The following is a 230686-nucleotide window of genomic DNA, read 5'->3' as shown; positions in this document are numbered from 1 at the left end:
CCTATGACAGCCAAGATCGTCGTGCACTTGAGAATGTTGATTTTGAAGTCAAACCTGGGCAAACCTTAGCCTTAGTTGGACGTTCTGGCTCAGGTAAGTCGACTATTGCGAGTTTAGTGACCCGTTTTTATACTGGCCTTGAATCCGGCGATATTCTGCTTGATGACGTCAGCATCTACGATTACTCGCTAAAATCGCTGCGCAATCAAGTGGCACTGGTATCGCAACAGGTGACCTTGTTCAATGACACGATAGCCAATAACATCGCTTACGCCTACCCAGGTGAAGCCACTCGTGAGCAGATCATTGAAGCTGCGACCTTGGCCTATGCGATGGAGTTTATTGATCAACTGCCCCAGGGCCTTGATACCCAAGTGGGTGAGAATGGCGTGTTATTGTCCGGTGGTCAAAGACAGCGGATTGCGATTGCGCGCGCTATGTTGCGTGATGCGCCCGTGTTGATCCTCGATGAAGCGACCTCCGCACTGGATACTGAGTCAGAAAAAGCCATTCAAAAAGGGTTAGATAACCTCAGACAAAACCGCACATCTGTAGTGATCGCCCACAGGTTGTCGACCATCGAGAGTGCCGATCAGATTTTAGTAGTCGATCAGGGGCGTATCGTCGAGCGCGGGACGCACCAATCACTATTGGAATTAGATGGCATGTACGCCAAATTATACCAAATGCAATTTGGTAGTTAGATGCAGGCCTTAGTGAATAAAATTTGGTATCAGGGCCATCCACTGCGATGGCTCTTGTTACCTTTATCTGGCTTATTCGCGGTTATCACTTATGTGCGCCGCGCTTTGTTTCACCTCGGGATGAAATCACAAACTGCAATGCCTGTACCTATCATCGTCGTCGGTAATATTACCGTCGGTGGCAGCGGTAAGACGCCAACTGTGATTTATCTGATTGAATTACTGCGCCAACATGGATTTCACCCCGGTGTGATCAGTCGTGGTTACGGTGTTGATATTCAAGGCGTTAAATCGGTTTGCTTAGGTGCAAGTGCGGCAGAGGTAGGTGATGAACCTGCCATGATAGTGGCGCGTACTCAAGTGCCTATGGTGGTTGGCGCTAAACGGGTCGATGCGGCTAATGCGCTTATTGCTGAGTTTGGTGTTGATGTCATCATCTGTGACGATGGCCTACAGCATTATGCTCTGGTACGCGATATTGAGCTAGTGGTGATTGATGGTCAGCGCGGTTTAGGCAATGGCTTGCTATTGCCAGCAGGTCCATTGCGTGAAGGCGCGTGGCGTCTCGATACCGTGGATTTTATCGTCAGTAATGGCGGCCCAGCGGCAAAAGGGCAGTTCGAAATGCAACTGACACCTACGGCAGTGAAGCCTGTTAAATGTGATGCGACGTCTGGTGAATATACTTTCGATAAGTCTTTGCCGCTCGTTGCGATGGCGGGCATAGGTAATCCAGCGCGTTTCTTTGAATCGTTGCGCGCACAAGGCTATCAACTGGCTTTCTGCCATGGTTTTGATGACCATCAGGCCTACGATAAAACCCAGTTAGGTGATTTAGCCCAAGGCTTGCCACTGTTGATGACAGAAAAAGATGCGGTTAAATGTCGCGATTTTGCACAAGAAAACTGGTGGTATTTGGCGGTCGATGCCAAGCTATCCCCACAATTTGATGAACAGCTGCTCGCACGTCTTCGTGAAGTGGCTGCAGCTAAATAAGGAAACTTCCATGGCATTCGATAAAAAATTGTTAGATATAGTGGCTTGCCCTGTGTGTAAGGGAAAACTTGAGTACGATAAAACGACGCAGCAGTTGATTTGTAAGGCAGATAAACTTGCTTATCCGATCACTGAAGGTATCCCTGTGTTATTGGAAAATCGTGCTGTGCCACTGACCGAATCAGTTTAGTGTGACGTGAATGCGCGTATTGTCTCATACGCGCATGCTTGTTTTTTATTCTGCTTATTATTGTTTTAGCTATTTTTAGCCGATTTAAGTTTTTTGTATTGGTAACTGTGCACGTTTCTTCATTACTTTGAGTTTAGTTAATAGCTCATAAATTTTTGTTTATCAGCATTGGTTGCACCCTCTTGGCACTCACCGCGGATTTCTCCTCGACCAGGCTCGATAATTCGGCTTAATTCAATATAACCTTCGCGGCAATAACCCGTCATTTCAAGGGTTTTGATTAAACCCAAATCAACCTGTCTCCCCCAAATTTCTAATGAGTCCTGTAGATCTTGCATCGCGCGACGTTGCTCACGGGGATCTTGCATATTACGTATGCGTGCCTCGTGTGGAAAAGGGCGCTCTGTATCATTCATTGTCGACTTTTCATCGACCAGACGCGCTTTGTAGCTGAAGAGTTTAAGGCCATCGCTTTTAATATCCGTCGTTAACTTATCCCGTAATTTTCCGGCGAGTTCACTCGGGTCAATTGGCGCACTGCTGCAGGCGATGAGCGAGAAACAACTTAAGATGGCAAGGCTGAGATATCGAAACGGCATAATCAAATTTAACTCTTAGTTATTAACTGACAGAAGAATACCTTAATATGGCCCTAAAGTTCATGGATTTATGGCATTCTCATTGGCTGAGTACGCGCCGATAGGTGTAATGGATTAAGGATGGGCGAGTAATGTTGGCGTTTTGGTCAAATAAATGGGCGCAAATCGAATGGGATATGAGCCTGACTCAAGGTATATGCCTTATGTTCTTGGCGTTATGGATCTACGCCATATGGCCAAAAGAAGAGTTAGTGCAGCTCCGGCGGGATAAACATCTCCAATTACGTTTGTTGCTGACGTTGGTGGGGATCAATGCACTGTGGTCGTTAAATGCCAGTATTCAAACTGGGTTGCATCTGCATTTTCTGGGAATTGTCACTTGTATGCTGATGTTCGGCTGGCGTCTTGCGACTCTAGTGTTGCTATTGCCGAGCGCTTTTTTTAGTCTTTTTGTATTAAAGCAGCCCGCTGATTTTGGTGCTTTTAGTTTGTTCGCTATGGCTGTGCCGCTGTTTCTGTGTTTTATCCTATACAGTCGCAGTTACCATTTATTTCCTAAACATATTTTTGTATTCATCTTCGTCGGTGGTTTTATCAATGCGGGCCTCTCAACTGTGTTTCATCAATTGAGTTGGGCTATATGGTTGTGGTCTGCAGCGGATTACGATTGGAATGTGTTAGTGGACGACTACCTGATGCTCATCCCTTTGCTGGCATTCCCTGAGGCATTGCTTAATGGCATGGCAGTGACGCTATTGGTGGTGTATCAGCCCCAGTGGTTATTTGATTATTCTGACCGTGAATATTTGTGGCGTAAGTAAATGCGATAAAACAACGCAATAAAAGAACTGCGCCCTAAACCTCGTCATTCCAACGTAAAGCCCTTTGTAAGGAGCCCATTGAACAGACGATTGAAAAGTTTACTGGGCGCACTTATTTGTATATTTGCGCTGACCGTTGCGCCGTGATTTAGGCGAAGCGTTGGTCTAAGTAGTTAATGATTTCTTTTGATTCATATAACCACTGTACTTGACCGTTTTCTTCAATCCGCAGACAAGGCACTTGCTGTTTGCCGCCTTGAGCGATGAGTTCATCTTTATGCGGCGCTTTTTTAGCGTCGTGGGTCACTATGTTGAGTCCTTGGCGACGCATTGCACGGCGGACTTTTACACAAAATGGGCATGCAGGATATTGATACAGGGCTAATGCTTGAGTTTGAGCATCAATTTTTTGTTGCTCAGCCAGTGGACGTTGGCGCTTCTTAGGGCTAAATACGAAATTTAAAAACAGAATAATCCTGCCTAAAATCCAGCGAATGATAAACATGTTATTGACCTTAATGATAATTTTTGTGGAAGAACATTTGTGCGTTATGGCGCCACAGAAAGTGTGCGGCGAGTCTGGGAGCCAGTCGTTTAAAAACTGTGATCTCAGTTGTATAAAGGTCGCAGAGTGTAACCTATGGCACCAAGCACGGCCAACATTTTAGAGTGAATTAACAGATAGATGATTTGATTGTAGAAGAATGGTTTTTTGATTGGTTATGACGCTTAGCCATAAGGTAAAAGCCCGCTAAAGTCGAACTTTAGCGGGCTTAGTTTTATATAAAAAGCAGTTAATTGGCTAAGTTATTGAGCATCAATGGTAAGGCTCACTTGGGCTGCATTCTGGGTTAAACTCACTCGGCTTTCGAGCAAGAAGATCCGCTCTGGGGCTATTTCTTTCACGTCCACAAGGTAAGCTTTAACGGCTTTGGCTCTTTCTTGGGCCAAATTACCCAACATGCCATCGTTAACATTCTGCGCTTTTACCGACAGATTATATAAAGCGATATGCCAGCGGGTGGTGATTTCGTCATCTGAAAGCTGCGCGTCTTTGGCCTCTGCGATAACAGTGTCTTTGATTTGGGCAGGATCGGCTTTAACTTCTTGTTCATAAAGCTTTACTAGCGCATCGGCAAGCGGCCCTTGGGTCGGGAATTGGCTCGGACTTAAATCATCAGGTAACGCACTAAATTCAATATTGGCTAATTTAGCCAATTTACGCTTCATGATGCGCTCAGCAATGGCTTGGCTGTCATTGATGGCATCGACTTCCCCTTCAACGCTAAGCTTGAGCATAGGTCTGTCGAGTAAGGCGCTAGCGAGTTTGTCTAAACTTTTTTGCTCATCTTCACTTAGGCTGAATTTGCCTGCGGCAAAGCTTATCTTATCTAAGGTTTCGTCAGAACCTATGAGTCCAGCTAAGAAAGTGAAGGGCGCAGTGACGGCTTTAGTGATCACATTGGTAATCGCCGTCATTATGATGCTGCCGACACTAAAGCTGGGTGAGTCTAAATCGCCTGAGACCTCCATACCTAAATCAATCACGCCGTTACGGTCCTGCAGCAGGGCAATCGCGAGCGTGATGGGTAAGCTAGTGGCAAGGTCACTGTCACTGGGTTTACCAAGTTTCAGTTGGTCTATGACCAGATGGTTACTGCCCTTGAGCTTGTTCTTATCGAGTTGATAGTTCAGCGATAGTGATAGCTGCCCTTTATCTATGTAGTAACCCGCATAGGTGCCTGAGTAAGGATTGACTGAGGTTAACTCAACGCTCTTAAAGACTAAATCGAGATCTAAATATGGCATATCTAGCAAAGGGTTAATATCGCCTTTTAGAGTTACAGGCGCATACTTGTCTATCTTACCTTTGATATCGACCGAGGCCTTAGTCCCTGGCGTTGACGACAAGTGAGTGATATTACCTTCAAGTAACTCAATCCCTGAGGCAAAGTTTGGTGTCAGTGAGTTATCGGCAAAGTAAGCTGAGCCTTGGCTAAAGCTAATTTTTTGAATATCGAGGTTTAACTCTGGCGTTGTCTTGCTTGCCGTTTGCAGCTCGGTTTGCTTAGCACTGGCTGTGGTTGTGTTTTTAGTTGTCTTGCTATTTGCAGCCGGAGCCTCAACGATAAGATCGCTGATATTAGTGGTTCTATCTTTGGCTATCACCACTTTGGCGTAGGGTTGATTAAAGGCTAAGTGATCAATTTTGATTTGATTTTTCTGTTGGTCAAAATCCAGTTGATTGATATTCATCTTTTGCCATTTGACCAGTGGAGCATTACGCAATTTGTCATGAATAGCTAAATCATCGAGCTCAACACTGCCACCGTAAATGGCTTTGCCTTTAGCATCGGCGGTCAGCTTGCCTGCTGAGCTTAATAGACCGCTCTTGAGCTGGATATTCACGTAGGGCGCTAAATAGGGCTGAAATTGGGTTAACGCCAGCTTATCGAGTTGGATATTGGCATCTATGGTTTCGCCCGTCACATCGACTTGGCCTTGAGAGCACAAAGTACCTTGACCATTGAGGCTGAGTTGTAGCTCATATTCAATCGGAGCGGTTAAGGTACTCGTTATGACCTTAGTTGAAAAATTAAGCGGATACACTCGCCATTGCTGCGGCGTTGCCGTTAGCTTTTGTTCCGATAGATTAAGGTCATAGTTTTCAATATTGAGCGCATCGAGTTGCACTAACCAAGTGTCTTTTGAAGGCGTCTTAGGCGCTTGCTTGACTGGCTGTTGAGGATTTGCCTCTGAAGCGATGTTTGCAGCGGTTTCTTTAGCAGCATCAGTGGTGACATTTACGGTCGCTTCTGTCTTTTGTTCTGTTTTATCACTCTCGTTAGTTGCGGCTAATTCACTTTCCGTTGCTTTGTCTGCGCTATCGCTTGTATCTGTGACAGTCTCTGCTATTTGGCGTTTTTCTTCCACTTGCGCAACTTGTACGCGCTCTAGCGATTTAGCATCTGCAGGCTTAGCATCGATTGGTTTAGCAACTGGCTGCGTAGTCGTTGTGGAGGCGCTTAACGATTTAGGCATGAATAAGCCAACAAGATCGAGCCCGTCTTGGTTCAAAATGGCACTCATTGTTAGGCCATCGCTGTGGAGTTTGTTGATATGCACTTTCTGCTGCTTCAAGTTGGCTGAAATGCCGTCGAGGGCAAACATGGGGAGCTTGACCACTGAGCGATCTTTGTCGTTAAGGTTAAGTTTTTCAACAATAAACTGGCCATTGTTGCTGATGACTTGTAACTCACCATTCTCGGCAAAATCCACTTGATACTGAGTTTTAATACTGAGCTCGCCATCCGTGAGGACGGGATTAAATTGATCGTCGATAAATCGCCATAGTGGTGTCAGTTTCAGTTTGGCGACTTGGATGTCACCCGCAACTTTTAGCGGGAACAATTGGAATTGCCCCTGCAAACTGATTTCACCAGCATGATCATCACTGAGTTGTATCGCATAGTGATTGTGCTTGATAGGCACAATGGGTGAGTCAGACGTTGATTGGGCGTTTGGTGTTGTATTATCAACTTTGTTTACTTTTATGGCAGGAGTTATCGATGCCGATGATGCCGCCATCAAATATTCAGTATCAAGGTAACTGAGTTTTAGATTGATATTGGGGTAGTTCACTTGAGCATGGGTAATTTTGTCATCGAAGTTAAATTGTCCCGCATCCAACACAAATTGGCTGAGCAGGACACGAACGGGTGAGCTGGCTTCTGTGGGTGTCGTTTCTGTGCTCGCGGATGAATGCTCGTTCAAGGTCTGCAGAATATCGTCGAAGTTGAATCCAGCTTTCCCTTTTTTCTCCACGCGAATGATATGTGCGTAGGGCGCTTGTATGTGTATGTTTTCGATAACGGCGGCGCGATTAAAAACAGATCGCCAAAAGTGTATTTCGAATTGGACTTGTGCAATGCCAGCAAAAGGTTTGTCGTCTTTTTCTTTAATGGCCAGTTGGTCGATTTCGACTTTGAAATTAAAAGGGTTAATGCGTATATCACCGAGGGTGACGGGACGACCGAGCAGAGTTGAGAGTTTTTCTGGTGCCAGCGTGGTTATCGCATAGGGGAGGATTAAACCTAATGTGCAGACATAGCTAAGGTAGACTGCTATGAGGTAAATAATCACTCGCAGGTATCTTGGGAGGGCAAAAAAAGAGTGTCTGAATTGCGATAACTGGGTCAGCATTAATATCAAGGCTCCAATGCATAAGACAGGGAAAAACTTCCATAAGTACGGACATTCTAGCGAATAATGCTAATGTTTCCAGAAATTATTTATATTTTTACCAATGAAATCTTGGTATTACACAGACAATAACGTCTTCTGATCTAAGACATTCCTGAGTGGTAACCTATCATCTACATTGATAACTACATGTGTTTCAGCCTATGGCTAATGATTTGAGTCGTCAATACTCACCATGTTGGAAGCTATTTTTGATCAGCGATTTAAATAACTAATCGCTGCAATAATGGCGCCTTGTGGATCTTTTATCCAACAAAAACGGCCTACTTCGGGTATATCTTCAGGACCAAACAGAATATCCCCGCCAAGTTTTTTTGCGCTGATAGCGACTTGATCGACATCGTTAACGGTAATGTAGCCAGTCCAATGTGAGGGAAGCATTGGGAGCAAACTATCGGTGATCCCCCCAATGCTGACGCCCTGATTTTCAATAATATGATAATTGCCGTGGGGCATTTTGACGGTTTTAAAGTGCCAGCCAAAAATCTCAGCATAGAAGTGCATAGCTTCTTCGGTATTATGGGTTGTCAATTCATGCCAACTTAACGCCCCTGCAGTGTTAAAAGCCGATTCCATAAGCGCATCCTTTATTCTATTTTGGGTAAATTTTGTGTATTGAGCCGAGGTTAACGGTCAGTGTTCAGTACCGTCTGTATTTTGAGCCATATTTTTTGTGCGTTATCTTGATTGAGTGTAGTTGAGGCAAGTTGATAATTCACAAGCGGCAAATTAAAATTTTTGCGTTTTTTAGGTCGGCAAACATTAAATTAACTTAATGTTCTACAAGGAGATTCACTTTATTCAGTGCTGGCTAATCAGCTTCTTGTGGCTCAGTGACGCTGCGGCTTAGTTGATGGGCTTCATCTTGCCCATCGCGCCAAGACTTAGTACTGAAAACAGATTTTAAAACGGGTTTGTTTACTGTGGTTTGAGTGTTAGACCTGACTCCCGTTAACTTGTTAATATAGGCGAGTTTTGCATCTTATCGATGCCACCTTAGGGGATACGAGATTGAATAAGAGTTTAGTGACGAATTTATTGGCGGCTGCTTTGGTCGTTGTGGGTTACCTGATGAATTCGGCAATTGTCCTGAATGTCGGATTATTTGCTTTATCGGGTGCAATTACCAACTGGGTTGCAGTTTATATGTTGTTTGAGAAAGTCCCCGGACTCTACGGTTCGGGAGTTGTGCCTTCTCGTTTTGAAGAGTTTAAGGCGGGTATTGCTCATTTGATGATGAAACAGTTTTTTACCACTGAAAATATCGACCGATTCCTATCTGAAAAAGAAGGGCTGAGTAAAATAGACTTGGCGCCAGTGATTGAAAAGGTTGATTTAGCGCCTTCTTTTGATGCGTTAATTAGCACTGTCGCCCAATCTTCCTTTGGCGGCATGTTGTCTATGTTTGGTGGCACAGATGCCTTATTGCCGTTAAAAGAGCCGTTTATTGTAAAGATGAAAGCTTCTTTAGTTGAAATGGCACAAAGCGATGCATTTCACGAGTTGCTGAAACAAGAAATTGAACAGCCAAATGTGATGGCCGATCTGCAAACTAAAATTGCTAACATAGTGGAACAAAGATTAAACGAGTTAACACCACAAATGGTGAAACAAATCGTTCAGGACATGATCCAAACGCACTTAGGTTGGTTAGTGATTTGGGGCGGCGTGTTTGGCGGTCTGATTGGACTTGCCGCAGCCTTAATCCAAGGTTAACCTGAGTTAAAGCCGCGAATAGAATGGGAGCTTTGGCTCCCATTTTTACTTACGCATTTTATGTTCATCATTTTGTGTCCTGATTAAATAGCAAGGAAGTCTATGAACCGTCACCACAGTATCAATTATTTGGAAATCCCAAGTCGCGACATTGCGAGCTCTAAGGCCTTTTTTAGCCAAGTTTTTGGATGGACCTATGTCGATTATGGCCCTGAATACAGTTGCTTTATGGATGTCGGCATTACTGGGGGATTCTATCAAGCCGACGTGAATTTCACCCTCGCAAAAGGTTGCCCGCTGATTGTGATCTACAGCCAGAACTTAGAATTGACTCTGACGGCTGTCGTAACTGCTGGTGGCATTATCACAGCTGACATCTTTAGTTTTCCGGGAGGCCGTCGATTCCATTTTGTTGAACCTTGTGGCAATGAATATGCCGTCTGGTCAGAATGATCCTAATGTCACTCCTTGTATTCGAAATTGTTGTTTAGATCAGCAAGATATTTGTTTAGGTTGTTTCAGGCATCTTGATGAAATTTTAGTATGGCGCGTTATGTCGGAAGTGGAGCGGCAAGCTTGTTTTATCAGGATGGAGGAGCGTAAGGAGGAGTATCTGGCTAAGTTCAATGACGCGGTTAGTAGAAGACAGGATGGAGCATGATTAGCCGTCAGAATTACCTACGATAATTGATTTTTAAGCTTTAAGTGGATAATCGAACGGCGAAATACGCATTAACGTATTTCGCCGTTGGCATTTTGAAACACCCTTGGCATTTGAAGCAGGAGTTACACTGGATCTACCACTATGTGCTCAAGTTCGATGGCGGCAACGGTATGGAGCGCATCCATAGTCGCGCCAACTAAGCTGATTTTTCCTTGAGATGACTCAATTAAAACCGCACGGCTGATATCGCTAAATTCACGATTGTGGCGCGCCAGATTTGATAAGGCCATCTGCATAGGCAGCATAGAAGGATTGAATGCCGCATTTTCTGCGTAGCGACCACAATAGGTTGCGCCATCATGGGTTTCTAATACCACAGCGGCAAAACTTTGGGTGTAAGGTGCATAGCTTAAACCTGCATGATCTAAGCCTTCTATGATCATAGGATCGGCACTGTCTAGTGCAAATTCAGTTTGTTGCTTGGCCATTAAGGGCGAAGTGACATTTAAGTCTTTTGGCCCAAAAGCATAGGGTAAATAATAGGCCAGAGGATGGCTTTCCTGTGCGGGTAGATGAATGCAGATCTTGCTCCCTTCAACCAGTTCATTCATAAACTGACGACAATGACCGCAAGGACTGGCATTAACTATGATATCAACAATTTGGCTTTCACCACTGAGCCATGCGTGGCTGATAGCGCTTTGTTCTGCATGGACAGAATGAAATAACGCTTCACCGGGTAATTCTAAGTTGGCCCCCATGTAGATATCGCCACTTTTACCTTTGGCTATCGCGCCGACATAAAACTCACTGATAGGCGGTTTGGCCAATGCCGCTGCTATCGGCAGTAATGCTAATAACACTTCTGCTTCGGTCATTTTGCTTGCACTTGTTAGCGTAGCAAGTTGCTGCGCATCAATGTGTCCAGCAAAATTCTGGTGCAACATTGGGATAAGTGCATCGGCTAACGGCGTTGGCAGTTGGGTTATGCTACGAATGAATCTATCTTGCATTTCCCTATTCCTTATTTGTTAAGTTCATGGAAGAACATTCTAGTAATTTTGTTACAGCATAAATGCGAGTTAGCTCGCGTTTATACGCTGTCAATGTCAGTGCTATCGAGAGTGATAAACTTATGTTACTCACGTATAGAGTGAGTCTATTGGTGCACAAAAATAAGCTTAAGACTATAAAACAAAAGACTTAAGCTTGAATTTACACAACTTAAAGTTCACGCAAATAATGACAAAGGGCAGCAAGTAGCTTTTGCTTAGTCTCATCCGCTTGTGTTTCTTGTAGCAAATTTTCTAATTTAAGTACGTAGTCTTGATCGGCTAAGCGACTTTGACAGAATTCACGCCAGCGCTGCGACTCTGTATCATCGAGTAGTTCAGGGTAATTACGGGCGCGGTAACGAAACAGCATCTCAGGAATACGTGGATCATCAAACTGCAAATCTAACGCCGCTAGATTTTGCGGTAGGGTATGACGGATGATTTCCATTTTTGCTTTATCAGCTTGGCTAAAGAACCCACCAGAATACAGCATCAAATCGGGATCTGTGGTCGCTCTGCTGTCATCGTGCTCAAATAATAGCGCCAGTTTTTCGCGTAATTCTGGGTGACGTTTTAGGCGTTTATACTGCTCTCTGGCAAATTCTTTATCTATGCCTAAACGAGCGGCATGCTCATCACTGAGGATTTTTGCCGAGGTGATAAAAGGGCACTTATTAAGATGAATTTGTTTTACTGCGATAGGTAATTCATCTTCGGCAAGATCAGCCCTTGACGTATACATGCGCGTTTTAATTTGCTCGACATCTAGCTCGAATAGCGGCGTTAAATCCATGGCTAAATTAACGCAAATAACGGCATTTTTGTTAGTAGGATGGTGCGCTACGGGTGAGATCAACGTTGCACAACCATTGCGCGCACTAATTTTAGAGCTCACGTGAACCAAAGGCTGCATATTGAGCACATCGATTTGATCGCTAACCGCTTGCTTACGGCGCAGGTCAAAATAGTACTGATATAACTTAGGCTGTTTCTCGCGAATGAGTTTTGCCATAGCGATGGTCGCATACACATCAGACATAGCATCATGGGCTTTCTCATGGCTTAAACCATTCGCTTGGGTCAGATGTTCTAGCTTAAAACTCGGAGAGCCATCTTCCTTTGTCGGCCAGTTAATACCTTCGGGCCTAAATGCATAACAAGCGCGCACTAAATCAATGATATCCCAACGAGAGTTGCCATTTTGCCATTCACGGGCATAGGGATCGATAAAGTTCCGATAAAAGCCATAACGGGTCACTTCATCGTCAAAACGCAGTGAGTTATAACCTGCAACACAAGTGTTTGGTTGGCTAAATAGCGCATGAATTCGTCCCATAAACTCAGTTTCAGGGATGCCTTTTAAATTAGCTAACTGTGGAGTGATCCCTGTGATTAATATTGCTTCCGGAGACGGCAAATAATCAGTGGCTTGCTTACAATAGAATGTCTCAGGCTCGCCGATGATATTGAGATCTAAATCCGTGCGAATACCAGCAAATTGCGAGGGTCTGTCTTTCGCTGGGTTCGCTCCAAATGTTTCGTAGTCGTGCCAAAAAATCGACCCTGCTTTATCGTCTTTCATCTTCATTTATTTTCGTTCTCTAAAGCATGTAACTTCATGTTATCAGTAGTTAAATTGCTTTAATTGGATTCGTTGTCATTCACATCAATTTAGTATGCAGCTCTTCGATGTGAGTACATAATCTGTATATATTGGGTTCTGCGTCAGATTAGCTAAAATCACATGTACACAGGGTAATTAAAATGTCTTTATCTGACAATTGGTTACGTGCAATAAACGGCAAACCATATTTAGAGAAACCAGAGCTTGCAGACCGCGACGGCTTAAGCGTTCGTATTACCCCTGCAGGGACTATAACATGGCAGTATCGATTTAGGATTGATAATCCTACCCGGATTTAGAACTTGCTGACGCACGTAAGCTGGTCCCTGCGTGACTAAATTCATGGGTAAATATTATAGATCCCTATGCGTTTTGGAAACAACGCAACACATTTGCGGGCCAGACAACACTGAGGGATTGCTGTGAACAGTTTTTATCGGCGCGAAGTGCAGCACTTAAGCTGGGCACTGTTGCTACTTACCAATCCTGCTTTAGAGCACATCTCTATGATGCTTTGCTGATCGCAAAGTCGAAAGTATCACACTCGGTAAGTGGATAGATTTTCTCGATAAAAGGCAATTTATAGTCGAGTCACCGAAGGTGCGATACTCAAACAGTTAAAGACGGTACTTAGCTAGTCCGTTCGCCGGCAAATGATATCGCTTGTTGATGTTCTTCAATTACGAGTCAGTGATGTGGGCTCTGCGCTCAAAGTCGGTTCGCGAGTACTCACCATTCTAGAGTGTGGCAAAATCATCCGTGAGCTTGATAAATGCCGCGCGACCAAAGCAGTAACCAATGCCATCAAGGCATGTTTACTAATGGGGGCGCGGATATCAGAAATATTAAAATCCAAACGGGCTGATTTTGATCTTGAGTCGATGCTCTGGACCTTCCCGATAAATAATAGCAAAACTAATTTGCCAATCCGAAGGCCAATCAGTCCCGCCTTACTCGAACATATTGCAAGAGCAGTGGAACCTCTATAACTCACTATGGAGTTTTCCCGCAGCAAACGATCTTAAGCGCCCAGGCAACATCGTTTCAGAAAATAAGCTGATCCGCGAGATCAAACTAAGACTAGAAATCCCTGACTGACGTATTCAGGATTTTAGACGCACATTATCGACCAGAATGTTAGAAGCTGGGGTGTTGCCCCATGTGACAGAGAAGATGTTAGGCTATCTATTAGGCGGGGTGATGGCGGTGTACAACAAACATGATTGGTTAGATGATCAAGCTGAGGCCTATGAAAAATGGACAAATAAGCTGAGATTGGAAGCTCTGGGTGATAGCAAAATAGTCGTTTTAGAAAGAAGGGGTTAGGCATGTTTGTCGCTGACAGCAGAAAATGGTGAGCTTATTCAGTATGTAAATCAGTTGCGTTGCAGTGCAGCAGAAACACCTCTTTGTAATTAGGTGCATTGGAGCTCAATTCGGCACAAGGTAAACTGTTATCTATTCAATATCAGCTTTATTTATGGTTTAGTCATTTCAACTCAATTAATCATACACTTGGCACAGTGTTCGGATTAACGTTAAGCAAGGACGTCATGGAACTAAAATTTTTAATCACGCGGGAACAGTTAATCACAATCGCGGAAAGAATAAATTCAGCAAGCATTGTAAAGAATACTCGTTTAGCTAAGTGGTTGTATGCCCTTATCGTTCGTGCATTACTCCTATGGATCCCGTTATTATCCCCGTTACTACTGTTTTATTTTTTCGTAGAAATTCACTCCCCAGAGACATATATCGCAATCGCAATATGTGCAATTGCTTACCTTATTGTGTGGCAATTAGTATTAAAAAACATCGCCGAAAATCAAGCTAACAAATTTGCAGGCAAGATAACCACTCTGGATCGAACGATTGAAAACACAACCTTACAGAGGCTTGCGAGCCTAGAAGGGTGCCATACAGTGACAGCCACAGCCTCGACGCTAACGTTTGCGCTCCCTAGCGGTAAATCCATCACCATACCGTGGAAAAAGGTTTGTGCTTTCAAGCAAGACGATGATTTTTATTATCTAACCGTCTGTAAGCTGATGATGTTTAAAGCCACTTATTTAGTCGCCAAAAACGGTGACACAACAGAAACCGCAGGCTATCAAGCAGGTTTAGAGTACATAACGTCTCGGCTGCAGCCCGATAGAATGGGACGGTAAAACATCAAAATATCGCATGAATGATTCAATCAGTTCACTATTGCCACTAACGCGATTGTTGTTGAACATCCAGCGAAGTGAGCCTTTGTTAAAAGTCACATTTGAACTAACCTTAAAAATGATGAACTGATCGCTACAGCCTTCTTTTAGGGGCTGCTAGATGCAGTTTTTCAGCTCATTAAAACGCTATGTTATCAATGACGATGTATAGCTTTGTTAGTTAACTAAAAAGGACTTTTGTTATGAGCACGTTTAACACTTCTGCCTCAAATAGTGATCCAATATTCCCCTCAACATTTCCTGTCATGATCAGATCCAATCAATTTCCACAATGCTTATTGAGAATGTCTGGACAGGATTCACCACAGTTCAATGGTGATGGCTTTGGTACCGTTAATTGTCAGGCAGACCAAAATGATCCAGATAAAAACCCATGGGAAATTTTTAACGCTATTCGTAACGGCGATGGCACAGTCTCCTTTGAGTCTATGGCGTTTCCGAGCAACTATTTACGGATGGCGGGTGAAGCTTCGCCCGTTTTTAATGGCAATGGATTTGGAACCGTAAACTGCCAAGCATCGATTGGTCCTTGGGAAAAGTTCAATGTCGCAGTTCTAAGCGACAGCGCCAGTGGGGTCTTAACCTCCATAGCGTCAAATGCGTTTCCAAGTAACTATCTTCGTATGGCCGGAGAGCAATCTCCCTCGTTTAATGCTGCAGGGTTTGGTACCGTAAATTGCCAAGCCTCTGTCGGACCTTATGAGCAATTTCATCTAGGTGCAGTCCTTAAAGAGTCAGTTGAGACTCTTGGACAGTGGTTCCCAGACTCACAGCCTACACCTGCACAGATAGAGAAGCTTGTGGCAGCCATTATCACAGGCCAACAGCCCAGTAATGTCGAAATGCAAGCGGCCACTGAAATGCAAAGTTTTTTAACGTTAACGGAGAACGAAAGTGTAGCAATAGAAGCAATTGATCTAGAGGCAATTTCACCTTGCACTAAATCAATCGCAACATTCTGTATTGATGTGTTATTGCTTGCTCTGCAACTTGCAAGCATACGCATTATGCGAACTGACAGCATGGTAAAAGCGGCAGTACAGGCGCTGGGGGCTGAAGCTGTAGGCTTGGAGAAACTGATCACCGGTATAAGCAGTGCTTCTACCACGTTAAAAAAGGCGACATTGATATTTCAGTTCATCTCACAACTATTCAATATAGGATTTATTAAAGGCGTCATTAAAACAATCGTCAGTGGCCTAAGCTGGTTTGGAGCCATAGTCGCGGTGGTATCATTCATCGCGACAGCCGTCGCATGGATATCAACCGATGGTGTCTTGTTAATTGCCCAAATAGTGCTGGTCGGCACAGGTCTCGCAGCTATCATCGCTGATGCTGTAGCAGTAGGCACTAACTGCGGTAGTAGTAAAGGCTGCAACGTCGAAGGCGAGGGGGTAATGGCCTAGCAGTTCATCAATAAAGGTCTAATAATAAAGCCCCAAAAATGGGGCTTTATCTTAAGGTTTAAAAAATTAATTCAAGCAGCGACTTGCTGTTTTTCATCCCACTTATCGAGCGACGCTTTTAAGTAATGGCGGCCATTATGGATAGGAGCAGGGAAACCGTCGTTTCTCCGCCACTTCCAAAGCGTTGCTGATGAGCTAATCCGGTAGCGTGTCATGACTTCCTTAGTGGTAAGAAAGAGCGGCACTTGCATTTGCTGATCCACGGTCGATTGGGTCGAAATCATCATTTACCTTCCTTTGTCAATTCCTCGGCGAGTCGTTTAGCTGCCGGCTTGTTTGCGGGGCAGGGTATACCACTGGCGCAAAGCGTCTTTGATGACTGCAGATTGCTTCATGCCGATTCTCCTTGGTGCTGGGCAGAGTTTGGTATGTTTGCCATGCGGGCAAATCAGTGTTTGATATTCGCTAATCAAGCTCGCCAGCCTTGTCATAGGACACTGAGCCGCCAATTTGATTGCCCTCAAAAGTGAATATCGCAGTGCAATATACCTGTGGATGATATGCACCGTTAAACGCCGTGAAGGTGAGAGCAGGGCGCAGTGATAACAGTCGTTGTTTAAAGGCTTCGGCCTTAGCATTGTGCTGCGCAATGTCAGCTTGCTTTTGTGAATGGCCCGCCGCGTTGCAATAAAACGCCTCGCCGATGCAGATCACCGCTTCAATGTCCGTCGTATGAGCATTTTTGTTCCCTTACGATGTAGGGCCGGTGAGCATTCGCACTGCGCAATATTGGAGTGAAACGATTCGGTTTAAGGCATTTACCTCCCACACACACTTAATCACACTGGGGTTTGATGATGTGGCGCCCGAGATTATGCGCCAATTGACCACTGAGACGGACGAGCCAATGTTAGTGGGGGGGTTATGACAATGACAATAACAAATAGCACAACTGGGTTATGGACTTCACGCAGGAGGATTTATGGCTAGTCGCGCCGCGGATTTACTGAAAGTAGGGCGCCGTTTACGGGGCATGACCCAAGACGAAGTGGCTGAGATTTACGGCATCAGTCGCAGCACTTATCAACGTTGGGAAAATGGCCGCACTAATGCGCCCTATGACGATGTGACATCGATATGCATTGATGTGTTTAAGCTTTCCGTTGAGAAGATAAATGAGGTGGCTAATGGGCTTTAGCGATGAACCCGAGCAGAGGATGAACATTAAGGCGTTACGGTTAGGGTTATATCGCTGGGGCTGTTATTGGGTGTACCAAGAATTGGGCAAGGTTTTTCAAACCGCTACGCCTGCGACCGTTTAGGCGAAGCCTTGGGCGGTGGCAACTTAAAGCATGAACTCAACGTGCCTGCCCACGTCGCCCATTTTGACCAGCTCGTTGAACAGTTATCGATTAACTGCAAACGCGCTATTCGCGCCCATTACTTGTGTAAAGAGCAGTGGGCTTTAATGGGATTTGACCGCAAAAAGTCTTATATCTTCTGGCTAAGATAAAGCCGAAATGGCACTGCTGGATAGGATGAATTAGAAGGAACGCCCTCTTGCGAGGGCTGGCGGGTTAGACGGTTGTCCACCAAGACTGCTAACCCGTTGACTGGATTTTATCAAAAGTTCGGACAGATACCTATGCAAACTCATTCGCGATTAAATGATGCACTGAGCTTAGGTGTGATCTCTATATTGACCACAATGAAACTATGATTTTACAAATTATTGTTTTGGTATCAGTTTTCATTGGCTGAGTTCGGTACGATACCCACTGTCGCAATCCTCGAACCCACCATCTCACGAACATGCAATATTACTTCACCAAAATCTTTACTTGCACCTAAGGTCGGCTCGTCAGTCAAGCTCTGACGTAGCACTTCATCTAATGACAAATTATCATTAGCAGAGAGTTCAATACCGTAGGAGTGCTTTAAATCTGCTACTTTGGTGTAGCCTTTCAACTTCAATTCACCCGTAGGTAATTCATAATGATTGGCTTCTGCAACACCAGAGCAAACCAGATCAACAAACTCACGCACATCGGGTTTCATCACAATAAATAAATGATCGCCAGCATACAGGAAGGTTGATCCCCTAGGTGGAATTACATTGTTTCCTCTGGTTATCATCGCCACTACTGTACCGTCAGGTAAAGCCATTTGGGATAAACGGCGACCAGAAGCGCGTGAGGTATCGCCCAATTGATACTCGACAATGTCAGCATCCACATCGCCTAAAGCAGTAATTTCCAGTGTCGCTGCAGGTGTCGCAGGAGGCGGTTCCGTGAGTCCTAAAGCGCGTGCAACCCAGGGTAATGTTGACCCCTGTATTGTCGCTGAAATTAACACGACGAAAAACACCACGCTAAAAATAAGACTGGCACCAGGCAGGCCATAAATCAGCGGATATATAGCCAGAATAATAGGCACCGAACCACGTAACCCAACCCAGGATACTAGGGTAATTTCACGCGCATTAAAGCCAAAAATCTTCAGTACAGGGATTACCGACAAGGGTCGCGCGATTAAGGTTAGGACGATTGCAATCATAAGTCCTTCCTGCCAGACATCCAGCAAAGATAAAGGATTAATCAGCAAGCCTAAAAAAACAAACATAACAATCTGGCCTAACCATGCCAAACCATCGTGAAATAAAAAGGTACTGCGCTGAAAAACAAAACGACTATTTCCTATCACCACACCAGCGATAAAAATAGCTAAAAAGCCGCTGCCGCCAAGATTAGCTGCTACGCCAAAGGACAGTAAACCAAATGCCGCGACCATCACAGGATATAATCCAGAGGTCGTCAGATGGATACGATTAATAATACGTACTGATAACCAGCCTGCCGCTAAACCCACTGCGGAGCCGATACCCATTTGCTGGATAAACAGCATCAATAATCCAGTCCCTAGTTCAAGCCCTTTGACCATGACCTCCAATAAGCCAACTGTTAAAAAAATTGCCATAGGATCGTTAGTCGCACTTTCAATTTCTAATGTGGCTTTAAGGCGTGGGTTGATATGAATACCTGCATTACGCAGTAATGAGAAAACAGCGGCGGCATCGGTTGAACCAACAATGGCACCAATCAGTAAACCGTAAAGCAAGGAAACATCTAGAATATAAGCTGCTGCAGCACCAGTGATCATGGCTGTCACCAATACGCCTAAAGTCGCCAACACAGAAGCAGGCTTCCACACTTGCTTAATCGACGCGATGGGTGTTTGCAAACCACCATCAAACAAAATAATGGCTAAAGCTAAAGACCCAAGCGCGTGAGCAATTTGTGCATTATCAAAAACAATACCTCCAGGGCCATCCTCACCAGCTAACATGCCCACCATGAGAAAGAGCACCAGTACGGGTAAACCCAATCTCGCAGACAATTTACTGGATAAAATACCAAGAATAATCAAAATCGCGGCGAGGAGAATAATTTGATCGATCACAAACATAAATAGTTTCTCTTTAATTAATGTAGGGAAATTAAACCATTACAGAGCTTTCAATGACTGCGCCAGCTCTAAAAAGATACTTCACGAAGCCTAATAGTCAGTTAGAAATCGTCAAATGCATGATGCATTTTGGTCTTGTAGTCAATGATTCTATTTATCCAAATGTTACGTGACTCACTTCACATTTCAACTTTGATAATTTCAAAAAATCAAAATTTACGATTGGCACTCAATAATGCTGTTTACCGTAGCAAGCTGGCCCTGCTGACTTGATTACGTCCATGCTTTTTAGCTAAGTATGATTGCTTATCTGCGGATTCGATAAGCGTTTGCCATTTCAAATGCCGATGAGGTTGAATACGCGCAACGCCAGTTAATGGTGACCGCTTGGAAACTAGAGTAAATGTAAAGCGAGCACTGCGTTGACGATGAGTTATGTTCATCGCGCCTAAATGCTGAGTGTCCGGTAATAGACAAATAAATTTCTCACCACCATAGTGCGCAACCAAATCGTTCGGGCGGTGTATCGCTGTGCGTAGTGCTTTTGTGACGAGATATATACATTGATCATCACTACTGATGGTCACAAGGATCGCTGAAAAGTTTAATTCATTTAAATCAATTTTTTGCAACATTTCCAAAATTTAACATTACACTCTTGGCTAAATTTGGGCAAATTTAGCCAAATAGGAACGCCGTACCACACGGCGTTCTCTGACACTTTGCTCCTTAGAGAGGGAAGTAGAACGCAATCAGCAAGGCAAATACGCCGTACAATGAGCTTACTGCGACCAATGCACGCGCATCGACAACGCCTCGTCGAAATAGCTGCCACAGAAAAATAATAGCCAAAGCAGTAATGACTCCTGCCGCCATCAGTGGGCCATCAAAAAGCCATGGCGTAAAGAAGATACCCAACGCACAGGGAATCGTTGCCTGAATCATCATAGCACCAGAAATATTGGCCAATGCCAAGCGTTCCTTTCCTTGCCGTATCCATATGAGTGTGTTCATCATCTCGGGCAGCTCCGTCGCCACCGGACTCAGCAGCAATGCTACCAAGTGTGGTGACCATTGTAGCGCTGTACCAATGGCCTCAAGTTGACCTACGAATATATGAGATGCAATGCCTATGACTATCAGGGACAACACGGCTTGCAGCGCCGCCCATTTTAACGATGGCTCCGTCACGGAAGGCTGAATTTTGAGAGGTTCAATCTCTTCTTCTTCAGGCGCTGTGTCGCTCTCCTGAATTTCGCGCCAGACATAGATTGCGTAGGCGGCGAGAAACAAGACACCCAGCCACGGCTTGATGGCAAAGGCGATTAGGCCAAGTGCTACTTTCACTACAAACACTGCGAGAAAGGCGAGCTGGTCGTGACTCATACGGGCGTGATCGGCACGTACATGATACGTTTCCCGTTGAAGGCGGCGATGGTGGTAAATCAGTGCCAAGCCGACCACTGCATAGGCTAAGGTTGCGAGCACGAGCGGACCGCCCATGGCTGCGCCGACGCCAATGTCCTTTTGCTCTGGTGTTTTGCCGAAGACAACGGCAATGAAGGTCACCGCCGTTTCAGGTAGTGCTGTACCGAAGGCAGCAAGTACTGAACCCACTGCAGTCGCGCCAAGATTCAAACGGCGGCCGAACCATTCGATGCCGTTGACGAAGTATTCGCAGGCCAAATAAATGGTACCTGCCGAGAGGAAAAACAGAGTAAGAGTAAGGATCATGTGAGCAATCCGGCCGGGCGAGCAATAATCCAATGGCACGACAACACTGCTCGCCCGGCTGGGAAAGCGTATTGCGGCCAAAGGTCTCGCCTGGCTCTCCGCATTCGCAGAGGCTGACCACGCCATGAGGTGTTAGACCTCAATTTTGTTGACGTGGACTCCTTAGTGGGAGGCTAAGGATGACTACTCCCCAATGACAATGGGGGCATTTTACCTTTCTTGCAGGTAAATGTCGCCATTAGGTTTTAGTGTACTTTTATTTTCTGTTTTCTGAAGTGACCCATTTCTAGAATTCACAAACTTGATTTTAGGCTAAAAAACCGTTTTTACTCCGTGATGTTTTCGCAACTTTGCGTATCAGTTACATCGCATATCAAGTTATTGGGGTCGTTTCTAGAACAATTATCGGTGCTAGACAGCTCGTATAATTTGTATCATCTGTTTGGATGATGTTGAGCACAATCAAATTTTGTATTGAATATCAGCATAATGCTATGTAGTGGTTTTTATCTGACAAGTCCAAATCAGTCGTCCATAAAATTACCAAAACTGTAAAGCACTATCACGACATGCGCAGTGCTTCGGCGACTAGTGTAAAAGCGGGGGAGGGTAGGCGGCGACTGGGGTAATACAGATAATAGCCGGCAAAAGACAGGCTCCAGTCTTCTAGTACTTTGACTAAACGCCCTTCTTTGATATGGGGTTCAAACTCTGCTTCAGGCAGGTAAGCTATACCATTGCTTTGCAAGGCTGCATCGACGATATGGTGCGATGCGTTAAAGATAAGTTGGCCGTCCACATGCACATTCAATTGCTTGCCGTTTTTTTCAAATTCCCATACATACAAACCACCGTGGGTCGGGAAGCGAATGTTAATGCAATTATGCTCGATAAGATCCTGCGGGTGTTTGGGGATGGGGTGCTGTGTAAAATAAGCGGGAGTCGCCACGGCCGCCATTGTTTGATGGGGGCCGATAGGGATCGCGATCATGTCTTTATCTATGGTATCGCCTAAGCGGATGCCGGCATCGAAGCGATCTGCCACTATGTCCCTAAAGCCATAATTCACATCGAATTCTATCTTAATATCGGGATAATTGTGGAGTAACGGCGACAGTTTGGGGATGAGTAAAGTTCGCAGCACGAAATCACCGCAGGTAATCCTGACTGTTCCGGCAGGTTTATCACGCATGGCCGTTAGTGCATCCAGCTCGGATTCAATTTCATCAAATCGATTACCTATCGCATGTAAAAGGCGTTCGCCAGCCACTGTCGCCGATACGCTGCGGGTGGTACGCGTTAACAGCCTGATTTCAAGTCGGGTCTCTAAACCACTGATCGCTTGGCTCAGTGCCGATTGGGTGACGCCGAGCAAGGCGGCGGCTCGGGTAAAACTGCCTTCGCGAGCGACGGTGACGAAGCATAAAAGGTCGTTCAGATTCCGTTTCATCATCTGTTTTCTATACCGCTTTAATTAGCTGAGCTAATAAGCTTTATAAGCATTCATTAGCTAGTAAGGTTCCAGTTCATTTGAAACAATAGCTACTACAAAGTCAATCAGATTTAAATTTAACCATTGATAGGTATGTAATGACCACTCATGTATGCGAAACGTTAGAACCATGCTGTGCGATTCAGCAAGCGAGTCAACAACAAACGGCAAATTGGAGTGGCGTGCTGGCGATATCGTTATGCGTGTTTGCCTTGGTCGCCTCGGAATTTATGCCTGTTAGTTTGCTGACACTGATTGCCGCGGATTTGAATGTGAGTGAAGGATTGGTCGGGCAGGGCATTGCGATATCTGGTTTTTTTGCCGTGTTAACCAGTTTGAGTATCGCATCAATCGCTAAAGATACGGATCGCAGGTCACTCCTACTTGGGCTCATATCGTTAATGCTGGTATCGGGCATTGTGATTGCTTATGCCCCTAACTACTTAATTTATATGCTGGGCCGCTCTTTGATTGGTGTCGTGATTGGTGGATTTTGGTCTTTGTCTGGCGCGTCGGCGATCCGTCTGGTGCCAACGGAGAAGATCCCTAAAGCCTTGGCGATATTCAATGGTGGCAACGCGTTGGCTATGGTGATTGCTGCACCGCTGGGTAGTTACCTTGGTGCGCATATTGGCTGGCGAGGTGCCTTTTTCGGCTTGGTGCCCGTCGCGCTTATTGCGTTTGTGTGGATGTGGTTTAGTTTGCCAGCGATGAAACCCGAAAAACGAGTTGCTGGCTCTGCGAATGTGTTTTCTCTATTAAATAAGCCTTTGGTTCGATTGGGGATGTTGGCAATTGTGTTGTTCTTTATGGGGCAGTTTGCGCTGTTTACTTATGTGCGTCCGTTTCTGGAAACCGCTATCCACGTAGAGGGCAATAACTTGTCGTTCATTTTGCTGGTGATGGGGGTGGCGGGTTTTATGGGGACGCTGCTAGTCAGTGTGTTTTTGAAAAATAATCTCTACCGCACGTTAATCTTTATTCCGTTGGCGATGGCGGTAATTGCTTTAGCGTTAATCCTGTTTAGCGATAGCAGTGTTGCCGTAACGACGCTGCTTGCATTGTGTGGCGGCGTTGCCACTGCGGCGCCCGTTGCATGGTGGACTTGGCTTGCGCGAACTATGCCGGATGATTCTGAAGTCGCTGGCGGCTTAATGGTGGCGGTTATCCAATTGGCTATCGGGCTGGGCTCAACCTTAGGCGGTGTTCTATTTGATTTTAATGGTTACCACAGCACATTTTTGCTGAGTGCAACCTTGTTAGCTGCGGCTGCTTTATTGGCATATTGGACTAAGCGTTCGACACCAAAACTGCTGCTTCACACTCAATAATAAAGGAATTTTACTATGAAGATTAATGCTTTTGGTGCAAATGCCAGTCATTTACCGCTGGAACCTATGACTATTACACGACGCCCACCCGGCGAGGATGATGTGCAGATCAGCATCGACTACTGCGGGGTGTGCCACTCGGATGTGCATCAGGTACGTTCGGAATGGGCGGGGACCTTATATCCCTGCGTCCCCGGTCACGAGATTGTTGGCCGAGTGACCGCCGTGGGCGGGCATGTCTCCAAATTTAACGTGGGTGACTTGGTTGGCGTGGGTTGCATCGTTGATAGCTGTAAGCACTGCCATGAGTGTATTGATGATCAAGAGAATTACTGCGATCACATGGTGGGCACTTATAACGGCCCAACACATGACGCGCCTGGACATACGCTCGGTGGCTACGCGGAACAAATCGTGGTTGATGAACGTTATGTGCTGCGTATCAGTCATCCACAAGCGCAATTAGCGGCAGTGGCACCGCTTCTGTGTGCGGGTATCACAACTTATTCACCGCTTCGTCATTGGCATGCAGGACCGGGTAAAAAAGTCGGTATTGTCGGCATTGGTGGCCTTGGCCACATGGGGATTAAGCTAGCCAATGCAATGGGGGCTCATGTTGTGGCATTCACCACTTCAGAATCTAAACGTGATGCAGCCAAAGCCTTGGGCGCTGACGAAGTAGTTGTTTCCAAAAATGTCGATGAAATGGCTAAGCATTTGCAGAGTTTAGATTTGATTGTGAACACCGTTGCGGCTCCCCATGATCTGGACGCTTTTTTAAGCCTATTAAAGCGCGACGGTACTATGACCTTAGTTGGCGCGCCTGCAACAAATCATCCTTCGCCCAATGTGTTTAATCTGATTATGAAACGCCGCAGCCTTGCGGGCTCAATGATAGGTGGGATCCGTGAAACCCAAGAGATGCTCGATTTTTGTGCTGAGCATAACATAGTGGCGGATATAGAACTGATCCGCGCCGATGAGATTAACACCGCCTATGAGCGCATGCTGAAGGGTGATGTGAAGTATCGGTTTGTTATCGACAACGCGACGTTAACGCGCTAGCTGAACCTGAGTGTGAATTATGGGTATTCGATGGTTAAGCGTTCTGGTCGTGCGGATGTTTATGGTTGTATTCCTGTTTATGTCCAGCATTGTGATCGCATCCGCTGCGAGTTCAGTTTCATTCAGTTAACACAGTGAGTCTATGGCTATGCGCAGTGCAAAAAAGAGTGCAATAAAGATACGCATCATCATCGAAGACACAGCATTAACCGCAACGCTTGAAAACACGCAGGCGGCTCGGGATTTTGTGAAGCTACTGCCTTTGGCTCTCGAGCTTGCTGATTACAACGGCACCGAGAAAATTTCTGATTTACCCGCAAAGCTTTCGCATAAAGAAGCGCCAGAAGGTTATACCCCAAAAGTGGGCGACATTGCGTATTTTGCGCCTTGGGGAAACCTTGCCTTTTTCTATCATGACTTTGGTTATTCGCGAGGACTGATCCGCATTGGTCAGATTGACGGGGGAGTTGAAGTCCTTATGGGCGATAGTGATATCAAAGTGCGAATTGAGCGAGCTACAAATGGCGATTATTGAGAATAGGAAATCTGTAATGTATATGAAAAAATTAAATAAAATCACTAAGGCAATAATAATGCTAGGCCTGTTATCAACGTTAAGTCTTCCTACATTAGCGCAGGATATGTCTAATGGATCTGATAATTTCTACCAAAGCAATAGCGTGGCTATGCAACGGGTTACATTTAAAAATCAATATAACATGGCTGTTGTGGGCAATCTGTTTATCCCCAAAAACCTCGATAAAAAACTGACTCATCCAGCTATTGTTGTCGGTCATCCAATGGGCGCGGTAAAAGAGCAAAGTGCTAATTTATATGCCACAAAAATGGCAGAACAAGGGTTTATTACCCTATCTCTAGACTTGTCATTTTGGGGCGAAAGCGAAGGTCAACCCCGTAATGCGGTTTCGCCCGATATCTACTCCGAGGATTTTAGTGCCGCGGTCGATTATCTGGGCACTCAAACCTTGGTAGATGGTGCTCGCATCGGCGTGCTGGGTATCTGTGGTAGTGGCAGTTTTGTGATTAGTGCGGCCAAGATTGACCCGCGCATGAAAGCTATTGCGACAGTGAGTATGTACAACATGGGGGCTGTAAATCGTCATGCCCTAAACCACTCTCAAACCGTTGAACAACGTAAAAAGCTTATTGCAGCTGCTGCGAAACAGCGTGACGTTGAGTTTAGTGGCGGTGAAATTCAATATCCCAGCGGAACAGTGCATCAGTTAGATAAAGATACCCATCCAATCCAGCGCGAGTTTTACGATTTTTATCGTACGCCTCGGGGCGAATATACGCCAGCAAGCTCCTCACCACAGCTAACAACTCACCCAACACTGACCAGTAACATAAAATTTATGAACTTCTACCCGTTTAACGATATTGAAACCATCTCACCACGGCCCATGTTGTTTATTACTGGCGATAAGGCTCATTCAAAGGAGTTTAGTGAAGAAGCCTATCAATTAGCGGGCGAGCCAAAGGAGCTTTACTATGTTAAAGATGCAGGCCATGTTGATTTGTATGATAGAACTGCATTTATTCCATGGGATAAGTTGATTGAGTTTTTTAGAAAAAACTTATGAATGGATTCTAAATCATGAAATATATAGTGTAGTGGCATAATGAGTTTGGCAATCTAGTTATAACTGCATGAATTTACTCGTAGTAATTCAAGAACCCTACATATTCAAAGTTGTTAAGCAATATAGTTAATGCTTTTTCCAGATTTTGTTCAACGTCATTTCCGTTTTAGAAATGTTCGGCAAGTTCAAGTCTGGTTTGAGTGTCGCTGTGATTGGCCTTAATCTGTAACGCTTTGATATATATAGAGTCTGCATTTGTTGTTGGGGAAACAAGTGTTGCCATCAGTATTAAGTTGATAAGTGAGATTTTATCTATTGTCATGATTATTTGTATTCCTGAACAATACGGTGCTGACTCACTGCTCTCTTATTTTAACAGCTCGCAATGAAGAGATTCAAACTTTGTAGGTTTTTGCGCCCATCTCCTCGAAATTAACCTTAAGACAATTTCTATACGTGATCTGAATTTTAAGATCCTTTGAGATAAGAATATAATGTCTGCTGGCTAATCTAATCCTCACTTGCTAAAGCCTTCTTATTTTCACCTGCAACAGCCTTTGCTTAAGTTCAGTTATTTGTTCTATTCTGAGAGCCTGTTTTCTGCCTTTATATACCTCTTTCTTCGCAAGCATGGTACTTTCGCGTTGTTGCTCTTTGATCAATGCTCGCTTAAATTTTGCAAAGATAGAGTGATTTACTGAATCAAGAACGGGGGTCTAAGAAGTCAAGTGTGACCTGGAGAAAGGATCAAGGCGAGAGCATCGCTGCGCTCAACGTCCAGAGATCGAAATGGAGCAAGGGGGACTGCTACGTAAACCTCGTAGTTTACTTTCTAGCTCTTGGCGAAGATAAGTCTCCTACAGAAAATAAGTGTCATGTTCGAGTTCGCCTACCTGTCGAAGAGCTATCCACGGTAGTGTCGATAGCAGATGATTGGTTTCTAGAGAGGGCGATGTTTCAAGACGCTGCGAATTTATCAGCATCTGACTCCCAGCATAAAATGGTCGTTAAGGAGCTTAAGTGTGTCACCGGCACATAACTAGTCGGTCAACCGGCCGCCAAAAGCGTGGCGCTTTTGGTGCCCTCCGCTGCCCTCCTACGCTGTTTGCCATCAGCGTTAGGCCGCAATGTCGCTCTGAAGTTTTGGTATAAAATTATATGAAAAATTATTTTGAGAGTCCGTTTAAGGGTAAACCTCTCACTGAACAGATTAAGAACCCGAATATCAAGGTTGGTCGTTATAGTTACTATTCAGGCTATTACCATGGACATTCATTTGATGAATGCGCCCGCTACCTCCTGCCAGATCGCGATGACGTTGATAAATTAATTATTGGAAGCTTTTGCTCCATAGGAACAGGCTCATCCTTTATCATGGCTGGCAATCAAGGGCACCGGCATGATTGGGTTACATCATTCCCTTTCTTCTACATGAATGAAGAGCCTGCATTTTCGGAATCAGCTGATGCTTTCCTTAGTGCAGGTGATACCGTTATAGGAAACGACGTGTGGATCGGTTCGGAAGCAATGATTATGCCCGGAGTAAAGGTCGGTCATGGAGCAGTAATTGGTAGCCGGGCTTTGGTGACCAAAGATGTAGAGCCTTACGCGATTGTTGGCGGAAACCCGGCAAAAGCGATAAGAAAGCGGTTCTCAGAACAGCAAATTTCAATGTTACTGGAGATGCAGTGGTGGGATTGGCCGTTGGAGCAAATTAAAGAAGCAATGCCTTTTTTGTGTTCGTCTGACATCGAAGGACTTTACCGTATTTGGCAACGTTCAAGTGCCTAAAAAACGGCCTTTGTCACCCCTTCGGTGCTGGGAAGGCTTTCCGCCGCTTCGCGACTACAAGTCCGCCCCAAGGCCGGGTGTTAGTTTTCGTAGAGATGGAGCTTTGTAGATGTTTAAGAAATTTATTTTTTTGTTAGTTATGATTGTGTCTCTTACTGGCTGTAGTGCAACAGGTCCCAAATTTACTCAAACGGAAGCTCCTGAGGTAAATAAAGCTAAAGTGTATTTTTATCGTCCTTGGGCCATGCTGGATGGCGCCGCTGCTCCTATGGTACAGATAAATGGGGTAGATGGTTTTGAAATCAGTAATGGCGGCTTTCATATATTGGACCTTAATCCAGGCAATACGATAATCGCAGTTAAAGAGGGCGGCATTATGTCTAACTGGCGTGCGGGACCATTGCAAATCTCTTTCGATGCTCAAGCCAATCACACTTATTTTGTTCGCTTAACTGCAGAGCTTGCTAACTCAGCTTATCTTGGGGGAGTAGCCAGTATTTCTGGGAATTACTCGCTTGGATTGGTCAATCCAGAAACTGCAAAGCAAGAGTTGCGTGAAACTAAGAAAAACTAACAAGGCAAGCCAGCATCGCACCTTAGGTGCTGGACTCGCTTACGCTCGCCGCTTGCGGCGTTAGGTAGACAAGGATAACTCAGAGTGTACCTCAAGTATTTTATCATAATTACCTTATCCCTCTTCACTATGGGTTGCCAATCTACCCCAAAAGGCGGAGCCATTCCCATTGAGTCCGCTAAAGAAATAAAACTAGATGTTTTGAATATCAAATGGAGTGATCTTAGCTTAGCTCCAGGCGATAGAAGAATTGAAGATACAGGTTTTGTAGTCGCTAATTGGTCTGAGTCTTCTGATGATATTGGTCTATATTTAGGCATTTTAGGCGTATTAGCATCTGATTTATCAAATGAAAAAAACTTAGAAGGGCGCTTGGAAACTGAGTTAAAAGAAAATTTTGATTTGGCTAAAATTCTATTGGATTCGTTAAATTCACACCCTGAATTAATATCAGAAATAAAGTCAATTCACTTAAACTCTAATATAAAAAATCAAGTAATAACACTTGAGCCATGGTGCATTATATTTTCCAATGAAAAAGGTCTTATTTTTCTTCCTCAGCTCAAAGCCACATTAAAATCTGAGTCTGGAAATGCAATTTTGGAAGGCAATTATGGACCAATGAGCAAAAACAAGCCATTTGCTCTTAAAAACTCAATGACGAGCGAAAATATAGCTTTATTAAAAGCCAGACTAATTAAAGTTTATGGAGAAATTACAAACCAATTGACTGCTAATATCCAAGGTCAAACTAATTATGTAAGTAAAGATGAACATCAAAGCTTACCGATGAGCTTATGAATAACTTGGGAATCCAGCTTGATGAAAATCTACTTAACAAGCAAATTAATAAGGAATAAAACATATGGGCTTTCGCTCCGATCAAGTTTAGCCCATTATTTGGACGTTAGGTGTCAGAACTATGAAAGTACTTTTTCTATTATTGAGCATGCTTTACCCAGCCTTATGTTTGGGGAGTGACACAATGTGGGATGTCTACATTCAAAAAGATGAATGGGCAGTACTTACAAAAAAACCTTCAGGTGAGTATTCTTTACCACTTGCTATAAACTCAATACCCAAAGGTGTCTGGATCGAGCATTTTAGGTTTTTTCCAACAGAAAAAGACGAGAAGATGCAGGCTGAGCTGCACAAATATTTAGAGGCGAAATATCCACGCTTACAAGCCGAGGCATTAGCCTTTGCTGGGAATATGCATAATCCAAAAATCATAGCTCTGCGAGATGCATTTAAGGAAGCGATACTAGCAACCTCAATGGTTAAAAGTCTAAATTCTGCGTTAACAGATGGCTCAAGATGCGAGCGTATTACCTCAACGAGTTTTGAAAAGTTTCATATTCAAACAAAGACAACAGGGCACCAATTTACGGCGCAATGGTATGGCTCACTACAGAAAAATGCACCGAGCAACCCTAATACTTCAGTTTGGTTCGAAGCTTCGTTCATGCGGCCTAGATAATCCCTAGATCTCCTTAAAAAGTTGGGAGCACTCAAATCCATGCAGCAGCAAGCCTAAAGGAGTATGCAACGGCATTTTTTTGATGCTTTTGTGTTAATTTTTCCGCTCGAAAAGCTAAGAGGAATTGCGAGATTTTGAGCTGTCTTGCGTGAGTTCCAAGTGCTCAATCGTACAATCTCCACTGACGCAACAAAAATCACTTCTGTCGGATAGGCGGCACTTGTTACCAAGTACCGCCCTCCTAAGAACCGTACATGCAACTTTCACTGCATACGGCTCAAGCCTCCGCTAAGGCGTGTTCTGTTACCCAGCACCCTACATAGCAGCTAAGACAGGATCGAACCAAGAGTTTCGACCTTCCTTTGCCTGTTTCCGCTTACTTAAGTAAGCTTCGTATTCGGGGTCGTAAGGTATGGCTGCGCTCCTGATTTTCACATGTCTCTTTATCAGCGTTTGAGCTATCTGAACCAGATTAAAATGGCAGTCCATGTTGGCGATTTTCTGCCAACCGTGAAATTGCCATCCTCCTATGCGATTCATATAGTATTTACGCCTCACCCAGTCCTTACTTTTAGTTGGATGACGCCTAACGGCCCAACGCCGTAACAACCAGAAAAGTTGATGCCCTACATAACCGAAAACTTGCTTTGCAACACTGTGGCGATAATAGTTCGCCCATCCTCTCAGTTTCGGATTCAATATTTTGATTAAATCGTTAACGGGGATTGTTGGATGTTTTCTGATGAATTCACGTAGATTACTCAAAAATGATAGAACGTTGCTCTTGCTCGGCTTAATGAGCAGTTTGCCGTTGTACTTCCTGATATTGAATCCCAGAAAGTCAAACCCATCATCGATATGAGTTATGTGCGTTTTCTCATCAGAGAGTGTTAAGCCTCTTTCCTTTAGAAAACCAATTAGTTGCGGCTTGATTTCATTAACGAGCACTTCCTTCGAAGAACCTGTGATAACAAAATCGTCTGCATATCCGATAAAGTTGACTCTATTACCTGTTTTACAGGCAATAGACTTAACCAATTGTTCTAACCCAGCCAGCGTGAGCAACATCAGCGTTGGGGAGCTTATCCCGCCTTGCGGTGTTCCTTCTGCTGTTTTGTAGAACAATCCTTTATCAACATAACCACATCCAAGCCATTGTTTCAGCATTCGCTTATCTAATTGAATGTTGTCGATGAGCCATTGATGACCTATCTTATCGAAACAAGCTTTGATGTCACCCTCAAGAACCCATTGGCTAGAGCGCTTCATACATAAACATTTGAAGCACTGTGCAATTGCATCTGCTGCGCTTCGGTTAGGTCGAAAGCCATAGCTATTGAGGTCGGCCACCGTTTCCGAAATAGGCTCCAAGGCGAGAAGATGAAGCGCTTGCTGCGCTCTATCTATCATGCAGGGTATGCCTAAAGGTCTGAGTTTGCCGTTTTTCTTGGGGATGTAGATACGCCTGAGCGGTTTGGCATGATAGCCTTTTCGGCTCAGTTGATTCACCGCAGTCATACAACGAGCATCACTATTCCAAATAATGCCGTCGATCCCTGGTGTTTTGCTGCCTTTATTTTGAGAAACTCTTTTAACAGCAAGCAATTTTGCTGATGTAGAGTGGGTTAATATCCACTGCAATGCTTTCGCCTTGCCGTGTTTACCTTCTCGGGTTGCTTTTGCAATGCGCATTTGAAGCTTTAATACATGTTGCTTAACCGCCTTCCAGTTAATGGATTGCCATTGAGCATTGTCAGGAGGTGCACTAACTTCGTTTGAAGCCATCATTTGCGTTTCTCCTTGAATAAAGTTCTTCAAATCATCTTGCAACGGGAGACCAGCTAGAAGTCAGCTCGCTTTCGTGCCTGATAAAATCAGTATCCGCATCATTAAAATGCGGCATTCGCTTTTTCTAGCCTCCTTTACCTGCATGACTATCGGCAGTCTTCGCAGACCGCTTTCCCAAGGGGAGCAATACAGGCTTACCCTGTTCCGTATGTCGCGCAACGTCAGGTTAGATGCCCACGATAGTGCGGAGAGTTATTTGATCACGAAAGAGCACTGTCCAATCTCTTTCCAACTCTCGTGCCTTTTGGCCACAGCGTATTAACCACTTCCGCTGTTTCACGTATAACGCACCTTATATGGATTCACTTACGTTCATCATACTGACACCCTAGCACTTACCCGATTGTAGTTATCAGGAAGAACGTCCTCTCAGGATTCTGTTCCCATTCGGCATAAAGCCAAATATCGTTATATTGTCAGACTCGCTGCTTTATTCAGAGTCTTAGGGTCATCTGGTGATACGGATGGTTCACTCTTATCGCGGTGAACAGCGCTTCATACGACCTCAGGTCGCACGGACAAAACCTTGTTAGATAATTCACTCTGCTTAGTCAGATTCGGATTAGCTATTCTATTAGTAACGTCTCTGTTGACTCTAAACTAATCAACTCTCGATATTACTAGGGTCTGTTGATCTTTGCTGTACAAATGTTGTTCAGCAATACATCGGCAGCCACATTAACATAAACGCCAGTGACACCATACTGGCGTAATTTCTTGCTAGCTTGTCATATCTTGTTGATATTGCTCGATAGTGCTTAATTCTTCCAAAAGCATTCTCCACTAAATGTCGATACCGATATAAGCACCAATCGACTCTTTCTTGAGGTGTATTCTTATAGCGGCGCCTTGGAATAACAGATTTCCCGCCTTTATTTGCGATAAGTTCACGAAAAGCATCGCTGTCATAACCTTTATCTGCAATGACGGTATCAACCTGCTTCAGGTGCTCAATTAAGCTGGGGGCGTGTGTAATATCGTGTTTTTGGCCTTCTGATAATTCGAAATAAATCGGTAATCCTCCGCTGTCGACGGCTAAGTGAATTTTGGTTGAATTACCGCCTCGACTTTTACCAATACTCTCATTACTTAGCGTCGCTGCACCTGCACTGTGCTGGTGAGCCCGCACTATCGAGCCATCAATAAAGACCCATTCTATATCAGCAAGGTTGGCTAAGGCCTTGAATAAATGTGCTAGAACGCCTTTCTTAGACCATAAATGAAACCGTCTAAAGACCGTGCTCCAATGACCGAACTCTTTAGGTAAATCTCGCCAAGGGATACCTGTTCTAAGGCGGTAAAGAATACCTTCGAATGTTTGTCTATGTTCAGGTTTGTCATAAACACGGCCTGTGCTTTTCATTAAATGAAATAGCTTTTCCCAGCGTGCATCGGTTAGCATAAGTCTTGGCATGGCTTGAGGTTATGGTTACTTTTGGCGAAGCAAATTATAACGTCTTGCCATGCTGTCTAAAAATCACTCTCGAAAGATCAACAGACCCTAGTCGGAATAGGTATAACAGGGACATGAATCAATTCTATAGAGGTTTGATTAATCTCAAGGGAAAAAAGCGCCCCAGAATAGCTGCAAACGGGGCATTGGGGATAGCGTGAATCAGTCTGATGTAGAGTGATTCACGGGCACGATTTTTAGTTAAATAACCATGAGGAAATCTATGGCTAATGCTCGACTCACCGAGCAGATTTAGTTGGTCGCTCTTTAGACGTGTTTTTTGCACTAAAGCTGACAACTACTATGCTTTTGAATTTATCAATCAACAAATATAGATTCTTCTGAAGAATCAACATCAGGTAACATTTGAGCAAGGACTTTATCTACCCTTTTACCGTCCATATCCATAATTTCGAGTCGCCAACCTGCAACTTCAACAATATCTGTGGTTTGAGGTATTTTCCCTAATTCATACATTAAAAATCCATTTAGCGTTTGATAACGCCCATCCTCTTCATTTGGCAATTGCTTTATACCTAAAGCGTCTTTTAGGTCAAAAATAGGGATTAGACCATCCAGTAATAATGAGCCATCTTCCCTTTTTATCACCATCTGATCATTCACATCTTCCTGAAAAAACTCACCAGTCAGTGCATCCATCATATCTTGAAGCGTTACCAGCCCTTTCAAATCACCATATTCATCAACAACAAACACCATCTGCGAGCCTGTAGTACGAAAATGCTCAAGTAGCTCCATTCCAGATAAGCTGTTGGGTACAAAGTTACAATTCTTAACGAGATCTACCAGTTCTAAACGTTCACCCGCGATAGACTGTGAAAGGAGTTGTTTAGCTGAAATAATACCCACCATATCATCAACATTGTTACGACAAACAGGAAATCGTGAGTGAGGAGACTGCATAACAGTTCGCAGATTTGCATCAAGAGGCAGGTTTAAGTCGAGAAATACAATATCAGACCGTGGCACCATCAAAGAAGAAATAGTACGTTCATCTAATCTAAAAACATTTTTGACCATCGCATGTTCATTGTGCTCAATCACCCCTGCAGATGAACCTTCTTGCAACATAGCCTGAATATCTTCCTGAGTCACATTGTCGTCAAGTCTATGCGAAAATCCCATTAGACGCATAAGAGCATGAGTTGAACCGGATAACATCCATACAAATGGTTTGGTTGCTATTGCTAGAAATACCATTGGTTTAGCCATTAGACAGGCAATACTTTCCGCACTGACTTGACCAATTCGCTTGGGAACTAACTCACCAATGACAATTGACACATAAGTGACAATGATAACCACTAGAACGGTTGAAAAGATGTTGGTTAAATCTGGACTTAGACCAAAAGTCTGAAGCCAAAGTGACAAAGGTTCGGCGAGGATGGATTCACCAAATATTCCGTTTAAGATCCCTATTGATGTTATGCCTATTTGCACAGTTGACAAGAATTGCGTTGGATCTTCTGCCAGTTTGAGCGCTGCTTTAGCAGTGCTGCTACCGCCATGAGCAAGGGCTGTTAGCCGTGACTTGCGAGCAGTCACAATGGCGATTTCCGACATAGCAAATAAGCCATTTAACACAATCAAACCAATAAGAATAAAAATTTCCATAGTCGTGGCTCTGGGTTCCGCTTTAAGTTGAACAAGAAAAAATGAATAGACAATTGATACTGAAACTCAATGAGCTCAGCTAAATATCGAAAGATAGCTTAGATACAACTCATGAAATAATCTTCTTAAATAACAAAAGAATATAACGAAAGGACCTTTCCCAGAACGGGCTTGGGGTATGATTTGAAATTCTCAGAACAAACCATCTACTACTTGCTATCAACTTTTTGATTAGCCGTGTATTTGATTGTGTAGAAAGTTGTCTTAACTCATTGAAATAAATGGAAAGACAATGTTTATTGATAATGGCTGCAACAACTGAAGTTACAGCGTATCGTCGGTGAGGGTCCATAATCCTACATAAAAAAGTGATTGTAATTAGCATATTAAACGAAAAGAGAGAGTTGTAAAGTATTAGTAATTAACATAATTAGTACGGATACTTAAGCTCTAATATTAAAAAATTATAGCTTAAGTGTATGAGTAGCGAAGACTACTTAGGTCATCAGTTGTACGGAGCACTTACGTTTTTACCTTACTTAAGCACACTAAGGTTAACAAAAATTTAAGAAAAACACCTAAATTTTAATGAAGCTCTAGTTGATTAGAATAAAACCAAAAGGCATAGTGCGCACATAGATTTTAACCGTTATCGCATTAAAGTGAATTTTTGCAAAGTGTCCTTATCCTATCTCCAATAACAGTGGCACTGAGTGAATGATCCATTTTGTGAGAGTGTAAAAATGCTATACATAAAAATTTTGGGCAATGGATGCACAAAATGCACAAGTACAGCAGCGTTAATCACTACTATAGCGACTAATCGTGGCATCAGTATTAACTTGATTATGGAGTCAAATCCAGAAGTGATGATGGACTATAGAGTGGTGAGCTCACCAGCGGTTGTTATTAACGAAAGATTAATGCATTGGGGCTCTACTCCCCAACCATACATGGTTGAATCATGGCTAAACATTTTGCGCTGAATTGTTGCATTATCACTGCTCAATAAATCAATAATGTACTTTCTTATTTCACTCTCACTTCAACTCCCAATTAACGTTCTATACATATAGAAAACAAAGAAAATCACACGTTATTTGTTGATTTGTTGCCTTATTTTTCCAAAATAGCTATAAGTACACGATACTCATTAATAAAAGCAGGTCAATTATCCAAGGTTGATACGATAAGTCTAGTGATTTCAATTAAGTATGGGGCAGACGCGCGTTAACCCAAAGCTAACGCCAAATACTAGATTTTGGTCACGTGAATCAGTCTAATGTAGAGTGATTCACTTACATGGACCAGAAAAATTAGTGAATCAATCCGCCAGCTCTTGCGATCCCTACAATACCAATCAAAATCCAAAAACCATTGAGTAACGTGTAAGCGGCATCTTTGCGTAAAGCGGCACACCATGTTAGCAAAACAGCATCTATCGTGTTGAAAATCCAAACAAACATAAAAGGACTTTCAGGGCCAAGCCAACTGACAAGTGAGAAACTAAATATTCGCATTAGAACACCAACCATTTCAAAGGTCCGCATGTTTGCGTTCAAAAATGCATTAAATTTTTTATAAGACAATTTATTACAACTCTTCTATTTATAAGCAAATTCTTATCATGTAGAACTACATAAAAGAACGACTGTTACTAACGTAATCCCTTTGACACAGGGTAAATTGCGCGAAATTTTAGTATGTAAACCTGACTAGGTAAATCTGATTCGTTAAATCACTCTGGTGTAGAGTGATTCAACGGCTCATTTTTGACAAAAACGCGTTAGTTTTGTTACCCGTCATTTTGCTAACCTTTTTTCACCCATTCTATTGGGGATGCTGACTAGCTCGGTATCCGCGCTGTAGCGCAAGTGTACTGAGATCACTAAATTAGTACGCTTCGCTCCGTTGGTAAATGTTCTAGACGATCTCCAAGTACTTCTTTAAGTAATCCAAATGCTTTCATTCCTGTGCAATGTCCTGTGTACAGCTTATCAATTGGATAGTGTGACAAAGCTTGACCGATTGCTTGAATATCTTGTTTAGTCCCACCAATGCTATTCAATAGTGGCAAACCAACCAAGTGAAAACCTCCAACAACTGCTTTTATTCTGTGGTTAGGGACAGTTCAATAGCAGTCTCAACCATATTTAAAACACCGCTGTGAGCACAACCAGTAAAGACGATTAGGCCATCGCTTTCTTTAACGACCAAAAGTAATTCATGGTCAAATGTATCATTTTCGTAACCATTTTCTGATTGGGTATAGAGGATACCGATTCCCTTTTGGTTTTTCATATTCATCACTAATTTCGGTTATAATAAAAATGTTCGGCAATATCTCTGTTGTATGTTCAACAAAAACTAAGCGCTCACTTGCATTTTTTAGCAATTCTTTATTAATACCAACATCATTCTTAAAACCAAACGGCTTAAATCGATAGTTTTTATCCTCACAGTTTTTCAGATATATCTTTGCTTTAGAATTTCGTTCAATAAAGTGAGTAGTACCGTTGCAATGGTCGTGGTGACGATGAGATATCACTTCGAGATCAATGTCTTGAATGCTAATATTCATCAACGCCGCATTCTCACAGAACGTACTACTGCTTCCTGTATCAAACAGAATTTGGCTTCCCATTGTCTCTACATGAAAAGAGAGTCCCCGCTCAACCTAGTTCTGGCCTACTGTCTAAACGAGTATTATCAACTAATGCTGTAAGTTTCATCATTATCCAAAATAGTTATAGTCCTTTGCGCTTAACGCCTTATACCTGCACGAAAGTAATTAAAAGTAGGCACTTGCCATCATTACAAAAATTTTTGGCGCAGGCTACTTCACGATCAGTGATTCTACCGGATTAAAATTGCTTTGGGGCACAAGTGGGTTAAAGCCATCTGTCGGATCTAATTGCATAGTGGTTTGAATATTGAGGAGCTAAGTCAAGACTAATCCAGTTCAATCGTGCGTTCAGTTTGACCTGTTCTTAGACCACAATCTTTACCTGCAGACGTGTCACCCAATCTCGTTACGCTTTATGCCTAATCGTCGGTTTTACCCAATCCCAATGCGCATAATGAGCGCTGAACAGTTATCTGCTAATGCCGGTGTGGATGATGTCAGTACCTAAGAGTGTGGTCCTATGATCCTGCCGTGTGTTTACCTGCAGGTGTGTCCGCTAATCTCACGCTGGCTAAATAGTATTTGTGAGGCTGGGAGATTCGTTGGGCTGATAGGTATTGATGCCTGGCATCAAGGTGCTTGTTTACGACTTTGTCAGCGGCTTTACCTGCAGGTGCGTTAGTCGTTCAGGTTGTGGGTGAAGTTGGCACAAATAGGACTGATATAGTCGTGTTGAGCGACGATGACGAGTGAGAATAGCGCACGTTTTCTTAGCTTTAGTTGTTACTGGTATGTTGTATTGTGATCGGGGGATTACACCATTAGACTTCAACAGTGTTTCGATGCGGCCTAGATAATCCCTAGATCCCCTTAAAAAGTTGGGAGTACTCAAACCCGTGCAGCAGTAGGGCTACAGGCGAGTCGTTGCATCAACCCTAGAGGAGGATGCAACGGCTCACTTTTGTTTTTTTGTGTTAACGCTTCAAGGGCGTAAAGGGTAGGGCAAAAGGTGAGTTTTTTGGTAGTTCTGGGTGAATTGATGGCGCCTAAATGGATCCTTCTATTTGGCTCGCTGTTTCGGTCGCGGCCTCATCCTGCGAAGGCGTTATCCGCTCCCCGTTTTTAGTCATCGAAAGCAGGTGAACTGGGATGATCTACACACTGTTTCTGGGTGATTGAACGCGTTTTTAGGCGCATGCTGCCTTAATCTGAATTGTTATTGATATGTTTCTATTCAATGGGTATTGTTCAGTGTGTTGCACCAATATGGTTCAACCGTTTTTCGATGCGGCCTAGATAATCCCTAGATAGCCTCAAAAAGTTGGGAGCACTCTAGCCCATGCAGCAGTAAGGCTACAGGCGAGTCATTGCATCAACCCTAAGGAAGGATGCAACAGCGTGTGCTTGTTGCTTTAGTGTTAATTGTTGGCGATAGGATGAAGAGGGTAAAAGCCAAGGTTTTAAACAGTTTTAGACGGTTTTACGTGAACAGTAGCAGTCTAGGCCTTGGCTTACTTTAGCCGAGTGCCAGGCTCGTTCTCTTTACCTATATTAGTCATCCTGCATAGATAGGAATGGAGCGATGATCATGTGCAATTATGATGAATTTTGATTTTCAGATGGGCGGATTTTGTGCCTCGCCGATGCTCACGGTTTGATTGAAACCGAATGTGCCACTTTATGACGATGAGAATAACTCTCAATTCGATGTGGATGCGAACCATTATCATCGCGGGTCCTTCCGGCTCGGTTGATTGCGGGTTCGGTGACGCGCAGTGCTTCACTACATATGAGGATTTTAGAGGGCTTGGTTGTTGTTTTATTTGCAGGCTTTTAGGGGGAGTTCATAATTTCAGACACTGTTTATGATATTGATTTTAATTGATTATTTTCCTTGTCCCTCAGGTGCTCGAAAAATAGATGTGCTCGGATATACCAACTTCAACAGATCGATTTTGTGATCCTTTGATCTTAGTTGAATGGACCGATATTTTGCCTCTATGTGTAAGTGAGTCACTATAAAAGCGGAGAACGGTGAGGGGAGAAACCTACCTTTAGCTTGAATACATCAGAGCGTCGCCGCCTAGGCTCATCGATTCGTCCCAGCTTTATCTCAAAATCACTTAACTGATAACTAAACCATTCAAAATTGGCTAACCGGTTAGTAATGTATGTCATGACTGTGATTTTACGCAGTACTTAACCAATGCTTGCCATCGCAAAAAGCTCGCGCTAATCAAGTTGCAATCAAACAATCCATTGGTGGTATTGGCGAGTCATTAGGTTAAGGAAGACTGTTCGTGGTTATGCCTGCAATGCCAGTTGGACCATCTGCAGTATTTTGGTCTGAAAAGACCGCAGTAATTAGTGATGATTAACTGCCAAAGTCAGCCAGTACTAATGTTAGGATAACCACTCTCTCAAGTCGAAGCGTATGACCGACAGCGAGAAGCAGCCAACCTTATGGGGTTAAGCTGATGAGGGGGTGAATGACAGCCTGAATGTGGGGCCCCAATGCTGTCAACCAAGGTCAATAATCAGTCGAAAGTGAGAGTGAAAAATGAGAAAGCTAAAACGATATCAAGTGATTACCTACCAAATTGTATAAAAGACTGCTACCGCAAAAAAGCAAATTCCGATAGCATCATTCATACCCATTTACACGGATGTGGCAGCGACCAAGTCCAACAAGCGATTTATGCCCTGCAAACAGCGCTGTGCATAAATACTAAGACATTAGTGCCACAAACTATGAGCACCCAAGAAGAATTTTTGGCAATTAAATATGCAGCAGGAATACTGCACACCAAAGACATCATTGAGCATGTTAATTCTCAATTAGATAAAGGTATTTGGTCGGATGTCTTTCTTGAAATATTAGATTGCGATCCAAAGGGATGGGGATGTATTTCAACGCTATTCGAAAAATACCTAAAAGAAATAGGTGTATTAATTCCGACAATAGAAGAGGCTGCAAGAGAACTAGTTGAGCATCATGTACTATTAATTGCTTCGGGCACAGTAACGCCCTGTATGCAGTTTAAAAAGTTACTCGAAGAAATTGATAATTATGATTATTACAGCAAAACAAAAGACTATCTCGGGGATAATCTAGGCATACATCAAATGTACGGTTGGTACTACGAAGATTACTGTACGGTTGATCAAATCAACCAAGGAATTCTTGAAGCAAGCAACGTTTTGGTTACCACGTATGCAAAAAAACACTAATAAGCGCATGGTGTTGTACTGGTTTTCGTTGTGCTTCAAACCAGCAGCAAATGCGAGTGTTAGCTGTATTTAAAGTATGGCAATATCATTAGACTTTAGAATAAAAGGAATTATTATGAAAAAACTAATATTTATCTTAACACTGTGTATTTCTTCTCTTGTTTCGGCCAATGAATCTTCTGGTTCAACTGCAGCAAAAGAGTGGCTTAAAATCGTTGATGCGGGTAATTACACTGAAAGTTGGCAAAAATCTGATTCATTCTTTAAATCACAATTGTCACAAACCAAGTGGGATACAGCACTTAAAGGCGTCCGAACTCCATTAGGTAAAGTTAAATCACGCTCTGAATTAGGCGCTAAAGAATATTCATCGCTTCCTGGGTGCCCCAGAAGGTGAATACTTAGTTATTCAATTTCAAACCGAATTTGAATATAAAAAGTTAGCAACTGAAACATTAACACTTAGTAAAACTAGTGGGCAGTGGCTTCCAGTTGGTTACTTCATTAAATAATTTTGTTGTATTTACTTAGGCTTGCAGGACTAACAAGGCCGCGCAGCAAAGCTGGCGATGTTAGACGGCGCAGACAATCTATTTGTCATTGCACTGATCAACCCAAATTCTTCACCGAAGTCCGATGTTTTTACCATTGACGCATATGCCGCACATTTGTTTTAGACGATAGTTAAAATGGTCTAAATCGACGCCTAATTGGCACTGCTTTTGCGGTGCTATTCAAAATTTCAGACATCATTATCAGTGATTTTTTTTACACAAAATGGAAAAGTCATCTTTAGGATTGAGTAGAAAATCTTTACCTACAATTGAAGTCATCTCAGCTTCGGAGATAAGAGGATTGTCAATTTTAAAAATTAACCTTTGATTCATTTGCTTTTTATCAAAAAATCACAATGACGTTTGTAAAATAATCTATCAAACTCACCATTGTTGATTATTCTTCGAAGACCGACTTCTATTCTCTGGGCTAAGTGAGGCTTGTTAGGTGAAACATAAAAATACGTAGCAAGAGGGATATGCAGCAAAATGTTTTCATCAATAACTAGATTTGGATACTGTAGATTGAACTGCTCAAGTTCTTGATAAGCTTCGTTCACTCCACGGCCAAATGTAGCAGACCTTCCCTTTGATAGCATGTTAAATAAACTATCATATTGAATGCTTTCTACGACCCCAAATCCAGCCTGTTGCATGGCAACTTTAGTTGACCATTGACTACCTGACCCTGTTTTAAGAGACGTTAATTGCATAATAGAGGTTATTTGAGCTAACGATTCCGCATTTTTCTTCTGAATAATGAAAATCCTAAACCCTTGAATTCCCTTACGGATGGGAATTTTTATTGGTATAAGCTTAGTATTCCACTCTGAACTAGAGGCATCAGCTATAACATTAATAGTTTGACCATCTTGTAATTCTCTTAATATGCGATTTCTGCTCATAATGACATCGGAAACCTCCAGTGAGGCTTGGCCGAAATCGGCATTGGTTGCATCAATCACTAGCTGTAAAAGGTCATATGTATATTGGTACCTATGGTCAAGGTTCGATTCTGAGTGATTGATAATGAATTGATCGTTAGCATAAGTGATAGGTACGCTTGTTATGGCCATCAAGAGAATAACAATCAAAAAAATTCTAACTATTTGTAAGTTATACATAAGAAACTCATGTTCATGTTCAGAAACCTATTTACTACATCCTCAAATAGACTATAGCTTAATTGGTCTGAACGGCGAAAAAACTAGGGTCTGTTGATCTTTGCTGTACAAATGTTGTTCAGCAATACATCGGCAGCCACATTAACATAAACGCCAGTGACACCATACTGGCGTAATTTCTTGCTAGCTTGTCATATCTTGTTGATATTGCTCGATAGTGCTTAATTCTTCCAAAAGCATTCTCCACTAAATGTCGATACCGATATAAGCACCAATCGACTCTTTCTTGAGGTGTATTCTTATAGCGGCGCCTTGGAATAACAGATTTCCCGCCTTTATTTGCGATAAGTTCACGAAAAGCATCGCTGTCATAACCTTTATCTGCAATGACGGTATCAACCTGCTTCAGGTGCTCAATTAAGCTGGGGGCGTGTGTAATATCGTGTTTTTGGCCTTCTGATAATTCGAAATAAATCGGTAATCCTCCGCTGTCGACGGCTAAGTGAATTTTGGTTGAATTACCGCCTCGACTTTTACCAATACTCTCATTACTTAGCGTCGCTGCACCTGCACTGTGCTGGTGAGCCCGCACTATCGAGCCATCAATAAAGACCCATTCTATATCAGCAAGGTTGGCTAAGGCCTTGAATAAATGTGCTAGAACGCCTTTCTTAGACCATAAATGAAACCGTCTAAAGACCGTGCTCCAATGACCGAACTCTTTAGGTAAATCTCGCCAAGGGATACCTGTTCTAAGGCGGTAAAGAATACCTTCGAATGTTTGTCTATGTTCAGGTTTGTCATAAACACGGCCTGTGCTTTTCATTAAATGAAATAGCTTTTCCCAGCGTGCATCGGTTAGCATAAGTCTTGGCATGGCTTGAGGTTATGGTTACTTTTGGCGAAGCAAATTATAACGTCTTGCCATGCTGTCTAAAAATCACTCTCGAAAGATCAACAGACCCTAATGACTTGTATAAATTATACTCATTAAATATTTACGATATGTGAGCATTCCACCAACTAGGATAAGCAAATATTCTAGCTGCTATTTTGAGGCAACTTGGGGTATGGCTTTAAAGAGGCCTATTTAGCTGGTTTGTGGGCCGCATCTAAAACGATGTGTATCGACTGCAAATGAGAATCAAAAATGTTGGGAGTAAACAGATTTAACATGAAAGAATATTGAGGTTATACGTAATCTTGTTGTCTCAGAACAGTTAATTTGGAAGGTTATTAAACTGAGTGTGTACATGTGGGTGTACAGATTTGGAGTGTGTACATTGATTTTTATACTATTAATCAATGGTTAAGTGGTTATTGTTTCGTAGTCGTGCCTAAATATGCTTAGCTGAGAATGATTAGACATAAATTAAATTCAATGACAGTTTGTCGAATAATAACATCTTAACACCGAAATTCCTCGAATGAACATTTACACTACAAAGGTGATTAAGCCATTATCTTGAAAATATAACGGCTTAATAGGTGATCTTCATTAAGATTCGACGGTACAATTGCGGTTAAATAGGAGAATAATGTCTTATGTACCATCAATTTCTAAATGAACCTATGGTGCTTGATGTTGCAAAGGCATCAATACTCACATTACGGCTACCCGACGATGTGAGTGATTTTATTGTGTCGCAGGCGATCAATGCCCCTTTACTAGAGATTATCGTCATAGCTGAAGCCGGAATTCAGCAAAATATAGTCATCCGCTTCCAGCCGTTTATGGGTCTTAAGGTCGAATCGTTACCGCAAAGCCCTCAGGCTTTCAATACACCAATAACCCGCAGCCTTGGGCAAGGTTTTAGGCTTTATACACGGATGGGAACTGCTGCGAAATTTTGTGCGGCTGAATTGAGGCGAGGTGTATCTTTTACCTTAGATACGACTCGTCATTTAGGTGCAGATAATGACTTAATAGATGCAGATAGTTACTTAACTTTTGCCTTACAAGCCAATTCAAAGTTTGAGTTAGTACCCTTAGAAGCGGATTTGCGGGTTTTGCATGAGCCCAAAGCGTTAATGGTTGCTAAAGCACTGTTAGCAAGGCACTACGACTATGCCGCATCATCTGAATCTCTTGCAATTTACATGACTGAAATCGAGCAGGTTAGATTAGAATTGCAGGCGTTTATGCGTGGGGAGCTTGGTCAATGTCATGCCAGCCTTGCTGATGAAGTATTAAGGATCGATCCCTTGCTACTGCAAAAACAACAATGGTTATTTAGAACCTATACCCATATGTTTGAGCGACCAAACTACAGCCGCGCTGCTAATGATGTCGATAACACTGATAAGCTATTAAGAAAATTAGAGTGTTATGAATTACTCGCTTCACCGGAATTGATCCTGATGGTAGACCGATTGATGGAAGACGAAACGTAAACTTTTTTACCCAAATTTAGCTAAATGATAAGAGTCCATTATGCATTATTTATGTCCCCTGTGTGCCGCCCCACTGACGTTAACGGAGCGAACTTGGGGTTGTTCACAGCAACATAAGTTTGATATGGCCAAAGAAGGCTATGTCAACTTATTACCTGTACAGAAGAAAAACTCAAAAGATCCTGGTGATAATAAACAGATGATGTTTGCTCGGCGTGAATTTTTAAACGCGGGTTACTATCAAGGTTTGAGTGATAGAGTGAATGAGCTCGCGCTTGAGTTTGGTGTCGAAGCAAAACAAATCCTCGATATAGGCTGTGGGGAAGGGTACTACAGTCAACGTTTATTTCATGTGTTGAGCCAGCACCATGATTGCAATTTACAAGGTATAGATATTTCTAAGTCTGCAATTAAATATGCAGCTAAACGTTACCCTAATTTGCAATTTTGTGTCGCAAGTGCCTATGAAATGCCAATCGCATCCCAAAGTGTCGATCTTGCCATTCGTATTTATGCCCCTTCAAAAGTAGAAGAGTTACAACGGATTATGGCTGATGGAGGCTTACTGATAACGGTTTCTCCGGGACCTTTACACCATTTTGCGTTGAAACAACAAATTTATGCTGAGCCAAGATTACATCCCGTTTCCACAGCGCATATTGCTGGATTTGAGTGTCTGCATCAGGAGCGCTTAATCTCCCAGTTAGAACTGGCAAACAGTGAACATATTGCTCATTTTTTAGAAATGACGCCCTATGCTTGGAAGTTTACTCATGCCCAAAAGCAAGCATTTGCGTTGCAAGGACTGAACTGTGAATTGGATTTCCAAATTGAAGTGCATCGGATTTCAAAGTAAGCGATAAGATTAAGCTATTGAAATAAAGTATTTAAAATGCTTAACTGTACTTGCTAAACAGCATGAACCTAGTGTTCTGCTAGCCGGTTGCAAAACCGTAAAGTAGATTTAGGCAAAATAAATAATCCAAAGTGTCGCAGTGTGTTGACTTATCTTTAGAATGGTTTATAGTCTTATCAGCTTGAAGGTTGGGCTTATATTTATGTGTTCAATACGACCAGTTCGTCCTGTAAACATAAGTAATACCGGCATTTTCCAGCTCCACCCGCCGTTAAGGCTTTAATTTTTTATTTACAGGATTTATATTATGTCTCAAGTTACTGGTGTTGTTAAGTGGTTCAACTCTGACAAAGGTTTCGGATTCATTGAGCAAGAATCTGGTCCAGATGTATTCGTACACTTCCGTGCGATCAACTCTGACGGTTTCAAAACTCTTGATGAAGGCCAAAAAGTGTCTTTCACTGTGACTCAAGGTCAAAAAGGTCCACAAGCTGAAAACGTAACTATCATTGGTTAATTTTCAGTGCTGTTAGCCTAGAGCTGATAGCAATGGATTAAAGGGCTATGGTTAATTCCGTGGCTCTTTTTATTTGTGCGAAAATAAGATTTCATTTAGTTTAGATTGTTGAATCCAGTATAAGCGACGAGATCCACTTAACATGTCACATTAATTTAATGCTTAAATCTGAAGTTAATCCTCTAATCTTTCTCTGTTAGAATCCAATTCTGATATCTCCAAGATTTTCAATAAAACCATTTGATACGCTCTCCTTATTTTTACCCCTGTAACATTCAATTCCATTATATGTTAACTCTTAACGCTTGCTCTTATCGAGTTTATTTTTTGCGTAATCTTATATTCAATGTCGAACGCGAATGTGTCTAATCATCCATTTTTTGTAAATCAGTGATGCCGAATATTATTGGTGCATATACATTTCTTGCACTTAGTCATCCTACATATACTAAGCTGCACCTAAGTCTGAAAGCCTTGTAGTAAAGAGTTGAGGCTGGCAAAGCATTTAGTGCTTGATATTAAAGAACACTAGCTTATTTATGATGTAGTTTGGAGCCGACCAAAAAATGAATATTGCTATTGAGATGCCTTGCATTTCGTACATTTAAGTATTTCCGACAGAAGCTTTAGGCTGCTAATCCAACTTAATTATCGGCTGCTTTATAGCGGAATAATGCTCTCCCTCGACTAGTTTTCCTAACTTATAAAGGAGGGGTCTACAGTTAGCACTAAATGGATTAAGAGCCCTTTCTACTGGCGGGTATTGGCCTGATATTTTGTTAGCATGTTTATTGCTTCTAATGTGACGTTAGTGACAACGCAAGAATACTTAAAGTTGAGAACTATATACCGAGGATCTTTTGATGGGTTATGTTATTTAAGGGACTACGATTAAGCCGAAAAATGGATAAAGCTAAATTTAAATATTGTGGAGTATTACAGTGTAAATAAAAAAGCCATGCAATTGCATGGCTTTTCTGGTTTAGCTTAAGTGATTATGGACGCGCCATATCCGACTCTGCACCATTAGCGAGTTTGATTTTGGCAGTAGACTCTTCGTTCGCAGTATTCTCATACTCTCGTCCTTTAGGGACTGCCACTTGTTCTCTCACCTCAACGACAGGCTTCGTCATATCCGAAGACACCATAGAGCCAAAGCGGCTGGCGGCTTTCGGCTTGCTGACAACAACTGCATCCGTGATTTGCGGTGTTGTTGGAACTGTTTGTACTGTGGCTTGAGGCTTAGCGATAGCAGCCGGTCTGGCCATTGGCGCAGAGGCTGTTGCTTTCACGGCTTCTTTTACTTCAGCGCTCGGTGCAACACTTGGCTCGACAAGTGTTTCGGTTTTAGCTGCTTCAGCTTTGGGTACTGCTACTGATTTAGTCACTGAGCTTTCAACTGATGGGACTGCAACGACTACGGCTTCAGCAGTAACGCTGGTCACCTGAGTTTCAACGATTGACGCAAGGTCAACTTTTACGTCAGCAGCCTTTGGCTCTTCCGCTTTCGTTTCAGTGGTTTTAGTCACAACAGGTTTAGTTTCAACTTGCTGAGTTTCAACTGCTGCAACGTCATTTGCTTGAGGCTGAGGCTCAACTTTTGCTTCTACTTTAACAACAGCAGGAGCTTCAACAGTTGGAGTTGAACTTGTTTCAGCTATTTCGACGCCATCAGTTTTAACGGCCGGTTCAGTTACCGCTGTTGTTTGAGTTGCAACAACAGGAGTTTCCACTCGAACACTGACGATTTCGCTTGGGTACTCTTGGTCAGCACCTAATTCGTCATTAGGAACGAATTGCGCTGGCGTTGATGTACCTTGGTCATCTTCGTCGCGACGACGACGTTGACCCGCTGCACGAAGGTGGCGAGGGCTACGACGGCTACGACGTTGACCATCTCTTTGCTCGCGTTTTGATTGATCATCAGCATTAGCATTTTCGTTGTCTGCATCAACTTCGCTATCTTGCGATACAGCATCCGCTGCTACAGTATGAGCTGCTGTGTCAACCAAGGTGTTTTCAGCTGTGTTAACAGCATCAACCGCAGGTGTTTCTACTACAGTAGAAATTACAGTTGTCTCTTCTAGCACAATATTTTCTTGCGCTTCTTGAGCAGGTGCAGCTTCCTTACGAGGCTGGCGACGTGTTCTTGGCGCTTTAGTTTCTGCTGGCGTTTGGGCAATGACTTCCGCTTTGGCATTAACACTGATAGTACTTGCCGCTGCGGCGTTAAGGGCTGCAATTTCCGCTAACACTTCTGCTGCATCTTCAGGTGCAATTGGGATCGCATTATCTGGCGTATTATGGCCATTATCGATACGCACCTTACGACGCATGTTACGGCGCTGACGACGCTCACGGGCGACTTCTTGCTTAGGGGCATCATCTGCTTCAATGTCGGCAACAACATCTTTTGGCGCTTGTACGCGTGGCTTCGGTTCAGCTTTAGCTGGACGTTTAGCCGCTTCTTCTTTTTCGCGTACTGGACGTTCTTGTGTGCTGACTACTGCATCAGTCGGTTTTTTTGGATTGCGGCTACGCGGCTCACGAGTGCCTTCTTTTGCTTTGTCGGCATCTTGGGCATTGCGTGGGCGGCGAGTGTCATTACGACGGTTACGGCGATTTGCGTTAGCCGCACTGGTATCAGTTGCTTTAGTTTCAACAACTTTTACGGGTTCAGCTTTTTCACTTGGCGCAAACATGGCACTGATTGCACTCACAAGCTTGCTGAAGAAGCCTGGTTGTGGCGCTTCAACTTTCACCGTTGGTGATGGGGCTTGTTCTACTTTTTGTGGCGCTGCAAAACCTTTTAATGCCGGAATCGGCGCCGCAGTACGTTCCAGTTTGCGTGGCTCATACAATTTGGCTTCAGGATGCTCTATACGCTTATAGCTTGATTCACTGATTTCATCATCACTACGGTGACGGATCACGCGGTAATCAGGCGTCATCATGTGTGCGTCAGGTATCACATACACTTCGACATCGTGACGCTGTTCTGTGATGCGAATGGCTTTGCGTTTCTCGTTTAACAAGAAAGCTGCAACATCCACAGGCACAATCGCTTCGATTTGTGAGGTGTTTTCTTTGATGGCTTCTTCTTCCATCAAACGTAAAATTGACAGTGCTAAAGACTCGGTACTGCGAATCGTGCCTTGGCCATGACAGCGAGGGCAGATATGCGCTGCAGATTCTTCTAAAGAGGGGCGTAGACGTTGACGCGACATTTCCATCAAACCGAAACGAGAAATGCGACCTAATTGCACACGGGCGCGGTCGTGGTGAACAGCATCACGTAAGCGGTTTTCAACTTCACGCTGATGGCGCACAGGCGTCATATCAATAAAGTCGATAACCACTAAGCCACCTAAGTCGCGGAGGCGCAATTGGCGGGCAATTTCATCGGCGGCTTCAAGGTTAGTGTTCAGTGCTGTTTCTTCAATATCGCCGCCTTTAGTGGCACGGGCAGAGTTGATATCGATTGAGGTTAAGGCTTCAGTTGGGTCGATAACAATTGAACCGCCAGATGGCAGACGCACTTCGCGTTGGAAGGCGGATTCAATTTGTGATTCGATTTGGAAGTGAGTGAATAATGGCACTTCAGCTTCGTACAGTTTTACGCGCTCAACGAAATCAGGGCGAACTAAGGCGATATGTTGCTTCGCTTCTTCAAAAATACGTGGATGATCGATGAGGATTTCGCCCACGTCACGGCGTAAATAGTCACGAATAGCGCGAACTATCACATTGCTTTCTTGGTGAATTAAGAAAGGTGCGCCTTTAACTTGTGAAGCTTCGGTGATCGCCGCCCAGTGGTGTTGTAGAACTTTTAAGTCCCACTTTAACTCGGCAGATTCTTTGCCTACACCCGCAGTACGCACGATAAGACCCATGCCAGCAGGCACTTCTAAGTCAGCCATCGCTTCTTTTAGCTCAGTGCGCTCATCACCTTCGATACGACGAGAAATCCCGCCAGCACGTGGGTTGTTTGGCATTAATACTAAGTAAGAGCCTGCAAGGCTGATGAAGGTCGTTAAGGCTGCGCCTTTATTGCCGCGTTCTTCTTTGTCAATTTGGACAATAACTTCCTGTCCTTCACTGACCACTTCTTTGATATTTGGGCGACCTTGGAACGAATATCCCTTCGGGAAATATTCTCTAGCGATTTCTTTCAGTGGCAAAAAGCCGTGACGATCGGCACCGTAGTCGACGAAAGCGGCTTCTAAAGACGGTTCTACTCGGGTAATTTTACCTTTGTAAATGTTTGATTTTTTTTGCTCATGACCTGGGCTTTCAATGTCTAGATCATACAGTTGTTGCCCATCAACAAGGGCAACACGCAACTCTTCTGATTGAGTTGCATTGATTAACATACGTTTCATGATGACGTCATTCTTCTTTAAATAGAGGTCATCAAACATCGCGCTTCGCTGCATTACGGGCCTAGCAGTAGGTCAACTGAGCCTCACGGCTGGTGGCTAGGCAAGAGGTGCGCATTACTGTTAGACGCAGTCGCTGCGTGTCGCATCCTATTTATGGCTTATTTTTTAATGATTACAAAAACAAGGAATTCGTTGTAAAACATCAACCAACCCCATAAATTCTTTAGTTTCGTTCCGGTAATGCCCAAGTCGAATCGGTTTGTCTGACGACAAGTTATAATATCCTTCGAAATCGGGGAGGAAAACCTAGGGTAAACCTTATTAAAGTAAGGTGACTTTCTCGATTTAATCGTAAAAAACGCATTTGTGGTATTTTTACTCTATATACGATTTGCAAATCAATGATTTGCTATCAAGAAAATCTTTTTTTATCCGTTAAATTTTCCGCTTGGGATCAGGGCGTTGTGAACACTTTATTCACGGCTTATCCCTAATCGCTGGTGAAATATAGCAATAATCAAAAAATTCAGCAATGGAAAGGCACAATTCTTCTCAGTTGTTGTACAATGGCGACCGTTATAATTAGATGGCGCATCATGAATATAGAATCCACCCCACAACAGGTTCAGTTGATCACGATTGATGAAGATCACTTCGAACAGCGTATCGATAACTACTTAATGACCAAGCTGAAGGGCGTGCCGAAAAGCATGATCTATCGCATTGTCCGCAAGGGCGAGGTTCGAGTGAATAAGAAACGCATCAAACCCGAGTACAAGTTGCAGATTGGCGACATAGTACGTATTCCGCCAGTCCGCGTGGCAGAGCCGGATAACCGTACCGCACCATCGGCGAACTTAAGTAAAGTCTCGCAACTCGAAGATCGTATTTTGCATGAAGACAATCATTTGATCGTGCTGAATAAACCTGCTGGCATTGCCGTGCATGGTGGTAGTGGAGTCGATTACGGTGTGATTGAAGCATTGCGTTCACTGCGTCCTCAACAAAAGTTTTTAGAGCTAGTACATCGTCTCGATAAAGATACTTCGGGTGTGTTGTTGGTGGCTAAAAAGCGTAGCGCGCTTAAACATCTGCATGATCAGCTTCGGTATAAAAAGATGCAGAAAGACTATTTGGCCTTAGTTAAAGGTGAATGGTCTGCTCAAGATAAAGCCGTTAAGCAGCCTTTATTGAAAATCACCCTCAAATCCGGTGAGCGCATTGTGCGTGTTAATGCTGAGGGTAAACCTTCAGAAACGCGCTTTAAAATTATGCAGCGTTACCAAGGTTGTACTTTAGTGAAGGCAAGCCCTGTCACTGGACGTACTCATCAAATTCGGGTGCATTGCCAATTTGCTGGCCATCCTATCGCCTGTGATGATAAGTACAGCGAGCAAGGGTTTGACGATAGCATGCGTGCATTAGGCTTAACTCGACTCTTTTTACATGCCGCTGAATTGATGTTCATTCATCCAGAAAATGATGAAGTGATGCGGGTTTCAGCGCCTTTAGATGAAAATTTGTCGCAATTACTCGATAAGTTAAAGCGTGCGTAATCGACGGGGATAGGTTTCAAGGATGAAGATAAAGCAATACGATTTAGTGATTTTCGATTGGGATGGCACTCTGATGGATTCCATCGGTAAAATTATCACTTGTATTGAAAATATGGCTAAGGCATTGCAGTTACCTATCCCAACTGAAAGTGACATTCGCGATATTATTGGTCTTTCTATGACAGAAGCGCTGCGAGTCCTGTTCCCACAGGGACTTAATTGCAGCGCTTCTTCTGCCAATTCTCAGCATCAGCAGCATTCTAATAATGCATTCAGCCAAGGCGAAAATGATCAATATCAGCAAATGCGCGCTGAGTTTAAAGCACAGTATTTGCATTTAGACACCACGCCAACGCCCTTGTTTGTACAAACTCCAGCGTTAATTGATGACTTGCATAGCCAGGGCTATAAGTTAGCCGTCGCAACCGGTAAAGCTCGTGCGGGACTTGATCGCGTCTTTGAGCAAACAGGCTTAGGTCGATACTTTGTTGCGTCACGCTGCGCCGATGAAGTGCACAGCAAACCCCATCCTGAAATGATCTCAAGCTTGCTGAAAGAATTGAATATTGCACCGAACAGAGCCTTAATGGTGGGTGATTCTCTGCTAGATTTAACCATGGCGGCCAATGCAGGGATTGATAGCGTTGGCGTGACCTATGGCGCTCACAGTGCCGAAAAGTTGCTGCGGGCAAAACCTATCGCCTTGATTGATTCACCAAAGCAATTACTGCAATACCTCTAACACTGCTATTCAATACTGAAGCGGCAATACATGCCGCTGCGCATGAGACTTCCTTATCATTTTTATTTACGTCTCGTCTTCTTGTCGATGAAACGACTCTGTAGCCCGGTATTTTTGATGCGCGTCATCGATTCAATAAACAGAGCAAAGCCTTGGCAAACGTTTAAGCGAGAACGTCTACACCTTGGGCTAACAGCATTTCCGTCAGTAATATCAGTGGTAAGCCAACTAAGGTATTGGGATCGCGACCTTCGAGCGCTGTAAATAACGCGATACCTAAACCTTCGCTCTTAAAACTCCCCGCGCAATAATAAGGCTCTTCTTTTTCAATGTAAGCCACAATCTGCGCATGGCTAAGGTGCCTAAAATGAACCGTAAAGGGTTCAACCTCAGCGGCCATAGCGCCAGTTTTGGCATTATAGAGTGCAAGACCAGTATAAAAGGTGATGGCCTTGCCTGAGGCTTGAGTGAGCTGCGCGACGGCATTATTAAAATGATGGGGTTTACCGATAATCTTGTCATCAATGACGGCAACTTGATCGGAACCAATAATCAGACCATCGGGGAATTGTTCTGCTCCCGCGACGGCCTTTGCTTTGGCTAATCGCAGCACTAAAGTATGGGCCGATTCTTCGAGATACGCCGTTTCGTCAATATTAGGATTGCAGCATTCGAAGGGTAACCCGAGTTTTTGCAGTAAAGATTGTCGATATACAGACGTCGAAGCTAAGATTAATGGGGTTGGCATAATGAGATATCCGCAAAAGAGTGACTCATATTGTGACCAATCAATGCGAGAGAGTGCAAGAGTTTCGTCTTTTACGGTTTCTTTTCAATGAATGCGACTATTTTAGGCGGCTTGCGCTTGTATGCGGCCCCATGCTTGGGTACTATTTCGCATCCGTCAATTTCAATGTTGGGGCAGGGGAAAGGCTTAAGTCGCAAACTGGGACTTAAGTTAGCATTTTTTCTTTGACTCTAGCGTTTTCAAACTATAATATGCGCGCCTTATGCAAACAGTAAAGATACCGGTTTCAATTGATCCATTTCGCGCCGCCTCGAGTCGCCTAGTTTATCAGGGCGTTGTTCCTGGTGTGCAACTGAAAAGATTAACTGAGTTATGTGCCGGCGACTGTTCCGATGTGGCAGTGTCGCTTGAATGTGGCGTAGATTTACAGGGGATAGTCTACCTGAAAGGGAAGGCTGTGACGGAGCTCACTCTGATATGTCAACGTTGCATGACACTATTTACCACTGAGGTTACGGTCGAGTTTTGTTTTGGTCCATGTCGGACTAAAGCAGAAATCGATGAGCTCCCGGATGCGTATGACCCAATTGAGTGCAATGAAATTGGCGAAGTGCGTCTACATCAATTGATCGAAGATGAATTGATAGTCGCTATGCCGATAATCCCAATGCATCAAGAAATTGATTGCAGTGCGGGATCTAAAGACATGGTTGTAGGCGAGATAGAACCCGCTCAAGAGGAGCGTCCAAATCCGTTTGCAGTGTTAGAAAAACTGAAGAGCAAGTAATCGAGGAGACAGGCCAATGGCTGTACAACAGAACAAAAAATCACGTTCAAAGCGCGGAATGCGCCGTTCACATGACGCACTGAGCACTGCTCAGCTGTCTGTAGACGCTACCAGCGGTGAAATCCATATGCGTCACAATGTGACTGCAGATGGCTTCTATCGCGGTAAAAAGGTAATCAACAAGTAATTTGTTGGTTTCCTAATGACGAATCTGACGCTTGCGTTAGATGCAATGGGTGGTGATCATGGCCCCCACGTCACGGTGCCTGCAGCCTTGCGGGCACTACAATTACATTCTTTTCTTAAAATCATTTTAGTCGGTGACAAGACTGAAATTGATGTCTATCTACTTCAAGCCGAAGCGAGTTTACTTTCGCGCATAGAAATCATTCATACCGATGAAGTCGTTAGTATGTCCGATAGGCCTGTGCATGCCTTGCGTACACGTAAAAACAGTTCCATGCGATTGGCTATTGAGTTAGTGCGTGACGACCGCGCACAAGCGTGTGTGAGTGCCGGTAACACAGGGGCGCTGATGGCAATGGCGAAAGTATTGCTGAAGACCTTGCCTGGTGTTGATCGACCCGCCTTAGTCAGTTGTTTACCTGCGGTGACTCAAAAACCGGTTTATTTGTTGGATTTGGGCGCGAATATTTCCTGTGATTCTGAAACCTTATTTCAATTTGCCGTGATGGGCTCAGTCCTGTGCGAAGCGGTAGATAAGAAATCTCGGCCAAAAGTCGCCTTGCTCAATGTGGGCGTTGAAGAAATTAAAGGTAATGACCAAGTTCAGCAAGCCGCGCAGTTGCTGCAACACACAGAACAAATCAATTACACAGGTTTTATCGAAGGGGATGAAATCTATTCCGGTAATGTGGATGTGATTGTTTGTGATGGGTTTGTGGGTAACATCACGCTCAAGACCTCAGAAGGTATTGCCAAGTTATTAGTACATCAGTTAAAACGGGGACTAACCCAAGGTTTATTCGTTCGTTTTCTGGCTAAACTTATCGCCCCTCGTATCCAGGCGGTCCTTAGTCAGATGAACCCCGACCACTATAACGGTGCAAGTCTGATAGGATTGCGCGGAATAGTTGTAAAAAGCCATGGAAACGCGGATGAAACTGCCTATTTACAAGCAATTAGTTTGGCAGTAACGGAAGCTCAACGTCGACTCCCTGAAATGATAAAAGATCGTTTGGAGTCGATTCTTTTAGATATAAATAACTGATCCCTCCTTATGCATACAAAAATTCTCGGAACTGGTAGTTATCTACCGGTGCAGGTGCGTAGCAATCAAGATTTGGAAAAAATGGTGGAAACCACTGACCAATGGATTGTTGAACGTACAGGTATATCAGAACGTCGCATTGCGGCTTTCGATGAAACCGTTTCAACTATGGGCTACCAAGCGGCATTAAAAGCGCTAGAAATGGCTGGCATAGAAGCATCAGATTTAGACATGATCGTTTGCGGCACCACCAGTGCTCCCAATGCTTTTCCGGCTGCGGCCTGTGAAATTCAAGCCATGCTTGGCGTGCATACCATTCCAGCTTTTGATATCGCAGCGGCGTGTTCAGGCTTTGTTTATGCTTTATCTGTTGCCGATCAATTTGTAAAAACGGGCGCGGCTAAAAAAGTATTAGTGATTGGTGCCGATGTACTGTCTCGCTTATGTGAGCCAGAAGATCGTTCAACGATTATTTTATTTGGTGATGGTGCGGGCGCGGTTGTGATAGGCGCATCCGAAACGCCAGGGATCATTTCGACCCACATTTATGCCGACGGTCGCCAAGGTGACTTATTGAAATGCGCTTTCCCACCACGTAAAGGCGAAACCTCTGAAGCGGTCGGTTTTATGACCATGAAAGGCAACGATGTCTTTAAAGTGGCTGTGACTCAATTGTCCCATGTCGTGACTGAGACGTTACGCATTAACAATATCGATAAGTCAGAAATTGACTGGTTAGTGCCACATCAAGCTAACTTCCGAATTATCAATGCTACCGCTAAAAAGCTCGATATGAGTCTTGATAAAGTCGTATTGACCTTAGCTAAACACGGTAATACTTCTGCCGCGTCAGTGCCCATTGCATTGGATGAAGCCGTACGTGATGGCCGTATTCAGCGCGGACAACTACTGCTGCTTGAGGCCTTTGGTGCTGGGTTTGCGTGGGGCAGTGCGCTCATTCGTTTCTAAGTTCTACATGTGTGTTCCACATGATTTTTCAATAAATTAAGTTAGCCATAGGTAATTTGAATATGGAAAATATTGCTTTTGTATTTCCGGGTCAAGGTTCACAAGCCCTAGGCATGTTAGCCGAGCTTGCCGAATCTCATGCTGTTGTTGGACAAACCTTTGCTGAGGCGAGTGACGTCTTAGGTTATGATCTGTGGGCATTGGTTCAGCAAGGTCCTGTTGAAAGCTTAAATGAAACCGATAAAACTCAACCAGCCCTATTAGCGGCGAGCGTGGCGATTTGGCGTACCTACGTGGCTTCAGGCAAACCTATGCCAGCTATACTAGCGGGTCACAGCTTAGGCGAGTATTCTGCTTTAGTTTGCGCCGGTGTGATGGATTTTAAAGACGCGATTAAGTTGGTGGAATTACGTGGTCAACTGATGCAGCAAGCGGTTCCAGCTGGCACGGGTGCTATGTATGCGATTATCGGTTTGGACAACGAGAGTATCGCTAATGCCTGCGCCGAAGCGGCTCAAGGTGACGTGGTGAGTCCAGTTAACTTTAACAGTCCTGGTCAAGTGGTCATTGCAGGCCAAAAAGACGCAGTTGAGCGCGCTGCAGCAGCTTGTAAAGCAGCAGGCGCTAAAATGGCGGTGGCTCTACCTGTCAGCGTGCCATCACACTGTGCATTAATGAAACCTGCGGCGGATAAACTGGCCGTGGCATTAAACGATGTACAGTTTAATACCCCAACAATTACAGTGATTAATAACGTTGATGTGGCATCACCCACCTCTGCTGATGACATTAAAGATGCGTTAGTGCGTCAGCTATATTGTCCTGTTCGCTGGAGCGAAACTGTTGAGCTAATGGCCCAAAAAGGCATTACCCAACTGGTGGAATGCGGTCCTGGTAAAGTATTGACAGGATTAGCAAAACGAATTAATAAATCACTATCAGCCCAAGCGGTTAATGATGTTGCTTCATTAGCTGCATTAACTGAGTAAGGAGTTTATATGAGTTTCAACCTGAATTTAACAGGCAAAGTGGCTTTGGTGACAGGTGCGAGCCGTGGTATTGGCCGTGCGATCGCTGAGACACTGGTCGAAGCGGGTGCAGTGGTTATTGGAACCGCAACCAGTGAGAAGGGCGCTGCGGCAATCCAAGAATATCTGGGTGACAAAGGTTTTGGTTTAGTGCTTAATGTCACAGATAGTGAATCTGTTACACATTTATTCGCCTCGATCAAAGAAAAAGCGGGTGATGTTGATATTCTAGTCAACAACGCGGGTATAACCCGTGATAATCTGCTGATGCGGATGAAAGATGATGAATGGCAGGATATTATCGACACCAACCTGACATCGTTATTTAGACTGTCAAAACCTGTGATGCGTACCATGATGAAAAAGCGCTTTGGCCGAATCATCAATATCGGTTCAGTGGTAGGCACCATGGGCAATGCAGGTCAAGTTAACTACTCGGCAGCAAAGGCGGGTTTGATTGGATTTACAAAATCTCTTGCAAGAGAGGTTGCATCTCGTCAAATTACAGTTAATGCTATCGCTCCTGGATTTATCCAGACCGATATGACAGATGAGCTGACCGAAGAGCAGCAAAAAGCTATCATGTCACAGGTTCCGATGGAACGATTAGGGCAAGCGCAAGAAATTGCCAATGCAGTGCTCTTTTTGGCCTCGGACTCAGCCGCTTACATCACAGGCGAAACTTTGCATGTGAATGGCGGCATGTACATGGTTTAAGGGCGAATGGCAGGGATTTCTGTCGCAACTGAGTAGTGATCTGTATCAATTGATAGTGAAATTTCGTGGTTAGACCACGAAAACTAAGCTTGCATTGTCAGCCAAATCTAATAAACTACTCGCAATCTTACGCAAGTGCGTAATTTGAATAGGAAAGAAAACTAATGAGCAACATCGAAGAACGTGTAAAGAAAATCATTGTAGAGCAACTGGGCGTTAAAGAAGAAGACGTTAAGCCAGCGGCATCTTTCGTTGACGATCTGGGTGCAGATTCTCTGGACACTGTTGAGTTGGTTATGGCTCTGGAAGAAGAGTTTGATACCGAGATCCCTGATGAAGAAGCTGAAAAGATCACTACTGTTCAAGCAGCGATCGACTACGTTTCTAAGAATCAGTAATTCTGAATTCTTGAAGACAGGCGGCATTTTTGCCGCCTGTTTTTGTTTTACCCCCGTCAAATTCTGCCTCCGTGCCATTCAATCGTCTCTGGATCGTGTTTTAATTGTTATCCACGAGATGCTCGCCGCAGATTGGCGAATTTTTCTAAATAAAAATTATTTAAGAAATTGTCTAATGATAGAAAACCCTGTGTCCTCTATCTGAATTAACAAATTAGCATTTAAAGGTGACTGCCGTGTCTAAACGTCGTGTAGTGGTAACCGGTTTGGGGTTAGTAACTCCAGTGGGCAATACTGTCGATACTACTTGGAAGGCTTTGCTTTCGGGTAAGAGTGGTATTGCACCGATAACCAAATTTGATGCCAGTGAATTTACCACTCGTTTCAGTGGTTCAGTAAAAGATTTCGATGTTGAGCAATACGTAACGAAAAAAGACGCCCGTAAGATGGACCTCTTTATTCAATACGGTATGGCGGCTGGCATCCAAGCTATCCAAGACTCAGGTCTGGACATGAGTAAAGAAAACCCAGGTCGTGTCGGTACTGCTATTGGTGCGGGTATGGGCGGTATGTGGTTGATTGAACAAGGTCACAGCGCATTGATGAATGGTGGCCCGCGTAAGGTTTCTCCTTTTTTCGTACCTAGTACCATTATCAATATGATTTCAGGCCACTTGTCGATCATGTTTGGCATGAAAGGCCCAAATTTTGCCGTGACGACCGCTTGTACTACGGGTGTGCATAATATCGGTTTCGCGGCGCGTACCATTGCCTATGGCGATGCAGACGTGATGGTTGCGGGCGGTGCTGAGGATGTCACTTCTCCTTTAGGTGTGGCAGGTTTTGGTGCAGCGAAAGCGTTATCGACACGCAATGACGATCCGACTGCGGCGAGCCGTCCATGGGATAAAGACCGTGATGGTTTTGTGATCGGTGATGGCGCTGGTGTGATGGTGATGGAAGAGTACGAACACGCAAAAGCACGCGGTGCGACCATTTACGGCGAGTTAGTCGGTTTTGGTATGAGCGGTGATGCGTTCCATATGACATCGCCTCCAAGTGACGGAGCAGGCGCTGCGGCGGCTATGGTCAATGCCATTAATGACGCTAAGTTATCACTGGAGCAAATTGGTTATATCAATGCCCACGGTACTTCGACGCCAGCAGGTGATAAAGCGGAAGCGGCAGCGGTTAAGTCAGTATTTGGAGACCACGCTTATAAAGTACTGGTTAGTTCGACTAAATCGATGACGGGTCACCTATTAGGTGCTGCGGGCGCGGTTGAAGCGATTTTTACTTTGCTAGCACTGCGCGACCAAGCCGTGCCGCCAACGATTAACTTGGATAATCCAGATGAAGGTTGTGACTTAGACTTTGTCGCCCACACAGCCCGTGATGTGAAGATGGATTACGCTCTGTGTAATTCCTTCGGTTTCGGTGGGACTAACGGTTCATTACTGTTCAAGAAAGTGTAAAACACGCATTTATGGTGTAAAAAACAGTGAAAAAATGCGCCTGAGGGCGCATTTTTTATGGGTCAAATTCATTGCTCATGTGAGTTGAATTCCGTTATCGCATGACTTTATTGTGATAGATGTCACTTTCTAACTGTATGATATCCATAGTGTTAACATTTGTTCATCAAGCTTGTTTAATTCTAGTGACCACAGATAATGACAGACATATTCAATCTTAATGGAGTGTGTCATGTTAAATCCCGCGGTGATCCCGCTTGTTCCCCTCATTGGCGCATTAACTGCCAATCTGACCGAATTGATCCGTGGTGAGTTTAAAGTGTGGCATCCAAACATGGACATTGGGATCAAGACTTTTACCTTAGCAATCGCTGCTTATGTGGTGGTTTGGTTTGCCTTATTGGTGACGGCGATTAACGTCGGTGGCGATAGCAATATGTCTTCGGGCCTCGAAGTGCTGGGTTTCTTTATGTTTGGCTTAGGCGTTTACACTTTTGCTAAGGGTACGCGTTTCGTCAGTAGTGAATTTCAGCTATGGATTTATCGTTTAGCGTTGCCGAGTTTATTGCTTTGCTGCGTGCTTATTAGCCACTTTGGTTAAATCGAATTTTTTGACGAGGTCAATCGTAATTATTTTTACGCTAATGGGGCTTTCTATCGTAAACTCAGCCTATTGCACGAAACATTGAGCCACAGTGGCTGAATAAGTTGAGGTTATATGGCTGGTATAGATAGACAAAGTACCCTGAGATTTTTGTCAGAGCCTGCGGATGTGAATTTTGGTGGTAAAGTTCACGGCGGTGCTGTGATGAAGTGGATCGATCTCGCGGCCTATGCCTGTGCAGCGGGCTGGAGCGGTAAATATTGTATTACTGCTTATGCGGGCGGTATTCGTTTTGTGCAACCCATTTTGGTGGGCAATATCGTTGAAGTCAGCGCAAAAGTGATTTATACGGGTAAAACTTCTATGCATATCGGTATCGATGTGCGAGCAGGCGATCCTAAAGTTTCTGAGCGTCATCTCACCACCCATTGTATTGTGATCATGGTAGCAGTTGATGAAGATGGCCTACCTACGCCAGTGCCTGAGTGGATACCACAGACGGAACATGATATTCATTTGCGGGATTCTGCACTGCGCTTGATGGAAATGCGTAAAAAGATTGGCGCCGAAATGGAAGCCCATGTGGTGAAATAGCTCCATAAATTAAATCAGCAAAGGCGCTTAAGGCGCCTTTGTTGTTTGTAGCGAAAAGTGCGTTTATCACTCGCTCCGATTTCACTCTGACGTTACCGTTGATGAATGTTAAACTGCGGCCACTATTTTGAATCGATTCACTTTGTTTATCTATTTAAGGATCAGCTCATGGCAAAAGTTGCATTTATTGGTTTAGGCGTAATGGGATATCCCATGGCGAGGCATTTACTGAACAAAGGCCATGAGGTCACTGTTTATAATCGTACTTTTGCCAAGGCGCAAACTTGGGTCGACACCTATGGCGGTCGCTGCTGTCCAACACCAAAGGAAGCGGCAGAGGGTCAAGATATTGTGTTTACTTGCGTGGGCAATGACAACGACCTGCGGGAAGTGGTATTCGGCAGTGATGGCGTTATTCATGGGATGGAAAAGGGCACTGTGCTGGTTGACCATACTACGGCTTCGGCCGATGTCGCTCGTGAGCTTCATCAAGTGTTAGCGGAAAAGGGCATTGATTTCCTCGATGCGCCTGTGTCTGGCGGTCAAGCGGGCGCTGAAAATGGCGCCTTGACTGTGATGGTCGGCGGCGATGAAGCGGTATTTGAGCGTGTTAAACCCGTGATTGAAGCCTTTGCCCGCTGCGCCGAGCGTTTAGGTGAAGTGGGTGCTGGCCAGTTAACTAAGATGGTGAATCAAATCTGTATCGCAGGAGTGGTACAAGGTTTGGCTGAAGCGCTGCAATTTGCCCGTAAGGCGGGACTCGATGGCGAGAAAGTCATTGAAGTGATCAGCAAAGGCGCGGCGCAAAGCTGGCAGATGGAAAATCGCTACAAGACGATGTGGGGCCAAAGTTATGATTTTGGCTTTGCTGTCGATTGGATGCGTAAAGACTTAGGCATAGCCTTAGAAGAAGCCCGCCGCAACGGTTCACACTTGCCATTGACCGCGTTAGTCGATCAATTTTATTCAGAAGTGCAGGGCATGGGCGGTAACCGTTGGGATACGTCTAGCTTGCTGGCGCGTTTAGAGAAATCGGCGAAATAAGTCATCTTGTTTTAAAATTTCAACCGTTATAAAAATGCCCAGTTCTCATTTGTATTGAACTGGGCATTTTTGTTTGTATCGTTTTTGACTAGGATATTTAATCGTTAGTCTTTCCAGCGAATATGGGTCACTAAACTGTGAGTTTCACCTGGAGCAAGCACGACGTTATCTTCTAATACATTGGCCGCTTCTAAGCAGACCATGGTCAGATAATCCTCTGGATTAAACCGGCCAAGGCGTTGTGACTTTTCAATCCATGGATTCCATAACACGGCTGATTGGCTGTTTTCACGGCTGACTTCGATTGTCCCCTGCGGCGTATGTAATAACTGCACTGGGCCGAGATCGGTATAGACACGATCTGTCTCGCGATCAAACAGCACTTCATCCGTGGTTTGCGGATAAGGCCCCTCAGCAAATTCGATGTATTTTGACCCACTAAAACCGTAGGCTTTGAGTTGGTGGATATCCTCAATCGGGAAATAGCTGTGCAACGCTTGGGTAAGCGTAACGGGTTCAGTACCTAAGTTGGTATTCACAAGACTAATGCTTAGGGTGTCGCCTAAGGTAAACAGTACGCTGACCTCAGTGTTATGCGGCCAATAGATTTTATCTTGCTCACTGATCTTTAAGCTAAAACGTAAATCTACTAGCTGGTTGCGCATTTCTACCGATCCCAGCGTCCAAATGCGGGTACGGGCGAAACCGTGTTGGGGGAATGCTTCACTACTCATGCCAAACCAAGGCCAGCATACGGGTACACCGCCACGGATCCCATTACCGGGTTGATAATCGTCAGCCGATGAAACCCACAGCAAAGGTGGTTTGCCTACGGGTTGAAAATAGTCTATTTGCGCGCCCTGCAAAAAAATTCTTGCCTGACATAACGCCGTATTCACTTCGACATAATCGAGCCCGTTGGCGTGCTTTTTAGTAGTGACAGAACCCATAGTAACAATATCCTTAACTCTACTGACATATCAGAAAAACAGGCAGTTAGCTTACAAAGTTTTCCGCGATAACATAAGGCTTTGTTGCGATCAATTTACGGTTTCGCTGTTCGTTTGTGTAAACAAAAGTCTGTGGCGGATACTGAGGTGCTTTCTTTTTCGGCAGATTTAGCTAAAGTGGTCAGAGCACCAAAGTGGTCAGATCACTTAGTTGAGTTGCAGTCTAACAAGAAAAGGGAAGCGATTATGCCAGTTTATCAAGCGCCGCTGCGCGACTATCAATTTATCCTCGATGAAATGTTACATATTTATCAGCAAGATGCACTTAAGGGGTTCGATGAAATCGATCCAGATCTTGTCGATGCGATCCTTCAAGGTATGGCCGACTTTAGTACTGAAGTTATGTTACCGCTCAATAGTGTCGGCGATCTGCAAGGCTGTAAGTTGGTCGATGGTAAGGTGATTACACCGGAAGGATTTGATAATGCCTATCGGCAGTTTGTTGATAATGGCTGGCCGACGCTGACCTGCGATCCTGAATATGGCGGCCAAGGCTTACCCGAAGTGGTGGGGATTTTTGCCACTGAGATACAAACGGCAACTAACATGGCCTTTGCCATGTATCCCGGTTTGACCCATGGCGCTTATGCCGCCATCCATACCCACGGCAGTGATGCGCTCAAGCAAAAATATTTAAGTAAACTGGTCAGCGGTGAATGGACTGGGACCATGAACTTGACCGAGTCCCACGCGGGGACTGACTTAGCCTTATTACGCACCAAAGCCGTGCCAGTATCCGAAGGTGTTTTTGCCATCAGCGGTGAGAAAATTTTTATCTCCTCAGGCGATCATCAACTCACCGACAACATAGTGCACCTCGTATTAGCTCGTTTGCCCGATGCACCTGAAGGCGTGAAGGGCATATCTTTGTTCGCAGTGCCTAAAGTATTAGTGAATAACGATGGTAGTTTAGGCGCACCGAACACTTTATATGCCAGTGGCCTTGAACATAAGATGGGCATTCACGGTAACTCAACTTGTGTGATGGTATTTGAAGGTGCATTGGGTGAGCTTGTTGGCGAGCCACACCAAGGACTGCGCGCCATGTTTACTATGATGAACCAAGCGCGTTTAGGCGTTGGCGTGCAAGGTCTGGGTGTCTCTGAGATTGCCTATCAAAATGCGCTAGCCTATGCCAAAGACAGATTACAGAGCCGCGCCTTAAGTGGTGCCAAAGCACCCGAAAAAGCCGCCGATCCGATTTTGGTTCACGGCGATGTGCGCCGCATGTTGCTCTCGCAAAAAGCCTTTAATGAAGGCGCAAGAGCCTTAGTTGGACAACAAGCTTTGTGGCTAGATGAAGCTGAGCGTCATACCGATCCCGCCAAAGCCAAAGTTGCCTCCCAATTAGCGGCACTGTTCACGCCAGTGGTGAAAGGTTTTATCACTAACCGTGGTTTTAATGCCTGTGTCGATGCACAGCAAGTGTTTGGTGGACATGGTTATATTCATGAGTGGGGTATGGAGCAATTTGTGCGTGATAGCCGTATTGCACTGATTTATGAAGGCACTAACGGTATTCAGGCATTGGATTTAGTGGGGCGTAAGCTGCTTAGCGACCGCGGCGCGGCGATGCAGCAATGGTCGGCGTTAGTGACAGAGTTTATTAAGTCACATAGCACGAATGCGGCGATGCAACCTTACGTGAGTGGTTTAATGGATTGTGCGGGTGATTTGCAAAAGGCTAGTGGTTATTTAGCTTCGCAGACAGCGACCAATCCTGACATTATCGGCGCAGCCTCTATGGCTTATCTGGAGTTGTTTGGGGTGACTGCACTGGCATGGATGTGGGCCAGAAGTGCCGCGGTGGCATTAGCGGCGCTGGAGCAGGGCACTGAAGAAACCGCGTTTTACCAAGCTAAATTGAAAACTGCTGATTTCTACATGGCTTACTGGGCGGTGCAAGGTCGCAGTCTGCGTAAGCAAATCGAGCAGGCGAGTGAAATGCTCACGCAATTGGATGAAGCTATCTTTTAAGCATTCACCTTATAGGCTGAGTTAAGCCCTTGCTTAAGCACCGCTCAACAATAGCCAAAAACCAGCGCACTGTCGCTGGTTTTTATTTTTGTATGGTTTAAATATTTAACTTTTTGTTTTTATTAAGCTGCACGCAAGTATTCAGCTTGATGCTGTGCGTCTCTTTCTTATTCCACATTAAAACTTTCATCGAAGGTCTGTGTTATTGGCGCTCCTTTGTTTGAGTCATAACCACACATAACAAGGACTATGTGGGTTGATGTCGATGATTTATTAAACGCGTTTCACAATTGTGTAAATTCAAATGATAATTATTGTCATTAGTAAATCATTCTTTATAATGACGGCCAATTCGTTTGAATACATTTGTAAACCCTTTGGTTTATGCCATTTTTATGCGCTCGCGCTGGGGACATTCTGTGAAGACTCGTTTCGCTTACTCATTAATCGCACTTGCACTTGCTCAACATCAGTCGGCATTCGCCGCTGAAACTGTACTCGATAAAGAGGCTCCACAGCAGACCTTGTCTACGAGCTCACCAGTCCCCAGTCCTGCATCGACTCAATCCGCAGCCGATGGGGAGATAACACTCGCAGCACCTGAGCGTATTGCTGTCCATGGCCGTGCAATGCAAATGTACGTCGATAAAGAAACGACAGTTGGCACTAAGACGGCGATTAATGTGATGGAATTGCCGCAGTCGGTGCAAGTGCTGACCGAGCAGTTAATCGTCGACCAAGCGGCGCGCAATATTACCGATTTATACCGCTCTATCGCGGGCGTGAGTGAGTTTAGTTATTCGGGCGTGACCTTTCGCGGTTTCCGCGACGATGCCAACGTTTTTTATGATGGGGTAAGGGGCGATCCCTATTCGGGATTTTCTGTGCCGCAACTCTTTAACGTGCAGCGGGTTGAAGTGTTAAAAGGTCCTGCATCCGCACTTTATGGCGGCGGTGAACCCGGCGGCATGATCAACTATGTCACTAAAAAACCAACCTTTGTCGAGAGTAAAGAGCTGACCTTAAGCACTGGCAGCGAGGATATGATAGGTGGCTCGCTGGATTTCACTGGCGGCTTAACCAACAATCTCGCCTATCGTTTTGGCGCCTATTATCAGCAGGAAGATAGCTTTCGCAATAATGCCGATAGTCAAAATGCCGAAGTGGCGGGTGGGTTACTCTACGAAATCAGTGATGATACCAAGCTCACCACCACTTTCGATATTATTAAGCAGGATTTAGGTGGCAATCGACTGCGCGGCGTTCCTGTCGATAATGACGGTAACTTCCTGGTTGCGCCATCCTATAATGCCAATGAGAAGAGTGACTTCCAGAAGATGGATGCACTAGTGCTGCAATCGATTCTCGATCATCAATTTACCGATAATTTCTCGGTCAAAACTCAGATCCGTTATCTTAATAATGATTCCACGCAGCAATATCATGAATCGAGAGGTTGGGCGACTTCAGATGCCAATAAAAAGCCCATTATGGGTGATGGCACCATTAAGCGTGAATACCGAGTTCAAGCACGGGCTAATGATGAAATTAGTTTAACCAATGATTTTGTCTATGCATTCGATGCTTTAGGTTTTGAACATGAATTCCTGTTCGGCGGCGACTATCACTATGTCGAAACCGAATATCAGTACAAATTGGCGACTGATAAGGATGGTGTTGGTAACTTGAATATTTTTGACCTTAACTATGGTGAAACCGACCCTAATAGTTACAACTTGAAGGATAAAAATACCGATGGTACCCGCGCTAACCGTTACGGCATTTATGTACAGGAACATCTGCACTTTAATGAACAGTGGTCATTGATTGCTGGTCTGCGTTTCAGCCAGTTTGATGATTATGATAAAAATACCGGTTTCTCCTTCAGCGATAACGCGATAACGCCAAGAGCAGGGCTTAATTATCGTCCAATCGATTCAATGTCCTTTTATTTGAATTACTCAGAGAGCTTCAATCCAGCATCTTTAACCAATCAAGCAGAAGATATTGGTGATGGTTTCCTCGATCCAGAAACGGGCAATCAAATTGAACTTGGGATGAAAAATGAATGGCTTGATGGCCAGTTTATGACCACGCTCGCTGTGTATCGGATTGAAAAACAAAATGTCGCCCAAGCTAACCCTTTAGATACTGGTGATGACGATGGTATTCCCGCTTTACTTAATTTGGGTGAAGTACACAGTCAAGGCCTTGAATGGACGCTGGTGGGGGACTTAACCGATAATCTGACCGTCACGGCAAACTATGCCTATAACGAGACCGAAGTGGTTAAAGGGGTAACGAACGACAGTTTAACCAATACGTTTGATAGTAAGCACTTTGCCAATGCGCCGCGTCATCAAGCGGGGATATGGACCCGTTACGATATCAATGCACTCGATTCGGCGATTGCTTTTGGCATGGACTATGTGGGCGAGCAGTTCAGCCTCGATGGCCAAACGGTGAAGCCCCATACGATTTTTGACATGAGCTGGACGACCCAGTGGGATCAAACTCAAGTTCGCTTAAATCTTAAAAATATCTTCGATAAAGAATATGCCGTCAGTGGTTTTAGCGAGCGTAATGGCCATTTCCCCGGTGAGCCGCGTAATATCACGCTTGAACTGAGTCATAAGTTTTAATGCATTGATGTAAAAATAGCTTGTTCGTTAAGGATGATGAGCAAGCTGGAGCGAATGGGTTAATCTTGCGCGAATAACCGCCGTAGCTCTCTGTCTGTATTCGTGCCTTGAGCATGGATTAACCTTGTGTGACTTATCATCTTAATAGTGTTTACCTATTAAGATGATAGTTTCTATCCGTTATATTTTCTCATTCAGCTTGTTTAGACTCGCCTTATATGAATTATTCGATAAGGTTTTCCTATGCACGCCGTCAGCCACTTAGCCCCCAAAGACCCTCAATCTAACGCTAGCCCACAGGTGGCCCTGATTGCAGAAGGTGGTGGTCAGCGCGGTATATTCACCGCAGGCGTGCTCGATGCTTGGCTTGATGGCGGATTCGATCCCTTTGATTTATTTATCGGTACCTCAGCAGGCTCACAGAATCTCAGCAGTTTTTTGGCCCGCCAAAAGGGGTATGCCAAACGCTTAATCCGCGGTTTATCGCGCCATAAACGCTTCTATCGACTCGGTCGCGGGTTAGTCGGCGGCAATGTAGTCGATTTAGATTGGTATTTTGAGCAGACTCGACAAGGGATGTTTAAATTAGATCTTAACGCGGCGGCAGCCTCACTCGGTCATCGGCAGTTACTGATCACAACTACGAATGCCAGTGATCGCAAAGGTTATTTTTTAAGTCCAAGCAGTAAAAGCCAGTGGCGCGAATTGCTAAAAGCTTCTAGCGCATTACCATTTTTGTATAAACAAGGGGTGAAACTCACGCCTTGGCTGAGTGACCGCGCCTGTAATAGCGACAAGGCTTCTAATAACGGCGCGGCTAATCATAACGCTTCTGATAACAGCGCCTCTGATCATGGCACTGCATTAAGCGAAGGTATTGATAGTGATTTTTATCTCGACGGCGGTTTAGCAGCGCCTTTACCTGTGCGTGAGGCCTATCGTCGTGGTGCCCGCAAAATTGTGGTGATCCGTACTGTGAGCGAGGATTTTCAGGCGCAATCGGCTTGGGTTCACAAATTAAAATCTTGGATTTGTGTTTCTGGCTTTTGTCCGAAAACCATAGATTACTTAGTGCAGCACGAACAAGCCTATCAGGATGAATTGGATTTCATCGCTAATCCGCCAGAGGATGTGGAGATAGTGCAGATTTTTGCTGCTGAAAATTTGCAAAGTAAATTGCTGGGCAGTACCGATGCGGATTTACGCCATGATTATCATGTGGGGCTGAGTGCTGGAAAGCAGTTTTTAAGCTTAGATCCGATGGCGTTGACGCAGAGTAATGCTTATTTTCAAACTCAAGTGCAAACCAACGCTCACACTCAAACCCACATTCAAGCTCACTCTCAAATCAAGCCATTCAGTGCGCTGTCGGCCTAGTTTGGTATTTTAGCTAAGTCACCATTTTGTACGTGAGTAAGCAATAAAAGTAAAAAGCATTAAAATACAAGCGCCACCCGAGGGTAGCGCTTGTGGTTGGCTGTATTAACCTGTTCATCAATCTAGCTCATCAACCTAATTTATGAACCTAGTACTTCAACGTTAGTCTATTAATAACTTGAGGTATGCACAGAGCGTACAGCTCGGCCCGATGGGTCGATAATGCCGCGTAAGCTTTCGTCCCAAGCCAATGCTTCTGGCGTTGAACAGGCGACGGATTTACCACCTGGAACCGTTTCTGCAGCGCCGCTCAGTGGATAATGTTCCTCAAAGAAGCAGCGATAGAAATAGGCTTCTTTGGTTTCTGGCGTGTTGTATGGGAAACGGAATTTCGCGTTCGCCAATTGTAAATCATCCACCCGCGCCGCAGCTTGTTCTTTCAAACCGTCAATCCATGAGTAGCCAACGCCGTCACTGAATTGTTCCTTCTGACGCCACGCCACTTCTTTTGGCAACTTGTGCTCAAAGGCTTTACGCAGAATGTGTTTCTCAATACGGCCATCCTTAGACATTTTCGCTTCAGGGTTGATGCGCATCGCCACATCCATAAACTCTTTATCGAGGAAGGGTACACGGGCTTCTAATCCCCAAGCGGCCATGGCTTTGTTGGCTCGCAGACAATCGAACAGATGCAGTTTATCGAGTTTGCGGACTAATTCCTCGTGGAATGCCTGTGCGTTTGGCGCTTTATGGAAGTATAAATAGCCGCCAAATAGCTCGTCAGCACCTTCACCCGATAACACCATCTTAATGCCCATCGCTTTGATTTTACGCGCCATTAAATACATTGGCGTGGCAGCTCGTATGGTGGTGACATCGTAGGTTTCTAAGTGATAGATCACTTCTTTAATCGCATCTAAGCCTTCTTGGAAGGTGAAATGGATCTCATGGTGAATCGTACCAATCGCTTCGGCGACCTTTTTGGCGGCGATTAAATCTGGCGCACCTTCAAGGCCGACGGCAAATGAATGTAACTGTGGCCACCAAGCGTTGGTTTCGCCATCGTCTTCAATCCGGCGTTTAGCAAAGGTTTGCGTCACGGCGGAAATGATCGATGAATCTAAGCCGCCCGACAGCAACACACCATAGGGCACGTCTGACATTAATTGACGTTTGACCGCTGCTTCTAATGCGTCACGCAATTCTTCTTGGCTGGCTGGGTTATCTTTAACCGCATCATAGCTTTGCCAATCGCGAGTGTAGTATTTCACCGCGGCGGCATCGCTTGAGTACAAATATTGGCCAGGTAAGAATTCCTCTACCGTTTTACACACTGGCATCAAGGCTTTCATTTCGGAGGCAACATAGAAGTTACCCGCAGCGTCACGGCCTGTATATAGCGGGATGATACCCATGTGATCGCGGCCGATAAGGTATCTGTCTTGGGCTTTGTCATATAACACAAAGGCGAAGATACCGTTTAATTTATCAAGAAATTCAGTGCCGTATTCTTGATACAGCGCCAAGATCACTTCGCAGTCAGAGTTGGTTTGATAGCTGTACTTATCGCCTAGCTGGGCTTTCAATTCTTTGTGGTTATAGATTTCGCCGTTGACCGCGAGGATCAAACTGCCATCTTCAGTCAGCAGCGGCTGAGCACCGTGTTCAATGTCAACAATCGCTAAACGTTCGTGGGCAAGAATTGCCTTATCACTGGCATAAATACCTGACCAGTCAGGGCCACGGTGGCGCATTAGCTTAGACATTTCTAGCGCGACTTGGCGCAGTTCTTTGGCATCAGATTGGATATCTAAAATCGAAAAGATTGAACACATAGTACAACTCCCACACTGTCTGTCATTTGAGGATGTCTCAATTGAGGTTTAATGTGCCAGCTATTTAGCGTTTTGCCAAACACTATTTTTGATGTTTTATCTGTTTATTGGCATTTTTGTTGATTTAGATGTTTATGTTTAGTGCTTTTATTTGAGAATAATTCATTAAATTTGAATTATTTTTGATGATTTGTTTTTATTGCTTGATTTGGCGCGTGGAGTTTTGGGGAATTCACAATGTGTTTTGAAAAAGTGTCGATGATAGAAAAACCGCTAAAAAAGACCATAAATAATGAGTTGGCTCGTTTAAGTGTTTTATTTTTAATCAATTAATGCGCCGAGTTTGACATCAACCAATGGCATAGGCCTATTCATAATGGCGTTGTGGGATGGATATTTCGCGATAACGGCATTTTTTGTGAGCTGAAAACAAAAAAGCACGTGAATGGTTCACGTGCTTGTAGGTCTTGTTTGGCGCTTTATTCAGCTGGCGCTTTATTTCGCAGGTTCTACTAGCAGGCGTCAATAAGAGACGACTAACCCAGCTGTCTCTCGCAAGAAGCCACTGACTCAGGCTGTTATTTTGCGTCCGTTACCAGCGTCGTTTTGGCTGGGCGCAGGCTATTGAATTCTGTGCCTTGATAGTATCCCGGCCAATCTTTACTGTTGCCCAATGTGCGTGTGACTTGGTAGTAGATTTGCAAGTCTTGCAGCGCCCCGCTTAAATCCCAATCTTCACGATATTCATCGCAGACATTGTGATAACAGCCTTTCATTGTAGCTTGCATCTGGGTTTTATAAGCAGCCGTGGCTTCATCAACGGGGTCGCTACCGCCGCCGGCAAAGACGGCGGGCACGCCTAGTTTGGCAAAGCTGAAATGATCTGAACGGAAGAAACCGCCCGAAGCGGGATTTTTCTCACCCATGGCGATGCGGTTTTGTTGTTTAGCCGCATCGATAAGATAAGTTTCTAACTCAGATTTACCTTTGCCGACGATGGTAAAGTCTTTGGTTTTGCCATAGATATTAGTGCTGTCGAGGTTTAACACTGCCACGGTTTTGTCGATAGGATAAAGTGGATTAGCGGCGTAATAGCGTGAACCGAGTAAGCCCTGTTCTTCACCTGTGGTGGCAATAAAGGTGACCGAGCGCGCTAAACCATGGCCTTGTTTGGCATTGTCGGCTAATTGTCTGGCGATTTCGAGAATGCCGGCAGTGCCCGAGGCATTATCCATGGCGCCGTTATAAATTTGATCGCCTTCTTTCGTCTCGTCTTTACCTATGTGATCCCAATGGGCGGTGTAGAGGATTTGCTCGTTGGCTTGTGTGCTGCCGGGGAGTGTGGCGACCACATTGTAGCTATTTGCGTATTCGGCTTTATTTTTAAAGGCTATGTTGGCCGTTTGTTCAAGGGGTAAATTGATTGAGCTGTCGGCGGCGCGCGCCATTAAATTAGGCAGTGATAAACCGGCTTTATCGAACAGTTGCGTAGCCGCGTCCAGTGTAAGCCAGCCTTCGACTTGGATACGGCTATCTTGTTCTGCTTTACTGAGGACCAGATCTTGCTGTGGTCCAGTCCAACTATTTTCTATCACGGACCAAGGGTAAGAGGCGGGCTCGGTATCATGGATAATCAGTGCGCCGAGTGCGCCTTGACGACTGGCTTCTTCAAATTTGTAGCTCCAACGGCCGTAATAGGTCATGGCTTTGCCGTTGAATTTACCCGAGTCAGGGCGAGCAAAGCCGGGATCGTTCACTAAGATCACCGCGATTTTGCCTTTCATGTCGAGATCTTGGTAATCATTCCAACCATATTCAGGGGCATTCACCCCATAGCCGACGAAGACTAATGGCGCGTTCTCAATACTAATACCACCGTTATCGTGGCGACTGCTGAGCACTAGATCTTTTCGGTATTTAAAGGGTAATCCTGCCAGCGTGACTTGCTGCGCTTCATCTGCGGTATAGCTCACCATAGGCACAGGTTGTAAAAAGCTGCCTTGGTACGCGCCCTTGAGTCCCATCTCTGTAAAGGCTTTGGTCAAATAGTCCAAGGTGAGTTTTTCACCGTGAGTGGTGGGCGCGCGGCCTTCAAATTCATCGGATGACAGGGCTTTAATATCATTTCTAAAGCGCGCTTCATTAAACTGCACGGGTTTGAGTTCAGCTAAGGTGCTGTTGCCATCGGATTGGGATGAATTCGGACTACAGGCACTGAGCATAGCCAGCGCACAGAGGGGATACAGACGTCGCATAGGTTAATCCTACTGTTGTTTTAATTAAGGAATTTTAGATTTCTGTTAATCAATCAGAAGCGAGGCTTATCATGAAGCAAGCCGCTGTGAGCCACAAGGCTGAGAAGAAGGCGAATATGTTACTTAATGTTGCTTTACCCTATGCAATACGCCTTTGGGTGAGGCGTGTTGCATAGGTAATGTTTAAACGACTGGCAAGGATGAATTGCTAGACGTAGGATTAGACATCTGTTTAAACAACGTCGATATCGCCAGCGCAGGCAAACACATGGTTCGGGCGGAAGGGCTCTTTGTCGATATCTTCAAGCTTACTCACGCCACTGGTGACCAGAATGGTTTCAAGCCCTGCTTGGAAGCCCGCCAAAATATCGGTACGCATATTGTCGCCTATGATGACAGTGTCTTCCGAGTGTCCATCAATATGATTAAGCGCTGAGCGAATAATCCAAGCACTCGGTTTGCCCACGTAGAAAGGTTTCTTACCGGTAATACGCTCAATCGGTGAGCAGAGTGCACCACAAGCAGGGCTGTAGGCTGGACCGTGAGTATCGGGGTTAGTGGCAATAAAGCGCGCGCCGCGTGCGATGAAGCCTGCCGCTTTATGGATCATCTCCCAGTTGTATGAGCGGGTTTCACCGACAATCACAAAATCGGGATTAATATCGGTAATGGTAAAGCCTGCTTTGTAGAGTTCGTGGGTGAGGGCGCCTTCGCCAATGACATAGGCCTTACTGCCTTCTTGGTGTTTTAAAAAGTCGGCAGTTGCCATGGCAGAGGTGTAAAAGCATTCTTCAGGAATATCAATACCGGCGGCACTTAAACGGTTTTGCAGATCCTTACCCGTTTGTACGGGATAGTTAGTCAATATTACTAACGGATTGCCTTGCTCTAAAATGCGCTGGATAAATTTGTCGCTGCCGGGGATCAGTTTATTGTCGTGCAGTAGTACACCATCGATATCGCAGATAATATTTTTCATCTAATAGTCTCTTGTCATGCCGATCAAAAATCACTTTTTCGTTAAGTTATCTAATGCCACATTGCCTAAGAAAACAATGCTTTTGTTGAAAATAGTTAAAAAAATAGAGACCCGAAGGTCTCTATTTTTTTGATTGGTACAACTTTCGGTCAAGTGGAACTAATCGGGCGCGTAACCGCTTGGGCCGATAAGGTTGCCATCGAGATAGGCTTGGCCATTTTGCATGTTAAGACGTTGCTGACTAAACCATTTCACCACGAGCGGATAAATAGCATGTTCTTGCTCATGCACGCGGGCGGCGAGCATATCAGCCGTATCGTCTTCATAAACAGGCACTTTGGCCTGTAATATCACTGGGCCAGCATCCAGCTCTGGCGTGACAAAATGCACGCTGGCACCATGTTCGCTATCGTTTGCGTCTATGGCACGTTGATGGGTGTTTAAGCCAGTGTATTTAGGTAGCAGCGAAGGATGAATATTGATCATGCGACCTAGGTAATGATTCACGAAATCATCAGTTAAGATCCGCATAAATCCTGCCAACACGATTAAATCGGGCTGATACTTTTCAATCACTGTCATTAAACGTGCATCGTATTCAGAGCGAGATTCACCTTGGTGAGCTATCACGCAGCTGGTATCAATTTCGCCATGATGGGCGCGCACTAGGCCATAGGCATCGGGTTTATTACTGATGACTCCGACAACTTCGGCCTGCAGATTATCATCGCAACCGTCGATAACCGCTTGCAGGTTACTGCCATTTCCGGAAATTAATACAACTACACGACAGCTCTGGGGCATTACAGGATCTCCACTTGCTCTTCATTGCCTTCACGATGTGCGATAGCACCGATAAGCCATGCTTGTTCGCCTTCTGCAGCCAGTAATGCAAGTGCTGCATCCACTTTATCGGCTGGCAGCGCGACTAACATGCCGACGCCACAGTTGAAGGTGCGATACATTTCGTATTCTGCAATGTTGCCATTTTCCATTAACCAACTGAAAACAGCGGGCCATTGCCATGAATCGCCTTGGATAACCGCTTTTAAATTATCTGGCAGTACGCGTGGGATGTTTTCCCAGAAGCCGCCGCCAGTAATGTGCGCCATCGCATGGACATCAGATGCTTCAATCAGTTTGAGCAATGATTTTACGTAAATTTTGGTTGGCTCAAGTAGATGTTCAATCAGCGGTTTGCCGTTGAGATCTAGCTGAGGGTCTGCTTGGCTCACTTCTAATACTTTACGTACTAAAGAGTAACCATTTGAATGAGGGCCGCTTGAGGCTAATGCAATAAGTGCATCACCCGCTGCCACTTTGCTACCGTCAATAATGTCGGCTTTTTCAACTACACCCACGCAGAAACCCGCTAGGTCGTAATCTTCACCTTCATACATGCCTGGCATTTCAGCGGTTTCACCGCCAATTAACGCACAACCAGATTGGAAACAACCTTCGCCGATGCCGTTGACGACGGACGTTGCCGTTTCAACATCGAGTTTGCCTGTTGCGTAGTAATCGAGGAAAAACAGTGGCTCAGCGCCTTGGACGATCAGATCGTTCACACACATGGCAACTAAGTCTATGCCGACAGTGTCATGTTTTTTATAGTCGATAGCTAAACGTAATTTAGTCCCAACACCATCGGTGCCAGACACTAAAACCGGTTGTTTGTATTTAGTGGGGATTTCACACAGGGCGCCAAAACCACCTAAGTTGCCCATAACTTCTGGACGACGGGTACGTTTAACGGCTGCTTTAATGTTACTTACCAGTGCATTACCTGCATCAATATCAACGCCGGCATCTTTATAGCTCAGTGGGGTAGGTGTGCTCACGGAGGGATCCTCTCGGGTACATCGTTATTGGATTTTATGCGGCGGTATTCTACCAGCTTGTGCTAGGGGTCGAAAGTCATGATTTGGATTTATGCCCCTCGGCGGAGTTTTTTTGGTCTGAATGCGAGATATTCTATTTTTAGAGGTCTTGAGTTTGGTCACAAAATAGTAAATCACAGTAGGTATCTTAGACGATTGGGGATTATTCTTGCGAGATAGCTCACGATTAGACCGAATGGCAAAACTTTCTGTTTTACCTAGTAAACAAATCAACTAGAATCTGAAAAATTTGCCTAAAATAATACGCCGAAAAATAAGCAGGAGAGAAAAATGAAAGTTGTCGAGGTTAAACATCCTTTAGTGCGTCACAAAATCGGTTTAATGCGCGAAGGTGACATTAGCACTAAACGTTTCCGTGAACTAGCCGCCGAAGTGGGTAGTTTATTAACCTATGAAGCTACCGCAGATTTCGAAACTGAAACGGTGACGATTGAAGGCTGGAACGGTCCGGTTGAAGTCGATCAAATCAAAGGTAAAAAAGTCACTGTCGTGCCAATTTTACGTGCGGGTTTGGGTATGATGGACGGCGTACTCGAGCACATTCCAAGTGCGCGTATCTCAGTTGTCGGTATTTACCGTGACGAAGAGACTCTTGAGCCAGTACCTTATTTTGAGAAGCTGGCCAGCGACATGAACGAACGTATCGCCTTAGTTGTCGATCCTATGTTGGCGACAGGTGGTTCTATGATTGCGACCGTCGATTTATTGAAAAAGCGCGGTTGTACTTCAATTAAGGCCTTAGTGCTAGTGGCTGCACCTGAAGGCATTAAAGCCTTAGAAGCGGCGCATCCGGATATCGAATTATATACTGCCGCTATCGATAGATGCTTAAACGAGAAAGGCTATATCCTGCCAGGTCTGGGTGATGCGGGCGATAAAATCTTTGGTACTAAATAGCTAAAGTTGCTAAATAATCAGAGTTGCTGATGCTCAATTGAGCGGATGTGGTCAGTAAGGGAGCCTAGGCTCCCTTTTTGTTTTTGTTCAATACATAAATAACTTTATCTTAAGCTGCTAAAGTTTAGGATAAGGTAAATAATAATTATCTATTAAAGTTGTTTTTATTGGCTTATTTTGCAATTTTATTGATCGCACTTTACGTTTTGTGCAAGGTACATATCGGTAGAACAGGGATTAAGAGGAATTATGGGAAATTCGACACTCAACTGGTTATTATTGCGTCGATCATTTGAATTTGCGACCCTCTTGTTTGTCGTACTCCTACTTATTCTATTACCGTTTAAAATCGATAGAGAGCATAAATCCTTTGTGTCTTTTGTAAAAAACGAGCAACTTACACCGAGTTATATTGAACTGCTCGGTAAAAGCTTATCTCTGCACGATATTATTGATTTCAATAAATCCTCTTTAGCACTTTTTCAACTCGACCCTTCCAGATTAATGCTGCCGCAAGGGGGAGTGCTTTCCGCAGAAGAAGAGCAAGTATTACGCTATTTTGATTATCTCTATTCCAGTAAAACCAGTAAAAAGACCAATGTCGAAGATATATTCCTGTATGTGGGACTTTATCGCAGTGATGCCATGTATTTTGCCTCCCCAATTCCTGAGGACGTAAAAGCGCGGCTGATTAAAGACCGTACTTCAACGAATGAGTTTTGTCAGAGTCTGCAATATTGCGCGAAAGACGCGACCCCAGAGTCCTTAGGCGATGGAATCGTATTATCCATTCCTTATCAAGATGAAGTTAGTGGGAAAGTCATTTTATCGATGGCATCACCGATTTCATCATCTAATGATCCTAATCATTTCATCGGTGATGTTATTGCCGACACGGCCCTAATGACGTCGGTTTTTATGCGTAATAAACATGTTGAATTGCAGAAAACGGATTATGGTACTGAGTTGGTGATCACGACAGATAGCCTTTGGGCTGAATTGACGCCGGAGTTCTTGTTTTATTCGATGACAAATCATTTAGATAACATGACTTCACTGACATATAAAATCAGTATATTTCGTTTCATTGTGTGGAATTTGCCCCTATGGTTTTTGTTATCTATCGTGATCTTCTTCGTTCAAATTAATATCAATCGTTTTAGGAAACTTCGTACTGAGCGTCAACGGTTTAGTGAAGCGATGTTATTGGATGCTTTTACTCGAACCTATAATAAGAAAGTCTATGAGACCACACTGTTTGATGTCGCAACTAAGGGGCATTACGCGGTGATTTGCGTGGACGGCGACAAAATCAAAACCATTAATGATACCTATGGGCATAAACTCGGGGATATGGCGATCATGCAAATTGTTGATGCGATGCGCAGTGTATTTCGAGAAAATGATTTGTTAATCAGAACCGGCGGTGATGAGTTTGTCGTCATCTTGGCTAATTGTACTTTTGAACGGGCCTTATTGTTGGCTGAACATTTACGTCAGGCGGTCGCAGAGCGGCAGTTTTTAAATGTGCTGACAGTCTCCTGCGGTGTGGCTGATTCGCAAGATTATGCTTCCTTTGAGGCAGTGCTACAAGCGGCGGATAAAGCGTTATATGAAGATAAAAAGAATAAGCAAGGAAGTCGCAAGCTTGACCCGACATCTTAATTATCACGTTCATTATCACGTTCATTATTACGTGAGTTATCGAGTGAATCAGTGAGTTAACCTGCTGCCCGCAATAAAAGTGAATACCCGAGATAAAAAACAGCGCGGAGAATGCCGCGCTGTTTTTACTTTCTAATACGGTAATATAAACATCTGCGATAACACTTACAACACCATGGCCGCAATCCAACCAAACACTAATAGTGGAATATTGTAGTGGATAAATGTTGGGATCACGCTGTCACGAATGTGATCGTGTTGACCATCGGCATTCAAACCTGCAGTGGGACCTAAGGTGGAATCTGATGCTGGCGAGCCCGCATCACCCAGCGCGGCGGCAGTGCCGACTAACGCGATTGTGGCGGCTACTGAAAAACCAAAACTCAATGCCAATGGTACATATATCGTCGCGATAATTGGAATGGTGGAGAAAGACGACCCAATTCCCATAGTGATCAGTAGACCAACCAGTAGCATCAAAAAGGCTGCGAGGGCTTTATTGTTACCAATAATCTCACTAAGCGAGGCCACAAGCGTACCCACTTCACCGGTTTCTTTCACTACTGCGGCAAAGCCTGCGGCTGAAATCATGATAAAGCCGATATTGGCCATCATGCGCACACCTTGGTTGAAAATATCTTGGTCGGCGACATGCTTCAAGGCACCCGAAAAACTGAAAATCATGAAGCCGACTAAGGCGCCAAAAATCATAGAGTCAGTTTCGAGCTGTACGACGAGAGTGGCTAATATCGCCAGTGCAGCAATGATGATATTGCGTTTGTTGAGATTTTCTTCAGGTTCAGCGACCAACACTTTTGCCTCGTCGTAAGTCCGAGGTTTACGGTAACTGATGAATACTGCAGTGAGTAACCCTACGACCATACCCGCGGCAGGGATTAACATGGCTGGCGGAATTTGCTCGCGAGCAGCGGCTAAGCCATTGCTGGTTAAGTTGGAAAGCAGAATATCATTTAAGAAAATGCCACCAAAACCAATCGGTAAAATCATATAGGTGGTGACTAGGCCGAAGGTTAGAACACAAGCCACAAGGCGGCGGTCGATGTTCAGTTTGGTCATCACATGTAAGAGTGGTGGCACTAAAATCGGAATGAAGGCGATATGGATCGGTAAAATATTCTGTGAAGCCATCGACATAACGAGTAGCGATAACAGCAGTAACCAGCGTACCCAGTTAGTGTTTGTGGGATTAGGATCTTGTCCAAGGCTACTAATGATGCTTCTAGAAATCAGCGTCGTTAAGCCTGAATGCGATAGTGCGACAGCGAAAGCACCTAATAATGCATAACTGAGCGCAATTTGTGCGCCGCCACCTAAGCCTGTATTAAAGGCATCTATAGTTTGGTGCAGATCCATTCCGCCTACCAATCCCGCCACGAGGGCGCTCACGGTCAGGGCAATAACCACATTCACCCTAGCTAAACTGAGTGCTAACATTAAGCACACTGCAATTACGACTGCATTCATTATCAATTTTCTTAATTCTTTAAGCCAAAGGAGCTATTTTCGACTGCAAAGGCAGTGGATGTCCAGTTTGCCGAGGGCTTATCTGAAAAATATCTGAAAATGTGATCATGCTGGGTTTTGTCTGTTAGCTGAATGTGGATTGCTCCGCACACTGGATACGCAGATTGCTCTATCCTTAGTCAGGCAAAACGGAAATACCCTTGAAAAATGTGATATTGGTCTTAAATAGGTTGTAAGGCACAGCACACGACTTATAATGCCTAAGGATTTGATTGGTAAGAACACCTTTTAATCAGTAAGGATTTAACTTGACCTAGGTTGAGAACATACTGGCTAGAAGGCATCTTGCCTTACACTTAGTTCAACTCATAGATGGAGATATAAAATGAGCGTATTAGTAGGCCGTCAGGCTCCTGATTTTACTGCTGCAGCTGTATTAGGTTCTGGCGAAATCGTTGATAGCTTTAACTTGACTGCAGCCATCAAAGGCAAACCAGCCGTCGTATTCTTCTATCCACTTGACTTCACTTTCGTTTGCCCATCAGAGTTGATCGCTTTTGATCACCGTATGGAAGAGTTCACTAAGCGTGGCGTAGAAGTGATTGGTGTGTCTATCGATTCTCAGTTTACCCACAATGCATGGCGTAACACCCCAGTTGAAAAAGGCGGTATTGGCCAAGTTAAATACACGCTAGTGGCTGACGTTAAACATGAAATCTGTAAAGCATACGATGTTGAGCATCCAGAAGCGGGTGTGGCTTTCCGTGGTTCATTCTTGATCGACAAAGAAGGCATGGTTCGTCACCAAGTCGTTAACGATCTGCCATTAGGCCGTAACGTTGATGAAATGCTACGTATGATCGATGCACTGCAATTCCATGAAGAGCACGGTGATGTTTGTCCTGCTGGCTGGGAAAAAGGCGATAAAGGTATGAATGCAAGCACTGAAGGTGTTGCTGCTTACCTGTCTGAAAACGCAAGCTCACTGTAATTAGTACTTTTCTAATCACAGTCGCCTGTTAAATGAAAAAAGCTGCCAATGGCAGCTTTTTTGTTTTTTCATTGCTTAAGATCTATTGTTAACTGTTAAATTTATTCCACAGTACCGCTTTCTGCATCCTGTGCATCCACAGCCAGTAATGGCCAGCCACCTAATGATTTCCAACGATTCACGATATGACAAAAAAGCTCCGCGGTACGTTCGGTATCATATAGCGCCGAATGGGCTTCTTTATTATCGAAGGGAATACCCGCCATAATGCATGCCTTGGCAAGTACGGTATGACCAATGGCGAGTCCGGCGAGCGTTGCTGTGTCAAAGGTGGCAAAAGGATGAAACGGCGAGCGTTTTAAGTCGCAACGTTCTATCGCCTTACTCACAAAACCATGATCGAATGCCGCATTGTGCGCCACTATGATACTACGATGGCAGTCGGAGGCTTTTTGGGCTTTCTTCACGGCTTTAAAGATTTCCAAAAAGGCTTCTTTCTCGCTCACCGCTCCCCGTAACGGATTAGTGGGATCAATACCGTTGAATGCTAACGCTTCGGGTTCTAAATTTGCGCCTTCAAAGGGCTCAATGTGGAAGTGTAGGGTTTTATCGATTCCTATCACACCTTCATTGTCCATTTTTAGTAGGGTGACGGCAATTTCTAGCAACGCATCGGTTTGAGAGTTGAAGCCCGCAGTTTCGACATCAATGACTACGGGAAAGTAGCCTCGAAATCGGTATTTCAATTTGTTCGCGTCGCAAATGTCACTCATAAAGTACTCAAGAAAATTCACAGGGCGCTATTATGCTAAATGTGTTGGGGTGTGTCATGCTTGATTGGTGGTTTTATGAGCTAAAGGAACTAAATAGTTTGCCGATAAAGCCATGTAACCGATTAAACATGAGTAAAGGCTATGTGGCGAAAACTGATATTAGTATCAATTTTATGCGTTCCAGCAACTGCAATGGCAGAGTTGCGCCATTATGTCGCCTCTTTAAGTGATTCCCAGTGGCGAGTGAGTGAAAATACTCCCATCGTCTGTCGCCTTGAGCATGATATTCCTTCTTACGGTAAAGCGATTTTTACCAGTGAAGCGGGTAAGCAGCAGAATATGACTTTTACCTTAGATATGTGGGTAAAACCTGATCAAGTGACGCAGGCTAAATTAATTAGCCGCGCGCCGCAGTGGCGTCCTGGTGTGGTATCGAAAGAGATCACGTCATTACATTATCAAAAGTACTTTAACGGTGAAGTGCCTAAGCGTGCAGCTTGGTCTATGTTGGCAGAGTTGAGTCGCGGTATGGAACCAACGTTTTACTATGCTGATTGGTATAACGAGTCGAATAAGATAGCTGTGGGTTTGTCTTCAGCTAATTTTGGCCGTAAATATACTGAGTTTAAAGCTTGTCTAGCGCATTTATTGCCCTATAGCTTTGAAGATATCGCTTTTACTGTATTAAATTACGATGAAGGCGGAACCGATTTAACTCGTTTCTCCCAGCAACAACTGTCTCGGGTGCAAGAATATTTAGCCTATGATCCCTTGGTAGAGTTAGTGCTGGTGGATGCATATACCGACAGCTATGGTGGCCGTTCAGTAAACCAGAAAGTGTCGGATACACGAGCTGCGTCGGTAAAAGAGTTCTTTGTTGCCAGTGGTATTCCCCAAGATCGTATTGTCACATTCGGGCATGGTGAGCGTCGTCATGTGGCTTCCAATGATGATATGGATGAAAGGGCGCGTAACCGTCGTGTTGTTATACGGATCAGTAAACCTTTTTAGTGTTTGTTTTACCTAGGTTTTAAGTGTTTTCCAATGCCAAGTTTATGACTTGGCATTGTCGTTTTTAAAAGAAGGAGAGTTCAGGCAGTATGCCACTTTAATCGAATGATTCGCTCAATTTGCGAGTATGGGTAAAAATAATGAGATTTTTTAATTTGTAGTGATGACATATCCACCTCAACAAGTACTGCAGAAAGCGAGAGTGGGATAAGTACGAGTAATATCGATGATGTATAAAACTTGGCCGTTGCAATAATCAGGATTGTGTTTGAAATGCTAAAAAAAAGCCCGCTTAAACTAAGCGGGCCGCAAAAATAATGCATTTGCAATCAACAAATTGAAGGAAGGAAGTCAAGCATAAGAACCAGAAAAGAAACTGAAGTGTTGGGAACACACCAGTTTAAAAGTTCTTTGTTTTCGATATCTGCAAGCAGTTATCTCCTGAAAACAAGTACATTCTATTGGGAAACCTGTTGTAAAACAAACGAGAAAAATTGCCCATAAACATTAGTAATTCTAATGGCTACAAAGGTGATTTATATCACTTAAGTCACTATTTACCTTGATTAATAACTTATAACTCACTATTAATGCATAATAATACACTTCAATAAGCTTATCCTTGCTGCTATTTTGTTAAATTCACGATACAGCTTAAAAAACTTCATATTAAGTTACGCCATTGCCATGATTTTTTTTGCTTGTATAGTACTTGCTGAAAAGGCCTTAAGCCCGAAACCATAAGAAGGACGACAACACGATGGCATTAAGATTTCGCCTTGCAAAGCAAGGTTTGTTAGTGGCCACATTGGGGATGGCACTCGGTGCCTGCCAAAGTGGCAATTCACCTGAGCAAAATTCGACTGAGCAGGCAAGCGCAACTAAACTCGTTTACCCTGTCACTGAAAAAGATGACCTCGTCGAAACCATTCATGGTGTTGCGGTGGCCGACCCTTATCGTCATCTGGAGGCCAATACACCTGAAACTGAAGAGTGGGTAAAAGAACAACAAGACTTTGGTCAAGCCTACCTCGCTAAGATCCCCAATAAACAAGCTGTGGTCGAACGTATTACAGAACTTTGGAATTACGAAAAAGTCTCTGCCCCGTTTGAAAACGGCGACAACCAATTTTACTACCGCAATAATGGCCTACAGGCGCAATCGGTTTTGTATGTTAAAGGTTTAGATGGTGTTGAAAAGCCTGTTCTTGACCCAAATAAACTGTCTGCGGATGGCACTGTTGCCTTATCCGGCGTTGCTGTGAGTAATGACGGTAAAATTTTAGCCTATGGTGTGTCAAATTCTGGCTCAGATTGGCAGCAATGGCAGTTCGTTGATATCGCAACTGGTAAGAAACTGGCCGATGAACTGAAATGGATTAAATTTTCTAGCGCAGTGTGGGATAAAGAAAATCAAGGTGTGTTCTACGCCCGTTATGATGCCCCAGCAGGTGGGGATGTCTTAGCTGATGTTAATTTTAACCAAAAAGTGTATTACCACAAATTAGGCACAGACCAACATCAAGATCTATTGATTTATGAGCGTCCACAGAATAAAGATTGGGGCTTTGGTATTGATGTCTCTGAGAAAGGTGAATACTTATTACTGTCGATTTCTCAAGGTACGGATAAGCGTAATCGTTTCTTCTATAAATCGTTATTTGAGCCTAAATCCCAAGTGGTGGAATTGATCCTCAAATTAGAAGCTGAATATGAGTTTCTCGGTAATGATGGTTCAGTGTTTTATTTCAAAACCGACTTAGAGGCGCCTAATGGTAAAGTGATTGCGATTGACACCCGCAATAGTGATAAATCGCAATGGCAAACGATTATTCCTGAGTCTAAAGATCCGATTAATAATGTCGCCATTATTAATGACCATTTAGTGGTGAGTTATTTACATGATGTGTTAGGTCAATTATCGATTTACAGTATGGGTGGTCAGAAGCGTCAAGATGTGGCATTGCCTGGTCTTGGCAATGTGGCAGGGCCTTTTGGTAAAGCCAGCAAAGATTATTTCTATTATGTGTTTAATAGTTATATTCAGCCTGAAACCACCTATAAGTTTGATTTTAAAACTGGTGGTTCAACTGTCATTGCTAAACCCAAAGTCTCGTTTAATCCCGATGACTATGTTTCTGAACAGGTTTTCTATAGCAGCAAAGACGGTACGCGTGTGCCTATGATGCTCTCCTATAAAAAGGGCTTAGTGAAAAACGGTCAAAATCCGACATTACTTTATGCCTATGGTGGTTTTGCCATTTCGATGACACCACGTTTTAGCCCTGCCAATATCGCTTGGTTAGACATGGGTGGCATTTATGCCGTGCCGAGTTTACGTGGCGGTGCTGAGTATGGCGAAAGCTGGCATCAAGCGGGGATGTTCGACAAAAAGCAAAATGTGTTTGATGACTATTTTGCTGCTGCTGAATATCTGGTAAGCGAAAAATACACCAACAGCTCTAAACTCGGTGCCTATGGCCGCAGTAATGGTGGTCTGTTGATGGGCGCTGCTGTGACTCAACGTCCTGAACTCTTTGCTGCCGTATTACCTGCGGTGGGCGTGTTGGATATGCTGCGTTTTCACAAGTTCACTATTGGTTGGGCTTGGACGAGTGAATACGGCAGTGCCGATAAAGCAGAGCAATTCCCTGCGCTATTGGCTTATTCGCCCTATCACAATGTAAAAGCGCAAGCTTATCCTGCGACTATGGTAATGACTGCGGATCATGATGATCGTGTTGTGCCATTACACAGTTTCAAGTTTGCGGCCATGCTGCAGGAGAAACAGCAGGGCAATAAACCTGTCATTATGCGTATCGAGTCAAATGCTGGTCATGGAGCGGGTAAGCCCACGGCGATGAAGATCGACGAATTTGCCGACATCTACAGTTTCTTGTGGCAGAGTTTTGGCTTAACCTTGCCACAAGCTATCGCAAAATAACTAACTATGTTAATAAAATGGGGTCGTTTGACCCCATTCTCTTTTACAATTGCCCCTATTCATCTGAAACCCGCGCTATTCCTATCTATATCTTCATCGGGTCATTCACAAGTCTTGTTTCCCTAGGTATAGTAAGCGTCAATTTTTCAACCAAAATTTGCTTATTTTCAAATGATGTTTCATTGGCCAATTTCAGTCTATTACGAAGACACCGACGCTGGTGGCGTTGTCTATCATTCGAACTACCTCAACTTTTTTGAGCGCGCGCGAACCGAGTGGTTAAAAGCCCTTGGCGTGAGTCAGACTGCGTTATTAGCCGACGACACTGCTTTTGTCGTAAAGCGTGCGGAACTAGATTTTCGCAAAGCAGCACGTTTTGAACAGAACCTTATTGTTGAAACTAAGGTCATAGAGTTGAAAAAGGCCTCGTTGATCTTTCATCAACGCTTGGTCGATAAACAGGGAGACTGTTATTGTGAAGGCACAGTGCTGGTTGTTTGTGTTGCGCTATCACGTATGCGTCCCCGAGCTATTCCCTTAAATATTGTGCAGGAGTTTGACAGTGCAAGCTGATATGTCGATTGTTGGGTTATTTTTACAAGCCAGTTTATTAGTGAAATTTGTTATGTTCACTTTACTTTGCTTGTCGGTGATGTCTTGGACGGTGATTTTACAACGCCGTAGCTTACTGACATCCGCAAAAAGTAAATCGGCGAAGTTTGAAGACAAATTTTGGTCAGGTGTTGATTTAAATCGTTTGTATAAAGAATTATCATCTCGTCCAGATAATAGCGGTTTAGAGTCATTATTTGTGACTGGCTTTAAGGAATATTCACGCCTGAATAAATTAAATAGCAAAGTGCCCGATGCCGTCATGGATGGTACATCGCGTGCTATGCGTGTGACCTTGTCTCGCGAAATGGAAAAGTTAGAAGCTAACTTACCGTTATTAGCAACGATTGGTTCGACTAGCCCTTATATCGGTTTATTTGGTACTGTATGGGGGATCATGAATTCTTTTATCGCTATTGGTTCGATGGAAAACGCCACCTTAGCTATGGTTGCCCCCGGTATTGCTGAAGCTTTGATTGCAACGGCTATGGGTTTATTTGCTGCAATTCCAGCGGTAATCGCCTACAACCGTTTCTCGACTCAAGTCGATAAATTAGAAATGGCTTACGCAAACTTTATGGAAGAGTTCTCCAGCATTTTGCATCGCCAAGCATACAGTGAGAAGGAAGGGGCATAATGCAACCAGCTTATCAGCGCAAACGTCGTCGCCCCGTTGCTGAAATCAACGTGGTGCCTTATATCGACGTCATGCTCGTGCTGTTAATTATTTTTATGGTAACAGCACCCATAGTGACCCAAGGGGTCAAAGTGGAGCTGCCTCAAGGGGCGGCAGAAGTGTTACCCAATGACAGTAAGCCGCCCATTGTTGCTTCAATCGATGGTGATGGTGATTACTTCCTCAATAAAGGCGGTTCAACGAATGTGCCTATGGATTTGGAAGAATTGGCAACGGAAGTGGCTGCACTTATCGTGACTGAACCTGAGCGTCCTGTTGTGGTTAAAGCCGATAGAAATATTCCTTACGATAAAGTGATTCAGTTGATGGTGACACTGCAGCAATCTGGCGTGCCATCAGTCGGTTTGATGACGGATTCACCCAAGGAGAAATAGGTGGCAGATAAGTCAGATGTAACATTACCTCTGTCAATTTCAGCGGGTATTCATATTGGCGTGATAATTATTCTGGCATTAGGAATAGATTTTTCTCACAAACCTGAGCCTATGCAACAAGTTAGCGCACCAGCAATCAAAGCGGTTATGGTTGATCAGCAAAAAGTGGCTAATCAAGTTGAGAAACTTAAGCAAGAAAAGCGTGATGCCGAACGCCGTGAGCAAGAACGTCAAGCCGAGCTTGAACGCAAAGCTCAAGAAGCGAAACAGGCACGCGAGCGCGAACAAGCTCAGATTAAACAGCTAGAGCAAGAACGTAAGCAGCAGGAAATTGAGATTCAAAAAGCCAATGAAGCGACCAAATTAGCCCAGGTGAAACAGCAGCAGGAAAAGGAAAAGGCGGTCAAAGCCGAAGCCGACCGTAAGCTGAAAGAGCAGGAGCGTAAGGTTGCTGAAGACGCCGCACAAAAAGCCGCTGAAAAACGCAAGGTTGAAGAAGCTGCTGCAGTGAAAGCTGAAACTGACCGTAAGCAAAAAGCAGATGCGGAAGCTAAAGCGGAGGCAGATGCCAAAGCTAAAGCAGATGCCAAAGCTAAAGCAGATGCCAAAGCTAAAGCGGATGCCAAAGCTAAAGCGGATGCTAAAGCTAAAGCGGATGCTAAAGCTAAAGCGGATGCTAAAGCTAAAGCAGATGCTAAAGCCCTTGCCGATCAAGAGCAGGAAATGGCTGATGCATTAGCGGCTGAGCAAGCGGCGCTGTCGCAAACCATGAATAAGCAGATGCAGAGTGAAGTCGGTAAGTATCAGGCAATGATAAAATCAACTATTCAACGTAATTTGGTAGTGGATGAATCTATGCGTGGAAAGACTTGTACTGTCTCTGTGCGTTTAGCGAATGATGGGTTTGTGATCAGCAGCCAAACAAAAGGTGGTGATCCCAACGTTTGTCGTGCAGCAAAAGCGGCGATTTTGAAAGCGGGCAAACTGCCTGTGTCTCCGGATCCTGCTGTTTATAACTTGATGAAAGAAATTAACTTAATCGTTGAACCAACGTTTAATTAAAGGAGCACCATGAAAATATTGGCAAAATGGTTAGCACTGGCAGTTCTGCTGTGCACCACCCCCGCGAAAGCGGCATTGGATATTGTGATCACAGAAGGTGTTGACGCAGCGCGTCCCATCGCTGTGATGCCTTTTGTATGGCAAGGTCCTGGCGCACCGCCACAAGCGATTGCTGATGTGGTGATGTCTGACTTAGCTCGTAGCGGTACCTTTAAACCTTTAGACGAGCTCGGACTACCTCAGCGCAATATTGGTGCTTTGGCTCAGTTTCAACCTAGTTCATGGTCTAGCGTTGGCGCAGAAGCTGTGGTGTTAGGTACTGTGAAACCTTACGGAACCGATCAGTATTTGGTGAGCTTTGATTTAATCGATTTAGTTAAAGCACAAAACCAAGCATTGAAAGGCTCAGTCAGCGCTACAGAATTTTTGATGGACAGTCGCCAAACTGTGATTTCAGCAGCGCAATTTCGTCAATATGGTCATAGAATTAGCGATATCGTCTATGAAAAGTTAACCGGTATTCGCGGTGCATTCTTAACGCGGATCTCCTATGTCGTGGTCAATCATACTCAAAAAGCACCTTATCAGTTGATGGTTGCGGACTATGATGGTTTTAACGAGCAAATGTTACTGCGCTCACCTGAGCCATTAATGTCACCCACTTGGTCGCCTGATGGACGTCGTTTGGCGTATGTTAGCTTTGAAAATAAAAAAGCAGAGATTTTCGTACAAGACCTTTATACCCAAGTGCGCACTAAAGTGAGCTCTTTCCCAGGTATTAATGGTGCGCCGGCTTTCTCTCCTGATGGTAAATCTTTGGCTGTGACGCTGTCTAAGGACGGTCAGCCTGAGATCTATGTTATCGATATTGCGACAAAAGCGATTAAGCGTATTACCAATCACTATGCTATCGATACTGAACCATCATGGTATCCTGATGGGAAGTCGTTGATTTTCACCTCTGAACGTGGTGGTAGACCGCAAATTTATCGCGTAGAGTTAAGTTCAGGTAAAGTGAGTCGTGAAACATTTGAAGGTGAATGGAACCTTGGTGGTTCAATTACGCCAGATGGACGTAGTATGATTTTTGTTAACCGTACTAACGGTAAGTTTAATATTGCGCGTATGGATTTAAATACGCGTTTTATGCAGGTGCTAACCTCTACACGCTTGGATGAATCCCCAAGTGTGGCGCCTAATGGTACTATGGTCATATATGGCACTACACACCAAGGTAAGCAAGTATTAGCAGCTGTTTCTACGGATGGACGCTTTAAAGCGAGATTACCCGTGGGTCAAGGCGAGGTGAAATCACCTTCTTGGTCTCCGTTTCTCTAATGTTATACCTTGATTTAATCACATTTAATTTTATAAGGAACACGTAATGGATCTGAATAAGTTGTTAAAAGCTATGTTGGTAGCACTTCCAATTATGGCTATTAGTGCATGTAGCTCAACTTCAGAATCAGAAACTGATGCAATGGGCTCAACAAACGGTTCAGGTAGCGAACTGAATGGTGGCATTCAAACTGGTGGTGTGGGTGCTATGTTGTCATCTGAAGAGCAGCAACGTCAGCAGTTAGAAGAGTTGAGAAAAGAGCACATCATTTACTTCGATTTCGACCGCAGTGAAGTTCAAACTGAATTCGCCGCTGTATTAGAAGCTCATGGTACTTACTTAGTTGAGCACCCAAGTGTGCGCGTACTGATTGAAGGTCATGCGGACGAGCGTGGCACTCCTGAGTACAACATTGCTCTGGGCGAACGTCGTGCTAAAGCCGTTGCTAAATACCTACAAGGTATGGGCGTACAGCCAAGCCAAATGAGCGTAGTCAGCTATGGCGAAGAAAAACCACTTGATTTTTCTCGCACTGATGAAGGTTTTGGCAAAAACCGTCGTGCAGTTTTAGTTTACTAAGATTGAATCTCGGAGAGTAACACAATGAAACGTGCCGTCTTAATTACGGCAATGTTCCTTGGTGCGGGCGCTGCGGTTGCAGCGCCTGCTCCTGTGGAAGATATTGCTGGTGGTTCGGGTGATGACAGACTTGCTCGTATCGAACGTATTGTAAAATCGAGACAACAAAGTGAGCTCGAGATGCAACGTCGTCTTGATACACTGCAGCAGGAAGTTCTCGATTTACGCGGTTTAACCGAACAACAGAATTATCAGATTGAGCAGATGCAAGAGCGTCAGCGTCAGTTATATGATGAGCTTGCTAATTTATCCTCAAAGGCATCTGCCGCACCTGCAGCTGCAGCGACATCAATCCCCTCTGTGGTATCGACCAATGCTGCCGCAAGTAGTTTAAGTGAAACTGCAAGTTATGAAAATGCCGTTAACTTAGTCTTAAAAGAGCGTAAGTATGACGATGCCATTCCTGCCTTCCGTGCTTTTATCAAACAATACCCAGACTCTGTGTATGCCGCGAATGCGAACTATTGGTTAGGACAGCTATTATTTAATAAGAGCGAATTTGCAGAAGCCAAACAAGCCTTCAAAACTGTGGTTGATCGTTTTAGCGATTCTAATAAACGTGGCGATAGTTTAGTGAAGCTTGGCATGATCGCCGAGAAAACCGGTGATAAAGCTGGTGCGATGCAATACTACCAACAAGTTGTCAAAGATTACGCAAACAGCGCCGCAGCACGCATTGCACAGCAGCAACTGGCTGCAATTAAAGCGTAATTAACTAAAAAACATACTCTTAGTCTGTTTTTCATGCAAACGACAAAAAATTGGGAATTTGCGCTTGCATGAGAAGATGAAAAAGGTATTATAGGCGCCCTCAGAGCGGCGAGGTCGTTCGGGGCGTGAAATACCAGTAAATGGGTCGTTAGCTCAGTCGGTAGAGCAGTTGGCTTTTAACCAATTGGTCGAAGGTTCGAATCCTTCACGACCCACCACTTACTCTAATGAATAGAATAAGTTAGTGGTATTTAGTGAGATAGTCAGTAGTACAATGGGTCGTTAGCTCAGTCGCTTTTTTATAAAGCTAGGGCAGTTGGCTTTTAACCAATCAGTCGAATGGTTCTAATCCTTAATGACACACCACTTTACTGAAAGTGCATAAATCAGCGCAACACCAGATGGGTCGTTAGCTCAGTCGGTAGAGCAGTTGGCTTTTAACCAATTGGTCGAAGGTTCGAATCCTTCACGACCCACCACTTATTATTCGCATTGTTGATGCCAAAATAAGTGAACATTTTTATCGTAATGCCTAGATGGGTCGTTAGCTCAGTCGGTAGAGCAGTTGGCTTTTAACCAATTGGTCGAAGGTTCGAATCCTTCACGACCCACCACTTTACTGAAAGTGTATAAATCAGCGCAACACCAGATGGGTCGTTAGCTCAGTCGCTTTTTTTATAAAGCCAGGGCAGTTGGCTTTTAACCAATCAGTCGAATGGTTCTAATCCTTAATGACACACCACTTTACTGAAAGTGCATAAATCAGCACAACACCAGATGGGTCGTTAGCTCAGTCGGTAGAGCAGTTGGCTTTTAACCAATTGGTCGAAGGTTCGAATCCTTCACGACCCACCACTTATTATTCGCATTGTTGATGCCAAAATAAGTGAACATTTTTATCGTAATACCTCGATGGGTCGTTAGCTCAGTCGGTAGAGCAGTTGGCTTTTAACCAATTGGTCGAAGGTTCGAATCCTTCACGACCCACCACTTATTATTCGCATTGTTGATGCCAAAATAAGTGAACATTTTTATCGTAATACCTCGATGGGTCGTTAGCTCAGTCGGTAGAGCAGTTGGCTTTTAACCAATTGGTCGAAGGTTCGAATCCTTCACGACCCACCACTTATTATTCGCATTGTTGATGCCAAAATAAGTGAACATTTTTATCGTAATACCTCGATGGGTCGTTAGCTCAGTCGGTAGAGCAGTTGGCTTTTAACCAATTGGTCGAAGGTTCGAATCCTTCACGACCCACCACTTATTTTTTCAGCTGTATCTCTCTCGAATTTCCACCTGAATGTCCCTCGTTAAACTCCAATACTGAGTACCGAATTTAATACCTTCGTTTTACTTATTCCACTGCAAATATTTTTCTAACATAATTATTGGCATTAGCAAGTTCGACTAATGCAGCATCTTTAAAAAGAAACGTATCTTGAGTCTGGCGATTATATTAAAGCTGACATTATGTGCAGTGATGATGACAATGGTGCGATGGATTCAAGGGGGGGGGCTTTCTAGGTAGTTTTATGTACCGAGCACTATCTTATGGAAAGCTCTAATCCCACAGGGTTGTGATAAAGACTAAAAAGGAGACCTTAGGTCTCCTTTTGCATTAAGCGGATTACATATCTATAGCGCTTAATCTAACAGATTGTTTTCACGAACATATTGCTCGAAATCTGTGCAGCCACCTATGTGCTTCTCATCGACAAAAATCTGCGGTACTGTTTCAACTGGCTTACCGACAGTTTTTTCTAAATCTGCTTTAGAGATGCCTTCTGCATGGATATCGACATATCTGAACTTAAAGTCATCACGTTTTTCAACGAGTTGCTCAGATAATTGCACAGCACGAACGCAATAAGGACAGCCTGGACGGCCAAAAATAACAACGAACATAATAGCTCCTTAGGATTACTTTAGTCGTTTTATACCATAGGCCTAAGTGAATTGATAATGTCAGCCGCGTTTATTTTCAGTTTGATAGCGACCTTGATAATCAAAATAGCTTTCGAGCAGATCCCAGCCTTTTTTATGTTTCTTCAGCAGCAAGAGATCGGGCATGCGGAATTTATCCGCGTCGCTGATTAACTCTGTCACCTTAGTGTATTTTTTCGGTTTTAATCCCGGTGTACGGCTATGGGGAAAGATGAATAAGGCATATAGGGCTCGCCACTGGGCCGGCGTTTGTAATTTAAAGCGGCGATTGAATTCATTACCGTCGATATCGAGGTACTGCACTTTCAGATTGCCGTCATCGTCGATGAGGCTCATATGCTGGCAGCGGAATAAATGATGGTGCTGCTGGCTGAGCACTTGGCGTAGGCGTTTATCGGGATCGATGAGGGTTGATTGGCAGTGCTGGCAAATGCGCGCGGCGATATCATTCTCTTCGCCGCAATCAGGGCAAGATTTAGATCTAAATCGAAAGTCGCACTGCAGCTTTTTACCTTGCTGTTTGACTATGCCCTGACAGCGGCGACCAAAGTGTTCGATAATGTCGCCATCGTCGTCTGTGAGTCCCCAGAATATATTGGCAAAATCGCATATTGGGCAATGCACTTGCACGGGTACCGATTTACTGTTGGGTTTCACTTGGCCGACCTCGGGAAAATACAAGTCATAACCATTTGCAGCATAGTCGATGATAAGACAATCTTTTTTGCCTTCAGCGATTCGTAATCCACGGCCGATCATTTGTTGAAATAGACTGACTGACGCGGTAGGGCGCAAAATTGCAATCAAATCCACATGGGGCGCGTCGAAGCCTGTCGTCAACACAGCCACGTTGACTAAAAACTTAAGCTCTTGGGCTTTAAAGCGTTCAATCGTCGCGTCACGTTCATTGTCGTGCGTTTGTGCCGTGATAATGGCGCTCTGCGCAGCGTGAGCTTGGTTGAGTATGTTAAAAATCTCATTGGCGTGACGTACCGTTGCCGCAAAAATGATAATACCTTTTCTATGTTGGCTCAGTTCAATGAGTTGTTTCACAATCGCAGTGGTCGCGCGGCCGTAATGTCCCAGTAAATCGTTAACCTCGGCTTCGGCATATTCGCCATTCTCGTTTGCTTTAAGTTGGCTGAAGTCGTACTGGGCACTTAGGCCATCAAACAGGGTTGGCGCTGTGAGGTAACCTTGTTTAATGAGCGGCCTTATGGGCAGCTCGAACACACAATGTTCGAACACGGCATGTTCGGGAGACCCCACTTTGCCGTGATAGTGTTGCTGATAAATCCAGCCAGTGCCAAGGCGATAGGGGGTGGCGGTGAGACCGAGCAATCTTAATTGGGGATTTTTCGTGCGTAAATGGTTGAGTACTTGCTGATATTGGCTGGTTTTTTCTAGGCTGACTCTGTGGCATTCATCAATAATGACTAACGAGAACGGCTGATCGAACTGCGTTAATCCCCGCGCTGCCGATTGAATACTGGCAACGACGGTTTTTCCGTCGGTGGCTTTTTGATTGAGTCCCGCCGCATAAATACTGGCTTCGGTTGTCAGTAAACCGACTTTCTCTGCATTTTGTGCAACTAATTCTTTCACATGGGTGAGCACTAATACTCTGCCTTTGGCGATGCGTGCCAGCTCGGCGATCACTATGCTTTTGCCCGCGCCTGTGGGTAATACGAGTACGGCGGAAGCTTGGCTTTGCCTAAAATGGGCGATGGCGGCATTAACCGCTTGTTGTTGATAGTCTCTGAGTTTGACTGACACGCTGATAAAAAATCTATGCTGAATAAAAGTGAGGCTGCAAGCTTAACATAACAGGCAAAAAAAATGCCCCTGGTTGGAGGGGCAAGCTAGAGAAAGGAGCAATCACACACACTCTCTCAACAGGGTTCACTTTTAACCTGAGGTTTAAAAAGGGAGGTTCAGGTTACACTTAGCCTATTGGGCATAGACTAAGCGTTGTGGATGTTGTTCGTCACTCGGATATTACTCAGTACGATTCAAGCGTGATTCAATCAAGGTCTCGATCACAGCTGGATCGGCCAAGGTTGATGCATCCCCTAAGTTGGTCACTTCGTTAGCGGCAATCTTACGCAGGAAGCGGCGCATGATCTTGCCCGAACGTGTTTTAGGTAAGCCCGTCGCCCATTGGATGAGATCTGGGGTTGCCAGCGCACCAATTTCTTTACGAACCCATTGACGCAGCTCTTGACGTAGCTCTTCGGTTTCTTCAGTACCACGGGTTAGCGTGACGTACGCATAAATACCTTGGCCTTTAATATCGTGTGGGTAGCCAACTACCGCAGCTTCTGCAACCAGTTCGTGTGATACCAGCGCACTTTCAACCTCTGCTGTACCTAATCTGTGGCCGGATACGTTGATCACGTCATCGACGCGGCCAGTGATCCAGTAGTAACCATCTTCATCGCGGCGTGCACCGTCACCGGTAAAATACATGCCGCGGAAGGTTTTAAAGTAGGTCAGTACAAATCGTTCGTGGTCGCCATACACAGTACGCATTTGGCCCGGCCAAGAATCGAGTAATACTAAGTTACCTTCGTTCTCACCTTCTAAAATATTCCCCATGTTATCCACTAAGGCGGGTTGAACGCCAAAGAACGGACGGGTCGCTGAGCCAGGTTTAGTATCGGTAGCCCCTGGCAGTGGCGTGATCAAAATACCGCCCGTTTCAGTTTGCCACCAAGTATCGACGATAGGGCAATTTTCATGACCTATGACCTCATGGTACCAACGCCACGCTTCTGGGTTGATAGGTTCACCTACCGAGCCCATGATCCTCAAGCTGCTACCATCGAACTTATCGAAGTGTTGCTTACCTTCTGCCATCAATGCGCGAATTAAGGTTGGCGCTGTATATAGAATGTTCACTTTATGGCGGTCAATCATTTCGCCTAAACGGGCAGGGCTTGGATGATTCGGCACACCTTCATGGATAAGCACAGTCGCACCATTGGCGAGCGGGCCGTAAACCATGTAAGAGTGGCCAGTGATCCAACCCACATCCGCGGTACACCAGTACACTTCACCCGCTTTGTAGTCGAACACATATTCATGGGTCATAGACGCATAAACCATGTAGCCGCCAGTGGTGTGCAATACGCCCTTGGGATTACCGGTTGAACCTGAGGTATAAAGCAAGAATAACGGTGCTTCGGCGTCCATTTCTTCTGGCTGGCAGTGCTCTGATGCGGTTTCCATCAGTGAATGCCACCACACATCACGGCTTTCTACCCAATCTACTTTGCCACCCGTGCGTTTAAGTACGATGACTTTTTCAACCGTAGTGACATCAGGGTGCTTTAAGGCATCATCTATGTTGCGCTTCAATGGAATAGCACGGCCACCGCGCATACCTTCATCGGAGGTAATGATGACTTTTGATTTGCCGTCAATTACGCGAGAGGCGATTGAATCCGGTGAGAAACCACCGAAGACCACAGAGTGCACAGCACCGATACGGGCACAGGCAAGCATAGCGACTGCGGCTTCTGGCACCATAGGCATGTAAATTGTGACTATATCCCCGCGGCGCACGCCTTGGCTGCGCAATGCGTTGGCAAACTTACACACATCTGCATGTAATTCACCGTAGGTGATTTTGCGTTGTTCGCTGGCATTGTCGCCTTCCCAAATAATCGCCACGCGATCACTGTGCTCGGCTAAGTGACGGTCTAAACAGTTGGCTGAAGCATTCAGGGTGCCATCGTAAAACCAATTGATCGATAAGTTATGGTCATCAAAAGAGGTTTTTTTAATTTTGGTATAGGGTTTAATCCAATCAATACGCTTGCCGTGTTCTCTCCAGAAACCTTCAGGATTGACAATCGACTCTTGGTACATTGTTTTATATTTATCGTTGTTTACAAGTGCATTGGCAGCGATATTGCCGGAGACTTTGTAGAGAGACTGCGAGCTCATAGGGCTTCCCTTTTGAAAAATTGCGTGGACTGAGTATGGTATGCAAGGGGGCGGCAACTCCATTAGACCTTGGTCTAGTGTTAAATTTTCCTTTATATTTAGTCTGTTGCATTAAAAATCCGGCTAGATTTTAGACAGGTTTTATCGCACAATAATCAGAAAAAAGAGCAAAGTATGAATTTAACCTTAGTCGTTGCTGTTATTGCCGTCTGTTATGTCTCGCTTTTATTCCTATTGGCTTGGGGGGCGGAGCGTTGGTTTACTCAGATCACTAAAAAGCTTCAGGTCGTTATCTATGGTCTGAGCTTAGCGGTTTATTGCTCCTCGTGGAGTTTTTTAGGCACAGTTGGGCAATCGGCTAAGGATTTTTGGTCTTTCTTACCGATTTTTATCGGCCCTATTCTGATTTTTACTTTAGGTTTTGGCATGTTACGCAAGATGGTATTAGTGTCTAAGGCGCAAAATATCACTTCCGTGGCCGACTTTATTGCCGCCCGTTATGGCAAATCTCAAACCTTAGCCGCCTTAGTCACCTTAATTGCCTTGTTTGGCATCATGCCCTATATCGCCCTGCAGCTTAAGGCGATGGTGTTCAGTCTTAATTTGTTTCAACCCGCTGACGATCCCCTCGATGGCGTGACGATTCCGTTACTGATCACTTCGCTGTTAGCCATATTTGCCATTTTATTTGGTACTCGCAAACTCGATGCGACCGAGCATAATCCCGGCATGATGCTCGCGATTGCCTTTGAGTCTCTGGTGAAACTTGCCGCATTTTTGTTGGTCGGCATCGTCATCAGTTTCGGAGTGTTCGATGGTTTTGGGGATATTTGGCAGCAGGCCAATGCGCAGTCACTAATTAATTATCCCAATCCACGTATTGAAGCTTTAATGCCTGAGTTACTCGTCGGAATGGCGGCCTTTTTATGTATGCCAAGGCAGTTCCATGTAATGGTGGTGGAATGCGCCGATGAGTCCGTGTTGTCAAAAGGGCGTTGGCTGTTTCCCATTTATTTAGCACTTTTCGGTTTATTCGTTGGACCGCTCGCCTTGGCTGGGAAGCTCATCCTCGGCGATTCAGTGTCGGCCGATACCTATGTGATTAATTTACCGCTGGCGTTAGATCAACCCTTGTTGGCTGTTATTGCTTTGCTGGGCACCTTATCTGCGGCAACGGGTATGGTCATTGTTGCTGTAGTGACTATCAGTGTGATGGTAAGTAATGAATGGCTGGTGCCAGTGATGCTGCGCACGGGCCATATCCGCGAGAAAAACTTCAGTCAGTTCTCGCACCTGTTACTTAATGCCCGCCGCTTGGCGATCGTGATTATTCTGGGCTTAGGCTATGGCAGCTATTTGGCATTATCGGACAGTGATTCCTTGTCCCATTTAGGCATGTTGTCTTTTGGGGCTTTTGCCCAACTCGCGCCAGCTTTAGTCGGTGGACTCTATTGGAAACACGGCAATCGTGCTGGGGTATTTTTAGGACTCGGCGTGGGCTTTACCCTGTGGTTCTACATCATGTTGCAGGGCATGACAGATGTGCAAAGTTCATCGGCGTTCTTGTCTAGTGTCGCGAGCGAGAAAGGCCTGCTAGATGCGATAACGCCCAATGTGCGTGATGCGCTGACGGCTCTTTTTGCCAATATCGCCTGTTATATTTTGGGTTCTATTTGGTTTAGAGCCGGTGTGGCTGAGCGTATTCAGGCCAGTGCTTTTGTGAGCCCTGGCAAATTGAAAAACAGCGCTAATAAGAAAAATGGTCCGATTTCACAGCAAGATTTACTGATACTGGCGAGTCGCTTCGTTAGCCCAACACGCGCCTACGAGAGCTTTAGCCGTTTCTCGATTGATGCGGTAAAAAGTGATAGTTGGCATAAAGCGGCGCCGCCGGAGTTGATTTCCCACACTGAACGTTTATTGGCGGGCGTACTCGGCGCTTCAAGCGCAGCGCTAGTGATGGATTCCGTGCTGCAAGGGCGCGATTTAGCGCTGGATGAAGTCTTTAGTCTGGTCGATGAAGCTTCATCGAAAATCATGCTCAGCCAAGACATGTTGCGCGGCGCGATTGAACACGCCTATGAAGGCATGAGTGTTATCGATAACGATCTCAATCTTGTGGCATGGAATTACAAATATGTGGAGCTGTATCAATATCCCGATGGATTTTTGCAGCAGGGCATGCCGATCAGTGAAGTGATCCGCTTTAATGCGGCGCGGGGTTATTGTGGTGAAGGTGAAATAGAACAGCAGGTTGAGCAGCGGGTGCAGCACATGCGTAATGGCACGCCGCACACTTCTGAGCGCCATCGCAGGGACGGTAAAGTGATAAAAATTCAGGGAAATCCTATGCCAGATGGCGGCTTTGTGATGACCTTTACCGACATTACTCAGTATCGCGAACAGGAGCGCGCGCTGCTTGAGGCCAATGAAACCTTAGAGAGCCGTGTTAACGAACGTACCTATGAATTGGCTATGTTAAACAGTGAGTTACTGGAGGCTAAAGCGCAAGAAGAAATCGCCAACGCTTCTAAGAGTCGCTTCTTGGCCGCCGTTGGTCATGATTTAATGCAGCCACTTAATGCTGCGCGACTATTCACTGCGTCGTTATCTCAGTATCCCAATCTAGATCGTGAGGCCAGAACCACCTTATCCCATGTGAATAGCTCGCTAAAAATTGCCGGCGAGTTGCTCACCGATCTGCTGGATATTTCTAAACTCGATTCTGGCATGGTGGATGTTAATCGCCGTGACTTTGCGATTTCAGAACTGATCAATGGCTTATCCGTTGAATTTGAAGCGATGGCGGCAGATAACCAAATTCGTTTTAAGATGGTCCCATGCAGCGCAACCGTTAATTCTGATCCTTCGTTACTGCGCAGAGTATTACAAAACTTTTTAACCAATGCCTACCGTTATGCTCGCGGTGGCAGAGTCTTGTTTGGTTGTCGCCATCGTGGTCATTACCTTGAGATCCAAGTGTTAGACACAGGCTGTGGTATCGATGAAAAAGAAACCCAAGAAATTTTCAAAGAATTTAAGCGGTTGAATAATCCTAAGAGCAACAATGTTAGCGGCTTGGGCTTAGGTCTGGCGATTGCTGATCGCATTAGTAAAGTGTTAGAACACGGTATTCAGGTTTCATCCCATTTAGGGCGCGGCTCGGTCTTCTCCATTTGTGTACCGCTTGGAGAAACTGTGCGTCAGCCACAAGTGAAAGCGTTACCGTCGCTGCTGCAGCCGTTATCGGGTATCAAAGTGTTGTGTATCGACAACGAAGAGGCCATTTTAGCTGGATTAGAAAGCTTATTAAGCCGCTGGCAGTGTGAGGTTATCTGTGCAAAAGATTTATCCGATGCACGCATTAAACTAGGACTGAAAGGCGTCGCGCCTGATATTGTGCTCGCGGATTACCATTTAGATGATGGCCAAAATGGCGTCGATGCGATGGACGGTATTCGCGCGCTTTATGGACAAGATTTACCCGGTATTTTGATCACCGCTAATACCCGCAAAGAGTTGGTGGAAGATGTGCAACGCCGCGGCTATCACTATATGGCGAAAATGATAAAACCTGCCGCGCTACGTGCCTTGATTTCTAGCTTGGTAAAATAAGCTTGGTATACGTGTTCGGTAACATGAGTTTAGTGACGTCGGCACGTTTAACAAAATGCCAAGATAATCGCGTAATTTTTTATGCGGCTTATCTTGGCTAAACGGTTTGACACAGGTTTGTGGGTGTAACTAAATACATGACTAGAGTTTGAATACGGCCAGTTTATTGTTTAAATTCAGTGATAATTCGGCCAAACTTTCACTTTCTTGAGCCAAATAAGTTGCCGATTCAGAGACTTCGAGCGCTGAGTTATTAATCCCGCACACGTTTCTGTTCATGTCTTCTGCGACCACACTTTGTTCTTCTGCGGCGGTGGCGATATGGGTTGCCATGTCACTCACATGTTTTATATGAGCAACGATAAGCGATAAATCCTTCCCCGCTTTTGCCGATTGACTCACACTGTTTTCTGCCAGTGCACGGCTTGCATCCATTGCCTTAGCGGCGCTCACGGCCCGTTGTTGCAATAATGAAATCGTGTTTTGAATTTCTTCGGTCGATTGCCTAGTGCGACTGGCAAGTTGCCTCACTTCATCGGCGACTACAGCGAATCCTCGCCCTTGCTCGCCTGCGCGGGCGGCTTCAATGGCGGCATTCAGTGCCAGCAAGTTGGTTTGGTCTGAAATCGCGCTGATAACAGAGGTGACCTCGCTGATCTGCATGACTTCCTCTTTAAGCATATTCACTTGATCCGTCGCTTGCTCCACTTCTTTGGCAAGAGCATGAATACCATCTACGCTGGCGTGAACATCTTGGTCGCCCAGGCCAGCTTCCCAAGTGGCTTCTTTGGTATCTTTGGCTGTGCTCTCCGCATTATTCGCGACATCGGCGATAGTGGCGCTCATTTCATTCATGGCGGTGGCAAGTTGGGCGAGTTGATCCCGCTGATTATTTACCGCTTGATTAGTTTCCTCTGCAGTTGAGGCGATACGAGCCGAGGCCTGTGCAACATTGTCAGCGCTATGACTCGCTTGAAGTAAAGTGCTACGAATGGAGTCTATGCTTTGGTTTATATTGTGGGCTAAGATGCCAAGTTCATCTTTACCATAGATTTTTAGCTGAGTCGTTAAATCACCTTTTGTGATGGCGAGCATAGCCAGATTCACATCATCCAATGGCTGAGTAATAGAGCGGCTAATGGCATAACCTAGCCAAGCCATAAGCACAATAATGACAAATGTAATGCCTCCCATGGTGAGGTATTCATTCCAAATGGTGGCTTCGATATCTTGGAGTAACATACCTGAGCCTAAGATCCAGCCCCAAGGTTTAAATCCCATGACAAGTGAGATTTTTTGCGCTGATTTGCCATTCGCCGTCGTCCAGCGGTATTCGACTAATCCTTGTTTGCCATCACGGCCGAGTTCGACCATTTCGAACCAATAGTTCTCTTCGCCTCGATTCCCCATTTGTTGGCCAACCAGTTCTTTTTTGATGGGATGAACGATAACGTGCCTCGATTCATCAATCACAAACAAGTAGTTATCACCATCAAAACGCATGTCGTTTAACATGTCTTTAGCGGCTTGCTGTGCTTGCTCTAGGGGGAGCGATTGCGACAACGCTTGGATACGGGTGCTGGCGAGGGACAATACGGCATTAAGTCGTGCTTCACGCTCTGCCATCAGGTTGTGCTTTAGGGCTGTGACGGAAATAGTGAGTAAAATTAAGGCACCTGCGAGGGCGATAACGAGCTGTAGTGCGAGTTTTCGATTAACGGGGATGTCAGCGAGTTTGAACATATGATCTCCTTTTCGTTGTGTAGCGATTTAAGCCATTCCCTCTGCTCAAGTTGTTGTCAGCTTTTGGCGAAAGATATGTTGTGTAAAGTGAGTGATATAAGCATCGTTGGCTTTGATAAAATTTCCAGTTGGCGGATTAAATAAATGCACTAAATTACAGAGTTTTAATGGAAATTGTGAGCAATATTGCAATTGCAACCTTAGCGCGTTTATCTATCGAGAGAATGCGAGATTCGAACAAGGGAAGGGCTGCTGAGTCTGATATAAGCCAAGCAGTTCGAACCCCTAGCGCACAGTGCGCAGGGGTTCGTTTATTTGAGAGCCTATGTAAGTTGAAGGCTTATTGAGTTGAAAGAGCGTTAAGCTAAAAGATGGTCAAGCGCTAAAGCATTAACCGTGGCTGATAAGCTGCGGCTCAAGATTTTTTGATACCGCGCTAATACCTGCTGCGACTTGCTTCATCGCACTGGTGAGTTGGCTTAATTGTGCTGAACTAATGATATAGGGCGGCATGATATAGATAAGGTTGGCGAAGGGACGCACCCAGACGCCTAAATCAACAAATTGTTGCTGTAGCTCTGCGGTATTGACGGGTTCGTGCATCTCTAACACGCCGACAGCGCCGAGCACGCGCACGTCTTTAACGCTGGGTAAGTCAATCGCATCCTTAAGTTCAACGCGCATTTGCTGCTCGATAGCAGCCACTTGCGCTTGCCATTCATTACGGTTAATTATGTCTAAGCTTGCACACGCCGCGGCGCAGGCTAGCGGGTTACCCATAAAAGTAGGGCCATGCATAAACACGCCCGCGGGAGATTGGCTTATGCCTTGGGCAACTTTATCGGTACACAGCGTCGCCGCTAGGCTGATATAACCGCCAGTTAGCGCTTTACCTAAACATAAGATATCTGGAGTGATATGGGCGTGTTCATAGGCAAAAAGCTTACCTGTTCGACCAAAGCCAGTGGCAATCTCATCTAAGATCAGCAAGACATCAAATTCATCACATAGGGCACGAAGACCCGCTAAATAATCTGCGCTGTAGAAACGCATACCGCCAGCGCCTTGCATTATCGGCTCTATAATCACTGCGGCAATATCATGGTGATTAATACTTAATATGTCGCGCATTGCGGTTAAATCATCGGCTTGTAAGGCTTCGCCAAAGGCGGTTTGTGGCGCGGGCACAAATGATTGCTTGGTTACTGCGTCGCCAAACATAGTGTGCATGCCACCTTCGGGATCGCACACGCTCATCGCGGCAAAGGTATCGCCGTGGTAACCCTTCTTAACGGTAAGAATGCGTTGTTTTAGCGATCGCTCTTCTCCATGTACACTTCGCCCTTGCCAACTCTGACCTTGCCAATATTGCAGCGCCATTTTAATTGCCACTTCGACTGAGATAGATCCAGAGTCGCACAAAAAGACCTTTGTTAGCGGTTCGCAGGCCATAGCGATAAGTTTTTTACACAGTTCAATGGCGGGTTCATGGGTGATACCGCCAAACATCACATGGCTCAGTTGATGCAACTGTTTTTCCATCGCGGTTAATATCTCGGGATGTGCATAGCCGTGCACACAGGCCCACCACGAGCTAGTGCCATCGACCAACTTGCGGCCATCAACTAATTCCAATTCACAGCCTTTGGCACTGTGTACACCAAAAACAGGAAGAGATCGGGTCATTGAGGTGTAAGGATGCCAAATATGGGCGCTATCAAAGTCAAAATCGAGTAAATTGCGCATAAATGCTCACTTCTTTGATTATAAAGTAGCCATTAGTAAACTTGGTTCACTGGTTGGCGTTGACAGTTTAAGGGCTGAGGTTATCCTAGCCAAGATAAAAAACAGAATAAAAAGGGTGTTCAATGTCGCAGTTGCAAGTTCGTCATGATTGGAAGCGGGAAGAAATCGAAGCCTTATTTGCGCTGCCGATGAATGACTTATTATTTAAAGCACACAGTATTCACCGTGAGGTATACGATCCTAATGAAGTGCAAATTAGCCGTTTATTATCGATTAAAACCGGTGCTTGCCCTGAGGATTGTAAATATTGCCCGCAGAGTGCTCGCTATGACACAGGTCTAGAGAAAGAGCGTTTGCTGGCAATGGAAACTGTGCTGACCGAGGCACGCAGTGCTAAAGCCGCGGGAGCTTCTCGTTTCTGCATGGGCGCAGCTTGGCGTAATCCAAAAGAAAAAGACATGCCGTACCTTAAACAAATGGTGCAAGAAGTTAAAGCCTTAGGTATGGAAACCTGTATGACGCTTGGTATGCTGTCTGAAGATCAAGCGAACGATTTAGCCAGTGCTGGCTTAGATTATTACAACCATAATTTAGATACTTCGCCTGAATATTACGGCGATGTGATCACGACACGTACCTATCAAAATCGTTTAGATACACTGACACATGTGCGTGCTTCTGGCATGAAAGTGTGCTCGGGCGGGATTGTCGGCATGGGTGAAAAGGCGACGGATCGCGCAGGTTTACTACAACAGCTGGCTAATTTACCGCAGCATCCTGATTCAGTGCCTATCAATATGTTAGTTAAAGTGGCGGGCACGCCGTTTGAGAAGCTTGACGACCTCGATCCACTCGAATTTGTGCGCACTATCGCCGTGGCGCGTATCTTAATGCCGCTTTCCCGCGTGCGGTTATCGGCAGGCCGCGAAAATATGAGTGATGAGCTGCAGGCCATGTGTTTCTTTGCTGGCGCTAACTCGATTTTCTATGGTTGTAAATTGCTGACCACACCAAACCCAGAAGAAAGCGATGATATGGGACTATTTCGACGTTTAGGCTTACGTCCCGAGCAGGGCGCAGCGGCAAAACTGGAAGAAGAAAGTGCTGTTTTAGCAAAAGCGGCGGCCTATCAAGATAAGTCATCGGCACAATTCTATGACGCGGGTGCTTTGTAATACTGCTGAGCGCATGTTGTCCGACAAACAGGTCGAATAGCCTGTAAACCTTGTTGGCTGCAGCCTATTTTGATTGCGGCTGATAGCTTTATTGGCCGCACTCCATTTTTCAAGCAGCATTTTTAAGACAATCATTCTTGAGGCTAAATCGATGAGTTCTCTGCTCGAGATGAAAATTGCCGCCCGTCAGCAAGCCTTACGTGAGCAAGGTTTATTACGGCAACGTAAAATGCTGAGTGTTGATCACAGCTTTGATGTTAACGCCCCCACTTTGAGCCCGCGCTTTGTGTTCGAAGGGCGATCCTATGTTAATTTTAGCAGTAATGATTATTTAGGCTTATCCCGCGTTCCTGAGTTGGTTGAAGCGCTGCATCTTGGCGCGCAGACCTACGGTGTGGGTAGCGGCGCATCGCCCTTAGTGACAGGGTACAGTGATGCGCATGTCACACTTGAACGTGAACTCTGCGCCTTAACGGGGCATGAAGCGGGATTACTATTCTGCTCGGGCTTTAGTGCTAATACGGCGTTAATGAAAACCTTGTTTGATCAGCAAGATACTGTGATTGCCGATAAACTTGTGCATGCCTCAATTATCGATGGTTTGCAGGACAGCAGTGCGCAGTTAAAACGTTTTTTACATAATTCGCTTGAGAGCGCTGAGCGGCTTCTGACTCGAAATCACGCATCGGCGTTAATCACAGAAAGCGTGTTTAGCATGGACGGGGATTGTGCGCCGATCACTCAGTTATCGGCGCTTTGTCGTCAACAGAATACTTGGTTGATTGTTGATGATGCCCATGGTTTTGCGGTGCTCGGTGACTATCAAAATAGTGATGCAAGAGATAAAGCCGCCAAGCTTATCGATGTGCAAGTGGTGACCTTTGGTAAGGCATTAGGTTGCCAAGGCGCAGCGGTTTTGGGGAGTCAGGCGCTGATCGACTTTTTGGTCAGTAATGCCCGCGAATATATTTATTCGACCGCCTTATCGCCCGCCAATGCCGCATTAGCGTTAGCCGCGACTCGGTACTGCACTGCACATCCTGAGTTACAGCAAAAGCTGCTTGAGAATATTTCGCTATTCAAACAGTTATGCCTCGATGCTGCCGTGCCCCTTTTAGGTTCGGATACCGCAATTCAGCCGTTGATCATTGGCGATGCGCAGCAAACCCTGCAAGTCGCCGAAGCGTTAAGAGCCGTGGGCATTTGGGTTGGGGCGATTCGCCCGCCGACGGTGCCTGCAGGGTCGGCGCGGTTACGCATTACCTTAACGGCGACCCATACCGCTGAAGATATTGCTGCTTGTGTTGAGCAATTAGCCCAAGTGCTCAGTCGTGTTGGTATCCCGCTTGTCAGTGAACGAGAATCTGCCTATGAGTACAGATAAATGTACCCTATAGAGCGCGTTATCTTATTGAATGTTAAATTTTTATGGTTGAGTGTTAGTTAAAATGCCAAGCCTGATAAAGTCTAGTGATCCAAGCTGTAATGAGTCTGCTCATGAGTCAAACAAGTTTATAGCTTGCGATCTTAAGCTGAGTGAGCTTAATGCGGGCGTTTCTTATGGGGGCGTTCTCGCGGGGACTGTGTCCAATGTGCACGGAACTCAAATTGCTGAACGTTTTTCCGCAGCGGCCCATAGTTACCAAGATCATAATCAATTACAACGCCTGAGCGCTGCCAGTTTACTCAGTGAGTTTTCGGCAGCAGGTTATCTGTTAGACATAGGGGCAGGCCCTGGCACGGATTTTTCTGGGTATCACAGTGTGTCTCAACCAGCGGATCTCTCTACGCAAAATTCATCCACAACTGTATTTGCCGTGGATATTGCCCTTGGCATGCTACAAAAGCTAAAACAGTCTTATCCCGATTATCACGGCGTATGTGCCGATGCGCAGTGTTTACCTTTTACCAATGGCTGCATGGATGTTATTTACTCTAATTTAGCTCTGCAATGGTGTGCTGATTTTCCTGCTGCGGTAGCCGAAATGGCGCGGGTACTTAAGCCGAACGGCGAGTGTCATTTGAGCTTAGTAGCGCAGGGGAGTTTGAATCAATTAGCCGAATTAGGCTTAAGAGTGAATGACTTTTCGACGCTGCAAGCACTCAAGGCTGCATTTAAACTCGATACATGGCAATTACTTGAAGTGCGACTCGTCCCTATGACAGTGTATTTTGATACTCTTAAGGCACTACTCTATTCAATTAAAGGTGTGGGGGCTTCTGTACATGTCGCCAGTTCAACAACTCGGGTTTCAGGTTCAACAGTGAGTGCTTCAGAATTCACTCCACGGCTGCGTGGTCGTCAAGATTGGCAGGCCATGCAGGTTAAAGCCGAATCGCTACGTTTACCCCAAGGTTTGCCTTTAACCTATCAGATAGTTCAAATACGTGCACGGCGCAGGTTTTAAAGTTCACATATTATGCCTTTAGTCATGGCATTATCAATTAGCACTAATATCTAGAAAACGTTGGATTTTTAACATTACGTATAGAGATCGTTAGCTATATGGACATTTAGCTTATGGAGAGTGGGCTTAACAAAGCACAACTCATAGCAACAGATAAGGATCTAATATGTATTTTGTAACAGGTACAGATACCGATAGCGGTAAGACTTTGGTTTCGGCGGCATTATTAACCGCTGTGAATCGTTTAGGGCTCATAGCCAATGCTGACTCCGCTGTGAGTATTCTTGCAGCCAACACGATGTTGACTTTAGGTGTTAAACCCATCGCCTCGGGCTGCGCGCAAACCTCTGAAGGATTGCGCAATGCCGATGCGTTACAGCTGATGACGTCATCATCGTTAAAATTGGCTTATCCACTCATCAATCCTTTTTCCTTCGAACCTGCGATTGCACCGCACATTGCCGCCGCCCAAGTGGGCGTGAGTTTAGCGCCTGAAGCTATCATTGAAAGTTTAGATTTAGTGGCATTTGCTCAAGCGGATTTTTGTTTGATTGAAGGCGCGGGAGGCTGGCGTTTACCCTTAGGTGATGGCAGGTATCTTTCGGAAGTCGTACAGAGATTAGAACTGCCAGTGATACTCGTGGTTGGCATGAAACTCGGCTGCTTAAATCATGCATTGTTGACTCAAGAGGCGATATTGGCTGATGGGCTTAAGATTGCAGGCTGGGTTGCTAATCGTGTCGACCCGAATATGAGTATGTTTGAGGAGAATCTGACGAGCCTTAAAGAGATGATGACGGCACCTTTCCTCGGTTGTGTGCCATTTCTCGAGGATCCAAGTGCTGAAAACGCTGCTGACTATGTTGATATTGCGCCACTTTATCAAGGTGAGGAGAGCAATACTTAGCGACTACTTAATTGTTTAAGACTTTCCCCTAAGCGGAACGGTTATTTTTCTTTTGATAAAAAATGAGCCTCAAATTATGTTGAGGCTCATTTCTATCAAGGCTGCTGACTAATGTTCGCAAAATCTCGCAAAATAGTGCCTGCACATTGAAGCTAAGCGCCGTGATTGATTTGCTGCTTCAATGCGGTTGAGGCTTTAAAGCTGGGCTGATTGTAACCGTCTATTTCTATGGCTTCGCCCGTTTGTGGATTACGCCCTGTTTTAGCGACATGATATCTGAGTTCAAAGGTGCCAAATTGTGGCAGGAAAATTTTCTCGCCTTCGCTCAAGGCGACGTGGATCTGTTGCAGTATCTGCTCAACCACAGGTTTAGTGCTCGCTTGCGATGCATTGAGCTCGGCGGCAATACGTTGGATAAGTTGTGCTTTGTTCATAGAAACCTCTGAAGTCAGCTTAGGTTCAATCGAAGGGGAGTTATAACAAGCTCGCCTTAAGATTGAAAGCCATAGCAAGCTCAGCGCGGTTGATTGGTGTTTTATTGACAGGTTTGTGAGGCTTTTGGTGATTTTGTGTTGCTAAAGTAAGTACAAGTTTGTCGGATTGAGTGGTGGGCTGATTTTACTGGGCGAAGTGACTGACTTAATTTAAAGGCTTATTGAAAGGTTTAGTTAAAAACCTTAGTTAAAATGCTTAAGCGCAAGGTGTATTGCGCTTAAGCTATGGATTGAACACTAATCAACCGTTGGATGATGAGAAATCCCTTTTAACGCTTGCCTATGAAAAGAGCGTTTCTTCCAGAGTGCGACCTTTCAGCAGCATCTTGTATTGCCATTGATGCTGATTGAAGAGGGCGAATAGGCGCATCTCAATATCACTGTTGTGCGCTTTTTCTGTATTTGTGTCTAGCTGGATAATAAACACATTGCTTTGTTTTGAGCTGATGTTCACCACTCCCGCCAGTTTTGCCACTTCCGCTTGCAATGCATCGCTGTCACAGTTTTGCATGGTTAACGTCAGGTAATCGCTGTCGGTCGACGCATGCATTGACACAGCTTGGCTCAGTTGGCCTTTATCTAAATACAACACTTGATCGCACAGCTTTTCGAGCTCATCGAGATTATGCGAGCTGATCATAAAAGTTGTGGTGGGCGATAAGGCTTTGACCAGTTCACGGACTTTTTTTGCATTGGCAGGGTCGAGTCCCGCTGTCGGTTCATCTAATAATACTAATTCTGGCGAGCCAATCAGCGCCTGCGCAATCGATACACGTTTACTCATACCGTGGCTAAGGCTAGGCGGTTTTTGCTCGGCAACATCAATTAGATCGACCAAGGCCAACACGCGCAGTGCCTCTTGCTTTGCTTGCTCTAGGTTCATGCCCTGCAGACGAGCGAAAAATATTAACTGACTGACAATCGTCAAATTGGGATCGAGTACTGCATCCTGGGGTAAAGCGGCAATCTTGCCTAAGAGTTTAGGGCTATTGGGGGCTTCACCGAGTAGGGTTATGGTTCCAGAGCTGGGTGATAAATAGCCGCATAACAGGCTAAAAAGCGTGGTTTTACCCGCGCCATTGGGACCGACAAGGGCAATGGGGGCACCCGCTTCAAGACTGAAACTCACATCATTCAGCGCCTTTTTGCTGCCGTAAAGCTTCGACAGCCCTTGGCATTGGATCAGACTCATAGCGAGCTCCTTTGCATATAAATTCTGCCGAGCAAGAGGGCCACAGCAGTTTGTAACAGTGGAATAGGGGCATAGACTAAGCTATTGAGTCCATTGGTATTGAGCATGTCCGACAGTTGAGCACCGGGTAATACCCACTGGAGTTGTGCTAGTAGGCTAGATTGATTCGCTAACACCACGATAGTGATGGAAATCACTGTCCATAAAATGGTGGCAAACACCATAGCTTGGCGTGCCGTGCGCGCATACAGGGACAATAAAGTCATCACAGCCGTGTAGGGCAAGATCACTATGATGAGGTTAAGGCCCACTAAGGCGCCAGATGTTAACGCAGATAAAAACAGTTGGCTGTCGCGGCTGAGCGCGAGGGCGACAGTGGCGATAATCGTTAATAGGATCAGTAAACCTTGGATCAGAATTTGGCCGAGAAAACGCCCGAACAATAAGCTGTCACGGCTAGTGCGTATGGTTAAAAAGCGCAGCGTGCCGCGGGTTTTATCCGATGAGAACTGATCGGCGGCGATAAGAATACTGAACAGTGGAAACAAATACAGCGCAAAACACCAAAACACTGCCATTTCGGCCACGGGCCACTCAAAGAGCACATTGAGGGTATTGGCACCAAATAAGCTGTCGATGATATCTTTTACATTGGGCTGCAATAACATGGCCGATGCACTTTGAATGGGGTAAAGCAGAAGTACACCCCAAACTAAACCAAAGGCGACCAAGGCGATGATCCCGCGGGTATTAAATAAAAATTTGCGCAGTTCAAACGTGGCGATAATAAACATGTTGTTGAAACTGCTGGGTGGATTATTGGTCATGTGCTGTCTCTATTCTTTTTTGCGCTAGGTTCAGGGGCTATGGTGCTTGGCGCGACTATGTTGGTGCGGTTCAGTTTCTCACCCTTGGGTAGACAGTGGATTGGTCCATAAGTGCCATGTTGCTCACATAGCACTTATTATCCATCGGTATTTATCAGTCATTATCTATCGCTAATTAGCTCAATGAGGCGATTAATTCATCGAGCTTTTGCGTCAGTTCGGCGACTTGTTGTTCAAGCTCTGTCACTCTGTTCACTAATTCAAGCGGCTCTGCGTCTACAGACACAGCGACATGGGCTAAGGTATGACTTGTGCTATGGGATTGACTAGCACTTTCGTGCGATGGCGCTGCAGAGAATAATTCCACATAACGGGATTCACGGCGACCAGCTTCTCTGGGTAATTGTTTTAAGAAGGGCTTTTCACGGCTCATTAATTGGCGGATGCAATCTTCCACGTCGATCACGTCTTTAAATTCGTGTAGGCGGTTGCTGCGGGTCCGAAGTTCTCCCGGTGTTTGTGGGCCACGTAATAGCAACAAACAGACGATGGCTAGTGCGGCGGGGGACAGTTGAAGTTCGCTGAATTCGGTATTGCAGAATCTGTGCTTGTATTTAACGACGCGGCTGCCGAATCCCGACTGTTCGCTGATCAAACGTTTCCGATTTAGGGAATCAACGGCGATTTGCACTTGGGTTTCACTGAGTTCGAGTACGGGCTCGCGGCTGGTTTTTTGATTGCAGGCTAAGGTCAATGAGTTTAGCGAGAGTGGATATTGCTCGGGGGTGGTGATTTCTTTCTCAAGCAGACATCCGATGACTCTGGCTTCGTGTAACGTGAGTTCCATATAAGCTCCAAAGAAAAAAGCATGGCTTTGTTTATAACAGAGCCATGCTTAATATCCTAGGAGTTGTCAGTCAAACTCAGCCTTAGTGATGGTAAACTGTACAATTTTAACGCTAAGTACTGAATAGAGTTGATTATTCTGCGGTTTCAGTTAAACGCAAACCATCATTATCTATGCTCAGTTGGCCATTCTTAAATAAGCCACCTATGGCTTTTTTGAAGGCTTTTTTACTCATGCCAAGCTGATCGTAAATGATTTCAGCATCGGTTTTATCGGTCAGGGCTAAGAAGCCGCCAGCCTGTTTGAGTTTTATCAGGATAATGTGGGCATGCTTATCTAACTCTTGTTTACTGCCTTGTTGCAGCACAAGATCGATTTTGCCATCTCGGCGCACTTGTTTGATGAAACCTTTGAGTCTTTGGCCGAAACGCAGTTTTTGGAACACTTCGTTTTCGTAAATCACGCCCCAATGGGCATGATTAATAATGGCTTTGTAGCCTAAATCTGTGGTGCCGCCGATGTATAAATCGACCTGCTCACCGACTGTGTAGTCCGGCTCAGTCTTATCGAGGAACTTATCGATTTTTGATGAGGCCATGATGCGTTCATCGGCGCGGTTAGCGTGTACATAGACCAGATATGAACGGCCTTCTTCGATAGGCTTATGTTGCTCACCGAAGGGCAGTAATAAATCTTTATCTAAGCCCCAGTCTAAAAAAGCGCCATAAGGACCGGTTGCGACGGCTTTTAAGTAAGCGAATTCGCCTACCTGTGCCAATGGACGGCGCGTGGTAGCAATCACGATATCTTCAGAATCTAGATACAGAAACACGTCAAGCAGATCACCGACTTGGCAGTCTTTTGGGGTGACTTTGTTTGGCAGCAGTACTTGCCCTAATTCGTGGGCGTTTAAATACACGCCAAAGCTGACTTGTTTTACAACCTCAAGTTTGCAGGTTTTACCTATCTGTACCATGGATCTCTCTGTGCATAATGGAATGTGATTCGGTTGCGATTATACACTTCGGTGCTGAAACTGCAGCATTATTGTCTTTGAGCTTTATTTTAGCGTGTGTGGGCCGTCACTCAGCGAAGGCTTGATCACGCATTGTGTCTCGGAGGAACCACTGATTTGTGGCGGGGTTTGGCGCCGTGATATTGGTTGTTTGGCTTTGCTTAATGTTGGCAAATGTGCATCACTTGAGTGACACACAAAAATCAGGGATATTTGCAGGGGTAAATGTCAATAAAAGTGACAAAGGTGATATAAAAAATATTGAACAGACTTGTACGACGTTTATGGGTTAACTAACTAATATTACTCTATTTAAAACCAATGGGTGGCGGGTGGTTGTTAAGCAAGTGTTTATTATATTTTAATGCAAAAGATTAAATGAGATTCTTGCTTGCATTCTGTGACATTGCGCGGTTTAATTGCGCCGTTCAACGATTCCGCTCGTTGCAGACATTACAAATATTACGTGAGTAATAAAGGTTTTATGGTTCACCAGTCATTAACCGTGTAATTGACAACATATCGATTTACATGGGGTTAAGAGGGTTTTTATTAGCTAATGCACAAGCATCCATTTTTTGCACTTTGCCTAAAAGTGTCACAATGCCAACGCTCGATTGTCGTACCATACGATGATACTGGCCTTAAGCATCTCACGTTGATCCGCATCAATTCTGGCCGCGAAGAAGCCAATAGTCCCCTGTTAAAATAATCTTGCCTAGCGATAAGCTGGTTTGGCGTTTTCGCTAGTTCAGTGTTATCGGTTTTCGTTTTCTACTTGTGTTATCGGTTTCTGAAGGTCTTAACCTCTTTCAAACGTCTTTAAGCTACTTATTAGCTTGATGTTTTAAGGATGCGACTCAGGATCTTATTTGGCTTTTTGGCGGTATTTGCGCCCTTTAGCCTGAGGATAAATGCAAGCGAGGCAAGTAAAGATAGCTTTACTGAGGTAAGGGAATAAGCTTTCCCTTCAATATGATACGATGTATTGCGCTAAGATGCGTTGTCTCTTGCGCTATTAATGAAAATCGCAGCAATGTCACTTACACTAGCGTGACGTTGCGGCATTAAGGAGAAGGTAAAATCTACCTTCGTGTATGTCAGGTAAGGTGTCCCTTTGCCTGGGTTTGTCGAACGGGCGGTTGTGCTATTAAGCCATAACCGTTTAACCCATTTTTTAATAGACGGGCTAAATAATAATGAATGATTGGTCTATTGATGATGCTCGTGCTGGGTACAATGTTACTCACTGGAGCCAAGGTTTTTATGGGATTAGCGATCAAGGTGAGGTGACTGTGTCACCGGACCCCAAAAATCCTGATTACAAGATTGGCTTAAATGAGCTAGCCAAAGACATGGTTAAGGCGGGAGTCGCTTTACCTGTACTAGTTCGTTTTCCGCAGATCCTGCACCACAGAGTGAACAGTTTGTGCCAAGCATTCGACCAAGCGATACAGAAGTACGAGTATCAGGCGGACTATTTGCTGGTTTACCCGATTAAAGTAAACCAACAGCAAACTGTGGTGGAAGAGATCCTGGCGAGTCAGGCATCAAAAGAAGTACCACAACTGGGTTTAGAAGCGGGCAGTAAGCCTGAGCTGATGGCTGTGTTAGCCATGGCGCAAAAAGCCAGTTCAGTCATTGTATGTAATGGTTATAAAGATAATGAATATATCCGTTTAGCACTGATTGGTGAAAAGTTAGGCCATAAGGTTTACATCGTTTTAGAAAAACTGTCTGAACTGAAAATGGTGTTAGCTGAATCTAAACGTCTGGGTGTGACACCGCGTTTAGGTCTACGTGCACGTTTAGCGTTCCAAGGCAAAGGCAAGTGGCAGGCGAGCGGCGGTGAAAAATCTAAGTTCGGTTTATCTGCTGCGCAAATTTTGCTGGTTGTAGAGCAACTTAAGCAACACGATATGCTGGATTCGCTGCAATTGCTGCATTTCCACTTAGGTTCGCAAATCGCTAATATCCGTGATATTCGCCAAGGTGTGAGTGAAGCGGGTCGTTTCTACTGTGAATTACGTGAATTAGGCGCAAGCGTTAACTGCTTTGACGTCGGTGGTGGTTTAGCGGTGGATTACGATGGTACTCGTAGCCAAAGTAATAACTCGATGAACTATGGCCTGACCGAATACGCCAACAACATAGTTAACGTATTGACTGACATCTGTAATGAATACGAGCAACCTATGCCACGTATTATTTCAGAATCGGGTCGTTACTTAACGGCGCACCATGCAGTGCTTATCACCGATGTTATCGGTACTGAAGCTTATCAGCCTGAAGATATTCAACCGCCAGCGGAAGATTCACCACAGTTATTGCATAACATGTGGCATTCATGGTCTGAGATCAGCGGCCGCGCCGATCAACGTGCTTTGATTGAAATTTACCACGATAGCCAAAGTGACTTACAAGAAGCGCATTCGCTATTCGCTTTAGGTCAATTGACCTTAGCGGAGCGTGCGTGGGCTGAGCAAGCTAACCTGCGCGTGTGTCATGAAGTGCAAGGGCTATTGAGTGCGAAAAACCGTTATCACAGACCTATCATTGATGAACTCAATGAAAAGTTAGCCGATAAGTTCTTTGTTAACTTCTCATTATTCCAGTCATTACCCGATGCTTGGGGTATTGACCAAGTGTTCCCAGTATTGCCATTATCGGGCCTAGATAAAGCCCCTGAGCGCCGTGCTGTCATGCTCGATATCACCTGTGACTCTGACGGTATTGTCGATCAATACGTTGATGGTCAAGGGATTGAAACCACGCTGCCAGTGCCAGCATGGAGTGCGGATAGCCCGTACCTAATTGGTTTCTTCCTTGTGGGTGCATACCAAGAAATCTTGGGTGATATGCATAACCTGTTTGGTGATACAAACTCAGCAGTGGTTCGCATCGAAGATAATGGTGTGACTAACATCGAATCTGTATTGGCGGGTGACACGGTTGCTGACGTATTGCGTTACGTTAACTTAGATGCGGTGGCCTTTATGCGCACTTATGAAGAGTTAGTGAATCTGCATATCGCCGAAGGTGAACGCGCACAAATTTTAGAAGAATTGCAACTAGGGCTGAAAGGCTATACCTATTTAGAAGATTTTTCTTAATTTCTAGCGTGTTAAAATAAATCAGCCTTGGGTAACCTCGGCTGATTTTTGTTTTTATAAGGACAGATTTTTCACTTTTATTGCCGTTTTAGTCGTGTAAAATCGCGTTGTTCTAGGATCAAGTAAAGGATGAGTGACGATCATGAGGTCAAAGGGTTGATGTTTTTTGAAGGTTCAGAAAAAAAACTCGAGATTATCGTGACGGCGTCTGCGCCGAATTTACGAGAACTCGATGTGAGTTTTTGGTCTGCCTTAGTCAACTGTGCCCACGCCGAGATACTGTCGCAGTTAAGTAATGCGGACTGTGATGCTTATCTGTTGAGTGAATCCAGCTTGTTTGTATGGCACGACAGATTTGTAATGCTCACCTGTGGTAACAGTACCTTAGTGGACGCCGCCTGTTACTTTATCGGCGCGCTTGGCGTGCCTGCCATGGCATTGGTGAGTTATCAGCGTAAAAACGAATACCAAGCTCATCTGCAAACCACGAGTTTTGCCGAAGATATTGGCAAACTGCGCCAACGTATCACCGGTAAAGCCTTTCGAGTGGGTCATCTCGACAGCCATCATCACTATTTTTTTTGCTCTGACAGTGATTATCGAGCACCAAAGGATGATCAAACCAGTGAACTGTTGATGTACCACATTCGTGGCGAATTTGCCGACTATCTTAATGGCGGCTCGCAGAGTAAAGATGAGATTTGCGCCGCACTCGAGCTTAACGATTTACTCCCTGAATTTGAGATTGACGCCTATTTATTTGATCCGTCAGGCTTTTCGATGAACGGTATTTGGGGCAAATATTATGTTACTTTGCATATTACGCCTCAAAGCGAGAATGCGTGCGCTAGCTCCTATGTGAGCTTTGAAACGAATCTGGATTTAGCACAGTATCCGCAAGATCTATTGGGGCGTCTATTAACCTTGTTTGCTCCTGTCAGTTGGGACACAATCCGTTTTAATACCGACGACTCAACGCAGGGATTTCCTGCCCATTTATGCTTAGGGCGGTGTTCATTAACGACCGAGCAAGGTTATGACATTGGTTTTAGCCACTATCAGCAGCTTCAGGCTGAAGTGCTGATCCCTGAACTCATGTGAATTTTTGGCGTTTGCTTAAGGAAACCCTATGACAGATCTCAGTGATATCCGCCGCGAGTATGCCAAAGGCGGCTTAAGACGTGCCGACTTACCGCAAAATCCGATGGATTTGTTTGAACTGTGGATGATGCAGGCGAGGGATGCAGAGCTTAGCGATCCCACCGCTATGTGTGTGGCGACGGTGGATGAGCACGGCCAACCTTTTCAACGAATAGTATTACTTAAGCGTTTTGATGACACAGGTTTCGTATTTTTTACTAACCTTGGCAGCCGCAAAGCACAGCAAATTGCTGCTAATAATAAAGTCAGTTTGCATTTCCCTTGGCATCCTCTAGAGCGTCAAGTATCGGTGCTCGGTGAAGCGCAGGCACTGTCCACCGCTGAAGTGCTTAAATACTTTATGACCCGTCCTAAGGACAGCCAAATTGCGGCTTGGGTATCGCAGCAGTCGAGTAAACTCAGCGCTAGACAAGTACTTGAAGGCAAATTCTTCGAAATGAAAGCTAAGTTCGCCAAGGGCGATGTGCCTTTACCCAGTTTTTGGGGCGGTTACTTAGTGAGACCTTCGAGTATCGAATTTTGGCAGGGTGGAGAACATAGGCTGCATGATCGTTTTATTTATTCTCGCCATGATGCAGAGTGGGAAATCGATCGTTTAGCGCCTTAGTACGGTGCATAGTTCGATAGCTCAGCATAAAACTGAGCTTGTGAACCTAACAACAGAGTTAAAAGACATTGAGTGATTATAAAATTTGGGTTGATGCGGACGCGTGTCCCAATCCTATCAAAGAAATCCTGTTCCGGGCGGCGGAGCGCAAAGCCCTGCCGCTGGTGCTGGTGGCTAATCAAATGATCCGCGTACCACCATCTCCCTATATCAGCCAAATTCGAGTCGGTGCGGGATTTGATGTGGCAGATCAATATATTGTCGATCATGTTGAACCGACGCATTTAGTGATCACCGCGGATATTCCCTTAGCGGCTTTAATCATTGAAAAGGGCGCCTTGGCGCTCAATCCCCGTGGCGAGCTTTATACCGTCGATAACATAAAACAAAAGCTGACGATGCGCGATTTTATGGAGGATTTGCGCGGTTCTGGCGTGCACACTGGCGGGCCTGATTCGTTTTCTCAAGCAGATAAACAGGCTTTTGCCAATAGCTTAGATAAATGGTTAGTGCGCGTATGAATCATAGTTTACTGGTCGCTAATGGATAAACAGAGTATCTTTAGCTTAAGTTAGGTGATGTTGATCACGTTTAACTGGGCAGGATTTTAGCCTGTTGCGGATGTCGATTTTCTTTACGACATGGCTTTTAAACTCACTATTTAAGGACGGATACGATGAAAAAATGGATGGGAATTGTCGCCTTATCTGCTATGGCCAGTTTTAGCTGTGCCGCGCAATGGCAAGTGATGGAACAAGATTCGCGAGTCAGTTTTATTTCGGTAAAGAAAGGTGATATAGGTGAAGTCCATCACTTTAAACAACTCAAAGGTACGCTAAAAGATAACGGTCAATTTGAATTAACAATTCCACTAATCGGTGTGGCAACGGGTATTGATGTCCGCGATGAGCGGATGCAAAATTTGTTATTTGAAGTGTCTTTGTATCCAGAGCTGAAACTGTCATCACAAGTAGACCCTAAGATACTAAAAAATCTTGGCGTCGGTGAGAGTAAAGTTTTTGATATTGATGGAAAAATTGCGTTACACGGCAAATCGCAAACTAAGGCTTTTTCGGTGATTATCACTAAAGTTTCTGATAACAAACTTTTAGTGAACAGTTTTCAACCGGTAATTGTTAATGCCAATGAGTTTGATCTTGTGGCTGGGATTGATAAATTACGTGAAATTGCGGGTTTATCGAGCATTAGTCAAGCTGTTCCTGTGTCATTTGTACTAACCTTAACTCAGTAACTTCAATAAGATTGGTATAGATCAATACGTCTGTTATCGAAGATAGGCTAGAGTTAAATAAGTGGCGTATGCGAGATCTTGATAAGAAGCCGAGCTTTTGGCTTCTTTGATATTTTCTGATGTGCTATTAATAGCATCACAATAGATATTAAGTTAATGAGTTTAAAGGGTAAAAAATGGTCACAGATAAAGATGGTTACATGCATTTGGTCCAGTATTTAACTGAACATCTTGGCTTATTTGAAACACCAGGTTCAGAGGTAGTTTCAGACGATACTGTGATGGAATTATTTGAAGAGCAATTGTCGGCACAGATCATTATGGTGTGTGGCCAAAATCCATCGTTGTCTTTTACGCAACGTAATGTGATTATCCGTGAAGTGGATGCAATTGTGTATGATTTAGAAGAAATTTTAGCTTCAGTTGCCAACCATAAAGCGACTCCCGCACAGACTTTATTTATTACCGAGTTTTCTAGTTTGATTAAGAATTTGTTCGATCAAGAAATCGCTAAACTTCAAGTGAGTGCTTAGTCAGAATAGCAATTAGATTATTTATTAATGCATGATTTTAGGTAAGTCATGACTAATACTATTTTTTAGCAGCGTAAATCACCATCGTTTGAGTACCATGTGTTTCCTCACACTTATTGTTAACCTCGAGCAGTAGCAGCCTTGAGTGTGAGGTAAATATCTTCTCTTTGCTTCACCTCATGTTATTTCGTATGGTCACCATTTTTCATCGAGTTCTGCGACTAAGTTTTGTTGCTGGGTTATGCGAGTCATCGCTGTGGATTCGCTCCTTTTGGCGTCATTTGCATTGCTGATGTGTATGTATAAAATGGCGTTAGCTTAAAATAAAAAGCCCATCTTTCCCGCATTTATGTCATTGTCTGTGTATCTTTAGTGTATGAGCTTTAACTATTTTTCCCTTCATGTATTGATAAGGAGTGTTCAATGCTAACGATTTCTTCGGGTCATGCTGATGATATATTGGCAGTGGTCGCATCTGGCCGTGTTAACCATGGGGATGTTGAAGGCTATTTGGTTCCCGCCATAGAAGCCAAGCTGCAAGACCACGCCAGCATTCGCCTTTGGTACGAGTTTTCCCCTGAATTTGAAGGTATATCCGTTGGGGCCCTGTGGGATGATGCGGTATTAGGTTTATTTCATTTAAGTGATTTTTCAAGGGTCGTGATGATTGCCAATGCCACTCAAACAAATGCTATGGTTAATGCGCTAGCCTGCATGCTGCCATGTCCGGTAAAGGTATTTACCGCCGATGAACATAGCCAAGCCAAGGCATGGTTAGATCAATAACGCACCTTTGTTTATTGCGGTTCTAAACCTGTACTCAGTGGCCAACGACATTGAATGTGTGTGCCTTGGTTCAAGTGGCTACTGATGCTAAGGCTGCCATTGAGATCATTTTTAAGCCACAGATTTATACAGGTCAGCGTTCCAAGGCAGAGTTCTTGCGCTAGTTCTTGCCGTAACTGTGCGAGTTGCGGCTCTGTCATACCTATCCCATTATCGATAATACTGATGTGTAACTCTTCACTCGACTTGTCGATATTAATGGTTATTTCACGCTGTTCATTGTGAGCTTTAAATGCATGATTCAACGTGTTGGTGATTAGACGATAAAACAGCTGCAAATATTGCCAAGAAGGGCCATCAATGATGATATTTTCTTCGCAATTTAACGCTATTTCCACATTTGTTTTAGCTAGTTGTACCTTTAGCAACCCTAAGAGATGACGCATAAATTGTGCGAGATGCAGTGGCCGAATGTCATTTTGATGATTCGTTAATAACTGGGCAATATGTCGCAGTTTATCTGCCTGAGTCACCATGATTTCGGTGATCTGATTTTGGTCGTTAGCATTATCTATTGGCTGAAGTTGGCACACTTTGGCGAGTAGCTGATCTTGTTCATGCATAATTTGCGTCATCATTTCAGCTAGAAAATTTTGCATTAGCTGTTGGCTTTGTTCACGACTGAGATTGAGTTGATGATGTTTCTCAAGCAATTGGGTTGATTTGTCTTGGAGCAGATGGAGTTCATGGTTATGTTGATTACTGAGGCGAACTTGTTCTTGTAGGTGATTAAGCGCCTCGACTTGCCCTAAAAGTAACTTTTCTTGTTCTTGCTCTTTAATTTTTTGTAAGGTGATATCAAAGGCGATAGCACCGACTGCAATAACGGTATCGTCATCATCTTTGATCTTAAATTTAGTCACGATATAAATAAGATTGCCTAGGGGCGAGGGAATTGCTTCTTCGAAGTTTATGGCTTCATGATTATGCAGAACGCGTCGATCATTTTGTTGATACTCGTGGGCAAATTGGCTGGGAAATATCTCAAAATCAGAGGTGCCAATAATGCGTCTGCGTTCTATACCTAAGATTTCACAATATTTGTCATTGACGAGAATATATTTACCGTGAAGATCTTTGATATAGATGAGATTTTGAGAAAATTTAAGTAAAGCCCTCAATTGTTCTTTATGGCGCTTTAACTCCAGTTGAAACAGGTTTTGGCTCTGCAATTGCTGTTCTAGTGCCAGGTTACTCGCATCTAAGCTCGCCATTGCCACTTCAAGCTGTCGAGTACGCGACAGGAATGTTTTTGCCAATAAGCCAATTTCGTCATGGCTGTTATTGGCTTTGAGTTCGATAGAGGCGGAATCATTACGTTTTAAGGCTTGGACGATTTCAATAATGGGGGTGATAAATAGTCGGTGCTGGAGTAAGAATAATAGAATTAAGCCTAATAGTTGAATACAGACTAAATAAACGCCGACCTTTTCGATTAAATGTTTAGCGGTATCCTGCAGCGGTGAAATTGGGGTGACGACAAGTACCTTCCAATAGGTATTTGGCATGAGAAATACCGAAACGAGGGATGCCGTTTTAAGGATTGGATCATGGGCCAAAGTTACCGACGTCAGTAATTTCGGGGCAGTAAAATGATTTAAAGCATTGTTATTTACGATGGCCGCTAACATGTCACGCTCATTTTGATGACTTAGTCTCGTTAGATGCTGCATCTGTTCTTGGGTAAAAACGCGCTCGGCAATCGCCGCTTCTATAAAGGCTTTATCTGCACTCTGTAATGCGACTTCGACGGGGCTGAAATCTGGCTGTTGGCTGGCGAGATGATTGAAGGTGACGAAAGAATGATTGGTATTGGTTTGATGCTTAAGATCGTTATTGGCATCTGGATAGGCGAGTACTTGGTTTTGATGATCTAAGGCTATGACATAGCCTCTGACATTAATCATAGTATTGCGTAATAGCACATTGAGCTTTTCTAAACTGATATCCACAGTGGCGGCACCAATAAACTGATGGTCCATCCACATAGCGCCTGAGGCTGTGATCATTGACTCATGGGTTGTCGGATCGAAATAAGATTTTGACCAGAAAATTTTACCTGCAGGAAAATAGCGCGTCGGGCGATACCATTCTTCGGTGTGGTAGCTTGGGAACGTGTCTTTGTTATAGGAATCAATGGCGACTAATTCATCGTTTACATTGTGTGCCCAAAACAGGCTATCTCGAAATTTTTGCTGATTAAACGCGCCGGGTTCCGGCCAGACGCCGCCACCAGAGATGATGCGTTGTTGACTATCGAGCTTCAGCAACGTGGGAATGGTTTTCACCAGTTGCTCATGATCATAGCGGTAAAGTTTGGCAATACTGGAAATAGAGTCGACTACGGTTTCAACCTGTGAAGTCATTTCTTGCAGTTTGGCGATAATCAACTGGCCATAGTTTTGGTTTAACACGGCTTGCTGATCAAGAACTTGTTGGCGTTGAATGCTCAGCATCACCCAAGCTGTACTACAAATCAAAATAGCGGCAATGACGAGCTGAATAAGGCTAAATTTGAATGGCAAACTGTTTTGCCATTGGGTTAATGGCGTGTGTGGCTCAGATGTCGAACTTTTTCCCATAATCCCCAGTTTCCAAATCACCACTTTTCATTGAGCCAGTGTAGCGCTTTCTCACTGTTTTGCTATTGGCATATGTTTAAGTTGCGAGGATTGAATGGGATAAGTGGAATACAATCGTCAATAAAAAGGCAGGTTTTATGCCTGCCTTATCTCAAACTTGTTATTTATAAAGAGACGGTTTATTTGAACCACTTAGGACAGGCACAATAAAGAGTAACCAAGCGACTAAGAAGCCACTGAAAGCCACTACCATCCATTCGGGCATCGTTACACCCATAAAGACCCAAGGTACATCAGTACACATGCCAGTAGGCATCATAACGGCAGGGAACCATTCGTGTAATGGCATCCAAGCTGGAAATTCAGGTAAGAATGAACAGGTTGAAAAAGGGGATGGGTTGGCTTGCATATCTACGAGCGATAAGGCTAGTTTTAATCCCCAAGTTGCACTGATGGCCCAGAGCACGGCAGCTAAGATCCTGACTATTCGATATTTGGGTGCTGTCATGCCAATGAGACCTGCTGCCAATAAACCAAAAATAGCGAGTCTTTGGTAAATACACATGACACAGGGTTCCAGTTTCATGACATATTGAAAATACAGTGCGGCTGCTTCTAACCCAAGGGCTGTGCCTGCGAGAATAAACCAAGATGAACGGGAATGGGCAAAGCGAGTCATTACAGTCAAAGTGAGCTCCATATCAACAAAAAACGCCCTCAGACATGGGGCGTTTTTTGGACTCTACTTATTAAATAAAGTTCAGTCAATAAAGAAGATTAATGTCCAGTCATCGGCTCTAAAACTTCACTCGCGCTGTGATGGATGATTATCTGGGAATCATAGAAATATTGGGTAGCTTGTTCTAAGAAACCCGTTTGAATCGCCATGACACCTACGATAGACAGCACGATAGTGTAAGGCAATGCCATCCATACCATTCTGCCATAGGATAAGCGAATAAGTGGCGCTAGTGCTGAGGTTAGTAGGAATAAGAACGCCGCTTGACCATTGGGCGTGGCAACCGAAGGTAAGTTAGTTCCAGTATTAATCGCAACGGCCAGCAAGTCGAATTGATCACGGCTGATTTGACCGTTAATCAATGCCGCTTTCACTTCGTTAATGTACACAGTGCCGACGAACACGTTATCACTCACCATAGACAGTAATCCGTTGGCGATATAGAAAATCACCAACTGAGTATTGCCTTGATAACTCAGTGCCCATTGGATCACTGGTGCGAATAAGTGCTGGTCGATAATCACACCAACAACCGCAAAGAAGACAGCTAATAACGCGGTAAAAGGCAGTGCTTCTTCGAAAGCTTTACCAAGGGCATGCTCATCGGTAACGCCGTTAAAGGCTGTGGTTAAAATAATCACAGAAAGACCAATTAAGCCCACTGAGGCCAAGTGCAATGCAAGTCCTGCGATCAACCAGACACCTACTAAGGCTTGGACGATTAACTTCATGTTGTCTTTATTGGTACGGCGCGCATCTTCATGGGCGGAGTACTCACATAAGATCCGATGAACGGCCGTTGGCAACTTAGCGCCATAACCAAAAATGCCAAACTTTTCAACTAAGTAACAAGTTAAGATGCCCGAGATTAATACAGGAACACTAACGGGTGACATACGCACGGCGAATTCACCAAATTGCCAATTTGCTTGCGCGGCGATAATAAGGTTTTGTGGTTCACCGACCATAGTACACACGCCGCCCAGCGCAGTACCCACACCCGCATGCATTAACAGATTACGCAGGAAACCACGGAATGCATTGAGTTCTTCTTCGTTTAACTGATCTTCACCATCATCATTTTTACCTTCAGAGGTATGATCGTGATCGGCGCCGAAATCTTTTCCAGAAGCGACCTTGTGGTAAATAGAATAGAAACCCACAGCGACCGCGATAATGACGGCAATAACCGTTAACGCATCTAAGAAGGCTGATAAAAAGGCTGAAGCCAAACAAAACATTAGTGACACTAAAACTTTAGAACGCACTTTAGTAATAATTTTCGTGAAGCCAAATAGCAGCAATTGCTTCATGAAATATATACCAGCGACCATAAACACCAAGAGTAATAATACTTCGAGGTTGGCTTCTATTTCATGTAAGACTTGGCTTGCCGATGTCATTCCGATCGCGACGGCTTCAATTGCCAATAATCCGCCAGGCTGTAATGGATAGCATTTTAATGCCATTGCTAAGGTAAAAATAAATTCTAGAACCAATACCCAACCAGCCACAAAGGGGTCGACATAGAAAAAGAGTATTGGATTGATAATTAAAAATGACAGTATTGCGGTTTTGTACCACTTAGGAGAATTTCCTAAGAAGTTCCCAATAAACGCCTGACTCATTGTCGCCGGCATGGCAGCCTCTCTTCTAATTATGTTAAAAATTGCACGTGATTATTATCAATACCTGCGTTAGTTAAATGAGTCTAGCCTAAAGAGAAAGCTAATGTAATGAGTTACTGATACCGACATTTCAAAAAGCGGAGCTAAGCGGCAAAATTGGCCCATCCTGTATTGACCTTGGTCGTTTTTTTGAGCGATTCTGTGACATTTACACGGCGATAACACAGTGATTTTAAGTGAATGGTTTCCATTTTTTACCGCTCTGGTATGATCAGTGACCATTACGACGCACAACAACTGGATAAGTGGGCTGATGATTATCAATGCCAAAGGACCTGCAAGTTTTGCAGAGAAGTATATTGTGAGATCAATTTGGGAAAACAAATTTCCTCCAGGGTCCATTTTACCGGCTGAACGTGAGCTTTCAGAATTGATTGGTGTGACTCGCACCACTCTGCGTGAGGTGCTACAGCGCTTGGCGCGTGACGGTTGGTTGAAAATTCAGCATGGCAAACCAACACGGGTTAACAACTTTTGGGAAACCTCAGGCTTAAACATCCTTGAGACTATTGCTGATTTGAATCCCGAGGGTTTTCCGGTATTGGTTGACCAACTCTTGTCAGCTAGAACGAACGTCAGTGCTATCTATTTTCGCGGTGCTTTGCGTTATAACCCGGATACCGCTGTGGAGGTACTTGCAAAGATACACCAGCTTGAAGATACGGCTGAATCCTATGCTGAATTTGACTACTTACTGCATCATACCTTAGCGTTTTCGTCTGGAAATCCACTTTACGTTTTGATATTAAACGGATTTAAAGGTTTGTATAGTCGAGTTGGTCGTTATTACTTTACCAGCTCAGATGCGCGTTTATTAGCATTGAACTTTTACAAAGAATTAGAACTGTTGGCTCAGGCTAAAAATTACCTCGACGTCTCTGCGCTGATGCGTACCTATGGCATGAATAGCGGTAAGATGTGGTTACAATTACGCGAAGATATGCCGGCTTCTATTGCTCAAGATCATTAAACTCTGTGAGTGATATCGCGTTAAGATAGCGCTAAATAAACAAAAAGGCCGTTTCAATTGGAAACGGCCTTTTTATTGTGCTTATTATTCTGGTTTATTGGCTTCAGGGCAGGATGCTAAGACGCTAATACTCGCATCTGCATTTTTTTGCTCTAAGGTGACAGTGAAACCCCATAATCGATGTAAATGCTTTAATACTTCTTTATGGCTGTTGGCTAAGGGAATATCGTTATTTGGCACATAATGTAAGGTTAAGGATCGATCACCGTTGATTTCCACATTATGTACTTGGATATTTGGCTCAATATTAGACAGGTTATATTGTTGTGATAGTAACTGGCGAATATCTTGATAGCCCCTTTCATCGTGGATCGCGGATACCGAAAGATAATTGCGTTTCTCATCATCATGGATACCAAACAATTTAAATTGGCGGATAACTTTAGGTGAAAGATATTGGCTAATAAAGCTTTCGTCTTTAAAGTTTTGCATCGCAAAATGCAACGTTTCTATCCAATTACTGCCAGCAATGTCGGGAAACCAAGCTTTATCTTCATCGGTTGGATTTTCACAAATACGCCGAATATCGGTGAACATGGCAAAGCCTAAAGCATATGGGTTGATGCCGCTGTAATAACGACTGTTGTAATCGGGTTGGGCCACAACGCCTGTATGACTTTGCAAAAACTCGATCATGAAGCGGTCAGTAACCACGCCATCGTCGTATAAGTGATTCAAGATAGTGTAATGCCAGAAGGTTGCCCAGCCTTCATTCATCACTTGAGTTTGTTTTTGCGGATAAAAATATTGCGCCATTTTACGCACAATACGGATTATTTCCCTTTGCCATGGTTCAAGCAAAGGAGCGTTTTTCTCGATGAAATATAAAATATTTTCCTGCGGTTCGGCGGGGAAACGGCGTTTTTTAGATTGAGACTGCTCATGTTGATGGGTAGGAATGGTGCGCCATAAATCATTTACTTGGCTTTGAAGGTAAGCCTCGCGATCCTTTTGTCTTGCTTGTTCTTCCCTGAATGAGATTTCAGAGGGACGTTTATAACGATCGACACCGTAGTTCATTAGCGCATGACAGGAGTCTATGACGCTTTCGACTTGTTCTACACCGTATTTTTGCTCGCAGTCACTGATGTAGTTTTTAGCAAAGACAAGGTAGTCAATAATCGAGCTCGCATCTGTCCATGTCTTAAATAAGTAATTGTTTTTAAAAAAGCTGTTATGTCCGAAACAGGCGTGAGCTATCACCAGCGCCTGCATTGTGATGGTATTTTCTTCCATTAAGTAAGCGATACAGGGGTTAGAGTTAATTACAATTTCATAGGCGAGCCCCATTTGGCCACGTTTGTAACCTTGCTCGGTTTCGATAAAACGTTTGCCGAAAGACCAATGGGTGTAACCTATGGGCATGCCTATGCCAGCATACGCATCCATCATCTGTTCAGCAGTGATGACTTCGATTTGATTCGGGTAAGTGCTGAGTTTATAGAGCGCTGCCACCCGCTCAATTTCCTTGAGGTAGTCCTGCAGTAGCTCGAAGCTCCAGTCGGGACCATCGCTCAGTGGTGTCCAAGGTGTTGATTTAGTTATCCCCATAGTGCCCCCTTAAACCGCTTGTTTCTTGAATAGCTCCCTAAAGACAGGGTAAATATCTTCGGCTTGACGTATATGCTGCACGGCGATGTTGTCGTAATGCTGTTGCAGGGATTCATATTCGCGCCACAGGGTTTGATGGGCGCGATTGGTGATTTCGATATAGCTGTAGTAGCGCACCAGTGGCAATATTTTTTGTTCTAACAATTGCCTACAGGTAGGTGAATCGTCGGCCCAGTTATCCCCGTCGGATGCTTGGGCCGCATAGATATTCCATTCATCGGCGGGGTAGCGGGCTTGTTGAATTTCATGCATTAATTTCAATGCACTGGACACTATGGTGCCGCCCGTTTCTTGGGAGTAAAAGAACTCGTGTTCATCGACTTCTTTGGCTTGGGTATGGTGGCGAATGTAGACCACTTCTAAATTTTTATAGGTACGAGTGAGGAACAAATACAGCAAGATATAGAAGCGTTTTGCCATATCTTTAGTTGCCTGATCCATGGAACCAGATACATCCATTAAACAGAACATCACAGCTTGGCTAGAGGGGATTTCTCGTTTCGCATAATTATTAAAGCGCAGATCGAAAGTATCGATAAACGGCACTCTAGCAATCTTTTGTTTTAACTCCTCAATTTGAGCTTTTAAATCCAAAATCAACTCTGCCTTAGTACCTGGAATATTTTCCAGTTCAGCAAGCTCTTGTTCTAACTCTTTTAATAGTTTCTTTTTACTGGCCGACATCGCAATGCGACGAGCAAGGGATGAACGTAATGAACGGACAATATTGATGTTAGCGGGGACGCCATCATTGGTGAACCCAGCACGGTAAATTTGGTATTCCACTAGTTTATTGAGACGATTTTTTTGTAGATTGGGGAGTTCCAAGTCCTCAAACAATAACTCTAGATACTCGTCTTTAGATATTTCGAACACAAAGTCATCGTCGCCTTCACCCGAGTTTGAGGCCTCGCCTTTGCCCGAACCGCCGCCTGAACCACCAGGTGGTCGGTCAATTTTATCGCCACGGGTAAATTGGTCATTACCGGGATGCACTCTATCCCTGACACCGCCTTTGCCTTGGTGAAACATAGGTTCACTAATATCCCGTGTTGGGATACTGATTTTTTCGCCTTTATCTACATCCGTAACGCTGCGACGAGTCACGGCATCGCTGACGGCTTTTTTAATTTGTTGCTTATATCTATTGATAAAGCGTTGGCGGTTGACTGTGCTTTTTCCTTTCGCATTCAACCGTCTATCGATAAAGTTCGCCATACGCACCTCCCAAAACCCAGCGAAGGCTTTGGCAACACCAAAGCCCTGTACTTAGTTAGCGCAAGTTTAAGAAGATTTACGAACTCGTAAATACCACTCAGACAAGAGTCGGACTTGTTTTTTGGTATAGCCTTTCTCCATCATGCGATTGACGAAATCATCGTGTTTGCGTTGATCGTCGTTCGACGTTTTGGCGTTAAAGGAAATAACAGGCAGTAAATCTTCTGTGTTAGAGAACATTTTCTTCTCGATCACAGTGCGAAGTTTCTCGTAGCTGGTCCAGAGCGGATTATTACCCTCATGGTTCGCGCGGGCGCGCAGCACAAAGTTAACGATTTCATTACGGAAATCTTTAGGATTGCTGATCCCCGCGGGCTTCTCAATCTTTTCAAGTTCAGCATTGAGGGCGGCGCGGTCGAATAGCTGACCTGTTTCTGGGTCACGGTATTCTTGATCTTGTATCCAAAAATCGGCGTAAGTGACATAGCGGTCGAAGATATTTTGGCCATATTCAGAGTAAGACTCTAAGTAAGCGGTTTGAATTTCTTTACCGATAAACTCCACATATTTAGGGATCAAATAACCTTTTAGGAATTCAAGATAACGTTCGGCGGTATCGCCGGGGAACTGTTCTTGTTCAATTTGTCGTTCGAGGACATAGAATAAATGTACTGGGTTGGCGGCGATCTCTGAATGGTCGAAGTTAAATACCCGCGACAAAATCTTAAAGGCGAAACGGGTGGATAGTCCATTCATGCCTTCATCGACACCTGCGTAATCACGGTATTCTTGGTAAGACTTAGCCTTAGGATCGGTATCTTTCAGGCTTTCACCGTCATATACCCGCATCTTAGAGTAGATGGAGGAGTTTTCAGGCGGCTTGATGCGTGACAACACACTAAATTGCGCTAAGGTTTCTAAGGTGCCGGGAGCGCAGGGCGCTTTCGATAACTCAGAGTTGATTAGCAGTTTTTGATAGATTTGCAGCTCTTCTGAGACCCGTAAACAGTATGGCACTTTGACGATGTAAACACGGTCGAGGAAGGCTTCGTTGTTTTTGTTGTTTTTGAAGGTTGACCACTCGGACTCGTTTGAGTGAGCCAGAATAATCCCGCTATAGGGCAAGGCCGATAAGCCTTCTGTGCCGTTATAGTTACCTTCCTGAGTTGCAGTTAGTAGTGGATGCAGCACTTTAATTGGTGCCTTAAACATCTCGACGAATTCCATCACCCCTTGGTTTGCACGGCACAATGCGCCTGAATAGGCGTAAGCATCGGGATCATCTTGGGAGAAATGTTCGAGTTGCCGAATATCGACTTTACCGACAAGGGACGAAATATCTTGGTTGTTTTCATCACCGGGTTCAGTTTTCGCTATTGCCACTTGGTCCAGAATGGATGGAAAGACTTTTACCACGCGAAATTTGGAGATATCGCCACCAAACTCATGCAGACGTTTTACCGCCCAAGGCGACATGATGGTTTTCAGATAACGGTTGGGAATGTTGAATTCCTCTTTTAACAGCTGTCCATCTTCTTCCACATCAAACAGGCAGAAGGGGTGATCGTTGACTGGGCTGCGGACTCCATTCGCGCTCAGAATGTAAATGGGCACTTTTTGCATTAGGGCTTTGAGTTTTTCGGCTAGCGATGACTTACCGCCGCCCACTGGGCCCAGTAGGTATAGAATTTGTTTGGATTCTTCTAATCCTTGAGCCGAGTGCTTTAGGTAAGCCACAATTTGCTCTATGGCGTCTTCCATGCCGAAGAAATCTTTAAATGCGGGATAGCGTGAAATAAGTCGATTCGAAAAAATACGGCTAAGTGTTGGATTTTTTGCGGTATCAATGACTTCTGCTTCACCAATTGCAAGCAGTAGTCGCTCTGATGCTGACATGTAAGCGCTGCGATCTCCCTTGCAGATGTCCAGAAACTCCTGCAAAGAATATTCTTCATCGAGTTTTTGTTCGTAGCGCTTTTGGTAATGCTCGAAAATGCCCATATAAACCCCCTGAAACGCCAGTGATGTCATGGAACGGATAACTGGCTAGCCAGCCTCCTACTCTAATCTTAGACACAAACTCACTATCTGTGTCAAAAAAATATCAAATAAAAACAATAACAAATAGTTGCAAACGCAATTATTGCACTTGTAGTTAGCGGAGGATAAATCGGTAGGATAAGGGATGGGCGGCGAACGAGGGGCATAAAAAAAGAGCCTCTAGGGCTCTTTTTACTGGGATTAACCCACTGCTTATTCGGCAGTAAACAACGTTAGGTTAAATGAATTAACCTGCGAAGTTTTGGTTAACGAAGTCCCAGTTAACTAATTGCCAGAAGTGGGCAAGATAGTCAGGACGCACGTTACGGTAATCGATGTAGTAAGCGTGTTCCCACACGTCAACTGTCATGATTGGCGTTACTGTGCTGTCAGTCAGTGGCGTCGCTGCATTGCTAGTGTTAACGATAGCAAGAGTGCCATCGGCTTTTTTCACTAACCATGTCCAAGCGCTACCGAAGTTGTTTACTGCTGAATCAGTAAATTGCGCTTTGAATGCGTCGAATGAACCGAAAGCGGCATTGATTGCATCAGCAACTGGGCCTGTTGGTTCGCCGCCAGCATTAGGGGCTAAGCAGTTCCAGTAGAAAGTGTGGTTCCACACTTGAGCTGCGTTGTTAAACACGCCACCCGTAGAAGTTTTGATGATATCTTCTAAAGATTTGCCAGCGAAATCAGTTCCTTCGATTAAGCCGTTTAGCTTCACAACATAAGTGTTGTGGTGCTTGCCGTAGTGGTATTCTATGGTTTCTTGAGAAATGTGTGGTTCTAGTGCGTTCTTTGCATATGGTAATGCGGGTAATTCGAAAGCCATTAGTATCTCTCCATGGTCTTAGGTTATCGTTTCTTAAACGTGCTCACTTAGGACTATTGTACCGATAAAATTTGTGATGTGAATCATTGTTTAGCTAATTGACTCGATAGACGCCATCGAAAAATCAAATGTCGACATAACCTTACAAACTGTGGGATTTTGTTCTGCGTCTAGCTGACGTACAATAGTCGCATTGAGTCAATGTCATCCTACTTAGGAATCAAAATGGAAACAGTAGAGAAAATTAAGCAACAGATCACGGAAAACCCTATCATTGTTTATATGAAAGGTTCTCCAAAGTTGCCTAGCTGTGGCTTCTCGTCACAGGTCGCTCAGATCATGATTAACTGCGGTGAGCAGTTTGCATTCGTGGATATTCTTCAGCATCCAGACATTCGCGCAGAATTACCTAAGTTTGCTAACTGGCCGACTTTCCCACAATTGTGGATTGAAGGCGAGTTGATCGGTGGGTGTGATATCGTAGTGGACATGTTCCAAAAAGGCGAATTACAACCTTTGATCAAAGCGGCTGCCGCTAAGATCAAGACTGAAGAGTAAGAGTTAATTCTTACTTCATAAAAATATTGCTTCATAAGAAAGCCGCCGTGATTGATATCACGGCGGCTTTTTTATGGTGGTTTCTTAAGAAACGATCAATTTTATAAAGTGGCCATTTTTCAACGACCTACTTCGAAATTATTCGTGTCTTCAAGCCGTAATTAATGAGGCGTCACATCAGACTCGTGGTGTTTATTGTGTGGCTTAGTCGCGGGTAATAGTAAGTTCATGGTAATAGCGACAATACCGCACAAGCTAATACCGGTTAGACTGAATGAACCTATGCCAAATGCCATGCCGCCGATACCAAAGACTAAGGTAACACCGACAATACTTAAATTACGAGGCTCAGATAAATCCACATGATTACGAATAAGGGTGTTGAGGCCAACTGCGGCAATGGAACCAAATAGCAAACACATAATACCGCCCATCACTGGGACGGGGATAGTTTGCATCAGCGCACCTAGTTTGCCAACGAAGGCTAAAGTAATGGCGGTAATGGCAGTCCAAGTCATGATCTTAGGATCAAAATTTCGGGTTAAGGTTACTGCACCTGTCACTTCTGAGTAAGTCGTGTTCGGTGGACCACCAAAGGCTGCGGCTGCAATTGTGGCAATCCCGTCACCCGTTAGCGTGCGATGCAGGCCGGGTTTTTTCATAAAATCTTTACCCGTGACGTTGGATATCGCCAGAATATCACCTATGTGTTCTACCGCAGGGGCTATTGCCACTGGGATCATAAATGCAATGGCATACCAGTTTAATTCTGGCGCGACAAATTTAGGAATAGCAATCCAGCTTGCAGCGGTCACGACTGCAAAATCAACAATACCAAAGGCTAGGCTTAAACTGTAACCTACTATAATACCTGCTAAAATCGGCATCACTTTGAGTAGGCCCTTTGCGAAAATCGCCACCGCGATAGTGGTACCAAGCGATGCGAGCGAAATAAATAACGCCGTATTTGTAGCGACTAAAGTCAAGCTACCATCACCACTCTTGCCTAATGCCATATTCACCGCCACGGGGGCTAAGCCAAGGCCGATAATAATGATCACGGGTCCCACTACGACAGGGGGCAATAGTCTGTGAATAAAGTCAGTGCCGCGCACTTTAACCAAGGCGCCGAGCATGACGTAGACCACGCCCGCGGCCATAATGCCGCCCATTGTGGATGGAATTCCCCAAGTCTGCACGCCATAAAGTATGGGGGCAATAAAGGCGAAGGAAGATGCGAGGAAGATAGGCACTTGGCGTTTAGTAATCAATTGGAAGAGTAGGGTACCGATACCTGCGGTAAACAATGCCACACTGGTGTCGAGCCCTGTAAGTAGCGGCATTAGTACTAGGGCACCGAAGGCCACAAATAGCATTTGCGCGCCCTGTAGGGGGATAGCGAGTCGTCTCATTTATTATTCTCGTTAATTTAGGGTAAACCGCCAAATGATAACAGTTTGTTGGATTTTGAGCAGGAGAAAATCGCCTGTTTTGCCGACGTTGATCACTGTTTGGGTTTTCTGTGCTATGGCTGGCACGGAAATGGGGCTAAATTTTGGCAAGACTCGCTTAAGGCGCTAACTATGGTACAATTTGCCTCATCTGACGCTACTTCAACTACTCAAAGATGCTGAAATTCCTATTGAAGCCGAGCTTAATTGCATTTCTATATTGTCTGTTCACGATTAATAGCGTCAATGCTGTTGAGGTGAGTAAATTAGATGAGGCCAATGTGCCTGTGTCTTCGCGCGCAGTTGCTGAACGCGACAAAGCCTTAAAAAGTGCACTTGAGCAAGTTATTATCAAGAACACTGGGACGGCGCGATCCCTCGATAACAGCCTGATCCAATCTCAGCTCAGTAATCCTGATACCTTGCTGAGCCAGTATGGTTATATCGAGCAAAATGGCCAATTGCTGTTGACCGCGAGTTTTGAGCACCGCCGCATAGTGGCGTTACTGCGTCAGGCACAATTGCCTGTTTGGGGAACTCAACGCCCGCTGACCTTATTTTGGGTCGCTATGCCTGGTGATGGCGACACTATGATATTGGGTGACTCATCTGCGTTAGCCGAACGTAAGATTTTTAGCGATTTTTCCTATGCCCGCGGTATACCTGTACTCTTGCCTATCTTAGATCTTGATGAGTTGATGGGTATAAATCCTAATGATATTAAAGGGATGTTTGCCGACATAGTAGCGAGTGTATCTGGCCGCTATCAAGCTGACTTTTTGGCGCTAGTGGCAATTGATGCCGCCGGGAATCAGGTTCGTTATCGTTTAAATCTTTATACTAAGGCTACCATTGACTCTTTGACGCCACCGTTATTCAGTTACAACGGTACTGCTGAAAATTCGGCCCAAGCGATTACCGCTATGATGGCGGCGTTAGGTGAATACTATTTTACTAAGTATGCGATTGCCGATACTGGTACTCAGCTTGGTGCGAGTGTTACCTTCGTTAATATCCAAAAAATGGCGCAATTAGTTGAAGTTGAAAAATATTTGAAGCAACTCAGCGCGATTAAAAATGCCACGTTAACGCATATTCAAGGTAATACTGTGACTTTCTCGTTAGATTTATTTGGCTCAGAGACGGATTTACAACGCTTATTAAGCTTAGAGCCGCGTATTTCTGTGGTCGCACCTGTGAGTGCAGGTGAATTTAGCCCTGTCTCTAATCAAACTGGCAAACCTGTGTATGAATGGCGTTTACATTAAGATGTTATCGGCCGTGCTTAGTTAAGCACGGCATTGTTTTTATTTAATATTGAGAAGACCGAGTGCCCTTAAACTCACCTTTGCAACTCTCGCTACCTGTGCATTTGCCAGACGACGAAACCTTTAATAGTTATTACCCCGCCGCGGGTAATGATGAACTTATTCAAAAATTGAGAGCGAATGCCGAAGGGCAGGGTGAAGCCGCCATCTATTTGTGGGGCCCAGTTAAATCGGGTCGAACCCATTTAATGCACGCTGCTTGCGCCCACGCTAATGAAGTGGAACGTCGCAGCTTTTATATTCCCTTAGGTATACATGCGAGTATCTCGACCGCATTGCTTGAAGGCCTAGAACAGTTGGATTTGGTTTGTATCGATGATGTCGATGCCATCGCCGGCCACCCCGTTTGGGAAGAGGCGATTTTTGATCTCTACAATCGCGTCGCAGAAAATAAGAATTGCGCCTTAGTGGTCAGCGGCAGCTCGTCTCCTGCGGATGCAGGGTTCCTCTTGCCAGATCTTGTTTCACGTATGCAATGGGGGTTGAATTACCAACTGCAACCCATGGCAGATGATGAAAAACTTGCCGCACTGCAACGCCGCGCCGCTATGCGTGGCCTGCAATTACCGGAAGATGTCGGGCGTTTTTTACTGAACCGTATGGCGCGGGATTTGCGGACCTTGTTTGATGTATTGGATAAGTTAGATAAAGCCTCATTAGTGCATCAGCGTAAACTCACGATTCCGTTTGCCAAAGAGATGCTACACCTTTAGATACAGCATGGTTTGTGTTCGTTCTGAAGATACAAAACCTACTGGCATTAAAGCCAAAAAGAGTAAAGCCCGTCATGTTGAATACATACGGGCTTTTGTTTATCTAAAATTTAAAACGCTATTGTTGTGGATGTTGGTGACGGTCACCACTTAAGCGAAGTTCGGCTTCAAAACGAGACTCGGCATTAATTGCAGCTGCATTGCTTTGGCCTTTGAGCTGCGTATTCGCAGGCGATATTGCTAATGTTTGACGCCAGCTTTGACCTTGCACCATATTAATTGGCTCGGGTAGGCTTTCGACCAGACTGATCCCATTAAGCTCTGGCAGCATTTCATCAATCACCAACGCAGCGCGATTTTCTAGACTGTCTTGCGCAATTCGTCCCCTTTGTCCCCAGTCAATAATCAGCGAATCCGCAGTTAAAATCGCAGGTTTATTGGTGACGGCGACATCACGCAATATTTGATAGCGATAACTCATCATGGCTTCCTCAAATAACATGGCCGTGTCTTCACGGGTACTGGAATAGGCATAGAAGTCGCTGGCGATATCGGTAGAAAAGAAAGTACTGACATCCGATGCTTGATAGGCCTTTTGCACATTACTCGCCGCTGCGCCGAGGAAACTAACATTGGCAAGTCCCATCATTTCAGTGCTCGTTAATGGGTAGGTTTTGCTGACTTGATCTGAAATTAGACTCTTGCTGGCATTGCGGCGGCTGTAGTCATCTAACAATCTTGGCCCTGTGAGTGTGGCATGCACGCTGCGTGGAAAAAAGTCATTGGCATGGGCGAGCTCGTGGTACAACAAGGAGGCCAGATCGGGATTGATTTGCGCTAATGTGCGGTTTGCTCTGACTGTGATAGGCACGCCAAGGGAGGCATATTGGTTATCTTTTACATAACGCCAAGGCATCACAAAGTTAAGATCATTTCCAAAATTACTGCGGTAATCCGGCGCTTCATTAATAGTGTCGCGTTGGCTTGGCGTAAGCCATAAATCATTGGGATCGAGATAAATCGCCCCTGTGACTACCCAATAAAAAGAAGGGCGTACATCATAGCTAATCACCACGGCTGTAACGGATTGTAACAGGCGGGCAAAGTCACTATCGGGGTCCATCTGGGCTAAGAAAGCGGCAAAGTTATCACCCATCCAATCGTGGGAAACCAGTACTCGATTTAGAATCGTCTCACGATTTAGATCGCTTGAGATTTGACCTATCAAAGGTAAGGTATTGATAGTGCAGCTATCATTAAGCTGATTGGAGTAAACACAGTTTGCTAGCACATTGGCGTAAGGTGAATCCGGACGATAGGCATGGGTGCGCGCAACTGGAGTATCGAAGTATGGCGAGCGGATCGCTGGCGCTGAGGTTGTTAGCACAAAGACATCATCGCTAAGCTGATTGCCATTGACGTTGGCATTCACTTTGAGCCGAGTGATTGTATCCTGGGTGACCGTTGGCGCGGTAAACAAGGGTCTAAACGGATCGCTCACATCGACCATTAAATCTGGGCCAGATGCTACACACCAAGAGATATTTGCTGCGCTTAATTCCGATTGTTGTCCGAGTCTTAAGCTCACATTATTGCCTTCAACCACTTGGTGATCTTGACGGACGTTTAGCACACCCGTCGATGCGGGATCGACATTAATGCCAATTTCTCCGGTGACATCTAGATTACTGCCCGTCACATGCAAGCTAAAACGGTAGCCGCCTGAGGTGGGAGTATCAAAGGCTAATACCGGGCTGTTTTGACTGACGAGTGCTATGTTAGGGCCATCGATTTGCTGCCAACGGAAGGTTAAGTCTTGGCTGTCACGATTTAGGATATTGGCAATGATAGTACTGGATTGACCCGCCACATAATTTGGCTCGGTTTGAAAGCGAATTGAGGATGACGTGGTGGTAATGAGTGGCGAAATGCTATCTGTGCAGCGTGCTAGTGAAGTGGATGGTGGCGTGACTACACTATCATCTGGTTGACTATCACCACCGCCCCCGCATGCTGCAAGTAGGCCAGAGCAGGCCATAAATCCGATAAATTTCAGTGGTATCGACATTCCCATTACACCATTCTCCCTTGTTAACTCTGCTGTGCTATTTAGACTTTTGTGGCGCCATGGGACGCTTATACTGTGAGAAACTGACTATAACACGGGCACTTAGTTGCAAAAAGTCAGTGTAAGTATAATAAGTGTTAATTTTGTCGTGATGGGAATTGACGTCGGAACAGAGGTTGAAACTAAGGTTGAAATGGGTATTCAGACTGAGATCATAAGGGATATTTGAGCCAAGGTTTGGCCTTCAATATAAAAAGTGCCGCTATACCCAGCAAGGTTAAACGGCACTGAAAATACATTGAACTGACTATTCTTTAGATTTTTTCTTCAGGCCTAATCCCAGTTCACGACCACGTATGCGGGCATAAAATGGGAAAGCGATTAGCAGTACGCCAATCAATAATACTTCGATTAAGGCAAAAGCGAAGGCATCATTGGTGACATAAAGCAGGGTGAGCCCATGTAACATATATAAGCACAGAATAAAACTCGCCCAAGCATAAGTGTATGGATTACCTTGGAAAACTCCCTTTGCGGGTAGTAATAACGGCACTATCCATAAGAGACTAAATAGCAGGGTGTATTCACCGCTAATCCCTTGGCCAACAAACCAACCGCCTAATAGCAGCACTAGCGCAAAGTAGCCTAAACGGCTAAGGATAAATAAGGTGTTGGACGTCATAAGTCTACCTAAGGGTTGAAAATAAAAGCCATTTTGGTTTAAAAATCATGGATTAAAGAATAGTGAGCACATTCTCAGGAGGACGGCCGATGGCTGCGCTTTGATTGGCGAGCACAATTGGCCGTTCGATGAGTTTAGGTGTGTTGACCATAGCCTCAATTAACTGCAATTCTGTTAGTGATGAGTCTGCAAGTCCCAAGGCTTGATATTCTGCTTCCTTGGTGCGCATTAATTCGCGAGCACTGATGCCTAATTTAGCCAGAATGTCGCCGATGTCTTTAGCCGTAGGGGGATTTTTTAAGTATTCCACTAGGGTAATGTCGCAGCCTTGTTGCTCGAGTAAAGCTAAGGTTTCACGGCTTTTTGAACAACGTGGGTTATGGTAAATCGTCGCTTGGGTCATAGTACTAGAGGCTCAATACGGGCTGAAATAACAATGGCGCGGATAATAACAGAAAAAACCGCGCCCCGTCAGTGTGTTCGGGACGCATAAATGGGTTATTGTCTTTAATCTATTTGTAAACCAACTTATTACTTAAGCGCATCCATTTCTTTATCAGCCATTTTAAACTGGCGAATACGTGCTTCAATACGTGCAAGCTGTAATGGATTATTTTCGGATGCACGGTAGGCAAAGTTAAGTTGATCGATTGCGCCCTTATAGTTAGCACCTAAGGCCATCAGCTCTGCGGTGGAAAAATATTCCAATGCTTGATTGCCGGTTTTTTTATACACCATAGTCAACAATTGATAGGGCAGTTCATTTTGTTTATCGAGGAAAATCATATCTTCCAGCAAAGGGATTGCTTTGGTGGCTTGATCGGCTTCGATATATATATTGGCTAAGTTGGCATTGATCACTTGAGACGTTGGTTTCATTTTACGCTGGGCTTCGAGCATAGTAATCGCTTTTGCATAGTCCTTACGTTCGATCAGTAAATCAGATTTAGTGTCTATATAAAACAGGTTGTTATCATCGATTTTTAACAGCTCATCGACGATTTTTTCTGATTCATTAAACTTCTTCAATCTATATAAAGCCAGCGCTTTGCCATAAAGTGCCGCCTCTTTGAAGCTATAGGTCTGTTTGTTGAGTTGCCGATCAAACATGCTTAATACTGCTTCGTCGCTATAGCTGGAAAAACGGACTTGAATACGAGCTTTTGCTAGCTGAAAATTAAGATTATCAGGGATATAACGTTTAGGGTATTGCTCGGCACGGTTACGGGCTTCAGTGATCCGCGATTCAGGTAATGGGTGAGTTAATAACATTTGTGGTGGTGTTGTGGTAAAGCGATAACGACTGGCTAATTTACCAAAGAAATCCGCCGCAGCATTGGGATTAAAGCCTGCATCCACTAGAATTTGCATTCCGATGCGATCGGCTTCCTTTTCATGCAAACGGGTGTAGTTGATTTTCGATTGTGTCGCCATGGCTTGGGTTGTCGCAAGCGCCGCCATACCTGCTTGTGGTACTGCAATAGTTAACAAAATGGCGCCAAGTAAACCGGCAATTGTTGCAGGATTACTTTTTTGCTGTGCTTCAAGGGATCGGGCAAGGTGACGTTGAGTAACGTGAGTCACTTCGTGGCCTAATACTGAAGCCAGTTCGCTTTCATTGTCGGCATTGAGAAATAAGCCTGTGTGCACGGCAACATGGCCGCCAAAGAAGGCGAAGGCGTTGATTTCATCATTTTGTAATAGGAAAAAATAAAACGGCGTTTTTACGCCTGTGGCATGGGCGACCAGTTTATTGCCAAGCTCGGTAAGATATTGACTCAACACGGGGTCATTTAGCATAGGTGCCGATGAGCGAATGATGCGCATATAAGCATCACCGTAAACCATTTCTTTTTCAAGGCTGAAGGTGTTAACTGCGGCCGTACCTAAATCCGGTAAGTCATTGTTGGCAAAGCTTTTGGCGGCGAAGGTTAGCAGCATCAAGGAGAGTGCGCCTGCAACAAAAGGTTTTAATCGAGTCAAAAAAGTCAAGTTACGCAAGCGGATCCTTTTATTTCTAATTATCTCAACTAAAGGCAGATACTGCACTTAGCTTGTAGTTTGAGGTGCAACTTAGGATAATGGCCCAAGTTCGTCTATAGCAAGTTCATTATGATTTTTATTGATTTAACGCTCTTTCGTTGTCCAGTACCCTTAGTGAAAGTGAAGCTTGCATTGAAGCTAATGCGAGAGGGTGAGCAGTTGCATATCTTACTCTCAGACTCTGGTTCGCGGCGAGATGTTCCCCAATATTTAAAAAAACAAGGGCATGTCGTGCAAGAGTTGCGTAATGATGCAAGTCTGTTAGCCTTGATGGTCACCAAAGTTGATCTATCTCAGGGATAAATTGAGGATTTTTATGTTTAAATCCTCTTAGACTAACATTAATCGCTTAATTCTGAGCCAGACTACCGCTCAGGCTCGGTTGTTTACTCCTATCAGTTTATTTTTTGATTTAGCTGACGTGTAGAAGCGAAAGTCTAACTGAGTAAAGTCTCGAATAACATCATGATAAATAAACTTTCCTGAGCGTTTGGGAAGCATCGCCAACCATCACTATTGGAATGATCCATGTTTACTGTTTTTTCTCGTTGGTACCAAGAGCGCTTTAGTGATCCACAAGCTGTGACCTTAATGGCTATTCTTGTCGGGCTCGCGCTAGTGATTTATTTTGCGGCAGGTTTACTTGCTCCGCTGTTGGTCGCTCTTGTGTTGGCATTTCTATTGGAATGGCCTGTGGCGCAAATGCTTAAATTGGGGATTAATCGCACCGCTGGTGCGTCCTTGGTTATTGTGTTGTTTTTGGGAATCGTGGTTTTACTGACATTTGGCTTAATTCCGAGTGTGTGGCGTCAAGGTGTTAGCTTAATTGCCGACTTGCCTAGCATGATAGATAAAGGCTTGCTGACAATACAAACGCTGATCAATCAATATCCACGATTTATTAATCCAGAGCAGTTAGATCTGATGGTTGGTGAGCTTAAAAAACTGCTCGATACTCAACATGTGTTGGATATTGCTAAGCAATTAATCGGTTATTCAGCTTCTTTACTCGTCTTGATGGTGTACGCGATTTTAGTCCCCTTACTGGTGTTTTTCTTTTTAAAAGATAAAGACCAACTGATTAGCGGCAGTAAGCGATTTTTTCCCGTAAATCGCCAGTTAGCCCGTAAAGTGTGGTTTGAAATGCACCAACAGATTTTTAATTACATTCGTGGCAAAGTGATCGAAATCGTGGTTGTTGGTGTCGCAACTTATATTTTGTTTGCCTTGATGGGACTGCGATATTCGGCGTTGCTTGGTGTGTTAACGGGGTTATCGGTATTGATCCCTTATGTCGGTGCAACCTTAGTTACATTACCTATCACCCTAGTGGCATTTTTTCAGTGGGGTTTTAGTTCTGAATTTGGCTATTTAATGTTGGGTTACGGTATTATTCAGGCGCTCGACGGTAATTTACTCGTGCCTATTTTATTCTCCGATGCGGTGGATTTGCATCCGGTGATCATCATAGCGGCCGTTTTAGTCTTTGGCGGTTTATGGGGTGTATGGGGAGTATTCTTTGCCATTCCATTGGCATCGTTGGTCAAAGCCGTGATTAACGCTTGGCCTAAAACAGAGCTTGAGGCTGACAATAAACTTGATGCGAGTTGATGCTTACCTGTCTAACCGCCATTTGTATTATTGGTTATAGTGGGCTAGTTAACCGTTATCGCTAATTCCTCTTGGCATTTGAATTAAGTGCCAGAGGCGTTTGGGTTGAATGTTGTGCCTTCACAATTTAAAGCATCCTCGTCTAGTACTCTGTACCCATTCACTTATTGTCATTCCTTTTTGTTATCACTTTGTCTTAAGTATCACCATGAATCGAGCTTTTAGTTTTAGATTAAGGGGGATTTATTCTGTCGCTTGCCAGTTTAGGGATTTACATTATGTAGCCTCTAGGTTAGGTAGATGTAAAACTCTTATATAAGCATGTGGTTACATGATGCAGCGCACATTTTACCCTTGAGTATATTGATAAAGTTGTGTCGCTTAGTTTGGGTTTGCTTATTCGTTCATCCTTAGCTAAGTTATATCGAGTCGTGCTATTTATTTTGGTTGAGAGATGGAAGTCACCCTGACAAGAATTTCCACTGACAATCGCCATTGGAGGATACTATTGTGAGCAAAAAACTATTAAGTGCGCTTTTCGGGGCAAGTCTTGCAGCGTTAGCGCTGTCGCCAACCGCATTTGCTGCAGATCAAAAATTGTCTGATTTCCATGCTGAGTCGGGTGGATGCGAAAGCTGTCATAAAGATGGTACACCTTCTGCGGATGGTGCCTTTGAATTTGCACAGTGCCAAAGTTGTCATGGTACCTATGCTGAAATGGACGCTGTGCATAAGCCACATGACGGTAATTTAGTCTGTGCAGATTGTCATGCGGTACATGATATGAATGTCGGTCAAAAACCTACCTGTGAAAGTTGCCATGATGATGGTCGTACCCCAGCAACTGTTCTGAAAAAATAATCTCAAAAATACGTTTAGAAAAGTTGGTATATACCTTCATGTCTAAATAAATAACGCCAGCAAATGCTGGCGTTATTTTTATCCGTTTACTAACCGATTACTCGTCTTTTGGCTGACCTTGGATGATCTTCTTGCCGGAGAACATGGCTGAAATAATCCCTGGTTGACGTTTTACTTCAGTATAAATCACCGCGAATACATGTAATAACATCAGCAGTAACAACACATAAACCGCATAGACGTGCACTTGACCTGCCAATCCTTTCATTGGTTTAAGTGCATCCGCTTTTTCTGCATTCACACCCGTTGCATCATAGGGTTTTAAGCTTGTTGGTTCGACATTGGTATCAGCAAGATAACTTTGTACAGCACTACCTAGCGGCGGATAATAAATATCTGTACCTGCACGCAAAAGTCCAGTGATCATTATGGTCACTAATAGCAACATGATGGCCAGCACGGCAAATTTACCTTTAGGGTTATGACCTAAATACTGCGGATTTTTCCCCGCGGCTAATTCAGTCTTATAAGCTATTAATTCGCTTTTGCTATTAGCATTGGGAAACATGTGGCTGAAACGCGCATATTTGTTACCGATAAAACCCCACACAAGGCGGACGATGAGGTTTATTGCAAACGCATATCCTATGCACACGTGTAAAGTTTTCAAGCCAATTTTACCTGTTAACTCAGATATGCCTAGCTCAGTGCGATACATCATGATGCCACCGACTAAGATGAGTGCGAGCACAAGAATGACATTAATCCAATGAAATAATCGCGTCGGTTTGTCCCACACAGGATAGGATTTTATTTCAAAAGCGGTGGGGTTACTGCTGGACATGGAATTTCCTTATTTTTTGTGTTGGTATGATCTTACGCTTTTATCCTAAAATTTCAGTAACTTTTTTCAGTTTCAATTAAGACTTCTGATTGATAGTGTAGTCAACGAAAGTGTTAGAAGTTTTTGATTTGCGTACGGTAAATATTTTTTACGTAAGTCTTTTTAATCTGTTTTATCTAATGCTAATATCGTGACCACGGTAGACTTGGAAGTCTATTGAACGGATGTTGAAGTCGTATTTGGAGGATCTTAGATCCTTAAAGTGAATAATCGTTAACCAGACAGGGAGTGAGCAGGATGTTCAAAATATTACATTGGATTGTAGTGTCACGATCGCAAGTATTGATGGAATTGCTCGCAGGACGTTGGCCGCAGGAGTTTCTCGTTAAGTTGACCCAAGTCAGCCCTGATGAGATGTGTGAGAAAATCAAAGATAATAATGCCTCCATGGTCGTGATCGATTTAGCGACTGTTGATCTTCAAAAAGCCCATCAATTTCAACGTTTACTTGCCCGTGAGCAACCGAGTGTGCGGGTTGTCTATTTGCAGTTCCCTAAACAAGTGGATGCACGTTTTTTAATGCAAGCTGCCACAACTGCAGGGGTGTTTTATCTTGATGCAGGTTTAACTGAAATAAGCCTAGGACTCTCGAATATTTTACGAGGTCATAGGGTCATCCCAATTCAGCTCATTAATGGGGTAAATGATGATTTTGGATTGTTCGAGGACACTGAACCGTTAACTATCCGTGAGCGTGAAGTATTACAAGCATTGTTGACGGGAAGTACTAATTTAGATATCGCCAATCAGTTGTTTGTCAGTGAAAGCACGATAAAAACCCATTTGTACCGAGTATTCCGTAAAATTGGAGTGTCTAGCCGTGGTCAAGCGATTGCGTGGGCACAAACCTATTTGCACGATGTGGTGGTTTAAGTCGATATCAGTATTGATATACAAACGGATATACATTTAAGTTAAGTCTTATCTCAGATAAAAGGGGCTAAAGCCCCTTTTATTATTTCTCAAAAGTTGTTCTTAAGCCGAAAGCCTATTAATGTCCAAGCCAAGCCGCTATTTTGCTTTTGTCACGAATGGATAGGGCGACAGTATCCTTAGGCGCGGCAGCAATAGTTAACTCACCCGTCATCAATTCATCCCGTCTAAACCAATGTAAATTCAACGATTCACCCAGCGGATACTGCTGTAGCTGCGCCTCAAATTGTCCTGAGACTTGTAGGTTATCCGCGGCAATTAACACATCACCTGCACTTAACCCTGCAAGGTGTGCAGGGCTGCCTTGGGTGACAGTCACGATTTTTAATCCAACAGGTGCTGCTTGGGTTTTCGCACCGAATGCAATCTCATAACCTTTCGCTTGCCCGCCGCCCACATCTTGCGCACCTTGACTGGATCGAAGACTCAAGTTGACCCCAAATTCGGCGAGTAAAGCCGCTAACGGAATATCGTCCGTACTATCTAAGTAGGCAAACAGATCTTGGCAATCACGACCAAGGAGTCGTTCAACGATGGCTTGATGGCAAGTATCTGTGGTGCCTTTATCTTGCAGAGCATATTCCTGCCATAAAATCTGCATAACATGGTCGAGATTGTATTTGCCCTGGGTTTCGCTGCGCAGGGTTAAATCTAAATACAGCGCAAACAGAGCCCCTTTAGTGTAATAACTGATGATGGCATTTTGTGCGTTTTCATCTTGCTTGTAGAACTTAGTCCAAGCATTAAAGCTTGAGTCCTTAACACTTTGTTTAAAGCGCCCCTGGCTGCGATAGACACGGGTGAAGGTCTCACTCAGCATATCTAAATAGCTTTGTTCATCTACCAGACCTGCACGATAGGTAAGAAAGTCATCGTAATAGGAGGTGATGCCTTCATAGGCCCATAATTGTGGCGTATAGGTTTCTGCCTCAAGTTTATAGGGTAAAAAGCATTCAGGCTTAATGCGCTTAACGTTCCAGCTGTGGAAATACTCGTGGCTGCACAGGGATAAATAAGTGCGATAGTCATTATTGATTGGCATATCTAGCGACAGCGGTAAGTCTTTGCGTGAACACATTAATGCAGTAGAAGCTCTGTGCTCTAAACCGCCAAAGCCATTGTCTAATACTGTGGTCATAAACAAATAACGTTTAAACGGTGCAGGCGTACCAAAGAAGTTAATCTGATACTCACAAATGGTTTTTAAATCTTGGCAGAGCCTTGGCATGCAAGCACGGTGGCGACCATTGAGTACGATATCATGCCGCACGCCACAGGCATCAAAACTCCCTAAGGTGAATAAACCCATTTCCACCGGATGATCGATGAGCTCGTCATAGCTTTTAGCTGAAAATTGGCCGAAGGCAAAATCGTCACCACTGGTGCGAGTCATGCTGGTCGCAAGGCGCCAGTCACTTAATGTTGGCTCTGTTGGTGGCTCTATAGAGACGGTGTGTAAAGAGTCTTCGAAACCATGGGCGGATAAAAACACGCTACTGCCATTAAAGAAGCCGTGGGTCATGTCCAAATGCGCGGTGCGCACTGACAGATCCCAAGCATACACTTGATAAGTCAGAATAATTTCGCTGCTATTATGGTCAACCGACCAAGTTTGTTTATCTAGTTGGGTGAGCTTAAGTGTTTGGCCTTGTGCATCTTGTGCCTTGAGTTCAATGATATTTTTGGCAAAGTCGCGCACCATGTAACTGCCTGGCAGCCAAGCGGGTAGGCTAAAGACCTGCACTGGCTTGGGTTGTGATAATGTCATAGTGACAGCGAATAAATGGGCTTTCGGATCGACGGGGATTATCTGGAAATGGATCATATTTATCCTACAAAACCTGAGTGTTTTAATGGTGGCCATGCTGCCAAAAATGCCTGCAACTGGCAAATGAAAAGCAAAATATCTGCAGACACAAAGTATTGAATTGCTAGTATACTATGCCAACTAACCCAAGGAGGACGCCCCATGGCCGAAGAAACGATTTTCAGCAAAATTATTCGTCGCGAAATTCCCGCGGATATTCTGTATCAAGATGAACTTGTGACTGCCTTTAGAGACATTTCCCCTAAGGCGCCAACCCATATTTTGATTGTGCCGAATCATTTGATCCCAACGGCGAACGACATGAAAGCCTCTGATGAGCCTGTGCTTGGCCGTATGATGACAGTTGCAGCGAAATTGGCGGCTGAAGCGGGTATCGCTAAAGATGGCTACCGACTGATCATGAACTGCAATCAACACGGTGGACAAGAAGTCTATCACATTCATTTCCACCTTGTGGGCGGGGAGCCTCTGGGGCCCATGTTGAGCCAAGGAAAATGAAGGTCAATTCGGATTTTTTCCCGCTGACCCAAATGGCGCAGCGGTTTGTGGATCAATTAGCTCAGTGTCGTCGCCTCGGTTTAACGGTACTGGAGGCGAGTGAGCACCATGTGTTGATTGAGTTGCCCTACAGCACTGAATTAATTGGTTATCCCGATACGGGCGTTATCCATGGTGGAGTGATCACTACCTTAATGGATACTGCCTGTGGCAGTGCAGTCGTGAGCGCAATTTTCCATAAATTCAAATTGTTAGAAATCTCACCCACGCTCGATTTGCGGGTGGACTACATGAAGCCCGCTCAGCCCCATAAGCCTGTATTTGGTTTTGCAGAATGCTATAAGTTATCTTCTAATATTGCCTTTACCCGTGCAATTGCTTACCAAGACAGTATTGACGATCCCATCGCCCATGCCGTCGGCTCTTTTATGCGGATCAGCCCTGAAATGGTCGGTGATGCCTTTAGGCAAGCGTTAATGGGTGAAGCCGTGCCTGCGATAGGAGAGAGTGATGAGCGCAAATAATTCGATACTAGATGCAGCCAGTCCAACTCAAAACGCACAGGTTAAAGCGCCTATTGATGTGCAAGGGATAGTTAAACGCGCCACTGAACTTAATGATTTTGGCCATTTACTTGAGCACGTTCCCTATGCCAAATTTATTGGCATGAAGGTGGAGCGTTTTGGTGATGAACTGATTTTTAAATTGCCCGCTAAAGATGACAATATCGGTAATCCTGTGTTGCCCGCCATTCATGGCGGCGTGATTGCGGGCTTTATGGAAATGTCGGCGATAGTGCAGTTAATGGTATTTATGCAAACGGCAAAGGTGCCTAAAGTCGTTGATTTTTCAATTGACTATTTACGTGCAGGCCTGCACAAGGATAGTTTTGCTGAGTGTCGTATTACCCGTCAGGGTCGACGAGTCGCCAACGTGAATATTGATTGTTGGCAAACCAATCGTAAGCAGCTTATTGCTACGGCACGGGCACATTTTTTGATTGATTAATCTGATTAAGTTTAGATTGATGAAGCATGACTGATTCACTATTTTAGATTGAGAATGCTTTATTTAACCTATGTTATTAAGCATGAGTTCAGCACTGTTCGATTAGTTTGTCGTTTAATGGGAAATGATGCGCTAGCTGCGTATTTTTTGGCGTGACTAGGAGAAATATATGAAACAAGTTTATACAGGGTTATTACTGGCCGCAGCGCTTACCTTAGGTGCTTGTGCCTCACATACCGCAGGGATTTCAGTGAGTTCACTGGGTGAAACCCGCGTCGATAATTCCAGCTTTGCCCGAGATATTGCGGTACAGAGTGTGGATGCACGCCGAGTCGGTGATTTAGTGCAGGGCTCAGCGTTGATTGTTAGCAAATCCTCTTCCGATATGCGTGTGCAATATAAATTCACTTGGTACGATGCCAGCGGCTTTACTATCGAAGATGAAGCGACCAGCTGGAAATCGGTGAAATTACACGGTAAACAGCAATTGCAAGTCGGCGCTGTTGCACCTAATGCCCAAGTGGTTAAATTTGATGTATACGTGCGTGAAACCTTTTCAAACTAAGCTTGAGTTTGCTTCTGTTTAGTTTATTCCGTGTTTAATTGATTTTTTGATATTAAACCCGTTCTAAAATGGCTTACTTCTTTTAAGGAGTAAGCCTTTTTATTCTTTTTACATCAACTTTCAATGACCTTAAGGTCACTCAAATGTTATTAGCTTTCGTCTTTTTGACATTGAAAGTTGCGATAAATTACCCATTTTTAAGCAAAAAGGTTTACGGCAAGGTGAAATCCGGACTTTAGTCCTAAATACATTCAGTGATTGAGCACTACTATCAGCATATTACCACATGAGGATAGAAAGATGACTGCTCATATTAATGCTCAACCTACTGATTTTGCTGAAACTGTTATTATGCCGGGTGATCCACTCCGTGCTAAATATATCGCTGAAACCTATCTCACCGATGCCGTAGAAGTCACGAATGTTCGCAATATGCTTGGTTACACGGGCTTTTACCAAGGACAGCGCATTTCCGTTATGGGCCATGGTATGGGTATTTCATCTATGGTGCTCTATGGCCATGAGCTGATTAATTATTTTGGCGTGAAACGCATTATTCGTATTGGCAGTTTAGGTGCAACACAAAAACATGTACAAATGCGAGATGTCATTTTAGCCCAAGCCGCAGGCACGGATTCACCTACTAACGCTAAGCGTAGTAGCGGCTACCAAATGGCAACTTCTGCGACCTTTTCTTTATTGCATAAAGCTTATACAACAGCGAATGAGAAAGGCATTAGTGTAAAAGTTGGCAATATCTTTAGTGGTGATCTTTATTATGATCCCGATGAAGATATGATCCCCGCACTTGAACGTTTTGGGGTATTAGGTATTGATATGGAAGTGGCGGGGCTTTATGGATTGTCACACCAACAAGGTATCGAATCATTAGCCATTTTAACGGTATCGGATCATTGTTTAACCGGTGAAGAAACAACGGCCGAAGAACGCCAACTCTCTTTTAATAATATGATCGAGCTCGCGTTAGAAACCGCCCTCAATTAGGTTTAAAGCCATCCTTTGAACCCTTAGCATTTCACTTATGGAATGACATAATGAATAATAAAATTACTTTAACAACCATCAGTTTTCTCGCCAATTTTATTATGGCGGGCTTTGCGACCCAATTTGGGATGTTGATTGAACCCATAGCTGAGAAATTTGCCGCTAATGTTAACGAAGTTGCATCAATTTTTTCATTGCTTAATGGCGGTGCACTCGCGGGAACGATTGCAGCATTTTTCTTTATTGAAAAAATGGGTATCAAAAGAATGACCTTGATAAGTTACAGTCTGGTTGCTCTTTCTGCTCTGGCTTTACATCTAACCAGTTCCCTACAAGTTGTGATGGTAGCAATGACCTTAATTGGTTTTTGTGGCGGTATCGGTCTATGTATTGCTGGTACGATTGTGGTGTCTGTGTGGCAAGAGAAATTACAAAGCACAATGTTAGTGGTGCAAGATGCAACGTTTAATATTGCAGGCGTTATTTTTCCATTGATAACGACTTATGCATTAACAAATTCATTATCATGGAGTTATAGCTATTTAGCCGTAGGTTTAGTGGCGTTCGGTACAGTCATTATTACCTTGTTCACTCATTTCTCTATTTGCGAGCAATCGTCTACAACACAAGAGAAACAACAGTCTGAATGGAATCTCGGCATTATTAGTGGAGGTATTGGTTTATTTTTAGGAATGCTGGCTTTATATACTTTTTTAACTTGGGCACCTTTATTTGTAAAACAAAAATTTGATATTCCGTTTGAAGATGCCGGTAATATTATTACCCAGTATTGGTCCGCTGCGCTAATTGGGGCGTTAATTTCGACTGTGATTGTGACTCGTGTAAAAATTCACCATTTCTTAGTCGGTATTATTGCTTTAGCTATGGTGATCACCGCTGCCATTGTCAGTACCAATAATCTTAATTGGATAGCTTATTTAACCTATGGTTACGGTTTTGTGTGTGCCGCGCTTTATAATGCATTTATTGCTTATGGCGTGTCTTTTGTAAAAAAAGCCAGCAGCAAAAATGTGTCATATATTCTTATTAGCGGAAGTGCAGGGGCGATGTTTAGCCCAGCCATCAGTTCTTTCTTTGAACGTATTATCGGATTACAAACAGTGATGTATGTGATTCCTTTGCTTTACGCAGCGATATTTATGTTATTGATCGTTTCAAGTCGGATGAAATCGGCTATGGAACAACACTCGCCATCGGTAAGTTAATTTACCTGTGCATCCATCCCACACTCGGTTGTTAAATTAAGTCGAGTGTGGGTTATGTTGAAAGCGATTATATGCCTGCTTCAACAAATTTCTTGAGTGCGTTGAGATCACAAATCCGAATGCTATCTTTTTTCCGCTCAATTAAGCCTCGTTCCTCAAGATTTTGTAGCGCCCGACGGTAGACTCGGTCGGTAGTGCCAAATCGTTCAGCCTCTAAATAGCGTTTACTAAAGCCATCTACGGGCAAGTCATTTAAGTATTCATGGTAAATATCAAATGCCACGTTATAACTGATGGGATAGAGCAGTCGCCGAGTAAAAATATCCACTGTGTCTTGGTAGTCAATCGCAATTGCACTAGCGAAAAATAGCGCGAGTTGAGGATGCTGACCGAGGCAATGTTGTAGTTTTTCAGCGCTAATCAACATGATTTCTAAGGGTTCACTGGCAATAATGTCTAGTTGACAGTGGTACTGGGTGAAGAACTCCATTTCGCCAAACAGTTGTGAATCACAATCAATAGTGCCTAATTGAAAACACCGACCATTTCTCGCGGTATGGCCGAGTGATACGCGACCTTGCTTCACCAATACAAGTGATGCCATCGCTTCCCCCTGTGTCATGAGGTGAGCGCCTTTTTTGAGCATTTTTATTTCGCTGATACAGCTAAGTACAACCGCTTCAATAAGTGGATAGTCTTGCTCCCATCGCTGGCTATAACGTCCTTTCGATAAAGGTTTTAGCTGCATCGACTATGATCCTCTTACTGTGTTCGAAATTGCGACCTTCTATAGCATTATCATGATAGGCGGTCAAATGGACGAAAGGATTTAGGCTGCTACTAAAGATATTTTCATCATACGAACTGAAAGGCAGTGGTTTTCGCGACATTTAATTGAATCGCAGAGATAAGAGTGCCCACTTTTTATTTCCGTCATGTATACTAGGCGCCGCCAAGGGGTGTTTGTTGTGCATTAATGTTACTCTGATTTTAACGTTAACGGCTGCAAACTGAGATGTCATCTGACGAACCCTTAGAACCTGATCCGGCTAATACCGGCGTAGGAATGGGCCAATCAACAGCACACTTCTGAATCGCTTATTCGTTGCCGGATCTCAAACATTATATTTGAGGTCCTATGTCAAACCGTAAAACGTCAAACCATCAATCTCCATTTTCAACCGTATCGCCAAGCTTATTTTTAGCCCGAGCGCCGCTGGCATTAGCCATCGCCGCAGCGCTGAGCACCCCTATTTTTGCACAAACCGACGCTATCGATAAACCCGATCCCAGCACTGAGATGGAAGTCATAGTGGTGACGGCGGATTTTCGCAGTTCAAGCTTAGAAAAAATGCCCTCCAGCATTACCGTTATCGACAGTCAAAAAATTCAAGATGAAAGTGCGCAACACTTTGAAGATCTGCTTAATTCTATCGCCAATTTTAACTGGTCAGGTGGAAGCTCGCGGCCGAAATATTTTCAAATTCGCGGTGTAGGGGAGCAGGAACAATACCAAGGTGCACCTAATTCTTCCGTGGGCTACATCATAGATGATATCGATTTATCCGGTATTGGTATGGTGTCGAGTATGTACGATTTACAGCAGGTCGAAGTGCTTCGTGGACCGCAGGGGACGCGTTACGGCGCGAATGCTTTAGCGGGACTGATTTATCTGAAGAGTAACGATCCAACTGATGTGTTTGAGCATGGCGGCGAAGTGTCGTTAGGCGATGATGATTTGCGCACTTTTAGCGGTTTCAGTTCTGGCCCATTAACGGATTCTGGCAAGCTGCTTTATCGTGTGTCAATGCAGCAACATCAGCAAAATGGTTACCACGATAATCTGTATTTAGACCGTGATGATACCAATGGTCGCGATGAATTCAGCGGCCGCGCTAAGCTGCGCTGGTATGCGACTGATGATTTGCAGTTTGATTTAACTGTGCTGCATGCCGATTTTGATAATGGCTATGATGTGTGGAGTTTAACCAATTCACCAACCCAGACAACATCGGATCAACCGGGTGTTGATAGCCAACGCACCACAGGTGCGGGTTTTAAAGCGACATATTCTGGTGCAGAAAACTTCGAATTAACTTCGTTAACCTCTTTTGCGAATACCGATCACCATTACAGTTACGATGGCGATTGGGCTAACTCAGAATATTGGGCCTCTAAGCAATGCAATGATGACAATGGCAATCTGGCGCCGTGTCAATACGATTATTTTTGGGATAAAACGGGTCAGCGTAAAACCGCGTCGCAAGAGTTTCGCCTAAGTTCTACCGAGCAGGGCCGTATTTTTGCAGAGAGTACTGATTGGTTGCTTGGTGTGTATGCCATGAATCTGAAAGAAGATAACCAATTGTATTCTGAGTACAATACTTCGCCGGATGAAGTCTTAGACTCAGAGTATGAAGCGACAAACTATGCACTGTTTGGCCAGCTTGATACGGATTTGGGCTCAAATTATGCTTTATCTGTGGGGCTACGTTTAGAGCGCCGCAACAGCCATTACTCTGATACGAATAACGATAATTTCGACCCGAGCGAAACCATGTGGGGTGGTCATATTGCTGTGAGTAAAGTGCTGAACGACTCACACAATGCTTATGTCCGAGTCGCACGCGGCTACAAGGCGGGCGGTTTCAACATGACTTTGCCCGTCGAATTGAACGATAAAAAAGAGTTTAGTACTGAGACGCTCTATAACTATGAAATCGGCCTTAAATCCCATTGGTTAGCGGGACTTATCGATACTAATTTGGCGCTGTTCTATATGGACAGACAAGATCAACAGGTGGCTGCATCACAGCAAGATCCCGATAAACCACAGCGTTTTATCTTGTTCACTGAAAATGCAGGCAGTTCGAATAACTATGGCGCTGAGTTAGATGCAACCTGGTATGCCACGGATAATCTGCAAGTTTACTCAAGCATAGGTTGGTTAGAAACGGCCTACGGTGACTACCAGTATCAGGACAAATATGGCACTGAGGTGGATTTAACTGGCCGCGATCTGGCCCATTCTCCACACGTTACCTACAGCATTGGCGGGACTTATCGTGCTAATTCGGGTTGGTTTGCTAACCTGAATCTTAGCGGTAAGAGTGAATTCTATTATTCAGACAGCAATGAATCCCGCTCTGAACCCTACACTATCGTCAATGCCCGCGTGGGTTATGAGGCGAGCGCCTGGTCGGCATATTTGTGGGGACGCAATCTGTTTAATGAAGAATACGGTGTGCGTAGCTTCTATTTTGGCAATGAGCCAGATAACGGTTGGGCGGAAAAGCAATATATTCGTTACGGCGATCCGCGTCAGATTGGCGTAACCTTTAACGTTAAGTTTATGTAATAGCTAATTTTAAAGTGAGCATAATCATTTAAGTGTTAACTGAACTGTAGCCCAGTATTTGGGCTACAGCCTTACTTCAGAATATCAAGGAATTAAAATGAAACTGACCGCAGAAATTAGCATGTATCCCTTTAATGAAAATTACCTCGATCCTATCAAGTGGTTTATTGGCCGCGTGGATAGTTATCCCAATATCGAGCGCGTGACTAATGCGATGGCAACTCAAGTGTGCGGCGATTATTTAGATGTGATGACTATGCTGGCGACCGAGATGCAAGCGGCCCATGAGAAGTGGGGCAAGGCGGTATTTGTGTGTAAGTTTATCGGTGGTGAGCTGAATTTAGCTCACAGCGAATAATGATTGACCGCCATGTAAGCGACAAATAGGCAATGAGAACAACACTATGACAGATTTATGGTTAACCTTGGTCGAGAGCGTTAATACGGCCTTTGGTGAAGTCCATGTGATGACCGTATGGGAAGCACTCGCGGTATTGCTGGCGATGGCATATTTACTGCTGGCGATGAAGGCCAGTGTGTGGTGCTGGGCGGCGGCCTTTGCCAGTACCGCCATTTACACTGTGTTGTTTTGGAAGGTGTCGCTATTGATGGAGTCTGTGCTTAACGTCTATTACATGGCAATGGCGCTCTATGGATATTGGCTCTGGACCCAAGGTGGTGATAAGCATCAAGGAGTAAAAGTGACCACTTGGCCATTGAAAACCCATTTAAAGTTGATGGCAGCGACGGGTGTGATTTCGCTTTTGGTTGGTCACGGTATGGCGACGTATACCCAAGCCGCATTCCCGTATCTTGATGCGGCGACAACCTGTTTCGCCGTGATGACGACTTATTTAGTGGCAAAAAAGGTACTTGAGAATTGGCTTTATTGGGTAGTTATCGACATAGTGTCGATTTACCTTTATCTCAGCAAAGGCTTGATGCTGACATCCTTGTTATTCGTGCTTTATGTGGGTCTGGCGGTCGTGGGGTATTTCCTGTGGCGAACCGCGTTAGCCGACGCCCGTGAAGCTAATACCTTGAAGTTACTCAGTTAATGCTCGATATAAACGCCTCGATGCAACGCTCAGCAGGCGAGCTATTCAAAGCACTTTACCCCATACTCAAAAGTGCAGGGCTAGTTAACGTGTTAAGTATTCATGAGCTTGCGGGCGGCTTAAGTAATCACAACTATAAAATCACTACGCCCACAGGCAGTTATGTGCTGCGGGTGAATGCGGATGCGGCGGACAGTTTTTGCAACCGCCAGCAGGAGCGTTTTTACTGGCAGCAATTGGCTCAAGCTAAACTTGCTCCTGAACTGTTGTGGGTGAGTGAAGATGAGCGTTATTACCTCAGTGATTTTATTGAAAGTGATTTTATTGAAAGTGATTATATTGAAAGTGACGATATTGAAAACGAGGTCTTAATCCACTGGCCAGCGTTAGAGCGCCAAACGAGTGCTGCTGATTTTGTGCTGGGGCAATCGACGTTTAACTATTCACAGTTTCCGGCAGCAGAACAAGAAACGCATCCTAACCAAGCCCATTGTTTGCTATTGGCGTTATTGCTGCAATTACGCGATCTGCCTACAGGGCCTTATGCTATTAGTATCACTGAGCAGTGGCAGGAATATCACCAGCAAATGCTTGCCTATCAGACTTCTACAACATTTAGTGAGCCAGTATTAAGGCGTGCTGTGCCATTGAAGCAGGGTAGTGATATTGGTGATAGCAATACTCGTGATTGGAATGAGCGGGTGGCTAAGCTGCTTGCAATTCAAATTGAAATCAAACATTGGTGTGATGAGTTAGCAGCTTGCATAATCAAGCCGCAGTTTTGCCATCGTGATCTTAATCCCCATAATTTGTTACTCAAAAATAACCGCTTGTGTTGTATCGATTTTGAGTATGCGACGGCGTCGCATCCACTGTGTGAGTTAGCTGTAGTGTTAGCGACCCATGGGTTAACGGCCTATCAGCAAAGTCTGTTGGTGAAACAGTATCTGAGTGGACATCCTTATGTTACTGCACAAGCCGTAACGGCAGTACCTGCCGCTATTGACATGTATTGGGTATTTGCTTGCTACTGGGCATTATTGATGGCAGCGCAAACAGAACCCAGTCGTAGCGCCGACTACCTTGCTTGGTTTGATTGCTTCTGGCCGCAGATCACACCCAAATAGTCATTATTGCGTGTGCTTAGTTTCCATCTGATGATAATGGTTCAGTCCCTTATGGCATTGACCGCGCTATGGTGGGACATGCGGGTAGAACATACTGAAAACCTTTATTAGACAAACTTGTTTGATATAAAAAGCAACTTTATATAGTCTCAAGCGTCTTATTAGCAACAATTCTAGGATGGATTATTCAGTATGAAAAAAGGCGTGATGCTACTTGTGTGTCTCTTAGGCTTAAGCGCCTGCTCCACTAAATTCAGTTACCATTTCCTTGACTGGGCCATCGGCTGGGAGCAAGAGGATTATGTTACCTTAGATAAATCTCAGCAAAAGGCATTCGATGCCCTCATTGAAAAATTTGTCATTTGGCACCAATCTAAAGAGTTAGCTCATTATGTGGTGCAATTGATCGAAGTCGAAAGCCTCATAAAAACCAATACGTTAACGCCAGTGCTATGGGCAGATCATGTGAATATTGCTAAGCGGCATTGGTTTCGATTGTTTGAGTTCGCCTTGCCCGAGCTTCTACCTATCATAATGTCTTTGTCCGATGAACAGGTGAAGCAGATCCTCACAAAATTACGGGAAGAAGAGCAGGAGCTCGTTAAAGAATTTGCGGGTAAAACCCCTGAACAGTTACAAAAAGATGCCGATGAAAACCTTCAAACCCAATTTGATGATTGGCTTGGAAGTGTAACTGCGGAGCAAAAAGTACTTATTCACCAATATAATCAACAGCGCTTATCCACCTTAGATATGTGGCTTGAGTACAGGCACGAATGGTTACGCCAGTTTGAGGTTGCACTGGGTCAGCGCGCCGATAAAGCATTATTAACCGAGCGTTTGACCTTGCTGATGACGCAGCCCGATGAGCTTAAGTCAGAGCAACATAAAGTGTTTTTACGTAAAAATACTGAGGCATTCGGGACTTTGTTGTTGGCGATGAATGCGAGCTTATCGGAGCAGCAGTCTAAGCATTTTTATAAAAAGTTAGGTGGACTCATTCAAGATCTCAAGGAACTGAATCAGGAAGCGATTGAAAAAGAAGCCTAGGCCATGAAAGATTTATTGCCTTACTAGGGTCTATTCCTGCAAGCCAATAAATCAGCCTACTAACGACTAAATAGAGACCTTATGCTACTCGTATCCCTTTATCAGAAACTGCTCAATATGAGCCGCTATTTCGAAGGCTTAGCGCCATTAGCCCTTAGGATTTACCTTGCACCTGTGTTAATGCAAGCAGGCTATAACAAGCTCGCTCACTTTGAAGATACGGTTGCTTGGTTTGCCAATCCCGATTGGGGCTTAGGTCTGCCAATGCCGGCGTTAATGGCAGGACTGGCGGCGGGAACTGAGTTCTTTGGCGCTATCTTGTTACTGCTTGGGCTCGCGACGCGACTGATTTCTATCCCTTTAATGGTCACTATGTTGGTCGCCGCATTGACTGTGCATTGGCCAAATGGTTGGTTAGCGATTGCCGATGGTAGCTCTTGGCTAGCCAACGACAGAGTGCTTGAGGCAGGGGATAAACTGGCGAAAGCCAAAGAAATATTGCAGGAGCACGGTAACTATGACTGGCTGACCAGTTCAGGTAACTTAGCTGTGCTTAATAATGGGATTGAGTTTGCGATCACCTATTTTATTATGTTGTTGGCGCTTTTTACCTTAGGCGGTGGTCGTTACACTAGCCTAGATTATTTCATCGCTAAGCGCTGTGGGATTAAGTAAGTCTTTCTCAAGCGGGCCCAATTGTTAGCGGCATCGGATTTTCAAGCGCATTTAATTTTTAAGCCCACTCAATTGTTAAGTGCACTCAACAAGTTAAATCCCACTCAAGCGGTGGGATTTTTTTATGCCTCTTTGTCAGCAATTTGCTATGCTTGAGCGCAATTTATATCGAACTAGGATAAGAACTTGGACGCTATTGAACTTTTACTCACTCGCCAATCAACCCCACGATTAACTGCTCCTGCTCCAGATGCGAGTCAATTAAAAATCATCTTAGATGCTGCCATTCGTGTGCCAGATCATGGCGCCCTAGCGCCATGGGAATTTATTATTGCCGCAGGACAAGGGTTAGAGACCTTGGCATATATCTTTGTTGAGGCAGCGAAAGCGAACGGCGCCGATGAGGATTTTGTCAATAAAGCTAAGGGTATGCCAATGCGTGCGCCTATGGTGATTACTGTCGTGGCGAAAACGCAGCAACATTCCAAAGTCCCCGTACTTGAACAGCTCATTGCAGCGGGTTGCGCGACCATGGCGATGCAGCAGGCAGCCTTTGCCTTAGGTTTAGGGGCAGTGTGGCGTACCGGGGATTTTGCCTTTGATGCGAATGTGAATGTTGCTTTAGGTCTTGAGCCACACGATCAAATCGTCGGCTTTTTGTATGTGGGGACGCCAGCCGTTACTGCTCCTAAGAAACCGCAAAAGGACGGCAGTCAGTACGTCCGTTATTTATAAATCCGCCTCTTTTTTTAGTGGAGAAATTCTATGCAAGTTGCGCGTACTCCTAGACTCATCCTGCGGCAGTTAACCCCAGCCGACGCTTCTTTTATGTTAGTCTTGCTCAATAGCCAAGGTTTTATAGAGAATATCGGGGATAGAGGAGTACGCACACTTGTGCAGGCTAAGGATTATATCGTCAATGGACCGATGAAAAGTTATGCCGAGTGCGGTTTTGGTTTTTATGCTGTAGTGCTCGCCGAGAATGGATTCACCATTGGCATCTGCGGTTTAATCAAACGGCCGACACTGGACAATGTCGATATAGGTTATGCTTTTTTGCCGCAATATTGGGGCAAGGGCTATGCATTCGAAGCGGCTAAAGCTTCTATGGACTTAGGCAAAAGCCTAGGAATAGCGCGTATTGTCGCGATTGTTAGCAGCCATAATGGTGCTTCAAAAGCTTTGCTAAACAAACTTGGATTACACTTTGAGCGTTGTTTGCAGCTTAGTGATCATGATGCGCCTGTTGAACTGTTTGGTCAACCTTAACGTGTTGTTTATATAGGTTTTTATTTTATTGTAATTCCGTCTTCTTTATTCTAGAATTTCGCAAAATTTATCGTTGAGATATGGCAATCATATCTCTTATCGACGCCCCTCGAAAATCAGGCTCACTTAATCCCTCCTTGAGCCCTTGAGTACAGCAAAAGCGTAGCCCTTTTTTGGATGTAGCATAATGGTTTCGCAATTAAGTGAAGCAATGCTGGACGTGATCGCTGATGCCTTGGTAGACAAAGGCTATATCTTTTTATCTGACTTAGTTCCTTCCTGTATTAGCCAAGTACTATTGGAAAAAATTCAATCAACTGAAATATATGAATTAAAAGCTGCCTCTATTGGTCGAGGTTCTGAACAGCACTTAAATCCAGACATTCGTCGTGACAGAATACAGTGGCTAGAAGAGCAAAATGAGCCCGATGCCCAGTATCTTGAGTTGATGACACAACTCAAAAATGGCTTGAATCGTCGCTTGTTTATGGGCTTATTCGATTATGAAAGCCACTATGCGGTATATCAGCCTGGGGCCTTTTATAAAAAACATGTTGATGCACTTAAGGGCAGCCAAAATCGTATTTTAACCACAGTGTTTTTCTTAAATCCTGACTGGAAAGCGGCAGATTGTGGTGAGTTGATTATCTATGATGAAGCCGATATTGAGATTGAGCGCATCGCGCCTAAAATGGGCCATTTTGTGATTTTCCTCAGTGAGCGTTTTCCCCATGAAGTGACCAAAACCATGGCCCAGCGCAATAGCATTGCGGGTTGGTTTCGGGTCAGTAACAGCGTGCATGGCTTTTAACTTTAGCTTTTAACTTCACCTTATAACAAACCCCTAAATGCTGCCTACAGGTTTAGGTGTTTTTGCTCTCGATTGCCGCTTTTGGTCATCACCAATCACCAATCACTTATAGCGACTGCGCAATGTCATTGGCTATTTCTCGGATATTGATTGGCCATCACGGCGTGTTCTTCCGCAGCAGTATTTATTCCAACCTGTTTTAACTACCTTCTACTCATTTTTTCAAATTTTTTTACACTCTTAAGCTTTAGGTAATCTAAGCCGCCGAAAATGGAATGAATTTGTCCAATCATGCTGAAAATAGGGTGTTTTATAATGCACCATGTAAAAACAATAACTTACGTAAATTTCAATAAGTTATGTGGCTTTTGATGTAGAATATTATGGTATGTTGTAGTTGTGCGCCGCCATTCCGTCGCCACTTTTGGCAAGGTTTGCAAGTGGATTTTTAGTGATAGCATCTTCTAAATGTTCGGGTGCAAAGTGAGCATAACGCATAGTTAAGCCAATATCGGCATGGCCTAAAATATCGCGTAAAACAATAATGTTGCCGCCGTTCATCATAAAATGACTTGCAAAAGTGTGGCGTAAAATATGCGTCATTTGCCCTTTGGGGAATGACAAGCCAGCACGCTTAGACGCTGCCTCAAATGCTACTCGGGTAACGTTAAATAATGGTCCAGTTTTTTGAGGGATTTTATTAAACAATTCGGGGCTAATGGGTACAGTTCGATTGCGCTTACCTTTGGTTTTGATAAATGTAATCCGACCATTAGTTACCTGAGAACTGGTTAATTTAGCCGCTTCTGACCAGCGACAACCAGTCGATAAACAAATTTCAACCACAGTGATGAGATCTTTATTTAACGATTTTTGGCATTCATCGAGCAGCCTCGGCAAATCAGCCGTTCGTAAAAATATCAGCTCAGATTCATCGGTATTCCACTGTTTAACATCGGCGAGTGGGTTAGGGTAATTCAACTCGCCAAGTCGCCTAAGTTCATTGAACATCGATTTTATATAGGCCAAATCAGAATTAAGCGAAGACGGGCTCACTTTTATAGAGCGATTCAATTCATCAATATAATCGCCATTCATCCGTAACGTGCGGTAATTAGCAAAATCATTGGCGGTGATATTCTTAGCCATAGGATCATTTAGCACATTGCAAAAAATTTGCAGGCGCTGCATACGACACTTAGATTTTAACTGCCGCCCGTGCAAGTCATACCAACGCTGGATTAACTCAGACAAACGGCGGTTATCCGCCTTTTCACCCAACCAAGGCTTATCGTTCACCGCTTTCATGGTGAACAATTCATAGGCCGTTGCCTCGCCCTTAGTCGCAAACTTCTTGCGCACCCGCCGACCTTCACGGCCGTTCGGGTAGCACTCACATAGCCAAGGTTTATCGGTGCCGTCTTTTAGATTGCGAACTGACATAGGGTTACTCTAAAGAAACGGCGATATCACTGCCTGAAACAAATAACGAATCACCATCAACAGTCGTTAATTTGGCATCAATATTGGCGTAAATAATCTGAGGTGTTTCGCTACGACCATAAAATTTAACTTTGGCATAAGTGTCGTGCTTACTGGATATAACGTAGTAATTACCGCCAGTGTCACAATCCATATTAAATTGAGGCTCATTTCGCCTTACATTGGAAAATTCACCATTCTGTGATTTAAAGAAGTCATTATTTATCGTGACAGAACAGAAATTATCATTGTCACCGCCAAAATTAAAAACAGTAGCGGGCTGGCTATTTCGTTGAGTTTCATATTTATTGATAGCATTAGTCAGCTTGAATTTATCCTCACTCAGATACATAGCAGTTGCAAAAATAAGTGCAAAAACAAAGACACCTAAACAACCTTTACCAACCTTAGCAGGTGTAATGCCAGGATTTTTTGCACCACAATGTGGGCAGGTATTAGCCGACTCGGAAACCTCTTTTCCGCATTCTTTACATTTTACTAAAGCCATCGCAAAACCTCCTTGTTAAACCGCTTCTATCACTGACACAACCTTGCCGTGGATCTTGGTCGCATCGGTATTGATTGGGTATTTGTCATCACCATCGAAAAAGTAAATGTTGCCATCAGGCATTTGGCGCAGATCACCAACTTGATAGCTTTCGTTAACGCTGAATAAGTAAAGGCCCTTGGTAACAACTGTCTCACGCATGTTGATAAACAACTTGCGGCCACCATGTTTTAGCAAGAAATCGGCAGTGTTTGGCTGGATAGAGTTCAAAAAGAAAAATCCGCTATCAACCCTAAACTTTTCAAGTGTTCTCAGGCCGCCGTTTTCGATCTCACAAACGGTCAGCAGGGGGATCTTGTAGGCCTCGTCTGACTCGACCAATGGCACGTACTTAGGCACTGACTCACCAACGATAAAACCATCATCAATTTCAACCCCAAAACTCCTACCAGTGCCAAAACACAAATATTCGACAGGTGTATTCGTCGCGAGATGCAATCGAATGATTAATTCATGCGGAGTAGTGTTTCGCGTTGTCCATGTGGAAAGCGTGGCAGGCGTTACGCCAATTAATTCAGATAATTCAAGGCGATTGCTCACTTTAAATAGGTGAATTAATCGCTCAATAAATACCTTTCCCCCATCACATTGAGTGATTTTATCTAAGGGGTAGCGAAATTTATTATTTTTTAGCTTGTAGAAGTCAGACATTTTGGTGATAATCTCACTCAGATGAAAACAGCCCAACCAGTAACATGCTCCAACATGCTACAGGTACACATAAACAGAAGGATACCAGCAAATGAGTGGAATTGTCCTGCACATCGGTGCGCCGTTCATTACTTATCAACAGTACGCAGCAATGTCTGGTCTGTCGCTAAACAAAATCCAAGAAATGGCGCGTGAAGGTCAACTGCCAATCGCCCCAAAAATACGCCCGCGTGACACTCCTCTCATCAACATGGTTGCGCTGACTAAACAGGCAAACCAACTGGCCGAACAAGCCGGTTATTAACCTGACGTATTCAGCAACACGAGAATAGCAAAACGGAGATTTGCGGCCATGTATAGCACCAGCCCATGCACACAAAGCACAGCCAAAGCAGCGCACCAGCCGCATATCGCGGGTGCGCTGAGGCAGTTTGCCGACGGCGAGCAATTGAGCGAAATCGCCAAAGCGGCGCACTTCAATAAGCCGCAAATGCTGCGCAATAAATTGCTACTGAGCCAGCCACATCAACTCAGCATCCACGAAGCTGTGGACATCGCCAAGGCGAGCGGCAATCGCTGCATTATCGACGGCATGTTGTTGGAGTTGGGCTGCGCGCCATCAATGGCAATTGAAGATTTAAACCAGTGTGAACGCATGTCACTGACCGACCGCGCGCTAGAAATCAGCGCCAACGCGGGATGGCTGGGCAACATGGCATTAGACGTTAAAGCGCGGCGCGGTGGCATCACCGAACGCATGCGCCATGAAGCCGTAAAACGCGCAAGCGTAGCCATGTCGCAACTTGCGTTATTTGTGCATGACGTTGAACAGAAATTCCAAGCGATACCCGTGTTGTCAGTCGCTTTTGATGCAGTGCAAACCATGCCCATGCCGGGCGTAATGTAGGAATCAATATGAAACCGTTACTCGCCGCTACAGCAGACGTAGAAAAAATTGATTTTGATAAAGGTGTGCTTTGCTCACCAAAGCTTGATGGCATTCGTTGTTTAGGTATTAACGGCGTAGCAATGTCTCGCAGTATGAAGCCTATTCCTAATCAACATGTACAGGCGCTGTTTGCTACAGGCCTGCTTGATGGATTGGATGGAGAATTGATTGTTGGCAGTGTTACCGCGCCTGATGTGTTTCGTAAAAGCAGCTCAGCCATCATGACAAAAGAAGGTGAGCCCAAGTTTACGTTTTATGTATTCGACAGTTTTGATATAGCAGCAGATTTTAACGAGCGTTATGCACGATTATTGCCTCGGGTATACCAACTAAATGAGTCTGGAATACCTAATGTCATGCAAGTTGTACATGAGCCAGTCAGAAACATTGAAGCACTCGAAGCGTATGAGGCGGCAATGTTAGCACAAGGGTACGAAGGCGTGATGATACGCAGTGCAACAGGCCAGTACAAACAAGGTCGATCAACCATTAGCGAAGGGATTTTACTTAAATTAAAACGCTTTGCCGATGATGAGTTTGAAATTATCGGCTTTGAAGAACGCACCAATAGTAGCGGCATTGGCTATAGCGATTTAGGTGCATTAATCCTCAAGCACCAAAACGGCCAGTTCAATTGCGGTACTGGATTTAGTGCCAAAGAACGCCAACAAATTTGGAATGATAAAGCCCAATACCTAGGCAAAATCGCCAAAGTGAAGCATTTCGAAAGCGGCGCGAAAGACTTACCACGCTTCCCTGTGTGGTTAGGTTTACGCGATCCATTAGATATGGATAACAGTCAAGCCGAATCTAAAACGGTTGATTTTTCAACACCAGTAACCAATCGCAAACCTCAGATAAACAAAGCAGAAGCCCATGCCTACTGGGGCTTAAACACTAACCAAATCGACATTATCAAAACCCACAAAGCCAGATGCATGAGCGAGTTAGCCGAGGATATCCGCTACTTGAGCAGCAATATCGATAATGCAATAGGGCATTTTATGGCGTTGTCTTTCTCGCAGCAGCGCATTGCGTGTTTTCAAGCGGGTATTGATTCTGAGCCATACACAGAAACGGATTTCGATGGCGAAAGGGCCTACCGCTTTATCGAGCCAATTGCTATGACGCAAGACGAAAAAGAACAACTCGCTACCGCAGTTGTAGAGCTAGAGCTAATCAGCCTTAGCGCTAAGTTAACCCACTATATCGAATCAATGGCGGCAAGAATGCGCCTTGAATTTGTTGCAGCGTAAGAGGGAGACATCATGAGACAAACCGCAACTAAGCCAGCGCCAACCGCATTACCACTGCACGCCGCCAACGAACACCACGGCGAAGCGGGGCAAGCCGCGATAGCCGCCATTCGTAACATGTTAGGTAAAAGCAGCGCCGCCAGTCAGTACGACAAACTTAACCAACAACAGCGCGCGATGATCTTATTTGCCGCCCGTTTACGCCCCGCTAAATACATCAACCTGCCATTGCTCAGCATGACCTTAGAAGAACGCGAGGCCATTCGCGTGGCGATAATCGCGCTGTTAGATCTCGGCAAAGCCTTTGGCTGTGTGCCGTTATCGCGTGACCAGTTTTTCCCGCCACGCGCACTTAAACCCGTCGCCAGCAGTCAAGCCGCGCCAATGGAACGTGAGGTCAATAGCGATGTGGATAACACACTTGCAGAAATTAACAGACTGGCAGCATCACTCAGCGCTGACATTAACGAGATTGAAAAACACTAGAAAGCAAAAAGCCACAACCGCGGTAACGGTTATGGCCCAATCATTCAATGAGGACACACCAAATGATAAAACCAAGCATAGCAGCACACGTCACCCCAGCGCAAGCCATCGCCAGCGAGGCAAACCGCGTTATCTCAACTTTAAAACTCAGCACGCCAGCCGACCGCGAAATGGTCGAAGCAGTGCTCGAATCCCTCAAGGCCGTGGCCGACATACTCGCGCCAGCTGTCGGTAAAACTATTGGCATTCGCTTAATCGCCATCCGCAACAACATCGCAGTCCAACAAATACAGGCGGCCTGATTATGAGCACACAAACCACAGCGGCCAACGGGCCGCAATTTGACTTAAGCAATCCGCAGCATTTAGCCATGCGCAAGTTGATGGCCGATGTGTATTCACGCCACGTCAATTTGCTAGAACGAGGTTTACCAATCTGCGCAGCAACCTATCGCGGTATGGGCATGGGGTTAGAGAGTGTTGCGCTGTTTGTATTAGCAGATCCAACATTAACGGATCTTTGCAATGCATTAAATAACGCCATGTTTGATTTTAACGATTTATACCTGTCGAGGGCAGCAGCATGAGCCAACACAGCCAAATCTTAGCCGAGTTCGGCTACAAGCGCGGAAATCCAAGACGCGCCGATGTCGTTAACGGCATTCGCAGCGACGGCCAGCCGTTCGCCACTCGTGTCAACGTCAGTGCGCAAAAGCGCGCGAGTCGTGAAACCTGTCGCCGCATCGAAGACATTGCCATCGCCAAAGAGCTGGGTATCAGTTTGGAAGAATTAAGGGGCACGCTATGAGCGACCATCAATCAATTATCGAATTTAAACAGCTTATCCAATCTGAAATAGGCGACTTTTTCGCGGGTTTTGGTCAAGTCGGCGAGCCAGTCACGCCAGAAGAAATGCAAACAAAATTGCATGCAAATATTGATCGCTGTTTTGCTGAAATAGAAAAGAAGTGGTTTTTATTCCCAAGCCAAGACCTCGTTTGGATGACGCGCGATGAGTTTAATCACTATCACGCCATCAATAAAATGAAGCCGGTTAACTTGGAGTTCTTGAGACAATTTGCTTTGAGTCAACTTGAAACATCCAAGTTTGCCGCAGAAGTTGATTTTTTTAATTGCGATGGTGACAACGTTGAATTTATGCGTAACGACGCATTTGAGTGGATTCAATTAGCCAGAGGATTATCACGCGAAATTAAAAAGTTGGGTGGCCTATGAGCAGCACACACGGAAACGTCCGCGAAAACGAACTTTACCCAACGCCTGATAACGTCGTCGACGCCTTAGTCGCGAAATTGGTATTACGTGCAACCGACAGATTTTTAGAGCCCTGCATAGGAACTGGCGCGATATACGACAAAATCAATTTACCTGAAGCGCAAAAAAGCTGGGCTGAACTTGATCGCGGGGTGGATTACTTAACCGCGCAATTCGGTCAGCAAGACGTGATCATAACTAACCCGCCTTTCTCGATCACCACTGACTTTTTGCTTAAGTCACTTAGCGAACTGGCACCAGACGGCACACTGGCCTATCTGCAACGGGTGAGTTTTTTAGGCAGTAAGTTACGGGTGCCATTTTGGGCACAAGTCGGCTTTCCTAACAAAACGCCGATCATCGTACCGCGCCCGCGCTTTGTCGGTGGCGGCAGTGATTCGTGTGAATACTCATGGTTTATTTGGGACCGTGGCAACCGCTTCCCAACTATGCAGAACGGTCTAAGCCATATCATCAGTGAAGAACTGCCAAAAGCTAAAAAGCAGAAAGCCAAGGCAGCCTAATGACTCACGATGATTTTGTCCGTAAATCCGCCGTCAATGTGACGGCGATTTTTACCACGCCGCACGCGATTACCGACCTCAATTGGTCGGTAAAAGAGCTTATCGACTTGCCGGAAAACGTCGCGCTAACCCTGTTTCGAGAATACTGCCGCAAACGCCGAGCGCTTAACCTTGGCCGTAGCGCCAACATTTGGCTGCGTAAACGCTGCAAGTCGCTGCGACTCATCATGCAGCAATTCCCTATCCCCATTTACCACCTAAAAACCGACGACCGCCGCGCCAGCATTGGCACCGAATGGGCCGACCGTTGCGCCAGCATACTCAACAACATGACGCAGTTTGGCACAGTGCAAGTTGATGCCCTCGAACTGCTCAAAGGCGTAAAACAACCCGCCGACCAATGGCAGTTTTGCCCCATGCTGCCCAGCTTTAAAGACTACGGCGATAAAAAAGCCAGCGGCTTATTTGATGCGTCGCCCGCCATGTACGACATGATTGCGGGCGCGATTGCACGCCTAACCGACGAGGCTTGGTGGCAACGTAAACTCGACAAAGCCTATGCCCATTACGAAGAACACGTTGCCATTATCGTCGGCAAAGTGCGCGGCGGGGTATCGCCTTACGTCAGCCATCACGCCTTTAAACAGTATAAAGCCCGCAAGCGCGCCAATGCCGCATGGCTAAATAGCATGATGGTCGTCAACGAAGAACACGGCATTGAGTTAAGCCTTGCCGATGCCGTTGCCGCGTCCATCGCCAACCCAGAAGTGCGCCGCGCTGAACTCATGGTCCGCATGCGCGGCTTTGAAGATTTAGCGGTTGAACAGGGCTGCGTGGGCGAGTTTTACACATGGACCGCCCCAAGCCGTTATCACTCATGGGGTAAAAGCAAAAAGGGCAAAACCTACTCCAACAAGCGTTACGACGGGGCAACACCAAAGCAAACCCAAGCCTATCTTTGCCACCAATGGGCCAAAGCCCGCAGCAAATTAGCCCGCGAAGATATCGAAGTATTTGGCTTTCGTGTGGTCGAGCCGCACCACGACGCCACGCCGCATTGGCATCTATTGCTATTTTTCAAGCCGGAACAACTGCGCCAAGCGCGCTCAATCATGCGCCGTTATGCGCTCGAACATCACAAAGACGAACTCGCACCACCTAAGGGCAAGCGCGGAACAAACTTCCAAGGCTACCGCCCACGGTTTGACTTTAAAACCATTGATCCCGCCAAGGGCAGCGCCACAGGTTACATCGCTAAATACATCGCCAAAAATATCGACGGCTTTCAAGTGGATGACGACTACGAGGCAGAAACCAGCGGCGAGCATGGCGCGCAAAATGTCGCGGCGTGGGCCAGCACATGGAACATTCGCCAGTTTCAACAAATCGGTGGCCCTAGCGTCACGGTTTGGCGCGAGCTGCGCCGCCTGCGTGAGGCGATAGATTTTGACGACATTATCGAACTAGCACGCCACGCCGCCGACAATAGCAACTGGTCGCGCTATGTCGAAGTCATGGGCGGCACATTCTGTAAACGTGCCGACAGGCCAGTACAACTCGCCAAAGTCACCCACGACGGCGCCAACACCTACGGCGAAGACGTGCAAAAAATCATGGGCGTGATGTCGCTCGAAAACCACACCCCAATCAATACCAGACTCGACGGCTGGGAAATCCGCTCGCCAGAGTCAGCCAAAGAGCCACCCAGTGCCGAGGAACGGGCTTTTGATGTGGCTTTTGATTGTGCTTTTGATTTTGCTTCTAAAAGCGGTGACAACCGCGCCACTTGGAGCACTGGCAATAACTGTACGCAGTCGATCAAAACCACCGAAAAGATCGCAAAAGGGGATCGACTCTTAATCCAAGAGGGAAAAAAGTTGGGACTCGACGCGGATGATCTTAAACGCCTACGTGCGGGGGCTGTCATTGATTCCGTGGTTAATGGCTCTCATCAGTTCATTCGGCTGCGCAGCGGCATGCTTATCGTCAGTCGTCAGCCATTTAATCCGCGAGAAGCCAGCGATTACGACGATGCCGGATTAAATCATCAGTTCGATGCCTATCAACGCGCCAGCGATAAGGCACTCGATAAGCAGCTGCGTCAGCAAGCATGGCAGTTAATCGACACAGTCCGCGACGTTGAAGAGTGGATCTCAGATATGCAGCCAGCCACAGCAAAACGCGCACTGGAACAGTTGGCCGACATTGTCGAGTTGCACCACGCCGATAAATACGCCTTACCAGGTGTTTACGAAAAAACAGAGAAAGCAGAGTCAGCCATCAACGATAACGTCAACGAGTGGGATAACGATGAACCTTTTTAACCTGATCACCAACGACGAACGCCTGCAAATCGAATCGGCCTATGCAAAAACAGGCGAGTGCCTTGCCCGTTATCAACGCTGCCAAGCGGTGCTAACCCAATTTAGCAGCCAAGCAAACGGCAAGCAGCGCATCAGCCAGTGGATAGCCAGCCAACCAGACACCGAGCGCGAGCTATGCAGCGCCGTGCTCAACGGCATCGTCGCCGCCAAACGCCACTATGCCGCAGTCAAAGCAAGCGGCCAGCCAACTAAACCAAGCACGGCAAAAGATGCGCCAGCCATGCCAACACCAGCCGAACGCGAAGCACTGCGCCAAGCGGTAGCCAATAGAACAGCGGGAAGATAGCCATGCAACTGACTAAAGATGATCTCACTCAAGCAGACCACGACACGATATTAGCCTATTTCGCCGCAACACAAAGGGCTGCAGGTTACAACGGCACATGTTTGATTTGTGTATCAAGGCTGGCAGAACTTCACCTTGATAACAGCATCGCGTTTGCTGATCTGGCTATCGACACCATGAGGGCAAGCGCATGAACACCATAGACACATTCAACTTTGCGGTACCAAATGTTTATCGAGTAAAGACATTCGCAACTATGTTACATGGTCATAAAGATATAAATGACTATGTTGGCCATGGACGGAAATATCTATGACAGCTGCAGCAAAAAGCTATTTAGGCGCAAAAAATGGCAGCGGCGTTTATCAGGCCATCATTAACCTGATCCCGCCGCACCAAACCTATGTCGAAGCGTTCCTCGGTACGGGTGCCATCATGCGCCGCAAAGCGCCAGCGCAAACCAATATCGGCATCGAAATAAATCAAAGCGTCATAGACAAATTTAACCATGCTGCAGCAGAGCTAAATATATCTATGAACATCATCAACGCTAACGCCATCGAATGGCTAAAAACGTTTAAGCCAACAGGCAAAACGGTAATTTATCTCGATCCGCCTTATGTGCATTCAACTCGCACCAGTAACGCCAGATATAAAAACGAACTTACCGACGCGGATCATGCCGAGTTGTTAGCCACCATTAAGAAACTAGCCAACACACCAGACACCTACATCATCATTTCTGGCTACCGCAATGCGCTGTATGACGTGGAATTGCACAACTGGTACAGCAAAGACTTTCAAGCCATGACGCGCGGCGGGGTTCGCACTGAAACCGTGTGGTGTAACTTCCTGCCAGGCGAACAGCATTACCACACCTTTGCGGGTAAAGACTTCACCGACAGACAACGGATTAAACGCAAGGCCGAAAGATGGGCGAAAAACTTTGAAGCATTACCCGCCGCAGAACGCCAAGCCGTGATGGCTGCCTTGCTCGCTATAGACAATTAAAACTATGGAGTACCGCAAAATGAAAACAGCACTAAATTTTTTAAAATTAAGTATCGCCATAATATTGGGTGGTGTCGTGATCTACCTGTTAGTAGGAGTGATTTTTTCCTATTACCAATATAGCGAAACATTTATCGCTTTTTTATCTGGATGGTGGATTTCTAGTTATACATCTTGGGTTTTCAATAAAAGCGGATTTAAGAAAAAATGAAAACACTAATCCAAGGCTGCGAAAGCGCGCAGCAGTTCGACATCTTGCTAATGCTAACCAGTATCAGCAGCCAAGCCAAAAAAGATGCGCTACGGGCGCACCTTGTCGACGGTTTACCAGCAAAACGCGCCTATGCCCGTTTCGGGGTAACACAGCAGCACTTTAGCGAAGCACTCGCTACGCTAAACCAAAAGGCGGATCTTGCCATGCAGTACGCCGCCTTACAAAAAACCAAAGCGGAAAAAAACTTTTCAGCAATACAAGAAAAATTAAGAAGCGGATATCAACCAATTGGAACTAAACCAATCAACGCCAATCCGCCAGGCGATGATTAAAAACATAGAAATTAAACACTAGATAAGTGGTGTAAAAAGCGAGGTTTTATGAAAAGTATCAACTGGAATCAAATGTCAAAACTCGGTTTGATAGAAAGGATTAACCGAGAAATATTGCACCCACTGGGTTTAGCCATAGCCAGAGACGTGACAACTGGGATAAGTGAAAAGGTATTAGTTGCACCGGATGGCATATTTGAATACGGGGAAATAAAATCAACCATCATCAGTGAAGATGAAATCAATAAAATTCTTGATGAATATAGAGAAGTAAAGAAATGCAGTTAACAAAAAGCCCTCATTCGAGGGCTTTGTTTTGCCAGCAGTAAACCTCACTTTTGCAACAGCGCCTTAATCGCCTGCAAGTGCTGCTCAATTTCCTGCACATTCGCCTCCGTCAGTGCCGAACGCGAGCCACTCAACTGCAACAGCTCGGCAGCATCAGCCCCAAGCGCATCCGATATCGCCAAAAAAAGACTTAGCTTAATATCAAACCCGTTTTCAACTTTAGACAAGGTTCGAGTGCTAATGCCAACATTTTCAGATAATTGTGTTTGCGTCATACCGCGCATTTTCCTTTGATCTACAATCCGTTGCCCAATCATTTTTAGGCTTATTGTCATTGAGTAAACTTATTGTTCTAGATCACATTTATAAAAAACCAGCACAAAGCTGCTGCAAAACATAGCTCAACTAGCAACAAATTGCCTAAGCATCATCACTAAAGTCGATATTATACCGTACGTAACAAAAGGGATTTAGGTTCGCTAATCGTCAGCGATAAGTTAGAAAAAAGTTAAAATAACAAGGAGTACGCGCAAAATGTGCGATTTGATTAGAGTCAAACAAATGGAATTGGTCATTAGATCAGTAGAATGCAACAGCTCGGCAATAGACAAGGAAATCGCAATATCGTTACTCGCCGAACTCGTCAACAACTGCCTACAAGAGAACGGCATCCATCCAAGCGAAACCCAGCAAGCAGCCTAAAAAGCCAGTTCTCGTTGTAATTCGCGGCGCTGATCGGGGGACAGCGCTTTTGCTAACGCGGTAATGATCTCAGTGGTATTTTTTGCGGACGGGTTTAACGTATGGCTAAACGACACATTAGTCACAAATGTGTGACCACATTCGGGGTCAGTGCACGAGCAATATAAATTAGCGTGGGCTGCACTTAAACGATCAGTTTTACCGATAATGGCTTTCTTGTGGCACGTAGGGCATAAAATCCGCATACCGATCTCCCAATCGTCTGCTTAATGAACAACGCATAGTGTAAGCCAACACACTGTTTTTTTAAACAGTAAAGCCCTCAATTGAGGGCTTTTGCACAATACACATCAGCAAATGAGCACTAAACCGCTGCGCTTTGGCTGCCTGTCGTCATATCAAACACCAGTTTTAACTTGCTGCCGATCTCGGGGTCACGATCAACTTCATCAACAAACATCTTAATCAGTGGCCGCGTTTCGCTCTTAAAATAAACCTCATCATACTTAAGAGGGTCACCAAGGCCTGCCGTGTTGGTAGGGATCATCCCGCCCAAACCCGCAGGGAACCGATGCGCATTAAACACATCTTGTGCGGTTACAGCCTTAACGTTGCCAAACTCGTCTTTTGATTCAAAATTGCCAACGGGGATAATTTGAACGCCTTTTTCTTTACCATTGGGAATATTCACAAACAGTGAGCTAAAGTTACCAACGCCCTTAGACTCTTGAATTTTTTTCTTAATTTCTTCTTCAACTTTAGCGTCTAAATTCGGGTCGGTGGTATACAAGATAAAACCCATGTGCGCGCCGTTTATGTAGTATTTGCGGCGGAACAAGGTTGCATCTTCATTCAAAAGTAATGACTGTAAGCCGCCTAAATAATCGGGGCAGCCATAAACCTGCTGCACTGTGTCATACACCCGCACCCAAATGATATCTTTGGCTTTATAAGTCTTAACCGTATTTTCACGCTCAAGCACCACTGCGCCACCGTCGCCAGCAACGCGGGTCCGGTAACTGGGCAGCGGAAACAAGCGCAGCACTTGTCCAAAGCCATTGCGGATCTTGAGTAACGCCACATCGCCATATTGAACACAATTTAAAAATGCCGCGCCCATTTGCTGTGCGCTAATACCACCAGAGATAAACCGCGCCGCCGCCATATTCGCCCGACTTTGCACTATGCCGCCGTGTTGCGCATTGCGGCGGGTTAAGTTCGCCAGCAGTTGCCTATCGACAGGCGGTTCCCAGTAGCCGTGCATTTCGTTGTAATACAGCGAATCATAATCCGTTAGCCACATATTCGGCATCACGGTTTCGGGCATGCTAAACACCACCGTTTTAGCGGGGCCGTTAGCGTCAGTGGTCGTTGTTGAGCTATCGTCGTTCGCCGCAGTTAATGAAGTGCTCATGGCTGTTACCTTTTTAAATTGCACATAAATAATTGGTTAAAATCATCAACTGAATAAGCATCTCGCAGCTCATCAATATCAATAAAATCGCAGCCACCCGTAATCGCATCCTTAATAGTCACAACATAGCGCCACTGTTTATCAGGGCACACGCGGCCGCCGTCGCGCATTAAACTTAAAGAGGGGAAAGGAGGTGTAGACTCGGGGTGAAGGTTTATAAAATCATCACCAGACCAAAATCGTTTGGCAGCGGTGTTATCATCATTAACGCTTGAATAGAATGTCTGCGTGAATTGTTTGTGACAGGAAATACCTGTCGCTATTTTTCTGTAGTATTCAAATTTTTCATTAAAAAAATACTCATCAAAATAGACGTCAGCACCCCAACCTGCAAAGTGCATTCGGCTTTCATCAACAAATAAAATTTGTGCCTCACCAAATTGAGTCAGTAATCTTATTGGGCCTTTACAGAGCTTAATGCCAAAATATTCAGAGAGAAATCGAGTTAAAATATCTCGACAATATGAGGCGGTAGGGTATTGATCATCATCACTTTCACAAGTAAAAAAGATTTGATTTTTACCTGTTAATACTGCCTTTTCAAATGCTTCACAAACAAAGTAATCAGTAAAACCTCCAACGCGAAACTTAAGCGTATTTCGAACACGTTGATTAATATTATTGTGCAAAACAAGTTGATAGCTAAACAATGTCTTAAGCCAATTATCAAACATAGGCTTAGTTATGTGCCTAACATCGATTATTTTTGAAGTGCCCATGATGATGTTCTCTTATGTTCATAGTTAAGGGGTTCATTGATCACCGCATGGGAGATCGCGAAAAATACGTCAGCGTGTCCGGTCACATTGTCGCGGCTCGCCTTAAACGTGATCGCACCGCCTGAATCGGTCACAGTGCGGCGAATCGATAAGCAGCTCATGGCAATGTCTTTGTGCCCTGCATCCCACTCGATGCGGCCACCTTCAATCACATCAATCATTTTCAACACTAAGCGGGTTTTGCTGCCCACGCTGTAATGAATCGCTGTCGCCTCGCGGGGATATAACGTGCTAATCGAATCGAATACACCAGCGCCAATGCCAGTGGTATCCACACCGATATAGGTGACGCGGTACTTAGCGTAAATCTTTTGGATTTCGGCCACGTGGTGCGAAAAGTTCATCCCACGCCAATAATGCTTCTCGAGCACGCGGAATTTTTCACCCTTCTTTTCACCAGGTGCAACAACAACCAGCGTCGCATTATCGCGGGTACGTGACGGATCATAGCCGAGCCACACCTCACGATTGCCAAACGGCCTCGGTGCAGCGGGTTTGTAATCTTGCCAGCGCGCCGCCTCGACCATGCACTTTTCAAGGTCGCTAAACTTAAACACACTGTCGGCATCATCAACAAAGATGCACATAAACAAGTTGGCAAAGTCGTCGCCGTTGTACTCGTCGCGCAGTTCGTCAATATCGAACAGCTCACAGCCACCCGCGAGCGCATCCTCAATCGTCACCACATAGCGCCACTGTTTATCAGGGCACACGCGGCCGCCATCGCGCATTTGGTCAAACGTCGGGAACTCGATTTCCTCGCGTTCAGGTTTACCTTTGCGCCAGTGGTCACCAGTCCAAAACGGATAAGCGGGGTGCGCTTTTGTGGAAGGGGTCGAAAAGTAGGTTTTACGCCAGTTCGAATGCGTTGCCATCGCCGAGGCCAGCTTGTTAAGCACGTCAAACTTGCCAATCCAAAAATACTCGTCCACATAAACGTGGCCGTGGTAACTCTGTGCCGTCTTGCTGTTAGTGCTCAAAAACCGCAGTTCGGCAGCACCGTGCGCGGTATTAAGCACAATCGGGTTACCGGTTAACTCAATCTCGAAAAACTCATGCGCAATCGCAATAATATAACTACGGAACACCTCGGCCTGACTGCGAGAGGCCGATAGGAATATTTGCGGATCACCAGTTAATACCGCTTGTTCGAAAGCCTCACCCGCAAAGTAATAGGTCGCGCCAATCTGGCGACTTTTAAGAATGTTACGAATGCGTTGATGCAGGTTCTCGTGCATCTTCTTTTGATATTCAAACAGCGACGCATACCAAGGGCCAAAATCATCAGCCGTTAAATGGCTAACATCGTTTTTCTTCTTGCGGCCGTTGCGCTTTTTACCTTCACCGACATTATTATCAGCAGTAGGGTTAATCTTGCTATTGCCGCCTTTATTGGCATTGGTGGGGCCAAAGCTATTCCCTTCATTTAGCGCCGCGCGCTCAGCATCAATCCGCTGTTTTTTAAGTCGCACATGCTGGTTAATCAGCATATCCAGCTCTTTTATCTGATTACCGCTTTTATCCTGAATATCCGTCAACAGCACAATGCGTCGAGCGATGGCCTCGTCGACTTCTTCCTCACGCAGCAAATCACTCCAACCGTATTTCGCCGCCCAAAAATAAATTATGCGGGTATTAGGCAGGTCTAAATCGAGGCGGATCTCGTCGGGCGTCCAACGCTTTAAATACAACCGTTTTGCTGCCTCGCGGATCTCGGGTGAATAGGCCATAAATGCGATCAAACGCCATCGTTAACGAATACATAGCGCCAGTGTATTGGTTTGCTAAGCCGTATTAACTGACTAATTTTCCTATCAATTCCGATTTAGCAAAAATCGGAATTGTGCCGAAGTTTGCCCAGTGATTGCCCATTGCAAACGCCTTAAGCTGTAGTCCTTACAGGTAATTTTTTAGCAAATGGGCAGGCAAAAAACATGGGCAAACAAACTGGATGGGTAATCGCAGCAACCGAAGGCGCTACCGTCGACGGTCGCACTATTACTAAACAGTGGATTGAAGACATGGCCGCCCAGTATTCAACCGATGAATACACAGCCATGATTTGGCCGGAGCACTTCCGCTCAAACTGGGCCCCATTTGAGGGTAAAAACTGGGGCACGGTCGACGAAGTTAAAGCCTCAACCACAGGCGGAAAGTTGCGCTTATATGTCAAGTTAACCGCTAACGACTACCTGCTCGCCGCCAATAAAGACGGCCAAAAGCTGTTTATGTCAATCGAAGCTGAACCCGATTACAAAGGCACAGGAAAAGTCTATCTAATTGGTTTAGCCGTAACAGACTCGCCAGCCTCAACAGGCACATCTCGCCTTAAGTTCTCAGTAGGTGAAAAACAATACGACCACGAAGTCAGCCAGCTTGAAGAGCTGCTCAGCTCTGACTTTATCAAAGACACCGATCAACAAAACCCAGAAAAATACTCAGCCACGGAAAAAGGCTTTGTTGCCGCACTGCTCGACTTATTTAAAAAACACACCACGCCCGAACCGACACAGGCAGCGGCAACCGACACCGAGGAAGAACCAATGAACAAAGAGCAATTCGACGCCTTAATGGGCAAATTCGACACCTTTGGCACCAAGCTAACTGAACTGGAAACCAAAGTTGAAACCTTTGGTAAAAAGCCAGAAGCCGACAAAAAAGACGACGTAAAAGTCGAATCGGACGCCGACAAGAAAGTCGACGATAAAGCCGCCACAGGTATCACCGCCGAGCAGTTCAGCAAACTGGAAACCATGTTCACAGGCTTTAGCGAAAAGCTGGGTGCAATGGAAACCAAGTTCAACAAATTAAGCGCCGAAGTAGACGGCCAAGAGCCAAACCCAGCAGGTAAAGGCGACAACTTTACAGTGGTGTAATCGCTGCAAAAAAGCAGATTAACCAATTCGTTAAACATTAGCAGCGAGAACACAGCATGAACTTAACACCACTTACAATAGCCTGTTTGCTGGCATACAGCACCAACATGGGCAAAAACTACGGCACTACCGATGTCAGTAAACAATTTAGCGTTACTGGTCCAATGGAAACTAAGCTCAAAGCGGCAATGTTGGAATCCGTTGAGTTTTTACGCCTTATCACCACCATGGACGTTGACCAAATTAAAGGTCAAGTCGTTAAAGTGGGTAACTATGCTATTGCCACTGGCCGCAAAGCTGGGGGGCGTTTTAATACCACTAACGGCGTAGACGGCCATGAATATGAGCTAGTCGAAACAGATTCATGCGCATCAGTGCCGTGGGCCACCTTAGCAGTGTGGGCGAACGCAGGCACAGCAAACCAATTTATGCAGTTGATGAGCCAAAATGCTACCCAGCGATTTGCGCTAGATATGTTGCGAGTTGGTTTTAACGGCACATCTGTAGCTGCAACATCAGACCCTGTAGCCAATCCAATGGGTGAAGACGTCAACAAGGGCTGGCACAAAATCGTATCTGAAAAAGCCCCAGATCAAATCATGACAGATGATATTTACTTCAACCCAGATGCAACGGGCGAGCTAAAAGACGGCGAGTATAAAACCCTCGACGCCATCGTCACCGAAATTAAAAACACCATGATCCATCCTGCATTACGTAACGACCCGCGCTTAGTGGTGTTAGTGGGTAGTGACTTAACCGCCGCCGCACAAACCAAACTCATGAACCAAGCCGACAAGCCAAGCGAACGTGTTGCCGCGCAAATGATGGATAAATCTATCGGTGGATTAAAAGCGTACACCCCGCCGTTCTTCCCAGGTAAACGCATCACAGTGACCATGCTGTCTAATCTGCACATCTATACACAAAAAGGCACGCGCTCGCGTAAGTCTGAAAACGTCGAAGACCGCAAGCAGCATGAAGACAAGTACTGGCGCATGGAAGGTTACGCGATTGAAGAGTTTGAAGGCTACGCGTCAATTGACGAAGCCGCGATGAACATTGGCCCAGCGCCAGCACCTTAGGCCATCGCTCAGTAACACAAGCTAAGTAAACCAGCCTAGGCACTTAATCAGTGCTTAGGCCATCAACTCCACAGAACACCAAAGTAGGACATTGCCATGAATGCCATCGCCAATTTTAGAAAGCGCCGTGAAGCAGAAAGAACGCAGCAAAAACCAACTGCTACGGAAACAACAGCCACGCCAGCGCCAGAAAACGAAGCGCTGCACTTACTTGCATATCTACTCTGCTGTGATGTTGAAGAAGCCCTTGAAGTCGCGCGTGAAGCAGTTAAGAAAAAAATCCATTTTCTTAATTTCACTATCGGAGTTGATACAGGAGAAGGCCAAGACAAAACAGCGCAAGCCACCGTCACCAACGACGACCAAGGCAACATCGCCAGCATCATCGATCACGCTGCAGAACTCGAAGACAGCGCCGCCACTGTGAGTGACGCTGCCGAAACCGCCTTAGATGCCGCCGATAAAGTCAGCGAATCCGCAGACAAGGTAAGCAGTGCAGCCGGTGATCTTGACGATGCCGTTACCAATTTAGCGCACGCCGCTGGCGCTGTAGACCAATCAACCAACGACTTAGCCTACACAGCCGACGATCTCGGCCAAGTAGCGGCAGAACTGAAAGAAGCGACCGCAGAGCTAAAAAAGCCGTCGGCGGCGCAAGAATCCTCGCATGGCGCGAAGGCCGCAGCGCCCAAAAGCAGCTCGAAAAAGTCAGGTTAACAGGCAACGCCGAGCACGCGCCGAGTCTGCATTTACAGCTCATCGAGTTAGCTGCAGACCTCAAGCGGCTCAAAGCCTTTGAACGACGGGCCGACAAAATCGCCCACAAACGTGACGTACTACTGCCTAAATGGCTGCCCATCGTCGAAGAGTATTTAAAGCAGAAACAGGATAAGCCAAATGAAATCAATGATAACTCGATATTCGCTTATTGCGCAGTGTGGGCATTTGATGTCGGAGATCTCGCTCGTGGCCTCGAACTGTCGTTCAGAGCTATTGAACTTGGGCAACCAATGCCGCCAATCATTCGCCGCAAATGGCCGGGCTTTATTGCCGACACTGTCTTCGATTGGGCAGAAGCTCAAGCGGAGCATGGCCACAGCATTGAGCCGTATTTCGGTACTGTGTTTAAGCGCGTTATTAATGATTGGAAACTGCCGGAACCTGTTACCGCAAAGTTCTACAAATTCGCGGGACTCGCGTTACTACGTGCAGCAAACGGGGAAATTACCCCAAGCCATATCGGTGATGTGGAGCGGCTTAATCAAGCAGATCGCCTGCTCGAAAAGGCCGCAAGTTTGCACAAGCATGCTCAAGTAAAAACGGTACGTAACAAGATAGCGATGCGACTTAGAGCGTTAGAAGACTTTGCCAGCCAAGGAATTGTTGAGGCCAGTGTAAAGAGCACCTAAGCCGCGCGGGAACGACTCCCAACCCTCCAGTGCGCTAACCGAGTGTTTAACGGGTGACTGTTAAAAACCGCGTCGACGTTAACCGCACTGAACCCAATTTATGATTGATGAGTAAGAGAGCCAGCATGAGCGGATTCGGATTTCAAGCACCAGCAGAGCCAAGCATCGTTATCGATGCGGCTAGCGGCTGGCCCGAATTATCGACAGGCGAATTTCGCGAACAGCGCCGCATCCCTGAATTTTATGCTGAGCAAACCCTCGCCGACTCACTCAACCGCAGCGTGGCCGAAATTCAGCAGCAAATTATTAATTATGTAGGGCAGGCAAGCACTGACACGGACGTCCCCTTTACCCTAGGCGCTAGCCTAGCGCCTAATTTTAGTGCGCAGCAAATTAGCATTTACCGCGGCGCAGTCTATGCCCGTTCCCATGCCGATTTGCTGGGTTATTTTTCTGCCGTCGACCAAAAAGATGCGGGTAACAACAAAGCCCAAGACACCCAGCAGCAAGATGCCATCCTCGCGCAATCTAACCGCGCCGTGCGCCTATTGCTCGGCCTTGGCCGTGCCGGAGTGCACTCGCTATGAGCCAGCTAAATGCATTGACATTGCACCTACTCAACACATTAAAGCCATACGTTAAGCCAAACGATATCGACGCATGGCAAACCGACGGACAACTGCACATTATCCAAGACGACTTAGGCGAAGGCATCAATATCGCCAAATGGCGGCACAGTGCAGTGATCGCTATTGAGCGTTTACCACATACCAAATTTAACCCGTACACCATCTTAGCGATTTTAGCCGCATGGCTATCTGACAACGACTGGCCGCAGGAAGAATACGGCCTATCAGAGCCAGCTATTGATATCGACATCATCAGCGACGACCACGCCCAAATCATCATCAGCATCGATTTAGTCGATGACTTAGGCATCGTCGAAGATGAGCAAGGCAATATTCCTTACATGGGTAAAAAATACCGCCTTGAAAATATCCCCATCAACTGGGCTGAACAGGTTGATCTGATTAATCGGGGTGAGCAATGAACATCAAAGTGAATGTAAGTCACTTCGATGACACCTTACTGCAATTGGCAGCGTTAGCACTGCCACCAAAAAAACGCGCTCGGGCAATGTGGCGTATCGCGGATAGCGTGCGCAACAAATCAAAAACCAATGCAAAACAGCAAAGGGATCCTGACGGTTCACCTTGGCAGCCAATTAAGCGCAAGCGTAAAGGCGGAAAGCAGCGCGAAAAAATGTTTCGCACCCTGCCAAAGTACATGCAAGTGAGTAAGCCGAAAGACAGCGCCCAAACAGCGTCGGTTTATTTTCAACCAAAAATACCGGGCAAAGGCAATTACTCCACAGGGGTGATCGCCAACATGCACGCACAGGGCGCGAGCATCACCAGAAATAAAGCCGACTATTCGGCCGCAATGGCGCGCTATGAAGCAAAAAAAGGCCTTGATAAAGGTAACGCCACCAGAAACCAAGCGCGCTTTCTCGTCAAATTAGGTATGCGCCGTCGAGTATCTCAGGAAGAAACTACCCAGCGGAAAAAACGCGGGGCATACGTGCGCGCCACAGCAAGTTGGATAACCGCAAACCTGAGTTACATACAGGCCGGCTTTTTAATCACCGAACTAAATGATGCAAGCAAAAGCACTAGCCAAACATGGACTATCAAACTGCCAAAACGCAACACGCTAGGCGCAACAGAAGCTGAGCAAAACAAGATTTTCAAGCGGGTAATGCAAGGCATTAACTTCGGCTGGAACGTTAAAAAACAGGACATAAGGGGCTAAAAATGTCACTAGGTAAAGTACAGGTAAATAACTTAAATCAAGGCCAAGGTGACATTAACGCCATCGAGCGCCACTTCCTTTATATCGGCCGTGCAGGTCATGTCGATGAAGAAAGCCAGCTATTTAGCATCGGCGCGCAAACCGATATCGAGGCGAATTTTGCCGATAGTGCATTGCGTAAACAGTTGATCGCCGCCCAGCTTAATGCGGGACAAAACTGGACCGCCGCAGTGTATCCACTGGCAGCCGATGAAGACTTATTCGACGCCATCACCGCCGCAAACGAAGTACAAAGCTTTGAAATGGTGGTGTTCTGTGACGTCACAATCAGCGCCGCCAACTTAAGCGCCAAGCACGATTACTTAGCCAGCCTACAAGCCAGCCACGGCCGCTTTGTATCAGGCCTAGCCGCCGTTGCGGGTATCGATGTCGCCACCCAAACGTGGCAACAGTACGAAACCGCGATGGTGGGACTGCAAGCGGGTATTGCCGCGCACTTAGTCATCCCTGTGCCGCAGCTGCATGGTAATAATGTCGGCGTACTCGCTGGCCGCTTATGCAATCGTGCCGTCAGCATTGCCGACAGCCCAATGCGCGTCGCCACTGGCTCAGTGATGGGCTTAGGCGTTGCACCAGTCGACAGCGCCGAAAAACCGCTCACGCTCGCCACGCTCGAAACCTTAGCCAATGCGCGCTTTAGCGTGCCGCAGTGGTATCCAGACCTAGAGGGCATCTACTGGGGCGACGGAACAACGCTCGACGCAGCAGGCGGTGATTATCAATACATTGAGCATTTGCGCCCTGTACACAAAGCCAGCCGCGAAGTGCGTATTTTAGCCATTCGCCGCATTGCTAACCGCGCGCTTAACTCCACGCCAACCAGCATCGAGCAAAACAAAGCCTACTTTATGAAGCCGCTGCGCAACATGAGCAAAAGCACGGTGATTTTGGGTACGCAGTTCCCAGGTGATATTCAGCCGCCACGCGATGGCGACATCACCATTGTGTGGACCAGTAACAAAGCGGTGACCATTTACATGATCGTCCGTCCGTACAACAGCCCGAAAGAAATCACCGTCAACATTCTGCTTGACCTAAGCAATCAATAAGGAGTCGCCGCCATGCGTTTATCTGGAATGAATTTTAACGTCACCATGGGCGACACCATGATCCACGTTGACACTTGCACCTTAACCATCACAGACAACAGCGCGGTCAGCCAAACCAGCGGCGTACCTGACGGCTATGTCGACGGTGACGTCGCGGCCAGTGGTGAACTGTCAGTTAATGCCAGCCAATTTGACCTTATCTCAAACGAGGCTAAATCAGCAGGATCTTGGCGGGGCATGAAAGTGTTCGACATGATGTTTTACGGCAAAACCGCTAAAGACGAAGTGAAAGTCGAAGCGTTCGGCTGTCGTATCAAACTAAGCGACTTGCTCGACGTCGACAAAAAAGGCGGCCAAGCGTCACTGTTCAAAATCCCTTTTGATGTAACGGACCCTGATTTTGTGCACATCAACGGCGTGCCATACCTGCGCCCTGAAGAAATCGAAAACATTAAGCAGTAAGCCAAGCAGTTAACAGAGAGCCAATAACGAATGGATGCAGTGGATTTAGTCACCCGTGAGCAGCTACGCGCCGAGCACCGTTTCGAGCAGCACCGCAAAGCACTAGCCGCCAAGCCAGTACCACAAAGCGCAACGGAATGCGCAGAGTGTGGCAACGAAATACCAGAAGGCCGCCGCCGAGCAATCAAAGGCGTGCAACTGCGCACTGAGTGCCAGCAACAGACAGAGTGATAACGCAATGACACAAGTGAACTTTGGCTTTATTTCGGGATTAGAGGGCGGCCCCATTTTACGGGGCTATGTGCCTGATCCTAAACAATCTAACTCAGGCGTCACCATCGCCACAGGGTTCGATCTCGGCCAACGTTCAGCAAGTGAATTACATCGCCTGTTACCTGCACCGCTGGCAACCAAACTAGGCCCATATTGCGGGCTGAAAAAACAAGATGCGGTTAGCGTGCTGAAACAATCACCGCTAAAAATCACCGCCGACGAAGCGGAAGAAATCGATTTAAACGTTAAGCACCAAATGCTAACCCAATTGGTGCAGCGTTATAACCGCGCCGCCAAAGTCGCTTTTGATGGATTGCCGGAGCCAATGCAAACCGTGATCGCCTCAGTCGCGTTCCAGTACGGCGACTTAAGCAAGCGCTGTCCTAAGTTTTGGCGTGCAGCAACGCAAGCCAACACCGATGCAATGGCAATTGAATTACGCGACTTTGGCGACCGTTACCCAAGTCGCCGCCACCGCGAAGCCAACTATTTACAACTGATTAGAGCCTAAGGGGACGGTATGAACTGGAAAGACATTGCAAGCACAGTCAGCGGCATCGCTGGCGCAGTCGCCCCGCTACTCGGTGGCCCTGTCGGTTTAGCCGTCAGTATTGGTAGCCAAATTGCGGGCGCATTGGGCACTGATAACACGCCTGAAGCCGTCGCCGCCGCATTGCAACGCGACCCTAGCGCCGCAATTAAATTGCAAGAGTGGGCGATGCAAGAACGCGAACAGATTCGCTACGGCCATTTAGAGTTGCAACGCCTTGCGCTGGATGAATACAAAGCCGACTTAAGCGATCGCCAGCACGCGCGCCAAGAACATAAAGACCATTGGATGCCATCCGCGCTAACCATCACCTTAGTGAGCATGTTGGCCGCGCTGATCGCCGCATTGTTTTACTTACCTATACCAAGCGAAAACAGAGACTTAATCGTCTATCTCGCGGGTAACTTATTACCAATGGTGACAGGCTCAGTCTATTACTGGGTGAGCTCAACAAAAGACGCCAACAACCGCGAAAAATTAATGACGCTCGCCAGCCAAGGGCAACAGCCAGCGCCAGCAGCAACGCCACAAAAAGTAGGAGCCTAGCGCATGGAACAGCTAACAAACTGGCTATTAGTGATCGTCGGATTTATCGGCCTATTCCTCACCGTAGTGGTGCCGTTAATCGCCTACCTAAACAGCGTGGCGCATAAAACCCGCGCTGAACTCAGCAACCATAAAACCCACGTTGCCGAAACCTATGCCACCAAACACGACGTTAAAGAGCTTGGCGACCGTATGGAGCGGCAAATGCGTGACGGCTTCGACAACCTAAAAGAACTACTCACTAATCGAAAAGATAAGGACGCAGCATGAAAAAGACCATCGTGTTAACCATCGCCGGAACTGATTTTAAATTTGAAGTTACCGCCAAAGATCATGGCGATTTTGTTGATGCCGTCGCCCGTGGTGGCTCAGTCACCGCCGCATCGTACAACTTTGCCATGCGCGCCATCGACAGCGGCCAAAAGGAAGACTTTAAAAAGCTATTAGACGGTTCACCAGGTGCAGAACTGCAAATCGCTGGAGAACTTAAAGCCGAGTTCTCACCAGTGCTGGAAATTGCCGTAAAAAAATAGAGGGGCTGATTGAGTCCATCGACTCAAATCAGCTTGAACAAATGTTCATCATGCGCCGCCACTATCTGCCATTGGAGGCCGACGATGAACAGAGTTTAGCAAGGGCATGTTGGCTAATGAAACGCCAGCGCGAAGACCTAGAGGCCATTGTCACCAACGCTATTTGTAAGGCGTTTGGTGGCAAATAAGGGAAGTGGATAGCATGAGTTTACCCGCACCGCTAATGTTCACCGTTGGACTGATAGACCAAATCACTCGGCCGATCGCCAAAATCAGCCAAGGATTAAGCGGTCTAGCGTCCAACTACCAAGCCGGAACCATGCAAATGGCCTCCGGCATTGGTGGCATCGCGGCCAGCGGTTATGGGTTATACCAAGCATTGCAACCTGCGTTAGAAATTGACAAAGCATTAGGTGATGCCAGAGGTGTTGGCGTTGCCGACTCTGCACTCAAAAAGATTACTAACACAGCAATGGATTTTTCATTGCAGTTTGGTCAATCCAGCATTGATGTCATTAACCATGCCGCAAAATTGCGCGGTGTATTAGGCGAAATGCCAGACCATGTACTGGCATCGGCTACCAAAAGTTCTGCCGTTTTAGCTATGGCGATGAAGTCAGACGCTGAAACTACCAGCAAATATTTTAAAACCCTCTATGGCAACTATGGCGGCCAAGCCAATGCCATGGGGCAAGATAAGTTTATTGCGCAAATCGCAGGCATGACGGCTTACGCTAAAAAGACACTTGGCACAGAAATGAGTGATCTAGAGGGCATGATTGACGGCATGCACTCATTACCTTCAACCCTAGGCGTTGCACTTGAAGAACAATTTGCCGTGTTAGCAACCCTTAATAAGTCCATGGGGCAAGGCGATGCGGTAACCCAATACACAAACTTTTTAGAAGGTGTAGCAGGGGCTCAAGAAAAACTAGGCGTAAAACTCACTGACAGCAAAGGCAATTTGCTGCCAATGATTGATGTAATTGAAAAATTAAAACCCATGATGCAGGGCATGTCGGGTATTCAAGCAAGGACATTTCTTGACGATGCAGGCTTAGGTGACGGCTCGCTAATGATCATCAATATGATGAAAAACTTAGACGGACTTAAAAGCACCATACAAGGATTTAAAAACGTCAACGGATTAGACCCCGCGTTAGATATGGCTAAAAACATGACATCACAAAGCGAACGCCTTGCTCAAAGTTGGTGGGTGATCCGCGCTGCTATTGGTAGCGTGCTATTGCCTGCATTTAACACGGTAGTAGGCAAGATTGCCGAAATGGGCGGCTCAGTACTTTGGTTTACCAATATGTTTCCAAACATCACTAGGATGATGGGTTATTTAGCCGTAACGATATTTGGTGTAATAGCTTTAGGAGGCGTATTCACTGCCATGATGGGCGCATGGAAGCTGGTCACAGTGGCATGGAATGTCGTTGCAGGCTTAACCGTATGGATATGGAAAAGCATCATAATGCAAATGACCTTGGCAAACCTGCGCTTTGCTATTTACAAAGGGTTAATTTACAGCGTCATTGCAATTACCAAATTATGGCAAGGTGCACAGTGGGCGCTAAACCTAGCCATGAACGCTAACCCATTAGGATTAATGATTGTAGCGGTAGCGGCCATTATCGCAGGAGTCGCAGCATTAATTTATTACTGGGATGACTTTACAAAAATGGTTGCAGATACGGCATGGATTCAAGCCATCGTCGGTGTATTTGACAACGTATGGAACAGCGTTAAAGCAATGTTTAACGACACCATCAATTGGATTATCGACAAACTCAATTTGATCCCAGGTGTCGACATTAGCAGCAACATCACCGCAGGCAGCATGCCCAGCGTTGACGCCATTTCACCTGTGCAAGCCAACCTCACGCGCGGCGGCGTTAGCCAGCAAATCGCCAACGCCAACAACAGCAAATCAACCACGGTCGGCAACATCAATATTTACCCTCAAAAGGTCGACACCAACTTTGCAAACTATGTCGAGATGCACTCATGAGTATCTATAGAGATTTGCACATAGAACACGGCGACGTGGTGTTAGATGCGGGATTAAACCCCCGCTATTTAACCGATCGCGCCGCCATCGCCCAAGACATAGTGCACGCCATTTTAGACACAGGCTTAGCGCACTTACTCATTAGCGACCGTGGCACAGGCGTTACCGCCGACACCCAAATCAAACTCAAATTATTAGTAGAGGACGATGTGCGCATCATGCCGGGCACAGTTCGCATTGAACAATCATCAAGCGGCCATTGGTGGGTACTTGCCGACACTATCGACTTTGGACCAGTTACCGCACAAATAACCCAAGGTGGAGCACTTTAAATGGCCGATAAAATCGACGTGCCAACAATCGACTTTGCCAAAATCGTCGAAGCAGCAGGCATACCGACCACGGAGGACGGCTGGAAGGCGCTGTTTAAACAGGACGTTGAAGCCGAAGGCAGCATTATTGCCAACGACTCGCCTTACTCGCCGTTCTGGCGCTTGATCACCGCCATTATTGCCAAGCCAGCAACGTGGATAGTCAACAAAGTGCTGATTGGGGTGATCTTGCCCAATCTGTTTTTACTCACTGCTAACGATGATGGCTTTATCGAGGCCAAAGCATGGGAACACGACTTAACCCGCAAAACCGACAGCAAAGCCAAAGGCAAAGTACGCTTTAACCGCGCCGCATCCAGTGGCCCAAGTTTATTGATCCCCGCCGCCACTGTGATCCAAACCGACGCGATTAACGGCACGGTTTACCGTGTGCTAACGGTTGAAGATGTGATCTTGCCGCAAAACAGCTTAAGCGTATTAGTGCCAGTAATCGCCGAAAACGCGGGCGCGGCCTATAACCTTGGCGCCGGCTATTTGCATATTTTACCCACGGCGGTGACTGGCATCGGCAGCGTCACCAACGAGGCAGAATGGCTCGACGAACTCGGCAGCGACCGCGAAACTAACGACGACTTAAAGCTGCGAACCCGCAACGCATTTACCGCCGCCGCGCCTTGGCATATCGATGCCGTTTATCGCGCAATACTGACCGAACGCGCAGGACTGGACACCGATAACGTCTATTTTGAGCACGACGCACCACGAGGTCCGGGCACTGCCAACGCCTATATTTTGTTAGACACGGGCGAACCTTCAGCCGCCATGCTGGCAGACCTGAATCAGTACGTGATGGATAAAGGCTACCACGGCCACGGTGATGATTTACTCGTGCTCGCCATGCCAGGTGTTGACGTCACTGTCGGCGTCACGGTTTACCCCTACAGCTACTTACTAGAAGCCGAAGTTGTCACGCTATTAGCTGACATTGAAAACTTTATCCGCTGCGCATTTCGCGAAAATACCGACTACACCGCCACCCGCACAGAACCTTTTATCCGCTTTAGCTTTAGTAAGTTAGGCCAAGAGTTACACCGCCAATTTGCGGGTATCGAGTCGCTTAACTGGCACCAAATCGATATCACCAGCGCCAACAACGTGCCGCGCTTAAGCACGCTCACCATTGAAAATGGGAACGCGCTATGAGCATAAAAATCGACTGGGCCGCACTCACCAAAATGCCGTACTGGCTGGCACGTCCAGCCAGTGAGTTAGACAAACTGCGTAAAGGCGCGGTGCGATTTTGGCAGCGCTTTGTCGACATGCTCGCATTCCCCGCTAAGCAGCTCGACCCCATGACCGCCGAGCTTGAATTTGTGCACCTCTTGGCATGGGAGCGGGATATCGAGCAAATCCCCAGTGAAACCGAACTCATGTACCGCACGAGGGTGAAATACGCTTTGCCGTTCGCCAAGGGCGCAGGCAGTAAAAGCGGTTGGCTCGATATGTTTAAAAAACTCGGCATGACATGGGTGGGTATGGATGAGCGCATCAGCCAAACGGATTGGGACGTAGTTGATCTGCAATTGCTGGATAGCGACTTTGGCAACCGCCAAAAGCTGATTGACTACATTTGCCGCCAGTATGGACGCACTACGCGCCGCTATCAGCTGACCACCATTTCAAAAATGCCGCTGATCGCACCGCTAAAAAGCTTTGAACATCAGCACACAGTTAACACGGCAACAGCTAACACCAACCTATTGCCAGCAAAACGATTTATGACGATGGACTGCGAATCTAGCTACCACGTTGCACGCATCAAACAGAATTAAACAAAGGAACCCATACCATGGCACAAGTGATCACATTAGCAGGCGAACGTTTATTTGCACTCAAAGCCCAAAACAACCAGCAATTAGACATTGATACCTTTATTTTTGCCTATGTGCCGGGGCAAGACTCCACCGTCGACATTGACCGCAATGAAGGATTACCGCCAATCGGCCAACGTGTGCACACTCAGATAGTGCAGCAATACGGCATGATTAATGAAAACGCCGTGGTGTATAGCTCTGTGCTCGACAGCTTAACGGGACCATTCCAATTTAACTGGGTTGGACTGTATTCAGCCGTTAACCAAACACTGATCGCCATTCAGCATATTCCTACAGTGAGCAAGACAGTCACCGAGCCGGGCGCATCGGGTAACATCCTTAACCGCAACTTTGTGATCGAGTACAGTGGCATTGCCGAGTTAACAGGGATTACCGTTGACCCTGAAACATGGCAACTTGATTACACTGCCCGCCTAAATGGCATGGACGAACTTACCCGCCAACTGGCAGCCGACATGAACGGCAAAGACTGGTTTATTGAAGACGGTTTTAAAGTGGTGCCACGCTCAACACTCAACACTTTTAAAGTGACAGCTGGCGCGGGTTATGTCTCGGGCCTGCGCGTGACATTGGCAGCGGATCATATCCTCACCTTAAGCAGCTACCCGCAGTTTGTTTACGTGGATGCGTGGTTTGATGGCACCAGCGAAAGCGTATGGAAAGGCCATACCGCGTTTACCGTGACCAACACCGAAATGGACGACTATATCGACGTCAATGGCCGCAACCATTATGTATTTAAACTGGCACGTATCACCGCCGCCGATACAGTGGAAGATTTGCGAAACAACAACGGATTAAAGGAAGAAATTATACAGCACATAAATAAGGAAGATGCTGCGCATAATGCTAGTTCTATTAAATTATCCAGCGGAGTTAACCTAGAATTATTTGCATCTGAAAGACAATTAAGCATCAATGTTAACGATAAATCTAAAATATCAGAGTTAAATAATGAGCAAATTGCAATTATTAAAGCACTAGGGTCTGTTGATCTTTCGAGAGTGATTTTTAGACAGCATGGCAAGACGTTATAATTTGCTTCGCCAAAAGTAACCATAACCTCAAGCCATGCCAAGACTTATGCTAACCGATGCACGCTGGGAAAAGCTATTTCATTTAATGAAAAGCACAGGCCGTGTTTATGACAAACCTGAACATAGACAAACATTCGAAGGTATTCTTTACCGCCTTAGAACAGGTATCCCTTGGCGAGATTTACCTAAAGAGTTCGGTCATTGGAGCACGGTCTTTAGACGGTTTCATTTATGGTCTAAGAAAGGCGTTCTAGCACATTTATTCAAGGCCTTAGCCAACCTTGCTGATATAGAATGGGTCTTTATTGATGGCTCGATAGTGCGGGCTCACCAGCACAGTGCAGGTGCAGCGACGCTAAGTAATGAGAGTATTGGTAAAAGTCGAGGCGGTAATTCAACCAAAATTCACTTAGCCGTCGACAGCGGAGGATTACCGATTTATTTCGAATTATCAGAAGGCCAAAAACACGATATTACACACGCCCCCAGCTTAATTGAGCACCTGAAGCAGGTTGATACCGTCATTGCAGATAAAGGTTATGACAGCGATGCTTTTCGTGAACTTATCGCAAATAAAGGCGGGAAATCTGTTATTCCAAGGCGCCGCTATAAGAATACACCTCAAGAAAGAGTCGATTGGTGCTTATATCGGTATCGACATTTAGTGGAGAATGCTTTTGGAAGAATTAAGCACTATCGAGCAATATCAACAAGATATGACAAGCTAGCAAGAAATTACGCCAGTATGGTGTCACTGGCGTTTATGTTAATGTGGCTGCCGATGTATTGCTGAACAACATTTGTACAGCAAAGATCAACAGACCCTAGATAATGACAAAAAATTTATCGTATCACATGAAGAGCAAGGACTATCTAATACACCTGACAGAGTACAAATGGCTAACGGAAAGTTTGCGCTGCGTGTCGGAGGATTTAATGCCCAAAGAATAGGAGTGTTTAAAACCCCTAGAGGACTTGGTCATAGATGTGGTGATTTCATTTATAAAAAAACCTCGCAAACTAACGCAGAGTTAATGACAGATTTATCAAAATTCAAGTCATTTACTAAAGATAGTGTAGGACTTATTGGTGTTTCAGTTGGTTATGTTGACTGGGGAAAGGGTAACGATAACACGGGGGATGGTTTAAGTTGGGCAACAGCAAAAGGATCTCTTTCAGCTGGCTATAGTTTGAACACCGATATTTTGCTAGTAAGAGCTGGATTCTATAATCGAGCTAACAGATTAGGAGCCATTTCATTGAATAAAAGTCGTGCCATTATCGCAATTGGTGGGATAGTAATTACAGGGTGTATTGCGACAGGAATTTGGACAAAAACAACAGGGAAAACTAACGTTTATCAAATGAATTACACATCTGGGCTTACAAACGTAACAAGCTCAGTGTATGACACTGCTGTATTAAATGAGCAAATTTCACCGACTAGCTACCAAGGGTTAGATAGCATTGTAGAAGTCGATGCAACTCCAGGCAGTTTTTATCATGATGCTGCCGCATTCATAACATATGTACATGCTGTAGATAGTCGAGATTTGGTCATGCATGGAAATGAACTGAGACTAACACAACCAGTTGAAAGCTCAGTTATAACGTGGACTGGAAACTTCAAGCTTTACGTCGAGAACATTGAATTTTGGGGGGGGGATATTGGGAATTGCATTAAACTAATTAGCAACGGTGGCAACTATAAAAACTCAGTTTTTTATAACAAAAACTGCACGTTTGCCGGGACTAGAGATGGAACAGGAGGTAATGGGCTCGCAGTTCGTGACATTGGTATTTGTATCTCAGACGATTCAATATGTACAGCTAATCGCCGAGATGGATTTAACTACCACGCGTGGCTTGCTGGGGAATCTGGAGTGCAAGGGCTTAACCCGCATTTCGTTGAAGTCAACTGTCGTGCACACGGAAATGGGATTAATGGAGATGAGAGTAACAATCAATGAACAACATCACATGAAGATTGTGTCGGATTAAGGATTGGCGGTGATTACTCATATCATGATGATGGTGGCTGTGTTGTTGATATTGATGCGTCAGTAGTGTTTAACGCAGGTATAACAGCTAATAAATCCAGCGTTGTAGGGATGCAGTTAGCAGCGGATGGATACACGAGAGATAGTATTTTAAAAAGTGCTGAATGGTGGATCGATGGTGCGAAATGTTCTGAAAACCCAGAAATTCAGAACGGCAGAGGTGATATTGCAATAGATGGTTACTATTCTAAATTGCATATGCAAGATACTGATACTGAAAAGCCTGTTAGCACGCGTACTTTTAGCAATAATGTTGATGAAGAGTTCAATTAAAAATGCTAACTCTCAACGCAACCTCAATTAGCCTTAAGTCATTGCGGATCACAGCCAGCCAAGAGCTGGCGACTGAGGACGCCAGCGGCCAAAGTTCGAGCACGGATGCAGCCGAAACGGGCATTAAAGCTAAGATGTTGGCCGTATCGGGCTTTATTAAGTTTGATGATGAAGCACTGCTCACCGACATCTTTAAAATGGCCGAAGCCACGGAAGGCGGGGCGCGAGCCACTTACCGCATTAGCAATAAAACCGCCTCGGCACTAGGCATTAAGCAAGTGAAATTCGCCAGCAAAATTGAAGCGGTGGAGCAAGAAACCACCCGCCAATGGAACGTGAGTTTTACCTTAGCCGAAGTGCGCAGCGTGCCGCAGAAAAAGGAAGAACGCGCGCAGCAAGTCGCCGCCGCGCAGCAGGGCAGCACAGGCCAAGGCACAGTATTAGCAGATGAAACCGCACCGCCCGCGACCGAAGTTGAACTCACTGGCTTAATGGGCTTCCTCAAAAAAGTCGATAACGGGTTAGCATAATGGCCGAGCCTAACGCGAAATTTATCACCCGTGCTTATCTCGGTAGCCAAAAGGTCGCAGTAAGCGATTATTGGCTAGTGTTGCAAGCATCATCACCAGGTACTTGTCAGTTAACCGTTGATAAATCAGCTGAACGCTTTACCCCTGTCGCGTTCGAAATGGGCTGGGGTGAAATGATTGAACGGGTATTTTATGGCTATATCGAGCGCATCATGCCAGCGGCTAACGGATTGTATACCGTGTTTTGTCGGGAGTTATCGTCGGCATTAGCGAACAACTTAAGCGTGACATTACGCCATCCAACCTTGCGCAACGTATGCGACGAAATCAAAGCCCAAGTGGGCCTTGAATTTGTATTACCAGATAAGCCTTACGCCGACACGGCAATCCCTTGTTTTTATGGTGATACCTCAGGCTATGCCATGCTCGATAACCTTGGCCGCACGTACAAAGTGCCGGACTTTATCTGGCAACAGCAGGGCAATGGCAAAATCTATTTAGGTAGTTATCAAGACTCGTTTTGGGCAGGTAAAGACATCACCATCCCACAAAGCCTAATGACAGACCAACAAGCGGGTAAAACCGCCACCATTCCAGCCGTGCCAAAACTGCGCCCTAACGTCACCGCCAACGGAGCACGTATTGCCAAGGTCGAGTTTAAGGGCACTAACATGACGATAAGCTGGTAAACATGGAACAAATCATCAAAAAAATCGTGTTGCGATCATTCCCAGAACTCAGCTCGCAATTGCACTTACCGCGCTGGGCTAAAGTCGTTGCCTTGCCAGAGCTGCCAACAGAAGATGGAGAACGCGGCAGCGATGCGTTTTATCCACGCTATGCCGTTGACGTACAGCTGCTCGACGAACACGGCACCGCCACCAAATCGAAAGTATTGCAAGCCGTCCCATTGCCACTCAATGGAGCAGGCGATAAAGCAGGCCGACTCGAACCACCCGCTATTGGTTCCATCGTCGAAATCGCCTTTGCCTACGGCAGACCAGATAAACCATTCATCCGTTGTATCTTACCGTTCGGCTGGGATCTTCCTGCCATCAAAGCGGGTGAGTCACGCACTCAAATCCGCGAGGGCGTTTATCAGCACATAGATGACGCGGGCAACTTCTTTAGCGTGACCGATAAAGACAGCACCATTGAATGTCTTAATCAGCGCATCAAAGTGTTAGAAGACCAGCTAACTGAAGTATTGGGCAAAATGACAATGAACATCACTGATGATCTGCGCATCACCGCGAAGAACATTACCGAAGATGCAGACACCATCAAACTAAACGGCGGTGCAGCGGTAGTCACCTGTGCCCATATCTGCCACTTTACGGGCGCACCACACGGCGACGGATCATCAACCGTTAGCGCAGGCAAATAAGGGGAAGGCCAATGGCATTAAGCAGCGGATCATTACAATCAAAGATAGTTAGCGAACTACAAGCACAAGGCTTTATCACCGAAGGCGATCACGCATTCGCGGGCAAGATGGCTGCCGCCATTGCTAAAGCCGTCATTGATGAAATCACCGCCAACGCTGATGTGGTCGTCGCAGCAGGCAGCAGCGCAGGAACATACAAAGTAAGTTAACGCATAAGCTACACGTATAAGCCCAGCCAAAGCGCTGGGCTTTTTGTTAGCTGCAGCAAAGCCACCCGCATCTATATCGAGTACAGACACCGCCGACTATGTTGGCCACGTCATCACATCATCGCTACACAAACACCAGCCCCGACCATTTTAGCCACGAAAACCAGCGCGACAGAGAAACCACGACACGAAATCCGCACTCTTCCTCACCCTCCTGCGCGCTTTGTATGTTAATTTTTTTTCAGTTTTAGTTTATTGCAGTTCATAGGCGCAGCCAGCGCCATTCCTAGGGGTTTTAAAGGATCAAAGATCTGAAATGATCGCGGTTTATTTCACTGTTTTACAGTTCCATACAGCGCGTTTGGTGGCGAGTGAAAATGTCTAGGTATTGATTTAATTAGCTTTTGCGTGGATTCCGTGGGGTTTTTATGAATGATTAGAAAATATTGAAAAAGATCTAAACAATAATAATCAACAACTTAAGACGATCAAAAACTGAAATGAAAAACGCATGTTGTTACGAACCAACCAGCGCGATATTATCGAGTCAAAATTAAAAAGCTCCGTCGCCACTTTGTCGCCATAAATAGTTTTATCTCAAAAATCCGAATCAGATACCTCTGATAATTAATTGATTTAAATAGTAAATTTACTCGTTTAAATGCGAGTAAATACAGGGTGTTCAAAATAGGGTGTTTTTTTATTCTCGTTTAATGTTAGGCTAGATAAAAACGTGCGCTACAACACACTTTTCTATCATCTAACGGAGGCGATACTGTGGGCTGTGAAGATAACTTAGGTTGTTTAAGTGGTGAGCATATTGTACTTGAGCCCTTATCTTTGTCCCATGTGGCGGCATTGAGTCTAGCCGTGACAGATGGTCAACTTTGGCGTTTATGGTTTACCAGTGTCCCTGAGCCAACTGAGATGAAGCTCTATGTGGCTAAAGCACTCGAAGAAAAAGCGCGGGGCCAGAGTTTTCCCTTTGCGGTGCGGGATAGAGTGTCAGGGGAAATCGTCGGATGCACGCGAATTTGCAACTGGGAGTCTGATAATCGCCGTCTTGAGATTGGATACACTTGGTATGCTAAACGTGCCCAGCGCACTGGGATTAATACTGAAGCTAAACTGCTGTTATTGACCTTTGCTTTTGAAACCTTAGACGCCATTGCCGTTGAGTTTCGTACTCATTGGCATAACCAAGCTTCGAGACAAGCCATTGCAAGACTGGGCGCTAAGCAAGATGGTGTATTGCGAAATCATAAGATTCTTAAGGACGGCACTATCCGCGATACCGTGGTGTATTCCATTATTGATACCGAGTGGCCAACGGTGAAAAACAGTCTGCAATTTCGATTGCGACAACGACCGCCAACACTCTAATGATAAATAGGAAAAGCCCATGGCAAGCATCATAACTCGAGTAGATGTGACTCATGTCCATGAGGTTGCAGTGTTATTCAATGAGTACCGACAGTTTTATGGGCGTAGGGATGATCTCGCGGCTGCGGAGCAGTTTATTCATTCAAGAGTGTCAGATGGCTCATCGGTGATATTTATTGCTAAAGATAATCAAGGGCTTGGATTAGGTTTTGTTCAAATGTATCCCAGTTTTTCATCGTTACGTTTGGCCCCTATGTTGATCCTCAATGATGTGTATGTGACTCAACATGCCCGATGTGTCGGTATTGGGCGGGCGTTAGTGCTACAGGCCGCCAGTTATGCCAAAGCGCATAATATGAGTTATTTGATGTTAGAAACACAGCAAAAAAACCAGCGCGCGCAGGGCTTGTATGAAGGTTTAGGCTTTGTGCGTAACCAAGATTTTTATATCTACGAACTTGAGCTCCACCGAGGGCTTGAGTAGGTTTATTTATGGCGATTAAAAGGAAAAGTAACATGTTAACTCAGGTAAAAACGTTAGTATTAGGTGGTTTAGTCTTAAGTGCCAGTACTGCAGTTTGGGCTGATGAAGCAGAAAAAGCGTTTAGTAAAGAAGCCATTGAATGTGCCGCTTACTATCAAATTAGCTCAGAAGCCATTGGGGCGATGAATGCACCGCAAATGCAGGCCGTGGGTGAGCGTTTAAAAAGTTCTAAAATTGAGTCTGAGAATTTAGCTAAGAAATACAGCTCTGAAGCTGAGGTCACTCAAGCGGTTGCCGATGCTAAAGCCCGTCAAATCGAAAGCTTAGGGGGGTCAAGTAACTTAGGTGCGTTAATGGGTAAATATAAAGAAGAATGTAAAAACCTGTTAGCCGATCCACAAAAGCGTTTAAATTATTGGACTATGGCGACTATGTAATCGTAGGTTTTAGTCAGGGTAATCGTTTACGGATTGTGAAGAAAAGGAGCCTGATGGCTCCTTTTTGCTTAAAGCACAAGCACTAAGGAGCTGATGGGGTCATTCATATTGAGTCGGTTTTCCCATAGATTTTAGCCCCGTTTGGTTTAGGGGCTTAGAACCAAGTTGCTTATTTTCGCTCGGCTGAAACTCAACCGCAGTTTTTAGGGTCTTAGTTACATGGTCAAGTATTTAAGCCTTGGGTTTAAATTCTCCTCAGTTTTAAATTCTTAGTTCAGTTTACGATATTCAAAGATAATCAAATATGAGTACTAAATGGGAGCACTATGGTATTAACAATAATGGCAGCGACTGTTTTGAGTGCTGGAGTCTGTGGCTACCATTTAATCTATGGTAAGCGGGTTTTATTAGCGCCACTCTTAAAGGCGAATGTGTCACAGCAAAGTAAGCAAATGCTACTGTGCTTATTTCACTGCCAATCGGTATTTTTTGTGGTTTCTACGGCTGCACTTTTAGCCTGTGCATTAAAGGTGATCCCTGGGATGTATGCCTTTAGCCTGTTGTTATTCCTCGGGATGAACTATGGGATCTTTGCGATTTGGCAGTTTTACATTGCCACTCTGAGTCCACCCAATAGTGGCCAGATGATCATAGTGCAAGCGCTGATTTTCTTGCTCATTGGTATTTTGGCTATGCTAGGGCCACTCTTGTCTGCCGCGTAAATTGCTCATGATAGCTTGATAAATCATCGATTGAAGCATCAGAGTTTGAAAAAATAAACAGCGAATTATGGGGTTAATTGAATACCGTATTGGGCGGCGAGTTCAGCGAGTTTACCATTATTGATGAGCAGTTCAATCCAGTGTGAGAGCCTTTTGCTATCGAGCTGTGAACTGGGGTTGAGTAAAATACCATTGGCGTATTTTTGGTCCCATTCATCTGATATTAAAAGTAATTTCCTATCTTCTGGATGAACCTTTAAATAATACTGTAGGTAAGAGTTTGTCACGGGCGCTAGGTCGGCGCGTTCACGTAGAATGCTTTCGATAGAGGCGTTATTGTGACTGACGAACAAGGGACGAAATTGCTTTGCCAGCGTATTCGCATCGGTTTCAAAGTGGGCAAACTGGTAGTGATATCCTTTGATGAACGCAATTGACTTGTTGGTTAAGTTTTTGAAATAGCTTTGGTTATGAGCTTTAGTTTTAAGTGCAATAAAGACTTCACCATCTATCATATGTAGCGGAATAAAATGAGTCGCTATTTTTTGCCATCCCCAAGCGGGATTCTCAAAGAGCATCATGTCGAAGCGACCTAAAGAATAGGCTTTATATCTGTGCTCAATACTGGTGACGGCAAATTTAAAGACCACTTCTTGTTGTACTTGATTTAATGCATTAATGATATCGAGTGTGAGACCTGTGTAACGGCCGTCTTGTTGTTGATGGACATAGGGAGCAAATTGATAACCACCGACATGAATTGTCGGAATTGACTCGGGAATCGCTGGCGACTGAACTTTATCTTGGGCGATAGCCGCAGTAAATGCGCTAATGCTTAAGGCTAAACAAAAGAGTAGACGACACAACTGGCTCAATATCATAGTCATCCCTTGTTATTTTTAGCATGAATGATTTTTTACAAGTATACACAATTTAATTTGTTCAATGCTGTCGATAAAGTGCGAATTTTAAATCTGTCATAGTAAGCTAGCGCAAACAGGATGAGGGAGATTTCACATTGAGCAAGATAAAATCTCAAGTGTGTGGTTGGGTTGAACAGGGACATATCACGCAAGAGCAGGCAAATAAGCTTTATCGACAGGTGACAGTCTTGCCGGATGGGTCTAGTTGGCGTCGCTTAATCGCTCATTTATTACTCTGGTTCGGTGCGTTAAGTTTTGCCTGTGGGGTGATTTTTTTCTTTGCTTATAATTGGCAATCTTTGGGGCGATTTGCCAAATTTGGACTGATTGAAGTGGCTATAATACTTGCTATCAGCGCATTTGCTTGGTTCTATTATCGTGCCAACATTTATTCCCCCGTTAGCCCTTATCGTAAAGACAGCACTTTTGGTGCGACGACCGCCAATGGCGTGCTACTGGCCGCAAGTGTGTTAGTCGGTGGCTTATTAGCGTTAGTTGGGCAAACCTATCAAACGGGCGCCGATCCTTGGCAGTTATTCGCGCTATGGGCATTTGTTATCTTACCCTTTGCTTGGGTGGCGGGATTTGATGGTTTGTGGCTGTTGCTGGTGGGATTACTAAACCTCAGCATAGGGATATTTCTGGATTCCTTTTCCCATTTCTGGGGATTATTTTGGGGCGCTCAAGGACAATTGCTGATATTTATCTGTTTGAATTTATTTATCTATTATGCTTTTGTACTTTTAGACCACAAAGTCGCGGGGCGCTGGCATGCGCCAATCCTTGAATATGCCTGTTCATTGTTTGCTATGGGCTGTTTTACTTGGTTAATCACTTGGCTTATTTTCGACGATTTCCTTGAACGTGATAGCTTCAGCACTGGGATCTTCTGTGGTTATTTTGCCCATCTGATATTCGGATTCGTTATTTTTCGTTATAGATTACCACGCATATATCCCTTGGCCTTGGGCGGTTTTAGCCTGATTGCCGTAGGCGCCGCGTTACTGATAAAGCTGATGTTTGAGGATAATGACCCCATAGGTGGATTTTTGTTTATTGGGCTTTATATCATTTTGGCAAGCACAGGTTTGAGTATTTGGTTGAGGGAGCTAAACCGGAAACTTAAACCTCAGTTTGTAGGAATCGCCAGCCAAGGAAGCGTGAGCGTGGGAGATGTTCATGAGCAACAATAATGGTTTACAGGATAGCGAAATGATCACTCGATCCAGCACTGATAGTGTTACATCAATCGACGCTTCGAGTGAATTAAGTCTAATCAAACTCTGGCAAGCTTTGTATGCCGAAGGCAATGTTAGTGCTGCTCAAATGCCAGAAGACCATGATATCCCTTGGTATATTGCCACTATGCAGGCGTTTGCTGCTTGGATAGCTGCGTTGTTTTTATTGAGCTTTATGATGGCAGCGTTTGGTGCCATTTTTGAGCATGTTGAAGAAGATGTCATTTTATTTATCGGCTTAACCTATTTAGCCTTGGGGATTGGGCTGTATTTTTTACCGCGGCAACAGATTTTTATTGAACAATTTGCTTTTGCCGCCTGTTTGAGTGGTTTGATCAGTGTGGCATGGGGATTATTTGATTTAATTAACAATGATTTTAGCCTCACATGGTATCTCTGTATGGCGGGTATTACATTGGTACTGTGGGGCTTGATTGCCCACGGGCTAGCCCAGTTTGTATTCGCTTTTTGCTTAAGTTGGTGCGTGATTGGCCTGATGGCAAAATTTGAACTGCTCAATTTTAGCCCAAGCCTTTTTGCCGTAGTCATTAGTCTAGTGTTATTAAATATCAATCAGTTCGGGCGTCATTATCGCAGGGCTCGGATGCTCATCTATGGTTTCGCACTCGCGTTGCTTTCGTTGCAGTTGATGCACGCTTTTAGTATGGACAGTATTTTTGAAGCCTTATTTAGCCCTTGGCAGCAAAGCCTGTGGCTGACACTGACTCATCTGTTGATTATTTTCGCTATTTGCGGATTTTTATTGGTGACAATCTTGCGCGAGCGCCAGCAATCACTAAGCTCACCAGCGGCGCTAGGATGTGTTATCGGTTTAGTCATCGTTAGCGGTTTATCCTTACCTATGCAGGGTTTATCAACGGCTATTCTATTGATCTTGCTTGGTCATTATTGCAACGAGTCTTGGTTGAAAGGTATGGGAATGGTGTCGGCGCTGTTATTTGTCAGCGGGTATTATTATTCCCTAGAAACGACTCTGTTACTTAAATCTGGTTATTTGATGGGCTTAGGCGCCTTGCTGTTGGTGGCAAGGTTAGTGATGTGGTGGTTATTTCCTGCCAATGAAAATGCCAAGGAGACTGTGTGATGGGCAATGTGATGGGAAAACTGTCGGCTTCACATAAATGGGCGCTTGGGCTCGTATTATTCACAACAGTGGCGATTCTCGCTGGCGTGAATTGGCGCATTTTCAAATTCGAACAACTGCTTAATCACGGCCAAGTGGTGCGTTTTGCATTAGCACCGGTCGATCCGCGCTCATTAATGCAGGGTGATTACATGGCGCTTGAATATGCCATTGCGCGCGATGTGCGTAGCGCCTTAGCGCCGCAACAAATGCAGGGGCAGTTATTGCTGGCTGTCGATGGGCAAAAAGTGGCGCGTTTTGTCGACTTTTATACCGACCAAGCACTCGGTAAAGATCAACTACGAGTGCAGTTTCGTGTCCGTGGTAATCAAATTAAGCTCGCATCGAACAGCTTTTTCTTTGAAGAAGGACAAGCCGATCATTTTAGTGCAGCAAAATACGGTGAGTTTAGAGTGAATTTGCAAGGTGAGTTACTGCTCGTCAGTTTACTCGATGAAAAGCTTCAGCCCTTATAACCCTGTGTCAGGATTGCCATCCATTTGTTCTGCTTACTTGATTAACCTCGATTTATCTCTGGCCGCACTGTGTAGTGCGGCCAGCATCTCCCGTACTGCTTTCTTCCTAGTTCTGATCGCTAAATCGCACGAATAATATCCACCTTAAGTTGCAACTTTGATGCAACCAATTTGTAACCTTGACCGCCTATAGTATCGTCAGTCTTCGAGGTGACATCACCTTGAAGCATCTAAGCGCATCAATTAAATACCAAATATTAAAACAATACATTTAGGGGTCTCAATGTTTAACACTAAAACTGTGCTGGCGTTAGCCATCAGCAGCGTTTGTGGGCTTGCCCATGGCGCGGATAATTTGATCATTTCTGAATATGTCGAAGGCAGCAGTAATAATAAAGCTATCGAACTGTATAACCCAACCGCGGGCGCTATTGATTTAAGCCAATACCAATTGCGCTTCTATTTTAATGGCAGCACAAATGTCGGCACGACCATTGCGCTCACTGGCTCATTAGCGGCGGGGGCGACTTATGTGGTTGCCGATAATGACTCTTCTGCCGATATCCTTGCGGTCACAAATCAACAGAGTAGCGCCAGCTTCTTTAACGGCGACGATGCGATTGAACTGACCTATCAAAATCAAGTCATTGATAGTTTAGGCCAAGTCGGTGTTGATCCCGGTGCCGAGTGGGGCAATGGTGACCTCTCCACTCAAGACAATACCCTGCGCCGTAATCCTGATCTGCTGATTGCCGATCCTATCAGCACCGATGCAGTAAGCTTTAGCACTTGGCTAGGTTTTGCTAAGGACGATGTTTCTGATCTTGGTAAGTTCAGTGCGGGTACGCCAACCGATCCCGTCGACCCTCCACCAAGCTCTTTAGTGTGCGGCGAAGAAGCCACAGCAATTCATGCGCTCCAAGGCGCGGGTGCTGCCAGCCCTCTTAATGGTCAAACTTTAGTGGTTGAGGCGGTTGTCGTCAGTAATCAAGAAGCTGGTCTTAAGGGCATTTTTGTACAAATGGCCGATAATGAAGCCGATAGCGATCCCCAAACCTCGGAAGGTGTGTTTGTATATACCGGCACTGCGCCCACAGCTTATGTGGCAGGCGATCGTATTCGTTTAAAAGCCAAAGTCACTGAATATCAAGGCTTAACTGAACTAACGACTTTATCTGATCACAAGTTGTGTGCCACAGGACAAACGTTACCAACGGCCGCGCTAGTGACCTTACCTGTTAACAGCAGTGATGATTTTGAGCCCTTTGAGGGCATGCGGGTTCGTTTCAGCCAAGATTTAGTGGTGAATGAAGTCTATAACCTAGGCCGTTATGGCGAGATTTCATTAGGCAGTCAGCGCCACTTTATTGGTACGCAGGTGGCTGCGCCGGGCGCGGATGCGCTGGCGGTGAGCGCAGCCAACCAACGTGACAGTATTTTATTGGATGACGGTTTAACGGCGCAGAATCCTGATCCTGTGCAATTCCCCGCTCCTGGTTTGAGCGCATCAAACACAGTGCGTGTAGGCGATAAAGCCACATCGCTTACGGGTGTAATGCACTATGGCTTTAATCTGTATCGCATTATGCCAATCGAAACGGTGAACTTTGTGGCTGAAAACCCACGCCCAGTTGCGCCCACATTGGTTGAGGGTGGTAATCTAAAAGTCGCTAGCTTTAACGTGCTTAACTACTTCAATGGTGATGGCCAAGGTGCAGGTTTCCCAACCGCGCGTGGTGCCAATACCTTAAGCGAGTTTGAGCGTCAAAAGGCGAAGATTGTCAGTGCCATGGTGGGCATTAGTGCCGATGTATTTGGTTTGATGGAAATTGAAAACGATGGCTTTGGCGCTAATTCAGCCATTGCCGATTTAGTCGCAGGTTTGAATGCTGCTGTAGGTGAAGCGCGTTACGCTTATATCGCGCCAACAGGCATGAATGCGATTGGCACCGATGCCATCACAGTTGGCTTGATTTATCGCAGTGATAAAGTCACGCCGCAGGGCGCTGCACGTATTCTATCTAGTGCAAATTCGCCATTAGATAGCGATCAACAGCCCTTGTTTGACGATAGCAAAAACCGTCCAATGCTGACGCAAGCCTTTAGTGTGAACGGCAGTGAAGAAGGCGTGGTTGTTGCGGTTAATCACCTTAAATCTAAGGGCAGTGAATGTGCGGGCGAACCTGATCTTAACGACGGTCAAGGCAACTGTAATATCACTCGTACCCGTGCGGCGACGGCTGCAGGTCAATGGATTAGCGAGCAATATCCAGATCAAGGCGTACTGCTGATTGGTGATTTGAACGCCTATGCGAAGGAAGATCCATTAACGGCCTTAGGTAATGCAGGCTTTAGTGAGCTGTTTGCCAAACTTGAAAAACCGAACCCTTATTCCTATGTATTCTCGGCTGAATCGGGTCAGTTGGACCATGCTTTAGCGAACGCAGCCCTGCTGGATAAAGTGGTGGATGTGACGCAGTGGCATATCAATACCGACGAACCACGTGTATTGGATTACAACGAAGAGTTTAAGACGCCCGCTCAAATCCAAGACTTATTCGCAAGTGATGCTTACCGCTCATCGGATCACGATCCTGTGGTGATTTCACTCTTGCTCGAAGCGGAAAAAGTCGCGCCAGTGGCCAGTTTCACTCAAGTGGTGAATGGTGCAGCGGTGCAACTGACATCCACTTCAACCGACAGTGATGGACAAATCGTATCAGCCGAGTGGAGCTTTGGTGATAACACTGTGGCAGTGGGTGAGGTTGTGACCCACAGTTACAGCCAAAGCGGCGAGTATTTGGTCACGCTAACTGTGACTGATAACGACGGCCTAACCCATAGCACGTCGCAAATGGTGACAGTGGTTGCTGACAATGTGAAACAAGCACCCGTTGCGCAAATTCAGCGTATTAATTTATGGTTAGTCGATATGTTTATCTCGACTAGCTATGATACCGATGGCGTGATCAAGCAACATAAGTGGACGTTCGACAATGGCACCCGCGCTAACGGTCAAGTGGTATTGCGCCTTGCCCGCCGTGGACAACACACTGTTGAACTGACCGTTAAAGATAACGACAAGTTAACGGATACCACAACGCTGACTTACCGTTAAGCCAGTCCTTTTTTTCCGCTGATATTTAAAGTGACGCCAAGCCCGCAGCCGCGGGCTTTTCTTTTTGCCCAAAAGCAAAATAAAGTTGTTGTTAGTTGTGACGCATCAATTTTCATTGTTTCCCCAGTGACTCATCACCTCTTTATTTAACAAGAAGCCTCCCTGAGGGCTCTAATAAAATATCCCTGTTTTAGAAGGTTACAGGTGCAACAATGCCAATCTTAACTAACCCTTCTGCTGTTCGTTTAGCTAAAAAGCTAATGCCCAAAGCAAGATAACTTTGTCGTCAGTTGTGCTGTATTCATTGTCATTGTTTCCCCTGTGACTCGCCATAAACTCGTCCCTGAGGGCTCGACGACGGCATCCATGCCGCCAACGGTCACAGTTGCAACAATGCCAATCTTAACTAACACTTCTGCTGTTCGTTTAGCTAAAAAGATATTGTCCAATTACGTGTCAGTTCTTCTGCTGGCACCGTTTATGCCCCATTCCTTCTTACTGCGCCTATTAGTGGCGGCATTAAGCTAGATCTTGTTGACCAAATTTTAGTAATGCTACAGAGTGTCTATATAAATCAAGCCATACCAGAGATCGATCAGCACATCGAAGTCACTCCATTACAGTAAGGAAAATGCTTAATGTCTGCCCAAAAGAAATCCTATCCGCTCAAGAAATCGATACCACTGTCTGCTCAGAGAGGGTTTTTAACACATTTAAGTGTTAGCGGGGAGAATGAAAATGCGCGTCAAGGCATGCAACTACTACTGTCCACCCTCCGTGACCACAAGCTCACTAAAGGGCTTGCAGCCTACACACTGAACAAAGGCAATCCATCTATCGGTTTTGGCATGGAACGCGGGAAAACCCTATTTTCGATCAAAAAAACTAAGCAGGACTTTTATTTCCACTTAAACGGCACTGATGAGCAACACAGATCCGAATGGGAATCGCTTACTAATGCGCTCGGGGTTAAATTCACTTTCAAGCAGACAATTTCTGTCAATGCACTTGGCAATAGCGCTGCTAGCAGTCATGAACTATCAAAGTTACTTCAATTCCTTGGATACTGTGAACAGTGTAACTATGTGTGCGAGTTTGTCGGTATTGAACGCCCCTCTCAGCAGTCCCAATCTGGTGCTGTTGAAGCTGATTTTAACTTTGGTCCCACTCGGAAAAGTAAAGAGCAACGTGATTTCACCAAGGCATTACATCAAAAATATGGTGGCCGCTGCGTAGTCACTGGCTGCAATATTAGTAAGGTTCTCGAAGGAGCTCATATAAAAAGCTACACCGATATGGATAAGCAAGATAGGTTTCAATTTGAACCACACAACGGCTTGTTATTGCGCTGCGATATCCACGCATTAACGAGCGGCAAAGCTCCACTCATGGTATTCAAGCCACTCAAACAAAAGGGACGCATTAAAGTGCTGTTATCTAAAAAGTTGGATAAAAGTGATTACACGTCTTTCAAAGACAAAGAATTCTCTGTTGAACTTGCTACCTACCAATACATTTCCGATGTTTACAATAATTTCCTAGACCAAGGCATTGAGGATTTTGGCAAGCCCTTTAGTTAATTGGGACTATAAAATAAAAATGGACACCCAGCCTAAAATAAAAGTGGACACCCAGCCTTAATAGCGCAGTTGTTAACCTCCGACTATGCTTGGGTTAAGCATTAAACAAGGAGGTTTGTATGCCGCGCCCACGCAGAACTCAGATAAGTGTTGAAGACACACCCTATTACCATTGCTGTAGCCGCGTTGTGCGGCGTGCGTTTTTGTGTGGTGATGATGTCTATTCGGGGAAAAACAATGACCATCGCCGCGCTTGGATAGAATCACTACAAAAAATAAAAGAAAATAAAAGTGGACACTCAGCCTAAATAGCGCAGTTGTTAACCTCCGACTATGCTTGGGTTAAGCATTAAACAAGGAGGTTTGTATGCCGCGCCCACGCAGAACTCAGATAAGTGTTGAAGACACACCCTATTACCATTGCTGTAGCCGCGTTGTGCGGCGTGCGTTTTTGTGTGGTGACGATGCCTATTCGGGAAAAAATTATGACCATCGCCGCGCTTGGGTAGAATCACTACTGTTTGAACTTGAAGCCGTTTTTGCCATTGATGTGGCGGCCTTTGCAGTGATGTCCAATCATCTGCATGTGGTGCTGCGGGTCGATATCGACAGCGCGAATCGTTGGACTGACCGCGAAGTACTTGAGCAGTGGCATAAGCTGTTTAAAGGCGATGAATTAACGCAAAAATTCGCCAAAGGTGAGTTAGTTGAGGCGCATGAAGTTCACAGATTAAAGCATTCAATTGCCATTTATCGCAGCCGTTTATGTGATATCAGTTGCCAGTGTTTTCAAAAGAGTGCGCTGCCTCAACGAACCCATCGCAAGGCAAGCGAATCAAGAGGATAACTGCACAGGTCGTTTCTGGGAAGGTCGCTTTAAATCGCAAGCCCTACTCGATGAAACCGCTGTGTTAACTTGTATGGCCTATGTTGATTTGAATCCTATTAGAGCGCAACTGGCTGATACACCAGAACAATCCGACCATGCCAGTATCCAGTTGCGTATTCGGGCTGCATTAAAAGGTGAGCAACCTAAAAATCTACTGCCTTTTATCGGTAATGAGCGCGACAACCAGCCCAATGGCATTGCGTTTTTATTATCGGATTACCTTGAATTGGTTGATGAAACAGGCCGAATTATTCGAAGTGATAAACGTGGGGCAATCAGTGTAAATAGCGCTAAGTTACTGACAAGATTAAATATCCCACATGACAATTGGCTCAAGCTCACTACCGAGTTTGGCAAGCTATTTCATGGTCCGGTGGGTACGCTGCAAGCACTCACTGATTACTGTGAACATCTCGAAAAGCGACGACGGCACTTTGCGGCAAGCTGTCAGCACTTTCACAGCAACTAACTGTAATACTGCTTAACCAAACCAATCACTGCCCATTTGTTTTATTGGGTGGGTTAGCATGTCTTAAATCCACTATTTTTAATGAGTAAGCTCATTTTCATGCCTCAGCTTTAGCTCTTCAATTCTTGATGACTCTCATTTAAGCAATTTTAGCTCGTACAAGTTGTAGACAAACCAAAAGTGCATTATGTTGTTGATCTAAAATGGGTGGCCAGATTTTGATACATAAATACTAAGACGTTACATATATAAGGAATATCATGGCTCGTAGTTCGAGTAAATTTGACAGGTGGAAGTCGAGAGAGCCAAGCTCATGGACTTTCCAAGTTTTCCAGAAGCACAATCGAGAATTAAGCAAAATGTTCATTTCTCACATTGCTGCGCACTCATATAGCTATAAAAAGCTTGGGGAAACAGCTAGTTGGGATGATTCAGTAACTGATCATTTTTCGTTTAAAGATTCCACGCATGCTCATTCGTTTGATAACTTAAAGAGTTGGTCAAAATCTTTTGAGAATTTTGATAACTGGATTAATTTAAATTCAGTTATGACAATGACATCAAACTTAGAAACGTATATAGCTACAATTATCAAATTGGCTCTAGAGTCTGATGTCGGAGTACTTTATGGAGTTCCTCAGAAAATAGACGGATCATCTATATTAAAGCATGGGAATTCTCAGCCTTTTGACTTCCGTGAAAAGATTATTTCCTGCACCAAAGGCGATTGGAGTAGTAGAATTTCTGCGTATAATAGTACGTTTGGATTTGTTCCAGAAATATTGAAAACTCACATTTAAGATCTTGAAAAAATAAGAAATTTAAGAAATAGAGTGGGCCATTCGTTCGGCAGAGATATCGATAAAAGCAGAAATCATGGACAAATTGATGTTATTCCTATCGAAAAGCTTCGTAGGGATAAAGCTCTTTGGTATCAAAGCTTGATCTATGGTGTGGCAAAGGATATTGATAGACATCTACATGTAAAGCATGTTGGTGAATATCAAACTGTAAATTTTTACCACAATCTTCTTAAGCGTTTACCTGATTCAGATCACTACAAAAAACATAGCGTACGAGTTGCAACTCTAAAAAAAGAGCTTGGTAGATTCGGGGCGTACTCTGCAGGAAAGAACTTTTGTTCTGGATTAATAGAGTATTATGAGAAATTGTAAATGTAACAAGGCGCTGCTACGGAAAATTTACTCGCTGACGCTCCTAAACTTCCGCAGAGCGCGGCGTTACCCATAGAAATCTTAATCCGAAACTCAAAAATTAGAGTTGGGAATCTAACATGCATTCGTCCAAAAGCGTGCTGCGTAACGCTTTTAAATCTACAGATTACGCGAATGCACGAAAGGTGAGCCATGGTGATTTGCGAGACGACCGTCCGCCCCATGGACGGGACGGTCGAGCATCCAAGGATGGACTGGCTGCGAGTCGACGAGCAAATACTATGGCAAGCCTGTGCGAGTGGATATCCGTAAACGCTAAACTGCTAACAACTGAAATTACTGCTCCCCAAACACTACTTTTCAACACATTTCTGTCCCAAAGTATGTTGCGTATGTCTTTAAATCTACAGATTACGCGAATGCACGAAAGGTGAGCCATGATGATTGGCGGACTTGAACAACATCCTTGTTTAACTGCCAGTTCGCCGTCCATGGCTCTCGTTCATAAGCTCAGAACCCCTAGGTTTCTATTCACCATGTCGATGAGTGAATGACATGGCAAGCCTGTGCGAGTGGATATCAGCAAACGATAAGCTGCTAACATCAAAGTGATAGGCCATTCAGAAGATTTTTCCAACAGCTATCTGTTCCCAAAGCGTTATCAAGCTTTACGCTAAAACCACTCAAAACTGAGAATGAGATGGTGAAGGTTGAATTGGGCATGGGGATAACAGACAATAAAAAAGTGCTTTATTTTTCAATAAAGCACTCATTTTTAAGCGGCTCAAGCACTCGTTAACGTACTGAACACACTACTGATTAAAGTCCCGATCAAAGTACTATGTAGAGTGGCCAGCCGAGGAGGCCGACGAGACCTTCCTTGTGTTCGAATCTTTCTAAGCGCTCGGGGGAAGCGTCGCTGAGTAAGAGTTCGCGGTAGCTTTTCGCAAAGTGCAGGGTACGCAGTAGGGCGGGGACAAAGTTTTTACCGAGATCTTTACTGATGATTTCAGCGAGTTCTGCGGGTAATTCTGCTAACGCTTTCTGGGTTTCCAATTCGATATGCTCACGGGTAAACCATTCCTCTTTTAAGGTGATTTTGCCGATACGCTTTTTCAAATCCTGTCTGACTTTGGCGCCATCAAACAACAATCGATACAGTACCGCTTCGGCTAATACACTCTCTAGATTGAGAAAATCTAGCGGATCATAGCTCGATTGCGCGTAAAACTGTGCCAATAGGGCCGCAATTGACTGTTGGCGTTGATGCTCAAGCAGGGCATCTTGATAGGCTTCATAGCCTAACCATTCTTCCGCATCGGGCGGGCTAGACACTTGTTCAAGCAAGAACTTGTCGACATCGCCGTACAGTGACTTGCCGTTGACGAGTTTATGCTTGCTGACAGTGCTGAGCATGCTCCAGCCTTTTTGAAAGCATTTGACTACGCCATCGGCGGTGATCAACAGGCGTATCGCCTGCTGCGGATTTTGGTTTGATAATTCTATCAAACCAAGGCTCACCACACCAATGACATCGTGCGCCGCTTGTTCGAGCAAGTGCATTTTGTATTTGTTGTAAAACTTATCGGCCAGTTTGAGGCTCATCAAAATGGCTTTGGATTTGATTTGTGACAGCTGTTCACCGCTCAGCGTTTCGTCTGCTTGGCCTTGGATCAATACCTTGCTCAGGTAGGGTCCTTGATCTACATCACGCAGTACCAGTTGCATCAAATAATTCCTTAATCCAAAAAGCTAAACATATCATCGACTTCAGCGTATTCATCCGTCACTTGGTTTTTCTCTTTGGCTTGAATAACCAGCTCGTTGACAAACTTGCTGATGATCATTTCCCAACCTGAGCTTTCGTTACGCAGCAGACTCTTAATGGCTTTTTCAACATCGGGCGCGAGCTCGTGGATTAAGGCCATTAGGCTGCGTGGGTCGTCTATGCTGAGGCTGTGTGCATCTTCACTGGCGACGCGGCTGTCGTAGCCGATGGTTTCAGTGTCTTCTTCGTCATCATAGATATCTGTGTAGCCGTCTTCATCTTCATGCTTTTCGCCTAACATCATTTCGATGAAAGGGATCGACAGGTAGAAGAGGCCCGCAGGATCTTCGGCGATACATTCTAGAATCGCAGTTTGCTTTTCTTCGCTATCTTGAATGCGAATTAAATAGGTCAAAAAATCAAAGGTATGCTGAATAAGTTCTTCGGCATTGTTTTTGATTTTTTCTTCCCAGTACAAAGGTTGCTGACAGACGATGTCGCGAATTTGTTCCGGGGTCATGAGTTCAGACATGATCGAAGGACAAGAGATATCATGGTGACTGTTGATTTGGGTCAGCGTGACGATATCCATGTGTTCGATAACTTCGACTAATTGCTCGTCGCTCATGGTATTTGCAATGATTTCAAAGCGTTTGCTCGCTTGTTTTGGCTCTACGTCCGCCAACTCTTTAATTTCGGCGACGGTAATCTCAATGAGACTAGTGTTCATTAGCGGTCCTCATCATCGTAGTGATCGTAGTAGCCATCTTCCTCTTCGCCTTCATCATCGTTATCTGAGGTGCCAACATAATCGTTGTCATCATCTTCATCGTCGTGATGTTTTGCTGCTGGCGTTGCTTTACCTTGAGTTTCAAGTAAATACAGCACGGCGCAGCTTTCAATTAGTAAGGTTTCCGAGTAACCACGCACGGCTAACACTAAAGGTAAATCAGCATTGTTAAAGCCAATCGTGACTTTAAACTCATCCCACTCGGGTTGAGTTGCCGTGTTTATCCAATGTGCCCACTTGAGTTTGGCTTCGGCGGGAAACTTAATTCGACCGTAAAGCGCGACAGGCAGGTACTCAGGCACAGTATCGAGCATCTTAGGATCGGCTTCTAACACCTTTTTGATTTGGCTAGTAAATTGCTCTAGCGCTTTAGGTGTATCGGGATCGTCGTAGGACTCGATATTGTCGTAGGCATTATTTTTTAGCTCATTAATGCGTGAGATATTCAGTTTTTTGACCATTTGACACTACTCTAGAAAACGCTCAAGGATAAAATTGATCCCACAGCTCGCGCATGGCACTAGCGGGATCGGTCACTATGACGTTATTGAAATCTTTGATAAACGCATTTCGTCGCTTAGGATCGGACAACACATCATAAGCATTTTTAACGCGTTCAAGTTGTACGGCGGCTTGCTGCTTTTCCTCTTCCGAGGCGCCTAACAACTTGTCGGGATGATATTTGTTTGACAGCCGTCGATAGGCTTTTTTAATGTCGTCTTCTTTGGCACTGGGTTTTATACCAAGCACACTAAAGTGGTTAATCATACTTGTACCTGCAGGCGATGGGGCTGATATCGCGAGATAAAAAGGGTTTGACTCTGATTATCTTTAAATTCGTGGAATTATGATTAGTCAGCCGTGGATGATAGCAGAAATCCCCACTCAGCGGCAAACGTGCGAGCAGGAATTTGTGCTTTAGTGAAGGGTTAAAAATCCTTTAAACTTTAATCTGTTGTGGCGCATGGATTAAGTCTACCGCTATGCTGTTGAAATCCCATTATCAAGCCAGATTCACTGCTAACTTAACCTTGTTTTTAGGCGAGATAATGGCCCTCGATTAAGGGCAATATTTTAGCGCCGAACAGTGCCGAATCCTTCGCTAAATACACTTACACAGAGCTAACCCACACTCGCCTCGGCCACGTTAGGCTGAGCTAACGCCGTAACAGCTAAGTCAGACTCGACACTAAACGCAGGTTCATTCCAAGGGTGAGCATTTGTTTTTGTTCTCGCTGTAAATCTTTCATAAACAAGCTGATTTTCCGCTTATGGCTTGGTAGTACTAGCATGAGTCCATCGGGGATCACTTTAATATGATCTAAGGTCAGCGTCTTAGCGATACGGCCAAGATTGAGCAAGACAGCGAGCCTAAGCAGGCAGAGTAGGCGATTGAGCGTGAGCTTATGGTTGGGATCGAGCTCAGCGAGCATTAATTCGTTAGGCTTTTTTCTGTGATTGGTGATAAGTCGTGCTAAATCCAGCTGTAATGCTTCGCTAAACCCAGGTAAGTCACTGTTACTGATAATGTAACCGCCGTGTTTGTGCAGGGATTTTGAATTAATGTGTAATCCGATTTCATGTAAGGTCGCGCTATAGGCGAGCAAGCGCGCATGGGGCCTTAATTGCCATTCATCGGCGACCTGTTCAAACAAGGCCATAGCAGTGTCGCGTACCTTAGCCGCGTGGGCCATATCGATATGATAAAGCTGGGCAATACTGTCGACGGTGCGGTGGCGAATATCCTGATATTGACCAATCTTTGCCAGTTCATAGAGTACGCCTTCACGCAGTGCTCCTGGGCTAAACTCAAGTTTTTGAATCGGTAAGCGCCTAAAAAAGTTGATCAAAATGGCAAGTCCGGCGGGCACTAAGGGAATGCGTTTATCATCGACGTTGGCAAATTGGATTTGGCTAATATGGCCACATTTGATTAACTTGATTTTGAGCTGTTTGAGTCGTGGCAGCGTGATGGTTTCATCGCCGTGCTCTTCTTGAATTGCTTCGCAGATGGCTTTCACTGTACCTGAACTACCCAAGGTGAGTTCCCAGCCGCCCGCGAAATATTCCTTTGAGAGCGACGCGAACTGCTTATCGGCCGCACTTTGGGCATCGCGAAATGAGGCAGGGGTGATGAGCCCATCAATAAAGAAACGCTCATTAAAACTCACACAACCGCAGCGCAGGCTAGATAACTGAGTTGGGGTATTTTTCTGGCCGATCACCACTTCGGTAGAACCGCCACCGATATCGATGACTAAATTACTTTTTCCTAGCACTTGGCTTTGGGCAATACCGTTATAAATCAAACGCGCTTCTTCATGGCCCGAAATGACCTCCACCGGATAGGGCATGATGGCGAGCGCCGCCTCGATAAACTGATCGCGGTTTTTGGCGATTCTCAGAGTGTGGGTGGCGACTAATCGCACTTGCGCTTGGTCGAGATTGGAAAATCGTTGGTTAAAATCCCGTAGGCAATTGAGCCCACGTTCTATGGCGTCATTGTCGAGAATATTTTGCGCATTGAGTCCAGTGGCGAGCTGAACCTGTTGTTTTTCTTTATGTAAAATCTGCAAACTACCATCTTGCTCGCGTGCGATGACCAGATGAAAACTGTTCGACCCCATATCGATGGCGACAAAGTGGCGCGATTTAGAGTTTGCGAGTACATTGCTGGGCGTAGCGTATGACTGTGTGTGCGAATATGTGGTTACCAATCGGATTATCCTTAGGCAATCAAAGCGATATAAAGCCAGCGATTAGCTGGCTTTGGCCCGTAACTCAGGTGTTATGTCAGGCTGAGTTTTCACTTCTCGCTCAGCGTCACCCTCATGGGTGGACATACGTAAGGCATTAAATTCTTGCAGTTGGCGCTTCTCATAATTAATCAGATATTGATAAATGGCAATTTGAGAACGCACTTTTCGTTTGTTACCGCGATTCCGATAAGGATTACTTTGTTCCTTGTTAATGACACGTGCTTTAGTGTTGTCATTGAACTGTAAGGATAAAATATCCATTATCATCTGTTTTAGGCGCAGATCATAAATCGGCACACTCACTTCAACGCGGTTATCTATGTTGCGGCTCATCCAGTCGGCGGAGCAGATAAAGAGTTTGTTCTCTCCACCCGCGTGGAACAGCATCACCCGCGAGTGTTCGAGGAATCGGTCGACGATACTATAGACTTCGATGTTGTCGCTGATCCCCGGAATTTGCGGGATAAGCGAACACATGCCGCGAATAAGTAACTTGATTTTGACCCCAGCCGCCGAGGCTTCATAGAGCTTTTGTACTAAGGATTCATCGAGTAAGTTATTTAATTTTAAGGTAATTGCCGCCTTCATATGGCTTTGGGCATTAACGATTTCATTATCAATTAAGTGACTCAGTTTTTGTCTGGCATCGTAGGGCGACACGATTAAATGCTGGAAGTTATCGCGGCGATACGGATGTTCAATCAAGTCAAACACTTGCTCCACTTCACGGGCAATCTCTTGATTGGCGGTGAACAGTGACAAGTCGGTGTAAACCCGCGCCGTGCCTTCGTTAAAGTTGCCTGAGCCAACGTGACAATAGAGTTTGATTTCCCCTTGTTCTTCGCGGCCAATCAAGCACAACTTGGAATGCACTTTTAAACTGGTGATACCGTGGTGAACTTTGACGCCCGCTTCGGCCAAGATGCGGGTCCATTCGATGTTGGATTGCTCATCGAATCTGGCCCTGAGTTCAATGACGGCGGTGACTTGTTTGCCGTTTTTCACTGCATCGATAAGCGATTGCATTACATGGGATTTTTTCGCCACTCGATATAAATTAATTCGAATAAAGCGCACCGCCGGATCGTAGGCCGCTTGGCGCACCATTTCGGTAAAGTGGGAAAACTTATGGTACGGATAATTGAGCATGATATCGCCCATCCGAATCGCATCGAAACTGTTGGCACTGCGGCCAAAACCTGCACTATTGAGCGCCGGTAGTTTTTCGTTTTCGAGGTAGTCGCGGCTCGGGTTGGGGAAGGCGATAAAGTCTTTAAAGCTGTGGTAACGCCCGCCTGGGATCAAACATTCGGTCGAGCTGATGTTCAGGTTTTCTTTGAGCATCACCAACATGTGTTCAGGCATTTCTTTGTCATACACTAAGCGCACAGGCTCGGCGGTAAGACGTTTTTTCAATCCTTTGGTCATTTTCTCCAGCTGGGTTTGTTCAAGCTCGTCAGTGATATCAAAATCGGCATCGCGGGTTAACTTCATCGAATACACTTCGATAGCATCGTACTCGAAGAAGGGGCCAAAGAGTTCATCGACGCAGTGGCGAATAATATTATCTAATAAAATCAGATATTTTTTCGCTTTACTCTTTTCGGCTGGGAGTTCGATAAACCGCGGTACATTTTTAGTCGGCACTTCGACTAAGGCGTATTGGCGACGCGCCTTAGTGAATAAACACACGCATAAATAGGTGGCGTCGTCGTTGATTTGCTTGATCAGATCGCGATTATTATTAACCATAAGCGGCGCGATATGGCGTTTGAAATGGTCTCTAAAATGCTTTTTCAGCCAGTCGCTGTGGAACTCGCTTAATTGTTTCTCATTGATTAACAAAATATTACGACGTACAAGTTCGCGCATTAAATCCGTGTATATGCCATCGAACCTTTCTTGCAATGCCATCACTTTCGATTGGATCTTGGCCATTAAATGGCGGCTATTACTGCGACCTTCCTGCAGGGATGACAGCAAAATGGAGCGTCTGACCGCAGCCACACGCACCCTAAAAAACTCATCCATGTTATTGGAAAATATCCCTAAAAAGCGCACTCGCTCCACTAAGGGAACATTGTGATCGCAGGCTTCTTGCAATACCCGCTCATTAAAAGACAACCAAGAGAGTTCTTTATCAATCGAAAGTTTATCGGTATTCGGGGACACTGCACAGCTCCTTTAAGCAAGCGTCATGGCGCAATATACAATAGCATTCATCCGCCGTTGTGCAATCAGATTTACTGCCGACAAGTGAAGGAATTTCAATGATAAATATTGCGTACACGCCAAAATCAGTCTGGGATTTATCTGGGATAAAGATACGAGGGAAATATGTCAACTTGATGACGAGTGTGACAGAAATATGACCTTATGATGATCATCTTGGATTGAGCTTAAACTCAGTTCGCGTCATTGCGATTTAAGTCTTGAGAAACTGTGCAAGCGCGGCTTACTGGAGGATAAATCCGTCAGTGTTAACTCCTTGGGCATTATCGCAAACTATGTTATCTTGCTCGGCTTTTTTATCGCGGGAGTAAAAGGTATGTTTGTTGGATTTGATTATGGTAGTGCTAACTGCGCCGTAGGGATCATGCTGGGTGATGGTGTGCAGTTATTGGCGTTATCAGAGCAATCAGCTTATTTGCCTTCGACCTTATACGCGATGGACAGGGAACTGATCGCCGAGGCGGTTTATCGTGGCCTTCCCACTGAATTAAAAGCCGATTACGCCAAAAAGCGCGCCGCGCAATTGAGTCGTGCCCGTATGGTGCGCCATGAGTTAGATCTCGATGCCGATGTTCAGGCTGTATTTGTTGGCGAGCAGGCGGTGAGCGCGTATTTAGATATGCCGGAGGAGGGGTTCTATGTCCGTTCGCCAAAATCTTTTTTAGGCGCGACAGGGCTTAGACCCGAACAAGTGGCCCTGTTTGAAGATATTGTTACCTTGATGATGCAGCATATTAAAGTGCGCGCCGAATCTGTGTTAGTTGAAAAAGACCTTGTGAAGCAGGGTAGCACTGCGATGATCACCCATGCGATTATTGGTCGTCCGGTGAACTTTCAAGGCATAGGCGGTGAAGAGAGTAACCGTCAGGCCGAAGCCATTTTGACCTTAGCGGCAAAACGCGCGGGTTTCATCGACGTTGATTTTCTGTTCGAGCCGTTAGCGGCGGGGATGGATTATGAAGCGACCTTGACCGACAACAAAACGGTATTGGTCGTCGACGTAGGCGGCGGTACAACGGACTGCTCTGTTGTCAAAATGGGCCCAGCCCATAAACAAAAAGCGGATCGCAGTGAAGATTTCCTCGGTCACAGCGGCCAGCGGATCGGCGGTAACGATCTTGATATCGCCCTTGCAATGAATGCCTTTATGCCGCACTTTGGTTTAGGTTCCTTGATGATCAATGGCAAACCTATGCCCAGTAAAACATTTTGGAATGCGGTCGCAGTGAATGATATTAGCGCCCAGCGAGAATTCAGTACCTTAAGTAGCCGTAAATTGATTGATGAATTGGTTAAAGAAGCCGAGCAGCCACAGTTACTGAAGCGATTGTTAAAGGTGCAACAGCAGCAGTTAAGCTATCAACTGGTTCGCCAAGCCGAGCGTGCGAAAATTGCGCTGTCAGATACCGATAATACTGATGTTAATCTGGATTTTATCGAAGCTGCGCTGCACGCGGGTGTGAGTCGTGACTTGTTTGAAAATGCCATTGAGCCGTCGCTGACGAAAGTGGAAGCCCTGATGCACCAAGCGCTCACGCAAGCTGCAAAAACTTTGGCTGCAACAAATGTCGCGGTAAACCGCTCAGCAACAGAGGATTTATCCGCTGAAGCAGAGTGTAAACCCGATGTGATTTACGTGACGGGAGGTACGGCACGAAGCCCTGCGATTTATGCGAAAATCGCTGGTATCTATCCCGATATTCCGGTCGTGGTCGGCGATCACTTTGGCTCTGTGACAGCCGGATTAACCCGCTGGGCACAAAAGCTATTTGCAAAATGAATTAGCTTAGAATTTAAATATATAACAGGGAGTTATTATGTATCGAATTTTATTGTTAGGTATCTTCATCATACTTTCAGGTTGTGGTTCACTCGATAAGCAATCTATTTTAGTTAATGCTGGAGATACCAAGGAACAAGTGCTTAATATTATGGGGCCACCTGATGATCGTCAGTTCCAAGGAAAGAATGAGGCATGGCAATTTTGTAAAACTGGGGCTGGTTTTGGTTATCATGATTACCGTATTTTTTGGTTTTTCGATGGTAAAGTTACAGGTGTAAATTCCTATAAAAGTACTCGTCCAGGCGTTTCTTGTGTCACTGATATTAAACCCATTAACTGGGAAGATGCGCCAGATGTCACACTTGAAATCCGTAAGAGATAGTTTTGTTTTTTTATACTTTACTTAGTTCGTAATATTTAGGAAGTAATAATGAAAACTCTGTTGAAGTGTGCGTTTGCGGCCTCTGTAGGTTTATTGCTTGCGGGTTGTGGTGACGATGTGGGTAAGGTGAGCTTAGGGCTTTTTACCACTAAAGATGTGATTATTGATGCTAAAAACGATCCTAAAATACTTGGGGTGACTTGCCATATCAGTCGTATCGAAGCCAATTTAGATTTTGCTGATCCGTCCGATATGGGGATCAGTTGCCGTCAAACTGGGCCAATTACTGCGGCCGATCTGGCGAAGATAGATATGGGGAAACACGGCGAAGTGATTTTCACTGAATCCCTGAGTATTTTATTTAAGTCATTAAAAGTGCGTAGAATTTACGATGCGCAAAATCAGACTCTGTTGTATTTGTCCTATTCGACGAAAGAGACCAATGGCAGCCATAAACATGCGCTCTCAACAGTGCCGCTTTATGGCTCTGCGGCTTGGGTCGATCCTGCATTAAGTATTGGAACGAAAGCGAATTAATCACCGTAGGGTTTATGATTTAGCGGTTTATTTGCGATAAGCATAATGATATTGCAATAAAAATTCGTATTTGTGTCAGTATCGATAAGAGAAGGGGCGGAATATTTATTCCGCCCCTTTTTTATATTCAGCTAGCACTTAGCACATTAAATATCGTTACTTAGCTTTGGCCGCCAATACAGCGTTAAAACGTTCAAACCCAGCACTGAGATCGGCGATTAAATCAGCGGGATCTTCTAAACCAATATGTAAACGGATCAAAGGTTTGCTCGCATCCCATTGAGTCGCTGAGCGGATTTTTTCAATACCGAAAATGCCGAGGATTAAACTCTCGTAGCCGCCCCAAGAAAAGCCCATCTTAAAGTGACTCATATTTTCAACCAGTGCGGTGACGGCATCGGCATCGCCCTGTTTTAAGATAAAGGAGAACAAGCCGTTGGAGGCACTAAAGTCGCGTTTAAAGAATTCGTGCCCAGGGCATGTCTCGAACGCGGGGTGACGCAGATGATCGACTTCTGGCCGGGTTTTCAACCAGTTGGCCACTTGCAGGGCATTTTTTTCATGTTGCGCCATACGCACGCCTAAGGTACGTAGGCCGCGGGCAGCAAGGTACACATCGTCTGGCGATGTGGTTTGTCCCATCAAATAACTGTGTTCACGTAATTGTGGCCAGTATTTTTCGTTGGCCGTGGCCGTGCCTATCATCACATCTGAGTGACCGACGATATATTTGGTCGCCGCTTGAATTGAGATATCTACACCCATTTCAAAGGGTTTGCTATTGATGGGCGAGGCCCAAGTGTTGTCCAGCATAGTGATCAACCCATGTTCGTGGGCGATGCGGCACAAGGTCGGTACATCTTGCACTTCCATGGTGATGGAGCCCGGAGACTCTAAAAACAGTACCTTAGTATTGGGGCGAATGAGGTCGCGAATGCCTGCGCCAATCAGCGGATCGTAGTAAGTGGTTTCGATACCAAAACCGCCGAGAATATGGGTGCACAGATCCCGCGTCGGCTCATACACGCTATCAACCATTAACAGGTGATCGCCCGTTTTTAAAAATGACAGTAGCGCCGCACTGATCGCCGCAGCGCCAGAAGGATACAGCGCCGTACCGACGCCGCCTTCTAGTTCGGCAATCGCAGCCTGAAAGGCAAAATGGGTTGGGGTGCCACGGCGGCCATAAAACATCTCGCCATTGGTTTTATTTTTCGCGGCGTGGCGCATTTCATCCATGGTTTCGAATACGATAGTCGAAGCGCGAAAGACGGGCGGATTGATCACGCCTTTGGTCCATTTTTTGTCTCGACCTAAGCTGACGATTTGGGTGGCTTGATGATGTTTATCTGTCATTGGATCATTACCTTGGCATTTAGGTTGAACGAAGAGGTTGAACAATTTGGGAGAATAATTGGCGATTTCTAATCGATTGTTATGGCGGTCATCTTAGCATCTGCCCGCATAAATGACAGGAGGCGCGTGATGAGTTTGGCTCATGTTATTGGCCTCCTGTATTTTAGCTGTTGAGATTATGACGCAGGGCTTAAAAGCTGTAACACGCTTAACTTAAAGGTCGTATGTTCTTAATTTAAAGGTAAGGTGACAAGGATATCCACGCCATTATGTTCGCTGCGATTACGGGCAAGGATTTGCCCTTGGTGGAACTCGGCGACCAATCGCGCGATATACAGACCTAAGCCTAGGTGGGGTTTATCTTGGGCTTGATTTATCCGCACCGACACCATGGAATCGAAAATCTGCTCCGACATATCAATGGGCAGTTCAGGCCCTAAGTTACTGATAAGCAGAGTTGCTTGCTTACCCACTTGGGTGAGCGTGACTTCGATAGCACTGTCTTTATGGCAAAACTCAATGGCGTTAGCGATAAGTTTGTCCATTAACTGGGCGATATATTCTGGCACACCTTGCATCATCAGTGGTTGTTCGGGCACTTTCACACTAAAGCCTTGTTCTGGATAGGTCATTTGATAACCTTGCATACAACCGCTGACCACTTGGGAGAGTGGGAACTTGGTGATATCGGCCTGCGTTAAACTCTGTTCTAAGCGTGTTGCCTCGCTCATGTTGTTTAAAATCATGCTTAAGCGGCTGACACCTTCTTGGGCGCGGTCGACATATTTTTGCGTGTCTTTATCTAAGGTTTGCAGGTTTAAATGCTCAAGGGATGATCGCACCACAGCCACGGGCGTGCGCAACTCATGGGACAGGCGCGACGACATGTTTTCTAGATAGTGAGTGTACTGACCCAGTCGTCCCACAATGCTAGAGAAGCTACGGGACAGATCGCCAATTTCATCCCGAGCTTTCGACGGTTTGAGGTGATTACGCACACGGCCTTGGCTGTCGATGGCGTTTTCGGCTTCATCGCGCAATTTACGAATGCGGTTAGAAATACTCGAGGCGAAGAAGAACAGCGCCAAGGTGCCCATACTCATTATGGTCAAAATCACGTTAAAGAGCTTTTCTAGCGCTCGGTTACGTAGAGTTCGAATTCCGTGGGTGGTTTCTTCGGCGACGACGGCACCCATCACATTGTTATCAATCCAAATGGGGCTCGCAGCGGCGAGTACCACAGCTTTGTTGTCTGGGGTTAACCGCCAAGTCGAACTTTGCTGACCCGCGAGGGCTTTTTGGATATGACTGCCGTCAAGCTCGGTGGAATCTTGTAAGGAATCAATAAAGTCTTTGGGCGGTTTTGTGAGAATTTTATAGTACAGCGGATGCAGATAATCACGCTTGAAGGTATCCCACAGCGCGGTGCTCTTTTCATCTTCTAAGGTGCGGGTCCATACACTGTCATTCGCGCGAATGTCGCCGGATTTTGCCAGTACGCGGCCGTGTTTATCGACCACCCAAATACGTGAGCTATAGTGGCTCATACCTTTGATAATACTTTCAATTTCCGGTGATGGTACCAGCACAGTGCCGAGATTGTCGACCGTATCTAAGGCCGAGGTGCCGACAACTGCAGCCACATCACGGTATTTGCTGTCGTTGACATCGGCAATGGCAAATCCGAGTTTGCTGCCGACCATGTCTAAGGGAATACGCAGCTCGACATTGTAGCCCACATCTGTCGTCGCCCATTGTCCTTGGATGCGCACCTCAGGTGTGACGGGTACAGTTTGCTTAGGATTAGCGGGTAATTCGAAGGCGCTGATCCAGCCGGGTTGAGTCGTGGCAACGATATAGCGTTTGAATTTATTGTCGGGCGCGAGTGTTGCAATCGAGAGATGATCGTTTCTATCGACACTTAGGGCATTTTTACCCCGCAGTACCACTGTTGGATCAATGACTTGAAAAAAAGCATACAGATAACCATCGTATTGTCCGACCATGTGGGTAAAGCTTAAGGTCAGGGGGGCGTTCGGATCGGCACGCATAATTTGGTGCGCCTCACCGTATTGGATAAATCTGTGCTGATATTCCTGCCATTCGTTGAGTTTGCCGTCGAGTAGAATCGCTCCCGCCAGTGGATAGGCGTATAGATCGCGGCTTTTTTCCACTTGCTTTAAAAAACTCGCTTGCCCATCGAACAATTTCGGCCGCTCGTGCAGCGCGGTGGCCAGTGCTTGAGTAGTGCCTTCTAAGGTGCGTTCTTGTCCGTGGCGAAGATACTTTTCCATTTCCCACACATATTGGTACCCCAGCCAAGGTAGGCAGAGCAAGAACAGGCTAAGGCCGATGACTTTAGTGCGTAGACCAAAGGGGAAACGTGTCATAAGTTAGGGATCAGCATTAATAGGTTTAAAAGTTCATTCATCCAAGGTTATCTGGTTCAACGCCGCGCGCTTAAAGGTTCGTTAAGCCATAGATCAGGCTAAGCTGTCCCAGCGATAACCCATACCATAGACAGTATCAATACAATCAAACTCTGGCGCGGTAGCGATAAACTTTTTGCGAATGCGTTTCACATGGGAGGTGATAGTGCTGTCATCGACAAAGATTTTAGCCTCTTGCATTAATTCATGGCGACTGCGTACATGGCCTGGATGTTTGGCTAACGCATGCACCATCCAAAATTCGGTCACGGTAAGCTCGATTGGTAACTGGTTCCAATAGACTTGCATGCGGTTGGCATCAATGGTCAGTGGGCCACGTTCGAGCAAGTTTTCCTGCGCCGTTTGGCTGGCCGCAAGTTCAGAACGTCGAAACAATGCGGCTAAGCGTGCGGTTAAATGGGGAAAACTCACTTCTTTACTCAAGTAATCATCGGCGCCTAAACGCAGGCCACACACAGTATCAAAGTCACTGTCACGGGCGGTTAAAAAGATGATCGGCAGCGTGCTCGACATGGCGCGCAATGACTGACATAGCATAAAGCCGCCATCAATTTCATTACCTAAGCCGATGTCGATAATGGCTAAATCTGGTAAACGGGTATTAAAGGCTAGCATGGCCGATGGTCTGTCGGCGTAGGTTTGCACGCTGTAACCGTGTTGTTGCAGCACGTCCTTGTAATTTTCGCGAATGGCCGCTTCATCTTCCACTATGGCGATACGCTTCATAGTGCCGTATTCCTATTGACTTGGGGGAGTAAGTTTTCGTGACTATACAGGATTTTACCCGAGAAAAAAGGCCACAAATGCAATTGCCATTTTGTTGCCACAATTGATAGTTGCATTGCCATTTTCCATCCCTGCTCATGCCATTCCACTTGTGTTTAATAGCCCCATTCAGTTTTGTACCCGTTTGACCTGATGTGGTGTTGAGTGGATTGCTTCAGGTACGAGTCCAAGCTCAGCTAATAATCAAAAAGGAATGAGATGATGAAAAAGACACTAATTAATCTATTGGTTTTGAGTTTATTAAGCGCACCTGTAGCCAATGTGTCGGCGCGGGTTTCACTGCAAAACCAAGTGATAGGACAAGACTTCACCCTAGAAAATGATGCCTATGCTAGCGGTATAGCGATGGATGACGAATACGCAAGCGAGGACGAACAACCGGAAGCCCTCATTGGCCTCGGTGGTGGAGCCTTAGTAGGGGCGTTAGTCGGTGGTCCAGTGGGGGCTATTATTGGTGCGTTCACAGGCACCTTAATTGGCAAATCAGTCAGCGATACAGACACACTGCACGTTCAGCAAAGACAGATCCATTTGCAAGAGTCCCAGTTATCCGAGTGGAGTGTAAAACAGCAAGCCGCCGAAAAACGGGCGAGCGAATATACCAAGGCGCAGCAAGAGCTGGATGAGTTGCTGTCAGCGCAACGTCAATTGCTCAGTGAACTCGCCTTGGGGCTTAGCGTACAGTTTCGTACCGGTTCCTCTGAGGTTGAATCGCATTTTTTGCCCCAATTAGATGATGTGGCTGAGGTGATGAATTTGTCACCAGAACTCAATCTTGAGCTGAAGGGTTATGCCGACCGCCGTGGTGATGAGAGTTACAACCAAGCCCTTTCTGAGCAGCGTCTACTGGAGGTGCGTGGCTACCTGATTAAGCAAGGCGTCACTGCCGAGCGTATGACCACTCAAGCCTTTGGTGCTTTATCGCCTTTGCAAGCCGACCAAGACAGAGAATCGGATGTGTTCGACCGCCGCGTGACATTAACACTACAGCCTCATTTGGCCTTGACGGCCAGGCATGCTGCTGACTAGCGGTCAATTTAAGTAGTCCATTTTACGTCGTTCATATTAACGACGACCAACATCAGTTCATATTTGTTAATAGAGGAAGCCTTTGTGATGATCACAGGGAAAAGGGTAAAAGAAGTGAGTGAAGCGGTAGCGGTATTGCTGATCAGCGCCGCCGTGTGTTGGGGTTTGCCCTTTGTGGCATTGGCTTCGCCTAATAGTACCGGCACATTGTCTGCGCCACAGAATATGGCTTCGGCATTGGTCGGGCAACATAACACAGAGTCACACATCATTAATTACGATGATATTACGCAGGGGCTGTTGCTTTATCGCCAGCCGAGCGGTGCGTGGGTGCCATCTTTGCCGCTTGATACACAAGTGTTGATGCAAGTCTCTGGCTTAAGTAATCGCGTGAGCGTGAAACAGGTTTTTCGCAACAACACTGAATTTGTGTTGAATGGGCAATATTTGTTCCCGCTGCCCAATGAGGCTGCGGTGGATTCGTTGCGATTACATATAGGCCAGAGAGTGATCGAAGGGCAAATTCATCCTAAGGCCGATGCCAAGCAGATTTTTGAGCAAGCGAAAGCTGAAGGCAAACGTGCCAGCTTAGTGAGCCAAGAGCGGCCTAATATGTTCACGACCGAAGTCGCAAACCTAGCACCTCAAGAGGAGCTGATTGTAGAAATCAGCTATCAGGAGACCATTAAATATGAAGATGGTTTGTTTAGTTTACGTTTTCCGCTGGTGGTCGCGCCCCGTTATATTCCGGGATTAACATCGGATTCAAGTGTAAGCGATTCACATGATCCTATGGCACAGGTGCGCCAATCAAGCCGAGTGACAAGTTCGCAGGTGTTTGATGCTGACCGGATTGTGGCACCAGTGCGGGACGGCGCCAGTGGACGCGATCCTGTGCTGAAGGCAGACATTCAAGTCTTACTCGCAAAGGGGGTTGATAAAGCGTCCATTGATAGTCCTTACCATGACATCAAACTCAAGCAAGACAACAGCGGCGCGGTCGATGTATCGCTGGCGCAACGTGTGCCCGCTAATCGGGATTTTGTGCTGCAATGGCGAGTACAGCAGGGCACGAGCCCAATGGCTTGGGTGTTTAATCAGCAAGGTAAAACCCATAAGCTCGATGGCGAAAATCTGTCTCAGGATACACTTGAGACAAATAAAACCAGCGGCGTAAATGATGATAATTACAGTCTCGTCATGGTGTTGCCTCCTAAGGTTGAAAAGAGTACTCAGCCGAGTTTGCCCCGTGAATTAATTTTAGTGATTGATACTTCGGGCTCTATGGCGGGGGATTCTATCGTTCAAGCTAAAAATGCACTGTTATACGCGTTAAAAGGACTGAAGCCGGAGGACAGTTTTAACATTATCGAATTTAACTCCAGTTTGTCTCAGTTCTCAGCAGTGCCATTACCGGCGACCTCGTCGAATTTGTCACGGGCCCGTCAATTTGTGAGCCGTTTACAGGCCGATGGTGGCACTGAAATGGCGTTGGCACTGGATGCTGCCTTGCCAAAATCCTTGGGCAGTGTATCGCTTGATGCAACGCAGCCTTTGCGCCAAGTGATCTTTATGACCGACGGCTCTGTGGGCAATGAACAAGCGTTATTTGATTTGATCCGTTATCAAATAGGTGAAAGCCGACTATTTACTGTCGGTATAGGTTCGGCGCCTAATTCTCACTTTATGCAAAGGGCGGCTGAACTCGGTCGTGGCACTTTTACCTATATTGGCAAAGTGGATGAAGTCGATGAGAAGATCAGCGCCTTACTGAGCAAAATTCAATATCCGGTGTTAACCGATATTCAAGTGCGTTTTGATGATGGCAGTGTGCCCGATTACTGGCCATCACCGATTGCTGATCTGTACCGCGGTGAGCCAGTGCTCGTGAGTTTAAAGCGCAGCGCCCGTGAGCCACAGGAGTTAGTGATTTCAGGACGGCAAGGGCATCAAAACTGGCAACAGTCGCTCTCGCTGCAGGATAACTCCGCAGGATTGATGACTCATCAAGGTGCGGGTTTAGATTTGCTGTGGGCGCGTAAACAGATTGGTGCATTGGAGTTGAGTAAAAATGGCGCGAATGATGACAAGGTCAAACAGCAAGTGATGGCCTTATCAATGAATTATCACTTAGTCAGCGCCTATACCAGCTTAGTGGCGGTGGACTTAACCCCAATTGATTCAACTGCAATGAGCCGTGATGCCGTGGTTCGTCAGCACTTGCCCTTAGGTTGGCAACCTTTTGGAGCCTTGCCGCAAACCTCGACGTCAAGCCGTTTGGATATGTTATTAGGTGCACTGACCTTGCTACTCGCTTTGATTCTTACGGGATCGATTGTTCGACAAAGACGGGAAGAGAAGGCGGCCTTGGTGGCACTTACCAGTGAACGATGAGTTAAGCGCGATGAGCAAAAGCAGAACACAGCGATTTTTAGTGGTGGGATTATTTGTAATTGGTGCAACATTGTTAGGAAAGGGACTCTATATGCAAGCTAAAGCACACTTTGCCCAGTATTTGATTGAACAGGCGTGGACTAAAACCTTGGCTGATGGTCAATCCCATAAGCCTTGGTCATGGGCGGATACCTATCCCGTGGCAAAGCTGTCCATTTATCGTGAACAAGCGGCGGCTAATAGCGATATTGAAGCCGAGCTTAATGACAGTTTATATGTGTTGGCGGGGGCTTCTGGGCGCAATTTGGCCTTTGGCCCAAGTTTAGTATTGTCCAGTGCGCCAGCGGGGCAAAAGGGCAATACTGTGATTGCCGGTCACAGGGACACGCATTTTGCGATCCTCAATGGCATGGCGGTGGGGCGCCGATTATCGCTGCAGACGCTTAAGGGGAATCACATTATTTATGAAGTAGTGGCGACTCAGGTCGTACATGAAACTGAAACGCAGTTTATGGCGCCATCCGATGATAATCGCTTAACGTTAATTACGTGTTATCCCTTCGATTCACTTCAAGGTGGTGCTGAACTGCGGTTTGTGGTGCAGGCGATACCCGTCGAAAATGAGTCGATGGAAACACACGGTACGAATGTATCCGTTTCAATAGGGAGTGGCGTGCAAGGGAATATTGGAACTGTTTCTCGCAGTTTCAAACATTAATCTGAAATCGAATTTAAATCCTTCATGTAGCTTTCAAAAAAATGCTCCTTTGTTAATCATCTTAGCCTGAAGCTGAATTATCGGCTTCAGGCTAAGTTATAACCATCAGTTACTGATAGGCAGCACACGATTTCGTCCTAAGCGTTTGGCTTCATAAAGTAATTTGTCTGCCGCTTCAATCAATTGCATACCCGTTTGTTTTTCTTGCCATTGGGCGACGCCAAAGGAAGCACTGATATTATTGATGCGTTCGTCTTTGCGTCTGTCTTTTAAACTGAGTTTTTCGAGTCCACGGCGCATAGCTTCGGCCAGTTGCCTTGCGATACGTAGCTGACTTTTAGGGACAATAATCGCAAATTCTTCACCGCCAAA

At 45.2% G+C, this 230686-nt stretch carries 228 protein-coding genes, 9 tRNA genes, 4 pseudogenes and 2 riboswitches (2 of these 243 only partly in view); of the genes and pseudogenes, 167 read left to right on the top strand and 74 right to left on the bottom strand.

The genetic code is table 11. From position 1 onward, the window contains the following. The 3 genes in view from msbA to CKQ84_RS23090 are tightly spaced (at most 10 nt apart) and all read left to right on the top strand, a layout consistent with a single transcriptional unit that may run on beyond the window. Nucleotides 1-704: the 3' portion of a lipid A export permease/ATP-binding protein MsbA gene (gene msbA, locus CKQ84_RS23100; protein WP_105252892.1), read on the top strand. It extends 1105 nt beyond the left edge of the window; 704 of the gene's 1809 nt are visible here — the last part of the coding sequence; the start codon falls outside the window, past its left edge; the stop codon is at nucleotides 702-704. Further along, nucleotides 705-1700 carry a tetraacyldisaccharide 4'-kinase gene (gene lpxK / locus CKQ84_RS23095; RefSeq protein WP_105252891.1) on the top strand — a complete coding sequence of 332 codons (996 nt, stop codon included), beginning with the start codon at nucleotides 705-707 and terminating at the stop codon, nucleotides 1698-1700. It begins immediately after the preceding gene. A gap of 10 nt (nucleotides 1701-1710) precedes the next feature. Beyond that, nucleotides 1711-1890, top strand: coding sequence for a Trm112 family protein (locus CKQ84_RS23090; protein WP_006081200.1), 180 nt, complete (start codon nucleotides 1711-1713; stop codon nucleotides 1888-1890). Nucleotides 1891-2027: 137 nt separating this feature from the next. On the opposite strand, the gene CKQ84_RS23085 is transcribed toward CKQ84_RS23090, so the two are convergent. Next, nucleotides 2028-2489 (bottom strand): hypothetical protein, encoded by a 462-nt coding sequence (locus CKQ84_RS23085; RefSeq protein WP_028760398.1) that lies wholly within the window; start codon nucleotides 2487-2489, stop codon nucleotides 2028-2030. Between the two features lie 131 nt (nucleotides 2490-2620). Between CKQ84_RS23085 and CKQ84_RS23080 the strand changes: the two genes are divergently transcribed. Continuing rightward, nucleotides 2621-3310, top strand: a complete 690-nt coding sequence (locus tag CKQ84_RS23080; protein WP_105252890.1) for an energy-coupling factor ABC transporter permease — start codon at nucleotides 2621-2623, stop codon at nucleotides 3308-3310. A gap of 148 nt (nucleotides 3311-3458) precedes the next feature. On the opposite strand, the gene CKQ84_RS23075 is transcribed toward CKQ84_RS23080, so the two are convergent. From CKQ84_RS23075 to CKQ84_RS23065, 3 genes are all read right to left on the bottom strand, one after another. After that, the gene (locus tag CKQ84_RS23075) at nucleotides 3459-3815 is read right to left on the bottom strand and encodes a glutathione S-transferase N-terminal domain-containing protein (protein WP_028760396.1); all 357 of its coding nucleotides are present in this window, start codon (nucleotides 3813-3815) and stop codon (nucleotides 3459-3461) included. Nucleotides 3816-4117: 302 nt separating this feature from the next. Then, nucleotides 4118-7513, bottom strand: a complete 3396-nt coding sequence (locus tag CKQ84_RS23070; RefSeq protein WP_105252889.1) for a DUF748 domain-containing protein — start codon at nucleotides 7511-7513, stop codon at nucleotides 4118-4120. A 255-nt stretch (nucleotides 7514-7768) separates the two neighbouring features. Continuing rightward, nucleotides 7769-8149, bottom strand: a complete 381-nt coding sequence (locus CKQ84_RS23065) for a VOC family protein (protein ID WP_105252888.1) — start codon at nucleotides 8147-8149, stop codon at nucleotides 7769-7771. 435 nt (nucleotides 8150-8584) lie between these two features. Between CKQ84_RS23065 and CKQ84_RS23060 the strand changes: the two genes are divergently transcribed. From CKQ84_RS23060 to CKQ84_RS23050, 3 genes are all read left to right on the top strand, one after another. Next, nucleotides 8585-9289: a DUF445 domain-containing protein gene (locus CKQ84_RS23060; RefSeq protein ID WP_105253144.1), complete on the top strand. Its 705-nt coding sequence runs from the start codon at nucleotides 8585-8587 to the stop codon at nucleotides 9287-9289. Between the two features lie 102 nt (nucleotides 9290-9391). Continuing rightward, a complete protein-coding gene (locus CKQ84_RS23055) occupies nucleotides 9392-9742 on the top strand; it encodes a VOC family protein (protein WP_105252887.1) in 351 nt (116 codons plus the stop codon). Beyond that, nucleotides 9717-9950 carry a DUF1289 domain-containing protein gene (locus CKQ84_RS23050; RefSeq protein ID WP_105252886.1) on the top strand — a complete coding sequence of 78 codons (234 nt, stop codon included), beginning with the start codon at nucleotides 9717-9719 and terminating at the stop codon, nucleotides 9948-9950. The genes CKQ84_RS23055 and CKQ84_RS23050 overlap by 26 nt, the downstream gene beginning before the upstream one ends. Nucleotides 9951-10075: 125 nt before the next feature. On the opposite strand, the gene cdd is transcribed toward CKQ84_RS23050, so the two are convergent. After that, on the bottom strand, nucleotides 10076-10966 hold the full coding sequence (gene cdd / locus CKQ84_RS23045) for a cytidine deaminase (RefSeq protein ID WP_105252885.1): 891 nt from the start codon (nucleotides 10964-10966) through the stop codon (nucleotides 10076-10078). Nucleotides 10967-11177: 211 nt separating this feature from the next. Further along, the gene (gene sbcB / locus CKQ84_RS23040; RefSeq protein WP_105252884.1) at nucleotides 11178-12596 is read right to left on the bottom strand and encodes an exodeoxyribonuclease I; all 1419 of its coding nucleotides are present in this window, start codon (nucleotides 12594-12596) and stop codon (nucleotides 11178-11180) included. A 176-nt stretch (nucleotides 12597-12772) separates the two neighbouring features. On the opposite strand from sbcB, the gene CKQ84_RS24225 reads away from it, so the two are divergent. From CKQ84_RS24225 to CKQ84_RS23020, 4 genes are all read left to right on the top strand, one after another. Then, a complete protein-coding gene (locus CKQ84_RS24225) occupies nucleotides 12773-12931 on the top strand; it encodes an Arm DNA-binding domain-containing protein (RefSeq protein WP_353735464.1) in 159 nt (52 codons plus the stop codon). A gap of 862 nt (nucleotides 12932-13793) precedes the next feature. Then, complete coding sequence (locus tag CKQ84_RS23030; RefSeq protein WP_158683102.1) at nucleotides 13794-13958, top strand: hypothetical protein; 165 nt, start codon at nucleotides 13794-13796, stop codon at nucleotides 13956-13958. A 227-nt stretch (nucleotides 13959-14185) separates the two neighbouring features. Next, the gene (locus CKQ84_RS23025; protein WP_105252882.1) at nucleotides 14186-14800 is read left to right on the top strand and encodes a hypothetical protein; all 615 of its coding nucleotides are present in this window, start codon (nucleotides 14186-14188) and stop codon (nucleotides 14798-14800) included. A gap of 344 nt (nucleotides 14801-15144) precedes the next feature. Further along, nucleotides 15145-16266, top strand: a complete 1122-nt coding sequence (locus tag CKQ84_RS23020; protein ID WP_105252881.1) for a hypothetical protein — start codon at nucleotides 15145-15147, stop codon at nucleotides 16264-16266. Nucleotides 16267-16337: 71 nt separating this feature from the next. On the opposite strand, the gene CKQ84_RS23015 is transcribed toward CKQ84_RS23020, so the two are convergent. Then, a complete protein-coding gene (locus CKQ84_RS23015) occupies nucleotides 16338-16553 on the bottom strand; it encodes an AlpA family transcriptional regulator (RefSeq protein WP_105252880.1) in 216 nt (71 codons plus the stop codon). 178 nt (nucleotides 16554-16731) lie between these two features. Beyond that, nucleotides 16732-16980, bottom strand: coding sequence for a hypothetical protein (locus tag CKQ84_RS23010; protein WP_254053154.1), 249 nt, complete (start codon nucleotides 16978-16980; stop codon nucleotides 16732-16734). Nucleotides 16981-17032: 52 nt separating this feature from the next. Between CKQ84_RS23010 and CKQ84_RS23005 the strand changes: the two genes are divergently transcribed. From CKQ84_RS23005 to CKQ84_RS22995, 3 genes and pseudogenes are all read left to right on the top strand, one after another. Next, nucleotides 17033-17194 carry a hypothetical protein gene (locus CKQ84_RS23005; RefSeq protein WP_254053153.1) on the top strand — a complete coding sequence of 54 codons (162 nt, stop codon included), beginning with the start codon at nucleotides 17033-17035 and terminating at the stop codon, nucleotides 17192-17194. 54 nt (nucleotides 17195-17248) lie between these two features. Continuing rightward, complete coding sequence (locus CKQ84_RS23000) at nucleotides 17249-17464, top strand: helix-turn-helix transcriptional regulator (RefSeq protein WP_105252879.1); 216 nt, start codon at nucleotides 17249-17251, stop codon at nucleotides 17462-17464. Then, nucleotides 17454-17813, top strand: a pseudogene (locus CKQ84_RS22995) (hypothetical protein). The gene CKQ84_RS23000 and the pseudogene CKQ84_RS22995 overlap by 11 nt, the downstream one beginning before the upstream one ends. A 196-nt stretch (nucleotides 17814-18009) precedes the next feature. Here CKQ84_RS22995 and CKQ84_RS22990 read toward each other — a convergent pair. The 4 genes from CKQ84_RS22990 to CKQ84_RS22975 all read right to left on the bottom strand — a co-directional run bounded on the left by CKQ84_RS22990 (nucleotide 18010) and on the right by CKQ84_RS22975 (nucleotide 22918). Next, nucleotides 18010-19731 (bottom strand): potassium/proton antiporter, encoded by a 1722-nt coding sequence (locus CKQ84_RS22990; protein WP_105252878.1) that lies wholly within the window; start codon nucleotides 19729-19731, stop codon nucleotides 18010-18012. 242 nt (nucleotides 19732-19973) lie between these two features. Next, complete coding sequence (locus CKQ84_RS22985; protein ID WP_105252877.1) at nucleotides 19974-20366, bottom strand: diguanylate cyclase; 393 nt, start codon at nucleotides 20364-20366, stop codon at nucleotides 19974-19976. A 94-nt stretch (nucleotides 20367-20460) separates the two neighbouring features. Next, nucleotides 20461-21546 carry a sodium:calcium antiporter gene (locus tag CKQ84_RS22980; RefSeq protein WP_216822570.1) on the bottom strand — a complete coding sequence of 362 codons (1086 nt, stop codon included), beginning with the start codon at nucleotides 21544-21546 and terminating at the stop codon, nucleotides 20461-20463. Nucleotides 21547-21557: 11 nt separating this feature from the next. Next, a riboswitch (yybP-ykoY riboswitch) is annotated at nucleotides 21558-21669 on the bottom strand. 358 nt (nucleotides 21670-22027) lie between these two features. Next, a complete protein-coding gene (locus tag CKQ84_RS22975) occupies nucleotides 22028-22918 on the bottom strand; it encodes a LysR family transcriptional regulator (RefSeq protein ID WP_105252876.1) in 891 nt (296 codons plus the stop codon). A gap of 137 nt (nucleotides 22919-23055) precedes the next feature. Here CKQ84_RS22975 and CKQ84_RS22970 point away from each other — a divergent pair, with 137 nt between their 5' ends. The 9 genes from CKQ84_RS22970 to CKQ84_RS22930 all read left to right on the top strand — a co-directional run bounded on the left by CKQ84_RS22970 (nucleotide 23056) and on the right by CKQ84_RS22930 (nucleotide 30802). Continuing rightward, a complete protein-coding gene (locus CKQ84_RS22970; RefSeq protein WP_105252875.1) occupies nucleotides 23056-24288 on the top strand; it encodes an MFS transporter in 1233 nt (410 codons plus the stop codon). Nucleotides 24289-24303: 15 nt separating this feature from the next. Continuing rightward, nucleotides 24304-25353: an NAD(P)-dependent alcohol dehydrogenase gene (locus CKQ84_RS22965; RefSeq protein ID WP_105252874.1), complete on the top strand. Its 1050-nt coding sequence runs from the start codon at nucleotides 24304-24306 to the stop codon at nucleotides 25351-25353. A 148-nt stretch (nucleotides 25354-25501) separates the two neighbouring features. After that, the gene (locus tag CKQ84_RS22960) at nucleotides 25502-25888 is read left to right on the top strand and encodes a cyclophilin-like fold protein (protein ID WP_254053152.1); all 387 of its coding nucleotides are present in this window, start codon (nucleotides 25502-25504) and stop codon (nucleotides 25886-25888) included. A gap of 16 nt (nucleotides 25889-25904) precedes the next feature. Further along, nucleotides 25905-26957 carry an alpha/beta hydrolase gene (locus CKQ84_RS22955; RefSeq protein WP_173913210.1) on the top strand — a complete coding sequence of 351 codons (1053 nt, stop codon included), beginning with the start codon at nucleotides 25905-25907 and terminating at the stop codon, nucleotides 26955-26957. A gap of 697 nt (nucleotides 26958-27654) precedes the next feature. Next, the gene (locus CKQ84_RS24220) at nucleotides 27655-27996 is read left to right on the top strand and encodes a DUF4304 domain-containing protein (protein ID WP_105252871.1); all 342 of its coding nucleotides are present in this window, start codon (nucleotides 27655-27657) and stop codon (nucleotides 27994-27996) included. A gap of 119 nt (nucleotides 27997-28115) precedes the next feature. Next, nucleotides 28116-28748 (top strand): type B chloramphenicol O-acetyltransferase, encoded by a 633-nt coding sequence (gene catB / locus CKQ84_RS22945; protein WP_105252870.1) that lies wholly within the window; start codon nucleotides 28116-28118, stop codon nucleotides 28746-28748. A gap of 109 nt (nucleotides 28749-28857) precedes the next feature. Next, a complete protein-coding gene (locus CKQ84_RS22940) occupies nucleotides 28858-29322 on the top strand; it encodes a DUF2846 domain-containing protein (RefSeq protein WP_105252869.1) in 465 nt (154 codons plus the stop codon). A gap of 84 nt (nucleotides 29323-29406) precedes the next feature. Then, the gene (locus tag CKQ84_RS22935; protein WP_105252868.1) at nucleotides 29407-30123 is read left to right on the top strand and encodes a hypothetical protein; all 717 of its coding nucleotides are present in this window, start codon (nucleotides 29407-29409) and stop codon (nucleotides 30121-30123) included. Between the two features lie 121 nt (nucleotides 30124-30244). Beyond that, the gene (locus CKQ84_RS22930) at nucleotides 30245-30802 is read left to right on the top strand and encodes a hypothetical protein (protein ID WP_216822569.1); all 558 of its coding nucleotides are present in this window, start codon (nucleotides 30245-30247) and stop codon (nucleotides 30800-30802) included. A 315-nt stretch (nucleotides 30803-31117) separates the two neighbouring features. Here the strand turns inward: CKQ84_RS22930 and ltrA are convergent, their stop codons facing one another. From ltrA to CKQ84_RS22910, 3 genes are all read right to left on the bottom strand, one after another. Further along, a complete protein-coding gene (gene ltrA, locus CKQ84_RS22920; protein WP_105252867.1) occupies nucleotides 31118-32590 on the bottom strand; it encodes a group II intron reverse transcriptase/maturase in 1473 nt (490 codons plus the stop codon). Nucleotides 32591-33305: 715 nt separating this feature from the next. Next, nucleotides 33306-34064: an IS5-like element ISSod6 family transposase gene (locus CKQ84_RS22915; protein ID WP_011071076.1), complete on the bottom strand. Its 759-nt coding sequence runs from the start codon at nucleotides 34062-34064 to the stop codon at nucleotides 33306-33308. Between the two features lie 357 nt (nucleotides 34065-34421). After that, a complete protein-coding gene (locus tag CKQ84_RS22910) occupies nucleotides 34422-35738 on the bottom strand; it encodes a hemolysin family protein (protein ID WP_028760279.1) in 1317 nt (438 codons plus the stop codon). 743 nt (nucleotides 35739-36481) lie between these two features. On the opposite strand from CKQ84_RS22910, the gene CKQ84_RS22905 reads away from it, so the two are divergent. Continuing rightward, complete coding sequence (locus CKQ84_RS22905; RefSeq protein WP_028760280.1) at nucleotides 36482-36724, top strand: thioredoxin family protein; 243 nt, start codon at nucleotides 36482-36484, stop codon at nucleotides 36722-36724. 330 nt (nucleotides 36725-37054) lie between these two features. Here CKQ84_RS22905 and CKQ84_RS22900 read toward each other — a convergent pair whose 3' ends face one another. Both CKQ84_RS22900 and CKQ84_RS24120 read right to left on the bottom strand, forming a co-directional pair. Further along, the gene (locus CKQ84_RS22900; protein ID WP_014610083.1) at nucleotides 37055-37327 is read right to left on the bottom strand and encodes a hypothetical protein; all 273 of its coding nucleotides are present in this window, start codon (nucleotides 37325-37327) and stop codon (nucleotides 37055-37057) included. Nucleotides 37328-37977: 650 nt separating this feature from the next. Continuing rightward, entirely contained in the window at nucleotides 37978-38382 is a 405-nt protein-coding gene (locus tag CKQ84_RS24120; RefSeq protein WP_254053151.1) for a hypothetical protein, read from the bottom strand. A 2178-nt stretch (nucleotides 38383-40560) separates the two neighbouring features. On the opposite strand from CKQ84_RS24120, the pseudogene CKQ84_RS24115 reads away from it, so the two are divergent. The 4 genes and pseudogenes from CKQ84_RS24115 to CKQ84_RS22880 all read left to right on the top strand — a co-directional run. Then, nucleotides 40561-40728: pseudogene (locus CKQ84_RS24115) on the top strand (IS91 family transposase); the annotation flags it as partial. 150 nt (nucleotides 40729-40878) lie between these two features. Continuing rightward, entirely contained in the window at nucleotides 40879-41595 is a 717-nt protein-coding gene (locus tag CKQ84_RS22890) for a hypothetical protein (RefSeq protein ID WP_105252865.1), read from the top strand. 115 nt (nucleotides 41596-41710) lie between these two features. Continuing rightward, nucleotides 41711-41992, top strand: a complete 282-nt coding sequence (locus CKQ84_RS22885) for a DUF4019 domain-containing protein (protein WP_105252864.1) — start codon at nucleotides 41711-41713, stop codon at nucleotides 41990-41992. Then, nucleotides 41961-42107: a DUF4019 domain-containing protein gene (locus CKQ84_RS22880; protein ID WP_105253142.1), complete on the top strand. Its 147-nt coding sequence runs from the start codon at nucleotides 41961-41963 to the stop codon at nucleotides 42105-42107. Before CKQ84_RS22885 ends, CKQ84_RS22880 begins: the two co-directional genes overlap by 32 nt. Nucleotides 42108-42478: 371 nt before the next feature. Here the strand turns inward: CKQ84_RS22880 and CKQ84_RS22875 are convergent, their stop codons facing one another. Both CKQ84_RS22875 and CKQ84_RS22870 read right to left on the bottom strand, forming a co-directional pair. Next, complete coding sequence (locus tag CKQ84_RS22875; protein ID WP_254053150.1) at nucleotides 42479-43273, bottom strand: hypothetical protein; 795 nt, start codon at nucleotides 43271-43273, stop codon at nucleotides 42479-42481. A gap of 118 nt (nucleotides 43274-43391) precedes the next feature. After that, nucleotides 43392-44150 (bottom strand): IS5-like element ISSod6 family transposase, encoded by a 759-nt coding sequence (locus tag CKQ84_RS22870; RefSeq protein ID WP_011071076.1) that lies wholly within the window; start codon nucleotides 44148-44150, stop codon nucleotides 43392-43394. 668 nt (nucleotides 44151-44818) lie between these two features. Between CKQ84_RS22870 and CKQ84_RS22865 the strand changes: the two genes are divergently transcribed. The 3 genes from CKQ84_RS22865 (at nucleotide 44819) to CKQ84_RS22855 (ending at nucleotide 47040) form a co-directional block, all read left to right on the top strand. Further along, nucleotides 44819-45667, top strand: coding sequence for a hypothetical protein (locus CKQ84_RS22865; protein ID WP_105252863.1), 849 nt, complete (start codon nucleotides 44819-44821; stop codon nucleotides 45665-45667). A 40-nt stretch (nucleotides 45668-45707) separates the two neighbouring features. Beyond that, the gene (gene rlmA / locus CKQ84_RS22860) at nucleotides 45708-46523 is read left to right on the top strand and encodes a 23S rRNA (guanine(745)-N(1))-methyltransferase (protein WP_105252862.1); all 816 of its coding nucleotides are present in this window, start codon (nucleotides 45708-45710) and stop codon (nucleotides 46521-46523) included. Nucleotides 46524-46830: 307 nt separating this feature from the next. Next, entirely contained in the window at nucleotides 46831-47040 is a 210-nt protein-coding gene (locus tag CKQ84_RS22855; RefSeq protein ID WP_011789734.1) for a cold-shock protein, read from the top strand. A gap of 995 nt (nucleotides 47041-48035) precedes the next feature. On the opposite strand, the gene rne is transcribed toward CKQ84_RS22855, so the two are convergent. Beyond that, complete coding sequence (gene rne / locus CKQ84_RS22850; protein WP_105252861.1) at nucleotides 48036-51476, bottom strand: ribonuclease E; 3441 nt, start codon at nucleotides 51474-51476, stop codon at nucleotides 48036-48038. Nucleotides 51477-52018: 542 nt separating this feature from the next. Between rne and rluC the strand changes: the two genes are divergently transcribed. Both rluC and CKQ84_RS22840 read left to right on the top strand, forming a co-directional pair. Then, nucleotides 52019-52978: a 23S rRNA pseudouridine(955/2504/2580) synthase RluC gene (rluC, locus tag CKQ84_RS22845; RefSeq protein ID WP_105252860.1), complete on the top strand. Its 960-nt coding sequence runs from the start codon at nucleotides 52019-52021 to the stop codon at nucleotides 52976-52978. 22 nt (nucleotides 52979-53000) lie between these two features. Further along, nucleotides 53001-53720 (top strand): HAD family hydrolase, encoded by a 720-nt coding sequence (locus CKQ84_RS22840; RefSeq protein ID WP_105252859.1) that lies wholly within the window; start codon nucleotides 53001-53003, stop codon nucleotides 53718-53720. A gap of 163 nt (nucleotides 53721-53883) precedes the next feature. Here the strand turns inward: CKQ84_RS22840 and CKQ84_RS22835 are convergent, their stop codons facing one another. Then, nucleotides 53884-54468: a nucleoside triphosphate pyrophosphatase gene (locus CKQ84_RS22835; protein ID WP_105252858.1), complete on the bottom strand. Its 585-nt coding sequence runs from the start codon at nucleotides 54466-54468 to the stop codon at nucleotides 53884-53886. Nucleotides 54469-54730: 262 nt separating this feature from the next. Between CKQ84_RS22835 and yceD the strand changes: the two genes are divergently transcribed. From yceD to CKQ84_RS22780, 11 genes are all read left to right on the top strand, one after another. Beyond that, entirely contained in the window at nucleotides 54731-55255 is a 525-nt protein-coding gene (gene yceD / locus CKQ84_RS22830) for a 23S rRNA accumulation protein YceD (RefSeq protein WP_028760371.1), read from the top strand. 16 nt (nucleotides 55256-55271) lie between these two features. Continuing rightward, nucleotides 55272-55442 (top strand): 50S ribosomal protein L32, encoded by a 171-nt coding sequence (gene rpmF / locus CKQ84_RS22825; RefSeq protein WP_006081226.1) that lies wholly within the window; start codon nucleotides 55272-55274, stop codon nucleotides 55440-55442. 15 nt (nucleotides 55443-55457) lie between these two features. Further along, nucleotides 55458-56486: a phosphate acyltransferase PlsX gene (gene plsX, locus CKQ84_RS22820; RefSeq protein ID WP_105252857.1), complete on the top strand. Its 1029-nt coding sequence runs from the start codon at nucleotides 55458-55460 to the stop codon at nucleotides 56484-56486. Nucleotides 56487-56495: 9 nt separating this feature from the next. Further along, nucleotides 56496-57455: a beta-ketoacyl-ACP synthase III gene (locus CKQ84_RS22815; protein WP_028760369.1), complete on the top strand. Its 960-nt coding sequence runs from the start codon at nucleotides 56496-56498 to the stop codon at nucleotides 57453-57455. A gap of 62 nt (nucleotides 57456-57517) precedes the next feature. Then, nucleotides 57518-58444, top strand: a complete 927-nt coding sequence (gene fabD, locus CKQ84_RS22810; protein WP_105252856.1) for an ACP S-malonyltransferase — start codon at nucleotides 57518-57520, stop codon at nucleotides 58442-58444. A gap of 9 nt (nucleotides 58445-58453) precedes the next feature. Next, nucleotides 58454-59200, top strand: a complete 747-nt coding sequence (fabG, locus tag CKQ84_RS22805; protein WP_006081230.1) for a 3-oxoacyl-ACP reductase FabG — start codon at nucleotides 58454-58456, stop codon at nucleotides 59198-59200. A 164-nt stretch (nucleotides 59201-59364) separates the two neighbouring features. Next, nucleotides 59365-59598 carry an acyl carrier protein gene (acpP, locus tag CKQ84_RS22800; RefSeq protein WP_006081231.1) on the top strand — a complete coding sequence of 78 codons (234 nt, stop codon included), beginning with the start codon at nucleotides 59365-59367 and terminating at the stop codon, nucleotides 59596-59598. A gap of 236 nt (nucleotides 59599-59834) precedes the next feature. After that, nucleotides 59835-61073 (top strand): beta-ketoacyl-ACP synthase II, encoded by a 1239-nt coding sequence (fabF, locus tag CKQ84_RS22795; RefSeq protein ID WP_006087466.1) that lies wholly within the window; start codon nucleotides 59835-59837, stop codon nucleotides 61071-61073. Between the two features lie 232 nt (nucleotides 61074-61305). After that, nucleotides 61306-61674: a hypothetical protein gene (locus CKQ84_RS22790; protein WP_028760367.1), complete on the top strand. Its 369-nt coding sequence runs from the start codon at nucleotides 61306-61308 to the stop codon at nucleotides 61672-61674. 117 nt (nucleotides 61675-61791) lie between these two features. After that, entirely contained in the window at nucleotides 61792-62271 is a 480-nt protein-coding gene (locus tag CKQ84_RS22785) for an acyl-CoA thioesterase (RefSeq protein WP_105252855.1), read from the top strand. Nucleotides 62272-62439: 168 nt separating this feature from the next. Beyond that, complete coding sequence (locus CKQ84_RS22780) at nucleotides 62440-63315, top strand: NAD(P)-dependent oxidoreductase (RefSeq protein ID WP_105252854.1); 876 nt, start codon at nucleotides 62440-62442, stop codon at nucleotides 63313-63315. 104 nt (nucleotides 63316-63419) lie between these two features. Here CKQ84_RS22780 and CKQ84_RS22775 read toward each other — a convergent pair whose 3' ends face one another. Continuing rightward, complete coding sequence (locus tag CKQ84_RS22775) at nucleotides 63420-64265, bottom strand: D-hexose-6-phosphate mutarotase (protein ID WP_105252853.1); 846 nt, start codon at nucleotides 64263-64265, stop codon at nucleotides 63420-63422. A 246-nt stretch (nucleotides 64266-64511) separates the two neighbouring features. Here CKQ84_RS22775 and CKQ84_RS22770 point away from each other — a divergent pair, with 246 nt between their 5' ends. The 3 genes from CKQ84_RS22770 (at nucleotide 64512) to CKQ84_RS22760 (ending at nucleotide 70321) form a co-directional block, all read left to right on the top strand. Next, complete coding sequence (locus CKQ84_RS22770; RefSeq protein ID WP_105253141.1) at nucleotides 64512-66302, top strand: acyl-CoA dehydrogenase C-terminal domain-containing protein; 1791 nt, start codon at nucleotides 64512-64514, stop codon at nucleotides 66300-66302. Nucleotides 66303-66697: 395 nt separating this feature from the next. Continuing rightward, a complete protein-coding gene (locus CKQ84_RS22765) occupies nucleotides 66698-68944 on the top strand; it encodes a TonB-dependent siderophore receptor (protein WP_105252852.1) in 2247 nt (748 codons plus the stop codon). Between the two features lie 243 nt (nucleotides 68945-69187). After that, a complete protein-coding gene (locus CKQ84_RS22760; RefSeq protein ID WP_105252851.1) occupies nucleotides 69188-70321 on the top strand; it encodes a patatin family protein in 1134 nt (377 codons plus the stop codon). A gap of 170 nt (nucleotides 70322-70491) precedes the next feature. On the opposite strand, the gene asnB is transcribed toward CKQ84_RS22760, so the two are convergent. The 5 genes from asnB to purM all read right to left on the bottom strand — a co-directional run bounded on the left by asnB (nucleotide 70492) and on the right by purM (nucleotide 77231). Further along, complete coding sequence (gene asnB, locus CKQ84_RS22755; protein ID WP_105252850.1) at nucleotides 70492-72156, bottom strand: asparagine synthase B; 1665 nt, start codon at nucleotides 72154-72156, stop codon at nucleotides 70492-70494. Between the two features lie 578 nt (nucleotides 72157-72734). Beyond that, the gene (locus tag CKQ84_RS22750; protein ID WP_105252849.1) at nucleotides 72735-74411 is read right to left on the bottom strand and encodes a M28 family metallopeptidase; all 1677 of its coding nucleotides are present in this window, start codon (nucleotides 74409-74411) and stop codon (nucleotides 72735-72737) included. Between the two features lie 232 nt (nucleotides 74412-74643). Further along, nucleotides 74644-75390: an HAD-IIA family hydrolase gene (locus tag CKQ84_RS22745; RefSeq protein WP_028760358.1), complete on the bottom strand. Its 747-nt coding sequence runs from the start codon at nucleotides 75388-75390 to the stop codon at nucleotides 74644-74646. 159 nt (nucleotides 75391-75549) lie between these two features. Then, entirely contained in the window at nucleotides 75550-76194 is a 645-nt protein-coding gene (gene purN / locus CKQ84_RS22740; RefSeq protein ID WP_028760357.1) for a phosphoribosylglycinamide formyltransferase, read from the bottom strand. Further along, nucleotides 76194-77231, bottom strand: coding sequence for a phosphoribosylformylglycinamidine cyclo-ligase (gene purM / locus CKQ84_RS22735; RefSeq protein ID WP_028760356.1), 1038 nt, complete (start codon nucleotides 77229-77231; stop codon nucleotides 76194-76196). Before purM ends, purN begins: the two co-directional genes overlap by 1 nt. Nucleotides 77232-77561: 330 nt before the next feature. Between purM and upp the strand changes: the two genes are divergently transcribed. Beyond that, a complete protein-coding gene (upp, locus tag CKQ84_RS22730) occupies nucleotides 77562-78188 on the top strand; it encodes a uracil phosphoribosyltransferase (RefSeq protein WP_011789711.1) in 627 nt (208 codons plus the stop codon). A gap of 249 nt (nucleotides 78189-78437) precedes the next feature. Further along, on the top strand, nucleotides 78438-79853 hold the full coding sequence (locus CKQ84_RS22725; RefSeq protein ID WP_028760355.1) for a GGDEF domain-containing protein: 1416 nt from the start codon (nucleotides 78438-78440) through the stop codon (nucleotides 79851-79853). A gap of 165 nt (nucleotides 79854-80018) precedes the next feature. On the opposite strand, the gene CKQ84_RS22720 is transcribed toward CKQ84_RS22725, so the two are convergent. Beyond that, a complete protein-coding gene (locus CKQ84_RS22720) occupies nucleotides 80019-81338 on the bottom strand; it encodes a Na+/H+ antiporter family protein (protein ID WP_028760354.1) in 1320 nt (439 codons plus the stop codon). A gap of 385 nt (nucleotides 81339-81723) precedes the next feature. On the opposite strand from CKQ84_RS22720, the gene CKQ84_RS22715 reads away from it, so the two are divergent. Then, complete coding sequence (locus tag CKQ84_RS22715) at nucleotides 81724-82329, top strand: peroxiredoxin C (RefSeq protein WP_006081247.1); 606 nt, start codon at nucleotides 81724-81726, stop codon at nucleotides 82327-82329. A 101-nt stretch (nucleotides 82330-82430) separates the two neighbouring features. On the opposite strand, the gene rnt is transcribed toward CKQ84_RS22715, so the two are convergent. Next, nucleotides 82431-83102 (bottom strand): ribonuclease T, encoded by a 672-nt coding sequence (rnt, locus tag CKQ84_RS22710; protein WP_105252848.1) that lies wholly within the window; start codon nucleotides 83100-83102, stop codon nucleotides 82431-82433. A 141-nt stretch (nucleotides 83103-83243) separates the two neighbouring features. On the opposite strand from rnt, the gene motY reads away from it, so the two are divergent. The 18 genes from motY to CKQ84_RS22625 all read left to right on the top strand — a co-directional run bounded on the left by motY (nucleotide 83244) and on the right by CKQ84_RS22625 (nucleotide 93751). Continuing rightward, complete coding sequence (gene motY / locus CKQ84_RS22705; protein ID WP_028760352.1) at nucleotides 83244-84113, top strand: flagellar protein MotY; 870 nt, start codon at nucleotides 83244-83246, stop codon at nucleotides 84111-84113. 760 nt (nucleotides 84114-84873) lie between these two features. Then, the gene (locus tag CKQ84_RS22700) at nucleotides 84874-87057 is read left to right on the top strand and encodes a prolyl oligopeptidase family protein (protein ID WP_105252847.1); all 2184 of its coding nucleotides are present in this window, start codon (nucleotides 84874-84876) and stop codon (nucleotides 87055-87057) included. Between the two features lie 171 nt (nucleotides 87058-87228). Then, nucleotides 87229-87630, top strand: coding sequence for a tol-pal system-associated acyl-CoA thioesterase (gene ybgC, locus CKQ84_RS22695; RefSeq protein WP_006081251.1), 402 nt, complete (start codon nucleotides 87229-87231; stop codon nucleotides 87628-87630). Then, the gene (gene tolQ / locus CKQ84_RS22690) at nucleotides 87620-88306 is read left to right on the top strand and encodes a protein TolQ (protein WP_028760350.1); all 687 of its coding nucleotides are present in this window, start codon (nucleotides 87620-87622) and stop codon (nucleotides 88304-88306) included. Before ybgC ends, tolQ begins: the two co-directional genes overlap by 11 nt. Further along, a complete protein-coding gene (tolR, locus tag CKQ84_RS22685; protein ID WP_028760349.1) occupies nucleotides 88306-88740 on the top strand; it encodes a protein TolR in 435 nt (144 codons plus the stop codon). The genes tolQ and tolR overlap by 1 nt, the downstream gene beginning before the upstream one ends. Further along, nucleotides 88741-89802, top strand: a complete 1062-nt coding sequence (gene tolA / locus CKQ84_RS22680; protein ID WP_105252846.1) for a cell envelope integrity protein TolA — start codon at nucleotides 88741-88743, stop codon at nucleotides 89800-89802. A 9-nt stretch (nucleotides 89803-89811) separates the two neighbouring features. Further along, nucleotides 89812-91140, top strand: coding sequence for a Tol-Pal system beta propeller repeat protein TolB (tolB, locus tag CKQ84_RS22675; RefSeq protein ID WP_028760347.1), 1329 nt, complete (start codon nucleotides 89812-89814; stop codon nucleotides 91138-91140). 46 nt (nucleotides 91141-91186) lie between these two features. Next, on the top strand, nucleotides 91187-91720 hold the full coding sequence (gene pal / locus CKQ84_RS22670) for a peptidoglycan-associated lipoprotein Pal (RefSeq protein ID WP_028760346.1): 534 nt from the start codon (nucleotides 91187-91189) through the stop codon (nucleotides 91718-91720). A gap of 24 nt (nucleotides 91721-91744) precedes the next feature. Beyond that, on the top strand, nucleotides 91745-92491 hold the full coding sequence (gene ybgF, locus CKQ84_RS22665) for a tol-pal system protein YbgF (RefSeq protein WP_028760345.1): 747 nt from the start codon (nucleotides 91745-91747) through the stop codon (nucleotides 92489-92491). A gap of 142 nt (nucleotides 92492-92633) precedes the next feature. Continuing rightward, nucleotides 92634-92709, top strand: a tRNA-Lys gene (locus CKQ84_RS22660). Nucleotides 92710-92767: 58 nt separating this feature from the next. Beyond that, a tRNA-Lys gene (locus CKQ84_RS22655) sits at nucleotides 92768-92857 on the top strand. 37 nt (nucleotides 92858-92894) lie between these two features. Next, nucleotides 92895-92970, top strand: a tRNA-Lys gene (locus CKQ84_RS22650). Between the two features lie 59 nt (nucleotides 92971-93029). Continuing rightward, nucleotides 93030-93105: transfer RNA gene (locus CKQ84_RS22645), tRNA-Lys, on the top strand. Between the two features lie 37 nt (nucleotides 93106-93142). Beyond that, nucleotides 93143-93233: transfer RNA gene (locus CKQ84_RS23830), tRNA-Lys, on the top strand. A gap of 37 nt (nucleotides 93234-93270) precedes the next feature. Then, a tRNA-Lys gene (locus CKQ84_RS22640) sits at nucleotides 93271-93346 on the top strand. 59 nt (nucleotides 93347-93405) lie between these two features. Further along, nucleotides 93406-93481: transfer RNA gene (locus CKQ84_RS22635), tRNA-Lys, on the top strand. 59 nt (nucleotides 93482-93540) lie between these two features. Beyond that, a tRNA-Lys gene (locus CKQ84_RS22630) sits at nucleotides 93541-93616 on the top strand. A gap of 59 nt (nucleotides 93617-93675) precedes the next feature. Then, nucleotides 93676-93751 (top strand) — tRNA-Lys (locus CKQ84_RS22625). A gap of 384 nt (nucleotides 93752-94135) precedes the next feature. Here CKQ84_RS22625 and CKQ84_RS22620 read toward each other — a convergent pair. The 3 genes from CKQ84_RS22620 to acs form a co-directional block, all read right to left on the bottom strand. Continuing rightward, a complete protein-coding gene (locus tag CKQ84_RS22620; RefSeq protein ID WP_028760344.1) occupies nucleotides 94136-94396 on the bottom strand; it encodes a GrxA family glutaredoxin in 261 nt (86 codons plus the stop codon). Between the two features lie 60 nt (nucleotides 94397-94456). Next, the gene (locus tag CKQ84_RS22615) at nucleotides 94457-96211 is read right to left on the bottom strand and encodes a DEAD/DEAH box helicase (RefSeq protein ID WP_105252845.1); all 1755 of its coding nucleotides are present in this window, start codon (nucleotides 96209-96211) and stop codon (nucleotides 94457-94459) included. Nucleotides 96212-96433: 222 nt separating this feature from the next. Then, nucleotides 96434-98386 carry an acetate--CoA ligase gene (acs, locus tag CKQ84_RS22610; RefSeq protein ID WP_105252844.1) on the bottom strand — a complete coding sequence of 651 codons (1953 nt, stop codon included), beginning with the start codon at nucleotides 98384-98386 and terminating at the stop codon, nucleotides 96434-96436. Nucleotides 98387-98560: 174 nt separating this feature from the next. Here acs and CKQ84_RS22605 point away from each other — a divergent pair, with 174 nt between their 5' ends. After that, nucleotides 98561-102001, top strand: coding sequence for a PAS domain-containing hybrid sensor histidine kinase/response regulator (locus tag CKQ84_RS22605; protein ID WP_105252843.1), 3441 nt, complete (start codon nucleotides 98561-98563; stop codon nucleotides 101999-102001). Nucleotides 102002-102142: 141 nt separating this feature from the next. Here CKQ84_RS22605 and CKQ84_RS22600 read toward each other — a convergent pair whose 3' ends face one another. Together CKQ84_RS22600 and bioA are read right to left on the bottom strand one after the other, a co-directional pair. Beyond that, the gene (locus CKQ84_RS22600; protein WP_105252842.1) at nucleotides 102143-103744 is read right to left on the bottom strand and encodes a methyl-accepting chemotaxis protein; all 1602 of its coding nucleotides are present in this window, start codon (nucleotides 103742-103744) and stop codon (nucleotides 102143-102145) included. Between the two features lie 390 nt (nucleotides 103745-104134). Continuing rightward, nucleotides 104135-105490 carry an adenosylmethionine--8-amino-7-oxononanoate transaminase gene (bioA, locus tag CKQ84_RS22595; protein WP_105252841.1) on the bottom strand — a complete coding sequence of 452 codons (1356 nt, stop codon included), beginning with the start codon at nucleotides 105488-105490 and terminating at the stop codon, nucleotides 104135-104137. 122 nt (nucleotides 105491-105612) lie between these two features. Here bioA and bioB point away from each other — a divergent pair, with 122 nt between their 5' ends. The 4 genes from bioB to bioD all read left to right on the top strand — a co-directional run bounded on the left by bioB (nucleotide 105613) and on the right by bioD (nucleotide 109980). Next, entirely contained in the window at nucleotides 105613-106665 is a 1053-nt protein-coding gene (gene bioB / locus CKQ84_RS22590) for a biotin synthase BioB (RefSeq protein ID WP_028760338.1), read from the top strand. 151 nt (nucleotides 106666-106816) lie between these two features. Further along, a complete protein-coding gene (locus CKQ84_RS22585) occupies nucleotides 106817-108049 on the top strand; it encodes an 8-amino-7-oxononanoate synthase (RefSeq protein ID WP_105252840.1) in 1233 nt (410 codons plus the stop codon). A 64-nt stretch (nucleotides 108050-108113) separates the two neighbouring features. After that, complete coding sequence (locus CKQ84_RS22580; RefSeq protein WP_105252839.1) at nucleotides 108114-109073, top strand: methyltransferase domain-containing protein; 960 nt, start codon at nucleotides 108114-108116, stop codon at nucleotides 109071-109073. 166 nt (nucleotides 109074-109239) lie between these two features. Continuing rightward, entirely contained in the window at nucleotides 109240-109980 is a 741-nt protein-coding gene (gene bioD, locus CKQ84_RS22575; protein ID WP_105252838.1) for a dethiobiotin synthase, read from the top strand. 152 nt (nucleotides 109981-110132) lie between these two features. On the opposite strand, the gene CKQ84_RS22570 is transcribed toward bioD, so the two are convergent. The 5 genes from CKQ84_RS22570 to CKQ84_RS22550 all read right to left on the bottom strand — a co-directional run bounded on the left by CKQ84_RS22570 (nucleotide 110133) and on the right by CKQ84_RS22550 (nucleotide 114316). Further along, nucleotides 110133-110414, bottom strand: coding sequence for an HU family DNA-binding protein (locus tag CKQ84_RS22570; RefSeq protein WP_105252837.1), 282 nt, complete (start codon nucleotides 110412-110414; stop codon nucleotides 110133-110135). 340 nt (nucleotides 110415-110754) lie between these two features. Continuing rightward, on the bottom strand, nucleotides 110755-111666 hold the full coding sequence (locus tag CKQ84_RS22565; protein ID WP_105252836.1) for an ABC transporter ATP-binding protein: 912 nt from the start codon (nucleotides 111664-111666) through the stop codon (nucleotides 110755-110757). Further along, nucleotides 111663-112493, bottom strand: a complete 831-nt coding sequence (locus CKQ84_RS22560; protein WP_105252835.1) for an ABC transporter permease subunit — start codon at nucleotides 112491-112493, stop codon at nucleotides 111663-111665. The genes CKQ84_RS22565 and CKQ84_RS22560 overlap by 4 nt, the downstream gene beginning before the upstream one ends. Before the next feature lie 175 nt (nucleotides 112494-112668). Continuing rightward, nucleotides 112669-113340, bottom strand: a complete 672-nt coding sequence (locus CKQ84_RS22555; RefSeq protein ID WP_105252834.1) for a YceH family protein — start codon at nucleotides 113338-113340, stop codon at nucleotides 112669-112671. A gap of 133 nt (nucleotides 113341-113473) precedes the next feature. Continuing rightward, nucleotides 113474-114316 carry a S1 RNA-binding domain-containing protein gene (locus CKQ84_RS22550; RefSeq protein WP_105252833.1) on the bottom strand — a complete coding sequence of 281 codons (843 nt, stop codon included), beginning with the start codon at nucleotides 114314-114316 and terminating at the stop codon, nucleotides 113474-113476. A gap of 598 nt (nucleotides 114317-114914) precedes the next feature. Between CKQ84_RS22550 and CKQ84_RS22545 the strand changes: the two genes are divergently transcribed. The 8 genes from CKQ84_RS22545 to CKQ84_RS22510 all read left to right on the top strand — a co-directional run bounded on the left by CKQ84_RS22545 (nucleotide 114915) and on the right by CKQ84_RS22510 (nucleotide 121807). Next, nucleotides 114915-115067, top strand: a complete 153-nt coding sequence (locus tag CKQ84_RS22545) for a hypothetical protein (RefSeq protein ID WP_011846564.1) — start codon at nucleotides 114915-114917, stop codon at nucleotides 115065-115067. A 487-nt stretch (nucleotides 115068-115554) separates the two neighbouring features. After that, nucleotides 115555-117468, top strand: coding sequence for a biosynthetic arginine decarboxylase (speA, locus tag CKQ84_RS22540; RefSeq protein ID WP_028760330.1), 1914 nt, complete (start codon nucleotides 115555-115557; stop codon nucleotides 117466-117468). A 159-nt stretch (nucleotides 117469-117627) separates the two neighbouring features. Continuing rightward, the gene (locus CKQ84_RS22535) at nucleotides 117628-118569 is read left to right on the top strand and encodes an adenosylmethionine decarboxylase (RefSeq protein ID WP_105253140.1); all 942 of its coding nucleotides are present in this window, start codon (nucleotides 117628-117630) and stop codon (nucleotides 118567-118569) included. Between the two features lie 28 nt (nucleotides 118570-118597). After that, the gene (pdxH, locus tag CKQ84_RS22530) at nucleotides 118598-119236 is read left to right on the top strand and encodes a pyridoxamine 5'-phosphate oxidase (protein ID WP_105252832.1); all 639 of its coding nucleotides are present in this window, start codon (nucleotides 118598-118600) and stop codon (nucleotides 119234-119236) included. Nucleotides 119237-119304: 68 nt separating this feature from the next. Further along, the gene (locus CKQ84_RS22525) at nucleotides 119305-119757 is read left to right on the top strand and encodes a YaiI/YqxD family protein (RefSeq protein ID WP_006081277.1); all 453 of its coding nucleotides are present in this window, start codon (nucleotides 119305-119307) and stop codon (nucleotides 119755-119757) included. Nucleotides 119758-119912: 155 nt separating this feature from the next. Then, a complete protein-coding gene (locus CKQ84_RS22520) occupies nucleotides 119913-120488 on the top strand; it encodes a YceI family protein (protein WP_028760327.1) in 576 nt (191 codons plus the stop codon). A 176-nt stretch (nucleotides 120489-120664) separates the two neighbouring features. After that, complete coding sequence (locus tag CKQ84_RS22515) at nucleotides 120665-121021, top strand: DUF3802 family protein (RefSeq protein ID WP_028760326.1); 357 nt, start codon at nucleotides 120665-120667, stop codon at nucleotides 121019-121021. A 423-nt stretch (nucleotides 121022-121444) separates the two neighbouring features. Next, complete coding sequence (locus tag CKQ84_RS22510) at nucleotides 121445-121807, top strand: STAS/SEC14 domain-containing protein (RefSeq protein ID WP_028760325.1); 363 nt, start codon at nucleotides 121445-121447, stop codon at nucleotides 121805-121807. Nucleotides 121808-121818: 11 nt separating this feature from the next. Here the strand turns inward: CKQ84_RS22510 and CKQ84_RS22505 are convergent, their stop codons facing one another. From CKQ84_RS22505 to nhaB, 3 genes are all read right to left on the bottom strand, one after another. Beyond that, nucleotides 121819-124449 carry a PAS domain-containing protein gene (locus CKQ84_RS22505; protein ID WP_105252831.1) on the bottom strand — a complete coding sequence of 877 codons (2631 nt, stop codon included), beginning with the start codon at nucleotides 124447-124449 and terminating at the stop codon, nucleotides 121819-121821. A 160-nt stretch (nucleotides 124450-124609) separates the two neighbouring features. Then, nucleotides 124610-125137, bottom strand: a complete 528-nt coding sequence (gene dsbB, locus CKQ84_RS22500; protein ID WP_028760323.1) for a disulfide bond formation protein DsbB — start codon at nucleotides 125135-125137, stop codon at nucleotides 124610-124612. A gap of 89 nt (nucleotides 125138-125226) precedes the next feature. Beyond that, complete coding sequence (gene nhaB / locus CKQ84_RS22495; protein WP_105252830.1) at nucleotides 125227-126828, bottom strand: sodium/proton antiporter NhaB; 1602 nt, start codon at nucleotides 126826-126828, stop codon at nucleotides 125227-125229. 301 nt (nucleotides 126829-127129) lie between these two features. On the opposite strand from nhaB, the gene fadR reads away from it, so the two are divergent. Then, on the top strand, nucleotides 127130-127846 hold the full coding sequence (gene fadR / locus CKQ84_RS22490; RefSeq protein WP_028760321.1) for a fatty acid metabolism transcriptional regulator FadR: 717 nt from the start codon (nucleotides 127130-127132) through the stop codon (nucleotides 127844-127846). A gap of 84 nt (nucleotides 127847-127930) precedes the next feature. Here fadR and CKQ84_RS22485 read toward each other — a convergent pair whose 3' ends face one another. From CKQ84_RS22485 to sodB, 4 genes are all read right to left on the bottom strand, one after another. Beyond that, on the bottom strand, nucleotides 127931-129457 hold the full coding sequence (locus CKQ84_RS22485) for a SpoVR family protein (RefSeq protein ID WP_028760320.1): 1527 nt from the start codon (nucleotides 129455-129457) through the stop codon (nucleotides 127931-127933). Nucleotides 129458-129466: 9 nt separating this feature from the next. After that, nucleotides 129467-130735, bottom strand: coding sequence for a YeaH/YhbH family protein (locus CKQ84_RS22480; protein WP_063883574.1), 1269 nt, complete (start codon nucleotides 130733-130735; stop codon nucleotides 129467-129469). A gap of 66 nt (nucleotides 130736-130801) precedes the next feature. Beyond that, nucleotides 130802-132736 carry a PrkA family serine protein kinase gene (locus CKQ84_RS22475; RefSeq protein ID WP_105253139.1) on the bottom strand — a complete coding sequence of 645 codons (1935 nt, stop codon included), beginning with the start codon at nucleotides 132734-132736 and terminating at the stop codon, nucleotides 130802-130804. Between the two features lie 286 nt (nucleotides 132737-133022). Next, entirely contained in the window at nucleotides 133023-133607 is a 585-nt protein-coding gene (gene sodB, locus CKQ84_RS22470) for a superoxide dismutase [Fe] (RefSeq protein ID WP_028760317.1), read from the bottom strand. A 225-nt stretch (nucleotides 133608-133832) separates the two neighbouring features. Here sodB and grxD point away from each other — a divergent pair, with 225 nt between their 5' ends. Next, the gene (gene grxD / locus CKQ84_RS22465; RefSeq protein ID WP_011846572.1) at nucleotides 133833-134165 is read left to right on the top strand and encodes a Grx4 family monothiol glutaredoxin; all 333 of its coding nucleotides are present in this window, start codon (nucleotides 133833-133835) and stop codon (nucleotides 134163-134165) included. Nucleotides 134166-134326: 161 nt separating this feature from the next. On the opposite strand, the gene CKQ84_RS22460 is transcribed toward grxD, so the two are convergent. Then, nucleotides 134327-135577 carry a uracil-xanthine permease family protein gene (locus tag CKQ84_RS22460; RefSeq protein ID WP_028760316.1) on the bottom strand — a complete coding sequence of 417 codons (1251 nt, stop codon included), beginning with the start codon at nucleotides 135575-135577 and terminating at the stop codon, nucleotides 134327-134329. A gap of 215 nt (nucleotides 135578-135792) precedes the next feature. Between CKQ84_RS22460 and CKQ84_RS22455 the strand changes: the two genes are divergently transcribed. Beyond that, complete coding sequence (locus CKQ84_RS22455; protein WP_105252829.1) at nucleotides 135793-136884, top strand: DUF2066 domain-containing protein; 1092 nt, start codon at nucleotides 135793-135795, stop codon at nucleotides 136882-136884. 62 nt (nucleotides 136885-136946) lie between these two features. Next, nucleotides 136947-137657: a DnaA inactivator Hda gene (gene hda / locus CKQ84_RS22450; RefSeq protein WP_028760314.1), complete on the top strand. Its 711-nt coding sequence runs from the start codon at nucleotides 136947-136949 to the stop codon at nucleotides 137655-137657. A gap of 118 nt (nucleotides 137658-137775) precedes the next feature. On the opposite strand, the gene CKQ84_RS22445 is transcribed toward hda, so the two are convergent. The 4 genes from CKQ84_RS22445 to CKQ84_RS22430 form a co-directional block, all read right to left on the bottom strand. After that, nucleotides 137776-139731 carry a hypothetical protein gene (locus CKQ84_RS22445; protein WP_105252828.1) on the bottom strand — a complete coding sequence of 652 codons (1956 nt, stop codon included), beginning with the start codon at nucleotides 139729-139731 and terminating at the stop codon, nucleotides 137776-137778. 301 nt (nucleotides 139732-140032) lie between these two features. Further along, a complete protein-coding gene (locus CKQ84_RS22440) occupies nucleotides 140033-140407 on the bottom strand; it encodes a DUF2069 domain-containing protein (protein ID WP_028760312.1) in 375 nt (124 codons plus the stop codon). A gap of 52 nt (nucleotides 140408-140459) precedes the next feature. Continuing rightward, on the bottom strand, nucleotides 140460-140810 hold the full coding sequence (gene arsC / locus CKQ84_RS22435) for an arsenate reductase (glutaredoxin) (RefSeq protein WP_105252827.1): 351 nt from the start codon (nucleotides 140808-140810) through the stop codon (nucleotides 140460-140462). A 128-nt stretch (nucleotides 140811-140938) separates the two neighbouring features. Next, entirely contained in the window at nucleotides 140939-142408 is a 1470-nt protein-coding gene (locus CKQ84_RS22430) for a M48 family metalloprotease (protein ID WP_105252826.1), read from the bottom strand. A 111-nt stretch (nucleotides 142409-142519) separates the two neighbouring features. Between CKQ84_RS22430 and CKQ84_RS22425 the strand changes: the two genes are divergently transcribed. From CKQ84_RS22425 to CKQ84_RS22415, 3 genes are all read left to right on the top strand, one after another. Continuing rightward, nucleotides 142520-142753 carry a sulfurtransferase TusA family protein gene (locus CKQ84_RS22425; RefSeq protein ID WP_105252825.1) on the top strand — a complete coding sequence of 78 codons (234 nt, stop codon included), beginning with the start codon at nucleotides 142520-142522 and terminating at the stop codon, nucleotides 142751-142753. A 225-nt stretch (nucleotides 142754-142978) separates the two neighbouring features. Then, nucleotides 142979-144061 carry an AI-2E family transporter gene (locus CKQ84_RS22420; protein ID WP_105252824.1) on the top strand — a complete coding sequence of 361 codons (1083 nt, stop codon included), beginning with the start codon at nucleotides 142979-142981 and terminating at the stop codon, nucleotides 144059-144061. Nucleotides 144062-144571: 510 nt separating this feature from the next. Continuing rightward, nucleotides 144572-144922 (top strand): cytochrome c3 family protein, encoded by a 351-nt coding sequence (locus tag CKQ84_RS22415; RefSeq protein WP_105252823.1) that lies wholly within the window; start codon nucleotides 144572-144574, stop codon nucleotides 144920-144922. Nucleotides 144923-145019: 97 nt separating this feature from the next. Here the strand turns inward: CKQ84_RS22415 and CKQ84_RS22410 are convergent, their stop codons facing one another. Then, nucleotides 145020-145766: a cytochrome b/b6 domain-containing protein gene (locus CKQ84_RS22410; RefSeq protein WP_105252822.1), complete on the bottom strand. Its 747-nt coding sequence runs from the start codon at nucleotides 145764-145766 to the stop codon at nucleotides 145020-145022. Between the two features lie 297 nt (nucleotides 145767-146063). On the opposite strand from CKQ84_RS22410, the gene CKQ84_RS22405 reads away from it, so the two are divergent. Continuing rightward, nucleotides 146064-146699: a LuxR C-terminal-related transcriptional regulator gene (locus CKQ84_RS22405; RefSeq protein WP_028760305.1), complete on the top strand. Its 636-nt coding sequence runs from the start codon at nucleotides 146064-146066 to the stop codon at nucleotides 146697-146699. A gap of 118 nt (nucleotides 146700-146817) precedes the next feature. On the opposite strand, the gene CKQ84_RS22400 is transcribed toward CKQ84_RS22405, so the two are convergent. Next, a complete protein-coding gene (locus CKQ84_RS22400; RefSeq protein ID WP_105252821.1) occupies nucleotides 146818-148584 on the bottom strand; it encodes a M61 family metallopeptidase in 1767 nt (588 codons plus the stop codon). A gap of 144 nt (nucleotides 148585-148728) precedes the next feature. Here CKQ84_RS22400 and hinT point away from each other — a divergent pair, with 144 nt between their 5' ends. From hinT to tsgA, 6 genes are all read left to right on the top strand, one after another. Further along, nucleotides 148729-149085 carry a purine nucleoside phosphoramidase gene (gene hinT / locus CKQ84_RS22395; protein ID WP_006081303.1) on the top strand — a complete coding sequence of 119 codons (357 nt, stop codon included), beginning with the start codon at nucleotides 148729-148731 and terminating at the stop codon, nucleotides 149083-149085. Further along, the gene (locus tag CKQ84_RS22390) at nucleotides 149082-149609 is read left to right on the top strand and encodes a PaaI family thioesterase (RefSeq protein WP_028760303.1); all 528 of its coding nucleotides are present in this window, start codon (nucleotides 149082-149084) and stop codon (nucleotides 149607-149609) included. Before hinT ends, CKQ84_RS22390 begins: the two co-directional genes overlap by 4 nt. After that, nucleotides 149596-150093, top strand: coding sequence for a PaaI family thioesterase (locus CKQ84_RS22385; protein ID WP_105252820.1), 498 nt, complete (start codon nucleotides 149596-149598; stop codon nucleotides 150091-150093). The genes CKQ84_RS22390 and CKQ84_RS22385 overlap by 14 nt, the downstream gene beginning before the upstream one ends. A gap of 169 nt (nucleotides 150094-150262) precedes the next feature. Next, on the top strand, nucleotides 150263-150658 hold the full coding sequence (locus CKQ84_RS22380) for a YcfL family protein (protein ID WP_028760301.1): 396 nt from the start codon (nucleotides 150263-150265) through the stop codon (nucleotides 150656-150658). Between the two features lie 300 nt (nucleotides 150659-150958). Next, a complete protein-coding gene (deoD, locus tag CKQ84_RS22375) occupies nucleotides 150959-151663 on the top strand; it encodes a purine-nucleoside phosphorylase (RefSeq protein WP_012196924.1) in 705 nt (234 codons plus the stop codon). A 50-nt stretch (nucleotides 151664-151713) separates the two neighbouring features. Next, nucleotides 151714-152889: an MFS transporter TsgA gene (gene tsgA / locus CKQ84_RS22370; protein WP_105252819.1), complete on the top strand. Its 1176-nt coding sequence runs from the start codon at nucleotides 151714-151716 to the stop codon at nucleotides 152887-152889. Nucleotides 152890-152956: 67 nt separating this feature from the next. Here tsgA and CKQ84_RS22365 read toward each other — a convergent pair whose 3' ends face one another. Next, nucleotides 152957-153637: a Crp/Fnr family transcriptional regulator gene (locus CKQ84_RS22365; RefSeq protein ID WP_105252818.1), complete on the bottom strand. Its 681-nt coding sequence runs from the start codon at nucleotides 153635-153637 to the stop codon at nucleotides 152957-152959. Nucleotides 153638-153834: 197 nt separating this feature from the next. After that, nucleotides 153835-153973: riboswitch (TPP riboswitch) on the top strand. Nucleotides 153974-154027: 54 nt separating this feature from the next. Here CKQ84_RS22365 and CKQ84_RS22360 point away from each other — a divergent pair. From CKQ84_RS22360 to CKQ84_RS22320, 9 genes are all read left to right on the top strand, one after another. Continuing rightward, the gene (locus CKQ84_RS22360) at nucleotides 154028-156247 is read left to right on the top strand and encodes a TonB-dependent receptor (protein WP_105252817.1); all 2220 of its coding nucleotides are present in this window, start codon (nucleotides 154028-154030) and stop codon (nucleotides 156245-156247) included. 97 nt (nucleotides 156248-156344) lie between these two features. Further along, nucleotides 156345-156605 carry a hypothetical protein gene (locus tag CKQ84_RS22355; RefSeq protein WP_028760297.1) on the top strand — a complete coding sequence of 87 codons (261 nt, stop codon included), beginning with the start codon at nucleotides 156345-156347 and terminating at the stop codon, nucleotides 156603-156605. 46 nt (nucleotides 156606-156651) lie between these two features. Then, on the top strand, nucleotides 156652-157305 hold the full coding sequence (pnuC, locus tag CKQ84_RS22350) for a nicotinamide riboside transporter PnuC (protein ID WP_105252816.1): 654 nt from the start codon (nucleotides 156652-156654) through the stop codon (nucleotides 157303-157305). Next, nucleotides 157305-158432: a phosphotransferase gene (locus CKQ84_RS22345; RefSeq protein WP_105252815.1), complete on the top strand. Its 1128-nt coding sequence runs from the start codon at nucleotides 157305-157307 to the stop codon at nucleotides 158430-158432. The genes pnuC and CKQ84_RS22345 overlap by 1 nt, the downstream gene beginning before the upstream one ends. A gap of 192 nt (nucleotides 158433-158624) precedes the next feature. Next, complete coding sequence (locus tag CKQ84_RS22340) at nucleotides 158625-159482, top strand: DUF6279 family lipoprotein (protein WP_105252814.1); 858 nt, start codon at nucleotides 158625-158627, stop codon at nucleotides 159480-159482. A gap of 81 nt (nucleotides 159483-159563) precedes the next feature. After that, nucleotides 159564-160157: a DoxX family protein gene (locus tag CKQ84_RS22335; protein WP_105252813.1), complete on the top strand. Its 594-nt coding sequence runs from the start codon at nucleotides 159564-159566 to the stop codon at nucleotides 160155-160157. Between the two features lie 186 nt (nucleotides 160158-160343). Beyond that, on the top strand, nucleotides 160344-160892 hold the full coding sequence (locus CKQ84_RS22330) for an NAD(P)H nitroreductase (RefSeq protein WP_105252812.1): 549 nt from the start codon (nucleotides 160344-160346) through the stop codon (nucleotides 160890-160892). Between the two features lie 30 nt (nucleotides 160893-160922). After that, complete coding sequence (locus CKQ84_RS22325) at nucleotides 160923-161426, top strand: GNAT family N-acetyltransferase (RefSeq protein WP_105252811.1); 504 nt, start codon at nucleotides 160923-160925, stop codon at nucleotides 161424-161426. Nucleotides 161427-161613: 187 nt separating this feature from the next. Then, nucleotides 161614-162237: a 2OG-Fe(II) oxygenase gene (locus CKQ84_RS22320; RefSeq protein WP_105252810.1), complete on the top strand. Its 624-nt coding sequence runs from the start codon at nucleotides 161614-161616 to the stop codon at nucleotides 162235-162237. A gap of 381 nt (nucleotides 162238-162618) precedes the next feature. On the opposite strand, the gene CKQ84_RS22315 is transcribed toward CKQ84_RS22320, so the two are convergent. The 3 genes from CKQ84_RS22315 to CKQ84_RS22305 are packed head-to-tail and all read right to left on the bottom strand — an operon-like array spanning nucleotide 162619 to nucleotide 164938. Continuing rightward, nucleotides 162619-163680: a tyrosine-type recombinase/integrase gene (locus CKQ84_RS22315; RefSeq protein WP_105252809.1), complete on the bottom strand. Its 1062-nt coding sequence runs from the start codon at nucleotides 163678-163680 to the stop codon at nucleotides 162619-162621. Between the two features lie 4 nt (nucleotides 163681-163684). Further along, nucleotides 163685-164227 (bottom strand): zinc ribbon domain-containing protein, encoded by a 543-nt coding sequence (locus CKQ84_RS22310; protein ID WP_105252808.1) that lies wholly within the window; start codon nucleotides 164225-164227, stop codon nucleotides 163685-163687. 15 nt (nucleotides 164228-164242) lie between these two features. Next, the gene (locus CKQ84_RS22305; RefSeq protein WP_105253138.1) at nucleotides 164243-164938 is read right to left on the bottom strand and encodes a helix-turn-helix transcriptional regulator; all 696 of its coding nucleotides are present in this window, start codon (nucleotides 164936-164938) and stop codon (nucleotides 164243-164245) included. Nucleotides 164939-165029: 91 nt separating this feature from the next. Between CKQ84_RS22305 and CKQ84_RS22300 the strand changes: the two genes are divergently transcribed. From CKQ84_RS22300 to CKQ84_RS22225, 16 genes are all read left to right on the top strand, one after another. Further along, the gene (locus CKQ84_RS22300) at nucleotides 165030-165242 is read left to right on the top strand and encodes a DNA-binding protein (RefSeq protein WP_105252807.1); all 213 of its coding nucleotides are present in this window, start codon (nucleotides 165030-165032) and stop codon (nucleotides 165240-165242) included. A gap of 48 nt (nucleotides 165243-165290) precedes the next feature. Beyond that, entirely contained in the window at nucleotides 165291-165845 is a 555-nt protein-coding gene (locus CKQ84_RS22295; RefSeq protein ID WP_105252806.1) for a phage regulatory CII family protein, read from the top strand. 8 nt (nucleotides 165846-165853) lie between these two features. Next, nucleotides 165854-167143 (top strand): ATP-dependent DNA ligase, encoded by a 1290-nt coding sequence (locus CKQ84_RS22290; RefSeq protein WP_105252805.1) that lies wholly within the window; start codon nucleotides 165854-165856, stop codon nucleotides 167141-167143. A 12-nt stretch (nucleotides 167144-167155) separates the two neighbouring features. Beyond that, nucleotides 167156-167629 (top strand): hypothetical protein, encoded by a 474-nt coding sequence (locus CKQ84_RS22285; protein ID WP_105252804.1) that lies wholly within the window; start codon nucleotides 167156-167158, stop codon nucleotides 167627-167629. Nucleotides 167630-167691: 62 nt separating this feature from the next. After that, entirely contained in the window at nucleotides 167692-167931 is a 240-nt protein-coding gene (locus tag CKQ84_RS22280) for a hypothetical protein (protein WP_105252803.1), read from the top strand. Between the two features lie 2 nt (nucleotides 167932-167933). After that, on the top strand, nucleotides 167934-168215 hold the full coding sequence (locus CKQ84_RS22275; protein WP_105252802.1) for a hypothetical protein: 282 nt from the start codon (nucleotides 167934-167936) through the stop codon (nucleotides 168213-168215). Further along, a complete protein-coding gene (locus CKQ84_RS22270; protein ID WP_105252801.1) occupies nucleotides 168212-168436 on the top strand; it encodes a hypothetical protein in 225 nt (74 codons plus the stop codon). The genes CKQ84_RS22275 and CKQ84_RS22270 overlap by 4 nt, the downstream gene beginning before the upstream one ends. Next, on the top strand, nucleotides 168433-168864 hold the full coding sequence (locus tag CKQ84_RS22265) for a hypothetical protein (RefSeq protein WP_105252800.1): 432 nt from the start codon (nucleotides 168433-168435) through the stop codon (nucleotides 168862-168864). The genes CKQ84_RS22270 and CKQ84_RS22265 overlap by 4 nt, the downstream gene beginning before the upstream one ends. After that, nucleotides 168861-169427: a DNA methyltransferase gene (locus tag CKQ84_RS22260; protein ID WP_105252799.1), complete on the top strand. Its 567-nt coding sequence runs from the start codon at nucleotides 168861-168863 to the stop codon at nucleotides 169425-169427. Before CKQ84_RS22265 ends, CKQ84_RS22260 begins: the two co-directional genes overlap by 4 nt. Next, nucleotides 169427-171751 (top strand): replication endonuclease, encoded by a 2325-nt coding sequence (locus CKQ84_RS22255; RefSeq protein ID WP_105252798.1) that lies wholly within the window; start codon nucleotides 169427-169429, stop codon nucleotides 171749-171751. Before CKQ84_RS22260 ends, CKQ84_RS22255 begins: the two co-directional genes overlap by 1 nt. Continuing rightward, a complete protein-coding gene (locus CKQ84_RS22250) occupies nucleotides 171738-172097 on the top strand; it encodes a hypothetical protein (protein ID WP_105252797.1) in 360 nt (119 codons plus the stop codon). Before CKQ84_RS22255 ends, CKQ84_RS22250 begins: the two co-directional genes overlap by 14 nt. A 2-nt stretch (nucleotides 172098-172099) precedes the next feature. After that, nucleotides 172100-172291: a hypothetical protein gene (locus tag CKQ84_RS22245; protein WP_105252796.1), complete on the top strand. Its 192-nt coding sequence runs from the start codon at nucleotides 172100-172102 to the stop codon at nucleotides 172289-172291. A 118-nt stretch (nucleotides 172292-172409) separates the two neighbouring features. Then, nucleotides 172410-173108, top strand: coding sequence for a DNA adenine methylase (locus CKQ84_RS22240; RefSeq protein ID WP_105252795.1), 699 nt, complete (start codon nucleotides 172410-172412; stop codon nucleotides 173106-173108). 19 nt (nucleotides 173109-173127) lie between these two features. After that, on the top strand, nucleotides 173128-173319 hold the full coding sequence (locus CKQ84_RS22235) for a hypothetical protein (RefSeq protein WP_105252794.1): 192 nt from the start codon (nucleotides 173128-173130) through the stop codon (nucleotides 173317-173319). Next, complete coding sequence (locus CKQ84_RS22230; RefSeq protein ID WP_105252793.1) at nucleotides 173316-173654, top strand: PapB/FocB family fimbrial expression transcriptional regulator; 339 nt, start codon at nucleotides 173316-173318, stop codon at nucleotides 173652-173654. The genes CKQ84_RS22235 and CKQ84_RS22230 overlap by 4 nt, the downstream gene beginning before the upstream one ends. 48 nt (nucleotides 173655-173702) lie before the next feature. Further along, nucleotides 173703-173942 (top strand): hypothetical protein, encoded by a 240-nt coding sequence (locus CKQ84_RS22225; protein ID WP_105252792.1) that lies wholly within the window; start codon nucleotides 173703-173705, stop codon nucleotides 173940-173942. A gap of 44 nt (nucleotides 173943-173986) precedes the next feature. Here the strand turns inward: CKQ84_RS22225 and CKQ84_RS22220 are convergent, their stop codons facing one another. Beyond that, nucleotides 173987-174217: a helix-turn-helix domain-containing protein gene (locus CKQ84_RS22220; RefSeq protein WP_158683095.1), complete on the bottom strand. Its 231-nt coding sequence runs from the start codon at nucleotides 174215-174217 to the stop codon at nucleotides 173987-173989. Between the two features lie 259 nt (nucleotides 174218-174476). Between CKQ84_RS22220 and CKQ84_RS23825 the strand changes: the two genes are divergently transcribed. Further along, entirely contained in the window at nucleotides 174477-174644 is a 168-nt protein-coding gene (locus CKQ84_RS23825; protein WP_158683093.1) for a hypothetical protein, read from the top strand. On the opposite strand, the gene CKQ84_RS22215 is transcribed toward CKQ84_RS23825, so the two are convergent. From CKQ84_RS22215 to CKQ84_RS22200, 4 genes are all read right to left on the bottom strand, one after another. After that, nucleotides 174641-174889 carry an ogr/Delta-like zinc finger family protein gene (locus CKQ84_RS22215; RefSeq protein ID WP_105252790.1) on the bottom strand — a complete coding sequence of 83 codons (249 nt, stop codon included), beginning with the start codon at nucleotides 174887-174889 and terminating at the stop codon, nucleotides 174641-174643. The two genes, CKQ84_RS23825 and CKQ84_RS22215, sit on opposite strands and share 4 nt — an antisense overlap. A gap of 119 nt (nucleotides 174890-175008) precedes the next feature. Further along, on the bottom strand, nucleotides 175009-176058 hold the full coding sequence (locus tag CKQ84_RS22210) for a phage portal protein (protein ID WP_105252789.1): 1050 nt from the start codon (nucleotides 176056-176058) through the stop codon (nucleotides 175009-175011). A gap of 5 nt (nucleotides 176059-176063) precedes the next feature. After that, complete coding sequence (locus tag CKQ84_RS22205; RefSeq protein ID WP_105252788.1) at nucleotides 176064-176837, bottom strand: terminase family protein; 774 nt, start codon at nucleotides 176835-176837, stop codon at nucleotides 176064-176066. Next, a complete protein-coding gene (locus tag CKQ84_RS22200) occupies nucleotides 176819-178639 on the bottom strand; it encodes a terminase family protein (RefSeq protein WP_254053149.1) in 1821 nt (606 codons plus the stop codon). Before CKQ84_RS22200 ends, CKQ84_RS22205 begins: the two co-directional genes overlap by 19 nt. Nucleotides 178640-178831: 192 nt before the next feature. On the opposite strand from CKQ84_RS22200, the gene CKQ84_RS22195 reads away from it, so the two are divergent. From CKQ84_RS22195 to CKQ84_RS22050, 31 genes are all read left to right on the top strand, one after another. After that, nucleotides 178832-179773 (top strand): GPO family capsid scaffolding protein, encoded by a 942-nt coding sequence (locus tag CKQ84_RS22195; protein WP_105252786.1) that lies wholly within the window; start codon nucleotides 178832-178834, stop codon nucleotides 179771-179773. Between the two features lie 56 nt (nucleotides 179774-179829). Continuing rightward, the gene (locus tag CKQ84_RS22190; RefSeq protein WP_105252785.1) at nucleotides 179830-180858 is read left to right on the top strand and encodes a phage major capsid protein, P2 family; all 1029 of its coding nucleotides are present in this window, start codon (nucleotides 179830-179832) and stop codon (nucleotides 180856-180858) included. Between the two features lie 96 nt (nucleotides 180859-180954). Then, the gene (locus tag CKQ84_RS22185; RefSeq protein ID WP_105252784.1) at nucleotides 180955-181575 is read left to right on the top strand and encodes a hypothetical protein; all 621 of its coding nucleotides are present in this window, start codon (nucleotides 180955-180957) and stop codon (nucleotides 181573-181575) included. Continuing rightward, a complete protein-coding gene (gene gpM, locus CKQ84_RS22180; RefSeq protein ID WP_367870072.1) occupies nucleotides 181518-182267 on the top strand; it encodes a phage terminase small subunit in 750 nt (249 codons plus the stop codon). Before CKQ84_RS22185 ends, gpM begins: the two co-directional genes overlap by 58 nt. A 125-nt stretch (nucleotides 182268-182392) precedes the next feature. Beyond that, nucleotides 182393-182854 carry a head completion/stabilization protein gene (locus tag CKQ84_RS22175; protein WP_105252782.1) on the top strand — a complete coding sequence of 154 codons (462 nt, stop codon included), beginning with the start codon at nucleotides 182393-182395 and terminating at the stop codon, nucleotides 182852-182854. Further along, a complete protein-coding gene (locus CKQ84_RS22170) occupies nucleotides 182851-183318 on the top strand; it encodes a phage tail protein (protein WP_105252781.1) in 468 nt (155 codons plus the stop codon). Before CKQ84_RS22175 ends, CKQ84_RS22170 begins: the two co-directional genes overlap by 4 nt. Next, nucleotides 183315-184079 (top strand): phage virion morphogenesis protein, encoded by a 765-nt coding sequence (locus CKQ84_RS22165; RefSeq protein WP_105252780.1) that lies wholly within the window; start codon nucleotides 183315-183317, stop codon nucleotides 184077-184079. Before CKQ84_RS22170 ends, CKQ84_RS22165 begins: the two co-directional genes overlap by 4 nt. 2 nt (nucleotides 184080-184081) lie before the next feature. Next, nucleotides 184082-185188, top strand: coding sequence for a DUF2586 domain-containing protein (locus tag CKQ84_RS22160; RefSeq protein WP_105252779.1), 1107 nt, complete (start codon nucleotides 184082-184084; stop codon nucleotides 185186-185188). 12 nt (nucleotides 185189-185200) lie between these two features. Then, the gene (locus tag CKQ84_RS22155; RefSeq protein ID WP_011846230.1) at nucleotides 185201-185650 is read left to right on the top strand and encodes a phage protein; all 450 of its coding nucleotides are present in this window, start codon (nucleotides 185201-185203) and stop codon (nucleotides 185648-185650) included. 30 nt (nucleotides 185651-185680) lie between these two features. Further along, nucleotides 185681-185881 carry a TraR/DksA C4-type zinc finger protein gene (locus tag CKQ84_RS22150; RefSeq protein ID WP_105252778.1) on the top strand — a complete coding sequence of 67 codons (201 nt, stop codon included), beginning with the start codon at nucleotides 185681-185683 and terminating at the stop codon, nucleotides 185879-185881. Nucleotides 185882-185888: 7 nt separating this feature from the next. Continuing rightward, nucleotides 185889-186434, top strand: a complete 546-nt coding sequence (locus CKQ84_RS22145; protein ID WP_105252777.1) for a pesticin C-terminus-like muramidase — start codon at nucleotides 185889-185891, stop codon at nucleotides 186432-186434. Nucleotides 186435-186443: 9 nt separating this feature from the next. Continuing rightward, nucleotides 186444-187019, top strand: a complete 576-nt coding sequence (locus CKQ84_RS22140; protein ID WP_105252776.1) for a hypothetical protein — start codon at nucleotides 186444-186446, stop codon at nucleotides 187017-187019. Nucleotides 187020-187022: 3 nt separating this feature from the next. Further along, complete coding sequence (locus CKQ84_RS22135; protein WP_105252775.1) at nucleotides 187023-187289, top strand: hypothetical protein; 267 nt, start codon at nucleotides 187023-187025, stop codon at nucleotides 187287-187289. After that, nucleotides 187286-187552: a putative phage tail assembly chaperone gene (locus tag CKQ84_RS22130; RefSeq protein WP_105252774.1), complete on the top strand. Its 267-nt coding sequence runs from the start codon at nucleotides 187286-187288 to the stop codon at nucleotides 187550-187552. The genes CKQ84_RS22135 and CKQ84_RS22130 overlap by 4 nt, the downstream gene beginning before the upstream one ends. Before the next feature lie 41 nt (nucleotides 187553-187593). Next, nucleotides 187594-187740 (top strand): hypothetical protein, encoded by a 147-nt coding sequence (locus CKQ84_RS23910; protein WP_173913209.1) that lies wholly within the window; start codon nucleotides 187594-187596, stop codon nucleotides 187738-187740. 14 nt (nucleotides 187741-187754) lie between these two features. Next, nucleotides 187755-189569 carry a phage tail tape measure protein gene (locus tag CKQ84_RS22125; RefSeq protein WP_105252773.1) on the top strand — a complete coding sequence of 605 codons (1815 nt, stop codon included), beginning with the start codon at nucleotides 187755-187757 and terminating at the stop codon, nucleotides 189567-189569. Further along, nucleotides 189566-189901 (top strand): DUF2590 family protein, encoded by a 336-nt coding sequence (locus tag CKQ84_RS22120; protein WP_105252772.1) that lies wholly within the window; start codon nucleotides 189566-189568, stop codon nucleotides 189899-189901. The genes CKQ84_RS22125 and CKQ84_RS22120 overlap by 4 nt, the downstream gene beginning before the upstream one ends. Continuing rightward, nucleotides 189902-191104, top strand: a complete 1203-nt coding sequence (locus CKQ84_RS22115) for a baseplate J/gp47 family protein (RefSeq protein ID WP_105252771.1) — start codon at nucleotides 189902-189904, stop codon at nucleotides 191102-191104. Beyond that, nucleotides 191101-191733 carry a hypothetical protein gene (locus tag CKQ84_RS22110; protein WP_105252770.1) on the top strand — a complete coding sequence of 211 codons (633 nt, stop codon included), beginning with the start codon at nucleotides 191101-191103 and terminating at the stop codon, nucleotides 191731-191733. Before CKQ84_RS22115 ends, CKQ84_RS22110 begins: the two co-directional genes overlap by 4 nt. A gap of 17 nt (nucleotides 191734-191750) precedes the next feature. After that, nucleotides 191751-192833 carry a phage tail protein gene (locus CKQ84_RS22105; protein WP_254053148.1) on the top strand — a complete coding sequence of 361 codons (1083 nt, stop codon included), beginning with the start codon at nucleotides 191751-191753 and terminating at the stop codon, nucleotides 192831-192833. 34 nt (nucleotides 192834-192867) lie between these two features. Beyond that, complete coding sequence (locus tag CKQ84_RS22100) at nucleotides 192868-193626, top strand: IS5-like element ISSod6 family transposase (RefSeq protein WP_011071076.1); 759 nt, start codon at nucleotides 192868-192870, stop codon at nucleotides 193624-193626. Nucleotides 193627-193633: 7 nt separating this feature from the next. Next, nucleotides 193634-194803 (top strand): hypothetical protein, encoded by a 1170-nt coding sequence (locus tag CKQ84_RS22095; RefSeq protein WP_158683091.1) that lies wholly within the window; start codon nucleotides 193634-193636, stop codon nucleotides 194801-194803. Nucleotides 194804-194899: 96 nt separating this feature from the next. Then, nucleotides 194900-195166, top strand: a complete 267-nt coding sequence (locus tag CKQ84_RS22090; protein ID WP_158683089.1) for a hypothetical protein — start codon at nucleotides 194900-194902, stop codon at nucleotides 195164-195166. Nucleotides 195167-195168: 2 nt separating this feature from the next. After that, entirely contained in the window at nucleotides 195169-195696 is a 528-nt protein-coding gene (locus CKQ84_RS22085; protein WP_105252767.1) for an adenine glycosylase, read from the top strand. After that, complete coding sequence (locus tag CKQ84_RS22080; RefSeq protein ID WP_105252766.1) at nucleotides 195696-196385, top strand: hypothetical protein; 690 nt, start codon at nucleotides 195696-195698, stop codon at nucleotides 196383-196385. The genes CKQ84_RS22085 and CKQ84_RS22080 overlap by 1 nt, the downstream gene beginning before the upstream one ends. Before the next feature lie 2 nt (nucleotides 196386-196387). Continuing rightward, nucleotides 196388-197083, top strand: a complete 696-nt coding sequence (locus CKQ84_RS22075) for a hypothetical protein (protein ID WP_105252765.1) — start codon at nucleotides 196388-196390, stop codon at nucleotides 197081-197083. An 11-nt stretch (nucleotides 197084-197094) separates the two neighbouring features. Beyond that, nucleotides 197095-197292, top strand: a complete 198-nt coding sequence (locus tag CKQ84_RS22070; protein ID WP_105252764.1) for a hypothetical protein — start codon at nucleotides 197095-197097, stop codon at nucleotides 197290-197292. 777 nt (nucleotides 197293-198069) lie between these two features. After that, the gene (locus tag CKQ84_RS22065; RefSeq protein WP_105252763.1) at nucleotides 198070-198675 is read left to right on the top strand and encodes a GNAT family N-acetyltransferase; all 606 of its coding nucleotides are present in this window, start codon (nucleotides 198070-198072) and stop codon (nucleotides 198673-198675) included. Nucleotides 198676-198694: 19 nt separating this feature from the next. Then, complete coding sequence (locus CKQ84_RS22060; RefSeq protein WP_028760288.1) at nucleotides 198695-199159, top strand: N-acetyltransferase; 465 nt, start codon at nucleotides 198695-198697, stop codon at nucleotides 199157-199159. Nucleotides 199160-199191: 32 nt separating this feature from the next. Further along, on the top strand, nucleotides 199192-199596 hold the full coding sequence (locus CKQ84_RS22055; protein ID WP_105252762.1) for a hypothetical protein: 405 nt from the start codon (nucleotides 199192-199194) through the stop codon (nucleotides 199594-199596). A gap of 326 nt (nucleotides 199597-199922) precedes the next feature. Then, on the top strand, nucleotides 199923-200318 hold the full coding sequence (locus CKQ84_RS22050; RefSeq protein ID WP_105252761.1) for a hypothetical protein: 396 nt from the start codon (nucleotides 199923-199925) through the stop codon (nucleotides 200316-200318). A gap of 65 nt (nucleotides 200319-200383) precedes the next feature. On the opposite strand, the gene CKQ84_RS22045 is transcribed toward CKQ84_RS22050, so the two are convergent. Next, nucleotides 200384-201199 carry an ABC transporter substrate-binding protein gene (locus CKQ84_RS22045; RefSeq protein WP_105252760.1) on the bottom strand — a complete coding sequence of 272 codons (816 nt, stop codon included), beginning with the start codon at nucleotides 201197-201199 and terminating at the stop codon, nucleotides 200384-200386. A 137-nt stretch (nucleotides 201200-201336) separates the two neighbouring features. Between CKQ84_RS22045 and CKQ84_RS22040 the strand changes: the two genes are divergently transcribed. From CKQ84_RS22040 to CKQ84_RS22025, 4 genes are all read left to right on the top strand, one after another. Further along, a complete protein-coding gene (locus CKQ84_RS22040) occupies nucleotides 201337-202434 on the top strand; it encodes a DUF2157 domain-containing protein (protein ID WP_105252759.1) in 1098 nt (365 codons plus the stop codon). Next, nucleotides 202421-203584, top strand: coding sequence for a DUF4401 domain-containing protein (locus tag CKQ84_RS22035; RefSeq protein WP_105252758.1), 1164 nt, complete (start codon nucleotides 202421-202423; stop codon nucleotides 203582-203584). The genes CKQ84_RS22040 and CKQ84_RS22035 overlap by 14 nt, the downstream gene beginning before the upstream one ends. After that, nucleotides 203584-204099 carry a GDYXXLXY domain-containing protein gene (locus tag CKQ84_RS22030; RefSeq protein ID WP_105252757.1) on the top strand — a complete coding sequence of 172 codons (516 nt, stop codon included), beginning with the start codon at nucleotides 203584-203586 and terminating at the stop codon, nucleotides 204097-204099. Before CKQ84_RS22035 ends, CKQ84_RS22030 begins: the two co-directional genes overlap by 1 nt. 283 nt (nucleotides 204100-204382) lie before the next feature. After that, entirely contained in the window at nucleotides 204383-207217 is a 2835-nt protein-coding gene (locus CKQ84_RS22025; RefSeq protein ID WP_105252756.1) for an ExeM/NucH family extracellular endonuclease, read from the top strand. A 257-nt stretch (nucleotides 207218-207474) separates the two neighbouring features. On the opposite strand, the gene CKQ84_RS22020 is transcribed toward CKQ84_RS22025, so the two are convergent. After that, nucleotides 207475-207666 carry a hypothetical protein gene (locus tag CKQ84_RS22020; RefSeq protein WP_105252755.1) on the bottom strand — a complete coding sequence of 64 codons (192 nt, stop codon included), beginning with the start codon at nucleotides 207664-207666 and terminating at the stop codon, nucleotides 207475-207477. Nucleotides 207667-207855: 189 nt separating this feature from the next. Here CKQ84_RS22020 and CKQ84_RS22015 point away from each other — a divergent pair, with 189 nt between their 5' ends. The 5 genes and pseudogenes from CKQ84_RS22015 to CKQ84_RS23945 all read left to right on the top strand — a co-directional run bounded on the left by CKQ84_RS22015 (nucleotide 207856) and on the right by CKQ84_RS23945 (nucleotide 211330). Beyond that, nucleotides 207856-208797, top strand: coding sequence for an HNH endonuclease signature motif containing protein (locus CKQ84_RS22015; RefSeq protein ID WP_105252754.1), 942 nt, complete (start codon nucleotides 207856-207858; stop codon nucleotides 208795-208797). 119 nt (nucleotides 208798-208916) lie between these two features. Continuing rightward, nucleotides 208917-209066, top strand: a pseudogene (locus CKQ84_RS22010) (transposase); the annotation flags it as partial. Nucleotides 209067-209164: 98 nt separating this feature from the next. Then, a pseudogene (locus CKQ84_RS22005) lies at nucleotides 209165-210155 on the top strand (transposase). Between the two features lie 260 nt (nucleotides 210156-210415). Continuing rightward, nucleotides 210416-210955 carry a hypothetical protein gene (locus CKQ84_RS23950; RefSeq protein WP_216822568.1) on the top strand — a complete coding sequence of 180 codons (540 nt, stop codon included), beginning with the start codon at nucleotides 210416-210418 and terminating at the stop codon, nucleotides 210953-210955. A 33-nt stretch (nucleotides 210956-210988) separates the two neighbouring features. After that, nucleotides 210989-211330, top strand: coding sequence for a hypothetical protein (locus CKQ84_RS23945; protein ID WP_216822567.1), 342 nt, complete (start codon nucleotides 210989-210991; stop codon nucleotides 211328-211330). An 831-nt stretch (nucleotides 211331-212161) separates the two neighbouring features. Here CKQ84_RS23945 and CKQ84_RS21990 read toward each other — a convergent pair. The 6 genes from CKQ84_RS21990 to ppk1 form a co-directional block, all read right to left on the bottom strand. After that, nucleotides 212162-213058, bottom strand: a complete 897-nt coding sequence (locus CKQ84_RS21990) for a hypothetical protein (RefSeq protein ID WP_105252752.1) — start codon at nucleotides 213056-213058, stop codon at nucleotides 212162-212164. A gap of 11 nt (nucleotides 213059-213069) precedes the next feature. Continuing rightward, complete coding sequence (locus CKQ84_RS21985) at nucleotides 213070-213828, bottom strand: hypothetical protein (protein WP_105252751.1); 759 nt, start codon at nucleotides 213826-213828, stop codon at nucleotides 213070-213072. Beyond that, on the bottom strand, nucleotides 213828-214349 hold the full coding sequence (locus tag CKQ84_RS21980; protein ID WP_105252750.1) for a hypothetical protein: 522 nt from the start codon (nucleotides 214347-214349) through the stop codon (nucleotides 213828-213830). Before CKQ84_RS21980 ends, CKQ84_RS21985 begins: the two co-directional genes overlap by 1 nt. 22 nt (nucleotides 214350-214371) lie before the next feature. Then, complete coding sequence (locus CKQ84_RS21975; protein WP_006081330.1) at nucleotides 214372-214656, bottom strand: J domain-containing protein; 285 nt, start codon at nucleotides 214654-214656, stop codon at nucleotides 214372-214374. A 404-nt stretch (nucleotides 214657-215060) separates the two neighbouring features. Then, nucleotides 215061-216605 carry an exopolyphosphatase gene (ppx, locus tag CKQ84_RS21970; protein ID WP_173913208.1) on the bottom strand — a complete coding sequence of 515 codons (1545 nt, stop codon included), beginning with the start codon at nucleotides 216603-216605 and terminating at the stop codon, nucleotides 215061-215063. Between the two features lie 42 nt (nucleotides 216606-216647). Further along, entirely contained in the window at nucleotides 216648-218819 is a 2172-nt protein-coding gene (ppk1, locus tag CKQ84_RS21965) for a polyphosphate kinase 1 (RefSeq protein WP_028760273.1), read from the bottom strand. Nucleotides 218820-219195: 376 nt separating this feature from the next. Between ppk1 and yegD the strand changes: the two genes are divergently transcribed. Genes yegD through CKQ84_RS21950 form a run of 3 tightly spaced genes read left to right on the top strand, consistent with a single transcriptional unit; the run spans nucleotide 219196 to nucleotide 221581 of the window. After that, on the top strand, nucleotides 219196-220659 hold the full coding sequence (gene yegD, locus CKQ84_RS21960; RefSeq protein ID WP_105253136.1) for a molecular chaperone: 1464 nt from the start codon (nucleotides 219196-219198) through the stop codon (nucleotides 220657-220659). A 37-nt stretch (nucleotides 220660-220696) separates the two neighbouring features. Beyond that, nucleotides 220697-221044, top strand: coding sequence for a hypothetical protein (locus CKQ84_RS21955; protein ID WP_012088939.1), 348 nt, complete (start codon nucleotides 220697-220699; stop codon nucleotides 221042-221044). Nucleotides 221045-221092: 48 nt separating this feature from the next. Then, entirely contained in the window at nucleotides 221093-221581 is a 489-nt protein-coding gene (locus CKQ84_RS21950; RefSeq protein WP_105252749.1) for a CreA family protein, read from the top strand. Between the two features lie 156 nt (nucleotides 221582-221737). On the opposite strand, the gene CKQ84_RS21945 is transcribed toward CKQ84_RS21950, so the two are convergent. From CKQ84_RS21945 to pdsR, 3 genes are all read right to left on the bottom strand, one after another. Continuing rightward, nucleotides 221738-222937 carry a cystathionine beta-lyase gene (locus CKQ84_RS21945; RefSeq protein ID WP_105252748.1) on the bottom strand — a complete coding sequence of 400 codons (1200 nt, stop codon included), beginning with the start codon at nucleotides 222935-222937 and terminating at the stop codon, nucleotides 221738-221740. 230 nt (nucleotides 222938-223167) lie between these two features. After that, a complete protein-coding gene (gene pdsS, locus CKQ84_RS21940) occupies nucleotides 223168-225327 on the bottom strand; it encodes a proteobacterial dedicated sortase system histidine kinase (protein ID WP_028760269.1) in 2160 nt (719 codons plus the stop codon). A 93-nt stretch (nucleotides 225328-225420) separates the two neighbouring features. Further along, complete coding sequence (gene pdsR, locus CKQ84_RS21935; protein WP_006081337.1) at nucleotides 225421-226113, bottom strand: proteobacterial dedicated sortase system response regulator; 693 nt, start codon at nucleotides 226111-226113, stop codon at nucleotides 225421-225423. A gap of 258 nt (nucleotides 226114-226371) precedes the next feature. On the opposite strand from pdsR, the gene pdsO reads away from it, so the two are divergent. The 3 genes from pdsO (at nucleotide 226372) to CKQ84_RS21920 (ending at nucleotide 230314) form a co-directional block, all read left to right on the top strand. Then, the gene (pdsO, locus tag CKQ84_RS21930; RefSeq protein ID WP_105252747.1) at nucleotides 226372-227202 is read left to right on the top strand and encodes a sortase-associated OmpA-like protein PdsO; all 831 of its coding nucleotides are present in this window, start codon (nucleotides 226372-226374) and stop codon (nucleotides 227200-227202) included. A gap of 87 nt (nucleotides 227203-227289) precedes the next feature. After that, a complete protein-coding gene (locus tag CKQ84_RS21925; RefSeq protein ID WP_105252746.1) occupies nucleotides 227290-229596 on the top strand; it encodes a marine proteobacterial sortase target protein in 2307 nt (768 codons plus the stop codon). Between the two features lie 10 nt (nucleotides 229597-229606). After that, a complete protein-coding gene (locus CKQ84_RS21920; RefSeq protein WP_105253135.1) occupies nucleotides 229607-230314 on the top strand; it encodes a class GN sortase in 708 nt (235 codons plus the stop codon). Nucleotides 230315-230419: 105 nt separating this feature from the next. Here the strand turns inward: CKQ84_RS21920 and CKQ84_RS21915 are convergent, their stop codons facing one another. After that, a protein-coding gene (locus CKQ84_RS21915; protein ID WP_028760265.1) for a GGDEF domain-containing protein crosses the window boundary here: on the bottom strand, nucleotides 230420-230686 show its final stretch. Its footprint extends 759 nt past the window's final position; 267 of the gene's 1026 nt are visible here — the last part of the coding sequence; the start codon falls outside the window, past its right edge — the gene reads right to left on this strand; it ends in the stop codon at nucleotides 230420-230422.

The organism is Shewanella sp. WE21, from assembly GCF_002966515.1.
Classification (GTDB): domain Bacteria; phylum Pseudomonadota; class Gammaproteobacteria; order Enterobacterales; family Shewanellaceae; genus Shewanella; species Shewanella oncorhynchi.
The sequence above is the reverse complement of the archived record's forward strand: the minus strand, read 5'-3'. Positions and strand labels throughout refer to the sequence as shown.

What these genes read in the sequence shown, in the direction of transcription:
- upp (WP_011789711.1), top strand. Translation starts at nt 77,562, where the DNA reads ATGAAAGTTGTCGAGGTTAAACATCCTTTAGTGCGTCACAAAATCGGT.
- CKQ84_RS22890 (WP_105252865.1), top strand. Translation starts at nt 40,879, where the DNA reads ATGCTGTCAACCAAGGTCAATAATCAGTCGAAAGTGAGAGTGAAAAAT.
- CKQ84_RS22230 (WP_105252793.1), top strand. Translation starts at nt 173,316, where the DNA reads ATGAAAACACTAATCCAAGGCTGCGAAAGCGCGCAGCAGTTCGACATC.
- CKQ84_RS22455 (WP_105252829.1), top strand. Translation starts at nt 135,793, where the DNA reads ATGCTGAAATTCCTATTGAAGCCGAGCTTAATTGCATTTCTATATTGT.
- CKQ84_RS22785 (WP_105252855.1), top strand. Translation starts at nt 61,792, where the DNA reads ATGGCTGGTATAGATAGACAAAGTACCCTGAGATTTTTGTCAGAGCCT.
- CKQ84_RS22210 (WP_105252789.1), bottom strand. Translation starts at nt 176,058, where the DNA reads ATGAGCACTTCATTAACTGCGGCGAACGACGATAGCTCAACAACGACC.
- fabG (WP_006081230.1), top strand. Translation starts at nt 58,454, where the DNA reads ATGAGTTTCAACCTGAATTTAACAGGCAAAGTGGCTTTGGTGACAGGT.
- CKQ84_RS21945 (WP_105252748.1), bottom strand. Translation starts at nt 222,937, where the DNA reads ATGACAGATAAACATCATCAAGCCACCCAAATCGTCAGCTTAGGTCGA.
- CKQ84_RS22510 (WP_028760325.1), top strand. Translation starts at nt 121,445, where the DNA reads ATGCTAACGATTTCTTCGGGTCATGCTGATGATATATTGGCAGTGGTC.
- pnuC (WP_105252816.1), top strand. Translation starts at nt 156,652, where the DNA reads ATGACAGATTTATGGTTAACCTTGGTCGAGAGCGTTAATACGGCCTTT.
- CKQ84_RS22190 (WP_105252785.1), top strand. Translation starts at nt 179,830, where the DNA reads ATGAACTTAACACCACTTACAATAGCCTGTTTGCTGGCATACAGCACC.
- CKQ84_RS22745 (WP_028760358.1), bottom strand. Translation starts at nt 75,390, where the DNA reads ATGAAAAATATTATCTGCGATATCGATGGTGTACTACTGCACGACAAT.
- CKQ84_RS22060 (WP_028760288.1), top strand. Translation starts at nt 198,695, where the DNA reads ATGGCAAGCATCATAACTCGAGTAGATGTGACTCATGTCCATGAGGTT.
- CKQ84_RS21920 (WP_105253135.1), top strand. Translation starts at nt 229,607, where the DNA reads ATGAGCAAAAGCAGAACACAGCGATTTTTAGTGGTGGGATTATTTGTA.
- CKQ84_RS22305 (WP_105253138.1), bottom strand. Translation starts at nt 164,938, where the DNA reads ATGTCTGACTTCTACAAGCTAAAAAATAATAAATTTCGCTACCCCTTA.
- CKQ84_RS22460 (WP_028760316.1), bottom strand. Translation starts at nt 135,577, where the DNA reads ATGAGACGACTCGCTATCCCCCTACAGGGCGCGCAAATGCTATTTGTG.
- CKQ84_RS22965 (WP_105252874.1), top strand. Translation starts at nt 24,304, where the DNA reads ATGAAGATTAATGCTTTTGGTGCAAATGCCAGTCATTTACCGCTGGAA.
- CKQ84_RS22515 (WP_028760326.1), top strand. Translation starts at nt 120,665, where the DNA reads ATGGTCACAGATAAAGATGGTTACATGCATTTGGTCCAGTATTTAACT.
- CKQ84_RS22385 (WP_105252820.1), top strand. Translation starts at nt 149,596, where the DNA reads ATGAGCGCAAATAATTCGATACTAGATGCAGCCAGTCCAACTCAAAAC.
- CKQ84_RS23050 (WP_105252886.1), top strand. Translation starts at nt 9,717, where the DNA reads ATGAATATGCCGTCTGGTCAGAATGATCCTAATGTCACTCCTTGTATT.
- CKQ84_RS23910 (WP_173913209.1), top strand. Translation starts at nt 187,594, where the DNA reads ATGTTCATCATGCGCCGCCACTATCTGCCATTGGAGGCCGACGATGAA.
- CKQ84_RS22855 (WP_011789734.1), top strand. Translation starts at nt 46,831, where the DNA reads ATGTCTCAAGTTACTGGTGTTGTTAAGTGGTTCAACTCTGACAAAGGT.
- CKQ84_RS22870 (WP_011071076.1), bottom strand. Translation starts at nt 44,150, where the DNA reads ATGCCAAGACTTATGCTAACCGATGCACGCTGGGAAAAGCTATTTCAT.
- CKQ84_RS23825 (WP_158683093.1), top strand. Translation starts at nt 174,477, where the DNA reads ATGTGCGATTTGATTAGAGTCAAACAAATGGAATTGGTCATTAGATCA.
- CKQ84_RS22425 (WP_105252825.1), top strand. Translation starts at nt 142,520, where the DNA reads ATGATTTTTATTGATTTAACGCTCTTTCGTTGTCCAGTACCCTTAGTG.
- CKQ84_RS22045 (WP_105252760.1), bottom strand. Translation starts at nt 201,199, where the DNA reads ATGATATTGAGCCAGTTGTGTCGTCTACTCTTTTGTTTAGCCTTAAGC.
- CKQ84_RS22930 (WP_216822569.1), top strand. Translation starts at nt 30,245, where the DNA reads ATGAAAGTACTTTTTCTATTATTGAGCATGCTTTACCCAGCCTTATGT.
- lpxK (WP_105252891.1), top strand. Translation starts at nt 705, where the DNA reads ATGCAGGCCTTAGTGAATAAAATTTGGTATCAGGGCCATCCACTGCGA.
- CKQ84_RS23075 (WP_028760396.1), bottom strand. Translation starts at nt 3,815, where the DNA reads ATGTTTATCATTCGCTGGATTTTAGGCAGGATTATTCTGTTTTTAAAT.
- CKQ84_RS22105 (WP_254053148.1), top strand. Translation starts at nt 191,751, where the DNA reads ATGGCACAAGTGATCACATTAGCAGGCGAACGTTTATTTGCACTCAAA.
- CKQ84_RS22335 (WP_105252813.1), top strand. Translation starts at nt 159,564, where the DNA reads ATGCTACTCGTATCCCTTTATCAGAAACTGCTCAATATGAGCCGCTAT.
- CKQ84_RS22765 (WP_105252852.1), top strand. Translation starts at nt 66,698, where the DNA reads ATGCGCTCGCGCTGGGGACATTCTGTGAAGACTCGTTTCGCTTACTCA.
- CKQ84_RS22725 (WP_028760355.1), top strand. Translation starts at nt 78,438, where the DNA reads ATGGGAAATTCGACACTCAACTGGTTATTATTGCGTCGATCATTTGAA.
- motY (WP_028760352.1), top strand. Translation starts at nt 83,244, where the DNA reads ATGTGGCGAAAACTGATATTAGTATCAATTTTATGCGTTCCAGCAACT.
- CKQ84_RS22970 (WP_105252875.1), top strand. Translation starts at nt 23,056, where the DNA reads ATGACCACTCATGTATGCGAAACGTTAGAACCATGCTGTGCGATTCAG.
- CKQ84_RS22565 (WP_105252836.1), bottom strand. Translation starts at nt 111,666, where the DNA reads ATGAGTCTGATCCAATGCCAAGGGCTGTCGAAGCTTTACGGCAGCAAA.
- CKQ84_RS23000 (WP_105252879.1), top strand. Translation starts at nt 17,249, where the DNA reads ATGGCTAGTCGCGCCGCGGATTTACTGAAAGTAGGGCGCCGTTTACGG.
- CKQ84_RS22910 (WP_028760279.1), bottom strand. Translation starts at nt 35,738, where the DNA reads ATGGAAATTTTTATTCTTATTGGTTTGATTGTGTTAAATGGCTTATTT.
- CKQ84_RS22555 (WP_105252834.1), bottom strand. Translation starts at nt 113,340, where the DNA reads ATGGAACTCACGTTACACGAAGCCAGAGTCATCGGATGTCTGCTTGAG.
- CKQ84_RS21925 (WP_105252746.1), top strand. Translation starts at nt 227,290, where the DNA reads ATGATCACAGGGAAAAGGGTAAAAGAAGTGAGTGAAGCGGTAGCGGTA.
- CKQ84_RS22280 (WP_105252803.1), top strand. Translation starts at nt 167,692, where the DNA reads ATGATAAAACCAAGCATAGCAGCACACGTCACCCCAGCGCAAGCCATC.
- CKQ84_RS22700 (WP_105252847.1), top strand. Translation starts at nt 84,874, where the DNA reads ATGGCATTAAGATTTCGCCTTGCAAAGCAAGGTTTGTTAGTGGCCACA.
- CKQ84_RS22265 (WP_105252800.1), top strand. Translation starts at nt 168,433, where the DNA reads ATGAGCGACCATCAATCAATTATCGAATTTAAACAGCTTATCCAATCT.
- CKQ84_RS22545 (WP_011846564.1), top strand. Translation starts at nt 114,915, where the DNA reads ATGCACAAGCATCCATTTTTTGCACTTTGCCTAAAAGTGTCACAATGC.
- rne (WP_105252861.1), bottom strand. Translation starts at nt 51,476, where the DNA reads ATGCAGCGAAGCGCGATGTTTGATGACCTCTATTTAAAGAAGAATGAC.
- tsgA (WP_105252819.1), top strand. Translation starts at nt 151,714, where the DNA reads ATGAATAATAAAATTACTTTAACAACCATCAGTTTTCTCGCCAATTTT.
- CKQ84_RS22175 (WP_105252782.1), top strand. Translation starts at nt 182,393, where the DNA reads ATGAGCGGATTCGGATTTCAAGCACCAGCAGAGCCAAGCATCGTTATC.
- CKQ84_RS22080 (WP_105252766.1), top strand. Translation starts at nt 195,696, where the DNA reads ATGGCCGAGCCTAACGCGAAATTTATCACCCGTGCTTATCTCGGTAGC.
- CKQ84_RS22835 (WP_105252858.1), bottom strand. Translation starts at nt 54,468, where the DNA reads ATGCCAACCCCATTAATCTTAGCTTCGACGTCTGTATATCGACAATCT.
- CKQ84_RS22355 (WP_028760297.1), top strand. Translation starts at nt 156,345, where the DNA reads ATGAAACTGACCGCAGAAATTAGCATGTATCCCTTTAATGAAAATTAC.
- CKQ84_RS23015 (WP_105252880.1), bottom strand. Translation starts at nt 16,553, where the DNA reads ATGATGATTTCGACCCAATCGACCGTGGATCAGCAAATGCAAGTGCCG.
- CKQ84_RS22195 (WP_105252786.1), top strand. Translation starts at nt 178,832, where the DNA reads ATGGGCAAACAAACTGGATGGGTAATCGCAGCAACCGAAGGCGCTACC.
- CKQ84_RS22325 (WP_105252811.1), top strand. Translation starts at nt 160,923, where the DNA reads ATGCAAGTTGCGCGTACTCCTAGACTCATCCTGCGGCAGTTAACCCCA.
- ybgF (WP_028760345.1), top strand. Translation starts at nt 91,745, where the DNA reads ATGAAACGTGCCGTCTTAATTACGGCAATGTTCCTTGGTGCGGGCGCT.
- acs (WP_105252844.1), bottom strand. Translation starts at nt 98,386, where the DNA reads ATGAGCTCGCAGTCTCTCTACAAAGTCTCCGGCAATATCGCTGCCAAT.
- yegD (WP_105253136.1), top strand. Translation starts at nt 219,196, where the DNA reads ATGTTTGTTGGATTTGATTATGGTAGTGCTAACTGCGCCGTAGGGATC.
- CKQ84_RS22760 (WP_105252851.1), top strand. Translation starts at nt 69,188, where the DNA reads ATGCACGCCGTCAGCCACTTAGCCCCCAAAGACCCTCAATCTAACGCT.
- CKQ84_RS22050 (WP_105252761.1), top strand. Translation starts at nt 199,923, where the DNA reads ATGGTATTAACAATAATGGCAGCGACTGTTTTGAGTGCTGGAGTCTGT.
- CKQ84_RS22300 (WP_105252807.1), top strand. Translation starts at nt 165,030, where the DNA reads ATGAGTGGAATTGTCCTGCACATCGGTGCGCCGTTCATTACTTATCAA.
- pdsS (WP_028760269.1), bottom strand. Translation starts at nt 225,327, where the DNA reads ATGACACGTTTCCCCTTTGGTCTACGCACTAAAGTCATCGGCCTTAGC.
- CKQ84_RS22155 (WP_011846230.1), top strand. Translation starts at nt 185,201, where the DNA reads ATGCGTTTATCTGGAATGAATTTTAACGTCACCATGGGCGACACCATG.
- CKQ84_RS22715 (WP_006081247.1), top strand. Translation starts at nt 81,724, where the DNA reads ATGAGCGTATTAGTAGGCCGTCAGGCTCCTGATTTTACTGCTGCAGCT.
- CKQ84_RS22255 (WP_105252798.1), top strand. Translation starts at nt 169,427, where the DNA reads ATGACTCACGATGATTTTGTCCGTAAATCCGCCGTCAATGTGACGGCG.
- CKQ84_RS22505 (WP_105252831.1), bottom strand. Translation starts at nt 124,449, where the DNA reads ATGGGAAAAAGTTCGACATCTGAGCCACACACGCCATTAACCCAATGG.
- CKQ84_RS23065 (WP_105252888.1), bottom strand. Translation starts at nt 8,149, where the DNA reads ATGGAATCGGCTTTTAACACTGCAGGGGCGTTAAGTTGGCATGAATTG.
- CKQ84_RS23020 (WP_105252881.1), top strand. Translation starts at nt 15,145, where the DNA reads ATGTCTGGACAGGATTCACCACAGTTCAATGGTGATGGCTTTGGTACC.
- CKQ84_RS22260 (WP_105252799.1), top strand. Translation starts at nt 168,861, where the DNA reads ATGAGCAGCACACACGGAAACGTCCGCGAAAACGAACTTTACCCAACG.
- CKQ84_RS22085 (WP_105252767.1), top strand. Translation starts at nt 195,169, where the DNA reads ATGCTAACTCTCAACGCAACCTCAATTAGCCTTAAGTCATTGCGGATC.
- CKQ84_RS22345 (WP_105252815.1), top strand. Translation starts at nt 157,305, where the DNA reads ATGCTCGATATAAACGCCTCGATGCAACGCTCAGCAGGCGAGCTATTC.
- CKQ84_RS22905 (WP_028760280.1), top strand. Translation starts at nt 36,482, where the DNA reads ATGCTATACATAAAAATTTTGGGCAATGGATGCACAAAATGCACAAGT.
- CKQ84_RS22770 (WP_105253141.1), top strand. Translation starts at nt 64,512, where the DNA reads ATGCCAGTTTATCAAGCGCCGCTGCGCGACTATCAATTTATCCTCGAT.
- CKQ84_RS23085 (WP_028760398.1), bottom strand. Translation starts at nt 2,489, where the DNA reads ATGCCGTTTCGATATCTCAGCCTTGCCATCTTAAGTTGTTTCTCGCTC.
- CKQ84_RS22405 (WP_028760305.1), top strand. Translation starts at nt 146,064, where the DNA reads ATGTTCAAAATATTACATTGGATTGTAGTGTCACGATCGCAAGTATTG.
- CKQ84_RS22220 (WP_158683095.1), bottom strand. Translation starts at nt 174,217, where the DNA reads ATGACGCAAACACAATTATCTGAAAATGTTGGCATTAGCACTCGAACC.
- CKQ84_RS22165 (WP_105252780.1), top strand. Translation starts at nt 183,315, where the DNA reads ATGAACATCAAAGTGAATGTAAGTCACTTCGATGACACCTTACTGCAA.
- CKQ84_RS24120 (WP_254053151.1), bottom strand. Translation starts at nt 38,382, where the DNA reads ATGGGAAGCCAAATTCTGTTTGATACAGGAAGCAGTAGTACGTTCTGT.
- CKQ84_RS22790 (WP_028760367.1), top strand. Translation starts at nt 61,306, where the DNA reads ATGTTAAATCCCGCGGTGATCCCGCTTGTTCCCCTCATTGGCGCATTA.
- CKQ84_RS22400 (WP_105252821.1), bottom strand. Translation starts at nt 148,584, where the DNA reads ATGATCCATTTCCAGATAATCCCCGTCGATCCGAAAGCCCATTTATTC.
- CKQ84_RS22030 (WP_105252757.1), top strand. Translation starts at nt 203,584, where the DNA reads ATGGGCAATGTGATGGGAAAACTGTCGGCTTCACATAAATGGGCGCTT.
- CKQ84_RS23090 (WP_006081200.1), top strand. Translation starts at nt 1,711, where the DNA reads ATGGCATTCGATAAAAAATTGTTAGATATAGTGGCTTGCCCTGTGTGT.
- CKQ84_RS22055 (WP_105252762.1), top strand. Translation starts at nt 199,192, where the DNA reads ATGTTAACTCAGGTAAAAACGTTAGTATTAGGTGGTTTAGTCTTAAGT.
- CKQ84_RS22940 (WP_105252869.1), top strand. Translation starts at nt 28,858, where the DNA reads ATGTTTAAGAAATTTATTTTTTTGTTAGTTATGATTGTGTCTCTTACT.
- CKQ84_RS23055 (WP_105252887.1), top strand. Translation starts at nt 9,392, where the DNA reads ATGAACCGTCACCACAGTATCAATTATTTGGAAATCCCAAGTCGCGAC.
- CKQ84_RS22885 (WP_105252864.1), top strand. Translation starts at nt 41,711, where the DNA reads ATGAAAAAACTAATATTTATCTTAACACTGTGTATTTCTTCTCTTGTT.
- CKQ84_RS23950 (WP_216822568.1), top strand. Translation starts at nt 210,416, where the DNA reads ATGGCTCGTAGTTCGAGTAAATTTGACAGGTGGAAGTCGAGAGAGCCA.
- CKQ84_RS22135 (WP_105252775.1), top strand. Translation starts at nt 187,023, where the DNA reads ATGGAACAGCTAACAAACTGGCTATTAGTGATCGTCGGATTTATCGGC.
- CKQ84_RS22215 (WP_105252790.1), bottom strand. Translation starts at nt 174,889, where the DNA reads ATGCGGATTTTATGCCCTACGTGCCACAAGAAAGCCATTATCGGTAAA.
- ltrA (WP_105252867.1), bottom strand. Translation starts at nt 32,590, where the DNA reads ATGATGGCTTCAAACGAAGTTAGTGCACCTCCTGACAATGCTCAATGG.
- CKQ84_RS22310 (WP_105252808.1), bottom strand. Translation starts at nt 164,227, where the DNA reads ATGGCTTTAGTAAAATGTAAAGAATGCGGAAAAGAGGTTTCCGAGTCG.
- fabD (WP_105252856.1), top strand. Translation starts at nt 57,518, where the DNA reads ATGGAAAATATTGCTTTTGTATTTCCGGGTCAAGGTTCACAAGCCCTA.
- CKQ84_RS22225 (WP_105252792.1), top strand. Translation starts at nt 173,703, where the DNA reads ATGAAAAGTATCAACTGGAATCAAATGTCAAAACTCGGTTTGATAGAA.
- CKQ84_RS22975 (WP_105252876.1), bottom strand. Translation starts at nt 22,918, where the DNA reads ATGATGAAACGGAATCTGAACGACCTTTTATGCTTCGTCACCGTCGCT.
- CKQ84_RS22580 (WP_105252839.1), top strand. Translation starts at nt 108,114, where the DNA reads ATGCCAAGCCTGATAAAGTCTAGTGATCCAAGCTGTAATGAGTCTGCT.
- CKQ84_RS22865 (WP_105252863.1), top strand. Translation starts at nt 44,819, where the DNA reads ATGTACCATCAATTTCTAAATGAACCTATGGTGCTTGATGTTGCAAAG.
- rlmA (WP_105252862.1), top strand. Translation starts at nt 45,708, where the DNA reads ATGCATTATTTATGTCCCCTGTGTGCCGCCCCACTGACGTTAACGGAG.
- CKQ84_RS21950 (WP_105252749.1), top strand. Translation starts at nt 221,093, where the DNA reads ATGAAAACTCTGTTGAAGTGTGCGTTTGCGGCCTCTGTAGGTTTATTG.
- CKQ84_RS22440 (WP_028760312.1), bottom strand. Translation starts at nt 140,407, where the DNA reads ATGACGTCCAACACCTTATTTATCCTTAGCCGTTTAGGCTACTTTGCG.
- hinT (WP_006081303.1), top strand. Translation starts at nt 148,729, where the DNA reads ATGGCCGAAGAAACGATTTTCAGCAAAATTATTCGTCGCGAAATTCCC.
- asnB (WP_105252850.1), bottom strand. Translation starts at nt 72,156, where the DNA reads ATGTGTTCAATCTTTTCGATTTTAGATATCCAATCTGATGCCAAAGAA.
- bioA (WP_105252841.1), bottom strand. Translation starts at nt 105,490, where the DNA reads ATGCGCAATTTACTCGATTTTGACTTTGATAGCGCCCATATTTGGCAT.
- CKQ84_RS22875 (WP_254053150.1), bottom strand. Translation starts at nt 43,273, where the DNA reads ATGTATAACTTACAAATAGTTAGAATTTTTTTGATTGTTATTCTCTTG.
- CKQ84_RS22445 (WP_105252828.1), bottom strand. Translation starts at nt 139,731, where the DNA reads ATGGGAATGTCGATACCACTGAAATTTATCGGATTTATGGCCTGCTCT.
- CKQ84_RS22070 (WP_105252764.1), top strand. Translation starts at nt 197,095, where the DNA reads ATGGCATTAAGCAGCGGATCATTACAATCAAAGATAGTTAGCGAACTA.
- CKQ84_RS22720 (WP_028760354.1), bottom strand. Translation starts at nt 81,338, where the DNA reads ATGAATGCAGTCGTAATTGCAGTGTGCTTAATGTTAGCACTCAGTTTA.
- tolB (WP_028760347.1), top strand. Translation starts at nt 89,812, where the DNA reads ATGAAAATATTGGCAAAATGGTTAGCACTGGCAGTTCTGCTGTGCACC.
- CKQ84_RS22145 (WP_105252777.1), top strand. Translation starts at nt 185,889, where the DNA reads ATGACACAAGTGAACTTTGGCTTTATTTCGGGATTAGAGGGCGGCCCC.
- CKQ84_RS22110 (WP_105252770.1), top strand. Translation starts at nt 191,101, where the DNA reads ATGAGCATAAAAATCGACTGGGCCGCACTCACCAAAATGCCGTACTGG.
- bioD (WP_105252838.1), top strand. Translation starts at nt 109,240, where the DNA reads ATGTATTTTGTAACAGGTACAGATACCGATAGCGGTAAGACTTTGGTT.
- CKQ84_RS22410 (WP_105252822.1), bottom strand. Translation starts at nt 145,766, where the DNA reads ATGTCCAGCAGTAACCCCACCGCTTTTGAAATAAAATCCTATCCTGTG.
- CKQ84_RS23025 (WP_105252882.1), top strand. Translation starts at nt 14,186, where the DNA reads ATGGAACTAAAATTTTTAATCACGCGGGAACAGTTAATCACAATCGCG.
- pdsO (WP_105252747.1), top strand. Translation starts at nt 226,372, where the DNA reads ATGATGAAAAAGACACTAATTAATCTATTGGTTTTGAGTTTATTAAGC.
- cdd (WP_105252885.1), bottom strand. Translation starts at nt 10,966, where the DNA reads ATGCAAGATAGATTCATTCGTAGCATAACCCAACTGCCAACGCCGTTA.
- CKQ84_RS22295 (WP_105252806.1), top strand. Translation starts at nt 165,291, where the DNA reads ATGTATAGCACCAGCCCATGCACACAAAGCACAGCCAAAGCAGCGCAC.
- CKQ84_RS21975 (WP_006081330.1), bottom strand. Translation starts at nt 214,656, where the DNA reads ATGATTAACCACTTTAGTGTGCTTGGTATAAAACCCAGTGCCAAAGAA.
- CKQ84_RS22240 (WP_105252795.1), top strand. Translation starts at nt 172,410, where the DNA reads ATGACAGCTGCAGCAAAAAGCTATTTAGGCGCAAAAAATGGCAGCGGC.
- CKQ84_RS22130 (WP_105252774.1), top strand. Translation starts at nt 187,286, where the DNA reads ATGAAAAAGACCATCGTGTTAACCATCGCCGGAACTGATTTTAAATTT.
- CKQ84_RS22605 (WP_105252843.1), top strand. Translation starts at nt 98,561, where the DNA reads ATGAATTTAACCTTAGTCGTTGCTGTTATTGCCGTCTGTTATGTCTCG.
- fadR (WP_028760321.1), top strand. Translation starts at nt 127,130, where the DNA reads ATGATTATCAATGCCAAAGGACCTGCAAGTTTTGCAGAGAAGTATATT.
- pdsR (WP_006081337.1), bottom strand. Translation starts at nt 226,113, where the DNA reads ATGAAGCGTATCGCCATAGTGGAAGATGAAGCGGCCATTCGCGAAAAT.
- CKQ84_RS22560 (WP_105252835.1), bottom strand. Translation starts at nt 112,493, where the DNA reads ATGACCAATAATCCACCCAGCAGTTTCAACAACATGTTTATTATCGCC.
- bioB (WP_028760338.1), top strand. Translation starts at nt 105,613, where the DNA reads ATGTCGCAGTTGCAAGTTCGTCATGATTGGAAGCGGGAAGAAATCGAA.
- CKQ84_RS22585 (WP_105252840.1), top strand. Translation starts at nt 106,817, where the DNA reads ATGAGTTCTCTGCTCGAGATGAAAATTGCCGCCCGTCAGCAAGCCTTA.
- speA (WP_028760330.1), top strand. Translation starts at nt 115,555, where the DNA reads ATGAATGATTGGTCTATTGATGATGCTCGTGCTGGGTACAATGTTACT.
- catB (WP_105252870.1), top strand. Translation starts at nt 28,116, where the DNA reads ATGAAAAATTATTTTGAGAGTCCGTTTAAGGGTAAACCTCTCACTGAA.
- CKQ84_RS22620 (WP_028760344.1), bottom strand. Translation starts at nt 94,396, where the DNA reads ATGTTCGTTGTTATTTTTGGCCGTCCAGGCTGTCCTTATTGCGTTCGT.
- CKQ84_RS22140 (WP_105252776.1), top strand. Translation starts at nt 186,444, where the DNA reads ATGAACTGGAAAGACATTGCAAGCACAGTCAGCGGCATCGCTGGCGCA.
- CKQ84_RS22380 (WP_028760301.1), top strand. Translation starts at nt 150,263, where the DNA reads ATGAAACAAGTTTATACAGGGTTATTACTGGCCGCAGCGCTTACCTTA.
- CKQ84_RS22075 (WP_105252765.1), top strand. Translation starts at nt 196,388, where the DNA reads ATGGAACAAATCATCAAAAAAATCGTGTTGCGATCATTCCCAGAACTC.
- CKQ84_RS22990 (WP_105252878.1), bottom strand. Translation starts at nt 19,731, where the DNA reads ATGTTTGTGATCGATCAAATTATTCTCCTCGCCGCGATTTTGATTATT.
- CKQ84_RS22815 (WP_028760369.1), top strand. Translation starts at nt 56,496, where the DNA reads ATGCATACAAAAATTCTCGGAACTGGTAGTTATCTACCGGTGCAGGTG.
- tolR (WP_028760349.1), top strand. Translation starts at nt 88,306, where the DNA reads ATGCAACCAGCTTATCAGCGCAAACGTCGTCGCCCCGTTGCTGAAATC.
- CKQ84_RS22170 (WP_105252781.1), top strand. Translation starts at nt 182,851, where the DNA reads ATGAGCCAGCTAAATGCATTGACATTGCACCTACTCAACACATTAAAG.
- CKQ84_RS22985 (WP_105252877.1), bottom strand. Translation starts at nt 20,366, where the DNA reads ATGTTGCAAAAAATTGATTTAAATGAATTAAACTTTTCAGCGATCCTT.
- purN (WP_028760357.1), bottom strand. Translation starts at nt 76,194, where the DNA reads ATGCCCCAGAGCTGTCGTGTAGTTGTATTAATTTCCGGAAATGGCAGT.
- ybgC (WP_006081251.1), top strand. Translation starts at nt 87,229, where the DNA reads ATGATGTTTCATTGGCCAATTTCAGTCTATTACGAAGACACCGACGCT.
- CKQ84_RS22750 (WP_105252849.1), bottom strand. Translation starts at nt 74,411, where the DNA reads ATGCGACGTCTGTATCCCCTCTGTGCGCTGGCTATGCTCAGTGCCTGT.
- arsC (WP_105252827.1), bottom strand. Translation starts at nt 140,810, where the DNA reads ATGACCCAAGCGACGATTTACCATAACCCACGTTGTTCAAAAAGCCGT.
- CKQ84_RS22100 (WP_011071076.1), top strand. Translation starts at nt 192,868, where the DNA reads ATGCCAAGACTTATGCTAACCGATGCACGCTGGGAAAAGCTATTTCAT.
- CKQ84_RS22600 (WP_105252842.1), bottom strand. Translation starts at nt 103,744, where the DNA reads ATGTTCAAACTCGCTGACATCCCCGTTAATCGAAAACTCGCACTACAG.
- CKQ84_RS22420 (WP_105252824.1), top strand. Translation starts at nt 142,979, where the DNA reads ATGTTTACTGTTTTTTCTCGTTGGTACCAAGAGCGCTTTAGTGATCCA.
- CKQ84_RS22245 (WP_105252796.1), top strand. Translation starts at nt 172,100, where the DNA reads ATGCAACTGACTAAAGATGATCTCACTCAAGCAGACCACGACACGATA.
- acpP (WP_006081231.1), top strand. Translation starts at nt 59,365, where the DNA reads ATGAGCAACATCGAAGAACGTGTAAAGAAAATCATTGTAGAGCAACTG.
- pdxH (WP_105252832.1), top strand. Translation starts at nt 118,598, where the DNA reads ATGACAGATCTCAGTGATATCCGCCGCGAGTATGCCAAAGGCGGCTTA.
- CKQ84_RS22520 (WP_028760327.1), top strand. Translation starts at nt 119,913, where the DNA reads ATGAAAAAATGGATGGGAATTGTCGCCTTATCTGCTATGGCCAGTTTT.
- CKQ84_RS24225 (WP_353735464.1), top strand. Translation starts at nt 12,773, where the DNA reads ATGTCTTTATCTGACAATTGGTTACGTGCAATAAACGGCAAACCATAT.
- rluC (WP_105252860.1), top strand. Translation starts at nt 52,019, where the DNA reads ATGAATATAGAATCCACCCCACAACAGGTTCAGTTGATCACGATTGAT.
- yceD (WP_028760371.1), top strand. Translation starts at nt 54,731, where the DNA reads ATGCAAACAGTAAAGATACCGGTTTCAATTGATCCATTTCGCGCCGCC.
- CKQ84_RS22250 (WP_105252797.1), top strand. Translation starts at nt 171,738, where the DNA reads ATGAACCTTTTTAACCTGATCACCAACGACGAACGCCTGCAAATCGAA.
- CKQ84_RS21985 (WP_105252751.1), bottom strand. Translation starts at nt 213,828, where the DNA reads ATGAACACTAGTCTCATTGAGATTACCGTCGCCGAAATTAAAGAGTTG.
- CKQ84_RS22780 (WP_105252854.1), top strand. Translation starts at nt 62,440, where the DNA reads ATGGCAAAAGTTGCATTTATTGGTTTAGGCGTAATGGGATATCCCATG.
- CKQ84_RS22480 (WP_063883574.1), bottom strand. Translation starts at nt 130,735, where the DNA reads ATGGCGAACTTTATCGATAGACGGTTGAATGCGAAAGGAAAAAGCACA.
- CKQ84_RS22475 (WP_105253139.1), bottom strand. Translation starts at nt 132,736, where the DNA reads ATGGGCATTTTCGAGCATTACCAAAAGCGCTACGAACAAAAACTCGAT.
- CKQ84_RS22550 (WP_105252833.1), bottom strand. Translation starts at nt 114,316, where the DNA reads ATGGTACAGATAGGTAAAACCTGCAAACTTGAGGTTGTAAAACAAGTC.
- CKQ84_RS22570 (WP_105252837.1), bottom strand. Translation starts at nt 110,414, where the DNA reads ATGAACAAAGCACAACTTATCCAACGTATTGCCGCCGAGCTCAATGCA.
- CKQ84_RS22535 (WP_105253140.1), top strand. Translation starts at nt 117,628, where the DNA reads ATGTTTTTTGAAGGTTCAGAAAAAAAACTCGAGATTATCGTGACGGCG.
- CKQ84_RS22290 (WP_105252805.1), top strand. Translation starts at nt 165,854, where the DNA reads ATGAAACCGTTACTCGCCGCTACAGCAGACGTAGAAAAAATTGATTTT.
- CKQ84_RS22315 (WP_105252809.1), bottom strand. Translation starts at nt 163,680, where the DNA reads ATGTCAGTTCGCAATCTAAAAGACGGCACCGATAAACCTTGGCTATGT.
- sbcB (WP_105252884.1), bottom strand. Translation starts at nt 12,596, where the DNA reads ATGAAGATGAAAGACGATAAAGCAGGGTCGATTTTTTGGCACGACTAC.
- CKQ84_RS22285 (WP_105252804.1), top strand. Translation starts at nt 167,156, where the DNA reads ATGAGACAAACCGCAACTAAGCCAGCGCCAACCGCATTACCACTGCAC.
- CKQ84_RS23070 (WP_105252889.1), bottom strand. Translation starts at nt 7,513, where the DNA reads ATGCTGACCCAGTTATCGCAATTCAGACACTCTTTTTTTGCCCTCCCA.
- CKQ84_RS22015 (WP_105252754.1), top strand. Translation starts at nt 207,856, where the DNA reads ATGTCTGCCCAAAAGAAATCCTATCCGCTCAAGAAATCGATACCACTG.
- CKQ84_RS23080 (WP_105252890.1), top strand. Translation starts at nt 2,621, where the DNA reads ATGTTGGCGTTTTGGTCAAATAAATGGGCGCAAATCGAATGGGATATG.
- CKQ84_RS22840 (WP_105252859.1), top strand. Translation starts at nt 53,001, where the DNA reads ATGAAGATAAAGCAATACGATTTAGTGATTTTCGATTGGGATGGCACT.
- CKQ84_RS22185 (WP_105252784.1), top strand. Translation starts at nt 180,955, where the DNA reads ATGAATGCCATCGCCAATTTTAGAAAGCGCCGTGAAGCAGAAAGAACG.
- rnt (WP_105252848.1), bottom strand. Translation starts at nt 83,102, where the DNA reads ATGAGTGACATTTGCGACGCGAACAAATTGAAATACCGATTTCGAGGC.
- pal (WP_028760346.1), top strand. Translation starts at nt 91,187, where the DNA reads ATGGATCTGAATAAGTTGTTAAAAGCTATGTTGGTAGCACTTCCAATT.
- CKQ84_RS22360 (WP_105252817.1), top strand. Translation starts at nt 154,028, where the DNA reads ATGTCAAACCGTAAAACGTCAAACCATCAATCTCCATTTTCAACCGTA.
- nhaB (WP_105252830.1), bottom strand. Translation starts at nt 126,828, where the DNA reads ATGCCGGCGACAATGAGTCAGGCGTTTATTGGGAACTTCTTAGGAAAT.
- CKQ84_RS22275 (WP_105252802.1), top strand. Translation starts at nt 167,934, where the DNA reads ATGAGCACACAAACCACAGCGGCCAACGGGCCGCAATTTGACTTAAGC.
- CKQ84_RS22160 (WP_105252779.1), top strand. Translation starts at nt 184,082, where the DNA reads ATGTCACTAGGTAAAGTACAGGTAAATAACTTAAATCAAGGCCAAGGT.
- CKQ84_RS22365 (WP_105252818.1), bottom strand. Translation starts at nt 153,637, where the DNA reads ATGCAGCTAAAACCTTTATCGAAAGGACGTTATAGCCAGCGATGGGAG.
- CKQ84_RS22775 (WP_105252853.1), bottom strand. Translation starts at nt 64,265, where the DNA reads ATGGGTTCTGTCACTACTAAAAAGCACGCCAACGGGCTCGATTATGTC.
- CKQ84_RS21990 (WP_105252752.1), bottom strand. Translation starts at nt 213,058, where the DNA reads ATGCAACTGGTACTGCGTGATGTAGATCAAGGACCCTACCTGAGCAAG.
- CKQ84_RS22915 (WP_011071076.1), bottom strand. Translation starts at nt 34,064, where the DNA reads ATGCCAAGACTTATGCTAACCGATGCACGCTGGGAAAAGCTATTTCAT.
- CKQ84_RS21955 (WP_012088939.1), top strand. Translation starts at nt 220,697, where the DNA reads ATGTATCGAATTTTATTGTTAGGTATCTTCATCATACTTTCAGGTTGT.
- CKQ84_RS22955 (WP_173913210.1), top strand. Translation starts at nt 25,905, where the DNA reads ATGTATATGAAAAAATTAAATAAAATCACTAAGGCAATAATAATGCTA.
- CKQ84_RS22025 (WP_105252756.1), top strand. Translation starts at nt 204,383, where the DNA reads ATGTTTAACACTAAAACTGTGCTGGCGTTAGCCATCAGCAGCGTTTGT.
- plsX (WP_105252857.1), top strand. Translation starts at nt 55,458, where the DNA reads ATGACGAATCTGACGCTTGCGTTAGATGCAATGGGTGGTGATCATGGC.
- CKQ84_RS22235 (WP_105252794.1), top strand. Translation starts at nt 173,128, where the DNA reads ATGAAAACAGCACTAAATTTTTTAAAATTAAGTATCGCCATAATATTG.
- CKQ84_RS22035 (WP_105252758.1), top strand. Translation starts at nt 202,421, where the DNA reads ATGAGCAACAATAATGGTTTACAGGATAGCGAAATGATCACTCGATCC.
- CKQ84_RS22320 (WP_105252810.1), top strand. Translation starts at nt 161,614, where the DNA reads ATGGTTTCGCAATTAAGTGAAGCAATGCTGGACGTGATCGCTGATGCC.
- CKQ84_RS22960 (WP_254053152.1), top strand. Translation starts at nt 25,502, where the DNA reads ATGCGCAGTGCAAAAAAGAGTGCAATAAAGATACGCATCATCATCGAA.
- deoD (WP_012196924.1), top strand. Translation starts at nt 150,959, where the DNA reads ATGACTGCTCATATTAATGCTCAACCTACTGATTTTGCTGAAACTGTT.
- CKQ84_RS22125 (WP_105252773.1), top strand. Translation starts at nt 187,755, where the DNA reads ATGAGTTTACCCGCACCGCTAATGTTCACCGTTGGACTGATAGACCAA.
- rpmF (WP_006081226.1), top strand. Translation starts at nt 55,272, where the DNA reads ATGGCTGTACAACAGAACAAAAAATCACGTTCAAAGCGCGGAATGCGC.
- CKQ84_RS22205 (WP_105252788.1), bottom strand. Translation starts at nt 176,837, where the DNA reads ATGGGCACTTCAAAAATAATCGATGTTAGGCACATAACTAAGCCTATG.
- CKQ84_RS22390 (WP_028760303.1), top strand. Translation starts at nt 149,082, where the DNA reads ATGAAGGTCAATTCGGATTTTTTCCCGCTGACCCAAATGGCGCAGCGG.
- CKQ84_RS22485 (WP_028760320.1), bottom strand. Translation starts at nt 129,457, where the DNA reads ATGGGGATAACTAAATCAACACCTTGGACACCACTGAGCGATGGTCCC.
- CKQ84_RS21980 (WP_105252750.1), bottom strand. Translation starts at nt 214,349, where the DNA reads ATGGTCAAAAAACTGAATATCTCACGCATTAATGAGCTAAAAAATAAT.
- CKQ84_RS22115 (WP_105252771.1), top strand. Translation starts at nt 189,902, where the DNA reads ATGGCCGATAAAATCGACGTGCCAACAATCGACTTTGCCAAAATCGTC.
- CKQ84_RS22270 (WP_105252801.1), top strand. Translation starts at nt 168,212, where the DNA reads ATGAGCCAACACAGCCAAATCTTAGCCGAGTTCGGCTACAAGCGCGGA.
- grxD (WP_011846572.1), top strand. Translation starts at nt 133,833, where the DNA reads ATGGAAACAGTAGAGAAAATTAAGCAACAGATCACGGAAAACCCTATC.
- CKQ84_RS22150 (WP_105252778.1), top strand. Translation starts at nt 185,681, where the DNA reads ATGGATGCAGTGGATTTAGTCACCCGTGAGCAGCTACGCGCCGAGCAC.
- CKQ84_RS22120 (WP_105252772.1), top strand. Translation starts at nt 189,566, where the DNA reads ATGAGTATCTATAGAGATTTGCACATAGAACACGGCGACGTGGTGTTA.
- sodB (WP_028760317.1), bottom strand. Translation starts at nt 133,607, where the DNA reads ATGGCTTTCGAATTACCCGCATTACCATATGCAAAGAACGCACTAGAA.
- CKQ84_RS22340 (WP_105252814.1), top strand. Translation starts at nt 158,625, where the DNA reads ATGAAAAAAGGCGTGATGCTACTTGTGTGTCTCTTAGGCTTAAGCGCC.